A 182,028-nucleotide genomic window follows, 5' to 3' on the forward strand; every position below is an offset into this window, starting at 1 on the left:
AATCTTTGATAGGAGAGGGCTCCACCTGGAGCTTCTCGGGCCAGTGATGGTTCCGGGAGGCGGAGGGTGGGGCCCTTTCTTGCGTTGTGCCGGCACACTCGTTGTAGCAGCCCGACGTGGGATGCCAGCCCGACAAACGCCAACACGACACACACGCCAGCCAACGTAACGGCCCGGCACAGCCACATGGCCGACCGACGAGAGTGCCCCGTACTACAACAGGCCCCGTACAACGCAGCCCCGGGACAACGCAGCCCCGGGACAACGCAGGGCCCGTACAACGCAGGGCCCGGCTGGGTCGGCCTGGCTTGTGGGGTCACCCGCGTTGGGTTGACCTTCACATCATGGAGGCAACGTCATGGAGCCAACTGGGGGGCGACGCAGACGGGGGCGAGCGCGAGGAGTCGCGCTCGCCCCCAGGGCCCCGGTGTCCCGGCCTTACTTGGGCATGATCAGCAGGGCGTCGCCGACCCCGCGCTCCACCCCGTCCGACGGGTGGTTGACGACCTTGTCGCCCACGACCATGGCCGTGGAGCCGCCGCCGTCCAGGTTGATGGCCTCCTTGGCGCCGAGCCAGCGCATGAACCGGGCCGCCTCGATGAAGTTGGCCCCCACCGAGGTCCCCGGCTGGCGGCCGTCGATGACGGCCACGATGAGGCTGCCGTTGCGGGTCGTGCCGAGCAGGGTGCGCGGGTGCCGGCGGAGGATCATGTTGAGCGAGTCGTGACCGTTGAGCTTGGCCGTGATCTTGGTCTTGCCGTTGCGGACCAGGCCTACGCTGCCGGCGATGACGCTCACGTCCGGGGTCAGCTTGATGGCCGAGCGCTTGCGCAGGTCGACGACCTTGGTGTCGATCTTGAGGGTGGTGCCGTCGGTGGCGTGCGCGGCGAGCCAGTCGCTGGCTACGCCGGTGCCGTGCAGCACCCGGGTGCCGCGCGCCACGTCGGCGCCCGGCGCCCGGGTGCCGACGACCTTGCCGGTGGCGTCGATCACCACGTCCACGCCGCCGTCGGCCGGGGTCTTGGCGCCGAACTCCTCGGTGTAGAGGACCAGCTCGTCCGCGGCGGCGGCCCGGTTGAGGCCGTTGACCGGGCTCTTGGAGCCGTCCTGCGCGATGGCCGTCACCGTGGTGCTGACCTCGGTGATGCGGGCCGTGCGGCCCTTGAGGACGACGGCGGAGCGGCCGGGCACGGCCTCACTGAGCAGCTTGCCCGCCACCACCGACGCGCCGACCGGCTCGCCCTGGAGGTTCTTGGCGGTGTGGATGTTGAAGAAGCCGCCGTTGACGGCCGCGACCGCGTGCGCGGCCTTGGCCATGGCGGAGACCTTCTCACGGGCGGCGACGCTGGTACCGAGGGAGGAGGCGTACGAGCCGCGGAACGTCCGGGCGTCGATCATCATGACCTTGACGTTCCACGGGCCGGTGGTGTCGTGGCCGTCGTCGCCGACGTAGTCCACCCTGGACTTCAGGCCGGCGTCCTTGAGCTTGGCCACCATCTCGTCGGCCTTCTTCTTCTCCTCCAGCTTCCACGTGCCGACCCGCACCATGTAAACGGTCTGCGAGGGGGCGTCCGCGACGCTGGGGCGGACGACCTCCACCAGCGTGGCGGTCTCGCCGGCGGCCTCCACCTCGGCTAGCACGGATTCGGCGGTCTGCCGCATCCCGTAGTCACGGCCGCTCGGCATGAGGACGGAGACCGTGTAGCCGTCGCTGGCGCGGCCGGCCTGCACGTCGTACAGGTCGATGCCCCGCGCCACGCTGGTCTGCTTCTTCGTCGGCGCGAGCTGCGTCCCCAGCGGGAATTTGGCGGACGGGAACCTGACCGACACCTGGTCCGCGGCGGCGACGGGCGCGGTGGTGACCGTGAGGGCTGCGGCCAGGGACAGACCGGCGGCGAGGGTGCGTCGAGACATGAAAACTCCAGAGGGCGGACAACGGGCCGCACCATCCTGTCGTGATCATGGTCAGCGGGTGAGCGAAACACGCTAATCGGTGGGAGAGGTTACGAGATTGACATCGCCGTGTGGAGCGGGCTTGCCGAACGGGCGGGTTCCGTCACGGAGCGTTCCCGAGCGGAATGGAACGTCCCCGAGCGGAATGGAACGTCCCCGAGCGGAATGAGCGTCCCCGAGCGGAATGAGCGTCCCCGAGCGGAGTGGAGCGTCGCTGAAAAGATCGAGCGGCTCAGCGGGTGTCGCGGCGGAAGGACTCCAGGGCGAGGAGGGCGACGTGGAGCGACAGGCACGACTCGACGTCGTCGAGGTCGGTGTCGAGGATGCGTTCGAGGCGGCGGAGCCGGTCGTAGAAGGCGGGCCGGGACAGGTGCGCCTTCTGGGCGGCCACCGCCTTGTTGCGTCCCGCGTCGAGGTAGGTCCGCAGGATCCGGGTGAGGTCGCCGCCACGCTGGGCGTCGTGGGCGAGCAGCGGCCCGAGCTCCCGCTCGGCGAACGTCTGCAGCCGGGCGTCGTCGCGCAGCAGGTGGAGCAGTCCTCGCAGCCGCAGGTCGGGCAGCCGGTAGAAGGGCCGGCCGTCGGGCTGGCGCACGGCCACGTCGGCCACCTGCTCGGCCTCGAGGAAGCTGCGCCGTACGTCCCTGATGGACTCGACGACGGAGCCGGCCGCGAGCACGAACGAGGCGCCGGGCTTCCACAGGACGCGCAGGCGCTCGGCGACGGCGGTGAGCGCGGGCTCGGCCTGGGTGCGCGGCGGCAGCGGCAGCAGGAGGCCGACGCGGTCCTGGTCGAGCGCGCCGACGAGGGCCGGCAGGCGGGCGTCGCGGCAGGCCGCGGCGGTGGCCTCGGCGAGCTCGCCGAGCTGGGCCTGCCCGTCGAGGGCCTGCTCGACGGGGTCGGTGGGCCGGATGACGACGCTGATCAGCTTGCGGCCGGTGAGGGGCACGCCGACGGCGCGGGCGCGGGCGGCGGCCTCGTCCGGGTCGGCGTAGGCGTGGGTGAGGATGCCGGTGAGTATCGTGCCGTGGGCCTGCCGTTCGAGCGACTCCTGGTGGCGTTCGAGCAGGCGGCCGAGGGCGAGGGTGGTCGCGGCGCGCTCGGCGAGCACCAGGTCGCGGGGCGAGGGCGGCACGTCGCACAGCAGGATCAGCCGCCCCCAGTCCTGGCCGCGGGCGCCGACGGTGGTGACCAGCCAGCCGGAGGCCGGGTCGTACGCGGTGCGCTCGGGCGGGGCCACGGCGCGCGAGCGGGTCTCCCAGCCGGCGAGCAGGACGCCCGTGTCACGGCCGGCCGTCTCGCAGGCCAGGACCTGGTGGGCGAGGTTCTCCAGCAGCACGGGGCGCCCCGACAGGCGGGCCACCTGGGCGAGCACCTCGGCGGGCGAGGCGCCCTCGACGGACAGCTCGGTGAACACCTCGTGCAGCTGCTCGGAGGCCCGCAGCTCCTCCAGCTGGATGTCGATGATGCGGGCGTGCACCGACTCGGTGATCTGCACGAACGGCGTCTCGCGGGTCAGCACGACGAGCGGCAGCCCGTGCTGCTCGGCGGCCTTGACGACCGAGGCGGGCAGCTCGCCGACGAACCTGCGCCCCAGCTCCACGATGAGCCCGGCGACGCCCACAGCCGCCAGCTCGCCGATGTAGTCGGCCAGCTTCTCGGGGTCGCGCGGCAGGGCGACGCCGGTGGTGAGCACCAGCTCGCCGCCGCGCAACAGGGGGGCGATGTCGGCGATCTCGCCGACGTGGACCCACCGCACCTTGCTGCCCAGCCGGTCCCCGCCCGCGACCACGTGCGGGCCGCCCCGGCGAACGGTCTCCAAGGCGAGCACATCGGCGATGGTGGGGAGCACGGACAGAGCCTATCCGATCAGCTTGTAAGATCGACAGAGTACCCGTTTACATAGTGGATCTCCAGCGGAGGCCGGGGCGTCCGATCAGTCCCCTTCCGTGAACTCCCGGCCGGGCGGGCGCTCGCGCAGCTCCACCCGGCGAATCTTGCCGGAGATCGTCTTCGGCAGCTCGTCGAACTCCAGCCGCCGCACCCGCTGGTACGGCGCGAGCTCGCGCCGGCAGTGCTCGAAGATCGACCGCGCGGTGTCGTCGGAGGGCTCGAAGCCCTGAACGAGCGTCACGTACGCCTTGGGCACGGCCAGCCGCACCGGGTCGGGGGCGGGCACCACGGCAGCCTCGGCCACAGCCTGGTGCTCCAGCAGGACGCTCTCCAGCTCGAACGGCGAGATGCGGTAGTCGGAGGCCTTGAAGACGTCGTCGGTGCGGCCCACGTAGGTGAGGTAGCCGTCGGCGTCGCGGGTGGCCACGTCACCGGTGTGGTAGTAGCCGTCGGCCATGGCGCCGCCGGAGCCGCCCGCGTAGCCGGTCATCAGGCCCACGGGCGGATCGCCGAGCGACAGGCAGATCTCGCCGTCGTCGCCCGGCCGGCCGGTGACCGGGTCGACCAGCGTGATGTCGTACCCGGGCAGCGGCCGGCCCATCGACCCGGGCTTGACCGGCTCGTCCGGCACGTTGCCGATCTGGGCGGTGGTCTCGGTCTGGCCGTAGCCGTCGCGGATCGTCAGCCCCCACGCCTTGGCCACCTGGTCGATGATCTCCGGGTTCAGCGGCTCGCCGGCGGCGACGGCGGTGCGCAGCGGCAGCCGCCAGGCGGCCAGGTCCTCCTGGATGAGCATCCGCCACGCGGTCGGCGGGGCGCAGAACGTGGTGACGGCCTCGTCGCGCAGCACCTCCAGCAGCGCGGTCGCGGAGAAGCGCCGGTAGTCGTGGACCAGCACGGTCGCTCCCGCGTTCCACGGCGCGAACACGCTGCTCCACGCGTGCTTGGCCCAGCCGGCTGAGGACACGTTGAGGTGCACGTCGCCGGGCCGCAGGCCGATCCAGTACATCGTGGACAGGTGGCCCGCGGGATAGGACAGGTGGGAGTGCTCGACCAGCTTGGGCCGGGAGGTCGTGCCCGAGGTGAAGTAGAGCAGCAGCGGGTCGCCGGAGCGGGTGATCCCGTCGGGGACGTGGCGGGTGCTCGCCTCGGCGCTCTCGTGGTAGGGCAGCCAGCCGTACGCGTCGCCGACGGCGATCCGGGTGCAGGGCCCGGCGGCGAACTTGCCGGCGTCGGAGGCGTTGGCGATGACGTGGGCGACGCCGGCCCGCTCGACGCGCTCGGCGACGTCCTTGGCCGTCAGCAGCGTCGTGGCGGGGATGACGACGGCGCCGAGCTTCATGGCGGCGAGCAGGCTCTCCCACAGCTCGACCTGGTTGCCGAGCATCAGCAGGACGCGGTCGCCGCGCCGCACGCCCTGCTCGTGCAGCCAGTGGGCGACCCGGGAGGAGCGGGCGGACAGCTCGGCGAAGGTGAGGGAGACCGGGCCCGCCTGGCCGACGATCCGCAGCGCGACGGCGCCGGGTGTCTCGGCGGCCAGCACCCCGTCGAACCAGTCGAGCGCCCAGTTGAACTCCGCGGGCCGCGGCCAGCGGAACTCCCGGCGCGCGGTCTCGTAGTCGGCGCCCAGCAGCAGGTCGCGCGCGGCGCGGAAGCCGGCTACGCCCGGAAGGTCCAGCCCGTCATGTCCCATGCCCTCAATCTGCTACGAGCGCAGCCGCGCCTCAAGGCCATCGAGCACCGCGACGAGCCCGAAGTCGAAGCTGACCGCCCGCAGCGTGTCGGTCTCGGACACGGTGACCTCCTCGTTGACCTCGACGAGTCGCTCCAGCAGGTCGGGGAAGTCCCTGGCGACGTGCTCGAAGGTCTCGCGCATGGCGTCCTTGTCGAGCTCCTCGCCGCCCATCGTGGCGCTCCACGCGATCTCGGGGATGACCGTGCCGAGCACGTACGCGGTGAGCGTGGCGTTGGCGTAGTCGATGTCCATGCCGTCGAAGCCGGCCAGCCGGAAGGTCTTGCGCAGCCGGTCGGACATGGACAGCGCGTTGGGGCCGAGCGCGGGCAGGCGGCCGATGAGCGAGCCGACCCAGGGATGGCGGAGCATGACGTGGCGCATGCTGTAGGCGAAGGCGGAGACGGTGTCGCGCCACCCCAGGCTCTGCGGGATCGGCAGGGTGATCTCGCCCCAGATCTCGTCGTAGGCGAGCTCCAGCAGCTCGTCCTTGTTCTCCACGTACCAGTAGATGCTCGTCGCGCCGGCGCCCAGCTTGGCGCCGAGCTTGCGGATGCTGAGCCCGTCGAGCCCTTCGGCGTCGAGCAGCTCCAGCGTCGCGCGGGCGATCTCTTCGCGGGTGCGGCCCGGGGTCCGGGCCGGCCGGGCGTCACGGGTCCAGACGGAAGAGATCTGCTTGCCGGTCATTCCCCCAGGATAAATCCACTCGCACAGTGTACGAGAGTCGTCGTACAGTGTGCGAGTGAACTCGAACGATGTACGAAATGACTCGAACGATGTGCGAGACCCCCGCCGCTGGTGGACTCTCGTCGTCCTGTGCCTGTCCGTGCTGGTGCTCGGAGTGGACGGAACCGTCCTCAACCTGGCCATCCCATCGCTGATCCGGGACCTGGGCGCGACCCCGGGCGACATCCAGTGGATCCTCGACGCCTACGTGCTCGCGTTCGCCGGGCTGCTGCTGACCGCGGGCAGCCTGTCGGACCGGTACGGGCGCCGGAAGTTCCTGATCATCGGGCTCGCCTTCTTCGGCGGCGCGTCGCTGCTGGCCGTGCTGGCCTCCGAGCCGTGGCAGCTCATCGGCGCGCGGGCGCTGATGGGCGTCGGCGGCTCGATCCTCATGCCCTCGACGCTGTCCATCCTGATGACCGTCTTCGACGAGGCCGAGCGGCGCAAGGCGATGGCCGCCTGGAGCGCCGTCGCCATGGTGAGCGTGATCGCGGGCCCCACGCTGGGCGGCTTCCTGCTCGAGCACTACTGGTGGGGCTCGGTCTTCCTGCTGAACGTGCCGATCGCCGCCCTCGCCATCCTGGCCGCCTTCGTGCTCATGCCCGAGACCCGCAGCTCTGGGCGGCGGATCGACCCGGTCGGCGTGGTCCTGTCGGTCGTCGGGCTGAGCGCGGCCGTCTACGTCATCATCGAGCGCGAGTGGAACGTGGCCGGCATCGCGACCGCCGTGCTGGCCCTCGGCGCGTTCGTGGTGTGGGAGCGCCGCCAGGAGCACCCGATGCTGCCGCTGGAGCTGTTCCGCAACCGGAACTTCAGCGGGGCGTCCTTCTCCATCCTGCTCATGTCGTTCGGCGCGGGCGCGGTGATGCTCATGCTGACGCAGTACCTGCAGTTCGCGCTCGGCTACGGGCCCATGCAGGCGGGGCTGGCACTGCTGCCGTACGCGGTGGCGGCCGCGCTGTTCAACGGCCTGGGCGCGGCGCTCGGGCAGCGGGTGAGCAACCGGGTCCTGGTCGGCGCGGGCCTGGTGGTCATGGCCGGCGGGTTCGTCGTGCTCGCCACGACCTCCGGCTACGTGCCGGTGCTGACCGGGCTGCTGGTCATGGGGATCGGCGGCGGCCTGGCCGGTCCGGCGGCCTACGCCTCGCTCATGGGGGCCATCCCGCTGGAGCACGCCGGGGTGGGCTCGGCGCTGAACGACACCGTCCAGCAGGTCGGCATGGCCATGAGCATCGCGATCCTGGGCAGCGTGCTGGCCGGGGTGTTCACCTCGTCCATGCCGGCCGGCGTGCCGGACGCGGCCAAGGAGTCGATCGGCGACGCGATGCGGCTGGGCTTCGGCGAGCCGGCCCGCGCCGCCTTCACCGACGCCATGCACCTCGGCGCGTGGGTCGGCTGCGGGTTCTGCCTGGCCGCCGCGCTGCTCGCGCTGTCGGTCCTGCGGTCGCCGGCGCCCGCCGTCGCCCCCGAGCCCGAGCGGGTGTGAGGCGGCACCTCAGCGGAGCCGGGGCTCGCGCATGGCCTCCAGGCTGTCGAGCTTGTGGACGCGCTCGTCGTGGCCGATCTGCCGCAGCAGGTCGGCCACCGACCGCTGGCGGCCGTACTCGGCGGCGTAGGTGCCCGGGTCGGGCACGAGGTCCAGGGCGGGGTTCTCGGCCACGAACGTCATGTACTCGTGCTCGGCGTGGTCCTCGAACTCGGCGTTGAGCCGGTAGGACCAGTCGGGCCGGAGCAGGAACAGCACCCACGACACGTGGTAGTAGAAGAACGAGATGAACCACGGCGCGAGTCTGTGCAGCAGCCATGACTGCTTCTCGCCGTTGCGCTGGACGAGATCCTGCATGATCAGCAGGTGCCACTGCTCGTTGTCCTGGTCGGCGCGGGCCTCCACGATCCGCTCGAACACCCTCCTGGCCAGCGCCGAGCGCCCCGCGTGGCGGTGCACCGCCCAGTAGCCCATCCGCTCCCACGCCTGGTACGGCACGCGGGCGATGATCTCCAGCATGGCGAACTTGGTGAACGAGCCCTGCCGCCCGTACATGAGGTCGACCGGCTTGAACATCATCCGCGCCAGCAGGCTGTAGTCCATGCGCGGGGTGGCGAGCGTGTCGCGCTCGGCCTGCCGGAGCAGGTCGCGGCCGAGCTTCGGGGGACCGGCGGGCAGCTCGGGGCGCTCAACGGCGGGGTCCAGGGTGATGGTCATGGCGGGTGTCTCCTCGGGTCGTCGTCGTGATGATCCGATCGTGGCCGAGGAGGACCCGTCCGGTCGTCGGCCGCCGGTGGTCTTCGGTGGTGCCTCACGCGGCGTAGCGCCGGCGCGGCCCGTACGCCTGGAGGCGCACGGGACATCCCCTAGGGGGCGGACAGCATGAAGTCCTGTTGTCATGACATAAACTGGTTCGGAGCCCAGAGACCCATCCGACAGCCTGTAATACGATGCGGCGGCACGTCGACAGGTTGCCGGTGGGAGGAACCCTGCGAGGACGGGATACTCAGAACATGTCGGAGCTTCTCGCGCGCCACCGGGCCGTCATGCCCAACTGGCTGGCCCTCAACTACAACGAGCCCATCGAGATCGTCAGCGGCAAGGGCAACCGCGTCGTCGACGCCGACGGGAAGAGCTACCTCGACTTCTTCGCCGGCATCCTCACCAACATGATCGGCTACGACGTCCCCGAGGTGCGTGAGGCCGTCGAACGCCAGCTCGCCACGGGCGTCGTCCACACGAGCACGGTGTACCTCCTGCGCGGCCAGGTCGAGCTGGCCGAGAAGATCGCCCGCCTGTCCGGCATCCCGGACGCGAAGGTCTTCTTCACCAACTCCGGCACCGAGGCCAACGAGACGGCCCTGCTGCTCGCCACGTACGCCCGCAAGAGCGACCAGGTGCTGGCCATGCGGCAGAGCTACCACGGGCGCAGCTTCGGCGCGATCAGCGTCACCTCCAACCGCGCCTGGAAGAACAACTCGCTCTCCCCGCTCAACGCGCACTTCCTGCACGGCGCGGACCGGCACCTCGCCCAGTTCCGCGGCCTGTCCGACGCCGAGTACATCCAGGTGTGCGTCGACGACCTGCGCCACGTGCTCGCCACCGCGGTCGCCGGCGACGTCGCCGCGCTGATCGCCGAGCCCATCCAGGGGGTCGGCGGCTTCACCATGGCCCCCGACGGGCTGTTCGCCGCCTACAAGGAGGTCCTGGACGAGCAGGGCATCCTGCTGATCTCCGACGAGGTGCAGACCGGCTGGGGCCGCACCGGCAGCGCGTTCTTCGGCATCCAGAACCACGGCGTGACGCCCGACATGATGACGTTCGCCAAGGGGCTCGGCAACGGGTTCGCCGTCGGCGGCGTCGTCGCCCGCGGCGACCTCATGGACGCCCTGCCCGCGGTGGGCCTGGCCACGTTCGGCGGCAACCCGATCTCCATGGCCGCCGCCAACGCCACGCTCGACTACGTCCTCGACCACGACCTCCAGGCCAACGCCGCCCGCACCGGCGCGCTCATCATGGACGGCCTGCGCGAGGCCGCCCAGCGGCTGCGCATCGTCAAGGACGTGCGCGGCAAGGGCCTCATGTTCGCCGTCGAGCTGGAGACCCCGGCCCAGGCCGCCCGGTTCATGGAGGAGACCAAGCGGGCCGGCCTGCTCGCCGGCAAGGGCGGCCTGTACGGCACCGCCATCCGCATGGCACCGCCCCTCACGCTCACGATGGACGAGGCCGCCGAGGGGCTCGGCATCATCGTCCACGCCCTGGAAACCATCGACGCGGAGGCGGCGGCGCAGTGAAGTCTGTCAGGCATTGGATCGGCGGAGCCCTCACCGGCGGCGACGGCCGTACCGGGGACATCTTCAACCCGGCGACCGGTGAGGTGAGCGGGCACGTGGCGCTGGCCTCCGTCGAGGAGGTGGACGCGGCGGTGGCCGCCGCGGCCGCGGCGTTCCCCGCCTGGCGGGACGCGTCGCTGGTCAAGCGGACGCAGGTGCTGTTCCGCTTCCGCGAGCTCATGAACGCTCACCGCGACGAGCTGGCCGCGCTGATCTCCGCCGAGCACGGCAAGGTGCACTCCGACGCGCTCGGCGAGGTGGCCCGCGGGCTGGAGGTCGTCGAGTTCGCCTGCGGCATCCCGCACCTGCTCAAGGGCGGCTTCTCCGAGGGCGTCTCGACCCGGGTCGACTCCTACTCGATCCGCCAGCCGCTCGGGGTCGTAGCCGGCATCACGCCGTTCAACTTCCCGGCCATGGTGCCGATGTGGATGTACCCGATCGCGATCGCCTGCGGCAACGCGTTCGTGCTCAAGCCGTCGGAGAAGGACCCGTCGGCGTCGCTGCTCATGGCCCGGCTGTGGCAGGAGGCTGGGCTGCCCGACGGCGTGTTCAACGTCGTGCAGGGCGACAAGGAGGCGGTGGACCGGCTGCTGGAGCACCCGGACGTGCGGGCCGTCTCGTTCGTCGGCTCCACCCCGATCGCCCGCTACGTGTACGAGACCGGCACCTCCCACGGCAAGCGGGTCCAGGCGCTCGGCGGCGCCAAGAACCACATGCTCGTGCTCCCGGACGCCGACCTCGACCTGGTCGCCGACTCGGCCGTGTCGGCGGGCTTCGGCTCGGCCGGTGAGCGGTGCATGGCGATCTCCGTCGTGCTGGCCGTGGACCCCGTCGGCGACGAGCTGGTCGAGAAGATCTCCGAGCGCGTCGGCAGGCTGGTGATCGGCCCGGGCGACGACCCGAAGGCTCAGATGGGGCCGCTGGTCACGCGCGAGCACCGCGACAAGGTCGCCTCCTACCTCGACCTCGGCCTCCAGGAAGGCGCCAAGCTGGTCGTGGACGGCCGCGAGAGCGCGGTCCTCGGCGGCGGCAAGGCGTCCGAGGCGCCCGGGTTCTGGCTGGGCCCGACCGTGCTCGACCACGTGCCGGCGGGCTCGCGGGTGCACACCGAGGAGATCTTCGGGCCGGTGCTGTCGATCGTGCGCGTCTCGTCGTACGAGGAGGGCGTGCGCGTCATCAACGACGGCGAGTACGGCAACGGCACCGCCATCTTCACCAACGACGGCGGCGCCGCCCGGCGCTTCCAGAACGAGGTGGAGGTCGGCATGATCGGGGTCAACGTGCCGATCCCGGTGCCGATGGCGTTCTACAGCTTCGGCGGCTGGAAGGCGTCGCTGTTCGGCGACACGCACGTCCACGGCAGCGAGGGCGTCCACTTCTACACGCGCGGCAAGGTCGTCACCTCCCGCTGGCTGGACCCCTCCCACGGCGGGGTCAACCTCGGCTTCCCCACCAACGCGTAGGTCCCCGCGACCCCACCGGGGAGGGACACGCGTCCCTCCTCGGTCCGCGCCCCGGTAAGCTCCAGGTCACGACAAGGGTCGCGGACAAGGGGGACCACGTTGGATCGCCGCACACCCGTCCTGGCGCTCGCCGCGACGGTCCTCGCCGCGGGCCTGGGTGCGGCGAGCCCGGCATCCGGCGCCGCCGCCCCGCATCCCGGGGCGACCGCCGCCCGGGTGTCCCTTCCGGCGCCGCGCAGCGCCGCGACCGGCACGCCGTCGCCCACCGCGAGCGTCAAGCCGCGCAAGTCGACGTCCCCGCAGGGCCCGGTCCAGAGTGACGGGACGCTGCAGATCCTCACCTACCGCGGCTACGCCGACTACTCCGGCACCACCGGCGAGTTCGAGAAGACCACCGGCTGCCGCATCGCCCGCTACGACACCGTGCAGACCGCCGCCCAGATGGCCGCCCAGGTCCGGCAGCGGCCCTACGACGTGGTCTCCGCCGGGCCCGTGCTGGCCGCCGACCTCATCGCGGGCAAGCAGGTGCAGCCCGTCGACCCGGCCAAGGTGCCCGGCTACGGCGACCTCACCAAGCGCTTCCGCGACATGACGGTCCGCTCGGGCAAGGTCTACGGCGTGCCCTACCTGTGGGGCTTCCACGAGTTCCTGTACGACTCCTCCCGGGTCAAGGGCGACCCGACGCTCAAGGACGTCTTCGGCTCGGGCCACGTCGCGCTGCGCGACACCCCGCTGACCATCGCCGACGCGGCCCTGGCCGACGGGGTCGAGGGCGACCCGTTCGAGCTCGGCAAGGAGGAGCTGGACCGGGCCGCCGGCCTGCTGGAGGAGCAGCCCGGCCGGACGTACTGGACGGAGCCGCTGGACCTGGTCAAGGGCTTCGCCACCGGCTCGCTCGACTACGCCCAGGCCACCCCGTACTACCGCCTGCTGCTCCAGGAGGCGGACCGGCCGGTCAAGGCGGTCGACGCGCCGCGCACCACCGGCTGGGTCGACTCCTGGATGCTGGGCGCCGGGGTGCCCAACACCGAGTGCGCCTACCGCTGGCTCGCCTACACCGCCACGGCCGCGGTCCAGCGCAAGGCCGTCGCCTGGCTGGGGCTGGCCCCGGCCAACCCGAAGGCGTGCGCCAAGGCCACCCGGCGCGTGTGCGACGCGTACGGCGTCGACGAGCCGGAGCGCCTCGACCGGGTCGCCTTCGCCACCCGCCCGCCCGACGGGTGCAAGCCCAAGGACGGCTGCCCGGCGTACGTCGCCTGGGAGAAGCGGTGGCGCGCGCTCGTCAGGTGACCTCCACCGCAGGTGGGAGCCCTGCGTTCACGTGTCGCAAATTTAGACTGAATGACCAGTCAGTCTCGACTGAATGACCAGTCAGTGAGTAGGGTGCTCAGCATGAGAATCCTTCTGGTCGGCGCGGGCGGGGTCGGCTCCGCCGTGGTGCCCATCGCCGCTCGCCGAGATTTCTTCGAACACATCGTGGTCGCGGACTCTCAACAGAGCCGGGCGGCCCGTGCCGTCGCCGCCGTGGACGACCCGCGCTTCACCGCGATCACGCTCGACGCCTCCGACCGCGCCCAGGTCGAGGCCGCGCTCCGTGAGCACCGGTGCGACGTGCTGTTCAACGCCGTCGATCCCCGGTTCACGATGCCGCTGTTCGAGGCGGCGTTCGCCGCGGGGGCGCACTATCTCGACATGGCCATGTCGCTGTCGAGGCCGCACCCGAGCGAGCCGTACCGCAAGCCGGGGCTGAAGCTCGGCGACCGGCAGTTCGCGCTCGACGGCGAGTGGCGGGGCGCGGGCCGGCTGGCGCTGGTCGGCATGGGCGTCGAGCCGGGCCTGGCCGACGTGTTCGCCCGGTACGCCGCCGACCACCTGTTCGCCGGCATCGACGAGATCGGGGTCCGGGACGGCTCCAACCTGGTCGTGGACGGCTACGACTTCGCGCCGACGTTCTCCATCTGGACCACGATCGAGGAGTGCCTGAACCCGCCCGTGGTCTGGGAGGACGGGAACTGGCGCACCACCGAGCCGTTCAGCGAGCCCGAGGTGTTCGACTTCCCGGCCGGCATCGGCCCGGTCGAGTGCGTGAACGTCGAGCACGAGGAGGTCGTGCTCGTGCCCCGCTGGATCCCCGCGCGCAAGGTGACGTTCAAGTACGGGCTCGGCGAGGAGTTCATCGACGTGCTCAAGACGCTGCGCAAGCTCGGCCTCGACAGCGCCGACAAGGTGCGCGTGGGCGGCGCCGAGGTGGCGCCGCGCGACCTCGTGGCCGCCCGCCTGCCCGACCCGGCCACGCTCGGCGAGCGCATGCACGGCAAGACGTGCGCCGGCACCTGGGTGAAGGGCCTGGGCAAGGACGGCGTGCCGCGTGAGGTGTACCTGTACCACGTGGTGGACAACGACTGGTCGATGCGGGAGTACGGCTCCCAGGCCGTCGTGTGGCAGACCGCGGTCCACCCCGTCGTGGCGCTGGAGCTGGTCGCGCGCGGCGTCTGGAAGGGCGAGGGCGTGCTCGGGCCCGAGGCGTTCGACGCCGTCCCGTTCCTCGACCTGCTCCACGAGTACGGCTCCCCGTGGGAGATGCGCGAGACCCGGCTGGTCGCCGCCTAGCGCTCCGGCCTGCGCGAAGATCGGAATCGTGAGCGATGACCCGAGATGGCGGCCGCTGCTCCCGTCCCTGCTGATCGCCGGCCTGCTGGTGGGAGACGCGCCGGGCCTGACGGCGAGGCCCGCCGGTCCTGCCGGCTCCCGCTGGGACCTGAGGTACACGACCGAAGGCCGCCGACGACGTGATCTACGAGCTCCGGTGACACGTTGCCGATGAGCCGCTCAGCGGGCCGGGAAGGCGAGGACCGTGCCGAGCGGAGCGGGCAGCAGCGCCTCGGCGCAGTCGGCGCAGGCCAGCACGGCGGAGTCGTCGGGCAGGCGGCCCACGCGCACGCGCGGTCTCGGCCACCGCTTGTGGCAGACGGCGCAGGCATCGCCTTCGCGCTGCGCCCAGCTCAGATCGTCAGGGTCGAACGTCAACATGTCCTGCGCCGTTCCTGTCGGGCCCCAGTTCATCACGCTCCCCGAGGTGATCGCGCACCCGTGCACCGGATCCGTTATAACCCCGACCGCTCGCGTGATCGTCTAGCTGGACGTCAAGCCAGAGTGAATTCTCTACCCGCCCCGCATCTCTTAAGCCCATAAAAACGGGCATCCAGCCACAAGCCGGATGCCCGTTTTGTAACAATTCTACTATGTAAAGGCCCTACAGCTCGGCGAACGCCTTCTCCAGAATGCCGAGGCCCTCCTCCAGCAGGTGCTCGGGCATCACCAGCGGCGGCAGGAACCGGAGCACGTTGCCGTAGGTGCCGGCCGTGAGCACCAGCAGGCCCTCTGCGTGGCAGCGCCGGACCACCTCGGCGACGGCCGCCGGGTCCGGCTCCTTGGTGCCGGGACGTACCAGCTCGATCGCGACCATCGCGCCGCGGCCGCGCACGTCGCCGATCACGCCGAACCGCTCCTGCATCGAGCGGAGGCGGGACAGCATGATCTCGCCGATCCGCCGGGCCTTGGCGACCAGGTCCTCCTCGGCGATGGTCTCCAGCACGCCCAGCGCCGCCTCGCAGGCCAGCGGGTTGCCGCCGTACGTGCCGCCGAGGCCGCCCGGATGGACCTTGTCCATGATCTCGGCGCGCCCGGTCACCGCGGCCAGCGGCAGACCGCCCGCGATGCCCTTGGCCGTGCAGATGAGGTCCGGCACGACGCCTTCGTCCTCGCAGGCGAACAGGTCACCGGTGCGGGCGAAGCCCGTCTGCACCTCGTCGGCCACGAACACGATGCCGTTCTCGCGGCAGAACTCCGCGATCCGCGGCAGGAAGCCCTTGGCCGGCTCGATGAAGCCGCCCTCGCCCGCGATCGGCTCGATGACCACCGCGGCCACGTTCGTCGCGCCGATCTGCTTGGTGATCATGTCGATGGCCTGGGCGGCGGCCTCCTCGGCGCAGTTCTCCGGGCCGGTCGGCCAGCGGAACGGGTAGGCCAGCGGCACCCGGTACACCTCGGGGGCGTACGGGCCGAAGCCCTGCTTGTACGGCATGTTCTTGGCCGTGAGGGTCATCGTGAGCAGCGTGCGCCCGTGGTAGCCGTGGTCGAACACCACGACCGCCTGCCGGCCGGTGGCGTACCGGGCGATCTTGACCGCGTTCTCGACGGCCTCGGCGCCGCTGTTCACCAGGAACGTGCGCTTGTCGTGGTCGCCCGGGGTCAGCTCGTTGAGCTTCTCGCAGACCTGCACGTACGACTCGTACGGCGTGACCATGAAACAGGTGTGGGTGAAGTCGGCGACCTGCTTCTGGACCCGCTCGACCACCCGCGGGGCGGCGTTGCCCGCGTTCGTGACGGCGATGCCGGAGCCGAAGTCGATCAGCGCGTTGCCGTCGGCGTCCTCCACCACGCCGCCCCCCGCTCGGGTCACGAAGACCGGGAGGGTGGTGCCGATGCCGTCGGGCACGGCGGCCTGCTTGCGGGCCAGCAGCTCCTGCGACCTGGGTCCGGGGATGGCGGTGACGAGACGGCGCTCCTGCGGGATGCTCATAGGTCAGACGGTACGGCCCGCTCCTACCTGCGCCGATACGTCGATATGGCACACTGGAGGCACTTGTCTTCGCCGGAATGGACAACTTTCTCGTATGGCGCCTTCGCTTCGGGTCGTGGTGCGGCGGATGGGGCTGCGGCCGCTCGCCGGGTCGATCGAGGGAGTCGTGGTCCGGTGGGTGGCGGTCAGCGAGCTGGAGGATCCGACTCCGTACCTGGAGGGGGACGAGCTGCTCCTGACCACGGGGATGCGCCTGGAATCGGATTTTTCCGGATATGTCGCCCGGTTGGTGGCGCGGGGGGTCGCGGGGCTCGGCTTCGCGGTGGGCCTGACGCACGAGGAGGTGCCCCCCGGCCTGGTGCGGGCCGCCTCGGCCGCCGGGCTGCCGCTGCTGGAGGTGCCGCGCGAGACGCCGTTCATCGCGATCGGCAAGGCGGTCAGCGAGCTGCTGGCGGCCGAGCAGTACGACGAGATCAAGCGTGCCTTCGCGGCACAGGGCCGGCTGACGCGCGCCGCCCTGCGTCCGGAGGGACCGCACGCGCTGATCGACCGCCTGGCCAAGGAGATCAGCGGGTGGGCGGCGCTGCTGGACGACGCCGGACAGGTCTGCCACGCGACACCCGGCGCGCGGGTCCGCACGGTGACGTCCGAGCTCGGCCGCCTGGGCGCGCTCCCGGGCCGGCCCGACCCGCAGGCCGCGCAGGCGCAGCCCGGTAAGCCCGCGCCGGTGAGCGTCGGCGGCGGGCGGCCGGGATCGGCGGCGCAGGGTGGGCGGCCGGGGGCGTCGGTGGCCCAGGCGGGGCGGCCCGCGAGCCTGGCGCTGTCCGGGCCCGAGGGGCACATGGTGGTGCTGCCGCTCGGTGGAGGGCCGCGTCCGCGCGGGTTCTTCGCGGCCGGCGCGTCCCGGCCCTTCTCGCCGGTGGGCCACACGGTGCTCAACGCCGCCGCCTCACTGCTCACGCTGGCGATCGAACAGGGCGGAGTCCGGCTGGAGGCCGAGCGGCGGCTGTGCTCGGCCGTACTGGAGCTGCTGCTGGCCGGGGCGTACGAGCAGGGACGCGCGGTGCTGGAGCCGGTCGGCGTACGGCTGCCCGAGGAGCCGCTGACCGTGCTGGCGGCCCCGGTGGAGACCCTGGAGGCACTGGAGGAGGCCCTGGAGCCCCATGCCTTCACGGCCCTGCTTCCCGCGTCACCGGTGTCTCCCGGGCCTTCCAGTCCGGCTTCCCCAGCGTCCCCGGCATCGGGCGTCACGGCGAACGGCCCCGCGACGGCACACGGCGTGGCCACGGCCTCCGACAGCGCGGCGAGCGGGGCCGGTTCGGGTGGGCGTGGCTCCGGGGGCGAGAGGCTGGTGGTGGCCGTCGTGGGGGAGGGGGGCGCCGAGGAGGTGGCCGCCTTCGCCGGTGGGCGCGTCGGTGTGAGCGCCCCTTGCTCGTACGGCGAGCTGGCCGGCGCCCTCGACCAGGCGCGGCGCGCGCTGGCGGCGGCCGGAGACGGCGAGGTGGTGCGGTTCGCCGACCTGGCCGGGCAGGGACTGCTGAGGCTGCTCGACCCGGGCGCCGCGCGGGCGTTCGCCGACGCACTGCTCGCCCCGCTCACCCGGTACGGCTCGCGCGCCGACCTCGTCGAGTCGCTGCGCGCCTACCTGAGCTGCAACGGCCACTGGGACGCGGCGGCCCAGCGGCTCGGCGTCCATCGCCACACGCTGCGCTACCGGATGCGGCGCGTGGCCGAGCTGCTCGGACGGGACCTCGACGACCCGGGCGTACGGGCCGAGCTGTGGATCGCGCTGGCGGCCACCGCTGCCTCCGCGAGGCCGCCCGCTGACGCGTCTACTGCCTGGAGACCAGGTAACAGCAGATCGTCGCCGTAGTGACCGCCTCGTAGGTCTGGGCGTCGCGCAGGTGGCCGGCCCGTTCGAGGCTGACGGCGCCCTGCGCCGCCGCCCAGAGCGCGTCGGCGATCTTGCGAGGCTGGGTCGGGACGAGGTAGCCGGCCGAGATGCAGTCGGCGATGACCCGGTCGAGGATGTTCAGCGCGGCGCGGGCCAGGGTCCTGGCGCGCTCGCTCGGCTCGAAGCCGGGGATGGCCCGCTCGAACATGAGGCTGTAGTAGCCGGGCTCGGCCAGGCACGCCTGACGGTAGGCGGGGCCGAGGGCCGACAGGTACTCGAAGGGGTTGTCGCGCTGCGGCACCGCCTCCAGGAACCGCCTGAAGCGCTCGAAGCCCTCCAGGTACAAGGCCTCGGCGAGTCCCTCCCGGTTGCCGAACATCGTGTAGATCACGGTGGTGGTGCAGCCGGCCTCGCTGGCGATCCTGCGCATGGTCAGGCTCTCCGGCCCGTCACTCACCAGCAGGTTGACGGCGACGTCCAGCAGCCTGGAACGCAGCTCGTCGTGGCTCGCCCGTTCGCCCAGCAGGTAGGCGCCCTGAAGTCCAAGCGGCGCCGAGGAGGTCATGGGCCCACGCCTTTCTGCTCGGGGGCCCGCCGCGCTGGAGACCCGCACACGTTGACTTAGCCAGGGCGGGGTTCGTTCAAACCGCTCCGCACGGTAAACATCCCGAATTAGGTCTACTTCTGTTACATGGTGGGTAAAGGAGTGGGTCGGGCGGGGTCCGTTACGGTAATCCCGGGGCCCGGAAGCCGGGGTCAGCGGTCGGGGTCGAGGACGCGGCCGACGATGTCGCGCATGCTCGCTACGACCTCGTCCTTGTCGTACGGTGCCGTGTCGGAGATCATGTCGTGCAGGGCGCCGTGCACCCCGTGGTACGTGACGCGGGCGAAGACCTCTGGCGCGCCCTGTCGAAGGACTCCGGCGGTCATCCCGCGCTTGATCGCCTCGGCCAGCAGGTCGATCACCTGCTGGTTGGTCTCCCAGCACAGGGCGAGGGCCTTGGCGTCGGCGGAGCCGTAGACGACGCGGTGCAGGTCGGCGTGCTCCACGGCGTGGTCGATCAGGCGCTCCAGCAGCGCGGTCAGCACGTCGATCCAGTCGTCCTGGGGGGTCCGGTCGGCGAGAACGGCTTCGGCGAGCTGGAGATAGCCGGCCACGTACCGCTCCCAGAGGGCGGCCACGACCTGCTCCTTGGCGGAGAAGTGCAGGTAGAAGCTGCCCTTGGCGACCTCCGCCCGCGCGGTGATGTCGCTGACGGTGGCGTCGGCCACCCCGCGCTCGGTGAAGACGTCCATGGCCGCGTCCAGCAGCTCGGCGCGGCGTTCGCCGGCCGGCTTGATCACGCGTTTCCGCACGGTTTCCGGGCCCCTGCTCATGGCCATGCCTCCACGATCGCTTGACTGACCGCTGGTCATTCGTACAGACTGACCGACGGTCAGTGGACTGACCAACGGTCATTAGCTTACCCGTCCCTTTTCGCCAAGGAGTGACACCCATGCGCCTGAGCTCCGCACTCGCCCTGGCCGCCACGGCGATCGCCCTGCCCGCGCTGCTGAGCCGTTCCCGCGGTGAGACCGTCCCGATGGACGCCCGCGCCAGGCAGGACGCGCCCGGGTCGTTCGTCCGGCTCCGCCACGGCACGACGCACGTCGTGACGGACGGCCCCGAATCGGGAGAGCCGATCTTGTTCATCCCGGGAGCGACCCTGTCCCTGTGGGTGTGGGACGGCCTGTACGAACGGCTGGCCCGGGCCGGGTACCGCACCATTCGCTACGACCGCTACGGCATCGGCTTCAGCGACCGTCCCGAGGTGGAACACGACCAGCAGCTGTTCGAGGAGCAGATCGTCGACCTGCTGGACACGCTCGGCATCGACCGCCCGGTGACACTCGTCGCCCTGGCGTTCGGCGGGCCGATCGCGGCCGAGTTCGCCGTGCACCACTCCGAACGGGTCTCCCGCCTGTGCCTGGTCTCTCCCGACGGCTTCGCCACCCCGCTCAACCCCGGGCTGCGCCTGGCCATGCTGCCCGGCATAGGTCTGCCCTTCTTCCGGGTCTTCGGGGATCGGGCGTTGAAGTCCCGCCTGCCCGGCTACTCGCGCGACCGGCGGGTGGTGGCCCGGGTCCAGGCGCGCATGCTGCCGGAGCTTCGCTACCAGGGCTTCAAGCGCAGCCTGCTCTCCGCGCTCCGCAACGTCCCGGTCCACGGAGCCGAGTACCTGTATCGGTTCGTCGACACCGGAGACGTTCCGGTGCAGGTGGTGTGGGGACGCCAGGACCCCGTGACCCCGATGCCGCCGGAGGAGGTCCTGCGCACCGTGTTCTCCCGCGCCGACCTCCGCCTGCTCGACGGTGTGGGGCATCTGCCGCACTACGAGCGTCCCGACGAGACCGCCGCGATCGTCCTGGACTTCCTGCGGGCACACCAGGAGCGGGCATGACCGCGCCGCATCGACCGCGCGGCGACGCAGGACGACCTGGCGGCTGCCGCTCCAGTTCCCGGTGCGCGGGGTTCGGGGTTGTACGCACCGGCGGGCCGCCTCGGGGGGTTTGTGCGTCGTGGCCAAATCGGCCGAAGTTCGCGGTGGCATAACGTCAGAGGTATGGACGTGCGCACCTTCTGGCTCGCAGGACGCCCCGCCACCGGGGACACCGAGCTCACCGTCACCAATCCTCTCGACGGTCGTGAGGTCGGCAGGCACTCCGTGCCGACCGACGCCCAGGTCGAGGAGGCCGTCGCGGCCGCCGCGGAGGTGGCCCGGCAGGCAGCCGCGCTGCCCGTGCACGTGCGCGCCGAGGCCCTGGCTCACGTGTCGCGCCGCCTCGCCGAGCGGGCCGACGAGATCGCCCGGCTGATCACCGCCGAGAACGGCAAGCCCGTTCTCTGGGCGCGGGGCGAGGTCGCCCGGGCCGTCGCGACGTTCCGGTTCGCCGCCGAGGAGACCCGCCGCTGGTCGGGGGAGGTGCAGCGGCTCGACACCGAGCCGGCCGCCGCCGGCCGGCTGGCCTACGTCTCGCGCGTGCCGTACGGGCCGGTGCTGGCGATCACCCCGTTCAACTTCCCGCTGAACCTCGTCGCCCACAAGGTCGCGCCCGCGATCGCGGTCGGCGCCCCCGTGATCGTGAAGCCGGCGCCCGCCACGCCGCTCACCTCGCTCGTGCTCGGCGAGATCCTGGCGGAGACCGACCTGCCGGCCGGGATGTTCTCCATCCTGCCGGTCGAGAACGACCGCGCCGGCGCGCTGGTCCAGGACCCGCGGTTGCCCGTCGTGTCGTTCACCGGCTCGGCGCCGGTCGGGTACGCGATCGCAGACCAGGTCCCGCGCAAGCACGTGACGCTGGAGCTCGGCGGCAACGCGGCGGCCGTGGTGCTGGCCGACGCCGACCTCGACTGGGCGGCCACCCGCGTCGCGCTCTACTCCAACTACCAGGCCGGCCAGAGCTGCATCGCCGTGCAGCGGGTCATCGTCGAGGAGCCGGTGTACGACGCGTTCGTGGAGCGGCTGCTCCCGGCAGTCGGCGCGCTCGTCACGGGCGACCCCGCCGACGAGAAGACCCAGGTCGGGCCGCTCGTGTCGCAGGCGGCGGCCGAGCGGGTCGAGCGGTGGGTCAAGGAGGCGGTGGACGGCGGCGCCCGCGTGCTCGCCGGTGGCACCCGCGAGGGCGCCACCATCACGCCCACGGTCCTCGCCGACGTGCCCGCCGACGCCAAGGTGGCGCGCGAGGAGGTCTTCGGCCCCGTCATGATCCTCCAGCGGGCCGCGTCGATGGACGAGGCGTACGCCATGGTCAACGACTCGGCGTACGGACTGCAGGCCGGGGTGTTCACGCGGTCGCTGGACGCGGCCTTCCGGGCCAACCGGGAGCTGGAGGTGGGCGGCGTCATCATCGGTGACGTGCCGTCGTACCGGGCCGACCAGATGCCGTACGGCGGGGTGAAGGACTCGGGCATCGGCCGCGAGGGCCTGGCCTCGGCGATGAGCGACCTCACCTACGAGAAGGTCATGGTGATCACCGGGCTCACCCTCTGAGCCTCTGGACGGCGGTGCTCTGAGGGGCCGGCTCGGTCAGTCGCTTCTCGAAGCGGTCGCTTTCCGCGCAGGCGCGACAGCCCCCGGCCACGGGCCGCCGGCCGGAGGTACACGCGCTTGACCTCGTCCACGCCGGGCTCGAGCGGCTGGAGCCCGGCGCAGCCCACCGCCTCGGCGGCCCTGTCCCTCGCGCCGCCGTCCTCGTCCGGCCACAGCAGCACGAACGAGATGCGCGGGTCGAGGTGCTTCGGGGTGTCGTCGACCACGTCGCGCCGCCGGTGGGCGAGCTCGGCCTGCTGCTCGGCGCACAGCTCCAGGACGATGGGGTCGTGGGCCGGGGGACGGGTGACCTTCATGGCGAAGAAGGTGGATCACCCGCATCAAGGTCAGGCGCGTTCGGCGGTGGTGAAGAGGGTCTTGATCGTGTCGCCGAAGTAGGGGCCGTACATGGTGCGGCGGTCGTCGCTGTACTTGAAGCTGCTCAGGGACGTCATCGTGCCCCAGCCGGTGGCGTGGTCGAAGCCGGACAGCCAGGGGCCGCCGCTCGACCCGGCCGTCATGTCGCAGCCGAGGCCCTGGTCGCGGGTCTGACCGTGGGGGTCGTTGCGCAGCTTGCCGGCGCAGTAGACGAGGTGCTCGCCCGTGTAGGGCGGGTCGGCCGGGTAGCCGAAGCCGAACGCCTGGCCGCCGCGCCCGGTGTTGAAGGCGATCTCCTGGGCCCCCACCGCGTCGGTGACGTGCCGGTTCGCCCAGGTCGTCAGCGCCACCATGCCCACGTCGTAATCGTCGTCGGCGGAGCGCGACCACGGCCCCGCGACGAACATGCGCCGCGCCGCGTACCTGCCGAACGGCTCGCCGCCGCCCTGCCGGTAGCCGGGGACGAACGTCCAGTTCTCCGCCCACGGGCCGGTGCCGTCCTTGACGCAGTGCCCGGCGGTGACGACGACGTCGCGGTTGGCGCTGCGCACGGTGCCGGCGGAGCAGACGAAGTCCACGCCGCGCAGGGTCATGAACACCCGGCCGGTCGTCCGGGTCACGGCGCCGCCGGTGGTCCAGCGCGAGCCGGCCGTGATGAGCTGCGGCCGGGCGGACTGGTGGCGGCGCTCGGCCGCGCGGCCGCCCGGTGCTCCGGCTGCCCGGCCGCCCGGTGCGCCGAGCGCCGGTCGGGCGGGTGGCGGGAGGAGCTTGAGCGCGCCGTGGGACAGGCCCGGGGCGGTGGACAGGCCCGACCGGCCCGTCACGCCGCCGAGCAGGCCGCCGCTTGGTACGCCGTCGAGCAGGTTGATGGGCAGGGCGCGGGCCATCCGCTCGCGCGTCCAGTAGCCGAGCACGCGGCGCTGGTCGGCGGGCATGCGCGCGGCCACGTGCTCCACGACGGCCCCGCCCCGGTCCCCGGACCGGGGCTCGGCAGGGCCCCCGGACGGGAGCCCGGTGGACGGCGTGCGGGCCGGGGAGGGTGCGGGGGCGGCGGGAGGACGGCCGGGCCGGCTCGGGGGCTCCGGCGTCGCGCCGATGAGGGCGGGCCCCATCAGCCCCGCGACGAGCGGAACGGCCGCCAGCAGAGGGGAGCTCAGGGTCATGGCAACCGAGTGTGCACTACGTCATGTGGTCTTGTGACTACATCCGGTGAAAAGCTTCACAGCGCGTTGGTGCTTTGCGCCGCCTGGTAAAGGGCTTGTGCCTCGTTGCCGAAGAACGGGCCCATCATGACGTTCGGGGCGAAGTTGTACTTGAAGCTGTTGACGGAGTTGAGCCAGCCGAGGCCGGTCGACTCGTCGAAGCCCCGGAACCACGGGCCGCCGCTGGAGCCCCCGGTCATCCGGCAGGCCAGCCCTTGGTCGCGCGTCATGACGGTGTCGTCGAACGTGCGCCCACTGCAGTAGATCAGCGCCGAGCCGTCGAACGGCGCCGCCGCCGGGAAGCCGAAGGCGTACGTCTGGCGCCCTCGCGGCTGGTTGAACGCCACGCCCTGGCCGCCCACGGCGTCCACCAGCGCGCGGCCCTGGAGCGGCGCCACCACGGCGGCGCCGATGTCGAAGTTGATGTCCTCGCGGGCGTTCCACTGCTGGGTGGTCAGCAGCCTGGTGGCCACCCAGGTGCCGAAGGGCCGCCTGCCGTTGTCGAAGCCCGGGACGAACACCCAGTTGCGGTGCGCGGCGCCGTCCATCTTCACGCAGTGCCCGGCGGTCATCACGACGCTCTTGTTGGCACTGGTCACGGCCGTGCCGGAGCAGGACGCGTTGCCGCCGCCGGCGGTGGTGAAGAAGACCCGGCCGACGGTGCGCACGACGGCGCCGCCGTCGGTCCAGCGCAGCCCGGTGCTGTCGGGCGCCAGTGCCTGCCGCCGCGCGGCCACGGACGTGACGCGCAGCGGGCCGCGCCGGGGGACGGCCGCCGAGGCGCCGCGCGTGGCCCAGGGGCTGCCCTGGGTCGGCCCGCCGGAGCGGGTGGTGCGCCGGGGCGCGGGCGTGTCGAGGGGCCGCGCCGCCAGCATGCGCTGCGACGTCCAGTACCGCAGGACGGACGATCGCTCGGAGGAGGAGTTCGTGGTGGACCAGCGAACCGGGCCGGGCTCGGCGGCGGTCGAGGCGACCTGTGACCCGGCGCCGGACCCGGCCTGTGAGCCCACCTGGGACCCCGCCTGAGCCGGCGCGGCGGCCAGGCCGGCCGTCACGGTCGTCGTGGCGAGTGCGAGGGCGGCGAGCAGGGCGACTCTACGGTGCATTACGTACCTCCCGAAACCGGATCTGCCATGGGGAGGTACGTGCGAGATATCGGGTTTTTCTCAAGCTATGCGCAGACGGATATGGCTCCATAACCGTACGAACTGCTCGCGGCACGGAGGGTCACATAAGGCGCGGGTTTCCGGCGGGTCATGGCCGCGTGCCCGGGCGAGCCGGCGAGCGGGGAGAATGGACGCGTGCATGCAGAGACCCTCCGATCCGTCGTCGTTCTCGGCTCCACCGGCTCGATCGGAACCCAGGCCCTCGACGTCGTCACCGCCAACCCCGGAAGGTTCCGGGTCGCCGGTCTGGCGGCCGGGGGCGGCCGGGTCGACCTGCTCGCCCGGCAGGCCGCCGAGCTGGGCGCGGAGGTCGTCGCGGTGGCCGACGCCGCGCGGGTGCCGGAGCTGAAGGAGGCGCTGGCCGCCCTCGGAGCCGGGCCCGTGGTGCTCGGCGGCCCGGACGGGGTCGCCGAGGTGGCCGGGTGGCGGTGCGACATCGTGCTCAACGGCATCACCGGGGCGCTCGGCCTCACCTCCACGCTGGTCGCCCTGGAGGCGGGCCGCACGCTGGCACTGGCCAACAAGGAGTCGCTGATCGTCGGCGGGCCCCTGGTCAAGCGGCTGGCCAAGCCGGGCCAGATCGTCCCCGTCGACTCCGAGCACTCGGCGGTGCAGCAGTGCCTGTGGGCGGCCGGGCCCCATGGTCATGACGCCGACGCGGTCAGGAAGCTGGTCATCACGGCCAGCGGCGGCCCGTTCCGGGGCAGGACCCGCGCCGAGATGGCCGACGTGACGCCCGAGATGGCGCTGGCCCACCCCACCTGGTCGATGGGCCCGACGATCACCGTCAACTCCGCCACCCTGGTCAACAAGGGGCTGGAGGTCATCGAGGCGCACCTGCTGTTCGACCTCGGGTTCGACCGGATCGACGTCGTGGTCCACCCCCAGTCGATCATCCACTCCATGGTGGAGTACGTGGACGGCTCCACCATCGCCCAGGCGAGCCCGCCCGACATGCGGCTGCCCATCGCGCTCGCCCTGGGACACCCCGGCCGCCTGGCCGGCGCCGCCCCGCCCGTCGACTGGACCAAGGCCCACACCTGGACCTTCGAGCCCCTCGACGACGAGGCGTTCCCCGCCGTCGCGCTGGCCCGCCACGTCGGCGAGGCCGGCGGCACCGCGCCCGCCGTCTACAACGCCGCCAACGAGGCGTGCCTGAACGTGTTCCTGCGCGGGGAGCTGCCGTTCCTCGCCATCGTCGACACCGTGGCCCGGGTCGTGGAGGAGCACGAGGTGACTCCGGCCGGCTCCGTGGAGGAGGTGCTGGCCGCCGACGCCTGGGCCCGAGCCCGGGCGGCGGAGCTGGCGGCAGGGCAGTCCCGCTGACTTCCTAGACTGGACATCGTCTTCGACACCTAAGGGTTGAAATGTCTTCTGTAGCACTCGGCATACCGACGGTCCGCCCCAAGCCGCTCGCCGAACGCCGCCACTCGCGCCAGATCAGGGTCGGCGACGTGCTCGTGGGGGGCGACGCGCCGGTCTCCGTGCAGTCCATGACCACCACGGTCACCGCCGACGTCAACTCCACCCTCCAGCAGATCGCCGAGCTGACGGCCTCCGGCTGCCAGATCGTCCGCGTGGCCGTGCCGTCGCAGGACGACGCCGACGCGCTGCCGATCATCGCCAGGAAGTCGCAGATCCCGGTGATCGCCGACATCCACTTCCAGCCCAAGTACGTCTTCGCCGCCATCGAGGCGGGCTGCGCGGCGGTGCGCGTCAACCCGGGCAACATCAAGAAGTTCGACGACAAGGTGGGCGAGATCGCCAAGGCGGCGGCCGACCACGGCGTGCCCATCCGCATCGGGGTCAACGCCGGCTCCCTCGACCCGCGCCTGCTCCAGAAGTACGGCAAGGCCACCCCGGAGGCGCTGGTCGAGTCGGCGCTGTGGGAGTGCTCGCTGTTCGAGGAGCACGGCTTCCGCGACATCAAGATCTCGGTCAAGCACAACGACCCCGTCGTCATGATCAACGCCTACCGGTTGCTGGCCGCCAGGTGCGACTACCCGCTGCACCTGGGCGTCACCGAGGCCGGCCCCGCCTTCCAGGGCACGATCAAGTCGGCCGTCGCGTTCGGCGCGCTGCTGGCCGAGGGCATCGGCGACACGATCCGCGTCTCGCTGTCCGCGCCCCCGGTCGAGGAGGTCAAGGTCGGCACGCAGATCCTGGAGTCGCTCGGGCTGCGCGAGCGCGGCCTGGAGATCGTCTCCTGCCCGTCGTGCGGTCGCGCCCAGGTCGACGTCTACACGCTGGCCGAGCAGGTGCAGGCCGGGCTGGAGGGCATGAAGGTGCCGCTGCGCGTCGCCGTCATGGGCTGCGTCGTCAACGGGCCCGGCGAGGCGCGCGAGGCCGACCTGGGCGTGGCGTCCGGCAACGGCAAGGGCCAGATCTTCGTCAAGGGCGAGGTCATCAAGACCGTGCCGGAGTCGCAGATCGTCGAGACGCTCATCGAGGAGGCGCTGCGGCTGGCCGAGGAGATGGGCGTGGAGGTCGACCTCGACGACGACGCCCCCGGACCGCAGGTCACCGTCGGCTGAGTGGGCGACCCCGGCCCACCTGGCATACGTTACGTTAAGCCATCGGATCATTACAGAATGGCAAGGGTTCGGTCATGCGGCACGCCCGCCCGGTCGCGGGCAGGCAGCATCTGTAGGCATGAGACGGGTGAAGCGGTGCGTCCGGGTCGTGGCGGCGGTGGTGACGCTGGCCGGTGGGGTGGTGAGCGCCGGAGGCGGCCCGGCGGCGGCCGGCGAGACCCCAACGGCCCTGGCGTCCACCGGCTCGGCCGTCCAGCTCACCGGCTCGGTCACCCGGTCCACCGGCTCGGCTGCCCCGTCCGTCGTGTGGGGAGCGTGTCCCGCCGCTGACACGGCCGGCTCCCGGGCGCAGGCCGCCCCCGCGCACGCCGCCCGCACCGAGTGCGGGGCCGTCCGGGTCCCCCTCGACTACCGGCAGCCCCTGGGCCACACCCTCACGATCGCCGTCAACCGGATCCCGGCCACCGTCTCGCGCGACGGTGGCCGTTACCTCGGCACCCTGCTGGTGAACCCCGGCGGCCCCGGCGCCTCCGGGCGGAAGCTGGCCGAGTTCGTCGCCGGCGCCCTGCCCGAGGGTGTCGCAGGCCGTTACGACGTCGTCGGGTTCGACCCGCGCGGCGTCGGCGGCAGCGAGCCCGCCATGCACTGCGTGGACCCCGGCACCTACTACGCCGCGCCCCGCGCCGACGCCGTGCCGCGCGACGCCGCCGAGGAGGCCGTCCTGCTCGGCAGGGCCCAGCAGTACGCCGGCCGGTGCGGCGACCGGTGGGCGTGGCTGCTGCCGCACATGACCACCGTCGAGGCCGCCCGCGACATCGACCGCGTCCGCGTCGCGCTCGGCGAGGAGAAGATCTCCTACCTCGGCTACTCCTACGGCACCTACCTCGGCGCCGTCTACGCCACGCTCTTCCCGGAGCGGGTGCGCCGCCTGGTCCTCGACAGCTCCGTCGACCCGGGCGCCGTCTGGTACCAGGCCAACCTCAACCAGGACGTCGCCTTCGACCGGCGGCACCGCGACTTCCTGGCCTGGGTCGCCCGGCACAACGACGTCTACCAGCTCGGCCGTACCGAGGAGCAGACCTCGTTCGCCTGGTACGCGATGCGCGCCCGGCTGCGCGAGCGCCCGGCCGGCGGCGTGGTGGGGCCGAGCGAGCTCGACGACGTCTTCACCGCCGGCGGCTACACCGACCGGCTCTGGCCCGAGCTGGCCTCCGTCTGGTCCCGGTACGTACGGCAGGGCGACGTGCGTGGCCTGCTCGACGACTACGACCGGCTCGGCGGCCACACCACCGAGGACGAGAACGGCTATGCCGTCTACCTGAGCGTCCAGTGCGCCGACGCGTCGTGGCCGCGCGACTGGGCCGCCTGGCAGACCGACATGGCGCCCCTGCACCGCCGCGCCCCGTTCCTCACCTGGCCGAACGCCTGGTTCAACGCCCCCTGCGCGTTCTGGCCGGTGCAGGGCAAGAGCCCGGTGGACGTCCGCGGACGTGCCGGCCTGCCGCCCATCCTCATGATCCAGTCCCGGGGCGACGCGGCCACGCCGTACTCGGGCGCGCTCGGCATGTTGCGCAGGTTCCCGACGGCGCGGATGGTCGTCGAGGCAGGCGGCAACCACGGCATCTCCCTGGCGGGCAACGCCTGCGTCGACCGGCACCTGACCGCCTACCTCGCCGGCGGGAGGGTGCCGGAGCGGACGGCCACGTGCCCCGCCCTGCCGGAGCCGCAGCCCGCGGGCCGGACGGCCGCCCGGCACGCCCGCGGACAGGAAAGGCTCACCGAGGCCCTGTCAGGATGAGCTAATCGGTGGGGCTTCGCGTAGTCTGACCATGTGATGCTGCGTACCTCGGCGTCGCGCGTGCTCGATGACAACGACCGGGACGAGGCTCTGGCCTTGCTCGACAGCGACCCGGTCGCGAACGTCTTCGTCGCCTCCCGCGTGCGGACCGTCGGCCTCAACCAGGCGCGGCTCGGTGGGCAGATGTGGGGGTTCGGGCCGCGTGGCGGGCTCGTCTCGCTGTGCTATGCCGGCGCCAACCTGGTCCCGGTCAACGCCGGCCCGGAGGCCGTGCACGCCTTCGCCGACCGCGCGCGCAAGCAGGGACGGCGCTGCTCGTCCATCGTGGGTCCGGCCGACGCCGTCTCGCTGCTGTGGGAGCGGCTGGAGCCGTACTGGGGCAGGGCGCGGGCCATCCGGTGGGCGCAGCCGGTCATGGCCACCTCCCACAAGCCGCCCGTGCCCGCCGATCCGCTGGTGCGCCGGGTGCGGCCGGAGGAGTTCGACATCGTCCTGCCGGCGTGCGTGGCGATGTTCACCGAGGAGGTCGGCGTGTCGCCCAATCTCGGCGACGGCGGCGCCCTCTACCGCACCCGCGTGTCGGAGCTGATCCGCATCGGCCGCTCGTACGCGCGCATCGAGGACGGCCGGGTGGTGTTCAAGGCCGAGATCGGCGCGGTGACCCCGTTCGCCTGCCAGGTGCAGGGCGTGTGGGTGGATCCGGAGCTGCGCGGCCAGGGCTTCGCCGTCGCCGGCATGGCCGCGGTCGTCGAGGCCGCGCTGGCGTGCTTCGCGCCGGTCGTCACCCTGTACGTCAACGACTTCAACACCCCGGCCCGGGCCGTCTACCGCAGGGTCGGCTTCCAGGAGGTCGACACGTTCATGTCGGTCCTTTTCTAGTGCCGCATCAGAGAACCTTTGCCCTGTGATCATGTGACGCGCCGTTCGGACGCTGTGATGTGCAACTCGGTGTCACTCACCGCGCATCCTTCGGGCTTCAAAACCGTGTGCGAGCGACAGGGACGAGTCCTTACCCTCCGGTCATGGATCTTCGCGAAGAACTTCCGAGCGACAGAGAGTCTGTGCGGGACATCCACCTGCGGGCGTTCGGTGACCACGGCCTTGTCGTGGCCGACCTGGTCGATACCCTGCGGGGCACGATCACGCCCGCGGACGGTCTCTCACTGGTCGCTGAGCTCGACGGGCAGATCGTCGGGCACATCATGTTCACCCGCGGTCTGCTCGATGCCCCTCGGCGCCTGGTTGAGGTGCATGTGCTCAGCCCGTTGGCCGTCATGCCCGAGCATCACAAGCGCGGTATCGGCTCGGCCCTGGTCCGGCACGGGCTGAGGACCCTCGCTGAGCGGGCCGTCCCCCTGGTCTTCCTGGAGGGCGATCCGGGTTACTACTCCCGCTTCGGCTTCGCGCCCGGTGACGACCAGGGCTTCCGAAAACCATCCCTGCGCATTCCAGATGGCGCCTTTCAGGTCCTCAGACTCGCGGAGTACGAGCCATGGATGACAGGGACACTGGTCTACCCGGAGCCGTTCTGGCGGCACGACGTAGTCGGCCTCCGCGATCCCAGCGCATAGCGCCGCGAGAACCTCCACCCCTGTCGTGACGTGACGCGCCGTGCGGATGTTCGGGCAGCATGATCCGCCGCTCTAGAGTCTCACGAGCTTGTCGAAGAGCCGGGCCAGCTCCGTGCCGGGGTCCGCGGTGAGCCCCGCGTGGACCGGGCCGGTCTGCACGATCGTGCTGCGCGGCGCCGTCAGCCAGCGGAACCTGCCGCCGAGCGGCTCCGCGGCCAGCGGCCCCGACTGCTCGCCGCAGGCCAGCTCGTACGCGCCGAGGGCCCGCCGTACGGCGTCGGCGTCGGCGTCCGGATCGAGGGCGCGCAGCCGCACGGTGTCGAGGTGCACCCGCGCGCACAGGTAGCCGCGCGGCTGGCAGTAGAGCAGCACGCCCGCGTTGATCTGCTCGCCGCGCTCCACCCGGGGCACGACGCGGATCACGGCGTACTCGTAGACGTCTCTCACCATGGGCTCCGTGGCGCTCATCGGCCGTCTCCCCGCCAGAACTCGCCGACCGACCCCGGTCCCGACCGCCGTGCGGGTGGCGGCTCGTGGGTCAGCCACGCGCGCGGCCCGTGGGCGCGGCTCAGCAGGTGCTCGACGTAGGTGTCGCGGACGTCCTGGGCGGAGGCGAAGCCCGGCTCGCCGTCGAGCCACTCGTCGGGGACCAGCGCCGTGACGGTGCGCAGCAGCTCCGGCGTGATCCGCGCGGCCAGCTCGGCCCCGGCGGCCTCGACGCCGGTGGCGAAGGGGGCCAGCACGTGGTCGCCCGCGTCGAAGGGCCGCTGCGGGTCGGCGGTTCTCCAGTTGTGGTGGAACCACAGGGCCGCGCCGTGGTCGATCAGCCAGATGTCGCCGTGCCAGACGAGCAGGTTGGGGTTGCGCCAGCTCCGGTCGATGTTGTGGACGAGGCCGTCGAACCAGACGACCCGGGAGGCGAACGTCGGGTCGGGCGCCCAGGTGAGCGGCTCGAAGCCGAGCGCACCGGGCAGGAAGTCGATCGCGAGGTTGTGGCCGGCGCTGGCCTTGAGCAGCTCCTGCACCTCGTAGTCCGGCTCCCGGACGCCGATCTGCGGATCGAGGTCGATGATCTTGAGGTCGGGGGTGCGCAGGCCGAGCCGCCTGGCCAGCTCCGCGCAGATGATCTCGGCGACGAGGACCCGCCGGCCCTGGCCGGCCTCGCGGAACTTCACCACGTACGTGCCGAGGTCGTCGGCCTCGACGACGCCCGGCAGCGATCCGCCCTCCCGCAGCGGCGTCACGTAGCGCGTGGCCGCGATGGATTCCAGCACGGCACGAGGGTATCGTCCCGGCGGACCGCCACGGATCTCCCCGGCGGCGCGGTGGAGCGGTCGGCGCGGCGCGACTACCTGGGAGGACCTGGGACGGTCTGGGGCGGCGCGGTCAGATCTTGGCGATGACCTCCTCGGCGAAGCGCTCCATCGTGGCGATCTTGAGCTCCAGGGTCCCCTCGCCGTACCGGGCCTTCTCCTCCGGCGTGGCCAGCCACCACGGCGCGGCCATCGTCCCCGTGACGCCCTTGGCGGCGAAGCGGCGGTAGGTCGCGGCGTCGGGCATGACGGCCAGCGGCGCGATGACCTCGAAGTCGCCGTCGTCGCGGCCGTGCTCGCGCAGCAGCGCCCGCAGGTCGCCCAGCACGGTGTCGAACTGCTCCTCGGTGTAGACGCGGTTGCCGATCCAGCCGTCGCCGAGCCGGGCGGCGCGGCGCAGCGCGGCCTCACTGTCCCCGCCGACGATCACGGGGACGGGCCGCTCCGGCGCGGGTGCGATCGACAGCTCGGGCAGGCCGTCCACCGTCACGGCGCGCCCCGTCCACAGCTCCCGCAGCAGCGGGATCATCGCGTCGAGCCGGCGGCCCCGCGTGTGGAAGTCCTGCCCGGTGGCCAGGAACTCCTCCTTGCACCACCCGACGCCCACCCCGAAGCTCACCCGGTCGCCGGACAGGACCGCCGCCGTCGACACCTGCTTGGCCACGGTGAACAGGTCCCGGGCCGGGGCGATGTAGACGTTCGGCGAGAAGCGCAGCGTGCTCGTCACGGCGGCCATCGCCCCGATCGTCACCCACACGTCCGGCCAGTGCGTGCGCGCGTCCCAGCGCGGCCGGCCCGAGCGGGAGTAGGGGTACGGCGAGGCGAAGTCGGCGTAGAACAGGTGGTCCGACAGCGTCAGCGTGTCGAAGCCGCACCGCTCGGCCGCCCGCGCCAGCTCCAGGAACTGGCCGGTGTCCGCGAACGAGGCCCCCAGCCAGAACCTCACCGGAACTCCGGGATGACCTTGGTGGCGAACAGCTCCAGGTTGCGCTTGACCGTGTCGAGCGGCAGCACGCCCTGCTGGCCCTGCATGTACAGGCCGAACCACTCCAGGTCGGGCATCCGGTCGAGCATCCGCTGGATGCCGCGCTTGACGTCGTCGGGGGTGCCGAACAGCGCCATCTCGACGTCGTTCATCCGCTTGGCGTCGCCCTTCTCCGGCGAGATGGGCTTGTGCTTCTCGTCCTCCTTCTTGCGCAGCACCTCCAGGTAGCCGAACGGGCCGAAGAACGCGGCGAAGTCCTTGGGGATGCTCCGGCCGAAGGTGTTGATCGCCTGCTCGGTCGTGTCGGCGATACCGACGATCTTGAGGATGCCGGTGTGCTCACCGAGCTTGTAGTCGCGGCCCTGCCGGGCCGACTCCTCCTGGTAGAGCTTGGCCTTGGCGGCGTGGTCGTCGGGGTTGGGGGTGAACATCCACGGCAGGATGTCCTCCTGCGCCGCCCTGATGACCGAACGGTCGGAGATGGTGAACGGCTGCCACAGCTCCGGGTAGGGGTTCTGGTACGGCCGGGGGCAGACCGAGACGGCCTGCACCTTGCCCTCGTCGTCCAGCTCGCCCGGGGCGCCGAAGGTCCGGGTCCACTCCTGGGCGGGCCAGCCCTCGATGCCCTCGAACGGGTACGGCACCTGGTAGTCCAGGACGTCCGACTTGTAGCGGAGCGTCTCCTGGGTCCACGCCATCTTCATGATCTTCAGTACCTCGCCGAAGACGTCGAAGTTGCGCGTGTCGGAGGCCGAGCCGTCGGAGCGGGCGGCCGCCGCGTGCCAGCGCTGGCCGAGCACGTTCATCCACCGGTTCTGGTAGCCCCGGGCCACGCCCAGCCGCAGCCGTCCCTTGCAGAACTGGTCGAGCAGCGCCACGTCCTCGGCGGCCCTGATCGGGTCCCAGGCGGGCAGCACCATGCCGAGCGGCGCGAGCAGGATCCGCTCGGTCCTGGCCGCCAGGTCGGTGAGGAACATGAGGGGGTTGACCGAGAACTCCATGCCCTCCGAGTGGAAGTGGTGCTCGGTCATCATCAGCGCGTCGAAGCCGATCTGGTCGGCGTGGACGGCGATCTCCCGTACCTCCTGCAACAGCCGCTGGTACGACTCCGTGTCCCGCCCGATGGGGCGCTTAGCCTTGGCGTTCTCCTCAGCCGCGTATCCGGAGCCTGGAATCTGCGGATTCAGGAAGATGGAAAACTTCACCGGGAGACCTCTTTCCGCGGGGCGTTTCTCTGAGCGGCAAGCTACTCTAGAAATCTTAGCCGAGCAATCGCTTGGTTGACCTAGGGAGGGCGCATGCGGCTCGGGGTCACGATGTTCACCACGGACCGGGCCATGCCGGTCCACGAGCTGGCCAGGGCGGCCGAGGAGCGCGGCTTCGCCTCCCTCTACGTGCCCGAGCACACCCACATCCCCGTCTCCCGCCGCACGCCCCCGCCCAACGGGGAGGACGAGCTGCCCGAGTCGTACAAGCGCACCCTGGACCCGCTGGTCGCGCTCTCCTACGCAGCCGCCGTCACCGAGCGGCTGCGCGTGGGCACCGGCATCCTGCTCGCCGCCCAGCGTGACCCCGTCGTCACCGCCAAGGCCGTCGCCACCCTCGACCACCTGTCCGGAGGGCGCGTGGTGCTCGGCGTCGGCTTCGGCTGGAACGCCGAGGAGATGGCCGACCACGACGTGCCGTACGGGACGCGGCGCGAGGTGACGCGCGAGCACGTCCTGGCCATGCGGTCGCTGTGGCGTGACGAGGTGGCCTCCTACGAGGGCCGCTTCACCCGGTTCGAGCCGTCCTGGTCGTGGCCCAAGCCGGTCTCCGGGCCGCCCGTCTACATCGGCGGCGCGGCGGGGCCGAAGATGTTCGCGCACGTCGCCGAGTACGCCGAGGGCTGGATGCCGATCGGCGGCAAGGGCATCAAGGCCGCCCTCCCGGCGCTGCGCGAGGCGTGCGAGAAGGCCGGCCGCCCGCCGGCCCGGGTGATCCCGTTCGGCACGCTGCCGACGCGCGAGAAGCTCGACTACTACGCGGAGCTCGGGATCGAGGAGACCGTGGCGGGCCTGCCGAGCGGGCCGCCCGATGTGGTGCTGCCCGTGCTGGACGAATATGCCCGGCTCATCGGCGCCTGACAGGCGGGGTGACCGGAAGAGTGAGGGTTGTACGGCCCCGGCGGTGCCATGGATGTCACCACTTCGGGAAATGTCCGGCGGCTTTCTGACCTTGAGTGTCACGGTCCGGTGGCGAAAGGGGCTGGACCGTTGACTCTCCGCCGCCGGTTGCCTTCAGTGGAAGGTGATGTGGGGTGGCGGCGAGGGGAGGCGCCCCGTGCCAACGGCGCAGCCGCTCAGGACGGGGGACCCACGGCGGCTCGGCTCGTACGAGCTGACCGGGCGCCTGGGCGAGGGCGGCCAGGGCGTGGTGTTCCTCGGTTCGAGGGGCGAGGAGAGTCACGGCGAGCAGAGCTCCGGCGACGGGAGCCACGGCGAGAAGAGGTGCGGCGAGGAGAGGCGCGGCGAGGAGAGGTACGCGGTCAAGCTGCTGCACGGCCCCGTGGGGGACGAGCGGGCGGCGTTCCTGCGGGAGGTGGAGCTGGCCAAGCACGTGGCCAGGTTCTGCACCGCGCAGGTCATCGAGGCGGGCTTCGACGAGGGCCGGCCGTACATCGTGAGCGAGTACGTCGACGGGCCGTCACTGCAACGGCACGTCGTGCTCACCGGGCCGCGCGGCGGCGCCGCGCTGGAACGGCTCGCGGTCAGCACCGCGACGGCGCTCGCGGCGATCCACCGGGCCGGCATCGTCCATCGCGACTTCAAGCCGCAGAACGTGCTGCTCGGCGACGACGGCCCGCGCGTCATCGACTTCGGCCTGGCCAGGGCGCTCGACGCGGCGGCCACGGTCAGCGGCAGGGGCGTCGGCACCCCCGCGTACATGGCGCCCGAGCAGATCACCGCCTCGGCCGTGACCGGGGCGGCCGACGTGTTCTCGTGGGGGGCCACCATGTGCTTCGCGGCCAACGCGGTCGCGCCGTTCGGTCAGGACTCGGTGGCGCCGGTCCTGCACCGCATCCTCACCGCGCCGCCGGAGCTGGGACGGCTGGACGGGCGGCTGCGGGAGATCGTGGCGGCGTGCCTGGACAAGGACGCGCGCAACCGGCCGGGCAGCAGGGAGCTGCTGCTGGAGCTGCTGGGCGACGCGGACGGCGTGCCGGCGGAGGTGCTGCGCTCGCCACCGCCGCACATCCTGCGCGCCTCGGCCTCGTGGCCGTCCGACCCGGCCGGCCCCCACTCCGCCTCCGGAACGGATTCCGGTGCTGCGTCCGGGCCTGCGTCCGGGCCTGTGGCCGGGGCCGCGCCCGCGTACGCGCTGGCGGGGTCCGCGCCGGTCGCCCGGCCCGAGGCGACCGGCACGCCCCACGGCTACCACCTGCCGGAGGGCGCGTCCTTCCACACCGGCCGTCCACCCGGAGGGAGCGCGCAAAGCTCCGGCGGGGCGTATCCCGCGCCCGGGACGTATCACTCCGCTCTCGGCACCGGCCGGGCCGCCCGCGACAGCGAGCAGACGCGGCGCGTCGGGCAGGCGTTCAACCGGGCCGGGCTGGCGGTCTCCGCCGCCCTGCTGGTGAGCGCCGCCGTGCTCGTCACGGTCGTGGTGCCGGCGTTCCGGCACGCCGGCTTCGGGCCCGCCGCGGCCGGCCCCACGGTGATCACGACCGCCCCCGCCGGCACGATGCCCGGCACCGGGCACGCGACCCCGCGCAAGGAGCGGCACAGCACGGGCGCGCACACGCAGCCCGCCGCTGATCCCGCCACTGATCCGGTTTCCGTCCCGGCCGCCGAGCCCCCGGTCCCGGTGGCCGGTGGCGTGCACGTGCCGGCGCTCGGCGGCCTCGACCGGGGCTCGGCGGTCAAGGCGCTCGAACGCGCGGGCCTGGTGGCCGGCACGGTCACGCAGGTGGACTCCCCGCGCAAGGTCGGCCAGGTGCTCGGCTCCCAGCCGCAGGCCGGCGTGGCGGTGCCCAAGGGGACGGAGGTCGCGCTGCGCGTGTCGGCCGGCCTGGTGGTGCCCGCCGTCACCGGCATGCGACGCGGACCCGCCGAGACGGCTCTGACCAGCGCGGGCCTGGCCCTGGGCGCGGTGAGCACGTCCTGCTCGGCCCGGCCGGACGGTCAGGTCCTCTCGTCCAGCCCGTCGGCGGGCACGCGGATCGCGGGCAGCGGCAAGGTGGCGCTCGTGGTGTCCAAGCACGGGACGAAGGTTCCGGGCCTGCTCGGCCGTACGGGAGAGGCGGCGAGCGGGACGCTGCGCGGGGCCGGTCTCGCGGTGACGCAGGACACCCGGCTGGTGTCGGACGAGTCGCGCGCGGGCACGGTCCTGGCGCAGAGCGTCGCGGCCGGTACGTGCGCGAAGCCCGGCAGCGGCGTGGTCCTCACCGTCGGCGTCCTGGCCCAGAGCGACCCCGACCCCACCGAGCCCTCCGAACCCCCGGCCACGGAGCCTCCCACCCCGACCGCCACCGCCTCCGACAGACCCGCCTGAGCCGGTGGACTTCAGCCAGATCACCCTTGGGTCGACAATCCAAGGACTGATGCAGGCAGGGGTCTCCGGTCCAGCGCCGGCGATATCTTTGCGATCATGGATGAGCTGGCGCTGCTCAAGCACTCCGACGGCCCGGTGACCCGCGACCGGATCGCCCGCGACCTCACCGCTCTCGGCCTCGCGGAGGGGGACGTCGTCATGTTCCACACCCGTATGTCCGCCATCGGGTACGTGGCAGGGGGCCCGCAGACGATCATCAATGCCCTTCTCGACGTCGTGGGGAAGCGTGGAACCCTCATGGTCACCTGCGGCTGGAACGACGCCCCGCCGTACGACTTCACCGACTGGCCCCGGGCATGGCAGGACGCCCTGCGCGAGGGTCATCCCGCGTACGACCCCGACCTGAGCGAGGCCGACCACGACAACGGACGCCTGCCGGAGGCGCTGCGCCGCCGGCCCGGCGCGGTCCGCAGCCGGCACCCGGACGCGAGCTTCGCCGCCCTCGGCGCCTCGGCGGCCGCACTGATGGCCGATCACCCGTGGGACCACCCGCACGGCCCCGGCAGCCCGCTGGCCAAGCTGGTCGCCGCCAGAGGCCGCGTGCTGCTGCTGGGCGCTCCCCTGGACACCCTCACGCTGCTGCACCACGCCGAGGCGCTCGCGGACGCGCCGGGCAAGCGGTTCGTGGAGTACGAGCAGCCGATCCTCGTGGACGGCGAGCGGGTCTGGCGCCGCTTCCGCGACATCGACTCGGAGGACGGGGCCTTCGACTACTCCCGGGTGGTGTCCGAGGACCAGTGGCCGTTCGCCGTCATCGCGGAGGAGATGATCGCCGCCGGCATGGGGCGTCGAGGGCTGGTGGGCGCGGCCGGGAGTCACCTGTTCGAAGCCGAGGACGTGGTGCGCTTCGGCGTGGCCTGGATGGAGGAGAAGCTCGGGAAGGGGTGACGAGGAGGCCGACCCGGTCTCGGACTCGAGGGCAGGCCGGGGACTGCTGACGTCAGCCTGACGTCAGCGCGCCGACCCGGGCGGAAAGACGCTGCCTGGACAGCCCCGGATGGCTGCTGGTGGCCGTGGCCGGCACGGTGGACGGCAGGACGAGCGTCACCATCTCGCGCGCGGCGGCCGAGAGCAGGAGACGCGGATCCTTGTCCCCACCGAGGTAGCCGACCGCGCCCTTGGCGGAGGACGGTCAGCGCTTGTCACACCCACGTGTGCGCGCTTGAGTGTCAGGGGAACGCCAGGCCGTTGTCGGGGGTGAGGCCGCCGAGCTTGTCGGGGTTGACCTGGAAGCGCAGGTTCTGGATGTGGCCGTCGACGAGGTCGTACGACAGGGCGCCGACGGTGTGGCCGTCGAGGGTGGCCAGGATGCCGAGCTCGCCGTTGATGACGGCGGGTTCCATGGTCAGGGTGGCCAGCCCAGGCTTGGCCAGGAAGCCCAGGATCCAGCGCGCGACGTGGTCGATGCCGTGGAGGGGGCGGCGGGCCGCGGTGACCTTGCCACCGCCGTCGGACCAGGCGGTGACGTCGGGGGCGAGCATCTCCATCACGGCGTTCAGGTCGCCGCCCGCGCAGGCCTCCATGAACTGTGCGGTGATCTGCCGGCGTTGGGCCTGGTCGGTGTCGAAGCGGGGGCGGCGGGCCTGGACGTGCTCGCGGGCGCGGTGGGCGATCTGGCGGATCGTCGGCTCGGGACGTTCGAGGGTCTCGGCGATCTCGGCGTGCGAGTAGCCGAAGACCTCGCGGAGCAGGAAGACAGCGCGTTCGACGGGGCTGAGGGTTTCCAGGACCACCATCATCGCGAAGGAGACGGTTTCGGCCAATTCGGTCTCCGTGGCGATGTCGGGGGAGGTCAGGAGGGGTTCGGGGAGCCACGGGCCGACGTAGGTCTCGCGGGTGGCCTGCGCGGAGGTGAGGCGGTTCAGCGACAGGTTGGTGACCGTTCGCACCAGGTACGCCCTGGGGTGGCGGATCGCGTCGCGGTCGGCGGCGCTCCAGGTGATCCAGGCGTCCTGGAGCACGTCCTCGGCGTCGGTGACGCTGCCCAGCATGCGGTAGGCGGTGGCGAACAGCAGCCGCCGGTGTTCGATGTACGGATCCTGCTCGGCCCTGCCGTCGATCGCGACCATCGGCTCATGCTGCCAGCGCCGCGACCTGGGAGGCAAGACCGAGGTCACGGCGCCGGGCGTGGGTGCCCGTCATGCCGCGGGCCTGCGGGTGGCGCGGCCGCCCTTGGAGACGATGGTGGTGACGTTCATGCGCTTGCTGAGCCGGTACGTCGTGAGAGGGCTGCCGCTGACCATCTCCTTGTAGGCGACGGCGCCCCGGCCCTTGAGGACCCACCGGCTCGGGGTGTCGTCGGCCTTGGTGAACTGGATGACCGCGTCGCGACGGCCGAGGCTGACCGGCTGGTGGAAGTAGCCGAACCGGAACGGCTTGACGGCCTTGCCGCGCAGCAGCCGGGCGATGGTGTCGGCGGTGTGCTGGGCGGTGGGCAGGCCGCTCTGGCAGGTGCCGTGGATCTGCCCCCAGGGCATGCGGACGGCGGCGGCGTCGCCGACGGCGTGGATCTCCGGGTGGGACAGCGACCGCAGCGTGGCGTCCACCAGGATGAGGCCGCGGTCGTCGGTGGCGATCCCGGCCTCGGCGGCGAGCGGCGACACCTTGACGCCGGTGGTCCACAGGCAGGCGTCGGAGTGGACGAGCCGGCCGTCGGCCAGCTCGACGGCGTCGGGCAGCACCTTGGTGACGCGGGCGCCGGTCTCCAGGGCGACGCCGAGGCGGTCCAGCGCCCGGTAGAGGTGGGCGCGGGCCTTGGCGCCCATCATGCCGCCGGGCTCGTCCAGGCTGATCAGCGTGACGTTCAGGTCCGGGTGGCTCTCGGCGATCTCGGTGGCCGCCTCGATGCCGGTCAGGCCGCCGCCGCAGACGGTGACGGTGCCGCCGGTCTTGGCGATCTCCGTGAGCCGCTCGGCGAACCGGCCGGCGATCTCCGGGCTGTTGAGGGTGAACGCGTGGATGTCGGCGCCGGGGACCTTGCCGGTGTCGGTCGAGCTGCCCAGCGCGTAGACGAGCGTGTCGTACTCGAGGGTCCTGTCGCCGTCGACGGTGATCTGCCGAGCGCCGGGGTCGATGGCGGTGGCGGTCCCCTGGACGAAGGTGACGCCGGTCCCGGCGAGCAGGTCGGCGATCCGGTGGTCGGCCGGCTCCTGTCCGGCTGCGATCTGGTGCATCCGCAGCCGCTCGACGAACCGGCTCGAAGGATTGACCAGTGTGATCTTCACGTCGAGCCGGCGGGTGCGGTGGGCCAGCCGGATGGCGCTGAACATGCCCGTGTAGCCGGCGCCGAGGACGACGATGCGGTGGCCGTTGTTCATTTCGTTCTCCCAAGGTCGGGCACCGGTTTCGGTGCCGGTGACGCCCATGGGACAAACGACCCGCACCGCACGTGACAGGTCATGGATGTGAACCACATCACATCGGTCACCTTGCAAGTCTCGGTCACGGAGCCAGCGAGCAGTTGTTCTCGATGATGTCGGGGCGGATAGGCCGGGTCAGCGCCGGGCGCAGCAGCGGGTACGCGAACCGGTCTCCTCGGCCCCGCGGTCATCGAGCAGGACGGTGCGGACGCTGCCGCCCTTGCCGTAGACCCGGACGTGTTAGTCGGCCGGGCGCAGGTCCAGGTCTTCGACGTACAGGCCGCACACCTCCGAAGCGCGTGCGCCGCACACATAGGCGGTCTCGAACAGCACCCGATCCCGCAGCCGGTCCAGCGGTTGATCCTTACGCGGCCGCCGCGAGCAGATCACCGCCAGCACCTTGGCCACGTCGGCGGCCGCGGCCGGGCGGGGCAGGCTCTTGGGCACCTTGACCGTGTCGATGCGGTCCCATCGGGTTGGCGGTCAGGAGGTCGTGGCGGATGGCCCACTTGGCGAAGGAAGCGATGACGGCGCGGTTGCGCTTGCGGCTGGCCGGCAACAGGTCGGCGAGCTCGGCCAGGTAGGCGCGGATCGGCGCGGCGGTCAGCTCTCCGATGTCCTCGCCGTGGTGGGCGGCGAAGGCGATCAGGTCGCCGCGGTAGGCGTGTCGGGTGTGGGCGGAGGCGCCGGCGTTGGCCAGGTCGGTGAGGAAGTCGTCCAGGTGCGCCGCGAGAGGCCGGTGGGGAGAGAAGCCGGCAGCCGGGACGGCGAATGCGGCCGGCCGTTCCCGTGCAGGGGGAACGGCCGGCCTGGTCGCTAGGGCGCCTCGACCAAGGTGCGCAGGGTCAGTGGCCGGGCGAGTATCCGGTCAAGAACCTGCTGGGCGTGACGCAGGTGCGGGGTGGTGAAGTGCTCGTCGAAGGCCTGCCGGTTCTCCCAGCGTTCCACGATCACCATGGAGGCGGGGTCGTTGGGGTCGGCGTAGGCTTGGTAGGCGAGGCAACCGGGTTCGTCCAGCGTCGGTTCGATCAGGGCTTCCAGCGCGGTACGGAGCCGGTCATGCTGGCCGGGCGCGGCCAGGAACTCGGCGATCACGAAAAGGGACATGACGTGGCCTCCTTTGGGCCTCTTTCACGCGTGGCGGGCCGGGCCGCTGCCCGCGCCGGACACGGTGATCGCGGTGGCGATGTCCTCGAGGTCGGTGGGAGTCAGCTCCAGCGAGCCGGCGCCGATCCAGCCGTCCACCTGGGCGGCCGTGCGTGCGCCGACGATCGCGCCGGTGATGCCGGGCCAGGCCAGCACCCAGGCGATGGCGACCTCGGCCACGGTGCGGGCACGACGCTCGGCGATCGGCCGCAGCGCCTCGGCGAGCCGGAGGTTGGCGCTCAGGCCGGTGGTGAAGTCGTGGTGAGCGGTGCGCCAGTCTTCTGCGGGTAGGCCGGCCACGCGCTCGGCGGAGAAGGCCCCGGTGAGCAGACCGGACTGCAGCGGCGAGTAGACGATGACTCCGGTCTCGTGGGCGTGGGCCCAGGCGATCTCGGCGGCGGACGACCGGTTGATCGCGGAGAACGGCGGCTGGATGACGTCGACGTGGGCGATCCGCTCGGCGGCCTCCAGCAGGTCGGGCGTGTGGTTGGACAGCCCGATCGCCCGGACCTTGCCTTCGGCCTTCAGATCGGCCATGACCTGCCAGTACTCCTCCAGCGGCGTGGCGTTGGGCGACACCGCGCCGAACCCGCCGCCGGCGTACTCCAGTGACTCGCCGGTGTCGGGATAGTGCACCTGGTACAGGTCGATGTGATCGACGCCCAGCCGCCGCAGCGAGTCTTCGAGCTCGCGGCGGACGCTGGCGGGCTTCATGATGCGCCGGGGCGCGGCCGACGGGTTGTCCGGGTCCCAGACCAGGCCGACCTTGGTGAAGAGGTAGGGGCGGTCAGTCTCGGGCAGATCGGCGACCGCCTTGCCGACCAGTTCCTCCGAATGGCCCAGGCCGTAGACGGCGGCGGTGTCGATCCAGTTGACGCCGGCCTCCAGCGCGTGGCGGATCGCGGCGACCGACTCGGCGTCGTCCGTGGCACCCCAGCTGAAGGTCCAGCCCGAGCCCGACACGGCCCACGAACCGAAGCCCAACCTGGTGATCTCCATATCGGTACGCCCGAGCCGGTGGACGGGCAACTGCGAAGACGTCACGTGAGTGAACCTCCAAAATCTTTTGCCGCCACGGTGTGCCCCGGGGCGGCGCCGGAGCCGTTCCGGCGCCATCCACTGTGGGCGGGCGGCCCCGGCTCAGCCAGCCCCAGCGCGTGCCTGGGCACGCCATGACCAGGCACGCCCAGGCGGGGTCGGCGATACTTGAGGGCATGATGTTGGATCGACGTGCCGAGCTGGGCGAGTTCCTCCGGTCGCGGCGGGCCCGGCTGCGTCCACAAGAGCTCGGCCTGACCGCGTACGGGCAGCGGCGCCGCGTCCCCGGGCTGCGGCGCGAAGAGCTGGCGCAACTGGCCGGAGTCAGCGTCGACCACTACATCCGGCTGGAACAGGGACGCAGCCTGCACTTCTCCGCCGAAGTGCTGGACGCGGTGGCCCGGGCGCTGCGGCTGGACGCCGCCGAACGCACGTACCTGCATCGCCTGGCCCGGCCCGCTCCGCCCATCGTGCCCGCCGCTGCCGACCGGCCGTCGCTACGCGCCGGCATCCACCGGATGTTGGCATCGATCCATGACGTGCCGGCCTATCTGGTCGACCGCGACACCACCGTGCTGGCCTGGAACCGGCCCGCCGCCGCGCTGATCACCGACTTCGGGGCGCTGGCGCCCAAGCAGCGCAACATGGCCCGGCTGACCTTCCTGGACGAGGGCATCCGCCACCTGTACGCCGACTGGCCGGCACGAGCCCGCGACATCGTCGCGTTCCTCCGCCTGGACGCCGGGCGTGAGCCCGGCGATGCGTCCATCGCGGCCCTGGTCGCGGAGCTATCGGCCGCCAGCGCCGAGTTCCGCCGGTTGTGGAGCGAGCACCAGGTGAAGGACAAAGTCCACGGGCGCTACCTGTACCGGCATCCGCTGGTCGGGGAGCTTGAGCTGGCTTATGAGACCTTGCGGCTGCCGGATCACCCGGAGCTGGCGCTCGCCGTCCACACCGCCGACGAAGGCTCTGCCTCCGAGACCGCGCTCCGGCTCCTGACCAGCTGGACCGATCAGGAGACACCGGCCCGCTGACCGCCTCTGGTACGGGCTGACAGCTACGTCAGTGCATGGGGTCCCGGTAGCAATGAAGAAATTTCCAACGAAGTAGTCTCTGACCTGCATAAACGGAGACACTTGACCGCCTGTGGCGGGTGATGATCGCTGCCGCTACGTTCGTTCCGGTTTCAACCCAGCCACGGTAACGTGCACAGCTGGACGGCCAGCCCCAACCGCGCCGCGGGCCCGCGCCCGCCGCCACGGTCCAGGTTGTCGATGAAGCCCAGATCCTTCCGCGTCAGCGTGAAGAACTGGAACAGTTCCTCCCGGCCGATCCGGATACGACCGCAGTCGCTCCATCTGCTCATCAGAGAAGAACTGGGTCGCCAACCCATCAACCTCCACGGAAGTACTGCAACCAGTACGAACCGTAGCGGCAAAGATCGTTAACCGTCCTAGGAAGGCGAATAACGCAGTTCAGAGATGGGTTCGTTGGATGCGGCCGATGCGCTTTGTGGTTAGGGCGCGGAGGCAGTGACGAGCGTGTCAAGCTGCTGGTTTCCGGCGGCGATCAAGGGAAGCGACGGTCTCTCGGGCCGGTGTGGGGTGCCCCGTGGCGATCAGTGACTCGGACATCTCAAGCGTGCTTTCCGCTTACCTCGACCGTTACCCGGGGGAGGCCGTGCTGCTCCCTCAGGGAGGGGCGGCTTCGCGGCATGTGGGCGAGGATGCGGAGTCTGCCCCGCGACCCGGGAGGAGACGTGATGACCCATGGTGACCTCATCCCCGGCAACGTGCTCGTGTCCGCGGGCCGGCTCAGCGGGATCCTCGACGTCGGCGGCTTCGGCCCGGCCGACCCCGCTCTGGATCTCGTGAGCGCGTGGCACCTGCTGGAGGCGGGGCCGCGGCAGGCGCTCCGCGAGAGGCTCGGCAGCGACGACCTCGCATGGGAGCGGGGCAAGGCGTGGGCCTTCCAGCAGGCGATGGGCGCGGTCTGGTACTACGTCGACAGCAACCCGGCCATGAGCCGTATGGGCCGGCGCACTCTGGAACGCCTTTTGGCCGACACGTAGCCGGCCGGACGCCGGTGAGAGATGCGGACCGTACCGCCGGGCGGGTGCGCCGTCAGATCGCGCGGGCGGCGCGGAGGAGCTCCGCGCGGACCTGCTCCTCCGGGAGGTCCGTCGTGTGCACCACGCCCCACTGCAGCGCCCCCAGCACGGCCCAGCCGCGCAGCCGGGCCCCGGCGTCCGGCTCCGGTCCCACCAGCCGGCCGAACAGCTCATCCCGGAACGTCCGGATGGCCTCGCCCGGCGACCCCGGCGGGGCGTCGTCGGCGCCGCCGACGTCCTCCATGATCAGGCGCAGCACCGTCCGGTGCCGCACGACGAAGCCGACCAGGGCCTCCAGGAACTCCTCCCGGCCGGCGAACTCGGCGCCCAGCAACGTGAGCATGTCGTCGGCGCAGGGCGCGAGCAGCTCGGCGGCCAGCCGGTCCTTGGGGTGGAAGTGGTAGGCGACCGCGGTCTTGGTCAGCCCGACGGCCGCCGCGATGTCGGCGAGCGAGGTCCGCGCGTAGCCGCGCTCGGCGAACAGCGTGCGGGCGGCGGCGAGGATCCTGCTGCGGGTGTCGTCGGCTGTGGTCATCGTCTCATTTCCGTATTCGCCTCAGCCTTCGGGTATATCCCGATCTATCGTAGATCCTGTACGACCGTACAGGACGGCCGTCGAGGAGGGGGCCTGCGATGACGCGGTTCTTGGGACGGCTGGGCGGCTGGTGCGCCCGGCACGGGATGGTGGTACTGGCGTTATGGGTGGTCGCGGCGGCCGGCCTGCTGGGCGGCAGCCTCGTGCTCGGCAGTCCGGTCAGCAACGACGTGACGATCCCCGGAACGGACGCGCAGCGCGCGCACGACCTCATGCGCACCGGCTTCGGCCCCGGCTACGACACGGGCGGCACGGTGCAGCTCGTCGTCTACTCGGCCAAGGGGCAGCTCATCGACAAGCCCCGCAAGGAGGCCGTCGAGCGGGCGATCGCCGCCATCCGCGCGGTCCCGCACGTCAAGCAGGTCGACACGCCCTACCGCCGCGGCGGCATCGCCTCCAACCTGCAGATCGGCCTCATCACCGTCCGCCTGGAGGGGCACGACACCACCAAGCCCGCCGAGGCCGCCCAGGCCGTGTCGCGGGCCGCCGCGCCCGCCAGGGCCGCCGGGCTGGAGGTCGTCCCCGCCGACAGCTCCACCCCCGCCGACAAGGAGATCAAGACCGGGCCGAGCGAGATCATCGGTGTGGCGTGCGCGCTGCTGGTGCTCGTCTTCGCGTTCGGCACGCTGACGGCGGCGCTGGTGCCGATCTTCACCGCGCTGGTCAGCGTGGCCGCCGGGCTGGGCATCATCGGCCTGCTCGGCCACGTCGTCGACGTGCCGAAGCAGGCGGGCATCATGGCCACGATGATCGGGCTCGGCGTGGGCATCGACTACGCGCTGTTCCTGCTGTCGCGGCACCGCAGGCTGCTCGCCGACGGCGTGCCCGTCCAGGAGTCGGTGCGGCGCACGGTCGCGAGCTCGGGCGGCGCCGTGGTGTTCGCGGGCGGCACGGTCATCGTCGCGCTGAGCGCGCTCGTCCTCGGCGGGTTCCCGCTGCTGCGCACGCTCGGCTGGATCACCGGCATCTCGGTCGTCACGGCCGTGCTCACCTCGGTCACGCTCGTCCCCGCCCTGCTCGGGCTGCTCGGTCACCGCGTGAACGCGCTCAAGCTGCCCTTCCTCGGCCGCCGCCGCGGCGAGTCGTCCGGCTGGGCCGGTCTCGGGGCGTGGGTGGCCCGCCGCCCGTGGCGGGTGCTGATCGGCAGCGTCGTCGTGCTGGCCGCCCTCACCGCCCCCGCCCTGGCGATCAAGCTCGGGCCGCTCGACGAGGGGTACGGCGCCCAGGGCTCCGAGCCGCGGCGCGCGTATGAGCTCATGGCCTCGGGCTTCGGGCCGGGCGTCAACGGGCCGCTGCTCGTCGTCGCCCGGCTCGACGAGAAGGCGGCCGACGCCAAGGCCCCCGTGGTGGAGCGGCTCACCGACGCGATCGAGGACGTGGACGGCGTCGCGCACGTCGCCCCGGCCAAGGTCGGCACGTCCGGCCGGTCGGTGATGATCCAGGCGATCCCCGACTACGCGCCCAGCGACGCCCGCTCCGCGGACGTCGTGCACGACGTCCGCGCCCTTTCCGTGCCCGGCGCCCACCTGCACGTCGGCGGCAAGGTCGCCGCGCTGACCGACGCCGGTGACCGCATGGCCGAGCGGACGCCGCTGGTCATCGGCGTGGTCGTGCTCCTCAGCGCCCTGCTCCTGCTGCTCGCCTTCCGCGCCCCGGTGGTCGCGCTGAAGGCCGCGGTCATGAACCTCGTCTCGCTCGGCGCCGCGTTCGGCGCGCTCGCGATGGTCTTCTCCGTCGGGCTCGGGAGCCGGCTCGTCGGCATGGACCCGCCGCTGGAGGCGTCGTCGCTGCAGACGTTCTTCTTCACGGTGCCGATCGAGAGTTATGTGCCGCTCATGCTGTTCGCGGTGCTGTTCGGGCTGTCGATGGACTACGAGGTGTTCCTGCTGACGGCCGTGCGGCAGGCGTACCTGCGGCACCGCGACAACTCCCGCGCGGTCGCCGAGGGTCTCGGCTCGACCGGCCGGGTGATCACCTCGGCCGCGCTCATCATGGTGTCCGTGTTCGTGGCGTTCATCGCGTATCCGGACCCGATGGTGAAGACGTTCGGCGTGGGACTGGCGGCGGCCATCGCCGTGGACGCCACGATCATCCGGGGCTTCCTGGTGCCCGCCACGATGGTGCTGCTGGGCCGGGCGAACTGGTGGTGCCCACGCTGGCTGGACCGGCTGCTGCCGAACCTGTCGGTCGAGGGTCACGAGGAGGACGACCACGACGGCCGGACCGGAGGGGACACCGGCCAGGGCGAGCGCGAGGAGCTGCCCGAGCCGGTGGGGGCCCGCGGCTGAGCGCACCCCCGCGCACGGGACGGCTCCGCTCCGCTCGAGGCGGGGCGGGGCCGTCTGTCCGCCGGGGAAGGCGTCATGTGTCCGCGCGGGTCACTACTTCATCGGCTTGGGCTCTTCCTTCTTGGGCTCTTCCTTCTTGGGCGTGCAGCTGTGGAAGCCGCTCATGTAGCCGTCGCGGAAGCCCTTGTTCCAGGCGCCGCTGCCGGTGGAGTTGAGGTCGAACGGCTTGTTGTTCCTGCAGTCCGACCGGCCCTCGGTGAAGCCGCTGTCGTGGCCTCTGTTGTAGCGCTTCTTCCACTTCTTGCCGGGCTTCTCGCTCAGGGTTCCGGTAGCGGTCTGGACGACCGGCGCCGACGCCTCCGCAGTGCTCGCGGAGGCGGACGCGGGGGAGGCCGCGGCCGGCCCGAACGCGAGCGCGCCGAGGAGTGCCGGGGCAGCCAGCATCATCACTCGCCTGGTACGCATTCCTGTCTCCTTGATCCCGCCGGCCCGCGGTGACGGCCACCCCGGGTGCTCCGGCGCCTCACCGGCAAGCATGGCCAGCGCCCTGTGACCACCCCGTGATGCCGGCGTGACGGCGGCATCACCGGGGCCGCGTCAGTGCTCGCCCGCCGGGCACAAACCGGTGATGAGGTCGCGCAGCCGCGGCGTCGGTGACAGGTCCAGCTCGTCGCGCAGCGCCCGCTCGTACAGCCGGTACTGGCGCAGCGCCTCGGCCTGGTTGCCCTCGGCCAGGTGCGCCTCGACCAGGGCGGCGCAGGCGCTCTCCCGCAGCGGCTCGGCGTGCAGGGCCACGCTGGCCGCGGACACCGCGTCGGCGAACCTCCCGGCCCGGACGAACCGGGACGACAGCGCCTCCAGCGCGTGGAGCCGCTGCTGGTGCCACTGCTCGGCCTCCCGCAGGACCCAGTCGTCGTACCAGCCGGGCAGCAGGCCGTGGGACAGCACGTCGATGGCGTGGCGGTCGAGGTCCTCGCCGCCGCCGGCCGGCCCGTCCGGGCCGAGGATCCGCTCGACCAGGGCCCTGGCCTCGTGGAGGTCGACCCGCGTGTCCGGCGCCAGGCCGACCTCGGTGGAGCCGACGTGCAGCATCCGGCGGCCGGCGCCGTCCAGGCGGGCCAGCGCGGAGCGCAGGCTCGCGTACGCGCGATGCTCCGGCGCGTCGGGCCACAGGGTGGCGGCCGTCAGGCTGCGCGAGACGACCCGGCAGCCCAGGGCGAGGAAGGCGAGCAGACGTTCGGACCCGCTGGAGACGCTGATCTGGTCGTCGCCCGCGAGGAGCCGGAAGCCGCCGAGGAGTGTGAGACGGAGACTGCTGCCCATGGCCTTCGGTCCCTTCACTGTCCCGGATCGGAACCCCTGGTCAACGCTCGATGTCTAGGTCGGTGCCATTCCGTCCGGGTATGTACCCATTTGAGAGGGTTTGTCAGCTCGCGACGGTGGCGCCGCCGGACCGCCGCCAGCCCGTGATGCCTCCCTCCAGGGGCAGCGCCCGGAAGCCGTGCGCCCGCAGCAGTCGCACCGCCTCCGGTGACACGACGCAGTACGGGCCGCCGCAGTAGGCGACGATCTCCGCGTCCCGCGACAGCTCCTCAAGCCGTTCGCGCAGCTCGGCCAGCGGGACCGACACCGCGCCCGGCACGTGGGCGGCGGCGAAGGCCGCCGCCGAGCGCACGTCGACCACCACCGTGCCCGGGTCGGCCAGCCGGGCTGCCAGCTCGGCGGCCGTCACCCCCTCGGGGGTGCCCAGGTGGCGGGCCACCGCCTCGCGCAGGTCGGCGAGCCGGCCGTGCGCGAACGTCTGCAGCTCCCCGAGGAAGCGGGACACCCCCTCGTCGGCCAGTCGGTAGAAGACCTTCGTGCCCTCCCGCCGGCTGGTGACCAGGTGGGCGGCGCGGAGCTGCTGGAGCTGCGCCGAGGTGTTCTTCAGCGCGATGCCCGCCTCCTCGGCCAGCTCCTCGACCGTCCGCTCCCGCTGGTCCAGCACGTCCAGCAGTCGGAGCCGCACCGGGCTGGCCAGGGCCTTGCCCACCCGGGCGAGCTGCTCGTAGATCGGCTCTTCCGGGAAGCCGGCCATCAGACCATGAACTGGTCGTGGCGGTGGTACAGCTCGGTCCACTCCTCGTCGCTGAGCTGCCGGCCGGTCGTGGCGATCTCGGCCAGCTCCTCGAAGTACCCCTCCCTCGGGGCGCCCGGGGTGAACAGGATGAGCATGGTCGCCGGGGCCCCGGACTCGTTGCGGAAGCCGTGGATGCCGCCCTCCGGGACGAACAGGAAGTCCCCCTGACGCCCGTCGATCCACCGGTCGCCGTTGAACAGGCGCACCGTGCCGTCCAGGACGTAGAAGGACTCGGTCATGGTGCGGTGGAAGTGCGCGCCGGCGCCGCCGGGACGCGGCCCCATCTCCCACCGGTACAGCCCGAACGCGCCGCCCGTGGTGGCGCCCGTCCCCAGGTGGTGCACGTGCGTGCGCCGCTGCGCGGGGTCGTCGGTCTCGGGGCCCATCACGAGGTCGGCGGGCGCGTCGGCCGGCCGGAACCGGCTGCTGACCTCGCCCTTCTCGCCGAAGTAACGCGGTTGGGGGTACGACATGGCTATCTCCTCTGCTTTTCTAAGGATCGTTAGAATAGCAGAGGAGATCGCCGATCAGAAGACGATGACCGTACGGGCCACGGTGCCCTGGCGGACGTGCGCGACCGCCTCGTTGACCTGCTCCAGCGGCAGCCGCTCCGTGATGAGGCCGTTGAGGTCCAGGCGGCCCCGGAGGTACTGGGCCGCCAGCATGGGCAGGTCGCGGTGCGGCGCGGCGTCCCCGCCCTGCGTGCCCATGAGGCGGCGCGAGGAGAACAGCAACGACGTGTCCACCTCCACCGGCCGGCCCGCCGGCGGGCTGCCGACCATGACCGTGGCGCCGCCCGGCGCCGTGGCGGCGAAGGCCTGGGCGAGCACGCCCGGCACCCCCGTCACGTCGAAGGCGTAGTCCACGCCGCCCCGCACCACCTCGCCGACCTGCGCGGGCAGGTCCCCGGGGATGAGCGTGTGCGTGGCGCCGAAGCGCTCGGCGAGCTTGAGCTTCCCCTCCGCCACGTCGGCCGCGATGATCGTGGTCGCGCCGGCGAGGACCGCGCCCTGGATGACGTTGAGGCCGACGCCGCCGCAGCCCACCACGAGCACGCTGGAGCCCGGGGCGACCCGCGCCACGTTGAGCACGGCGCCGACGCCCGTGACGACGCCGCAGGCCAGCAGGGACATGGCGTCGAACGGCGCGCCGGGGTCGATCCGCACGCACATGGGCTCGTTGACCACCGTGTACTCGGCGAACGAGCCGATGCCGATGAAGCGGCGGGTCTCCGCGCCGTCCAGCGTGACGCGCGGCTCGCCGCCCATGATGGCCCGCGTCCTGGCCGGGCCCGAGCACAGGTGGAAGCGGCCGGCGCCGCAGTGGCGGCACCTGCCGCACGGGCCGCTCATCGAGACGATGACGTGGTCGCCCGGCTGGACGCCGGTCACCCCGGCTCCGACGCTCTCGACGACGCCCGCGCTCTCGTGCCCGAGGATGTACGGCAGCCGCGCGACGACCGGGCTCTTGCCGTCGATCGCCTTGAGGTCGGAGCCGCACACCCCTGAGGCCTTGATCTGGACCCGTACCTCGCCGGGTCCGGGATCGGCGATCTCGACCTCGCGGATCTCCATCGGCTCGTGGAAGGCGGTCAGGACGGCGGCGCGCATGAGCATGCGCTCACGCTAGCCCGGCGACTTCGCTGTGAGCAAGCGATTGCTCGGCTCTCCTGGTCCCGTGGCCGTTGACACCCTTTCCGGGCAAATTTACGCTGACCAAAACCAAGCGAGCGCTAGGCCAAGTGGGCTGCGGCGCACGCCGTACCCAAGAGGTGAGGCGATGGCGCGACGACATCACGAGGTGCGGCGGGGCGCGGCGGGCCTGGCGGGCGCGCTGGCCGTGACGCTGCTGCTGGCCGGCTGCGCCGCCGAGCGGAGGACGCCCGGAGCCGCCGGCGGCGCGGCCCCGGGCGTGACCGCCACGACCGTCAAGGTCGGCGGCGTGCTGACCAGGACCAGTGCCAGCGGCTACTCCACCAAGGACGCCGAGATCGGCGCCAGGGCCAGGTTCGAGCGGGCCAACGCCGAGGGCGGCGTCCACGGGCGGAAGATCGAGTTCGTCGGCGCCGAGGACGACGGCCAGGACGCGGCCAAGGGCGACGCGGCGGCCAGGAAGCTCGTGCAGCGTGACCAGGTGTTCGCCCTGGTGCCCGTGCACGCGCCCAACTTCGGCGGCGCGGCCTTCCTGGAGCAGCAGGGCGTGCCGTGGTTCGGCTGGGCCACCGGCCCGCAGTGGTGCGGCACCACCACCGGGTTCGGCTACAACGGCTGCCTCGCGCCCAAGAAGGGGGCCGGCTCGCAGACCTGGTGGGGCAGGCAACTGGCCGACCTGCTCGGCGGCGCCCAGGGCAGGAGCGTCTACGTCCAGACCACCGACTCCAGCGGCAGCAAGTACGGCGGGACGACGATCTCCCAGTCGTTCACCGCGGCCGGGTTCGAGCTCGCCGGCCTGAACTCCGGCCTGCCCGCCGCCGCGCCGCCGCCCGACTGGCTCCCGTACGTCAACAAGATCATGACCTCGGACGACGGCAAGGCGCCCGACGTCGTGGTGTCGGTCATCGCCGGCACCAAGTTCAACGTCGGCCTCTACGCCGCGCTCAAGCGGGCCGGCTACCGGGGCGTGATCACCGACGCGACCAGCTACGACGCCGCCGTGCTCAAGGACCCGGCCAGCGCGCAGGCCCTGGAGGGCGTCATCGCGGCGCCGATGTTCGAGCCGTTCGAGTCGCCCGCCCCCGAGATCGCCGCGTTCAGGTCCGACGTCGAGAAGGTCGCGCCCGGCGCCACGCTCACCCAGCACATGGCTATCGGCTACTGGGCGGCCGACATCTTCCTCGACATGCTCACCAGGACCGGCAAGGACCTCACCCGCCAGAAGTTCCTGGCCACCGCCAACGGCGACTACACCTACGAGAACGCCGGCTTCGGCCGGGTCCGATTCCCCAAGGACCACACCGAGCCCAACGGCTGCGGGGCCCTGGTCAGGCTGGAGGGCGGCGCCTTTAAGGTCGCCAAGAGCCTGAAGTGCTTCGACAACGTGCCGCTGAAATGATCGCCGGCTACATCCTCAGCGGGCTCGTCACCGGGGCCGTCTTCGCCGTCATGGGGGCGGGGCTCACCCTGTCGTACGCGGCGACCGGCGTGTTCAACTTCGCCCACGGCGCCGTCGGCTTCGTGACCGCCCTGCTGTTCTACCAGTGCGACCGCGCCGGGCTGCCCGCGTGGCTGTCGGCGCTGCTGGCCGTCGGCGTCTTCGCGCCCGCGCTCGGCTACGCGCTGCACCGGGCCATGTTCCGCGGGCTGGCCCGGGCCGGGGAGACCGCGCAGATCGTCGGCACCATCGGGCTGACGATCGCGCTGCCCGCCCTCGGGCTGCTCGCCGTGGACCTGCTCGGGCTGCCGCCGGCCGACGCCACCGCGCTGCCGCGCGGCGTCGGCCCGCACCCGGCCGTCACCCTCGACGTGCTCGGCGTCCGCCTCGACACCGACCAGCTCATCACCTTCGCGCTCTCGGCCGTCACCGCCGCCGGCCTGTGGGCGTTCCTGCGCCACACTCCGTACGGCCTGCGCATGCGCGCCTCCGTGGACCGGCGGCGGCTCGCCACGCTGCGCGGCGTGGACGTGGACGCCACCTCCGCCCTGGCCTGGATGCTCGGCTCCGGCCTCGCGGGGCTCGCCGGGGTGCTGGCCGTGCCGGTCATCGGCCTCGACGCCACCGCGTACACGGTCCTGCTGTTCGCCTCGGCGACGGCGGCGGTGTTCGGGCGGCTGCGGTCGGTGCCGTGGACGTTCGCCGCCGGGCTCGGGCTCGGCGTCGTGCAGAACCTGGTCGCCGGGTACACCGACTTCCTGGAGGAGATCACCGGGCTGCGGACCGCGGTGCCCGTCATCCTGCTGTTCGTCGGGCTCGTGCTGCTGAACCGCTCGCGGGAGCGGGTGGCGGGCAGCTCGGCCGAGGACGCGCCGCCGCCGGACCACCTGGCCGGGGTGCCGCCGTGGCGGCGGCGCCTGCCGTGGGCGCTGGCGCTCGTGGCGCTGCTGGCCTTCACCGTGGCCGGGCCCGAGTACTACGTGGGCGTCGCGGCCAACGGGCTGGTGCTGGCGCTGATCTTCTGCTCGTTCGTGGTGGTCACCGGGATCGGCGGCATGGTCAACTTGGCCCAGGCGTCCTTCGCCGCGATGGCCGCCCTGACCTGCGGCTGGGCGTACGCGTCGGGGCTGCCGTTCTTCGCGGCGATCGTGCTCGGGGTGCTGGCCGCATGCGCGGCCGGCCTGCTGGTGGCCCTGCCCGCGCTGCGGCTCGGCGGCCGGGTGCTGACGCTGGCCACGCTGGCCCTGGCGCTGCTCGCCGACCAGGTGCTGTTCCAGGTGGACGCGTTCAGCAACGGCACGATCGGCTGGCCGCTGCCCGCGCTCGGGCTCGGGTTCGCCGACACCTCGGACCCGCGGGTGCGGGTGGCGCTGCTGCTCGCGCTCGTCGGGCTCGCCGGGCTGCTGGTGCGCAACCTCGAACGGTCGGCCTCCGGGCGGGCCGTCCTCGCGGTGCGCTCGGCCCCGGCGGCGGCCGCGACCTCGGGCCTGTCCGCGCCCCGCGCCAAGATCACGCTGTTCGTGCTGGCGTCGGGCGTCGCGGGGCTGGGCGGCGTGCTGTTCGCCGTGTCCAAGGAGTCGATCACGGCGACCGACCTGCCGGCCTTCTCCGGGTTCGTGTGGCTGGCCGTGGTGGTGCTTCAGGGGGTGCGGCGCGTGGGCGGGGCCGTGCTCGGCGGGCTGGTCGCCGCCGCCGTGCCCGAGCTGCTCGCCGGCTGGGGCGTGTCGGCGCACGTGGGGGCCATCCTGTTCGGCGCGGGCGGCGTGATCCTGGCCAGGCACCCGGACGGGGTGCTGGCGCAGCTCGCCGAGTCCCGGTACCGCCGCAGGCGCCGCCAGGACCAGGAGTGCCAGAGCCCGGAGAGCCAGGACGCGGAGAGCCAGGACGCGGAGAACCCGGCGAGCCAGGACCCGGACCGCCGGGACCCGGTCCGGCGTGAGCCCGTCACGGGGGTGGTCCGCACGCCCGCCGATCAGGTCGCGGACGGCGCGCCGGCGTTGTTCCGGCTGGCGGGCGTGGTGGCCGGATACGCGGACTGCACGGTGCTGCGCGGCGTCGAGCTGTCCGTACGGCCCGGCGAGGTCGTCGCGCTGCTCGGCGCGAACGGCGCCGGCAAGTCCACCGCCTGCGCCGTGGCCGCCGGGGACCTGCCCGTGGCCGCCGGCCGGGTGCTGCTCGACGGCATGGACGTCACGCTCTGGCCCGCCCACCGCAGGGCCCGCGCCGGGGTGCTGCTGGCGCCCGAGGGCCGGGGCGTCTTCCCCGGCCTCACCGTGGAGGAGAACCTGCGTACCTGGCTCGACGACCCCGCCCCCGCCTACGAGCGGATGCCGCAGCTCGCCGCCCGCCGCACCGTCCTCGCGGGGGCGCTGTCCGGCGGCGAGCAGCAGCTCCTCACCCTGGCGCCGGCCCTCGTCCGGCCGCCGCGGGTGCTCATCGCCGACGAGCCGTCGCTGGGGCTCGCGCCGCTCGTGGTCCGGCAGGTGTTCGACGTGTTCGCCGAGTTGAGGGAGCGCGGGGTGGCGCTGCTGCTGGTGGAGGAGAGGGCGACCGAGGCGCTGGCCGTGGCCGACCGGGTGGCGTTCATGCGGCTCGGCCGGATCACCTGGACGGGCCCGCGCTCCGAGGTGGACGCCGACCGCCTGACCGCCGCCTACCTGGGGGTGTCCTGATGCTCCGGGTGACGGACGTGTCCGTGTCCTTCGGCGGGGTCAGGGCGCTGGACGGGGTCTCGTTCGAGGTGCCCGAGGGGCAGGTGTGCGGGGTCATCGGGCCGAACGGCGCGGGCAAGACGACGCTGTTCGATGTGGTGTCGGGGCTGCGCCGGCCGAGCGGGGGCCGGGTGAGCGTGGCGGGGGAGGACCTGACCCGGGTGTCCGCGGTCCGGCGGGCCCGGCGCGGGGTGCGGCGCACGTTCCAGCGCACCCAGGTGTTCGGGCGGTTGACCGTGGCCGGCAACGTGCTGGCGGCGCTCGACTGGCGCGGCGGGGGCGGCGGCCTGGCCGCCGACCTGGTCGGCCGGCCCGCGCGCGGGCGGCTGGAGCGCGAGCGCGGGCGGCGCGTGGACGAGGTGCTGGAGCTGTGCGGGCTCACGGCCCTGCGCGACGCGTACGCGGCGGCGCTGCCGGTGGGGCAGCGGCGGCTGGTGGAGCTGGCCCGCGCCCTGGCCGACCGCCCGAGGCTGCTGCTGCTCGACGAGCCCACCTCCGGTCTCGACGCGGAGCAGACGGCCCGGCTGCGCGCGGTCGTCGGGGCGCTGGACACGACGGTGCTGCTGGTCGAGCACGACATGGGCTTCGTCATGGACGTCTGCGACCGGCTGGTGGTGCTGGACCTCGGCCGGGTCATCTCCACGGGCGCCCCGGCGGAGGTCCGCGACGATCCGGTGGTGCGGGCGGCGTACCTGGGGTGATCCCTATGTGTCAGAACGGCGGGGCCGCGCGGATCGTCTCCAGCAGGTGGGCGTGGACGCGGGCGACCGGCTCGGTGGACAGGCCGCCGGAGCGGACCGCGAGATAGCCGGTGTTGATCGGCGGCACCTCCGGCTCGGCCAGCGTCACCAGCGCGCCCGACGCCAGGTGCGCCCGGCACAGGTACGAGGGCAGCACCGACCAGCCCATCCCGGCCAGCACCGCCGCCACGACGGCGCGCAGGTCGGGGATCACCACCTGCGCGGCCATCGACGGCCGGCGGCCGAAGACCGTGCGCCAGTAGCGCCGCACGATCGGCAGGTCCTCCGCGTACGCGATCAGCGGCAGCCCCGCCGGCCACTCACCCGCCACGGACGGGGCCGCGACCAGCACGAACTCCTCGTCGTACACCGGCTCGGCCTGGATGCCCCGGTGGCGCGGCCGGATCGTGGAGATCACCAGGTCGAGCCGCCCGGCGGCGAGCCCGGCGAGCAGGTCGTCGGCCAGGCCCAGCGTGAAGCGCACCCGGAGACCGTCGCGCACCAGCGGCGCCAGCATCGGCACCACCTGCTCCGACAGGAACTCCGCCGGCCCGCCCAGGTGCACCGCCCGCTCGGCCGGCAGTCGCGACCCCACCACGGCGTCCAGCGTGTCCAGGGACGGGGCCACCCGGCGGGCCAGCTCGTCCGCGGCGGCCGTGGGCGCCACGCCGCGTGGCAGCCGGTCGAACAGCGGCCGGTCCAGCGCCGCCTCCAGGCTCCTGACCTGCGCGGTGACCGCGGGCTGCGACAGCCCGAGCGTCTGCGCCGCCGCCGTGATCGACCCCGTGCGGTACACCGCGAGGAACGTCCTGAGCAGATCCAGTGATACCGACATATCAGTATTGTGATGGCTCGGCATGCCTTGCGCTATTTGTGGCTGATGGGCGGGAGGGACATCCTGGAGGCATGACCAAGCGCATTCTCATCGCACTGACCAGCCATGACGACCTGGGCGGCGTGCGCAGGACCGGCTACTACGTGTCCGAGGCGGCCCACCCGTGGGAGGTGTTCCGCAAGGCCGGGTTCGAGGTGGACGTGGCCAGCGTGCGCGGCGGCGAGCCGCCCCAGGACGGCCACGACCCGTCCGACGAGGTCCAGAACGCGTTCCTGGCGACGGAGGCGGCCCGCGACACGGCCAGGCTGGCCGACGTGGACGGCTCCGCGTACGACGCCGTGCTCTACGCCGGCGGACACGGCACCATGTGGGACTTCCCGAACGACCCCGACGTCGCCCGCGTCGGCCGGGAGGTCTACGAGCACGGCGGCGTGGTGGCCGCCGTCTGCCACGGCCCGTCCGCCCTGGTGAACCTCACGCTCTCCGACGGCTCGTACCTGGTGGACGGCAAGAGGGTCGCCGGGTTCACCAACAGCGAGGAGAAGGCCGCGGGCGTCGACGGCGTGGTGCCGTTCCTGCTGGCCGACGCACTGGAGGAGCGGGGCGCCCGGCACGAGGGCGCGCCGGACTGGCAGGCCCAGGTGGTCGTCGACGGCCGCCTCGCCACCGGCCAGAACCCCGCCAGCGCCGCCCCGCTGGCCGAGCGCGTCGTCGAGCTGCTCGGTCAGGTCTGATCGGCAGCCGGGACCCCGGAGGTAGGGCGGCCCGTCCCGCGGAAAGAGACGGGTCATGACGCTGCACCCCAACCTCGACCCGGAGCTCCGCGCGGCCCTGGAGCTGGCGCCGCCGGCCCTGCTCGAAGCGGCGACGCTCACCTCGGAGGCCGTCGCGCGGCAGCGGGCCGAGATCGACGCCCTGCTGGCCCTCGCGCCGCCGCCGGGCCCCGGGGTGGCGGTCGAGGACCGGCGCGTGCCCGGCCCGGAGGGGGCGCCGGACGTGCGCCTGCGGCTCTACCTGCCGGCCGGCGAGCCCGCCGGCCCGGCCGGGCGGCCCTGCCTGTACTGGATCCACGGCGGCGGCATGGTCCTCGGCCGGCCGGAGATGGACGACGGCCTGCTCGCCGGGTACGCCGAACGGCTCGGCTGCGTCGTCGTCTCCGCCGATTACCGGCTCGCGCCCGAGCACCCGCACCCCGCGCCCGTCGAGGACTGCTACGCGGGCCTCGTGTGGACGGCCGCGAACGCCGCGGCGCTGGGCGCGGACCCGGCCCGGCTGGCCGTCGCCGGCATGAGCGCGGGCGGCGGCCTGGCCGCGGCCACCGCCCTGCTCGCCCGCGACCGGGGCGGACCGGCCCTGGCGTTCCAGCTCCTGGCCTGCCCGATGCTCGACGACCGCGGCCTCACCGCGTCCAGCCGCAGCCTGGCCGACGCGCTGCTGTGGAACGGGGCGGCCAACGCCTTCGGCTGGCGGGCCCTGCTCGGCGACCGCGCGGGCGGCGACGACGTCTCCCCGTACGCGGCGCCCGCGAGGGCGACGGACCTGTCCGGGCTGCCTCCGGCGTTCGTGGACGTGACCGAGCTGGAGATCTTCCGGGACGAGGCGATCGACTACGCGCGGCGGCTCGCCGAGGCGGGGGTCTCGACGGAGTTCCACCTGTACCCGGGCGCGTTCCACGGGTTCGACGTGCTGCTGCCGGACACCGAGCTGGGACGCGCGGTCGCCGCGGCGCGGCTGGCTGCCCTCGGGCGGGCCTTCCGCCGGCCGCCCGGCCTGGCCAGTGAACCAAGCGTGCGCTAGGTTGGTGTCGTGGATCTCGACTTCTCCCGGGCCGAGCAGGACTTCCGCGCCGAGGTCCGCGACTGGCTGGCCGCGCACGTGCCCGGCCCGCTGCCGTCGATGGACACCCCCGAGGGCTTCGAGGCGCACCGCGCCTGGGAGGCGCTGCTCGCCGCGGCCCGCCTGTCCGCCGTCTCCTGGCCCGAGCGGTACGGCGGACGCGGCGCCTCGCTCATCGAATGGCTGATCTTCGAGGAGGAGTACTGGGCCGCCGGCGCGCCCGGCAGGGTCAGCCAGAACGGGATCTTCCTGCTCGCCCCCACCCTGATGACGTACGGCACCGAGGAGCAGCGGCGCGCCTGGCTGCCCGGCATGGCCCGCGCCGACCAGGTGTGGGCGCAGGCGTGGTCCGAGCCCGAGGCCGGCAGCGACCTGGCCGCGCTCACCTCCCGGGCCGAGCGGGCCGACGGCGGCTGGCGGCTGTACGGGCAGAAGACGTGGAGCTCCCGGGCCGCCCACGCCTCCCATGGGTTCGGCCTGTTCCGCACCTCCGGGGCGCGGCACAAGGGGCTGACCTACGTCATGTTCCCGCTGGACGACGTCACGGTGCGGCCCATCGCGCAGCTCGACGGGCTGCCGGGGTTCGCGGAGCTGTACTTCGACGGCGTGTACGTGCCCGACTCGATGGTGATCGGACAGCCCGGTGAGGGCTGGCGCATCGCCATGGCCACCACCTCCTCCGAACGCGGCCTCGCCCTGCGCAGCCCCGGCCGGTTCCTGGCCACCGCCGACCGGCTCGTGGAGTTGGCCCGCGACGCCGACCCGGCCTTCGCCGACCGGGCCGCCCGGTGCTGGACCGACGCCGAGGCGTACCGGCTGCACACCTTCCAGACCGCGCGCCGGATCATGGCCGGGGAGGAGATCGGCTCCGCGTCCAGCATGGGCAAGGTCTTCTGGTCCGAGCTGGACCTGCGGATGCACGGCCTGGCCATGGAGCTGCTGGGGGAGGGGGCGGGGCGGACGCCCTGGCTGGACGGGTTCCTGTTCGCGCTGGCGGGGCCCATCTACGCGGGCACCAACGAGATCCAGCGCACGATCATCGCCGAGCGCGTCCTGGGCCTGCCCCGGTGAACGACCTCACCCCCGCGCCACGCCGTGCGCCCGCCGCCCGTGGGCGGCCCCGCGCGGGCGTCGGCGGTGAGCCGTCCCGCGCGCCCGCCGAGGGTGAGCCCGTCCAGACCGCGAGCCGAGCCGGGAGGCCGCCCCGATGAACTTCGCCTTCACCCCCGACCAGCTCGCCCTGGCCGGGACCGTCCGGGACGTGCTGGCCGAGCACTGTCCCGCCGCGGCGCTGCGCACCGAACGCCTGCCCGCCTGGGACCGGCTCGCCGCCGTGGGCTTCTTCGGGATGCTGGTCCCGCCCGAGGCCGACGGGCTGGGGCTGCGTCTCGTGGACGCGCTGCCCGCGCTGGAGGAGACCGGCCGGGCCTGCCTGCCGGGGCCCGTCGTCGAGACGGCCGTCGTGGCGCCGTACCTGCTGCCCGGGGTACCCAAGCTCGCCTCCGGGGCGGTGCGCGTGAGCGTTGTGCCGCCCGGGGGCGTCGGCGCGCCGGACGCGGACCTCGCCGACCTCATCGTGGTCGCCGGGACCTTGCCTGACGCGGGGCCTGACGCGGGGCCTGACGCGGGGCCCGGCGCGGGGCCCGGCGCGGGGGCCGGTGCCGTCGTGCCGAGACTGGTGGCGCGGGAGGCGGCGCGGCTGCGGCCGGTGCCGGGCCCCGACCCGTGCCGCCGCCTGTCCGAGGTGTCGTTCACGGAGTCCACGCCGGTGGAACGGCCGCTCGCGCCGGCGCTGCGGGCGGCCACCGTGGCGACCGCCGCCCAGCTCATCGGGGTCGCCCGGCGGCTGCTGGACGTCTCCGTCGCCTACGCGCGGACACGGCGGCAGTTCGGCGCGCCCATCGGGTCGTTCCAGGCGGTCAAGCACCGGCTCGCCGACGTGGCGGTCGCGATCGCGTTCGCCGCGCCGCTCGTCCACCGGGCCGCCCTGTCGGTGGACTCGCTGTCGGCTGGTTCTCCGGAGCCGGTCGTGGAGCGGGACGTGAGCGCCGCCAAGGCCGCCGCCGGTGAGGCCGCCGACCTCGCCGCCCGCGCCGCCCTCCAGACGCACGGCGCCATCGGTTACACCGAGGAGCTGGACCTGCGGTTCTGGCTGGCCCGCGCCTGGTCGCTGTCGGCCGCGTACGGCGGCGCGGCCGAGCACCGGGCCAGGATCCGCGAGACCCTGGCCGGCGGCGTCACCCGGCGGTACCCGTGAAGTACGGCGTGCCCCTGGGCCTCATCCACCCGGCCGCGTGGAAGGACGTCGCGGTGGCGGCCGACCGGCTCGGGTTCGAGTCGGTGTGGCTGCCCGAGCACCTGGTGTTCACCACCGACCTGTCGTCGGCCGCGTACCCGGGCACCTCGGAGCCCGGCATCAGGCCGTCCACGCCGCTGTTCGACGCCCCGGCGTACCTGTGCTGGCTGGCCGCGCTCACCACCCGCGTCCGGCTCGGCACGGCCGTGCATCTGCTCGCGCTGCGGCACCCGTTCGTGTCGGCGCGCGCCTTCGCCACCCTCGACGTGGTGTCCTCCGGCCGGGCGATCTGCGGGGTCGGGGCAGGGTGGTACCAGGGCGAATGGGACGCGGCCGGGGTGCCGTTCGCGGACCGGGGCGCCCGGCTGGACGAGGCCATCGAGGTGACGCGGCGGCTCTGGAGCGAGCCCGTGGTGGCGCACTCCGGGAGGTTCTACAGCTTTCCCGAGGTGGCGTTCGAGCCGAAGCCCGTACAGCACCGGCTGCCGATCCTGTGCGGCGGCGAGTCGCCCGCCGCGCTGCGCCGGGCCGCGCGGCTGTGCGACGGGTGGATCAGCATGCCGCACACGCTGGAGTCGATCCGGCCGCGGCTCGACCGCCTCGCCGCGCTCGGCGGGGCGAGATCGGTCACGGTCCACGCGTACGAGCTGGGATCGCCGGACGAGGTGCCGTCCTGGGCCGCGCTGGGGGTGGACCGGCTCATCGTCCGCCCATGGAGCCGGAGCAGGGACGCGGTGTCGAGCCTGGAGTCGTTCGCGTCCCGCTACGGGGTGACGCCAGGCGCCCGGGAGACGAGGGTGGGGGGCTAGGGACGGGGCCTGGTCCAACGGACGGTGTGCGTCTCGTCGTCACCGCCTCGCACCTCTTTCCGACGCGTTCAGCCGGATACGAGCCGCTATGGTCTTCGCAAATGATCATAGCTGTCTGGAGGTGTCGCATGGCTTCCTCTGCCGAGGTGCCATCCCCGCAGGTGGCCATCGATGCCGGTGGCAGGTCCTCCTCAGGACGCCGCTTCCTCATACTCACGGAGGAGTACGGGCAGTTCATCGCGGAGTCCCGGGAGCGGTGGGGTAATGAGCTTCCGTTGCCGTACGAGGAATTCGCAGAACCGTACAACGAGCTGAGAAACGAACTCCTGGACGACTGCCGGGGACTCGGCACGACGCTGCTCGGCATCGGCGACGGTCAGATCGTCATGTCAGGCCGGAACATGGATGTCGAGCAGGTCAACACGATGAATGCCCTGCGACTGGGCCGCGGGCCGGCAGAGGCATGAGCCTGATGAGCGAGCCGGTGGTGGTCGCGGGTCTCGGCATCCTGGGAGTCCCCCCGCTGCCTGATGTCGGCGTGCTCGACCGGCATATCGCCGTACTCGACACGGTTGCCGCCCACCACCGGCGGCTGGTGTCCGAGGGCGTCAGTGCCTACCAGCTCGCCGCCCGCAACCAGGGACCCGCCGCAGATTCGCTGCACGCCTTCATGACCAGCCGCGACGGCGCACTACCCCAGGCCGAGGACCTCGCCGGTCGCTTCACCGCTGCGGCGGGCGGCCTGCGCGTCACGAGAAGCGTGATCGTATGGGTGGGGGGCGTGCTCGCCGGCGCCGCGGTCGCCGCCGGAGTCGCCGTGGTCGTGGCCCCGCAGTTCCTGCCCCGCCTGACCGCCATGGCGAGGCGGCTGGTCCTGCATCTCCGCGGCGTCATGAGCCGCATGGGCCGCATGCTCAAGCTCCTGCTGAGATCCCCGCGTACCAGGAGGATCGACAAGGTCGCGGGCCGCCTGCACGACGAGTGGCGCGCTTCGCGCCTGCTGAGTGACGGAACCTACGAGCCCCGCTTGAAGACGACCACCGACAAGGCCTGGGCCAGGAGGCACGGTACGGACCAGGTGGACATCGCCAACACGCGATACGACGATCTGCCCCCGGACTGGCAGAAGGAGAACCGGGACTCCGCGACCGTGGCGGTGAACGCGGTGGATCGCGCCCGCAGGAACGGAGTGGATCTGCGGAGTCCGGACTTCATGGAAGACGCCAGTGAGCACGTGCATGACATGTGGCTCCAACGGAACAATGACTGGGCCCCTCCTGAGCAGCGCCTGAAGTATGGCGACCTGTCGGAGGTGGAGAAGGAGAAGGACCGGGTGGTCGTCCGCGAAGCGCTGGACGTGCTCGCCCCGAAGCCCGGCTCCAACCGTGGTGGCCTGGGGTGATGCCGCCGGCGGGCAGCGGCGGCACCGGCCGTTCTCACCCGGCGTCCGTCAGACCCCACTTGCGAAGGGTGACACCGGGAGCACGCAGTCGGTCGGGGCAGGCGTGGTGGCCGGGTCAGGCGCGGTGGCGGCCCCTGCGGGAGCCGGTGCGGCGGCCGTCGCGGGCGGGAGTGCCCGTGGAGGACCGTTCCGGGGCGGGGGAGACCGACGTGGCGGGGGACACGCTGTGTTGCGCGTGGCCCGTGCTCGCGGGGGTGGGGGCGGCCAGGGGCGGGGTGCGGCGCGGTTCGGGGGAGCCGTCCGCGGTGGTGTGGACGGGGGAGCGGTGGCGACGGCCCCGGAGCGGCGTGTCCTGGGGGAACTGGTCGGACCAGCGGGGCTCCAACTGGCGGACGTCCCAGCGCCCTCCGGCTCTATGGGCGTCGCCTCCGTGCCCGTCGCCCCGGTGGGACGCGGGCTGGGCCCAGTAGGGGTCGATCCTGCGGGCGTCCATGTGGTGCGGCTGCTCGGGACGGTGCTGGGCCGTACCGCGGTGCCGGCGACCGCGCGGGGCGGCGTCGGGCGAGAACGCGACGGGCTCCTCGACCGGGTGCCCGCTCCGGCGCCGGCGACCCCGGTAGCCGCCGGAGGAGCCGTCCTGCCGCGCGGACCGTCCCTGTGCGCCCTCCGGGTGGCCGGGGCGTCCCTGGAGGCCGTCCAGGCGGCCCGGGGGGAACGGGGAGGCGTCGGTGAAACGTGCCTGCGGGGTGTGGGCGGCATATCCCGTCTGCCCGGCGGTGCCAGCGGAGGCGGCCTGCGGGGCGTCCCCGGTGTGCGCGGTGGCGTGGGACGGGCGGCCGAAGGCGTCCCAGGGCTCCTGCTCGCGGGGCGGCAGGCCCTGGGCGTCCCGCAGCAGGCTCCGGGCGTCCCGCACCAGGTGCGCGACCTCCTGCGGCAGCGCCTCGGCGGCAGGCCACGGCTCCGTGGGCGCGTACCGCGTCGCCGGGCCCTCGGCCCGTCGCGACCCCTCCGCCTGCTGCGGCGGGTACGCCACCGGCCGGGAAGCGTGGCGCCGGACCGGATCGGACGTGTGGGTGGACGAGCGCGCGCCGGCGGCCGACATCGGCCGCGGGCCGAACGCGTCGAACGCGCTCGTCGCCTCCGGGATCGTGAAAGTGCCGAACGGCAGCGCCAGCCGGGCCGCGACCGTCTCCAGCGAGACTCCCCGCCGTACGGCGGCCGGGTCCAGCGGCGCGAACCGGTCCAGGGGCGCCGGGTCCATGGGGGTCAGGCGGCCGTCCGCGTCCGACGTGAGAGGGGTGGGGCGGCGGTGGCGGTGGCGTTCCGTCGTGCCGTCGACCGGCACGATACGGCGCGCGCCGAGCGCCTCCAGCGGGGCGCTCTGGTGGATGGCCGTGGGCTCCAGCGGGGCGGCTGCCCCCTGCTCCGGGCGCCGGTCCGGGAACAGCTCGGCGAGGATGTCCGGGTGGAGCGGGAGGGGACCCGTCGCGGCGGGGTCCGCCGGGAAGAAGTCCGCGGCCGAGGGGGAGCCGGTGCCCGGCGTGGCCGGCGCCGCGGGGGTGAGCGCGGCCGAGCGCGCCGCGGCGACCGGCTCCACCGTCTCCAGGAGGGCGTCGGCGGCCGTCGCCGTGGACCTGCGGCCGGAGCGGTGCCCGCCCGTGGCGCCGGAGCGAGCCCCGCCCGTGGCACCGGTCGCCAGGGCCGCACGGGCATGGGCCGGGGATCCGGCGACCAGGGTGGCGCCGGCCGTCGCCGTCGCGCCGGCGGCGAGGGCCGCTCCGGCCGTGGCGCGGGCCGTGGCGGTGGCGAGGGTAGAGGCGGCAGTCACCGTGGAGCGCGTCACCAGGGTCGCGCCGGCAGCGACGGGAGCCGTGGCCGGGCGGCGGGTACGGCGGTGGCGGCGGCGGGCCGGGGAGGCCGGGACGGGGGCCGGGGCGGCGAGGGCGGGCCGGGCGCGCAGATGCCGCGTCTTGGCCACCGCCAGCAGCGCGAGGGCGGCGACCAGCGCGGAGCCCACCAGCGCAGGCGCCTCCAGTGCCGGGGACGAGTGCGGCGCGGCGGCGTCCACGGGCGGCGGCGACAGGGGCTCACTGGTGACCGCCTTGGTGCCGGCCGTGACGGGCTTGGCGTGCTTGCCCTTCTTGGCGGCCTTGTCGGCGTTCACGGTGGACCCGGTGGTGGGGGCGGTGGCCTGGGGCTTGGCCTGTGCCTGGGCGGTGGGCGCCGGGGTGGGGGCCGCGGCCTGCTGGGCCCCGTTGGTGGGCTTCGCGGCGGGCTTGGCGCGGGCGGCCAGCGGCGGCTGGACGATGGTGACCTCGGAGTACGGGATCAGCGCCCCGAGCGTGCTGTCGGTCTGCTGGAGGAGCCCGGTGTCGGTGTTCGCCGGAGGCAGGACGGGATCGACCTGGTTCTGGCGGGCCTCGCGGTCGAGCCGCTCCTTGATCCGCCACGGGTAGCCGTAGCCGACCACCTTGCTCGTGTCACGTTCCTTGCGCTTGGCGACGCCGCCGTCGATGTTGCCCTCGATCGTGTAGATCGTGTCGCCCTCGACGCGGGTGACGATGCCCACATGGTCGATCTTGTCGATGCTCCGCGAGCCGCTCCAGTCGTAGAAGACGAAGGCTCCCGGCTGGGGCTTGTGCCCCCAGGCGTCGTGCTTGCGGAACCACTTGGCGTGACTGACGGTCCAGGCGAACTGGCCCATCCACTCCTCGTAGCCGAGCTTGTGCGCGGCCCACGAGAGCATCATGTCGCACCACGGCGCGGAGGTGTAGTCGGCGTCGAACTCGACGTTCTTGCCGTACCAGTCGCCGAACTTGGTGTAGGCACCGCCCCTCTCCGAGTAGCCCAGCTGGCCCTCGAGGAGGTCGATGAACTTCCGCATCTCTGGCGTCATCTAGTGCAGAGAAACCTTTCGGGCAAGACCGGGTTTACCACCGCAGCCTGGGGTACTTGGGGTAACCCGGGACACATGTGACTGTCCGGAGGCCTGTCGTCATCCGTGATGTCGGAGGCTACCGTGACGAAAAGGCAGGTCAAGCACGCGTCAAACGCGCGTCGCGCGCTCGGGGGCGGGAAGGTGCTGGTCAAGAGCTTGCCAGGTTTGTCCAAAGAACGTGTCGTTTATAGGTAAAAGATCTAGCTCTAGCGCCAAAGATCCCGATTTGATAGAACGTGTTCTAAGATGCGGTCCATGACGATCGACGTCGCCGCCCAGGACGCCCGGCTCGAAGCCCTCTGTGCCCTCGCCCGCCGGACCAGGGACTTCATGGACGCCGTGACCCTCACCGAGGTGGGCGAGGACGAGATCGCCGCCGTCGCCGCCGAGCTGACCGCCCTGACCGCACGCCTGCGCGCCGCCTCGCGGGAGACCCCGCAGCCGCTGGAGATCGGCGCGGACGGCACCGTACGGCACCTCGGCAACGCCGTCACCGGCGCCGCCAACCCGCACGCGCTGCCCCTCGTGGTGGAGCGCGATCCCGGGGGAGGCGTACGGGCCGACATCGCCTTCCGGGCGCTGCACGAGGGGCCGCCCTCGGCCGTCCACGGCGGCATCAGCGCGATGATCCTCGATCATCTGCTCGGTCAGGCGGTCGCCGCCGCCGGGGTGGGCGGCCTCACCGGCACGCTGACCGTCCGCTACCGGGCGACCGTCCCGTACGGCCGGCCGCTGGTGGCCACGGCCGAGCACAGCCGCAGCGAGGGGCGCAAGTCGTGGGCCGACGGGCGGATCGCGCTGCCCGACGGCACCGTCCTGGTGGAGGCGACCGGCCTGTTCATCACCCCGAGCGCCTGGATCGGCCGCAAGATCCCCTGAGCCCGGCCAGGCGCCCGGCCGGGTCAGTACCCGGCGCCGGTCGTCAGCCCGCCGTCCACGGTGAACTCGCCGCCCGTGCAGTAGCTGGCCCGGTCCGAGGCCAGGAACGCCACCACGTGGGACACCTCCACCGGCTTGGCGAACCGCTTGATCACCATGGACTTGACGAACGCGTCGGCGTCGATCTCGCCCATCATGTCCGGGTTCATGGCCATGGAGGTGTTGATGGCCCCGGGGTGGACGGAGTTGACGCGGATCTTGAACCGGGCCAGCTCCCGCGCCGCCGACTTGGTCACGCCGCGCACCGCGAACTTCGAGGCCGCGTACGCCGACAGCCCCTCGGCGCCGACGAAGCCCTCGATCGAGGAGATGTTCACGATCGAGCCGCGCCCGGTGGCCTTCATCGGCTCGATGACCGACTTGACGCCGAGCCAGGTGCCCTTGAGGTTCACGCTGATCACCCGGTCGAACTCGTCCGGCTCCATGTCCGCGATACGCCGAAATTTCAGTATCCCGGCGTTGTTGACCAGGACGTTCAGCCGGCCGTGCAGCGAGACTGCTGTCTCCACGGCCCGGGCCCACTCCTCCGGGCTCGTCACGTCGTGATGCACGAACGTCGACCCCGTCTCCTCCGCCAGCGCCTTGCCCTCCTCGTCCAGCACGTCGCCGAAGACCACCTCGGCGCCCTCCTCGCGGAACAGCCGCACGTGCGCCTCGCCCATGCCGCGCGCCCCGCCGGTGATCAGCGCCACCTTGCCGTCAAGCAGTCCCACCACGACCTCCCGCCGCGACCGCCACCGCGGCCGCCTCCATGGACCGGTACACCGGGACGCCGGCCCGCGCGGCGATCCCCCTCACCTCGTCCTCCACGCCCGCGGGCGCGCACTCGCCGTTCCGCGTGACCAGGGTGAACCTGGTCCCGGACAGCTCGTCCTGCGCCCGGCCGAGCGCGCGGGCGTACTCCAGCAGCGGCTCGGCCGCTGTGCCGTACGTGAAGAAGCTCTGCACGTTGACGTGCGCGACGACGTCCCGGTACGGCCGGCGGCGCAGGATCGCGGCGACGGCCGACGGGACCAGGTCCGGCCGGGCGCGCGGCCCCACGGGCACCTCCAGCGGGTTGGCCAGCGTGCTGCCCGCTCCCAGGCCGAGGCCGCGCAGGTCGTCGAGGGCCTCGCCGGGCAGCGGGTCCAGCCGCGTCCCGGCCCGGTCGAACGCGTCGGCCGCGAGGACGCTCGCCCCGCCGCTCGGCCCGATCACCAGCACCCCCTCGCCGGACACGGACCGCGTGCCGTGCGCCTGGAAGAACGACAGCACGCCGATCAGGTCGTCCTGGCTGCCCACCAGCGTGGCGCCGGTCTGCTCGGCCAGCGCCCGCCAGATCCGCCCGTCGCCGACGAGCCCGCCGGTGTGGGAGGCCGCGGCCCGCCGCCCCTGGGCGCTGCGCCCGCCGACCAGCAGCACGACGGGCAGCGTGGTCGCGGCCAGCGCCTCGTACAGGGCCCGTCCCTCGCGCGGATCCTCCAGGTACAGGCCCACGGCCCGCGTCTCGGGGTCGTGCGACAGCCAGCGCAGCAGCTCGGCGGGCGTGACGTCGGCCGCGTTGCCGACCGTGGCGACGCGGCTGAAGGCCAGCCCGCGCCGCTCCCCGACCTTGATCACCTCTCCGGCGAGGCCGCCGCTCTGCGAGATCAGCGCGACGTTCCCGGGCGGTCCGAGCCCGCCGCCGGTGAACGTCTGCCGCCCCCGCGGGCAGTACACGCCCATGCAGTTGGGCCCGAGCAGCCGGGTGCCGGCCGCGCGCGCCGCCGCCACCAGCTCGGCCTCCAGCTCGGGCCGTCCCGCCTCGCCGAAGCCGCCGCTCATGACCTGCGTGAACGGCACACCGGACGCCTGCCGTACGACGTCGGCGCAGCCGTCGGCGGGCACCGCGACGAGCGCGTAGTCCACGCGGGCCTCCGCCAGCGACGGCACGGCGGGCACCCCGGCCACCTCGGCGGCCTCGGGATGGACGGCGACCACGGTCATCCCGGCGGCCCGGTAGAAGTCGAGGAACATGTTGCCGAAGTTCGGGCGGGTGGTGGAGGCGCCGACCACGGCCACGGCGCGCGGCTCGAACAGCGGCCGGAAGTCCGTCTCCCCGGCCTGCCGCGCGCGTTCGGCCGAGCGGGCGGCCGGCAGGTAGCGGGCGTCCACGGCCACCACGCCCGACGGCGACGCGATCACCGGGTTGGCCTCGAACTCGCCCAGCTCCAGCCGCTCCCACAGCCCTCCCAGCCCGCCCAGCGTCATGAGCAGCTTGACCACCGCGCCGACGTCCACCCCCGGCCGGCCCCGGTACCCGTGCAGCAGCGCCGAGCCCCGCAGCGACGAAAGCATGCGGCGGGCGTCGTCCTCGGAGACCGGGCACAGGCCCAGGGACGTGTCCCGCAGCGCCTCCGCCCATATCCCGCCCAGCCCGGCCAGCAGCACCGGCCCGAACCCGGGATCGCGCACCAGCCCGGCGATCAGCTCCAGCCCGGCCCCGGCCTGCTCCTCCACGAGGAACCCGGCCGGGGTGATCCCGCGCGCCGACAGCGCCTCGCGCATCCGCCGGGCCGCGTCCTCCACCTCGGAGAGCCGCAGGCCGAGCCGCACCGCGCCGGCGTCCGACTTGTGGACGAGCCCCGGCCCGAACGCCTTGAGCACCACCGGCTCGGCGAGCCCCGCCGCTGCGCCGAAGACCGCTCCGAAGACCCCGCCGAAGTCCGCGCCCACGTCGGGGCCGGTGGTGATCACGACGCCGCGCGGCACCGGCACCCCGGCCTCCCGCAGCAGCGCCTTGGCCTCGTGCTCGGCCACAGGCTCGCGTACGTCTTCGGAGGTGGCCACCGTCAGCGCTCCAGCAGGCGGTGGAGCTCGCGCCGCAGCAGCTTGCCCGGCCCGCCTGAGGCGTCCTGGAAGTGCGGCAGCTCGTCCACCACCAGGATGTGGTCGGGCCGCTGGTGCGCCGGCAGCGTGTCGGCCAGGGCCAGCGCCAGCTTGGAGGAGTCCAGCGTGTGACCGGCGCGGGGCACCACGGCCAGCAGGATCTCCTGCTCCACGGCCTCCCGGCCCTCGACGTGCGCGGGGACGCCCGCCGCGCCCGCCTCGGCGACGCCGTCCAGCGCCGCGGCCGCCTCCTCGACGGCCACCGGCTGGCTCCAGAGGCCGCCCTTGAGTATCGCGTCCTCGCGCCGCCCGAGCACCCGCAGCACCCCGTCGTCGGAGACGGCGCCGAGGTCGCCACCCACGTACCAGCCGTCGCGCAGCACCTCCGCCGTCCTGCCGGGCAGGCCGTCGTAGCCGGCCATCACGTGCGGGCCCGCGAGGTTGATCTCGCCGGTCTCGCCGACCACGCGCTCGCCGGTGGGCCCGGTCACGCGGACCGCGTTGCCGGTGCGGGCCCGTCCGGACGACCCGAGGGGGGTGGACCCGTCGTCGACGCGGCCCATGCAGGTGTACGGCGCCTCGGTCTGGCCGTAGTAGGAGTAGACGGCGGCGCCGGGCAGGCGGCTCTTGATGCGGTCGAGCATGGTGGCGGTCAGGGGCTCGCCGCCCAGCATGATGACCTCGACGGACGACAGGTCCACGCCCTCGTGCTCGGCCGAGCCGAGCAGCGCCGCGTAGAACGACGGGATCTGGGACACGTGGGTGACCCGCTCGCGCGGCACGACCCGCAGGAAGTTCGCCGGCCCCCAGTCCTGCTCCAGCACCAGCCGCATGCCCGCGTACAGGGCCGGGCCGGCGATGGCCGGGAACCCGATGCCCCAGATGATCGCGCCGGTGCCGAACACCGAGTCGGGACCGCGCGGCACGTCCAGCCAGATCTGGGCCGTGGCCAACGACGAGGCGTGCGTGTGGACGACCGCCTTCGGCAGGCCGGTCGTGCCTGAGGTGTAGTAGAGGGCGAGCGGGTCGTCGTACCCGCCCTCGATCGGCGGCTCCTCCTCGGACGCCTCCGCGGCCAGCGCGTCGAGGTCCACCGCGTCCTCGCCGGGCCCGCCGACCTTCATCCAGGTGGTCACGCCCGGGAGCGCGGGCCTGATCTCGGCCACGGCCCGCTCCACCGTCGAGTCGTACACGAAGGCCGTGCAGCCCGACTGCTCGACGACCGCGCGGAGCGTGTCGGTGGGCCAGTACGGGTTCAGGGCGGCGGTGACCACTCCCGTCTTGGCCTGCGCGAGGTAGGTCTCGGCCACGTGCAGGGTCTCGTTCAGCAGCGCCCCCACCCGTTGCCCGGGGGTGATCCCGGCGGCGAGGAGGGCGTGGGCGCGGCGGTTGACGAGCCGGTTGAGCTGGTCGTAGGTGAATCGGCGCTCGCCGCAGTAGGTGAGCGCCTCCCGGTCCGGGGTTCGCAGTGCCCCGGCGGTCAGGATCGCGTGGCCGTAGTTGCCGTAGGGGGATCGCGCCATGGGAGCCTCCGGATCAGCTTTTCGAGCTTGAGGGGAGTGCGGGGCCGCCGGTCGGTCGAAGGGGTGGCCGCGCGGGTCAGAGAGGGGCGTAGAGCACGAAGACGTTGCCCGACGGGTCGCGCAGCACGGCACGCGTCTCGTGCGGCCCCTCCTCGGGCGCGCGCACCACCTCACCGCCACGGGCGGACAGCTCCCGTACGGCCAGCGCCACGTCGTCCACCCGGTACGAGGGCGCGGCCGTGTCGGCGACCTGCTCGGCGGGTCCGGCCAGCGCCACGGTCACCCCGCCGCCGTCCAGCGCCGCGAACCGGTCGCCGTCGCGGAACTTCACCGGCAACCCGTAGAAGGCGATCGCCTGGTCGAGGTCGGCGACGGGGATGAGCACGTTGCCGAGCTTCCCGAGCACGCTCACAGGGGTCTCCAATGCGGTAGGTCGTCCAGGAACGTCACCCGCACCGGCATCCCGATGCGGACCTCATCCGGCGCGCAGCCGACGACCTGCCCGAACACGCGGGCCCCTTCCGGCAGGTCCACCCAGGCCAGCACGTACGGCTCCCGTCCCCGGTAGCCGGGCGCGAACGACCGGTGCACGACCGTGTACGTGTGCACCACGCCGTCGCCGGAGACCGGCTCGAAGACGAGCCCGCCACCGCCGCACCACGGGCAGTCCGCCTCGGGGAGGTGGACGCGCCGTCCGCAGTCCGTACAGCGCTGGACGACCAGCTCGCCGCGCCTGCAGGCGGCCCAGTAGGCGGAGGTGTCACCGGTCATCGCTTGCCAAGCTAGCGCACGCTTGGTTACCCGACAAGGGTGCGACGGCGGCCCTGGGACGATCGCCGGTGCCCGGCCGCCGACGCGAACGGGCGCGCCCGGATCGGCGACCGCGAGATCAGTGACGTCCGGCGGTCCCGAGGGCCCCGGACGGCGGCACCCCGTCGCCGGGGGACGCCTGCGAGTCCGGAGGGACCGCTGGGTCTCCGCCGGAGAGGGGGGCGGGGTCGCCGGGCCGGGGGCCGGGCGGAGCGACGGCCCGGCCGGGCGTCGGCGCGGGGCTCGCCGTGGCCGTGGCGGAGGAGGTGGGCGTGGGCGGCGGGCAGGGACCGCCGTCCACCTCGACCTCGCTGATCTGCGGCCCGTTGTCCGCCGCGGGCTCCGTCAGCACCATGAGGCCGAAGTGCGCCCGCGTGCCGCAGGGCACGTCGCCGAGGTCGCGCAGCACCCCGCTCGTGTACACGGTCTCGCCGGTCAGGGTGCGCGTCTCCCGGGCGACCGTACGGGCGGGTCCGTCGCCGTCGCGCCGCGTGTACGCGATGCGCAGCCGTACCGGGCCGGTCCCCTCGGCGGATACCCGTACCGAGCCCGCCGAGCCGCTCCACCCCACGATGCCGGCGGAGCGGACGACCGGCGCGGTGGCCCGGGAGATCGGTGAGGTCGGCGAGGGCACGCCCGGCGTGGACCTCGCCGACGTGACGGGCCCCGGAGAGGCGGGGACGGGAGAGACGGGAGCCGATGTGACCGGACGTGACGAGGCCGGACGTGAGGAGGCGGGGCGTGAGGAGGCGGGCGCGGACGGGCGGCTTGTGCCGGTGGCGCTCCGGCGGGCCGGGTCCGTGGCGTCGCCGGACGTGGACCGTTCGGGCGCCTCGGGCTGCGGTATCAGCACCGTGCCGGGGTCGCGCGCCAACCGGCCGCCCGACGCCGCGACCGCGATGGCCATGACCGTCACGGCCGCGCCCGCGATCCACAGGTGGGGCGGCAGCTTCGGCACCCTCAGCAGCCGGTCGCGCAGCGGCCGGTCCCGTGGCGAGGCGCGGCCGGTCGTCGCCGAGCCGGACGGGGCCAGCGGGAAGCGCAGCGCGAGCAGCGTGGCCAGTTCCGCCAGGTGGCGACGGCCCCGTTTCTCCCAGTCGGGTCCGTAGCCCGCGACCGCGTCCTCCTCCAGCTCCGCCGCGAACCGCCGGGCCGAGGCGTACCGCTCCGCCGGGTCCTTGGCCAGGCCGCGCCGCAGCAGGTCGCGCAGGGTGTCGGGCACCACCTCCAGCGGCACGGGCTCGGCCAGGTGCAGGTCGCGCAGCTCCGTCACGCCGCCGGCCCGGAACGGAGGCCGCCCCTTCACGGTCTCGAACAGCAGGCACGCCGCCGCGTACAGGTCGGCGGGCGGCCCGGCGGCGCCGCGCGTCCACAGCTCCGGCGCCATGTACGGCGGGCTGCCGGCGGGCACCCCCGGCTCCTCGGCGTGGACCACGACGCCGAAGTCGCCCAGCTTGGCCGTGCCGTCGGCCTGGACGAGGACGTTCTCGGGCTTGACGTCCCGGTGCGCCACCCCGCGCTCGTGGGCCGCGGCGAGCGCCAGCAGGGTGCCCTTCAGCACGGCGAGCGCCGCCTCCGGGCTCGCGTGGCCGTGCTCCGACAGCAGGGCACGCAGCGAGACGCCGTCGACCAGCTCCATCACCACGGCCGCCCGGGCGGGCGTCTCGACGTACTCGTGCAGCCTGACCACGTGCGGGTCGTCGATCTCGACGAGGGCCGGGGCGTCCACCCGGAAGCGCTCCATGAACTCGGCGTCCCGGCGCAGGGTGGCGTTCAGGTACTTGATCGCCACGTAGGCGCCGGTGGTCTCGTAGGTGGCGAGGAACACGCGGCCGGTGTGCCCGCCGCCGAGCTGGCGCACTTCCCGGTACCCAGGGACCAAGTCCAACCCCCATCACGCGAGCCTTCTCCGGTTCGACGGTCTCACCCGAGGCGCGGGTTGTCACGACTGGCGATATTTCGCCCTTGGTTGTTCTGGCGTCACTCGGGGCGGCGGGTGAGGCTCGTGTACGCTGGACCCGCTCCCAAGCAAGCGCTCGGCTAAATGGAGGCCAGGGTGGACCGCGAGGCTGTGCTCGTGATGGAGATGCAGAGGGGCGTCATCGGCGATCTCACGAAATTTCCGGATCTGGTGACGGCGTGCCGGCTCCGTGACGTCGTCCCCAACGCGGCGGCGGTCCTGGACGCGGCCAGGGCGGCCGGGCTCCCCGTCATCCACTGCACCGCCGCCTTCCGGACCGACCGGGCGGGCTCCCACACCGGCAACTGCCCGTTCATCGTCTCCCTGCTCGACGACCCGGCCCACATGCTGGAGGGCACACCGGCCGTCGAGGTGCTGCCGGAGCTGCGCGAGCCCGGCGACCTGGAGAGCCGCCGGTACCACGGCTTCTCGCCGTTCACCGGCACGTCCCTGGACATGACGCTGCGGTCGCTCGGGGTCTCGTCGGTGGTCGCCGTCGGTGTGTCACTGAACCTGGGCATCCCGGGGCTGGCCCTGGAGGCGGTGAACCTCGGCTACCGGGTCACGGTGGTCACGGACGCGGTCGCCGGGATTCCCGAGGAGTACGCGAGGGCGGTGCTGAAGCACACGGTCAGCCTGCTCGCGACTCGCGTGACGGCCGGCCGGCTGGTGGATCGCTGGAAGGCGGACGACGGGACGGCCGGGGAGGGGCGGCGATGACGGAGGAGGCGGAGAGGGCTGTGGCGGGGAGCGGGCTGATGGAGGGGCTGCGGCTCGACGGGCGGACGGCGGTGGTGACCGGGGGAGCGGGGGCGATCGGCGCGGCCATCGCCGGCGACCTGACCGCCCTGGGTGCCCGCGTGGTCGTGGCGGACGTGGATCTGGAGGGCGCGGGGAAGGTCGCCTCCGGGCTGGCCCGGGCCGTCCCCCTGGGCGTGGACCTCGCCGTACCCGAGTCGGTGGAGCGGTTCTGCCTCGCCGTCGGCGACCTGGGCGCGGACGTGGACATCCTGGTCAACAACGCCGGCGTGTCCATCGTCGAGCCGTTCGTCGAGAGCGACCCGGCCGCCTGGGAGCTCATGTGGCGGGTGAACCTGCGCGGCCCGATGCTGATGACCAAGCTCCTCCTGCCGGGGATGCTGACGCGGGGCTGGGGGCGGCTGGTGTTCGTCTCCTCGGACGGGGCGCGGGCCGGCTCGGGCGGCGAGGGCGCGTACGCGGCGACGAAGGCGGGGCTGTTCGGGCTGGCCAAGACCCTCGCCAGGGAGGCGGCGCGGGCGAACGTCACCTCCAACGTGGTCTGCCCGGGTCCGACCGACACCCCGATGCTGCGCCGTGTGTCGGCCGCCGAGCCGGGCCTGGTCGAGAAGATCACCAGGGCCGTCCCGCTGCGCCGCCTCGGGACGCCCGCCGACGTGGCGGGCCTCGTCGCGTACCTGTGCACGGATCGCGCCGCCTACATCACCGGGCAGACCCTGTCGGTGAGCGGCGGCGTGACCATGCACTGAGGACGGCCCAGTGCGAGCGGCCCGGTGAGGGCGGAGCACAGTGAGGACAGCACAGTGAGGACGGCGGCGTGGTCACAGGGACCGGTAGACGGCCTCCGTGAGCCGGTACGCGCGCAGACTGCCGGAGACGGCGTCGGCCATCCGGTTCATGACGTAGGCGGCGGCCACACCGTGCTCGGGGTCGCCGAACCCGACGAAACCGCCCAGGCCGGTGTGGCCGAACGCGGTCGCCGACGGGACGAAGAACGTCGACGCCGGACGCATGTAGCCGAGGCCGAAGGAGCTGTCCAGGTGCAGGACCCGGTCCGGGCCGCCGACCCGGGGGCGGAGGGCGTCCCGCAGCGTCTCGGGGCGCAGGAGGTCGCCGGCGAGCAGCGAGCGGTAGAAGCCGGCCAGGGCGCGGGCCGTGGTGACGAGCCCGGCGGCGGGCCAGCCGGCGCGCATGATGACGGGGTGGTTGGCGCCGCCCTTGAGCCGCTGCATGGAGGGGTTGCCGAGCGCCCGGTTCATGAGGCTCTGGGGGTCGCGCACGTCCCTGGCCATCCTGCCGAAGGCCCCGCCGTCGTCGGACGCGCCGGCCAGATCGCTGAGGGCGCTCGCGGAGGGCGCGTCCCCAGCCGCCGGGCTGTCGGTCGCCGGGCTGACGGGCGCGGGGCTGTCGGGCGCGGGGCTGACGGTTGCCGGGCTGTCGGGCGCGGGGCTGTCGGGCGTCGAGGTGTCGGGGGTCGGGGTGAGGGTGGCGTGGGGGCGGTCGCCGCCGGCCGTCAGACGGGCGGCGCGGGCGAGCACCGGGTCGGGGGCGCCCATCCACAGGTCCAGCCCGAGCGGCCCGGCGATCTCCGCCGCGACCAGCTCGCCCACCGACTTGCCGGTCACCCGCCGCACCACCTCGCCCACCAGGAACCCGTACGACAGCGCGTGGTAGCCGTGCGCCGACCCCGGCTCCCACAGCGGCCGCTGCCCGGCCAGGCGGGCGGCGATGGCCGGATGGTCGCCGAACTCCTCCACGGGCACCGGGTCCTCCACCACCGGCAGCCCCGCCGCGTGCGTGAGGAGGTGCTCGACGGTGACGCGCTCCTTGCCCTCGGCCGCGAACTCCGGCCACACCTCCGCCACCGGCGCGCCCACGTCCACCAGCCCCCGCTCGGCGAGCTGGAGCAGGACGGTGGCGGTGACCGCCTTGGTGCAGGAGTACGCGTACACCGGGGTGTCCTCCTGCCAGGCGCGCCCGGTGTGACGGTCGGCGACGCCGCTCCACAGGTCCACCACCGGCTCGCCGTCCAGGTACACCGCGAACGCGGCGCCCTCCTCCTCGCCGTCGGCGAAGTGCCGCTCGAACACCTCACGCACGCGCGAGAACCGGGGATCGCAGCGCATCTGACCTCCTCGTCACGTCATCCCGAACGGGCACGCCTCTCCGGACGCGTCCACGCCCCTCCTGAAAGGAAGCGCTTACTTGGTTGCCGAGCCTAACAACTGGGGCCGCTTCGGCCCAGCCGACCAGCGCGGGACCCTCAACCTCCTCACCCCCGACGCCGTCCTGGACGCCCTCCGCTCGGCCGCCACCGGCGAGGTGCTCAGCCTGGCCCTGCCGATCAGGGGCTCCACCTCCTCGCCCGCCCCCGGCACCGTCCCGCATCTGAGGGGGCGGCCGTTGCCGCAGCACTTCATGTCCGTGGACGGCGGCGACTACGCGGCGGGGGCGCGGCCGGTCGGCGCGGGGCTACGGGTGGCCGACGACGCGCTGATCGTCTCCCACCACGGCACGACCACCCACATGGACGCGCTGTGTCACATGTGGTCCGGCGACGAGCTGTACAACGGCCACCCGGCCGCCCGGGTCCGCTCCTACGGGGCCACGCGCTGCGGCATCGAGCACGTGGGCGGGGTGGTGGGGCGGGGCGTTCTGTTCGACGTGGCCCGGCACCTGGGCCTGGACCACCTGCCGGCCGGGCACCGGATCACGCCGGAGGAGCTGGAGGCGGCCGGGCCGGAGCTCCGGCCGGGGGACGTCGCGGTGATCCGTACCGGCTGGCCCGCGGTGTGGGAGCGGTCGCGGGAGGAGTACTGGTCGGGCCAGCCTGGCCTGTCGGCCGCCGCCGGGCGGTGGCTGGCGGCGCGGGACGTCGCGGTGGTGGCCTCGGACAACGCGGCGATCGGCGGCCTGGACGCGCGCCAGCTCGCGGGGGAGGAGCTGGCGGACGACCTGCACCTCATCCTGCTGCACCGGCACGGGATCCACCTGGTGGAGATGCTGTGGCTGGAGGAGCTGAGCGCCAGGGGCCGCGCGGACTTCGTCTTCGTCGCGGCCCCTCTCAGGATCGAGGGCGGCACCGGCAGCCCCCTCAACCCCCTCGCCGTCCTGTGAGTGCCCGTGAAGCGCCTTGCGCGAGTTGAACCGGGCGACTCACAGCGCCATGGCTTCGTGGTGCCCGGACGAAGCTCGCCCGAGGTGGTTGTTGGCGTGTGCTCGTCCCGAAAACGGACAAGGTGCGCCGTCGCTGAGAGCGGCGCCGCAGAACCCCGGTTCTCGCAACATCGCTGTCAGATGCCGGGGTAGTTGCCGCCGCCGTGGGTCTGGTCGAGGGCGTCGTAGTCCGGGGTGAAGCCGCGCTTGGGGATCGCGTCGGCGAACACCACGTCACGGGGCTTCTTGTACGAGGCCAGCAGGCCCTTGACGTGCGCCACCAGCTCCTCGGCCGTCGCCGTGGCGTCCGGGGCGAGCACCACGACGGCCCGGACCGCCTGGTGCCAGCGCTCGTCCGGGACGCCGATGACCGCCGCGTCCGCCACCGCCGGGTGCGTCTTGATGGCCCGCTCGACCTCGGCCGGGTAGACGTTCTCGGCGCCGGACTTGATCATGCGGAGCCGGGGGCCGATGAAGGTGATCGAGCCGTCGGGCTCGCGGCGGCCGAGGTCACCGGTGTGATGCCACCCATGAGCGAACTTCGCCGCATTTAACTCCGGACGGGCGAAATATCCGGAAAAGAGGGACTTGCCGCGCGCACAGATCTCACCCACCTCCCCGTCCGGCACCTCGCCGCCGTCCGGCGCCAGGATCCGCACCTGTACGAGCGGCGACGGCCGCCCCGCGAACCCCGCCGCCCCGGGAGCCAGCCCCAGGAACGTGAGCATGCCGCCCACCTCCGTCTGGCCGTACCCGCCCATCTTGGACCGGCACCACGGCGAGTCGTCCACGGTGATCAGCTCGTCCCACTCCGCCGAGTGAGCGACGAACCGCAGCGACGACAGGTCGTACTTGCCCTGCGGCCGGACCGCCAGCACGGCGTCGATCATCTGCCCGAACAGGAACGCCTGCGTGACCCGCTCGGCGTCGATCAGCCGGCACACCTCCTCGGGATCGAACGCGGGCGTGAACACGTTCGTCCCGCCGATCTGCAGCGTGGCCAGGCAGAACATCATCGTGCCCACGTGGAACAGCGGCCCGCTGCTGAGGAACGTGAAGCCCGGCTCCATCTGGCGGACCACGAGCAGCGAGGCGCTGTGGGCGACCAGGGCGGCGCTGCTGAGCAGGGCGGCGTTCGGGCGGCCGTCGAAGGCGGCGGTGTAGAGGGCGAGCGCCGGCTCGGTGTCGGCGACCTGCGGGAAGTCGCGGACCAGGCCCTCCGCCACGAGCTCCTCGTACGCCTGGCCGGCCCGCACCCACACGGCCCCGGACGTGGCCGGCGCCTCCTGGACGGCCGTCGTCGCCTCCGACGGCTCCCAGACCACCACGCGCGGCGTCAGGTCCTCGACCAGGAAGCGCAGCTCGTCGGCCGACTGCCGCCAGTTGGCCGGGCAGAAAATCGCCCCGATGCGCGAGCAGGCCAGCAGGAGCTCCAGCACGGCGTGGGAGTTCTGCCCGAGCCAGAGGACGCGCTCGCCGGGCGTGACGCCGCGCGCCGCCAGGGCGTCCGCCAGGCGCGTGACCCGCTCGTCCAGGTCGGGGTAGGTGAGCCGGACCTCGCCGTCCACGACCGCCGTCGTCCCGGGACGGCTGCGGGCGTGCTCGGCGAGGACGTCCGAGAGGGTCAGGCTGTGGATCATCGCGCCTCCTGGAGGGTGGTCGCCCGCCGCCGGGCCGGCGCGCGGGCCGTACGGACTGGTGTGCCGGCCGCAGACGGGCGGGCCGGTCAGGCGAAGGCGGGCATGACCTCGGCGGCGAAGAAGCGCAGGACCTTCTTCATCTCCTCCAGCGGCATGGGCCGGGTGCTGCCGAAGTCGCACAGCAGGTTGGCGAAGCCGGCGTCGCGCAGCAGCGTGATCTGCTCGATCACCCGCGCCGGGTCGCCGATCACCTCCAGCTGCTCCCACCGGAAGTCGGCCGATACGCTGCCGCCCTTGAGGTAGCGGTCCTGGTAGTACTCGAAGCCCTGCGCGGCCCTGCCCGTCCTCGGGTCGATGGGGGCGCTGCCCTCGTTGAAGATGCGCGAGCGGTCGAAGGCCGCCTCGAACCTGGCCTGGTCCTCGCGCGCCTGCTCGGCGGTCGGGGCCACGTAGACGCTGCGCGCCACGACCAGCTCGGCGCCCGCCCCGCGCCCGGCGCGGGCGGCGGTGTCCCGCCACGTCTGCGCCGCCTTGACGACCTTGCGGAACGGCGCGGCCGGGTCGGCCAGGATGGGCAGCCCGCGCTCGGCGTACATGGTGACGGTCTCCGGCGACACGGCGGCCACGTGCAGCGGCGGGTGCGGGGCCTGGAGGGGGCGCGGCGTGAGCGACACCTCGGAGCCGGTCCGGTAGAACTTGCCCTCGTGCTGGAACGACTCCCGCGTCCAGAGGCCCAGGATGACCTCCAGCGCCTCGTTGAAGCGGTCGCGCGCCTCGGCCAGGTCCACCCCGAAGCCCTCGAACTCGAAGCTCTGGTACCCACGGCCGATGCCCAGGTCCAGGCGCCCGCCGGAGAGCACGTCCACCTGGGCGGCCTCCTCGGCCACGTGGACGGGGTTGTGCAGCGGCAGCACCACGATGCCGGTGCCCAGGCGCAGGCGGGAGGTGCGGGCGGCGGCGTGGGCGAGCACGGTGAAGAGGTTGGGCGCCACCCCGTAGTCGCGGAAGTGGTGCTCGGCCAGCCTCACCCCGTCGAAGCCCAGCTCCTCGGCCAGCTCGATGAGCTCCAGGTGGTAGTCGTAGACGTCCTTGAAGCTCTGCCCGTCGAACCGGTGGAAGAGGTGGAAGGTTGAGAACTTCATGCGGCGGCCTCTCGGAGGGATAAACCAAGCGCTCGCTTGGGAGCGTATCAGGTCCGTCCCCGCTTGAGACCCCGCCGCGTGAAGGTTTCCTCAGCCGAGGGCGGTGACCAGGCCCATCGTCAGCGCCGTCCGCTCCGGGATGTGCGCGACGAGCACGTGCTCGTCGCGCGCGTGCGCGCCGCCGCCGACCGCGCCCATGCCGTCCAGCACCGGCCGGCCCAGCGCCGAGACGAAGTTCCCGTCGCTGGCGCCGCCCACCGAGATCTCCTCCAGCGCGAACCCGAGGCCCGCCGCCACCGACTGCGCCTCCTTGAACAGCCGCTGCGAGGCCGGGTTCTGGGTCATCGGCGGCCGGTTCCAGACGCCCGAGACCGAGACCGTGATCCGCGGGTCGGCCGCCCGCACCGCGGCGAACGCCTCCTCGACGCGGCGCATCTCCGCCGGCTCGCTGACCCGCACGTCGACGCCCGCCGTGGCGCGACCGGCCGCGACGTTGCGGCCGGTGCCGCCGCTGACCAGGCCGACGTTGACCGTGGTGCCGCGCTCGGGCGCGGCCGCCGCCGTGACCTGCGCGATGACCTCGGCCAGCGCGTGGACGGCGCTCGCGCCCGCGTCGGGGTCGAGGCCCGCGTGCGCCTCGATCCCGGTGATGCTCACGTCGAACAGCCCGACGCCCTTGCGCGCCGTCTTCAGCGCGCCGCCTCCCGACGCCTCGAACACCAGCGTGGCGACGGCGTCCTCGGCGGCCGCCTCGATGGAGGAGCGGGAGAACGGGCTGCCGATCTCCTCGTCGCCGTTGAACAGCAGCCGCACCGACGGATGCGGCAGGCCCAGCTCGCGCAGCCCGCGCACCGCCCAGACCGACTGCACCAGCCCCGTCTTCATGTCGAACACGCCCGGCCCCGTCGCCCTGCCGTCCGCCACGGTGAACGGCCAGTCGGCGAGCGTGCCCGCCGGCCACACGGTGTCGTAGTGGCTGAGCATGAGCACGGTGCCCGGCGCGGTGCCCTCGTAGGTCAGCTCCAGCACGTCGCCGTGCTCGCCGCCGTCGTGCAGGGCGACCCGGTCCGGCGTGCCCAGCCGCTCGGCCGCCAGCGCCCGCACACCTCCGAGGCCGATGGCCAGCAGGGCCTTGTCGTAGCTGTGGGTCTCCAGCTCGACGAGCATGCGCAGGTCGTCGAGCATGCCGGGCAGAGCCTCCCGGGTCCACTCCGAGATCGACACGACAGTCCTCTCTGGGGGTCCGGCCTCTCTGGGGGTCCGGCGGGCGGAGCCGCCCTCCGGAGGTCAGGACGCGGCGGCCGCCGGCTCCCGCAGCGGCAGGCGCACCTCGAACCACGTCTCGCCGGGCACCGACCGCACCTTGATCTCGCCGCCGTGGCGCCCGGCGACGATCCGGTACGAGATGTCCAGCCCGAGCCCGGTGCCCTGGCCGACGCTCTTCGTGGTGAAGAACGGCTCGAAGATCCGGTCCTTGATCGCGTCCGGGACGCCGGGGCCGGTGTCGCCGATCTCGATGATCGCCTCGTCCTCGTCGTGCGCGGTACGGATCGTCAGCGTGCCCTCCTCGCCCATGGCGTCGAGGGCGTTGTGGATGAGGTTGGTCCACACCTGGTTCAGCTCGCCGCCGTAGGCCGGGATCGGCGGCAGCGTCCGGTCGTAGTCGGTGACCACGCTGATGCCCGGCGCGATCTTCCCGCGGAAGATCGCGACCGTGCTGTCCAGCAGGTCGTGCACGTCACAGATCTGGAACGGCGCCCGGTCCATCTGGGAGTACTGCTTGGCCGAGCGGATCAGCGACGAGATGCGCTCGGTGGCCTCGGTCACCTCGCCCAGCATCTGCGAGATCTCCACCGCCTCCGACAGCCAGCGCAGCGCGGCCGGCGCGTGCTCGTCGCCCACCTTCCTGCGGATCTTGTCCAGGTGCTGCGGGCCGAACCCGGCCTGGACCAGCGCGGGGGCCAGATCCCACGCGCCCTCCAAGCCCAGCTCCTCCAGCGCGTCGCCGAGCGTGTCCTCGGCGTCGGAGATCTCCAGGGGGCTGCGCGGCGGCAGCTTGCCCAGGGCCTCGGTGCAGCTCTCCTGCATCTCGATGAGCGCGCGCAGCCGCTCCGGCGGTATGCCGTTCTCGGCGAGCTGCGCCAGCTCCACCCGGGACGACCTGATCAGCGAGCGCAGCTCGCCGACCGCGCGGACGGCCGCGGCGGCCGGGTTGTTCAGCTCGTGCGTGAGCCCGGCGGTGATCGTGCCGAGGGCCGTCAGCCGCTGCCGCCGGTCGATGATCTCCCGCTGCATCCGGCCGCCCGACACCATGCCGTCGAGCAGGTGCATCGCCATCGGGAACCACTCGGTCACGATGTGCGCGAACTTCTTGGCCGGCAGCAGGAACATCCGCGTCGGCGCCGTGGCCCGCAGCGAGCTCTGGTAGTGCTGCGGCGCCCGGTCGCCCAGGTAGGCCGACGTCGCCCCGCCGTACACGCCCGGCTGGGAGGTGCGCGGCATCGCGACCGTGCCGGCGCTGACGGTCTCCTGGAGCATCTGGATCTCGCCCTCGATGAGCACCGCGAAGCACTCGGCGGGGTCGCCCTGCCGGATGATCATCTCGTCGGCCGCGTACGAGCGGACCTGACCGCTCATGGCCAGCTTGGTGAGCTGCTCGTCGCTGAGCCGCTCGAACAGGAACAGCTTGCGCAGCTCGTCTATGTCGATCGTGGTGGTGGTTGTGGTGGTCACTGCTTCTCCAGGTAGCGGTGCACGAGCGCGACGGCCATCGCGCCCTCCCCGACGGCCGAGGCGACCCGCTTGATCGACTCGGCGCGCACGTCGCCGGCGGCCAGCACGCCGGGCACGTTGGTCTCCAGGAAGTACGGCTCGCGCCGCAGCGTCCAGTTGCGCGGGCGCCGGCCGCCCTGCACCAGGTCGGGGCCGGTCAGCACGAAGCCCTTGGCGTCGCGCTCGACGGTGTCGCCCAGCCAGGAGGTGTACGGCTCCGCGCCGATGAACACGAACAGCCACTGCGTGTCGACGGTGCGCTCCTCGCCCTTCGTGCTGAGCGTGAGCTGCTCCAGGTGCCCGTCCCCCCGGCCGCCGACGACATGGGTCTGGGTGTGGACCTCGATGTTGGGGATCGCGTCGATCTGCTCGATGAGGTAGTGGGACATGGACCTCTCCAATCCATCACCTCTCACCAACAAATGGACCTTGCTCGCGAATCCCGACAGATAGACGGCGGCCTGACCGGCCGAGTTGGCCGCGCCGACGATGCAGACCTCCAGGTCCTTGCACGAGGGAGCCTCGGTGAGCGCGGCGCCGTAGAAGACGCCCCTGCCGACGAACTCGTCCAGGCCCGGGGCCTCCAGGCGGCGGTAGGTCACGCCGGTGGCCAGGATCACCGCGTGCGCCGCGATCTCGCCGCCGTCCTTGAAACCGACCACGCGGGCCTGGCCGCGCGGCTCCAGGTGGGTGACCTTGCGGGCGGTCAGCAGCTCAGCGCCGAACTTCAGCGCCTGCCGGCGGGCCCGGTCGGCGAGCTGCTGGCCGGAGACGCCGTCGGGGAAGCCGAGGTAGTTCTCGATCCGGGAGCTCTGGCCCGCCTGCCCGCCGGAGGCCTGTGCCTCGACCAGCACCGTGTTGAGCCCTTCGGAGGCGCCGTAGACCGCCGCGCCCAGCCCGGCCGGCCCGCCGCCGACCACGATGAGGTCGTAGAAGTCGGTGGCCGGGGTGGTCGACAGCCCCACGGCCGTGGCCAGCGTGGACTGGTCGGGCGCCTGGAGCGACACGCCGTCCGCCGTGACCACCAGCGGCAGGTGGCACTGCTCGCCGACCGCCGCGACGAGCTGCGCGCCCTCCGGGTCCTCGGCCAGCATCCACTGGTACGGGACGTGGTTGCGGGCCAGGAAGTCGCGAATCCGGTACGACGGGGCGGACCAGCGGTCGCCCACCACCCGCAGCTCCGCCACCTCCACCCGGTCGGTGCGCTGCCAGGCGTCGAGCTGGCCGTCGATCACCGGGTAGAACTTCTCCTCCGGCGGGTCCCACGGCTTGAGCAGGTAGTGGTCGAGGTCCACCACGTTGATCGCCTGGATGGCCGCCTCGGTGTCGGCGTAGGCGGTCAGCAGCACCCGGCGCGCGTACGGGTACATGTCCATGGCCGCTTCGAGGAACTGCACCCCGTTCATCTGCGGCATGCGGTAGTCGGCGAGGATCGCCGCCACCTCGTCGCCGCGCAGGCGCATCTCCTTGACGGCCTCGATGCCCTGGTCCGCCGCCTCGGCACGGACGATCCGGTAGCTCTGGCCGTAGCGGCGGCGCAGGTCACGGGCGACCGCCCGCGACACGCCCGGATCGTCGTCCACCGTCACGATGACCGGCTTGTCCATGGCCCTGCCTTCCCCACGAAGTTCTCAAACGAAGCATGTCATGCGAAACCGGCCCATCGGCAAGTCGGCGCCGGTGGACCCCCAAGGGCGGCTGTCAGGCGATGACCCGGCTCTCGCCGCCGTCCACCAGCAGCGAGACCCCGTTGACGAACGAGGCCCGCTCGCTGGCGAGGAACGCCACCACGTCGCCCACCTCCTCCGGCCGGCCGATCCGGCCCACCGGCACCTGCGCGGCCCGTCCCGCCAGGGCCTCGTCGCCGCCCGCCAGCTCGCGCAGCCGGTCGGTGGCGATCGGGCCCGGCATCACGTTGGTGACCAGCACGCCGTCACCGCCGACCTCGCGGGCCAGCGTGCGGACGATGCCGGCGACGGCCGAGCGGGTGGCGTTGGACAGGGCCAGGCCGTCGAGCGCCTCACGCGCCGACCGGCTGGTGACCGTGACGATCCGCCCCCAGCCGCGCGAGCGCATGTCGGGCAGCACCGCGTGGATCAGGCGGACCGTGCCCAGCAGGTTGCGCTGGATCGCCACCTCCCACTCGTCCAGGCCCTTCTCGGTGAACCGGCCGGCGGGCGGCCCGCCCGCGTTGGCCACCAGGATGTCCACCGGCCCCAGCACGTCACGTGTCTCGGCGGCCACGCGGGCGGCGGCGGCCGGGTCCTCCACGTCGGCGAGCACGGCGTGCACCACGCCGCCGAACTCCTGGAGCGCCACCACGGCGTCGGCCAGCCGCTCGGGGTCGCGGGCCGCCACGCAGACGTCGCATCCCTCCCGCGCCAGGCTCCTGGCGGCGGCCAGGCCGATGCCCGCGCTACCGCCTGTGACGAGTGCTACCTTGCCCGCGATACCGAGATCCATGAGTGCGACTATAGGAGCCCGGCCGGCCGGGATCACGGGAGGTCAGGCCGGTCGTACGCGCTCCAGCTCGTCCTGGTCGAGCACGGCGGGCCCGGCGCCACCCCCCGATGTGCCAGTTTCGGGCGAGCACGACGGGTGGAAAAGGTGGGGCAGAAGTGATGGGCTTGGGCGATGGCGAGAAATCTGATCCTGTCAGGAGGCCCGTTCCACGACTTCGACGCCACCTCGGCCGCCATCGCCGAGGCGCTCGCGGAGGTCGGGATCGAGTCGGAGATCACCGAGGACATCGCCGGCGCGCTCAGTGAGCCCTCCGAGACACAGCTCATCACCGTCAACGCGCTGCGCTGGCGGATGGACCATGACCGCTTCGCCGACCTGCGCGACCAGTGGCGCTTCGAGCTGCCCGCGCAGGCCCGCACGACGCTGCTGGACCACCTGGAGCGCGGCGGCGGCCTGCTCGGCATGCACGCCGCGTCCATCTGCTTCGACGACTGGCAGGGCTGGCCGCGCGTGCTGGGCGGCTGCTGGACCTGGCCCAAGTCGCACCACCCGCCGCTCGGCTGGACCGGGGTGCGGGTGAGCGGCGAGCACCCGATCGTGGAGGGGCTGCGCGACTTCGACGTGGTGGACGAGGTCTACAGCGACCTGGAGGTGCTGCCCGACGTACGGCCGCTGGCCTCCGCCGACGGGCAGCCCCTGGTGTGGGCCCGGCCGGTACGGCGCGGCCGCGTGGTCTACGACGCGCTCGGCCACGACACCCGCTCCTACGACAACGAGATCCACCGCACGCTGCTGCGGCGGGCCGCGCTGTGGCTGCTGAAACGGCCGGTCACGGTCAGCGAGTAGCGCGCAGGAAGTCCCCGATCTCGCGGGCCAGCTCGCCGGGGATCTCCTCCGCCATGTGGTGGCCGCTGTCCACGGCGTGCCCGCGCACGTCGTCGGCCCACGACCGCCAGAGCGCGAGCGGGTCGCCGTACAGGTCCTCCATGTCGTCCTTGGAGCCCCACAGGAACAGCATCGGGCAGCGCACCCGCCGCCCGGCCGCCTGCGCCGCGTCGTCGGCGTCACGGTCGACGCCCAGGCCGGCCCGGTAGTCCTCGCACATCGCGTGGACGACCTCCGGGTCGTGCAGCGCCCGGCGCAGGTCCTCGTACGCCTCGGGGCCCATGTGCTCGGCCGTGTACCGGTACCAGGCGTCCGGGTCGGCGTTGATGACCCGCTCGGCGGGCTTGTCGGTCTGGCCGAGGAAGAACCAGTGCCACCAGCTCGCGGCGAATCCGGCGTCGCAGCGGGCCAGCGCCTCGCCGATCGGCACCGCGTCCAGGACGATGAGCCGGCTGACGGCGTCGGGGTGGTCCACGGCCAGCCGGTGGGCGACGTACGCGCCCCGGTCGTGGCCCGCGACGGCGAACCGCTCGTGGCCCAGCTCCCGCATGAGGGCGATCATGTCGCGGGCCATCGCCCGCTTGGAGTACGGCTCGTGGTCGGGGGTGGTGGTCGGCTTGGAGGAGCGGCCGTAGCCCCGCAGGTCGGGGCAGACCACGGTGTGGTGGGGGGCGAGCTCGGCCGCCACCCGGTGCCAGGTGGCGTGGGTGCGGGGGTGGCCGTGGAGCAGCAGCACCGGGCTGCCGGCGCCGCCGTGCCGGACGAACAGCTCGGCCTCGCCCACGTCGATCCTGCTTGTCGTGAAGTCCTCGAACATGGGGGCGCTCCTACCCCGGGGCTGGGCCTTGATCCGTTTCGCGGGCCCCCTCGGTCTCCTCGGCGGCCTCGCGGCCGGTGCCGAGGCGGCGGGCGGACTCCGACTCGTGGGCCATGCGGCGCAGCGTGTCGAGCGCCCTGCCGTACAGGACCGTGCCCAGCACCAGCGCCTCCACGGCGCTCTCCCGGGGGCCGTCGAGCGGGATCGTGTCCATGTCGCCCTCGGCGATGTGTCCCGCGGCGTCGGCGTAGCGCTTCAGGTCGGTGGACATGCCGAGCCGGCGCAGCGTGACGAGCGTCTGGGCCAGCTCGGTGCGGGTGGGGGCGTGCGGCGTGAGCGTCCAGCCCTGTCCGGCGACGAGCCGGTCGCTCTCGGCCAGAGCCGTCTCCCACAACTCGCCGGGCTCGGGCTCGACGGCCGGGCCGAGCGCGTAGTGGGCGGTGCCGAGCACCTCGTGCACGGGCATCGTCTCGTCCTCCACCGCTTCGACCACCTGCTTGATGGCGGCCACGGGCAGCCTGCCGATCTCCAGCAGAGCCCGGATGAGCCGCAGCCGGCGCAGGTGGGAGTCGTCGTACTCGGCGCGGGTGGCGGCGAGCTGCTCGCCCTGGTGCAGCAGGCCCTCACGCAGGTAGTACTTGATCGTCGCGATGGCCACGCCGGAACGGGCGCTCAGCTCCGAGATGCGCATCCTTGGACAATAGCGCTATCCAGTCCGGGCGAGGTTCCGGGCCCGTGAGGCCGTCCGGCGCCACGACCGATTACCGAGCAAGCGCTTGTCTCAAGAACGGCGGCGCGTTAGCGTGTCGGCGAGCACCGCAGACGTCGCCCGCCGGGCCGGATCGCGCCCCGTCCCGGCGGGCGACCGCACCACCCGCGACCCGCACCACGCGCCACCCGCACCACCCGCGACCCGCATCCGCCGCGTCTGGGAGGACGTCCATGCAGCCGTTCGCCGGGCGTGCGGCCGTGGCGGGGGTGGGGATGACCGCGCTGACGCGCGAGTCCGGCCGGACCGTGCTGGAGCAGGCGGTCGAGGCGTGCCGCGCCGCCTGCGCCGACGCGGGCGTGGCGCCCGCCGAGGTGGACGCCGTCCTCAGCTATCACCTGAACGACTCGGCGCCGGTCGTCCAGGTCGCCCGGGCGCTCCGGATCGAGCGCCTCGGCTGGCACAACGACATCGCCGGCGGCGGCACGCAGGCCGCCTCGATCCTCGGGGACGCCGCGATGCTCGTCCACGCCGGGCTCGCCCGCAACGTCCTCGTCTACCGGGCGCTCAACGGCCGCTCCGGCACGCGCATGAACACCGTCTCCACCGGCCCGCAGGAGCGCTTCACGTACGGCATGGCCGGGCCGATCGCGCTGTTCGCCCTGGCCGCCACCCGCTACCTGCACGACACCCGCCTCACCGAGGAGCACCTGCACGCGGTCGTCGCCCAGTCGCGCGACAACGCCGCGGCCAACCCCCGGGCGCTGCGCCGGGAGCCGCTGGACCTCGGGGGTTACCTGGCCAAGCCGTACGTCTGCACGCCGCTGCGCACCGCCGACTGCTGCCAGGAGACCGACGGCGCGTGCGCGCTGCTGGTCAGCGGGGTGCTCGGCGGGCCGCGCGTGCGGGCCGTGGTGCGCGGGGGAGGGCCGGGCTGCTCGGCGATGGACCGCGCGCCCGACGTCACGGCGATCTTCTCGGCGTACGTGGCGCCCATGCTGTGGGAGGTGTCGGGCATGCGGCCCTCGGACGTGGACGCGGCGCTGCCCTACGACGCCTACTCGTGGCTGGTGCCCCGGCAACTGGAGGACTTCGGCCTGGTGGAGCGGGCCGACCTCGGCGCGTACCTGCTGGAGCGCCGGCACGCGTGGGTGAACCCGCACGGCGGGCTGCTGTCGGAGGGGTACGTGCACGGCCTCAACAACGTGGCGCAGGCCGTGCGCGAGCTGCGCGCCGGCCGCGAGGCGGCGCTGGTGACGGGCTTCGGCGGCGGCTACGGCAGCGCTGCGATCCTCACCTCATGAAAACTCCTGCTTCATGAAAAATCCTGAAATGCTCGTGGATCTTCCGACATGAAGGGGATGTTCCATCATCCCCTGACACAGGAGGCCGACCATGGGGACCGCCCGTGGATGACGACCGGAAAACCCGGTTCGAGGCCGTTTATGAGCAGACGTATGAGCAGATCCTCGGATACGCGGTGCGCCGCTGCGACTCGCCGGAGGACGCCGCCGACGTGGTGTCCGAGACGTTCGCCATCGCCTGGCGCCGCGCCGACGCGCTGCCGCCCGGCGAGGAGGCCCGGCTGTGGCTGTACGGCGTGGCGCGCAACGTCCTGGCCAACCACCGCCGCGGCGCGGCCCGCTGGCGCCTCGTCGCGCTCGACACCGACGTGGCCGACCTCTACGGCCACTCGCCGGAGGCGGGGGCCGAGCTGAGCGTGATCACCCGGGCCTTCGCGGAGCTGTCCGAGGACGACCGGGAGCTGCTGTCCCTGGTCGCCTGGGAGGGGCTCGGCAGCAAGGAGATCGCCCAGGTGCTCGACTGCTCCCGCAACGCCGTCCGCATCCGCCTGCACCGCGCGCGCAAGCGCTTCTCCAAGGCGCTCGCCGTCGCCGGTGTCACCACTCACCGTTTCGCCGTGGAGGCCGTATGAACGAGCTCAGCGACCTGGCCCGGGTGCGCGACGAGGAGCTGGCCGGCCGGGCGTCCGGCGCGGGGGCGCGGGCGCTGCTGGCCTCGGTCACGGCCGCCGATCCGGCCGACCTCCCTGACCCGGCGACCGTGCCCGGCTCCGGGAGGAGGCGGCCGAGCACCAGGCGCATGGTCATGGGCACGCTGGCGACCGCCGCGCTCGCCGCCGCGATCGTCATCGGCCCCAGCTTCGTGGACACCGGCTCCGGCCCCGCCACCTCCTACGCCAACTCGGCCATCGAGATCGAGCAGCGTGGCGACTGGTGGGTGGCCAGGATCCGCGACCCCTTCGCCGAGCACGAGCTCTACTCGGAGGCGTTCCACGCGGTGGGACTCGACATCACGCTGGAGCTGGTGCCGGTCGCCCCCGGCCGCGTGGGCGAGGTGGTCAAGATGGGGAGCAGCGGTGCCACCGGTCCGTCCCTGGGCATCGGCGGCAACCTGGAGCCCGAGGGCTGCACGATCGGCCGGCCGGGCTGCGCGCTCACCGTCCAGGTGGGCCGCGACTGGACCGGCAAGGGCGTCCTGTACCTCGGCCGCGAGGCCAGGCCGGGGGAGCGGTACCAGTCGTTCAGCGTGGCCACCCGCAAGGGGGAGATGCTGGCCGGGGTCCGCGTGGACGAGCGGTCGGTGCGCGAGGTCCTGGCGGAGGTCCGCCGGCGGAACCTCAAGGCGGTCTTCGAGATCATCGAGCCCGACCCGGACGGCAACGGCTACAGCACGGACCCCAAGAGGCAGTCCGACCCAGTGGGCGACGACTGGACCGTCTGGGAGGCGGTGTCGGACCGGCCGGGCGTCGTACGGCTGCTGGTGTCGGAGAAGCGGATCGCCAAGAACCCGATCTACGGCGGCCCCAAGCCCAAGGAGAGGACGAGCGAGTAGATCAGGAGACGGCGGTGAAGAGCGGGTGCAGCTCGCGCGCCCGCTCCGGCGCGAGCAGGTCGCGGGCCGCGAGCCAGGCCGCCGCCCCGGCCCCGTCGCCCGCCGTCGTCACCTCACGGCCCGTCAGCAGCGCCCCCACCGCCTGCCGGACGGGCCCGTCACTGGTGAGCACGCTCCCGGCCAGCACGGTCGGCCCGGACACATGGACGCGCCCGACCGTGGCCGCCAGGTGACCGGCCGCCTCCCGGACGATCTCCATGGCCATCGGGTCGCCCGCCGTGGCGGCCCGGCTCACCAGCGCCGACAGCGACGCCAGCCGCATGTGGTCGGCCTGGGCGAGCCGCACGATCCGGTCGGCGTCGGCGCGGGTCGTGGCGCCCCGCCACCCGCCCAGGAAGTCATGGAGGACCAGCTCGACGAGCGTCCCCTCGCGCGTGCCCCGGTCGAGGGCCGCGACCACCGCCTTGGCCGCGGCGCGGCCGATCCAGAAGCCGGAGCCCGCGTCGCCCAGCAGCCAGCCGAGCCCGTCGGCGATGGCCGCCAGCTCGTGGCCGGTGATGCGGGCGGCGACCGCGCCGGTGCCCGACAGCAGCAGCGAGCCCGACGGCTCGGGCGTGCCCGCCACGTACGCGATCACCACGTCGCCCGTCACCCGGGGCCCGGTGGCGATGCCGTGGTCGGCCCACACCTTGGCCAGCTCGGGGCCCAGCTCCGCGACCTGGCCGGCCACGCCCGCCAGCGAGGCCACCACCCGTGACGGGTCCAGGCCGTGGAGCGCCCGCCCGAGGGCGTCGCCGATCGCCGCGACCGCCTTGCCGAGGCCGTGGGCGCTGGGATTGCCGGCGCCGGACCGGGCGTAGCCGGCGCGGGACCCGTCCAGGGCGTGCACCGCCACCCGGGTGGAGGTGGCTCCGGCGTCCACCCCGATCACGAACGAGTTCGTCACGGTCCGATTCTGGGTCTTGACGCGACCGGTAAGCAAGAATAATTTTCACCAGAAGACCGAGTATTCGGAAGGAATATTCGTGACTTCAGGAGCTCTCGGGCGCGTCGAAACAGAACTGCCCGGTCTGCCGGAGGCGTTGCGCCGGGTCGGCGAGGTGATCCTCGGCGACCCCGCCGAGGCCGCCCGGTCGACGATCATCGCGCTCGCGGAGCGGGCGGGCAGCTCGCCCGCCACCGTCACGCGGTTCTGCCGCGCGTTCGGGTTCTCCGGCTACGCCGAGCTGAGGGTGGCGCTCGCCACCGAGACCGGCCGGGCCGCGCAGGCGGGCTGGGGCGCGGGCGTGGGCCACGAGATCGGCCCCGACGATCCCCTCGACTCGGCCATCGAGGTCATGGCCGCCGCCGACGCCCGCCTCATCCAGGACACCGCCGCCCAGCTCGACTCCGAGACCGTCGCCCGGGTGGCCGACGCCGTCGTCGCCGCCGCACGCGTGCTGCTCGTCGGCGTCTCCACCAGCGGCAACGTCGCCACCATGCTCGAAGGCCGGCTGCGCCGCATCGGCATCCCCTGCTGGAGCGCGGGCGACGCGCACGTCGCGCTGTCGGATGCCGCGCTGCTGGGCGAGGGCGACCTCGCGCTCGGCATCAGCCACCGGGGCCGCACCCGGGAGGTGATGGAGGCGCTGGCCGAGGCCGGCAGCCACGGCGCGACGACGGTCGCCGTCACCTCCTTCGCCCGCTCGCCGCTGGCCGACCTGGCCGACCTGGTGCTCACGACGGCCAGCCGGGAGACCACGTTCCGGCTCGGCGGGCTCGCCGCCGTCCACTCGCAGCTGTTCGTGCTGGACGCCGTCTACGTGGCGGTCGCCCAGCGCACCTACGAGCGCACCAACGAGGCGTTCGAGCGGACCATCAGAGCCGTGGAGAGCCACCGGGTGGAGAGAGGCTGAATGACGTACGCGACCAAGGCCCTGGAGCTGGCGCAGCGGGTGGCCGAGACGCAGGCGGAGCCGGTGGGCCGGGCGGCGGGGCTGCTCGTCGCCGCGCTGCGGGCCGGCGGCGTGGTGAACGCCTTCGGCTCGGGGCACTCGGAGGCGATCGCCATGGAGATCGCCGGCCGGGCCGGCGGGCTGGTGCCCAGCAACCGGCTCTCGCCGCGCGACCTCGTCCTGTACGGCGGGGAGCCGCCCGGCGTGCTGACCCCCGAGCTGGAGCGCGACCCCGCGATCGCCCGGCGGATCTACGACCTGGCCCCGGTGGCGCCGCAGGACGTGTTCGTGCTGATCTCCAGCTCGGGCGTCAACGGCACGGTGGTGGAGCTGGCCACGATCGTCAAGGACGGCGGCCACCCCCTGATCGCCATCACCTCGGTCGAGCACAGCACCCGGATGACCTCGCGGCACCCGTCCGGCCGCAGGCTGCTCGACCTGGCCGACGTCGTGCTCGACAACGGCTCCCCGTACGGGGACGCCGTCATGGAGCTGCCGGGCGGCGGCACGTACGGCGCGGTCTCCACGATCACCTCGGCGCTGCTCGCGGAGATGGTCGTCACCGAGGCGGTGGAGCGGATGGCGGCGCTCGGAGAGACGCCGCCCATCTACCTGTCGGTCAACGTGACCGGCGGCGACGAGCACAACAAGGCCCTGGAGAGCCGCTACGCGGGGCGCATCAGACGCGGAGCCTGAAAGTCAGGAGTACAGCAATATGTCCAACACCCCCCACAACATCACCCGGCGCCAGCTCCTCCGGAGCGCCGCGCTCGTCCCCGTGGCCGGCGCGCTCGCCGCCTGCGCCACCCCGGCCTCCAAGACGCCGGCCTCCTCGTCGGCGGCGCCGGTCGCGACCAGCGCCGCCAACCCGTTCGGCGTGGCGGCGGACAAGCCGCTGGAGGTCTGGATCTTCGACGGCGGCTTCGGCACCGCCTACGCCAAGGACATCCACCAGCCGCTCTACAAGAGCAAGTACCCGCAGGCGCAGATCAAGGTCGAGTCCACCAAGGAGATCACCAAGGTCCTGCAGCCCCGCTTCGCCGGCGGCAATCCGCCCGACGTCATCGACAACTCCGGCGCCAACGCCATGGACTTCGGCGCCCTCGCCCAGGACGGCCAGCTCCACGACCTCGGCCCGCTGCTCGACGCGCCGAGCTGGGACGACCCCAACGTCAAGGTGCGCGACCTGCTGGACCCGGCCGTCGTCGAGATCGGCACCTACGACGGCAAGTTCAGCGTGCTCGGCTACGTCAACTACATCTTCGGCATCTGGTACTCCCAGAAGGTCTTCCGGGACAAGGGCTGGCAGGTGCCGAAGACCTGGGACGAGTTCACCAAGCTCTGCGACACGATCAAAAAGTCCGGCGAGATGGCCCCGTTCACCTACGCCGGCAAGTTCCCGCAGTACCTCTACGAGCCGCTGCTGACCCTGGCCGCCAAGATCGGCGGGCCGGAGGTCCTCATCAACATCGACAACCTGGAGGACGGCGCCTGGACCAGCGAGCCGATGAAGCAGTCGGCCGCCGCCTGGGCGGAGATCGGCGCCAAGTACCTCATGGAGGGCACCGCCGGCCTCGACCACGTGCAGACCCAGACCGCGCAGAACAAGTACAAGGTGGCCATGCTGCCCTCCGGGTCGTGGCTGGAGAACGAGCAGAAGTCGACCACGCCCGCCGACTTCGAGTACGGCATGTTCCCGCTGCCCGACTTCACCGGCTCCGACAAGATGCCGTACGGCACCCTGCACACCTCGCCCGGCGAGAACTTCATCGTCCCGGCCAAGGGCGCCAACCCCCAGGGCGGCATGGAGTACCTGCGCGCCATGCTGTCGAAGAAGGCGGCCGGCGACTTCAGCGAGCTGGTCCGCACCGTCTCGGTCGTCAAGGGCGCGGGCGAGGGCCGGCAGCTCTCCCCGGGCGCGGCGAGCGCGTCCAAGGCCGTCACCGCCGCGGGCGCCAACACCGTCACCTACCGCTGGCAGACCTGGTACGCCCAGATGAAGGACGAGGCCATCGCCGCCACCGGCGAGCTCATGACCGGCGGTCTCACCCCCGACAAGTACCTGGAGCGCCTGCAGAAGAAGGCCGACGAGATCAAGGGCGACTCCTCGATCAAGAAGTTCAAGCGCTGATGTTGTTCCAGCGCTACCGCCGCGGGCTGTTCATCACCGCGTTCCTCGCGGCCCCGGTGACGCTCTACCTGGTGTACGTCATCTCGCCGTACGTCCAGGCGTTCTACATCGCGATGACCGACTGGCGGGGTGTGAACGCCACGCCGCGCTTCGTGGGGTTCGAGAATTTCGTCCGGCTGTTCTCCGACGGGATCTTCTGGCAGGCGGTGCGGCACAACGCGGCGCTGCTCGTGCTGCTGCCGCTGCTGACGATCGTCATCGCGCTGTTCTTCGCCTTCCTGCTCAACGTGGGCGGCGGCAGCGGCGGCCTGAGCGGGATCAGGGGGTCGAAGCTCTACCGGGTGATCTTCTTCTTCCCGCAGGTGCTGGCCGTGGCCGTGGTGGCGGTGCTGTTCCAGCAGGTGTTCCGGCCGGACGGCAGCGGCATGCTCAACGGGCCGTTGATGGCGCTCGGGGCCAAGCCGGTCGGCTTCCTGTCGAACCCGGACGTCGCCTTCTGGTCGGTGCTCGGCGTCATGGTCTGGCAGGCCGTCGGGTTCTACGTGGTGCTCTTCTCCGCCGGGCTGGCCTCGATCCCGCGTGACATGTTCGAGGCGGCCCAGATCGACGGGGCCGGGCGGGGGAGCCTGTTCTTCCGCATCACGCTGCCGCTGCTGTGGGACACCGTCCAGGTGGCCTGGGTGTACCTGGGCATCCTGGCGCTGGACGTGTTCGCGGTCGTGTGGGTGATGACGGACCAGCACGGCGGGCCGGACTTCTCCACCACGGTCATGGCGGCCGAGATCTACCGCAACGCGTTCTCGTACTTCCGCTTCGGCTACGCCTCCGCGCTCGGCGTCGTGATGTTCTTCTTCACCGTCGGCTTCGCGATCATCTCGCTGCGCCTGTCGAGGCGCGAACGAATCGAGTACTGATGACAACGATGACCTCGGGGACGGTCGCCACGTCGCGCCGGGAGGCGCGGCGGGAGCGCCGGAAGCGGCTCGGGCCCCTGAGCGTGCTGTCGCACGTGGCGCTGCTGGTGTGGACCGTGCTGGTCGTGGTGCCGATCCTGTGGACGTTCCTCGCCTCGGTCAAGAGCGAGGACGAGATCTTCGGCGACGCCTGGTCGCTGCCCGAAACGCTGCGCTGGGACAACTTCGCCCGCGCCTGGGACCAGGCGCACATCGGGCAGTACACGCTCAACAGCGTCATCGTGGTGTCGTTCAGTACGTTCGGCACCATGCTGGTCGGGTCCATGGCGGCCTACGTGCTGGCCCGCTACTCCTTCCGCGGCAACCGGGCCTTCTACCTGCTGTTCGTCTCCGGGCTGGCCTTCCCCGTGTACCTGGCGCTGACCCCGCTGTTCTTCGTGGTGCAGAACATGGGCAACGTGCCGGTGCTCGGGCCGTTCATCGGGCTCAACACCCACGCCGGGCTGGTGCTCGTCTACATCGCGTACTCGATGCCGTTCACCGTGTTCTTCCTGGCGGCCTTCTTCCGGACGCTGCCGACGGCGGTCGGGGAGGCGGCCATGGTGGACGGCGCCTCGCACACCCGCGTGTTCTTCCAGATCATGCTGCCCATGGCCAGGCCCGGCATCGTCAGCGTCACCATCTTCAACGTCCTCGGCCAGTGGAACCAGTACCAGCTCCCGCTGGTGCTGCTCCAGGAGCGCGACAAGTGGGTGCTCACCCAGGGCATCGCCGACATCTCCACCGCCGCGGGCTACGACCAGGACTGGTCGGCGCTGTTCGCCGCCCTGACCTTGGCCATCCTGCCCATGCTGGTCGTCTACACGATCTTCCAGCGGCAGATCCAGGCCGGGCTGACCGCCGGGGCGCTGAAGTGACCGTGTGACGGGAGTCGCGGGGACCTCGCCCGCCGGGCGCGGCGGGCCTAGGCTGCGGATGTGATCGCCGACATCCGCGCGCTGCTGGCCCGCCGTCTGCCCGGCCACGAGGTGCGTTCCATCGTCCGGCTCGGCCAGGGCCTGGACAACGTCGTGTACGAGGTCGACGGCGAGCTGATCGTCCGGGGCGCCAAGGTCGCCGACGGCGACGCCACCCGGCGTGAGGCCGCGCTGCTCGCCGCCGTGCGGGACATCTCCCCGCTGCCGGTGCCCGAGGTCGTCTTCAGCGATCCGGACGCCGCCGTCATCGCGTACCGCAAGCTGCCCGGCCGGCCGCTCAACCTGAGCCCGGTGCCCGACCCGGGCCTGCTGGCCGAGCCCCTGGGAGCGTTCCTCAGCGCCTTGCACGCCGCCCCGGCCGACGGGCTGCGCGAGCTCGCCCCGCCCGACCACTACCCCGCGCCGACGCTGCTCCAGGACGCCGGCCAGGACTACCGCGACGTGGAGTCGCACGTCCCGGAGGAGCACCGCCCGCTGGTCGAGGCGTTCCTGCGCGCCCCGGTGCCCGCCGAGACGGACACCGTGCGCTTCTGCCACAACGACCTCGGCGCCGAGCACCTGCTCGCCGACCCGGAGACGGGCCTGCTGACGGGCGTCATCGACTGGACCGACGCGGCGCTGACCGACCCGGCCCACGACTTCGCCCGGATCTACCGCGACCTCGGCCCCGAGGTGTTCGAGGCGACCGCGGCCCACTACGACGGCGGCCTCGGCGAGGACGACCGGGACAGGGTCCGCTTCTACGCCCGGTGCGCCCTCATCGAGGACCTGGCCTACGGCCTGAGCACGGGCCCCCGGCGATACGCGGACGCCGCCCTCGCCCATCTGGCCCGTACCTTCAGCTGAGGGTGAGCTCCGCGCGCAGGCGGCGCGTGGCGTCCACCACGTTCGCCAGCGCCGCCTCGACCTGCTCGTACGTGCGTGTCTTCAGCCCGCAGTCCGGGTTCACCCAGAGCCGCCCGGCCGGCAGCGCCTTCAGCGCCTCGCGCAGCAGCCGCTCGACCTCCTCGTCGCCCGGCACCCGCGGCGAGTGGATGTCGTACACCCCGGGCCCGAGCCCGCGCCCGAACCCGCCGACCGCGCCGAGGATGCGCCCGCCCGACCGCGCCGACTCCACCGTGGTGACGTCCGCGTCCAGGCCGTCGATCGCGGCGAGGATCTGGTTGGCGTCCGAGTAGCACAGGTGCGTGTGGATCTGCGTGGCCTCGCCCGCGCCCGACGTGGCCCGGCGGTACGCGGCGACGGCCCACTCCAGGTAGTCCGCCTGGGAGGCGCGCCGCAGCGGCAGCAGCTCCCGCAGCGCCGGCTCGTCCACCTGGATGACCGGCACCCCGGCCGCCTCCAGGTCCCGCACCTCCTCCCGGATGGCCTCCGCCACCTGGAACACCACGTCGCGCAGCGGCAGGTCGTCCCGGACGAACGACCAGGCCACGATCGTGACGGGGCCCGTGAGCATGCCCTTGACCGGCCGGTCCGTCAGCGACCGCGCGTAGCGGGCCCAGCGGACCGTGATGGGCGACGGCCGGCCGACGTCGCCGTGCAGGATCGGCGGCCGCGTGCAGCGCGAGCCGTACGACTGGACCCAGCCCTCGCGGGTGACCGCGAAGCCGTCCAGGTGCTCGGCGAAGTACTGCACCATGTCGTTGCGCTCCGGCTCTCCGTGGACGAGGACGTCGAGGCCGAGCCGCTCCTGGGTCCGGACGGCCCGCTCGATCTCCGCCTCGACCCGCCGCTCGTACTCCTCCTCGGACAGCGTCCCCGCCGCGACGGCGGCGCGGGCGGCGCGCAGCTCGCCGGTCTGCGGGAACGACCCGATCGTGGTGATCGGCAGCACCGGCAGCCCCAGCCGCTCGGCCTGCGCGGCGGCCCGCACGGCGTACGGCGCCCGCTCGCCGGCCGGGACGGGCGCGGCCAGCGGCACCGACGGCGCGGCGGGGGCCGGGCCGTCCCAGGCCGAGCGGGCCAGCTCGACCACCTCGGCGACCTTCTGCTCGGCGAACGCCAGCCGCGCCCGCAGCGCCGGGTCGAGGCCGGTCTCGACCTCCACGTCGTACGGCACGTGCAGCAGCGAGCAGGACGTGCCGACCACCACGTGCGCGGCGTGCTCGCGGACCGTCCGCAGCGCGTGCGCCGCCCGCTCCGGCGAGGTGCGCCACACGTCGCGCCCGGACACCACGCCCGCCACCACGGTCTTGCCGGCCAGCGCCGCGGCGCCGTCCAGGCCGCCGCGCACCAGGTCCAGGCCGATCGCCTCCACCGGGGTGGCCGCCAGAACCGGCAGCGCCTCGCCCAGGTCGCCGAAGGAGGCGGCGACGAGCAGTCCGGGCCGCCCGGCGACGGCCCCGAGCCGCTCGTACGCCTCCCGCACCGCGGCCAGCTCGGCGGCCCCGAGGTCCGTCACCAGCGCGGGCTCGTCGAGCTGGACCCACGCCACCCCTTCGGCGGCCAGCCGCGTCAGCAGCTCCTCGTAGCAGGCCAGCACGTCGCCGAGCCGGTCCAGCGCCGCCGCGCCCCGCTCCGACAGCAGCAGGAACGTCACCGGGCCCACCACCACGGGCCGCGTCTCCAGACCCAGCGCCCGAGCCTCCCGCACCTCGCCGAGCGGCTTGGCGGCGTCCAGCGCGAACGCGGTGTCCGGGCCCACCTCCGGCACGATGTAGTGGTAGTTGGTGTCGAACCACTTCGTCATCCGCAGCGGCGCCAGCCCGTCCGTGCCGCGGGCCATGGCGAAGTAGGGGTCCTCCGCGTCCAGGTACCTCGCCGGCACCGCCCCCAGCAGCACCGCCGTGTCGAGCACGTGGTCGTAGAGGGAGAACGTGTTGGACGGCAGCGCCTCCAGCCCCAGCTCGGCGAGGCGGCGCCAGGTCCGCTCACGCAGCTCGGCGCCGGCCCGGTCCAGCTCCTCACGGGTCGAGCGGCCGTCCCAGTACGCCTCCAGGGCGCGCTTCAGCTCCCGGCGCGGGCCGATGCGGGGATAACCCAGCACGGTGGATCGGGGAAAGGCGGGCGGCACGGACATGTCTGCTCCCTGCGTCGTCGTGGCGTGATCAATGCTGGGAATCGTGCCCGCTGCCCCCGGGTGGGTGCACCATGGATTCGTGACGCTTATGCTCCGGGAGATCCAGTGCTTCGCCCGGGTGGCGGACCGGCTCAGCTTCTCGGGGGCCGCCGCCGACCTCGGCATGTCGCAGCCCGCCATGAGCCAGGCGATCACCCGGCTGGAGCGCGCGGCCGGCGTCCGTCTCTTCGAGCGCAGCGCCCGTGCCGTGCGGCTCACGGCGGAGGGCAGGGCGCTGCTGCCGTACGCGGAGCGGGTGCTGGAGTCGGCGTCGGCGTTCTCGGCGGAGGCGGCGCGGCTGGCCCGGCCGTCCATTCACCTCGCTTATCCACCGCTCATCGGCCCGCTGGCTGCCCGCGTCGCCAGGAGGCTGGCCGCGCGCACCCCGCCCGTCGGCGTGGAGCTGCGCGTCGCCGGCCGCGCCGAGGCGTCCGCGGCCCTAGCCGGGGGAGAGGTGTCGGCCGCGGTGCTCGCCATCCCGGCGCCCGCGCAGTTCGTCACCGGGGCCCGCTTCCACGTCTCCGTGGACCATCTGGCCGTGCCCGCCGGGCATCCCCTGGCCGCGCGTCCCCGGGTCATGCCCCAGGACCTGGCCGGCCGCACGGTGCTGGCGCCGGGCGGGCGGCCGTGGCCGGGCCTGCCGGGCCGGCCGCGGGCGGTGCCCGGCGACGACTTCGCCGCGGCGCTCGACCTGGTCGCGGCCGGCGCGGGGCTGCTGCCCGCGCCGCAGCTCCTGGTGCGGGCGGTGCGCCGCGACGACGTGACGTTCGTCCCGCTGGCGGTGGGGGACCTGCGGATCACCTACGGGCTGGCCTGGTCGCGGGAGCGGGTCACGCCCGAGCTGATGGCGCTCGTGCAGGCCGTCCAGGACGCCTTGTGGACGCGCTGACGTCCTCTGGTCCGGAGGGCGTCAGGCGACCGGCAGGTTCTTCAGCGCCTCGCGGCGGCTGAGGCCGCTGATGCCCTTGGCCCGCACGTAGCGGACGACCTCGTCGGGATTGGTCTTGGCGTACTCGCGCAGCGCCCACCCGATCGCCTTGCGGGCGAAGAAGTCGTTGTCGGACAGGCTCGGCTCGATGCAGGCGTAGAGCAGGGCGGTGTCGGTGCGGCGCTTGAACCGGTTCTGGCACAGGATGGCCGTGCGCCGCTTCCACAGGTCGTCGGCGTGCGCCCACTCCAGCACCAGGGGCCGCATCGCGCCCGGGAACGCGGCCAGCAGCCCGCCCATCCGGTGCGTGGCCAGCTCGTCGACCAGGTCCCACCAGGCGCCGCTGACGATCATCTCCTCGTACATCGGCACCGTGTAGAGCGTCTGGAACTCGCGGTAGTGGGCGTGGCCGGTCAGCTCGATCGCCGCGTAGCGCTCCTCGCGGTACTCGGCCTCGCGCCACAGCGCGAGCACGGCGTGCCGCCACTCCGGCGCGGTGGCCATGCGGTGCCCGGCGAAGACGCGCTTGAGCGCGGCCCGCCGCGGCGCCGCCTGGACGCCGAGGAAGGGCATCGCGGACTTCATGTACGCCTGCATGAGCGGGGCCTTGGCGGGCTCGGCCGCCTCCAGCAGGGCCGCGCGCACCGCGACGCGGACCGTCTCGGGAGCGCTCATCCCTGCTGGCTGCTGCGCTCGCCGGTGGCCAGGCCGTCGAAGAGCACCATGATGTAGTGCTCGGCCAGCCCCGTCGTGTTGAGCCGCCCGCCGGGGCGGAACCAGCGCACCGCCACCCAGATCGTGTCGCGGATCATCCGGTAGGTCAGCTTGGGATCCACGTCGGCGCGGAACTGCCCGGCCGCCTGGCCGGCCTTGATCTGCGCCACCCACATCTGCTCGACCTCGTCCTCGGCCTTGACGAGGTAGTTGAATCGCTCGAACTGGCGCAGGTAGTTCCAGTCGTTCTGCATGACGGTGATCGCGGCGCGGTGCGGCTCCAGCGTGCCGAAGCCGATGCGGACCATCTCCGACAGCACCGTGCGCGGGTCGGAGCCCGACTCCAGGGCGGCGCGGTAGCGGGCGATGAGGTCGTCGAGGAAGGTGGACAGCACCTCGTCGACGATCGTCTCCTTGGAGTCGAAGTGGTGGTAGAGACTTCCGGAGAGAATGCCCGCCTCTGTGGCGATCTCTCGTACGGTCGTGGCCTGGAAACCCTTGCGTGCGAAGATCTCCGCCGCGAGCTTGACCAGGTGATCGCGGCGCTCGGAGGCCGACCCCGAGGACGTCGCGCGCTGGCGCTTGGCGGGAGCGGCCGTGGTGGAGCTGGAGCTCTTACGCGTTGTCACGCCCTCCATTATGGGCCCTGGGACAATCGCTTGTTCACGGAAGTGTGCCTGCTCATCCGGCGTTCCCGGTGTGACCAAGCGCTTGCTACCATACAGGGGTGAACGAGGCCTACATCGTCGGCGCGGTCAGGACCCCGGTCGGGCGCAGGAACGGCGGCCTGGCCCGCGCCCACCCCGCCGACCTTGGCGCCCACGTGCTGAAGGAGCTGATGGCGCGCACCGGCGCCGACCCGGCCGCCGTGGAGGACGTGGTCCTCGGCTGCGTGGACACCATCGGGCCGCAGGCCGGCGACGTCGCCCGCACCTGCTGGCTGGCCGCCGGGCTGCCCGAGGAGGTGCCGGGCGTCACGGTCGACCGCCAGTGCGGCTCCTCGCAGCAGGCCCTGCACTTCGCCGCGCAGGCCGTGCTGTCCGGCACCGCCGACCTCGTGGTGGCGGGCGGCGTGCAGAACATGAGCATGGTCCCGATCTCCTCCGCGATGCTCGCGGGCGTGCCGCTCGGCCACGACACGCCCTACTCCGGCTCCAAGGGCTGGAGCCGGCGGTACGGCGCGCGGGAGGTGTCGCAGTTCGCCGGGGCCGAGCAGATCGCCGCCGCGTGGGACGTCTCGCGGGAGGAGATGGAGGCGTACGCCTACGCCTCGCACCGGCGGGCGATCGCCGCCGCCGACGAGGGCCGCTTCGCGCGGGAGATCACCCCGTACGAGGGCGTCGCCGCCGACGAGGGGCCGCGCCGCGACACGAGCCCGGAGCGGATGGCCGCGCTGAAGACCCTGGTGGACGGCGGCCGGCTCACCGCCGCGCTCGCCTCACAGATCTCCGACGGCGCCGCCGCCCTCCTCGTCGCCTCGGAGCGGGCCGTGCGGGAGCACGGGCTGACGCCGCGCGCCCGCGTCCACCACCTCTCGGTGCGCGCCGCCGACCCCGTCATGATGCTGTCCGCGCCGATCCCCGCCACCGCGTACGCGCTGCGCAGGGCCGGGATGGCGATCGAGGACATGGACGTCGTGGAGATCAACGAGGCGTTCGCCTCCGTCGTGCTGGCCTGGGTCAAGGAGACCGGCGCCGACCCGGCCCGCGTCAACCCCAACGGCGGCGCCATCGCGCTCGGCCATCCGCTCGGCGCGACCGGCGCCGTGCTGGCCGTCAAGCTGCTGCACGAGCTGGAGCGCACCGGCGGCAGGTACGGCCTGCAGACCATGTGCGAGGGAGGGGGCCAGGCCAACGTCACCATCCTGGAACGGCTCTGACACCGGCTGACGTCAGAAAATGCCACTAGCAAATAGGAAACTTTCCTATTAGATTGCGGGTCATGCCCATCAGCGCTGACCTGCTACGCCTGGCTGACGCCGTCATCATGCCGGGATTCGAGGGGAAGACCCCTCCCGACTGGCTCCGGCGCCGGCTCGGCCAGGGGCTGGGCGGCGTGGTGCTGTTCTCCCGCAACCTCGCCGGCCCCGAGCAGGTGGCCGCGCTGACCGCCGCCCTGCGCGCCGAGAACCCCTCCGTGCTCGTCGGCACCGACGAGGAGTCGGGCGAGGTGACGCGGCTGGAGGTGGGCACCGGCAGCAGCCGCCCCGGCGGCTACGCGCTCGGCGTCGTGGACGACGTGGCGCTGACCGAGGCCCTCGCCTGCGACCTGGGCGCGCAGCTCGCCGCGGCCGGCATCACCATCGACTTCGCCCCGTCCGCCGACGTCAACTCCAACCCCGACAACCCGGTCATCGGGCTGCGGTCGTTCGGCGCCGAGCCGGCGCTCGTCGCCCGCCACGCCCGCGCGTTCGTCCGCGGGCTCCAGTCCACCGGGGTGGCCGCGTGCGCCAAGCATTTCCCCGGCCACGGCGACACCTCCGTCGACTCCCACCACGGCGTGCCGGTCGTGGCGGCCGACGGGATCGAGGACGCGCTGCGCCCGTTCCGCGAGGTCATCGCCGAAGGGGTCAAGGCGATCATGACCGGGCACCTGCTCGTCCCGTCGTTCGACGGCGGGCTGCCCGCCACGCTCAGCCCCAAGATCCTCACCGGGCTGCTCCGTGAGGAGCTGGGCTTCGACGGGATGATCGTCACCGACGGCATCGAGATGACCGCCGTCTCCGGGGCGTACGGCATCGGCGGCGCGGCGGCCCGCGCCGTCGCGGCCGGCGCCGACGCGATCTGCGTCGGCGGCGAGCACGCCGACGAGGCCACCGCCGCCGGGGTGCGCGACGCCATCGCCACCGCCGTCACCGAAGGCGTGCTGCCCGAGGAGCGCTTGGCCGACGCCGCTCGCAGGGTCCGCGAGCTGGGCGCCTGGGCCGCCTCCTCGGGCAGCGCCGGCACCACGCGCCCTTCGCCGCCGGACGGCCGCACCGGGCCGGCCTCGCCGCCGGACGGGCGGATCGGGCTGGCCGCGGCTCGCCGGGCCGTCCGGGTCACCCGCCGCTCGGCCGCGCCCGTGCTCCCGCTCACCGTCGCGCCCCTGGTGGTCGAGCTCGCCCCCGAGATGAACCTGGCCATCGACAAGGCCACCCCCTGGGGCGTGGGGGAGCCGCTGGCCCGCCTGCTGCCCGGCACCGACGTCACCCGGCTCACCGCGGCGCAGGCCACCGGCCCGGCCCTGGAGGACCTGCTGCGCGGGGCCGCCGGGCGGCCGCTGGTCGTGGTCGTCCGCGACGCGCACCGCCACGCCTGGCAGGCCCAGGCGCTGCGCCACCTGCTCAGCGGCCGTCCCGACGCCGTGGTGGTCGAGATGGGCCTGCCCCGGCGCTCCGATCTCGGCGCCGTCCACATCGCCACGTACGGCTCGGCGCTCGTCTGCGGCCGGGCCGCGGCCGAGGTGATCACCGGTAGGCTCTGACGCCATGGACGTCGAAGGCGAGGACCTGTCCCACTCCGCGCTGACCGAGCGGCTCGCCCCCGGAGAGGTCCACGTCTTCCGCGGCTGCGACCTGACCGGCGCCGACCTGCGCGGCGCGGATCTCGGCGCCGCGCGCTTCGAGTCGTGCGTGCTGGAGACGGCCGACTTCCGCAAGGCCGACCTCGACGGGGCCGTCTTCAGCGGGGGCGGCGGGATGGGCGTGCGCTTCGACGACGCCGACCTCGTCGACGCCTCCTTCACCGACGTCGACCTGGCCTCCGCCCGGTTCGGCGGGGCGCTGCTGAGCGACGTCACGTTCACCGGGTGCCGCATGATCGGCGCGTCGCTGACCGCCACGCGCGGCACCGGGTTCAAGGTCAGCAGGTCCAACCTCACCATGGCCAACCTGGGCGGCTGCTCCCTGCGCGGCGAGCTCATCGAGGGCGTGCGCTTCGACGACGCCGACCTGTCGGGCTGCGACTTCACCGGGGCGACCTTCAGCGACAGCCGGCTGCGCGGCGCCAAGCTGCTGAAGACCGTCTTCGCCAAGGCCGACCTGCGCGGCGCCGACCTGGGCGAGCCCGACGACGCCAAGCTCAGGGCGCTCGCGGGCGCGATCGTCAACCCGGCGCAGGCGGCCGCCATCCTGGCCGCCCGCGGCATCACCGTGCTCTGACCTCCTTGCCGGTCATCGGGCGGCGGCGTGGGTCAGGTCGACGAGGACCTGCGTCCCGTGTCCCGTCCGATACCACGCCATGCCGTCCTGCAGGCGGAGGGGCGGCGAGGGCTTGTCCCCCTCGCGGGTCGGGGTGGAGAGCAGACCGGTGCGTCCCGTGGCGATGTCGTGCACGGCCGCGGCGCGCCTGCCCGTCGGGTCGCTCTGGTGGAGCAGGACGAAGCGGCCCGAGAGAAGCACGTCCGCGGCCCGCCCGGGGAACGCGCGCAGGCCCGTGCCGTCGCGCCGCCACGCCTCGGCACCGTTGAAGCACCACGTCAGCCCGCAGTCCGTCCACGACGTCCGCCCGGAGGGAGCTTTCACGTCGCGGCTCTCGCCCGTGACCACGTTCTTCAGGTGCTCCATGGGACGGGTGACAGGCTGATCCATCCATGACCCCTTCCGCGGCCAGCCGGCCCACGGCCACTCGGCCAGATGGAACCCCTTCGTCCCGCTGACCAGGTCCGCTCGGCCGCCTTTCAGCGGGACCCGGTAGACGCCGCCGTCCTGCGCCGACCACACGGCCATGCCGTCCGCGACGGTCAGATTCTGGGCGGCGAAGATCTGGTTCTCGCTGGTGCGCGTGGCGGGGAACGAGGCGAGGCGGCGCGGGACGCCTCCGGCGACGGGGACGGCCCAGATCTCCGCGTCGCGGTCGCGGAGCGCCGACCACGCCAGGTACCCGTCGCCGAAGACCAAGTCGCCGAAGACCAACGGGCCGTTCGCCCCGTACCTGTCCCTCGGGAGCGGGGCGATCCGGGCGAAGCGCCGCTTGTTCACGTCGTACGCGTAGATGGCGTCTCGCAGGTTCTTACCGAGCCCCCGTCCCACTACGACCCGGTCGCTGACGAACACATCCGGCCTGAACTCCCGGCCGCCCGGAGCCGTGGCCGGGATCTCGTGCACCGCGCCCGGCCACACCTGCCGGACCGGCGGCGCGAAGCCGACGGGGGAGGGCGTGGGCGGCGTGGGCCGCACGGCGGGGACGGGCGGGGTGACCGCGCGCGTGGCCACGACGGTGGCCGCCACCACGACGACGATCGCGGCCGCCACCGCCACCGGCGCCCACAACCTGGCGCCGGACCATCGCGCGGCCGGTCCGGGCAGGACACGCGGCGTCCCGTCGTCCCGCACGGTCTCGGCCTTGGCGGCCAGCGCGTCCCTGAGCCGATCCTCGAAGCCGGTCATGCCTGCACCTCCGGTTCTCCCAGTTCGCGCTTCAGCCGGTCCAGGGCCCTGGAGGCGGTGGACCGCACGGTGCTCTCCCGGACGCGCGTCGCCCGCGCGATGTCGGCGTCGGACAGATCGAGGTAGTAACGCAGGACGAGGACCTCGCGCTGCCGCCTGGGCAGCCGGCCCAGCGCGGCCAGCATCTCCGCGCGCGCCTCCCCGAGCAGCGCGGCGGTCTCGGCGGAGCCCACCGGCTCGTCCCGCCGTCCCGGCACCGCCCTGGCGGCGACGCCGCGCCTGCGCAGGACCGAGCGGGAGGCGTTCAGCACGCAGACGCGCACGTACGCGAGGCTCAGCGTCTCGGGACGCTTGCCGTGCAGCCTGGAGAAGACGTCCTGGACGACGTCCTCGGCGCTCTCCCGGTCGCCGACGAGCAGCAGGGCCAGGCGCACCAGAGCGAGCCAGTGCTCGCGATACAGGCCCGCCAGCACCGGCCCGGCGCCCGGCGGGGCGGGCGCGCGAGCGGCTGTCTCACTGTTCATGACCTATGAACGCGCGTCACCGCCGATCCGCTGCTTCTGCAGGACAAGCCTCAAGGAGCGGGCAGGCGCTTCAGCGTCGCCTCCGCCTCCGCCATGACCCGCCCGATCAGCTCCTCGCACGAGGGCAGGTCGCCGATCACCCCGACCACCTGGCCGGAGGCCATCACCCCGAGGTCGCCGCGCCCCTCCACCATGGCGGCCCGCAGCAGCACCGGAGTGTTCGCCGCCTGGAGCACCTGCGCCCAGGTCAGGTCGCGGCCGTGCCGCATGCGCCGCCCCTCCCGGATCATCGCGGCCCACGACAGCCCGGACAGCCGCCTGAACCGCGCCCCGTTGACCACCGCGCGCAGCAGCCGCGAGCGCTCCAGCGACTCCACGAACGGCGTGCGCAGCACCCGGTGCGGCACGCCGTCCACCTTGGTGGTGACCAGCGTGTCGGCCGTCTCCAGGTAGAGCCGCTTGACCGCGTCGGGCACCGGCGAGTCCCGGGTCAGCAGGAACCGCGTCCCCATGGCGATCCCGCACGCCCCGTACGCCAGCGCCGCCACCAGCCCGCGCCCGTCGAAGAAGCCCCCGGCGGCCACCACCGGGATGTCCACGGCGTCCACCACCTGCGGCAGCAGCAGCGTGGTGGCCAGCGGCCCGGTGTGCCCGCCGCCCTCGCCCCCCTGCACGATCACCGCGTCGACGCCCCAGGCGGCCACCTTCTCCGCGTGCCGCCGCGCCCCCACCGAGGGCATCGTCACCACGCCCGCGTCCGTCAACCGGGCGATCAGCTCCCTGCGCGGCGCCAGCGCGAACGAGGCCACCCGCACCCCTTCGCGGATCATCACCTCGACCCGCTCGGCGGCGTCGTCGGCGTCGGAGCGGATGTTCACCCCGAAGGGGGCGTCCGTGCGCTCCTTGACCGTTCTGATCGCGTTCGTCATCTCGGCCACCGACATCGTGGCCGCCGCGATGATTCCCAGGCCGCCCGCGCGGGAGGTGGCCGCGGCCAGCCGGGCGCCCGCCACGTACCCCATGCCGGTCTGCACGATCGGATGGCGGCAGCCGACGAGGTCGGTCAGCGCGGTCCTCACCTCGCGGCCCCCGCGCGCGGCCCGGGAACCTCGCGGTGGCGCAGCCCGCGCGGGTCCAGCACCTCGTCCAGCAGCCTCAGCTCCTCGCCGGTCGGCTCCCGCGTCTCGGGCACGCCGGCGGGCACGTCCAGCTCGAACCCCGTGGCCGCCACCACCTCCTCCACACTCACCCCGGGATGCGCGGAGACCAGCCGCATCGTGCCGCCCGGCCCGCCGAAGTCCAGCACGGCCAGGTCCGTCACCACCCGGCGCAGCTCGTACGCGCCCCTGTCGGTGCCGACGCCGCTGACCATGTCCACCTCCGGCACGAACACCCGGGGGGAGTGGCGCGGGATCCAGTAGCTCGTCGGGTCGCAGCGCGTGTTGCCCGGAGCGCCGCGCGCGCCGAGCAACTGCGCCTTCGGCATGCTCCAGTCGCCGATGCAGGAGATGTTCGAGTTGCCGTGCCGGTCGATCTGGCTCGCGCCCAGCATCACGTGCCGCCGGCCGTTCAGCACCAGCCACAGATGGTCGCGGAACGGCAGCCACCCCTCGACCACCTCCGGCGCCTCGCCCAGCGCGGGCACGTCGCCGGTGAGCAGGCAGACGCCGTCGTGCGTCAGCAGGTCCGGCTCGAACGTCAGCCGCGCCAGGCGCGCACCCAGCACCGTGACGGCACCGCCGATGCCGGCCGCGAGGATCTCGCCGTCGCCCCTGAACGCCTCGGCGCACGCCACCACGCACACATCAGCCCTGCTCGCCACGGGCGTACTCCTCCCAGGGTGTCTCCACGTACCGCCGCTGCGCCTCCTCGTCGCGCCCGTAGTCGGGCTCGCACGCGGTGAAGCCCGCCCCGCCCGGCGCCTCCACCACCCCGGTCACCATCGACCTGCTGACCAGCAGCGACTGCACCGGTCCCTCCTTCAGCAGGTCCGCGGTGTCCACCAGCCGCTCGCACGACACGTAGGCGCTCGTCGCCGCCTTGACGTACAGGTCGTCGAAGTACGGGTCCGGGCCGAGGTACTGGGCGTTGCCGCGCGGGTCGGCCCGGTTCAGGTGGACCAGCGCGGCGTCCAGGGTGAGCGCGGGCACGGCCACCAGCTCCTCCCCGTCCCCGTGCTCGTCGCCGTAGGGGGATCGGATGGTCCGCAGGTCCGGGTTGACCCGCAGCACGTCCGAGCCGAGTCCCGCCCGGGTCGGCAGGAACGGCAGCCGGTGCGCCGCCGCCAGCAGCCCGAACATGAACATGCCCTCGTCGTACTCGGTGAACTCGACGGCCCCGCTCTGACGGGCCCTGCGGAAGTGGGGTTCGAGCGGGACGGAGTCGAGCGTCACGAACGGGGCGACGACCCTGCGCGCCTTGCCCGCGGCGCACAGCATCCCCACGTCCGGCCCGCCGTACGAGACGATCGTGAGATCGCGCAGCGGGGATCGGAGCAGGCCGCGGACGAGGGCCATGGGCTTGCGCCGCGACCCCCACCCGCCGATCCCGATCGTCATCCCGCTCTCCAACCGGCCGACGACCTCCTCGACGGTCATGACCTTGCTTCTGACGGCGCCGGTGCTCATGAGCCCTCCACGAAGCGGTGGCGGTGCTCGTCGCCCTTGCCGACGAGGTTCAGCTCGAACGTGAAGCCCTGCTCGAACCGGTAGCTCCGCTTGACGTCCACGGGGTCGATGCCGTTCAGCGACTCCTTCGCCAGCCGGATCACGTACGGGTCCTTGTCGGCGATCCGCCCGGCCACCTCCAGCGCGGCCTCCCGCAGCGCCTCGCGCGGCACCACGTCCAGCACCGAGCCGAACGACAGCAGCTCGGCGGCCGTCACGTTGCGGCACGTGTAGACCATGGCCCGCATGAGGTGCGGCGGCACGAGCCGCGACAGGTGCGTCGCCGCCCCGAGCGCCCCGCGGTCCACCTCGGGCAGCCCGAAGTAGGCGTCGTCGGAGGCCACGACGACGTCCGCGTTGCCGGCCAGCCCGATGCCGCCGCCCAGGCAGAACCCGTGGACCGCGGCCACCACCGGCACGGCGCAGTCGTAGACGGCGGCGAAGGCGGCGTGGCAGCCCCGGTTCGCCCCGACGAGCGCCCGATGGCCGTCGGTGGACTGCATCTCCTTGATGTCCACGCCCGCATTGAACCCGCGCCCCTCGGCGCGCAGCACCACCACCCGGGTCGCGAGGTCCTGCCCCGCCTGCCGGACGGCGTCCGCCAGGTCGTGCCAGTGCCGGACGGCGAGGGCGTTGACCGGCGGGACCTCCATGACGACCTCGGCGATCGGGCCGGCGCGCAGCGTGATTCCCATCCCGCTCCCAGGGTGTGTACGCTTGCTTTGTCCTAGCGCTTGCTTGGTACGGTAGCACTCGTGACGGTGACTTACGACTACGCGGGCAAGGTCGTCCTCGTGACGGGAGGGACCAAGGGGATCGGCGCCGGCATCGCCCGCGCGTTCTTGGAGGCGGGCGCCACGGTCGTGACCTGCGCCCGCACCCCACCCGCGGCGGACGGGCCGACCCGTGGGCCGGTCGGCGGCCCGGCCGGTCAGGGAGAGGCGGGCGGCGCGTCTGTCGGGGCGGCCGAGGGGGTGCGGTTCGTGCGGGCCGACGTCCGCGACCCGGACGACGTCGCCCGCCTCCTCTCCGGGCTCGACCGGCTCGACGTCGTCGTCAACAACGCGGGCGGCTCCCCGTACGCGCCACTGGACGGCACCTCGCCCCGCCTGCACGCCCGGGTCATCGAGCTCAACCTGACGGCGCCGCTGCTGGTCTCGCAGCAGGCGTACCCGCTGCTCAAGGCGTCGGACGGGGCCGTCATCATGATCGGCAGCGCGAGCGGCACCCGCCCCTCACCCGGCACCTCCGCGTACGGGGCCGCCAAGGCCGGCCTGCACCACCTGGCGCGCTGCCTGGCGGCGGAGTGGGCGCCGGAGGTGCGGGTCAACTCGGTGGTGGTGGGACTCGCCGCCACGGAGAACGCGGAGGAGCACTACGCGGGCGGGCACGAGGCCGTGGCCGCCACGGTCCCGGCGGGCCGCATGGCCACACCGGAGGACGTGGCCCGGGTGTGCCTGTGGCTCGGCAGCCCGGGGTACGTCACGGGCGCGGCGATCCAGGTCCACGGAGGCGGCGAAACCCCGGCCTGGCGCCACGCCACCTCCGGCGGCACTGGGTCAAGAACCTGACCGCCGGTCAGCGGAGGACGGAGCGGGCGGCGGGGGAGAGACGGAAGCGCTGCGGCGTCCCCGCGACCTGTCCTTCCAGGAGGACAGCCTCCACCTCCAGCGCCTCATGAGGCTTGCCCGCGTCCTCGTCCCGCTCGAACCGGGCGAACCACACGAAGACGTTCTCACCGGTCCGGACGGGCAGTGCCGGATAGGTGTTGACCGCGTGCTCTGTCTCGAAGCACGCGATCGGCGGCATCCCGGCCCCGGCAAGCGCGGGCGCGACCCGCTCGGCGAAGAAGGCGGCGAATCCCGCGACGCCCTCCGGCACGTGGTGCACGGTAGCGACGTAGACGGCCCCGGGAAGCCCGGACTCGGGAAGCCTGGACTCGGAGAGTGCGCCCGACTCGGAAAGTGCACCGGACTCGGGAAGGCCGGCTGACCCGACGAGCGGGAAAGCCGTGCCCGGGAACGGGTCGTCCGCCGGGAAGGGGGAGTCGTCCTGGGCAGACAGCCCCGTCGGCACGGGATGCAGGAGCAACACGTCGTCGGAGTCGATCATCGTGGCGTTGGCCGCCGTGCGATGGGCCTTCCAGACGGGGCCGCCGTAGAACGCGGCCAAGGCCACCCGGCGAGCCTCCATGTCCGGAAACTTCCGCAGCCAGCAGAAGACGTCCGGTGAGTCCAGATCCCGGAAGTGCCCCGCCAGGCCGATGCCCGCCGCCTCCTGTGACTCGACGAACTCCCGCTCGAACAGCTCGATCAGCGTGTCGCGCCGCCCGGGATGCAGGGTGTAGCGCCGCAGTTCGTAAATCATGCGGGCACGCTAACCCGGAGTCACTGACACCTTCCGTCAGTGAACTCCAGCAATACCCGAGCAAAGTTCTGATCACTCTATGCTATGGATCAGTAACGCAACGTTATAGGATCGGTCTCAGTCTGACCGCCCGCCCACTCACCGGCGAAGGAGCCGAACCATAGTGATCAAGAGCCTGAGCGCTGTCTGCGTCACGGGGGTGACCGCCGCACTCACCTTGCTGGCCACCCCCGCGAGCGCCGACACCTGGACGGACAACTGGAGCCGCAACACCGGCTCCTCGCAGTCCGGCAACACCTTCGGTGACGTCGGCGCGTCCAACCAGGGCTGGGGCCGCTCCACCAACGTCAACAACGTCAACGGCATCGCGACGACGGCGTCCAACGGCAGCACCGTCGTCACCTACGTTTTCTACTGAACCAGCGTCTTCTCCTGAACCAGTTTCGCCCGTCCCGAATCCGACCCCATCCCGTCCGACCGCGTCCACATCCGCCACGCTGCCTGCCGCTCCCTTCCCGGCAGGCCGCTCGGCGCCTGCCGCTCCCTCCCTGGCAGGCGCAGTCCACCGCGACTCCCACCAGGGGTCGCAAGCTCTGACGGGTGGCGAGCCGTGTCGCAGGCTGCCCGTGCCGCGGGTGGCCGCGCCCTTCCGCCGTTGCTTCGTACCGTCGGGTGGCTGTGCCGTTCGGTGCGTTGCCTCGCCCGGCCAGGGGGCGGCCGCTCCGTCGGATGGAGTTCATTCGGTCGGCTGCCCAACCCCCCGAACCCCCGTACCCCCGAACCTTGAAGGAGATCCCCATGAAGAAGCTCTGCGCCACCGGTCTGGTCGTCGCCGCTGTCGGCACCGCCTTCGCCGCGGTCGCCGGTCCGGCCGCCGCCCCCGCGTTCGCGGACACCGCCATCTCCGACTCCAGCTCCAACCGCGAGTCCTCCCAGTCCGGCAACATGTTCGGGAACATCGTGGCCCAGAACCGCGGCACCGGCTCCTCCACCAACGTCACCTCGGTGAACGCCAACACCGCCACCGCCGCCCGCCGCAGCGGCGCGGCCCTGAGCAACCGCGTCGACTAGGAGCTGTCTCATCATCGGTGCGCACCCGTGACACCCCACGGCACCCGCGGCACCTGACACTCCATGAGGCGACCTGCGGTGGGCACTGCGGGAAACCAGAAACAGGCGGCGGCGGTGGGGCGGCTCCCGGGCCACGTCAGGCGGTGGCCGTGGCGAGGCGGACCCCCGTCCGTGACGGCCCCGGGAGGTGGGACCCCTCACCGCCCCGGGCCTGCCGGGTGGCCGGTCGTACGTAGCATCGTCGCCGTGACTACCTGTGCCTATGTGACATTTGACGACAAAGACGGCCACGACGACGAGCGTGACATCGTGCTGGCCGCCTGGCGGGAGGAGGGCATCGACGGGTGTGCCGAGCGCTGGGACGACCCCGCGGCCGACTGGGCCGCGTACGACGCCGTCGTGGTGCGGTCCGTGTGGGACTACGTCGGCCGCCGGGGCGAGTTCCTGGACTGGGCCCGGCGGGTCGAGGGCCACTCAAGGCTGCTCAATCCCGCCTCCGTGCTGGCCGGCAACACCGACAAGACCTACCTCCGCGACCTCGGGCTCCCCGTCGTGCCCACGCACTGGTCGTCGGAGGGCCTGCCCGAGTGGGACGAGTACGTCGTCAGGCCCGCGATCTCGGCGGGCGCACGCGACACGATCCGGACCACCGGCCGCGCCGAGGCCGTCGCGCACGCCGCGTGGCTGGAGGCGTCCGGCCGCACGCCCATGGTGCAGCCCTACCTCGACATGGTCGAGACCGAGGGCGAGACCTCGCTGCTGTACTTCAACCGCCGCTTCAGCCACGCCGTCCGCCGCACTCCCATGCTCACCCTGGGGAAGTCGGGCGCCGACCACGTGCGGGCACAGCTCCGCGCACCAGCCCCGGACCAGGTCGAACTCGCCGAGAAGGTGCTTGCGATCATCCCCCAAGCCCTTCTGTACGCGCGGATCGACCTGGTCCGGCTGCCCGACGGGACGCCGGTGGTGATCGAGCTGGAGCTCACCGAGCCGTACCTGTTCCTGCGGTACGAGCCGCAGGCGCCCCGCAACCTGGCCAGGGCCCTGCGCGAGCTGCTCTAGCTGTCTCTGTGCACGAAGCCTTTCCAGGCGATAGAAGCCAACAGAGCCGCCCAGGTGGCCAACACGAGTAGCCCAGCGACTGGGTGGAGTGCGGACAACCGCTCGGTGAGCGCCTCCAAGTAGTTCGGGAACGGCGCTCTCACGCAGGATCCGGCCGAGCCACCGATGACGTGTTCGCGCCGCCGGCCGATCTCCACCGTGTTCGAGCGGATCACTCATCACTTCATCGTGGCCGACTGCCGGGCATCACCGCACCTGGTTTGCCAACCGCCTTTCCCCCCGCGGTCTTCGATGGTCGGGGCGATCATCCCAGCCTGGCGGGAGGGCGCCCCATGACCGCGCGCGAAATACCGACAAATCACTACCCGACGAATTTAGCCGGTCACTATTTGGAATCACCGCTTGGCACGGTGGGACGGACCGCTCGAGAATGAGGCATGCGAGAAGCGGATACCGCGGACACGACCCCTTTATCGGAGCCATCAGAAAAACCGGATCAGGATGCCCGAATAGCCTACGAGCAAGCGAGCGCATTGCGTCGCCAGGGACGGCCGCAGGAAGCGCTGACGCTCCTGGAAGGCATCCTCCGCCGCGACCCGGAGCACACCGCCGCGCGCTATGCGCTCGTCGTGTGCCTGACCGATCTGGGACGCACCGCCGACGCCGTCCCCCACCTGCACCGCGTGCTGGCCGCCGTACCCGAGCACTACGAGGCGGCCTACCGGCTGGGCCGGATCCTGCAGGCGGCAGGAGATCGAGCCGGAGCCGCGGACGCCTACCGGCGCGTCCTGGACTTCGCCGAGTTCTCGGACGCACGGGCGAGACTGGGTCAGTGCGAGCAGCCCTCGGGCACCGCTTCCGGCGACTCCGCTGACCTGAGCCACACCTTCCCCTCGAGCGAGGAGGTTCCGCCACCGCTGCGCGCCCGAGTCGACGGCCGCCACGCCGTTGACCGCGGCGAGCTGAAGAACGCCCTCCGGCTCCAGGCAAGGCACCTCGCCCCCGCCATGCTCAGCAAGGCTCTCCTGGCCACGGTCGCCGCGGTCCTGCTGGTGGCGGCGCTGGCCGGCGAGCTGCCCAGTGTGGCGATCTTCATTGTCGCCGGCGTCCTGTTCGGGGTGCCCCGAGTCGCGGGGGCTGCGGCGCTGCTCGTCGCCGTGGCCGGGTTCGCCACCGGATACTTCCGCCCGCCGGCGCAGATCGTCTGGGACAACCTCGAGGACGCGCTGGCGTCGCCGTCCCTGGACGCGCCGCTGTCCGTCTGCGGCACCACCTTCATCCTGATCATCCTCGTCATCGGGATTCCGGGCGCCCTCCTGAATTCCCGGATCAATGGATCAGACGTCTACGAATACGGCGTCGAGATAAGGAGAGGACTTATCCGGCGTACCGTCCAATTCATCTGGTATTACCAGATCGTTGAGGCGCCCAGCTATCTGCGCACCCTCGGCAGCTACTTCACGCACACGGCGTCGCTGGGAATTCGCTACAACGACAACGGGGCGTCGTCCGTCACCCAGATCGAAATGTCCGGTGTCGGAACTCCTGCACTGGTCAAGAAGGTCGGCCGCTACCTCGAATCCCGCATCCCCGCCGAACGCCTGCCCATCCGGGGGCCGTGGACCTGACATCTGGCCTCCCCCTCAGACCCGAACGGAGTGGCGACGATGGCTTCGACCTCTGACAAGCACGCGCCGGCCGAACACGAGCCGGCCGACCATCCCGACAAGATGCCGATGGGGCAGGAGCACGCGCCGCACACCGCATCGCAAACCCTTGCCGACCACCAAGCAGTCGGACACTACTCCCCGCCCTTCACCGCGACCGAGCACTCGGCCGCCCACGCCCCACACCACGCCGCCCTGGCACCGCACCACGAAGCGAGCCTTCCGCAGGAATCCGCACCCGACTCCACGCCCGCACCCGCGACGTCCACGTCACCCACGCCGGCCACCGGCGGCACCCCCGAGCCGCCGATCCCCTTCGACGCGAGCGCTCCCGGGATCTGGCAGGCCAAGGCGCACCCCACGCACACCGGGCTGGACGGCGGCGTACCCGCGGACGCGATGAGCCAGTCAGGAAACGGACAGAGCGCATTGGACCAACTCCAGGGACAGATCGGCGTCGACAACTCGCCGTCGTTCACATCCCCACCCCCAAAGTCACCCGAGGGTCCAGGTTCCAGTGACTCCCACACCACCCCCGCGCACAAGCCGACGCTCTCCACCGAGCACGGCCAAGACCTCCAGCCGGGGGCGGGCGACGCCTTCCCCTTGCAGGGGCCTTCGACGGGAACGCTGCCAGGCACGGATTTCGGCGACCCCCACCTCGGCGGCACCGGCCATCACACCGGCGACGGCACGCCCCACGGCCACCTGCCGGGCACGGACTTCGGTGGGCAGAGCGCCGGCGACCTGCCGGACACCGACCTCGCCCTCGGCCCCCACCACCCGGGCAGCGGTCCCGGCATGGATCACGCCTTCGACCACCACGCGGACATGGGTCCGCCCCCGGCCATCGCCTAGGCGGTCACACCCCGGGGAGGCGGCCGTTGCGGAAGAGGTCGACGAAGGTCTGGTGGTCGGCCCGCGCCTGGATCCCGTACCGGTGGGCGAAGTCCACCAGCATGCCGATGAAGCCGGGCCGGTCGTCGCCCACCACCGCCACGATCGACTCCTCGGTGGAGAAGTCCACCAGGTCGTGGCTGGACTCGTCGTCGGCCACGGCGTGCATGCGCGCCACCGCCCGCCCGAGATCCCGCATGATCGAGTCCAGCTCGGCCGGCTCGTTGACGTCGTCCCAGTCGAGGTCGGCCGAGTACGGCGAGACCTCGGCCACGAGCTGCCCCACGCCGCCGAGCGTGGTGTAGCCGAGCCACGGGTCCGCGTACGCCTGCAGCGCCCGCTGCGACTCGGCGGTCCGGTGCCCCTGGTGCAGGAAGTAGCCGGTCACCTTCTCGTCGGTGATGTACCTGGCCACGGCCGGCACCTGCGCCTGCTTCATGTAGAGGATGACGTCGTTCTCCAGCGCCTGCGAGCGGCCCTCCAGCAGCATGTTGTACGAGGGCAGCCCGGCCGAGCCGATGCCCACGCCCTTGCGCAGCGCCACGTCCTTGATGACGTGCTCGACGGAGGTCGTCTGCTCGGGCAGCGTGGTCAGGTAGTCCTCGAACGCGGCCAGCACGGCCGCCCGGGTCTCGGGCCCGACGGCCTCCCGCCCCTCCATGATCGCGAAGCGCCGGTCGTAGTCGTCGATGACGGTCTCGACGTCGAGCATCGCCACCCGCGTCCGCAGCCGCGCCGTCTGGAGCACCCGGTGCAGCACGCCGGTGGTGGTGCCGAGCGTCAGCGACCCGATCGCGTCGTCGCCGCCGTGCGCGATGGCGGTCAGCTCGTCCAGGTAGGCGGTGCCGAAGCCGCTCACGAGCGAGCTGATCACCTCGTCGGACAGCGCCTTGGCGTACCCGATGAGGGCCACGCTGGCGGCGAAGCGCTTGAGGTCCCAGGTGTAGGGCCCGACGTACGCCTCGTCGAAGTCGTTGACGTTGAAGACGAGCACGCCGGAGGCGTTCATGTAGGTGCCGAAGTTCTCGGCGTGCAGGTCACCGTGGATCCACACCCGGCTGGTGGGCTCGTCGAGGAAGGCGTCGTCGGCGAACTCGCCGGTGAGGTCGGCGTAGAACAGGCTCGCGCTGCCCCGGTAGAAGGCGAACGGCGAGGCGGCCATCTTGCGGAACTTGCGCCGGAACGCGGCCGGTTCGCGTTTGATCGACTCGCCGAACTCGGCCACGAGAACGTCGAGCAGGAAGGAGGAGCGGGTAGCCATACACGGGACAGTAGGACGTGGCCGCCCCTTCAGCCTAGATTGGCGGGGCCGATGTGGCCGGTCAGGCAGCCGGTCCGCGCTTCGCCCGCCGCGCCGGGGGCAGCAACCGCGTCCCCGTGACGACCAGTGGCACGATCACCACCGCCAGCACGCCGCACAGCACCGCGGCGGGCCCCCACACCATCTCGGCGCCCGGCACCGGCCAGGCCATGGGCAGGCGCCACGCCAGCAGCAGCGTCCCCGCCGCGGCCAGGGCGAGGCGTACCGAGGGGGCCGCCCCCCGGCGCAGGGCGGCGACACCCGCTGCGGCACACGCCACGGTCGCGAACGTTTCGGGATAGAACAGGGACCACAGGGCCAGGAGCGCTTCGGACGCCGAGGTCCACGGCAGCGGCGCCCACGGCAGCAGCGCTGAGGGCAGCGCGACGGCCACCGGCAGCAGGAGGAGACGCCACGGGCGGACGGTCGCCGGTGCCTCGGTGTGGAAGCCCGCCAGCAGGGCGAGCACCGGCACCGACGCCACGAGCGCGGCGGGCGGCGCGGCCCAGGAGAGCTGGACGGCCGGCCCGGCGCCGATCAGCAGGAGCGAGACCGCTCCCGCCACGACTGCCGCGACCTTGGCGGGACCGGCGAAGCCGCGCATGACGGCCGCGAACGCGACGACCCAGAGCGCATCCGCCACCGCCGGGAACGGCGAGGTGGCGCCGGCGGGGGCGGGAAGGTGCGCGGCAGCCGAGGCTGCCGGCCACACGAGGCCGTGAACGCCCAGCATCGCCTGGAAGCCCAGGCCGAGCAGCGCGACGAGTCTGACGGCCTCGCCCCAGGCGACGGACCGCGGACCGGCGCCCGCCCCGCCGAGCCGGACCCGCACCGCCAGCGCGACCACGCTGGCGACCTCGTCCCAGCGCGGTCGCGGGTTGCGCTCGTCCGGCACCTCGCCGGACATCTCCATGAACGCCGCCACCATCTCGTCCTCCCGCTCCACCCGGTAGGGGCCGGGCAGGATGCGCAGGACGAATCGGTAGCGCCGCTCCAGCAGCACCGGGTCGGGCTCGGTCACGCGACACCTCCAGCGGCCGCCGCGCGCGCGGCGAGAGCGGTCAGGGACGAACGGGCGAGCACCGCCAGGGCGGTGGCCGGCCGCGGGGTGGGGGAGGGGGCGGCGGAGGGCCGGCTGGACGTCCCGCGGGCGCGCAGCCGGGCCGTCGCGGCCTCGGCGTTGGCCGCCAGCCGGGCGGCCTCGTCGGCGAGGGTCCGGGCGCCGTCGTCCGTCAGCCGGTAGTAGCGGCGCAGCCGCCCCCGCTGGACCTCCTCGCGGTCGAGCTCCACCAGCCCGTCGGCGGCGAGCCGGTCGAGCACCCCGTACAGCGAGCCGATCTTGAGCTGGACCCTTCCCTCCGACAGCCGGTCGACCTCCTGGACGATCCCGTAGCCATGCCGGGGCTCGTCCACCAGCGCGGTGAGCGCGAGGAACATGGGCTCCGTTATGTTCACGTCCCCACTATATCTTGTCAGGCAAGATATAAGGAGTCTCAGGGGTGCTGGGAAGACACGGAGACGACCTCGCCCGTCATGTACGACGCGTAGTCGCTGGCCAGGAAGACGATGACGTTGGCCACCTCCCACGGCTCGGCCGAGCGTCCGAACGCCTCCCGCGCCGCCAGCTCCGCCAGCACCTCCTCGCTCGTCACCTTCGCCAGGAACGGGTGGACGGCCAGCGACGGCGCCACCGCGTTCACCCGGACGCCGTGCTCGGCGACCTCCATCGCGACGCACCGGGTCAGCGCCATGACCCCGGCCTTGGCCGCCGCGTAGTGCGCCTGGCCGCGCTGGGCCCGCCAGCCGACGACCGAGGCGTTGTTCACGATCGTCCCGGACCCCTGCGGGACCATCCGGCGCAGGGCGGCCCTGGTGCAGCGCATGGTGCCGTGCAGGGTCACGTCGATGACCGCGTGCCACTGCTCGTCCGTCATCGCGGCCAGCTCGGCCGTGCCGCCCAGCCCGGCGTTGTTGACGAGCACGTCCAGCCGCCCGTGCCGCTGCGCCACCGCCTCGAACAGCGCCGCCACCTGGTCCTCCGACGTCACGTCGCACGGCACGGCCAGCGGCTTGACGCCGGTCAGCTCCGCCAGCGCCTCGGCGGCCTCGCCCAGGCGCCGCTCGTGCCGGTCGGACAGGACGACGGTGGCGCCCTCCTCGGCGCAGCGCCGCGCGGTCGCGTAGCCGATGCCCGCCCCCGCCGCGGCGGTGACGAGCGTGACCTTGCCGTCGAGCAGACCGTGTCCGCGCGGGTATGCCGGTGCCATCGTGGTGCCCCTCACTGCCGGGGCAGCCCCAGCGTCCGTTCGGCGATGATGTTGCGCTGGATCTCGCTGGACCCGGCGTAGATGGTGTCCGCCCGGCTGAACAGGTAGAGCCGTTGCAGGTCGTCCAGCTCGCCGTCGCGGGCGACGAGCCCCGCCCGGCCCTGGACGGCCTGGGCCAGCTCGCCGAGCCTGCGGTGCCACTCCGACCAGTAGAGCTTGCCGATGGACGCCTCCGGCCCCGGGTCGGGCCGCATCGTGCGCAGCGCGTTCAGCCGCATGATCCGCAGCTCCAGCCAGGCCCTGACCAGCCGGTCGCGCAGCACCGGGTCCTCGGCCGCCCCGGTGCGCCGGGCCGTCTCGATCACCTTGGCCAGCTCCCGCCGGAACCCGATCTGCTGCCCCAGCGTGGACGCGCCCCGTTCGTGGGCCAGCGTGGCCATCGCCACCCGCCAGCCGTCGCCGGGGGCGCCGACGACGTTGGCGGCGTCGGTGGTCGCGCCGTCGAAGAACACCTCGTTGAACTCCGACGTGCCGGTCATCTGGACGATCGGCCGCACCTCGACGCCGGGCTGCCGCATCGGCACCAGCAGGTACGACAGCCCCCGGTGGCGCTCCGAGCCCGGCTCGGTACGGCAGAGCACGAAGCACCAGTCGGCCACGTGCGCCAGCGACGTCCACACCTTCTGCCCGGTCACCACCCACCGGCCGCTGTCCAGGCGCGCCCGGGTCCGCACCCCGGCCAAGTCGGAGCCCGCGTCCGGCTCGGAGTAGCCCTGGCACCACAGCTCCTCGCCGCGCTGGATGGGAGGGAGGAACCGGGCCTTCTGCTCGTCCGTGCCGAGCTGGAGGATGGTCGGGCCGAGCAGTCCCTCGCCGATGTGGCCCACGCGGGCGGGGGCGTCGGCGCGGGCGTACTCCTCGTGGAAGGCGACCTGGTCGGCCAGGGAGGCGTCGCGGCCGCCGTACCGTGCGGGCCATGCCAGGCAGGTCCAGCCCGCCTTGCCGAGGTGGCGCTCCCAGGCCAGCCGGATCTCGTGCCCCTCGTGCTCGCGGCCGGGTCCGCCCAGCCCGCGCGCGCCGGCGAACTCGCCGGTGAGGTTGTCCTCCAGCCAGGCCCGCGCCTCCTCACGCAGGCTCAACGAAGCCCCCGTAGCCGCCGCGGAAGAACACCAGCGGCCCGCCCTCCGCGTGGACGTCGAGCTGGAGCACCCGCGCGACCACGATCATGTGGTCGCCGGCGGGGTGCTCGGCCTCCACCGCGCAGTCGATCCAGGCCAGCGCCCCGTCCAGCACGGGGTTGCCGCCGGGCGAGCCGGTCCACTTCAGCCCCGCGAACTTGTCGCCGCCCTTGGCCGCCATCTGGGCGCACACCGGCTGCTGGTGCTCGGCCAGCACGTTCACGGTGAGCGCCTCGGCCTCGCGCACGCGCGGCCAGCTCGTGCTGGTGTGCGCGACGCAGAACGCCACGAGCGGGGGGTCGAGCGACACCGACGTGAACGAGTTGGCCGCCAGGCCGCACGGCGTGCCGGTCGCCGGGTCGAGCGCGGTGATCGCCACCACGCCGGTGGCGAATCGCCCGAGCACCTGCCGGAACCGTAAGGCGTCGAGGTGACCGTTCGCGCTCTGGGGGATAGGGCCGTTCGGCATGGCGGCTCCGTGGAGGGTCCTGCGCTGGTAGGGCGTGGGACGGCCGGCACAACCGTCCGGCGTGACCAGCCGGGCAGCGTGTGTGCTCATGTGGGCCTCCTTTGTCCGCCCGGTCGAGTGTATCTCACCAAGCGCTTGCTTGGACGGTAGGCGCGAGGCGGAAAGCCTGTCAAGCGGTGCGGTGGCGACCGTCCACCCTGTCACGTTGACACGTCCGGAGCGTGCGGCCTAGCGTGGGTTGATGCCCAAGCGCTTGCTCGATTTCCGGGATCGTACGGCCGTCGCGGGCGTGGGCTACACGCCGTTCAGCAAGGACTCGGGTGTCAGCACCCTGACCCTGGCCTGCCGCGCGGTCCTGGCCGCGCTGGACGACGCCGGGCTCACCGCGGACGACGTCGACGGCCTGGCCACCCACCGCGTCGGCGACTCCGCGGCCCCCACCCTCGTCGGGCCCGCGCTCGGCATCCGCGACCTGAGCTGGCACCTCGACCAGTTCGGCGGCGGCAGCGTCTCCCACGCCGTCGTCGCCCAGGCCGCGCTCGCCGTGGCCGCGGGCATGGCCGAGACCGTCGTCTGCTACCGCGCCATCAACGCCCGCTCGGAGTTCCGCATGGGCGGCACCGGCCGCGGGCTGCCGCCGGGCCCCGAGGTGCAGTACCAGGCGCCGTACGGTTACTTCGCGCCGCCGCAGCAGTACGCGATGTACGCCCGCGCGCACATGCTCAGGTACGGCACCACGGCCGAGCACTTCGGCCGGTTGGCGGTCACCCAGCGCGCCAACGCCGTGAAGAACCCCCGCGCCCTCATGCGCACCCCGATCACGCTCGACGACTACCTGGCCAGCCGGTGGATCGCCGAGCCGTTCCGGCTGCTCGACTGCTGTCTGGAGACCGACGGCGCCTGCGCGCTGGTCGTCACCACCGCCGAGCGGGCGCGCGACCTGCGCCGGCCGCCGGTGCTCGTCTCGGCCGCCGCCTGGGGCGGCGGGGAGAGCCATCTGTCGGGCGGGCGCGCCGACCCCACCACCACGGCCGCCGCCGCCCTCGCCCCCCGCCTGTACGGCCAGGCCGGCCTCGGTCCGCGGGACGTCGACGTGGCCGAGATCTACGACTGCTTCACCTACTCCGTGCTCGTCCAGCTGGAGGACTACGGGTTCTGCCCCAAGGGGGAGGGCGGCCCGTACGTCGCCTCGGGCGCCACGGCCCTGGACGGGACGCTGCCGGTCAACACCCACGGCGGCTTCCTGTCGGAGGGCTACGTCCACGGCGTCAACCACATCGCCGAGGCCGTCTCCCAGCTCCGCGGCGACGCGGGGGACCGCCAGGTGCCGGGCGCGGAGGTGGCTCTGTCCACGGCCCAGCCCGGGTACATCCTGTCGGCGACCTCCGCCTTGATCCTCAGGAAGGGCTGATCGCATGGCCGGTGGCGAGCGTCCGGTGTTCCAGGTGGCGACGGACCGCGACTCGGCCCCGTGGTGGGAGCGGGCGGGGCGGGGGGAGTTCGCGGTGCAGCGGTGCGAGGCGTGCGGCACCGCGCGCTTCCCGGCCAGGGCGTTCTGTCCGGCCTGCCGCGCCGAGCGGTGGCGCTGGGAGGCGGTCGACCCGGAGGGGACCGTGGAGAGCTGGATCGTCAGCCATCAGGCGTTCGGCGGGCGGGCCGGGGACCCGTACGTGGTGGTCATGGTGCGCCCGGCGGCGGTGCCCGACTGCCTGCTGTACGGCGGATGGCGGGCGTCGCGGGAGCCCGTGGGCGGCGAGCGGGTCAGGGGCGTGTTCACGGCGGGGGAACTCACGCTCGTGGACTGGGAGCCCATCGGGGAGCGAGCGTCACAGAAAGACGGGTGACACGCGGAACGCGCGTCCTGGCGGGCGTGGGGGACCCGCCAGGACGCGCTTCCAGCCCCATGCGCGGCGACGCCAGGACTCCGGCGAGGGTTGGAGTCCTAGATCGATGGTTCGCGCACGGAGACGGTGGGGGAGTGCGAGGACTCCGGGTGCCGGCAACGCTCGGTCGACCTGGTCGGTACGGGACTGCCATTCCGGGTGTTCGTGCAGGTAAGACCGAACGTATGGCGACGCACCGCGTAACGCAGTAAACGTGGTGCATCGTCTGGGTCTTGCCAGGGCAGGTATGGCGTACCCGCGTGGACCGGCAACACTGGCCCTCACCCCCTCCCCGGCCTTTCGATGGATTTGTACCAACGAATGGATGATGCGGCTGCGGGGGCCCTTTGGTCAAGGGGTTGTGGCCTGCTAGAACCAGATCGTCTAAATTGTTGGCACAATAAGGGGTGAAAGTGGCAAGGTCGGTGCTGTACCAGCAGGTGGCTTCCGAACTACGGAAGGCCATCTACTCCGGTGTACTCGGTCCCGGAGCGCAGCTGCCGACTGAGGCCCAGCTCATGGAGGACCATGGGGTGAGCCGCAACACCGTCCGGCTGGCCCTGGGGGAGCTGGTCAACGAGGGGCTGGTCACACGGACGCCCCGCCGCGGCACGATCGTCCGGGACCGCAGGCCGCTGCTCATCTATCCGCAGCGAGAGCTGGAGCCACAACCCAGCGGGGAGCTGCGTGAGGCGTTCGCCTTCGCCGTCACCCAGGAGGGCCGGGCGCCCAGCCAGCTCATCGAGGTGCTGACCGTCACGCCCGTCGAGGAGATCGCCAGCCGGTTGGAGCTGGCCGACGGGGAGCTCGCCGTGGTGCGCCGGCGGCTCCGTTTCGTCGACGGGCAGCCGTACAACACCAACGACTCGTACTTCCCCCGGGATTTGGTGGCCAACTCGGAAATCGCCAGGCCGGGAGACATCGCGCGAGGGGCGAACCGGGTTCTGGAGGAGCTCGGGCATGAACAAGTTCGCGTGATTGACGACATTTGGGCGCGAATGCCCAACCAAGAAGAAGCTGAGAGGCTTCAATTGGAACTGGGCACGCCAGTTGTCGTGTATGTCCGAGTTGGTTACGACAGGGCTGATACGCCGGTGCGCGTCGCGGTCTCGGTGCTACCCGCGGACAAGCACTTGATCAGATACGAGCTCGACAGCCGCTAGCCGAGCTCGGTTGGGGGTGATCCCGCCGGCGGCCCGCCGCGAGTAATCCGGCCTCGCAGGGCTAGGGGAGTTGTGCATACTCCCTAAAACCCAATTTATGCGTGTATATGCGTACATATCGCCTTTAAGTCACCCTAGCCGAGTCTGTGCGCCGCTGCGCCATCACTCACAGTAGTGACTCGGACACCCAACGCATCGAAAGGGCGAACCATGCACTCCATCACTGCCTTCGGCACCTTCTCCGGCACTTCGGGCACCGGGACCGCGACCCTCCTGCACCCGCTGGCACTGCGCCGCGCGGACCGTTCCGACCTCCAGGGCATCCTCACCCTGCTCGCCGACACCGCCGAATGGCTGCACTCCAAGGGCGTGAGCCAGTGGCCGCGGGGCGGCTTCGGCCCCGAGCGGATCGAGCCGCTGATCGAGGAGCGGGTGCTGTACCTGCTGGACGACGAGCTGCGCTACCTCGACCCCGACGAGGACGTCCCCCCGGTCGCCACCATCGCCCTGGACGGCCACGCGGACCCGGAGTTCTGGGCGCCCGCCGACGACCCCGGCGCGGCGCTGTACGTCCACAAGCTGGCCGTGGCCAGGCCCTGGGCCGGCACGGGTCTGGGCGACGCGCTGCTGGACTGGGCCGGGGACACGGCCCGCGCCACGGGGCGCCGCTGGCTCCGGCTCGACTGCGCCAAGCGCAACCAGGGGCTCCAGGACTACTACCGGCGGCGCGGCTTCCAGCATGTCCGTACGGTGGACCTCCCGCATCGCGCCTCGGGCGCCCTCTTCCAGCGCCCGGCCGAGAGCGCCATGGTCGCCGCCTTCCGCGACCTCACCCTCCCTGAGCTCATCGGCGCCTGACGGCCGCCGGCCCGCGGACCAGCCAGGACGTAACGGGCGTTTGGGGCTTCGCCTGCGGAAAGGGGTAGAGCACCCGATAACCTCTCCTCATGACCGGATCCCTCCTTGAGGTGATCGCGCTCGACGTGCGCGACGCCGTGGCCGCGGAGCAGGGCGGCGCCGACCGCGTGGAGGTCGTGGCCGACATGGCGGCCGACGGGCTCACACCCGCGCCGGAGACGGTCGCCGCCATCGCCGCCGAGTGCCCGCTGCCCCAGATGGTCATGCTGCGCTGCGACGCCACGTTCACGGCCGGGCAGGACGTGCTCGACCGGCTGCGGCGCGACGCCAAGGAGCTGGCCCAGGCCGGTGCGGCGGGGTTCGTCTTCGGGTTCCTCGATGGGGCGGGCGCCGTGGACCTGGCCGCCACCGAGGCGCTCATCCACGCCGTCTCGCCGCTGCCCTGGACGTTCCACCGGGCGGTCGACCACGCGGCCGACGTCCTGGCCGCCTGGCGCGCCGTGCGGCTCCTGCCGAACCTGGCGACCGTCCTGACCGCCGGCGGGCCCACCGGTGTGGCGGACGGGCTGCCGGTGCTCAAGACCCGCGCCGAGGCCGGCGACGGGTCGATCATCCTGGCCGGCGGCGGGCTGCGGCCACCGCACGTGCCGGCCCTGCTCGACTACGGGGTGCGCGCCTTCCACGTCGGCTCCGCCGTACGGGAGAGCTGGTCGAACCCCGTGGACCGGCGGCTGGTCCAGCAGTGGCGCGCCCTCGTCGACCGCGACTGAGCGGCCGGGCACCGGCCTCAGTCACGGACTCGGTCCCGGCCTCAGCCGGGGTCGGACAGGGCGGCGTCCGCGCGTGACAGGGCCGCCACGAGCGGCCTGATCGTGGCGGGCTCGTCCATGACCCCGCCGTCCGCCGCCCGCCCGTCCTCCCAGGCCCGTACCCGTTCGCGGTACGCGTCGTACGTCGCCAGATGGAAGGCGTACACCGCGGCGAACCGGCTCACGAGGTGCGAGGGGTGCATGTCCCAGCCCTGGTGGTACCCGTGGCGCAGCGAGTGCCGCACGAGCTCCGCGTGCCGCCGCCACAGCCCGCGCACGTCAGCGGCCGACTCCGAGGCGGGCGAGGCCGCCAGCGACCCGTCCGACAGCTCCACCCCCGTACCCGCGAACGCGGTCTGCACGACGTGCCGCGCGTGGTCGCAGGCCGGGTGGTCGAGCCGCTGCTCCCGCGGCGGCAGGCCGATCGCCGCCGTGTAGTCGAACACCCCGAAGTGCGCGGCGGCGAGCCTGCCCCCCAGCGTCTCGGCGAGGTCGCCCCGCAGGAACGCCAGCGTCTGCGGCGCCTCCACCTGCATCTCGAAGCGCAGCCGCACCTCCACGCCGTCACCGAGCCCGCGCTCCAGTCCGCGTTCGAGCCGCCCCAGCAGGTCGGCGAACTCCACGAGGTACTCCTCCATGAGCACCTTGGGGAAGGTCACCACGAAGCCGGGCGGCAGCTCGCCGCAGCGCGCCGCCACCTCGGTGAGGAAGCCGTCGAGCGTCCGCGCCGAGCGCGCCGGGTCGCCGTCGGCGAACGACTTGACCCGCAGCCCCCACCGCCGCGGCAGCGTCCCCGCGGCCCGCAGCTCCGCGACCGCCTCGGCGGCCCGCACGGCGTGCGCGTCCTCCTCCTCGCCGGGCCGCACCCCGTAGCCGTCCTCGAAGTCGATCCGCAGGTCCTCGACGGGCTCGCGGCCGAGCTTGCGCAGCACCCGCTCGTGTACGGCCGGCGCCAGCCCCTCCGGCACGCCGAACACGTCCGCGACCTCGGCGGGACCGGCCAGCCGCGCCCGCGCCAGCGCCAGGGCCCGCCCGCCCCAGTCCGCGACGGTGCCGGCGGCGAACCGGTCGGCGGGCACGTACACCGTGTGCACCGGCTGCCATCCGGGACGCCACTCAGGGGAGGCACCCGGATAGCGGGCCCGCTGGGCGCGGAAGGCGTCCTCGAACGAGGACAGCGGCACGTCCCCCATGGTCACACGCATGCCCTGCACCCTAGCCCGCCGCAGGACGGCGGGTTCAGGGCCGGGGTTCAGGGTCGGGGCTCAGGGCGGAAGGCGCGCAGCATGGCCTCCAGGCCGGCCAGCTTGACGCGCTCGCCGCGGCCCAGCGTGCGGGCCAGCTCGGCCTCGGCCGCCTCGACGGCCAGCCATTCCTCGTAGGTGACGGGCCGCACCCCGCGCTCGGCCAGCAGCGTGTCGAGATCCGTCTTCAACTCGGGCCCGCGGCCCGCGAGGTCGGCCAGCAGCGTGCGGACCGTCTCGGCCGCGTCGGACTTGTTCGTGCCGATCACGCCCGTCGGGCCGCGCTTGAGCCAGCCGGCGACGTACTCGCGCTCGCGCACCCGCCCGGCCTCGTTCGGCACGGTCATCGTCTCGTAGGAGAACGGCACGTCCGGCAGGGGCACGCTCTGGTAGCCGACGGACCGCAGCACCATCCCCACCGGCAGCGTCTCGAACTCGCCGGTGCCCTCCACGCGCCCCTCGGGGCTCAGCCGGGTGCGTTCGAGCCGCAGCCCCTCGACCCGCTCGCTGCCGATGATCTCCACCGGGCGCAGCCAGAACCGCACGTCGAGCCGGCGCGGCCGGCCGGCCGGCTTCCGCTCCGACCACGAGCGCAGCACCTCGATGTTGCCCCGCACCTGGCGCGGGAAGTCGCCGCCGAGCACGACGGCCTCCTCCGGCCGCACGCACACGTCGGCGTTGGCCAGCTCCCCGAGCTCCCGCAGCTCCTTGAGGGTGAACTTGGCGTGCTCCGGCCCCCGCCGGCCGATCATGTGGATGGCCTTGACCTGGCTGGCGCCCAGGCGTTCGAGCACCCCGTGCGGCACGTCGGTCGCGCTCAGCTCGTCGGCCGTCTTGGCCAGGATCCGCACCACGTCCACGGCCACGTTGCCGACGCCGATGACCGCCACCTCGGAGCTGTCGAGGACGAACCGGCCGGCGTCCACGTCGGGGTGGCCGCAGTACCAGTTGACGAAGTCGGTGGCCGCCACGCTGCCCGGCAGGTCCTCGCCCGGGATGCCGAGCCGCCGGTCCACCATGGCGCCCGTGGCGTACACGACGGCGTCGTAGGCGCTCAGCAGGTCGCTCACGGACACGTCCGCGCCGAGCGTCACGCCGCCGAGGAAGCGCACCTGCGGCAGCTCCAGCACCCGCCGCAGGTAGCCGGCGATGGACTTGATCGAGGTGTGGTCGGGCGCGACGCCGTACCTGACCAGCCCGTACGGCGTGGGCAGGCGTTCGAGCACGTCGATCTCGACCGGCTCCGACGACTGCTTGACCAGGGCCTCGGCCGTGTAGATCCCGGCGGGACCCGATCCGATGACCGCCACGCGCAACGCCACGTCGCCTCCCTGCGACGGCGACTCCTCGGCACGGGCCAGGCGTCCGGCCGGGATCACCGTCTCGTGGCGATTGTTCCCCGTGCGAGCGCCTATGACAGCCTCTTTTCGCCGTCCGGAGCGTCCCGTGTCGCGCGGGCGCGCAGGGCGACCTTGTCGATCTTGCCGTTGGCGTTGGCCGGCAGGGCCTCCACGACGACGACGCGCCTCGGGACCTTGTAGTTGGACATGTTGTCCCGGGCCCAGGCCAGCAGCGCCGCCACGTCGACCTGGGCGCCGGGACGGGGCACCACGTACGCGTAGCCGGACTCGCCGGAGACGGGGTCGGGCACCCCGACGACGGCCGCCTGCGCCAGCGAGCCCTCGCGCAGCAGCAGCGACTCGACCTCGGCGGGGGAGACGTTGAAGCCGTTGACGATGTACAGCTCCTTCTTGCGGTCCACGATCGCCAGGTTCCCGGCCTCGTCCAGCACGCCGACGTCGCCCGTGTGCAGCCATCCGTCCCGGTCGACCACCTCGGCTGTCCTGTCCGGCTCGTCCCAGTAGCCGCGCATCACGCCGTAGCCGCGCTGCAGGATCTCGCCGCGCTCGCCGGGCGGGACGTCCTTGCCGTCGTCGTCCACGACCCTGACCTCGATGCCGGGCACCGCCCGCCCGGTCGTGGCCGCGACCACCTCGACCGGGTCGCCGGCCCTGGTCATGGAGACGACCGTGCCCTCCATCAGGCCGTACGCGTTGATCACCCGTTCCATGCCCACCTGCTCGACCAGCCGGGTGATGAGCGACGGCGGGACGGCGGCGGCCCCGCAGATGGCCACGCGCAGCGACGAGACGTCCCACGCCCTGCGGTCCAGCTCGTCCAGCAGCCGGTGGAACAGCGTGGGCGGCCCCGCCAGGACGCTGATCCGGCCGGAGGAGATCAGCTCCATCAGCCCGTCGGGGGTGAACACCCGGATCGGCATCATCGTGGCCCGCCGCAGCACGCACGCGAGCATCCCCGCGTTCAGCCCGAAGCCGTGGCTGAACGGCGCGATGACCGGGTAGCGGTCGTCCTCGCCGAGGGTGACGATCTCGGCCCAGTCCCAGTAGCCGCGCAGCACCTGGGCGTGGTCGAGCATGACGCCCTTGGGCGTCCCGGTGGTGCCGGAGGTGGACATGATCTCGCACAGGTCGTCCGGCCGTACGGCCAGCGCCCGCTCCTCGGCGGCGCCCGGCGCGACCCGCTCGCCCCGCTCCAGCAGCTCCGAGGCGGTGAGACGGCCCGGCCCCGGGGGAGAGGGGTCGGGGACGACCACATGGAGCAGGCCGGTGCCCGGCGGCAGGAGATCAGCCGGCGCCGTCCGCCCCGCCCCCTCGCCGGTGATCAGCACCCGGGCGGCGGTCCTGCGGATCATCGCCGCCGCCTCCAGTCCCTTGGCCCGGGACGAGAGCGGCACGAGGACCGCGCCGGCGCACCAGACACCGAAGGCGTGGACCACCCAGGACGGGTCGTTCACGCCCCACAGCGCGACCCGGTCGCCGGGCCCGACGCCGAGCGCCATGAGTCCCCGCGCCACCCGCGTGGCCGCGTCCAGCAGCTCCGCCAGGCTCGTCCGGTCCGCGCCGTCGGCCAGGACGGTCGCGTCGGGGTGCCGGGCGGCCTGGTCGCGCAGCATGCGGGGGATCGTCCCCCAGTCCGGCACCGGTTCCACGTCTCCCGCGCCTCCAAGCTGAGTCAGTGCGTCACGTCGCGAGCGCCCTGTCGCGGCCGAGGTGGTGACCGCGCAGGTCGCTCACCATGCCGGGGGAGGAGGTCTCGGCGACCTCCGGGTCGATCTCCACCGCGAGCGAGATCGGCGTCAGCGCCCGTACGGCCTCCTGGAGGCGCGAGCGCCACATCGGGTTGCCCACCAGGCCGGCCCGGTTGAACGTCACGGTCAGGACCGCCGCGTCGAGCGTGCCCTGCCGGCTGACGCCGAGCTCCCACCGGGCCACCCCGTCGATCTTGGCGAGGGTCCGGCCGATCCGGGGCAGCGACAGCCACACGCCGCGTACCAGCACGTGGTCTCCCACGGTGTGCGCGGGCGCGGGGATGCCGTCGGCCGGGCCGCGCGCCACCTGACCGGTCCGCAGCACGGCGTCGCCGAGCGCGGAGTGACCGGCCGGCGTGATCACCAGCTCGGCCGCGCCGGAGGCGTGCGGCAGCAGCTCGTCCTTGCCGAGCGCGGCCAGCCGCAGCAGGCCGTCGGCGAGCGGTGTGAGCGGCTCGTCCTCCGCCGCCCGCCAGGCCAGGGCGCCCCCGCTGAACGGGCTGGAGTACACCTCGTGGACCTCGGCGTCGAACTCGCCCGCCAGGTGGCCGAGGGTCCGCTTCGAGGCGATCTCGCCGGTGAGCACGATGTGCCGGAGCCCGAGGTCCAGCGGGTCGAGCAGGAACTCCAGGTGCAGGCGGGCCAGGAAGTCCATGGCGCCGGTGGGGGTCGCGACGAGTGTGGTCGCCCCGAGCGCCGACAGCGCGTGATGCAGGCGCATCCGGCCGCGCGGCCCCACGGACGCGGCGGCGGCGGCCACCCGGGAGGCGGCCGAGGCCCACAGGGCGCCCGCCGGCTCGGCGAGCGCCACCACGACCCGGTCGCGCCCGCCCACGCCGGCGGACCGCAGCGCGGCGGCGGTCAGCTCCTCCTCGGCCTCGCGGTCGGCGGGGGCGAGCGGGAAGACGCCGGAGGCGTCGGGCGGCACGTGGAGCAGCCCGGTGGCGGCGGCCCCGGCCGCGCCGAGGTCGTCACGGGTGAGCCAGCGGTACGCGCCCGCCCCGGTGGTCATGACGCCACCTCGTCCATGAACCGCCGCATGGACGAGGTCACGTGCTCGTGGGCGAGGCCGCCGACCTGGCACTGGAGGATCAGGTCCGTGGCGCCCGCCTCCGCGATGCGGGCCAGCGCCTTGCGCGACCCCTCCACGTCGTCCACCACCACCATCAGGTGCTCGCGCAACGTGGCCATCGCCTCCTCGGGCGGCATCCCGGCCGCGAGCTGGCCCAGCACCCGGTGGGTGGCGTGGCGCGCGTCGTAGTAGTCGGGCGGGGTGACGAGGTTGACCTGGCGGCGGATGTACCACAGGACGGCGTCGGCGGCCGTCGCGGCGGCCTCGTCCCTGGTGGGGCCGACGTACCAGGGGATCATCAGCGCGACCCGCCGCGTGGCCGGGTCGAACCCCGCCTCGGCCAGCGCCTCCCGGTAGCGGGCTATGTCGGTGGCCACGTCGTCGATGCCCTTGAGCATGGTCATGCCGAGCAGGTTGTAGCCGTGCCTGGCCGCCGCGAGGTAGCCGTCCAGGGACGTGGAGGCCACCCAGACCGGTGGGTGCGGCCGCTGCGCGGGACGCGGGTAGACGGCCACGTCGGGAATCTCGAAGAACTCGTTGGAGCGGCTGACCGGCTCGCCGTCGGCCCGCCAGATGGCCAGCGTGGCCTCCAGGCAGTCCTCCCAGATCTGGCGCGACTTCTCGAACGGGCGCTGGAAGGCCTGGTACTCCAGCGGGGAGGCGCCACGCCCGGTGCCGAACTCCACCCGCCCGCCGCTGACCACGTCGAGCGTGGCGACCCGCTCGGCCGTCCGGATGGGCGACTGGAACGGCAGCAGCACGACGCCCAGCCCGAGATGGATGCGCTCGGTCCGCTGCGAGATGGCGGCCAGCACGAGGTCGGGGGCGGAGGAGTGGGAGAAGCCCCTGGTGAAGTGGTGCTCCACGAACCACGCGGTGTCGAAGCCCAGCTCGTCGCCGAGCACGACCTGCTCGATCACGTTCTGGAACGCCTGCTGCTCGACCTCGCGGGAGCGCCCGCGGACCTCCAGCTCATACCCCAGGCTGATCCGTAGGGACGTCATCGCGCCTCCGGCGAAAGTAGTAAACCAAGCGCTCGCTTGGTAGAGACTATCAGTGGGAAACACTTGCGGGAAGGGCGCGGTCGCGATCAAAGTGGATGCTCGTGAGGCGAAAGCACGCGCTGCGGCGGGCGAAGGAAGAGGGTGACCTCACTCCCGACGGCGCGCGCCGCCACGAGGCGCTGGGGCGGGTCATGGCGGCCCTGGCCACCGAGGCGGAGTTCATCGAGTCCTGCCGCGACCTCACCTGGTGGCGCGGCTCCGACGACAGCTGGCACCTCGAATGGCGGGACGGGCCGTTCGCCTCCGAGGTGGCCGTCCTGCTCGCCGAGCGGCTGGCCGTACCGGGCGACGTCACGCCCGCCGGTCCCGGCAGCGAGGTGTCGGCGGTGCTCGACGTCATGGGCGTCCGCTTCGAGCTGCACGCCATCGACCCCATGGGCACGGCCCGCGTACGGGTCAGGCCCGGCCTCTGGCGGCTGGCCGAGGCGCTCGACACCACGCGCCGCACCAACGCCCGCCACCCCTGGGAGGAGCTCCTCGGCGGCTGAGCGGTCTCAACCGAGCACGCGGGCGGCCAGTCGCGCGCGGTGCGCCTGCGGAGGGCCGAACAGCTGCGCGTCGGACGTGGCCCGCTTGAAGAAGCGGTGCGCGGGATGCTCCCACGTGACGCCGATGCCGCCATGGATCTGGATGTTCTCGCCGGCGGCCGTCAGGTACGCCTCCGAGCAGTACGAGCCCGCGATCGCGGCCGCCTCCTCCAGCTCCGCCCCCTCCGCGCCGGCCGCGCCCATGGCCGCCGAGCGGGCCGACTCCACCAGCAGCAGCAGATCCGCCAGCTTGTGCTTGACCGCCTGGAACGAGCCGATCGGCCGGCCGAACTGGTGTCTCTCCTTGGCGTAGGCCGTGGCCGTCTCCAGGCAGCGCGCCGCCCCGCCTGTCTGCTCGGCCGCGAGGGCCGCGACGCCGAGGTCGCGCACGCGCGCCCAGCCCGAGCCGTCGCCCGCCGGCCGCGCCGGGACGCGGTCGAAGGTCAGCTCCTCCAGCGGCCGGCTCTCGTCCATCGTCCGGTGCGGCACGCGCCGCGTCGGCTCGGCCTCCACCAGCATCCCGCCCGCGTACACGAGCACCAGGTCGCCCGCCAGGGCGTACGGCACCGTGCCCGACAGGAGGCCGTCCGCCAGGCCGAGGTCGCCGTCGCCGGGCAGCGCCACGGTCGCGGAGCGCCCGCCGCCGGCCAGCACGGGCAGCAGCCGCGCCATGGCCTCCTCGTCGCCGCCCGCCTTGACCGCCTCCACGGCGAGCACCGCCGTCTGCAGGAACGGGTACGGCGACAGGGCCCGGCCCAGCTCCTCGGCCACGGCCGCGACCTCGGCGGGACCGCCTCCCGCGCCGCCGTACTCCTCCGGGACGGCCAGCCCCGCGACCCCCAGTTCCCCCGCGAACGCCTGCCAGGGGGCGCCGGGACGGCCGGACACGTAGGAGCGGACCACGTGGCGAAGCTCATCGGTGACCGTCACGGCCGTAAGCCTACCAAGCGATTGCTTGCCAGGCCGTGACCAGCCAGTTTTTACGGTTTCAGGGCAGCCGCATCACCACATTATGGTCGTTCGTCCCGAGGATCCCGGGGAGGAATGACCCGGGATGGAGATGAAGAGACCGGCGATCGACTACGCGGACTTCGCCGAGTACGACCGGCGGCAACGCGGCATCGAACGGCATGTGCTGGCGGCGTTCCTCGGGGGGCTGGCCGTCGGCCTCGTCGGCATGTTCGTGTCCCAGAGCGGCCCCGCCTGGCTCCTCCACCTCTACGACCCGTACGCCTACCTGGCCCTGGCCATCGCGCTCGGCGTGACGGCGCAGGGGTTCGGCTGGGCGGCGCTGAGCACGTTCCTCGCCGCCGTGTCCACGCTGGTGGCGGCCATGGGGGCGAGCGCGCTGCGCGGCGGCGACTTCACCTTCGACATCATCGGCGGCAGCGCGTCCGGACTCAACTGGATCCTGATCATGCTGGTCGGCCTCGGCCTGCTCGCCTACGTGACCCGCAGGCAGGACCACTGGGGCGACCTCGCGGCGGGCGCCGTGGGCGGCGCGCTGCTCGCGGACGTGGTGGACCGCTCCACCCCCGGCTTCATCGCCGTGGAGAGCGGGTTCTGGCCGGCTGTCGCGGCCGTGGTGGGCGGCCTGTCCATCGCGGTCGTGATCGCCCTGCGCCACACCCTCGCCGGCCGGCTGCGCGCGCTCGTGGTCTCGGGCGTCCTCGCGGGGGTGGCCGCCATCGTGCTCACGGACGAGCTGTGGGGCCCGTTCTGGGCCGCCTTCTGACGGGGGGCTCCGGGCGCTGCCGGTTTATGCCGAGCGGTTCCTGGTCCGGAGTCGATAGCCTGTAGTCCTCCGTATCCGGGCCGAGCAAGGAGTAGCCGTGTCGCTGCGCATGTCGTCGTTGTTTCTTCGCACCCTGCGGGACGACCCGGCAGACGCGGAAGTGCCGAGCCACAAGCTCCTCGTCCGCGCCGGCTACGTCCGCCGCGTGGCGCCCGGCATCTACTCGTGGCTGCCCCTCGGCAAGATGGTGCTGGAGAACGTCACCCGCGTCGTCCGCGAGGAGATGAACCGCATGGGCGGCCAGGAGGTGCTGTTCCCCGCACTGCTGCCCCGCGAGTACTACGAGTCCACCGGCCGCTGGACCGAGTACGGCGACCTGCTGTTCCGGCTCCATGACCGCAAGGGCGTCGACTACCTCCTCGGACCCACCCACGAGGAGCTGTTCACCGACATGGTGAAGGGCGAGTACAGCTCCTACAAGGACTTTCCGGTCACGCTCTACCAGATCCAGACGAAGTACCGCGACGAGGCGCGGCCCCGCGCCGGCATCCTGCGCGGCCGTGAGTTCCTCATGAAGGACTCCTACTCCTTCGACCTGGACGACGACGGTCTCAAGCACTCCTACGAGCAGCACCGCGAGACCTACATCCGGACCTTCGACCGGCTCGGCATCAACTACAAGATCGTGTTCGCCACGTCCGGCGCGATGGGCGGCTCGGCCTCCGAGGAGTTCCTGGCGCCGACCCCCACGGGCGAGGACACGTTCGTCGCCTGCCACTCGTGCGGCTACGCGGCCAACGCCGAGGCCGTCACCACCACGCCGCCCCCCGCCCGCGCCGTCGAGGACCAGGAGCCGCTGCGGGTCCTCGACACCCCCGGCACGCCGACCATCGACACGCTGGTCTCCTACGTCAACGAGCACCACGGCCTGTCCGTCACCGCCGCCGACACCCTCAAGAACGTCGTCGTCAAGGTGACCACCCCCGGCTCCGACAAGGTCGAGACCCTCGTCGTGGGCGTCCCCGGCGACCGCGAGGTCGACTTCAAGCGCCTGGAGGCGTCGCTGGCCCCCGGCGAGCCGGCGATCTTCGAGGCCGAGGACTTCGCCCGGCACCCCGGCCTCGTCCGCGGCTACATCGGTCCCCAGGTCCTGCGCGAGCTCGGCATCCGCTACCTCGTCGACCCGCGCGTCGTCACCGGCAGCTCCTGGGTGACCGGCGCCAACGAGCCCGGCAAGCACGCCGCCCACGTGGTGGCCGGCCGCGACTTCGTCCCCGACGGCACCATCGAGGCCGCCGAGGTGCGCGCCGGCGACCCCTGCCCCCGGTGCGGCTCCGAGCTGTCCATCGACCGCGGCATCGAGATCGGCCACATCTTCCAGCTCGGCCGCAAGTACGCCGACGCCGCCGGACTCGACGCGCTCGGCCCCGACGGCAAGCCCATCCGCGTCACCATGGGCTCCTACGGCATCGGCGTCTCCCGCGCCGTCGCCGTCATCGCCGAGCAGCTCCACGACCAGCTCGGCCTGGTGTGGCCGCGCGAGGTCGCCCCGGCCGACGTCCACATCGTCGGCACCGGCAAGGAGAACCAGATCGAGGCAGCCCTGGAGCTGGCCGCCGAGCTGGAGTCCCGCGGCCTGCGCGTCCTCGTGGACGACCGGGCCGGGGTGTCGCCCGGGGTGAAGTTCAAGGACGCGGAGCTGCTGGGCATGCCGACCATCGTCGTGGTGGGCCGCGGGCTCACCCAGGGCGTGGTGGAGCTGCGCGACCGGGTCTCGGGTGAGAAGTCGGAGATCCCGCTCGCCGAGGCCGCCGACCGCATCACGGCCGCCTGCACAGCCTGACCCGTCCGTTCCCGGCCCCCGGCACACGGGGGCCGCACGCCCGTTCCTGAGGCCGGGGACCTGCACGGCCCCCGGCCCCAGCCTCCCGAACGCCTCCAGGCGGCTCCACGCGCCTCGAACCGGGGCCGGCTGCCTTGGGCCCTGGCCGCTGTCGGCTCAGCCCTGCCCAGCCACTTGTGGCCCCTGCCGCCTGTGGGCCCGGCCCCCTCCGGTCTGGCCGCTTGCCGGTCTAGCCGCCTGCGGGCGCGGACGGCGATGCCGGCGGGGAGGCGGGCGAAGGGCCGGGGGAGGCGGGTGGCGCGGCGGCGGGCATGCCAGGGAACGCCGTCCCGATCGACGGCCGGAACGCGTACGAGCGCGCCACCGCCTCCTGCATGGCCAGTGCCGCGTACTTGCGCAGCGCCGGGTCGTCGGCGGCGACCAGCTCCAGGTAGGCGGCCGTAACACCGGTCTCGACCTGCACGGCCAGGCGGACGGCGTCGGTGGGTGCGGACGGGACGAGGGGCAGCGAGTAGGACGGCTCGGCCTCGGCGGGCCGGCCGCCCCGGGCCGTGATGAAGGTGCGCAACTGGTCACGGCGGCCACGGTGCGCGTCGAAGGCCCGCGTGGCCTTGGACCGCAGCGTCCCACTGGTGCGCGCACCGATCAGCCCGTACGCGAAGACGGCGGCGTGCTCGGCGGCCAGCGCCTTGCCGAGCCTCTCGGCGTCACCGCTCACGAGGACCTCCCCCTGCTCTCACGACCGCACGCTCTCACGAGCCTTCCCACACCCGCACCCCTCACGACCACCCGCACACTACGACGCCCGCCGCCCGCACCCGGCCACGCGCCCGCACCCGGCCACGCGCCCGCAGCCCTGTACGCCGTTCGTCCGCCCCAAGCTCACCGTGCGCTCACCGCCTGTACGCCAGTGCCTCCAAGTCTGCGCCGCCCGCTCCTGCTGCCCGCCGTGCGGTCACAGGGACCGCGGCAGGGCCAGGGCGTGGGCGGCCTCGCAGGCGCCGATGCTGGCGACCAACTGGGCCATCGAGGGCGCGATCCCGGAGAGTGCGCGGGCACGCCGGGCGGACGCCTTGCGTTCCAGCTCCCGCAGGGACGACAGCGACACCTTGGCCGCCGCACCCGCCGTGGGAGCCCCGGCCGTCGGAGTCCCGGCCGTGGGAGCTCCCCCCGACGGACCTCCCGAGGACGGTGCGCCCGGAGAGGACGGGGCGCCGGGCGCTGGAGAGGCCGCCGCGGGGAAGCGGCGGCGCAGCTCGGCCAGATGTGCCTGGTGCCGGTCGCGGAACGGCGCCAGCGCGTCGGCCCCCTTGGCCATGAGCGCCGCGTAGAGGCCGATCACATACTCCTTGTCGGCGATGAGCTGCCGCGCGAGGACCAGCTCCGGCGGCTCCTGGGCCACCTCCGACGTACCGGTGCCGCCGGACTCGCCGCTGCACCCCGTGAGCGCCACCGCGGCCGCTCCGCCCGCCAGCACGGCTCGCCGGGACAGGGAAGGGCGCACGGAAGAGACCTCCAGAACGCGGACGTGCGCAGCCCTCGGGCCACGGCTGGACGTGAGGAGCCCTCCGGGCGGGACAAGGCCTGAACGGCCCTCCGCGCCGCGACGGGACGTGAGTAGCCCTCCGGACTACGGACGCAAGAAGCATCGTACGGGCTCGGGCCCCTGCCCGCCGTCAGGCGAGGCCACACGTGCCACCCTTTCATACCCCGTCCGGCCTCAGGACGTCGCCGCCGAGTCTCCCCGACGTCTCCGCGACGTCCCGAAAGACGTCTCGACCGTCTCCCGGACGTCCGCAACGTCCCCAGGGACGTCTTGACCAGTCTCCCGGACGTGCGCCGCACCCCTCGCATGTCCCCAGAGGTCCGCCCCGGCCCGATGAGGTCTCCCGGGACGTTCTCGCCGGTGGCCCTTCGGGGGACCCCGTGGCGTCGGCGTGGTGTCCGGCTCGTACGCTCAGTCCTACGTCTGGTGCGTCCACACCGACTGGCGCTCTTTGGACGCCCTCCTACAGATAGGGTGTCAACTGTCGTCGCTGGCTGAGCGGCCGGGCGGCGGAGAGCCAGGAGAGCCGGAGGCGAGGTCCGCCCGGCTGCAACATGACAATAGGGGAGGTCGATATGGGCAGCGATTCACCCCGCGACCACCTGATGAAGCTCCTTGAGCCCGTCGTCAGCGCGGAGGGCCTCGACCTGGAGGACGTCACGGTCACGCAGGCGGGCAAGCGCCGCCTGCTGCGGGTGATCGTCGACCGCGACGGAGGGGTGAGCCTCGACGACATCGCCGACGTGAGCCAGGCCGTCTCAGCGGCTCTCGACGACACCGACGCGATGGGCCCCGCGGCCTACACACTTGAGGTCTCCTCGCCGGGCGTCGACCGCCCGCTGACGGAGCCGCGCCACTGGCGGCGCGCCGCCAGGCGGCTGGTGAAGGCGGAGCTGCGCGACGGCACCACGCTGGAGGGCCGGGTGCGCTCGGCCGACGAGAGCGGCGTCGACCTCGACGTCGACGGCGACGTGCGCCGGCTCGACTATCAGGACCTGGCCCGCGGACGGGTGCAGGTGGAGTTCCGCCGGTTCGACGACGACGCGGACGACGCGGACGTCGACGGCGACGAGGGCTAAGGGGGGAGCCTCGTGGACATCGACATGAGCGTCCTGCGCAGCCTGGAGAGGGAGAAGGACATCTCCTTCGACCTGGTCGTCAAGGCCATCGAGGACGCGCTGCTGATCGCGTATTTCCGCACGGAGGGCGCGGCGCCCAAGGCGCGCGCCGAGCTCGACCGCACGAGCGGGCACGTCACGATCTGGGCGGCCGAGCTGGACGAGGACGGCGAGATCGTCCGGGAGTACGACGACACACCGGGCAACTTCAGCCGGATCGCGGCGACGACCGCCAAGCAGGTCATCCTGCAGCAGCTGCGCGACGCCGAGGACGAGATCAACTTCGGCGAGTTCGCCAGCCGTGAGGGCGAGCTGGTCTCGGGCGTGATCCAGCAGGGCAAGGATCCGCGCGTGGTGCTGGTCGACCTCGGCAAGATCGAGGCCGTGCTGCCGCACAACGAGCAGGTGCCCGGCGAGGACTACGTGCACGGTGAGCGCCTTCGCGTCTACGTGGTGCAGGTGAAGAAGGGTCACAAGGGCCCCTCGGTCACGCTGTCGCGCACGCACCCGGGCCTGGTCAAGAAGCTGTTCGCGCTGGAGGTGCCGGAGATCGCCGACGGCACCGTGGAGATCGCCGCGGTCGCCCGCGAGGCCGGCCACCGTACGAAGATCGCCGTCAGGTCGCGCAAGCCCGGCGTCAATCCCAAGGGCGCGTGCATCGGCCCGATGGGGTCGCGGGTGCGCAACGTGATGACCGAGCTGCACGGCGAGAAGATCGACATCATCGACTGGTCGGAGGACCCCGGCGAGTTCGTCGGGAATGCCCTGTCACCCGCGCGTGTTTCCCACGTCGAGGTTCTCGATCTCGAAGGGCGAGTGGCGAGGGTGACCGTGCCTGACTACCAGCTTTCGCTGGCGATCGGCAAGGAAGGGCAGAATGCCCGGCTTGCCGCCAGGCTCACCGGATGGCGGATTGACATCCGTCCTGACACCCAGGCCGAGGATGCCGCCGGTTCCGTAGATGCGTCAACACGGTAAGCTGGAATATGGTGGCCAGGCGGGCCCGCAGCGCACCTGTGTGGGTTGCAGGGTTCGCACGGCTAAGTCCGAGCTGCTCCGCTTGGTGCGGGTCGAGGACCATGTGGTCCCTGACCTGCGAGGACGGCTTCCGGGCCGAGGGGCTTCACTGCACCCGGCCATGAGTTGTCTGGAGCTTGCCGAGCGTCGCCGAGCGTTTCCGCGCGCGTTCCGCGTGCCGGGGCCGCTTGACGTCTCGCGTGTGCGAGTGCACCTGGACAGGGAGGACCCACGAAATGTCATGTAGGACGCCGAGTTGATGGGCGGAGTCAGATTGCTATGAGCGCCTGATGAGCACGCGGCGATGAAGACCACAAGGTAACGACGGTCCGGACGGCACAGCCAGCCTCCCGGGCCGAGTAAGGGAGTGCAGTGGCGAAGGTCCGGGTATACGAGCTCGCTAAGGAGTTCGGAGTCGAGAGCAAGGTCGTCATGGCCAAGCTCCAGGAGATGGGGGAGTTCGTCCGTTCGGCGTCCTCCACCATAGAGGCGCCGGTCGTCCGGCGGCTCACCGAAGCTTTGGGCGTATCCAAGCCCTCCAGGGGCGGCGGATCGTCGTCCAGGCCGCAGCCGCCCAGGGCTGCCCCCCGGCCGGCCGAGAGCCAGGCCGGCAACGGCGCCGCCGAGGCGCCGGCCCCCACGGCCCCGCGTCCGGGTCCGGGCCCCAAGCCTGGTCCGCGTCCGGGCCCTGCGGGTCCCTCGGCCCCGCCGGCCCCCGCGAGTCCGGCGGCCCCCGCGGGCGGCACGCCTCGCCCGCCGGTAGCCATGCCCCACGAGCAGCAGCAGCGCCAGCCCGAGGCTGCGCGCGGCGAGACGTCGGGCGCACCGCAGGCGCGCTTCGAGTCCGGATCGGGCACGCGCCCGACGCCGGGTCCCCGTCCGGGCCCCGCGGCTCGTCCCGGCCCCAAGCCGGGCCCCGCGCCCCGTCCGGGTGCCTCCGGTGGCGGCGCCCCCGGCGGCGCTCCGCGTCCCGGCGCCCCGGCCGGCTCCCCCGGTGGCGGTCCGCGCCCCGGCCCCGGTCCCAAGCCGGGCCCGCGCGGTCCCCGTCCGGGCAACAACCCGTTCTCGTCGAACGCCAGCGGCATGGGTCAGTCCCGTCCGCCGCGTCCGGGCGGCCAGCGTGACGGCGGCGGTCCCGGTCAGCGTGAGCGTCGTGACGGTCCGCCGCGCGACGGAGCGATGCCGCGTCCGCCGCAGAGCCGCGAGGGTGGCAGGCCGGCGCCCGGCGGCCCGCGTCCGGGTCCGCCCGGAGCGGCGGGTCCGCGTCCCGGCCCCGGTGCGGGCGGTCCGCGTCCTGGTGGCCCGCGTCCCAACCCGATGATGATGCCGCAGGGCCGGCCCGCCGGTCCCGGTGGTGGCGGCGGCGGTGGCCGTCCGGGTGGCGGCCCCGGTGGCCGTCCCGGTGGCGGCGGTGGCCGTCCCGGCGGCGGTGGCGGCGGTCGTCCGGGTGGCGGCGGCGGTTTCGCCGGCCGTCCGGGTGGCGGCGGTGGCCGTCCCGGCACCAGCACGGGTGCTCCCGGCGGCGGTGGCGGCTTCGCCGGCCGTCCCGGTGGCGGTGGCCGCGGTCGCGGTGGCGGCACGGCCGGCGCCTTCGGGCGTCCCGGTGGCCGTCCGGCGCGCGGTCGCAAGTCCAAGCGTCAGAGGCGCCAGGAGTTCGACAACATGTCGGCGCCGGCGATCGGCGGCGTGCAGGTCGCTCGCGGCAACGGCGCGACGATCCGCCTTCCGCGCGGCGCGTCGCTGTCCGACTTCGCCGACCGCATCGGCGCGAACCCCGCCTCGCTCGTGCAGATCATGCTGCACCTCGGCGAGATGGTGACCGCGACGCAGTCGGTCAACGAGGACACCCTGCAGGCGCTCGGCGTCGAGCTGGACTACAACATCCAGATCGTCAGCCCGGAGGAGGAGGACCGCGAGCTTCTCGAGGCCTTCGACATCGAGTTCGGCGAGGACGACGGTGACGAGGCCGACCTGGCCGCGCGTCCGCCGGTCGTGACCGTCATGGGTCACGTCGACCACGGTAAGACCAAGCTGCTCGACGCCATCCGCAAGACCAACGTGGTGGCGCGCGAGGCCGGTGGCATCACCCAGCACATCGGTGCCTACCAGGTCGCCACCGAGCACGAGGGCGAAGAGCGCAAGATCACCTTCATCGACACCCCGGGTCACGAGGCGTTCACCGCCATGCGTGCCCGAGGCGCGAAGTCCACGGACATCGCGGTGCTGGTGGTCGCGGCCGACGACGGCGTGAAGCCGCAGACGATCGAGGCGCTCAACCACGCCCAGGCGGCCGACGTGCCGATCGTGGTCGCGGTCAACAAGGTGGACAAGGAGGGCGCCGACCCCAACAAGGTCAGGGCCCAGCTCACCGAGTACGGCCTGGTCGCGGAGGAGTACGGAGGCTCGACCCTCTTCGTCGACATCTCGGCGAAGAACGGCACCGGCATCGACGAGCTCCTCGAGGCGATCATCCTGACCGCCGACGCCGAGCTCGACCTGCGGGCCAACCCGACCATGGACGCCCAGGGCATCGCGATCGAGGCGCACCTCGACAAGGGCCGCGGCCCTGTCGCGACCGTCCTCGTCCAGCGCGGCACGCTCCGCGTCGGCGACTCCATCGTCTGTGGCGAGGCCTTCGGCCGCGTCCGGGCGATGCTCGACGACAACGGCGAGCCGGTCGAGGAGGCCCTGCCGTCCCGTCCCGTCCTGGTGATGGGCCTGACGGCCGTGCCGAGCGCCGGTGACAACTTCATCGTCGTCACCGACGACCGCATGGCCCGCCAGATCGCCCAGCAGCGCGCGGCGCGCAAGCGCAGCGCCGACATGGCGAAGTCGAGCCGTCGCCGCACCCTCGAGGAGCTGTTCAGCGACCTCGAGAAGGGCCGCGTCGACGAGCTCAAGCTCATCATCAAGGGTGACGTGTCCGGCTCGGTGGAGGCCCTGGAAGACGCCCTGCTCAAGATCGACGTCGGCGACGAGGTCAGGCTCCGTGTCCTGCACCGCGCCGTCGGCGCCATCACCGAGTACGACGTCAACCTGGCCGTCGCCGACGACAACGCGGTCATCATCGGCTTCAACGTCCGGCCTGAGCCCCGGGCGCGCGACCTGGCCGAGCGCGAGGGCGTCGACATCCGCTACTACTCGGTCATCTACCAGGCGATCGAGGAGATCGAGGCGGCGCTCAAGGGCATGCTCAAGCCCGAGTTCGAAGAGGTCCAGATGGGCACGGCGGAGGTCCGCGAGGTCTTCAAGGTGCCGAGGATCGGCAACGTCGCCGGTTCGCTGGTCCGCTCCGGCCTGATCGTCCGCAACAGCAAGGCCAGGATCATCCGCGACGGCGTCGTCATCGCGGACAACCTGACCGTCTCGTCGCTGCGTCGCTTCAAGGATGACGCGACCGAGGTCCGCGAGGGCTTCGAGTGCGGTATCGGTGTCGGCTACAACGACATCCGGATCGACGACGTGATCGAGACGTTCGAGATGCGGGAGAAGCCGCGCGCGTAAGCACGCGGCCGGGCGCTCGGCGGACCATCCGCCGAGCGCCTCTCGCACGCCCGGGCCTGGTCCCCACCGCAGCGGGCCCGGCGTGCGTCTCACTCACCAGGACAAGCGGTGGCAACCAACGATGTATGTGGGTGCTCTTACCCTGGACATCCTGCTCGGCGACGTCCACTCGCTGAAGCAGAAGCGCTCCGTCGTGCGTCCCCTGGTCGCGGAGGTGCAGCGGCGCTTTCCCGCCGTGGCCGTGGCGGAGACCGGCCATCTCGACCTGCATCGCCGGGCGGAGGTCGCCATCGCGGTGGTGTCCGCCTCGGCGGCCAACTGCAAGGAAGTGATGGACGCCTGTGAGCGACTGGTGGCGTTCCGGCCGGAGATCGAGCTGCTGTCGGCCAGGCAGCGGCTCTACAACGACGAAGACTGAACGACTGCACGACAGGCGTCGTGCGTGAGGGGGAGCGAACATGGTGGACGCAGCGCGAGCGCGCAAGCTCGCCGACCGCATCCAGCAGATCGTCGCCGAGATGCTGGAGCGGCGGATCAAGGACCCGCGCCTCGGCTTCGTCACCGTGACCGACACGCGCATCACCGCTGACCTGCGCGAGGCCACGGTCTTCTACACGGTGTTCGGCTCCGACGCCGAGCGCGCCGACAGCGCCGCCGCCCTGGAGAGCGCCAAGGGTGTCATCCGGTCGGAGGTGGGCCGGCAGACGGGTGTGCGGTTCACCCCGACGTTGACGTTCAAGCACGACCCGCTGCCCGACAGCGCGCGGCAGCTCGACACCCTCATCAACGCGGCACGGGCGAAGGACGCCGAGGTGGCGCGCAAGGCCGAGGGGGCCGCCTACGCGGGCGAGGCCGACCCCTACAAGAAGGCCGACGAGGAGGAGGACGACCAGGCGGGACACCCGGCGCCGTGACGCCCGACGTCCACGCCCGCACGGCGCCTCCCGACCGCACGGCGCCTCCCGACCGCACGGCGCCTCCCGACCACACGGCTCCTCCGGGCCGCGCGGTCACCCCGCCGGAGGCCGGCGCCACGGGAGACCGCGGCGTGACGGGCCAGGACCCGTCGGGCGCCGGCGTCCCCGAGGCGGCGTGGGAGCGGGCGGTCGAGCTCATCTCCCGCGCCGACGAGATCGCCCTGGCCTGTCACGTGTCGCCCGACGGCGACGCGCTCGGCTCGATGCTGGCCACCGGCTTCGTACTGCGCTCGCTGGGCAAGCGGGTCGTCGCGTCGTTCGGCGACCGGCGGTTCGCGGTGCCGCGCCTGCTCGGGTTCCTGCCGGGCCAGGACATGCTGAGCCCGCCCGAGGACTACCCGGCCGCGCCCGAGCTGATGATCACCTTCGACTCGGCGTCGTCCGACCGGCTGGGCCTGCTCGGCGCGAACGCCGCCGCCGCCCGCGAGCTCATCGTGGTGGACCACCACCCGTCGGGCTCCGGGTTCGGCACGCTCGGCCTCATCTCCCCGAAGGCGGCCGCCACGGCCATGCTCGCCGAGCAGCTCATCTACCGCCTCGGCGGCACCCTGGACCGCGACATCGCGACGTGCCTGTACGCGGGGCTGGTGACCGATACCGGGTCCTTCCGGCACTCCTCGACCTCTCCCGCGGCCCACGAGATGGCCGCGCGCCTGGTCGCCACCGGGCTGCGCACCGACGAGATCGCCCGGGAGCTGTGGGACCGCTCGCCGTTCGGCTACCTCAAGGTGCTCGCCGCCGCGCTCGACCGGGTGACGTTGGAGGACGGGCTGGTGTGGACGTACGTGACGCGGGTCGACCGGGCCGCGTACGGCCTGCCGTACAGCGAGCTCGAAGGCGTCATCGACATCGTGCGCCGGGCCGACGAGGCCGAGGTGGCGGTGGTGTGCAAGGAGGACGACGACGGCGCCTGGCAGGTGTCCACCCGCTCCAAGGGCGCGGTGGACGTCGCGGCGGTGTGCACGGCGATGGGCGGCGGCGGCCACCACAGCGCCGCCGGGTTCACCTCGCACGACGGCGTCGAGGAGACCATGGCGAGGTTCCGCGAGCTTCTGAGGAAGGTCTGAATGGCCGAGAGTGGCCTGATCATCGTCGACAAGCCCGCCGACTGGACGTCGCACGACGTGGTGGCCAGGATGCGCCGCCTCGCGGGCACGCGCCGGGTCGGCCACGCGGGCACGCTCGACCCGATGGCGACGGGCGTGCTGGTGGTGGGCGTGGAGAAGGCGACCCGGCTGCTCGGCCACCTGGCGCTGACCGAGAAGGTCTACACGGCGACCATGCGGCTCGGCGTGACCACCAACACCGACGACGCCGAGGGCGAGGTCACGGCCACGGCCTCGGCCGCCGCCGTCACCGCGGCGGAGGTCCACAAGGGCGTGGCCGCGCTCACCGGCGCGATCATGCAGATCCCGCCGCAGGTCAGCGCGATCAAGGTGGACGGGCAGCGCGCCTATAAGCGGGCCCGCGCCGGCGAGGAGGTGGAGCTGGCCGCCCGGCCGGTCACCGTGTACGGCTTCGAGGTGCTCGACGTGCGCGCCCACGACGACGTGGTGGACGTGGACGCGGTCGTCACCTGCTCCAGCGGCACCTACATCCGGGCCCTGGCCCGTGACCTGGGCTCGGGCCTCGGCGTCGGCGGCCACCTGACGCGGCTGCGCCGCACCCGGGTCGGCCCGTACGACCTGTCGATGGCCCGCACGCTGGACGAGCTGGCGCAGGAGTGCGTCGTCCTGCCCATCGGCGAGGCGGTCGCGGCGGCCTTCCCCCGGCGCGACGTGACGGCCGAGCAGGCGACGCTGGTCCGGCACGGCGGGCGGCTGCCCGCAGCGGGGCTGGGCGCGGGGCCGATCGGGGTGTTCGGCCCGGACGGCGACCTGCTGGCGCTGGTGGAGGAGCAGGGCCGCACGGCCCGCCCACTGGCGGTCTTCGCCTCCTAGAGGCTCCCGGAGGCTCCTAGGGGTCTCCTCCCGTCGTCCGGTGGACCAGGTTGGACGACGGGCCGTACCTGAACGCGCGCACCCGGTAGGCCGCGCGGCGCTCGTCCGGCAGCGTGATGAGGCCGAAGGCGTTGACGCCCGGGTCGAGGTAGGCCACCACCCGGAAGTCCCGCTGCCCGCGCGGCCGGTCCTCCAGCAGGAAGCCCTCCTCGTCGGTGCTCCTGTCCGTCCAGGTGAAGGCGATGCCGTCGCCGTCGCGCACGGTCGCGGACAGGTTCGACGGGGCGCCGCCCGGCCCGGTGACGGGCCTGGTCGCGGGCGGGCCGCCGGGCCGGGTGGTGGGGGCCGTCCAGGCGATGTTCCGCTGGTCCCGGTCGCCGGCGGGGCGGCCGGGCACGGTGACGTCCACGGCTTCGGAGGCCGGCCCGTAGAGGGGCCGCACCCGGTAGGTGAACGTGGTGCGCGGGATCAGGTCCGGGTGCGTGTACGTGGTGCGCGACGGCGGCAGGAAGCCCAGGATCGTGTACGGGCCTCCGAGGTCGGTGGCGAACTCGACGGCGTACCCGGCGGTGGCCGGGCCCCCTCCGCGCCAGCGCAGCGTGACGTCGGTCGGCGAGTCCAGCGTCGCGGTGAGCCGGACGGCGCCCTCCGCCGACGCCCTCGGGACGACCGGCTGGGCGGGTGCCGAGCATCCGCCCGTCACCAGCGCGAGCGCCACCGCCAGAACCGTGAGGACCGCCGGCGGCACCTGCCGCGGGGACGCTGGGCTCATCGGCTCGTCCGTCCTACTTGCGCCAGAACCTGATGTTGCTCCACACCACCGTCGCCGGCCCTTCGCCGCTCGACGTCCGGTAGGCGCCGAACTTGTCGTAGAAGCTGCCGCTCTCGCTGGAGACGGTGTGCTTGAGCGAGCCGTTGATGTACGTCCGGTGCGTGCTGCCCACCACGTGGACCGTGTTGACCCGGACGGTGGTGCCGACCGTGGCGCCGGTGGCGATCGTGGCGCCGCCGTGCACGGCGTACAGCCGTCCGCCCCGCTCGACCGCGAGCATGAAGTACGGGCCGGTGGTCTTGAACGTCTGTTTCAGGCTGATGCGGCTGCCTTCGAGGCTGGTGATGCGGAAATAGCCCTCGAACTGCCGGGTGCCGCTGGAGTAGGTGGCGTAGCGTCGCTCGGCGCGCTGGTCGCCGCTGTCGTCGTCGCAGGTCAGCCGGAACGTCAGGTCGCTGACGTCGCCGCAGCCGCGCTCCTGGACGTTGAACGACGGGGAGTACTCCGTCCACGGGCCGGACTCGACGGGGTCGGCCATGGCCGGGATGGCGGGCACGACCAGCGCGCTCAGGAGGACGGCGGCCGCGAGGGGGGCGGGAGATCGCATGACTGCTCCTGGTTAGGAAACTTTCCTACCTTCTGTAGTCATGGGAGCATTGGGGCATGCTTGAGTCAAGAGCGCCGCGGGGAAACCGGGAAACGGCAGCGAGAGATCCGATCTCTACGGCTTGCGGGCCACCATGAGGTCGCGCACGATGGCCTGGTCCACCCAGTGCTCGAAGTCGGGCAGCGCCGCCACCTCCAGCCCCGCCGAGGCGAGGATGGCGGCCAGCTCCTCCCGGCCGCCGCCGTAGGTGTTCCACGAGACGCCCAGCGCCCCGCCGGGCCGCAGCAGCTCCGCCCACACCGGCACGGCCTTGGAGATCAGCTCCAGGGGGCTGCGCGACAGCCCCTTGCCGCCGGCCCGCCCGCCGTGGCTGCCGTGCTGCACGCCGTACGGGGCGTCGGTCACGATCACGTCGAACGAGCGGGGCTTGAAGAACTCGCGGCTGCGCAGGGTGTCGGCGTTGACCACGGAGACGTGCTGCACGTCGCCCGCCTTGAACTCGTCCTTCGACAGCGCGAAGGCGACGTTGAGCCGCCGCCCCACCAGTGCCCGCTCGCGGCGCACCGGCACGGTCTCGGCCGTGTGCTTGAGCCGCTTGTTGCGCAGCCACGTCTTGATGAACCCGGTGTAGGCCTCGACGTCCTTGCCGTCCACGTCAAGCCCGTAGGCATCGTAGCCGTACATGAGGGCCTGGTTGAGGGTGGTGCCGCGCCCGCACATCGGATCGAAGACGGACAGCCTGCCGCCGAGCGGGAAGTCGGAGGCCAGCACGGTGACGTTGAGCAGCAGCTTGGTGAAGTGCTCGTTGGTCTTGCCCGCGTACTTCTGGATCGTGAGCAGGTCGCTGCTCAGCCGGTCGAGCGGTCGCATGGCCAGCGGTCGCAGCAGGTCGCCCGCCGTCCCGGACCCCTCCGTCCCGGACCCCTCCATCCTGAACAGGGCGTAGACCGACGAGAGGTTGGACAGCAGCGCGACGTCGTCCTCGTCCAGCGGCTCCGGCGTCTCGAACGTCACGTACGGCAGGCCGCCGATGCTCGTCTCGCCGATGTCCGACACCGCGCCGCGCAGCCCCCGCTCGCTGAAGACGGCCAGCTCGGCCCGGGTCAGCCGGGGAGAGCTCTCGCCGTAGACGCGGTTGTAGGCGGGCAGGATCAGCAGCGCGTATCGAGGCATGGTGCGACCGATGCTACTCCTCTCCATCGCCCCCCTCGATTGGAGCGAACGCCCGGCCGCATGGCAGGCTTGGGGGGACTGATCCGCCACGAGCGAATGGGGCCGGCGTGCAGGGTGGCGTGCAGGGTTCGGAGAGATCCGTGGTCGCCGTCGGCGTCTTCGACGGCGTTCATCGCGGGCACCGGCGGGTGATCGAGCGGGCCGTCGCCGCCGCCCGCGAGCTGGGGGCCCGCTGCGTGGCCGTCACGTTCGAGCCGCACCCCGACGACGTCGTCGTGCCCGGCTCGCGGACGCCCCGGCTGACCACGCCGCGGCGGCGCGCGGAGCTGCTGACCGCGCTGGGCGTGGACGAGGTGTGCGTGCTGGAGTTCACGCTGGAGCTGTCGCGCACGAGCGCCGACGACTTCGCCGAGACCGTGCTGTCCGACCGGCTGCGCGCCGCGACGGTCGTGGTCGGCGAGGACTTCACGTTCGGTCACCGGGCGGCGGGCGACGTCGAGACGCTGCGCGCGCTGGGGGACAAGCACGACTTCACGGTGGAGACCGTCCCGCTGCTCGACGGGGTCTCCAGCGCCGGTGTCCGGGAGCGGCTGGTGGCGGGCGACGTCGAGGGCGCTGCCGCGGAGCTCGGCCGCCCGCACCGGGTCGAGGGCGTGGTGGTGCGCGGCTACCAGCGTGGCCGTCAGCTCGGCTTCCCCACGGCCAACGTCGAGACGCCGCCGCACACGGCCATCCCCGCCGACGGGGTCTACGCCGGATGGATGGAGTGCGTGCCCGTCGCCAACCTGCCGGTCGTCTACCCGGGCGAGCGCTGGCCCGCCGCCATCTCGATCGGCACCAACCCGACGTTCGAGGGCGTGCCGCGCACCGTCGAGGCGTACGCGCTGGACCGCGACGACCTGGAGCTGTACGGCGTGCACGTCGCGGTGGAGTTCGCGGCCCGGCTGCGCGGCAACACCCGCTTCGACTCGATCGAGGCGCTGGTCGAGCAGATCAACGCCGACGTCGCCGCGGTCCGCCGCCTGACCGCCTGACCGCCGTCGCAGCCTGCCTCCTGGGCCGTCTCCGCGCCGCCTTTCGGGGCGCGGCGTCACGCGGAGTACGCGGACACGCCGCACGTGGTGGTACTCTTGCATGTCGGCTCTGTGACGGCGCCGCAGCGCGCTGCCCTGACGGCCTTCGCTGCGGTGACTGTAGGCACGCACGGTCGCTCGCTTTCCTGTTCGCCAGGCGTGCCCGTAGATTGAAGGAGAGCCGTGTCCCTCGACACCGCTGCCAAGAAGACCATCATTTCCGAGTACGCGACGGCCGACGGCGACACCGGGTCGCCCGAGGTGCAGATCGCGCTGCTCAGCAAGCGCATCAGCGAGCTGACCGAGCACCTGAAGACGCACAAGCACGACCACCACAGCCGTCGTGGTCTGCTGCTGCTCGTCGGGCGCCGGCGCCGCCTGCTGAAGTACCTGCAGAAGGTCGACATCGCGCGTTACCGTTCGCTCATCGAGCGGCTCGGCCTGCGGCGATAACATGGTGAGGGAGCGGCGTCCGCGTCGCTCCCTTCTCATATGGCGCAGAAGGCCGGTGTGTCGCCGCTGACGCGGTGGGCATCTGGCATACAACTGAAGATCCGAGACACTACAGCCCCCGCGTCCGCTCAGCACCATGCGACCCGCGACGCCTGCGGGCCGGTCCTCGGTAGTGGCTTCCGGTAATCAAGACCGGGCGCTTCGATCGAAGACCGGCGCTGCACCTAACGAGGGTGCCGGTGAGAAAAGAGGGCGCGGGTGACCGACCAAAAGGAGGTCCCCCGTGGAGGGTGTCCACACTGCCGAAGCCGTTATCGACAACGGCGCGTTCGGCTCGCGCACGATCCGTTTCGAGACCGGTCGTCTGGCGCGTCAGGCGGCGGGTTCGGCCGTCGCGTATCTCGACAGCGACACGATGGTGCTGTCCGCGACCACCGCGTCCCGGCAGCCGAAGGAAAACCTCGACTTCTTCCCGCTCACGGTGGACGTCGAGGAGCGCATGTACGCCGCGGGCCGCATCCCCGGCTCGTTCTTCCGGCGTGAGGGCCGTCCCTCCGAGGACGCCATCCTCACCTGCCGCCTGATCGACCGGCCGCTGCGCCCGTCGTTCGTCAAGGGCCTGCGCAACGAGGTCCAGGTCGTCGCCACCGTCATGGCGCTCAACCCCGACCACCTGTACGACGTGGTCGCGATCAACGCCGCGTCGCTGTCGACGCAGCTCGCCGGCCTGCCGTTCTCCGGCCCGATCGGCGGCGTCCGCGTCGCGCTGATCGATGGCCAGTGGGTGGGCTTCCCGACCCACTCCGAGCTGGAGCGGGCCACCTTCGACATGGTCGTGGCCGGCCGGGTGCTGGCCGACGGCGACGTCGCCATCATGATGGTCGAGGCCGAGTCCACCAAGGACACGCTGAAGCTGGTGGCCGACGGCGCCGTGGCCCCGACCGAGGAGACGGTCGCGCAGGGCCTGGAGGCCGCCAAGCCGTTCATCAAGGTGCTGTGCGAGGCGCAGTCGCGCATCGCGCAGGTCGCCGCGAAGGAGACCGCTGAGTACGCCGTCTTCCTCGACTACCAGGAGGACGTCTACGCAGCGGTCGAGAACGCGGTGAAGACCGAGCTGGCCGCCGCGCTGACCATCGCTCCCAAGCAGGAGCGCGAGGCGGAGCTGGAGAAGGTCAAGGCGCTGGCCGCCGAGAAGCTGCTGCCCGAGTTCGAGGGACGCGAGAAGGAGATCAGCGCCGCGTTCCGCTCGGTGATGAAGAAGCTCATGCGTGAGCGGGTCGTCAACGAGGGCATTCGCATCGACGGCCGTGGCACCAAGGACATCCGCGCCCTGTCGGCCGAGGTCCACGTGGTGCCCCGGGTGCACGGCTCGGCCCTGTTCGAGCGCGGCGAGACCCAGATCATGGGCATCACGACGCTCAACATGCTGCGCATGGAGCAGGTCATCGACACGCTCAACCCTGAGCGGACCAAGCGCTACATGCACAACTACAACTTCCCGCCCTACTCCACCGGTGAGACCGGCCGGGTGGGCTCGCCCAAGCGCCGCGAGATCGGCCATGGCGCGCTGGCCGAGCGGGCGCTGATCCCGGTCCTGCCCACGCGCGAGGAGTTCCCGTACGCGATCCGGCAGGTGTCCGAGGCGCTCGGCTCCAACGGCTCCACCTCGATGGGCTCGGTCTGCGCCTCCACGATGGCGCTGCTCGACGCCGGCGTGCCGCTCAAGGCCATGGTCGCGGGCATCGCGATGGGCCTGATCGGTGAGGGCGACAACTACGTGACGCTGACCGACATCCTCGGCGCCGAGGACGCCATGGGCGACATGGACTTCAAGGTCGCCGGCACCAAGGACGTCATCACCGCCCTGCAGCTCGACACCAAGCTCGACGGCATCCCCGCCAGTGTGCTGGCCGGTGCCCTCAAGCAGGCCAAGGGCGCCCGCCTGGCGATCCTCGACGTGATGCAGGAGGCGATCGACTCCCCGGCGGAGATGAACCCGACCGCGCCGCGCATCATCACGATCAAGGTCCCGGTCGACAAGATCGGCGAGGTCATCGGCCCGAAGGGCAAGATGATCAACCAGATCCAGGACGACTCGGGCGCCGAGATCACCATCGAGGACGACGGCACGATCTACATCGGCGCCACCGACGGCCCGTCCGCCGAGGCGGCCCGTTCGGCGATCAACGCCATCGCCAACCCGCACATGCCGGAGGTGGGCGAGCGCTACCTCGGCACGGTCGTCAAGATCGCCGCGTTCGGCGCGTTCGTCTCGCTCATGCCGGGCAAGGACGGCCTGCTGCACGTCTCGCAGATCCGCAAGCTGCACGGCGGCAAGCGCATCGAGAACGTCGAGGACGTCATGAGCGTCGGCGAGAAGATCCAGGTGGAGATCGCCGAGATCGACCAGCGCGGCAAGCTCTCCCTCGTTCCCGTCGAGGTCATCGAGAAGGAGGCCGCCGAGCAGGAGGGCAAGGCCGAGACCGGGGGCGAGCAGGCCTCGGCGGACGGGGCCCCGGCCGCCGACGACAAGCCCCGTGAGGAGCGGCCCCGCCGCACCCGCACGCGGGTCCGCGCTCCCCGCGACGACGCCGACGACCGTAACTCGTGACCCTCACCACCACGCTGCACCCCGGCCATGAAGGGGCCGGGGTCGTCAGGCGCACCGTTCTCCCAGGTGGACTGCGCGTGGTGACCGAGACCATGCCGACCGTGCGCAGTGTCGCGGTCGGCATGTGGGTCGGCATCGGTTCCCGGGATGAGGCCCCCGAGCACATGGGGGCCACCCATTTCCTTGAGCACCTGCTGTTCAAGGGCACCCCCACGCGTGACGCGATGGAGATCTCGGCCTCCATCGAGGGCATCGGCGGCGAGATCAACGCGTTCACCGCCAAGGAGTACACCTGCTACTACGCGCGGGTCCTCGACGAGGACCTGGCGGTGGCGGTCGACGTGCTCGCCGACGTGGTGACCAGCTCGCTGATCACCGACGACGACGTGGAGTCCGAGCGGGGCGTGATCCTGGAGGAGATCGCCATGCACGACGACGACCCGTCTGACGTCGTGTACGAGCAGTTCGCGGCGGCGCTGTACGGCGACTCGCCGATCGGGCGGCCCATCCTGGGCACGGTCGAGTCGATCAACGCGCTGCCCCGTGAGCGGATCGCCGAGTACTACCACCGCTACTACGAGCCGCGCCGCACGGTCGTCTCGGTCGCCGGCAACGTCCGGCACGAGGACGTCGTCGAGCTGGTCGCGCGGGCGTACGAGCGGGCGGGCGCCCTCGGCGGGCCCCTCGACTGCGACCCGCCGCGCACCACCGGCCCGGGCATCGAGACGCACTCCGGCGTGACGGTGCTCGACCGCCCCACCGAGCAGGCCAACCTGGTGCTCGGCACCACCGGCATGGCCCGCACCGACGACCGCCGCTTCGCGCTCGGCGTGCTCAACGCCGCGCTCGGCGGCGGCATGTCGTCCCGGCTCTTCCAGGAGATCCGGGAGAAGCGCGGCCTGGCCTACTCGGCCTACAGCTACACCTCGGCCTACGCCGACACCGGGCAGTTCGGCATCTACGTCGGCTGCCTCCCGTCCAAGATCGACGATGTGCTGAAGATCTGCCGGGACGAGGTGGCCCGGGTGGTCTCCGAGGGGCTGGACCCCGACGAGATCGTCCGCGGCAAGGGCCAGATGCGCGGCGGGCTCGTCCTCGGCCTGGAGGACACCGGCTCGCGCATGTCGCGGATCGGCAAGAACGAGCTGGTCTACGACGAGCTGCTGTCCGTGGACGAGGTGCTGGCGCGCATCGACGGGGTCACGCCCGACGAGGTCGCCGAGGTGGCCGCCGACGTCCTCACCCGGCCGCTCACGCTCGCCGTGATCGGCCCGTACGGTGACAAGGACTTCTCCGGCGCCATCTCCTGACGCCGGCCGCCCCGCGCGGGTCCTCCTGTGGCCCGCGCGGACCGGCCGTATAGGGTTGACCGTGTGATCAAGGTAGGTGTGCTCGGCGCCCGCGGTCGTGTCGGCGTCGAGGTGTGCAAGGCGGTCGAGGCGGCCTCCGACATGGAGCTGGTGGCCGCGCTCGACAAGGACGACGCCGTCGAGGGCCTGGAAGGCGCCGAGGTGGTGGTCGACTTCACCCATCCCGACGTCGTCATGGGCAACCTGGAGTGGGCGATCGGGCACGGCATCCACCCGGTGGTCGGCACCACCGGCTTCGACGCCGCGCGGCTCGACACCGTACGCGGCTGGCTGGCGGCCTCACCGGGCACCAACGCCCTGATCGCGCCCAACTTCGGGATCGCGGCCGTGCTGATGATGCACTTCGCGCAGCAGGCGGCCCGCCACTTCGAGTCGGTCGAGATCGTCGAGCTGCACCACCCGAACAAGGCCGACGCCCCCTCCGGCACCGCCCGCCGTACCGCGGAGCTGGTGGCCGAGTCGCGGGCCAAGGCCGGGCTCGGCGCCATGCCCGACGCCACCAGCACCGAGCTCGACGGCGCGCGCGGCGCCGACGTGGGCGGCGTCCACGTGCACGCCGTCCGGCTGGCGGGGCTGATCGCGCATCAGGAGGTGCTGCTCGGCGGCGGCGGCGAGATCCTCACCATCCGGCACGACACGATGAGCCGGGCGGCGTTCACCCCGGGCGTGCTGCTCGGCGTGCGCAGGGTTCGGGAGCTGCCCGGCCTGACCGTGGGCCTGGAGCCCCTGCTGGACCTCTGAGGCTCTCGGAGACCCCGGAGAGACACGGCGTGCCCACCGCCTGCGAGCAGGCGAGTGGGCACGGGTGCCGAAGGAGTCCCGGCGCCGCACCGCCGAGCCACACGCTCTGCACACTAATACAGAGGCGCCGTCCCGCCCGAACATGAGACCGTGTCGCCATGGTGCGATGGGCCGAAGCCGGGGAACTGCCCGGCCTGGTGGAGATAGAGCTGGCCGCCGACGCGTTGTTCGAGCAGGTCGGGATCACGTTCCCGCCGGGGACGACGCAGGTCGAGGAGGTCGTGGACCCCTCGTCGGTCCTGGTCGAGGGCGCTCCGCCGGCGGGCTTCGCCCTGGTGGGGCGGGTGGACGGCAACCTGCACCTGGAACAGCTCGCCGTGCGTCCCGAGCGGATGCGGCAGGGGATCGGCGGGCGGCTGGTCGCGGCGGTGCGCGACCACGCGCTGGCGTGCGGCGCTCCCGCGGTGACGCTGACGACGTTCCGGGACGTGCCGTGGAACGCCCCCTGGTACGAACGGCACGGCTTCGGTGTGCTGCCGGAGGCGGCGTGGGGGCCGGAGCTGCGGGCGCTGGTGGAGCACGAGCGCGAGCTGGGCATCGAGGTGGCGCCCCGTGTCGTCATGAGCGCGTCGGTCCGCCGGTGACGGCCAGGGGTCAGAGGCTGACGGCCAGGCCGATCGCGAACAGCAGGCCGTACGCCATCTGGAGCTTGCCCGTCTGCTGGAGCACGCCGATCAGCGCCGGCCCGACCGCGCCGTGCAGCACCGTCTTGACCGGCATGACCGCCAGCGGCGCCGCCAGGACGGCGAGCGGGGCCAGCGGCGCCCACGGGAGCATCGCGACCGCCACCACGAACGGCGCGATCAGGCACACGGCGTACAGCGTGCGCGTGCGCTCGGCGCCCAGCACCACCGCGAGCGTCCGCTTGCCGGCCGGCCCGTCGGTGTTCACGTCCCGCAGGTTGTTGACCACCAGCATCGAGCACGACAGCAGCCCCACCGGGATCGAGGCCAGCAGCGCCGCCCACGAGAGCTGCTCGGTCTGCACGTACGCCGTGCCCATCACCGGCACCAGGCCGAAGAAGACGAACACGGCCGCCTCGCCCAGCGCCCGGTAGCCGTACGGGCTCTTGCCGCCCGTGTAGAACCAGGCGGCGGCGATCGACGCGGCGCCCACGAGCAGGATCCACCACGCCCGGGTGGCGATCACGAGGGTGAGCCCGAGCACCGCCGCCGCGGCGAAGCAGCCGAGCGCGGCGGCCAGCACCTGCGGCGGCGTCGCTGCCCGCGAGCCGACGAGCCGCATGGGGCCCACCCGCTCGTCGTCCGTGCCGCGCACGCCGTCGCTGTAGTCGTTGGCGTAGTTGACGCCGATCTGCAGCAGCAGCGCCACGAGCAGTGCGACGACCGCGCGCCACCAGATCGGCTGTCCCTCGCCGATCGCCACGCCGGTGCCGACCACGACGGGCACGACGGCGTTGGGCAGGGTGCGGGGACGCGCGCCGGCGATCCACTGGCCGGGGGTTGCCATCTCGAAGATCCCTTAGCTGATATCGGTGGTGAGCCTGACCATGCGGATCGGGCGGCCCATGTCGAGCACGCGCTCGGCCATGTCCTCGCCCCAGCCGGCCGACTCCAGGAAGCCCAGCACCGCGTAGTTGTCGGCGAACACCCAGGTGGCGATCTGCCGGTAGCCGTCCTGGCGCAGGTGGTCGACCGTCGCGTTGAGCAGGCGGCTGCCGTGGCCGCGCCGGACGAAGTCCGGGTCCACCAGCAGCGTCAGCATCTCGGCCACCTCGGTGGGGTCGAGGTCGGGGTCCTCGGCCGGCGCGTGCGAGGCCAGGCCCACCACGCGCTCACCGCCTCGCGGGGTGGCGGGGACGCCGCTGCCGCCCACGCCCAGCGCGGGGAACCCCTCGGTGTCGAGGATGGTCTCCACCGCGACCAGCACCCGGTGCCTCGACGTGGGCGGGGCGACGATCGCCTCGTCCCACTGGCGCAGCCACATCTTCTCGGCCGCCGGGCCGGTCATCTGCTCCAAAGGGCCCTCGGGCAGGAAATCCCGATAGCCGTAGCGCCAGGCGCGGATCTGAACATTCGCCACCTGGAGCACATCCTCGCGCCGGGCCGCCCGGACGCCTACGTCTGCCATCTCGGCCCGCTCCTTCGCCTGCCGTTCGTGCCACAAGGCACGAGTTACACCGTATCGGTGTTTGAGGCTTGGAGACGACGCGAACCCTGCTTCCTCGCCCGGTAGGCGCGCGTTTTGGTGCGGTTGCCGCAGACCCGCATGGAGCACCACGACCGAGATCGATTTTTCGAGAAGTCGATGAACGCCCACTCGCAGGTGATCTCCGCGCACACCTTGAGCCGGTCCCAGGAGGCGTCGGTGACCGCGGCGGCGATCATGGCCAGCGCGCCCGGGATGCCGGTCTCGACCGCCACCAGCCGGGGCCTCGGGTCGATCGCCAGCCGGAGCGGCAGGAGGGGTAACCCGCCGCTGCCGTCGTTCCCCCGGCGGAGTGCGGCGCGCAGCCCCTCGCGCAGGGCCAGCGCGGTGGTCAGGTCGTCGTCGGTGGCCCGGTCGAGCGGGCCGGCCAGGCCGCGCTCGCGCAGCCACAGCGCCAGCTCCGCCGGGGAGGCCAGCTCGTCCGCGCCGGACTCCACGTCCAACGTGTTCACGAAGTCGCGCACGAGCTCCGCGGGTGCCGACATGCCACCACTGTACGGTGGTCCCTATGATCGTTCGCACCTGGCGGGGATGGACCAGAGCCCATGACGCCTCGGCCTACGAGGACTACCTGATGGGCACCGGGTTCCCCGGCTACACCACGACACCGGGCAACCGGGGGGCGTACTTCACCCGGCGCGACGACGGCGACCGCACCGAGTTCTTCCTGATCTCGCTGTGGGAGTCGTGGGAGGCGGTCAGGGCGTTCGCCGGCGACGCGCCGGAGACGGCGGTCTTCTACCCGGAGGACGACAGGTACCTGGTGGACCGGGAGCTGACGGTCGAGCACTACGAGGTCTTCGCCGGCACGCCCTCATGACACGCGGTGGAGGGAGTCGGCCAGCCGCCGTACCCCCTCCGCCAGCTCGGCCAGGTGCGTCGCCGCGATGTGCGTGACCCGCACGCGCGGCCCCGGCGGCTCCGACGGGTAGTACATCCGCCCCGGGCTCACCAGCACGCCGTTGCGCTTGGCCGCCTCGACCAGGGCCGTCTCGTCCACCTCGGGCGGCAGCCGCAGCCACAGGTGCATGCCGCCCCTCGGCAGCAGGTACGGCTCCGCCTCCGGCATGCGCCGGGCCAGCTCGGCCGCCAGCGCGTCACGGCGCGTCGCGATCTCGGCGTGCAGCGCCGACAGGTGCCGTCCCCACGCCCCCGAGCCGAGGAACTCGACCGCCGTCTCCTGCAACGGCCGCGCCACGAAGAACGACTCCACGAGCTGGCTCGCCCGCAGCCGGTGCGCCGCCGGCCCGCGCGCGATCACGGCCGCCACCCGCATGCTCGGCGACAGCGCCTTGGTGAGCGAGGCGATGTAGACGACGACGCCGTGCTCGTCCATGGAGACCATCGGCGGTGGCGCCTCGTCGGTCAGGTAGCGGGCGAAGTCGTCCTCGACCACGAACGCGCCCGCCGCCCGCGCCACCTGCAGCACCTGCTCGCGGCGCTCGCGCGGTGACGTGGCGCCCGTGGGGTTGTGCAGCGTCGGCTGGGTGAAGAACACCCGCGCTCCGGTCACGGCGAACGCCTCGGCCAGCAGGTCGGGCCGTACGCCGTCGCGGTCCATCGGCACGGCGGTCGGCCGCAGCCCCGCGGCCCTGGCCGCCGCCAGGGCGCCCGGGTAGGTCGGCGTCTCCACCAGCACCGGCGTGCCGGGGGCGGCCAGCGCCCGGAACGCGTGCGTCAGGGCCGCCTGGCCACCGCTCACGATCAGCGCGTCGGCGGCCGTCACGTCGCCGCCCGCCTCGGCCGCGAACCAGCGGCGCAGCTCGGCCAGCCCGTTCAGCGGCGGCATCGCCCACGCGTCCGGCCGGCGCACCGCCCGCGCCGCCGCGGCCGCGAGCTGCCGGTCCGGCCGCAGCCCCGGGTTCGGGTAGCCGCCGGTGAGCGGCACCACGCCCTCGGGCGGGCCGCTCAGCAGGGCCACCACGGCCGACTCGTCCACCACCCGGTCGCCCAGCGCGACCGTCTGCCACGACAGGTCCGGCGCGGCGGCGGGCCGCTCGGTGCGGTGCGCCACGAACGCGCCGCTGCCCGGCCGCGTGACCACCACGCCCTCGGCGGCGAGCCGGCCCAGGGCCCTGGACACGGTCACCGGGCTCACGTTGTGCCGCCGCATGACCTCGCGGCTGGAGGGCAGCCGGTCGCCGGGCCGGAGCCGACCGGCCTCCTCGCGCAGTATCGCGGCGATCTGGGCGATACTGCTATCGTTGTCCATGAAAGAGCAGAATAGCGCTATCGTCGCGGACGGGATAGCGGTCCGCCCGCCCCAGGTCACGCGGCAGGGCGGGACCGGGCTCGCCTTCCTCGGCGTGCTGGCCTTCTCGGGCTCGATGCCGGCCACCGTGTTCGCGATGCGGGGCTTCGACCCCTGGCTCGTCGCCGTCGGCCGGGCCGTCGTGGCCGCCGTCATCGCGCTCCTCTGCCTCCGGGTCGCCCGGCTCCCGCTCCTGCCGCCCCGGCGCCAGTGGGGCTCGTACGCGCTGGTCTCGCTCGGCGTCGTGTTCGGCTTCCCGGTCTTCAGCGGCCTGGCGCTGCACCTCGGGGCGACGACCGCCCACTCTGCCGTCGTGATCGGCCTCCTCCCCGCCGCCACCGCCGCCTGCGCCGTGCTGCGCGCCGGAGAGCGCCCCCGGCCGCTGTTCTGGGTCGCCTGCGCGGCCGGCGCGCTCGCGATCACCGCGTTCACGCTCACCCGCTCCGGCGTGACGGGCACGTGGGCCGACCTGCTGCTCGTCGGCGCGCTCCTGTCGGCGGCCGTCGGCTACACCGAGGGCGGCCGGCTCGCCCGCGACACGCCCGGCTGGCAGGTCATCTCATACGCGCTCGTCCTGTCCCTCCCGTTCACCGCGCCGGTGACCGCTGTGCTGGCCGTGACGACGCCGGTCCATCCGTCGGCCGAGGCGCTCGCCGGCTTCGCGTACGTGGCGGTGGTGTCGATGTTCGTCGGCTTCATCCCCTGGTACGCCGGCCTGGCCAGGGGCGGGATCGCCCGCGCGGGCCAGACGCAGCTCACGCAGCCGGTGCTCACGCTGGTGTGGGCGTGGTTCCTGCTGGGGGAGCGGTTCGGGGCGGCGACGGTGGCGGGGGCGCTGGCCGTACTGGCGTGTGTGGCGATCACCCAGCGCACCCGTGCGTGAACCCGCCGCGTCGTGCGGCTCAGACGCTTGCCAGGCATGACGGCTCCGCGCAGGATGGGGGGTGGAGGTGTCACATGGCGGACCTCACGATCCCGGAGGGCGGCTTCTGGCCTGCCCCGGAGATCCCGCAGCCGAACATTTACCCCATGGAGTGGCGGGTCGAGACGGCCAAGCTCGCGGCCATCTACGAGAAGTCCAAGCGCTCGGTCTGGAACCCCGCCGACCTGCCCTGGGACGGCCTCGACCCGGCCGACTTCACCCGCGAGCAGCGGCTCGGCATCATGTACTGGTTCGCCGTGCTGGCGAACTTCGACGCCTCGGGGCCGGCGGTCTTCGCCCGGGCCACCATCCAGGCGTTCGAGAAGCACGAGGAGGACCCGGTCCGCAAGTGCTTCTTCTCCATCACCCGCGACGAGATGAACCACGAGGAGTGCTGCCAGCGCGCGATCGCCAAGCTCTGGCCCGGCGGCCCCCTCGACTGGACCCCGTCCGACGACCTGGAGCGGGCGGCGCACAACAACATCGGCTGGCTGTACCACAACGGCGGCCGCTACTGGAACGGCTACAACACCGCCGTCGGCAAGTACAGCCTGCCCGTGCTGTTCACCAGCTTCATGATGGGGGAGATGGCCGCGTCCACCCTGTTCAGGGGGATGGCGTCGGGCACCACGCACCCGGTGTTCGGGGAGATGTTCCACCGCATCGGCCGCGACGAGTCCCGGCACCTCCAGATCTGCATGACCATCCTGGAGAACGAGTGGCCGGGCCTCACCGACGACACCCGCGTCCTCATCACCCGCCAGCTCCGGGCCGGGTTCGTGTTCCTGTCCATGATCCTCTGGGAGCCGCCCGGGGGCTTCTGGGAGCTGCCGCCGTACTTCCTGGCCAACCACCGCGTCCTCATGGACCACGCCCGCGACGCGGGGCTCGGGGTGCTGTCGTACGAGGACCAGGCGGAGAACTGGCGGGTGGCCATGGCCCGCGTCCGCGCCATCGTCGAGCGCTGGGGCATCGACTTCCCCGCCATCCCGGAGCTCGACCTCGAAGGCGTGCCGGTGGACTTCATCGACCCGGAGGACATCATCCCGGTGTTCTGAGGTGTGGTTGAGCGATACGATCCGCCGTATGTGGGGACGGATGGACGGCCTGCGGGTCATCGAGCTCGGCAGCCCCGGCGAGATGCGCAGGCGCCTGACGGAGCTCACCCTGGCCGGTGTGAAGACGGCCACGGCCGGCCTGCTGAAGCTCGACTACCACGCGGAGGGCGAGCCGCTGGAGCAGGTCGGCGAGCGCCTGGCGCTGGTGGACGACTCGGGCGCGAAGGCGGCGGAGCTGGAGGTCGTGGATGTCCGGCTGGTGCCGTTCGGCGAGGTCACCTGGGACTTCGCCGAGGCGGAGGGTGAGGGCTTCCGTTCGGTCGACCACTGGCGCGAGGCTCATCGGCGGTACTGGGCCGGCGAGGGCCACGAGGTGGACGACTCGTCCACGGTGGTCTGCGTGCACTACCGCGTGGCGGGGCCCTCACATCCCTTCATATCGGATTAGTCCGAAACGTTCGTAGCGCCCTATATCCTGGGCCTATGACGGAGGCTGCGGTACCACCGGATCCCGACGTGGTCCGCGCGTTGCGGGCACTGTCGAACCCGATGCGCCTGCAGCTACTGTCGTGGCTGCGTGAGCCGGAGCGCCACTTCCCGCCCGAACAGGCGATCGCCGACCCGGCCGAGGTCGGGGTGTGCGTGAGCCACATCCAGGCCAAGGCGGGACTGGCCCAGTCGACGGTGTCGGCGTACATGGCGGAACTGGAGCGGGCCGGCCTGGTCCGGTCCACCCGCGTGGGCAAGTGGACCCACTACAAGCGCGACGAGCAGCGCATCGCCCAGCTCGTCACCGTCCTCGGAGAGACCCTCTAGGGGTTCACGACCCTTCTTCCGTCGCCCGAGTTGCCAGTCATATCGAGATTCTGCGATAGTCCGATATGTTGGTAAATGTGACACGTGGACAAGGAGGCGTTCGATGGGCAGCCTGGATGGCCTGGAGCTGGGGACGTACGGCGTCTGGACCTTCGACTTCGAGGGTCAGCCCGCCGCGCGGATGCGCGACGAGATCCAGGAGCTGGAGGATCGGGGATGGCGGGCGTTCTGGATCCCCGAGCTGATGGGGCGCGAAGCGCTCACGCACGCCGGCTACCTGCTCTCCTGCACCCGGCGGATACACGTGATCAACGGCATCGCGCAGATCTGGTCGCGCGACGCCCGGTGGACGCAGGGCGCGGCCCTGCTCCTGGCCGACGCCTACCCTGACCGGCACGTGCTCGGCCTGGGATTCGGCGGCCTCGCCCGGCCGGGGGTCAAGCCGCTGGCGGCCATGGCCGAGTATCTGGACGAGATGGACGCGGTCGACACGCCCAACCCCAAGCCGGCGGCGCCGATGCGCCGCATCCTGGCCGCGTACGGGCCGAAGATGCTCGAACTCGCCCGCGACCGCACCGCCGGTGCCCACGCCTACCACGTCAACGTGGCCCACACCGCGCAGTCGCGGGAGATCCTCGGGCCGGACGCGTTCCTGGGCGTCGAACACCCGGTGCTGCTGGAATCCGACCCGGCCAAGGCCCGCGCCGTCGCGCGGGAGCACCTGCACCCTTACCTCACCAGCCCGTACAACATCGCGAAGTTCCGCCGGCTGGGCTACACGGAGGAGGAGATCGCCAACGGCGGCAGCGACCGCCTCGTCGACGACCTGGTGTTCTGGGGCGACCTGGACGCCGTCGTCGAGAAGCTCCACGGCCACGTCGAGGCCGGCGCGGACCACGTCGGCGTCCAGGTGATCGGCGTCGAGCCGGGCCGGACCGCGATGCCGCACTGGCGCCTGCTCGCCGACGCCCTCCTGCCGTAGGGCACCAAGGCGCGTCCCGGCCGAACGCCCTTGGAACCGAGCCCTCACGTCGGGGAGCGCGTGGCAGGATCGGGATACGTGCGCCCTCTGGAGGAGATCGGCTGTGTCGATGGACGCCTTCGCCCAACGCACCGGCGTGCGATCGTTCTGTGAGAAGGAGGAAGCGTGACAGCGGCACGAGTACTGGTGCTCGGCCTCGATCCCGCCAAGCTCCCGGGCTGGGACCCCGAGCCTGTCCGGGCGGCGATAGCGCGCGGTCGGGCCCGTTTCGAAGATCATGGCGTCGAGGCCGACTGGTGCCTGGTGGCACTCGAGGAGAACCCCGAAGGAGCGATCCAGGAGGCGCTGACCCGCGAGGACTACGCCTGCGTGGTGATCGGCGGCGGCATCCGCACGCACGAGCCGCTGCTCGAACTCTTCGAGAAGGTGGTCAACCTGGTCCGCCGGCACGCGCCCGACGCGGCCATCGCGTTCAACACCAGCCCCGAGAACTGCGCCGACGCGGCTCTGCGGTGGCTGCCCCAGCGCATGCCGCGTGAAGACACGCCCTAGGAGATCCGTCCCACGGGATAGTCGTACCGGATAACACGACTCGGCCGACCAGAAGGTCACGTGGAACAGGTAGTGCGCGATGCCGACCAACTGCCCGTCCAGCCATGCGCCGACCCCGTACACCTCCCCGCCGTCCATCAGCCGCCGCCAGGTCTCCTCGTACCCCTCGTCGGGGACATCGGTGCGGTAGAACGCCTTGTATCCACGCGCCAGCACTTCCCACGCGGCACGATCCTGAGAACGGGGCCTACCTGTTGCCTGGTCGGTACGCTGCCGGCTGCTCGTACACGTCAGAAGGAGCCGTGGGTGGCTACCGTGTGGCCTCTCCCGCGTGCGCCCCGCGTCCTCAGGGCGCTGCCGGGTTCGGGCGCGGCTCCTTCGGCTCGACACCGCCTACGGCCACCGTGGCAGGCCACGACTCCTTGGGCCACGACTCCTTGGGCCACGACTCCTTGGGACAGACGTAGCTTCCCCGCTGCGCGATCGTGTAGATCCACCCTTGCTCACGAAGCAGCGCCATCGCCCGTCGCACGGTCTCTCGCGCGACGCTGTACTGCTCCACCAGCACGCTCTCCCCTGGGATGGAGCGCTTGGGGGACAGGTCGCCGGCCATGATGCGATCGCGGAGATCCTGCGCTATCTGCTGATAGAGCGGCATCTTGCAGGCATCGCGCGGCGTGTCTTTTCCTGGGCCCACGAACGTGCCCTCGCCCTGAACCGTGTGAACGAGTCCTTCGGTGCGGAGAACCGCGATCGCGCGCCGCGCGGTTGTGCGGGCCACGCCGAACTCCCGCTGGATCTCCGCCTCGCTCGGCACCGGCGAGCCAGGTCGGAGCTCGGTGGCGATCCGGGCGCGAAGGATGGAGCTGATCTGGAGGTAGAGATGAGTGTCGCCCTCGGGATCGACCATGGTGCTCAGCGTACGAGGGTTGCCGTGACCTTGGAGGACTACTGCTGGTGTTCGTCCGGCCACTTGTCGGGGGTGCTCACGAACGTGCCGCGGTAGGCGACGGTGAACACCCAGCCCAGGTCCCTCAGGTGAGCCACTGCCTGCCGGGCGGTGACCTTGGCGATGCCGTACTCGCTCATCATGGACTTCTCGCCGGGGATCGCCCGGTTCGGCGGGAACTCGCCTTGCCTGATCCGCTCGGCGATCTCTTCCGCGATCTTCTGGTACAGCGGCACCTTCCGCGCTGACCGCGGCCCACCCGGCGGACCGACGAACGTGCCCTCGCCCTGGATGGTGTACGCCATCCCCTGCTCACGCAGCTCCCGCGCCACCCGCCGAGCGGTGGTCCTGGCGATCTCGTAGTCCCGCTCCAGCTTCGCCTCGCTGGGAACGGGGTCGCCGGCCTTCAGCTCTCCGCGTTCGATCTGCTCGCGGATCAGATCGGCGACCTGCTTGTAGATAGGTACGGGACCCTCACGATCAAGCACGCAGGGAGTATAGACCAAACCGTACATCAAAGTACAAAGCAGACGCCCGTGCGAACCACTGGATACGAGCTAGACCAATGAATACGTGTCGTGTACGATACTGAACATGTCCTCGGAGCTTGAGTTCTGCCGCAGGTGTCAGGTGGGATTGCTCGTCGGGGCCGCAATGGAGATCGACTGGGAGCCGGAAGTGGAGTGGAGTGAACGGGTGCGGGTGTGCGAGTACGCCCCGGTCTGTCGGCACGTGCTGTACGAGCTCTGCCAGGCCGGCGGCCTCAGATTCATCCGAAAGATCAACAAGCGAGGTAGGCGAAGAATGATGCTGGCATCACCCCGGATGATCGCAGCCAGGGCCAATGCAGTGTGGGGACGGGTAGGGATATTTTGTCGATCTTGCTGAGGTGTGCGAGGGCGCTTTAGGGGGAGCTTCGCTCGTGGATTGGTAGGCGCGGATGTCACCACCTGTATGGGATCGCGGAGCCGCAGGGGATGCCGCCCGCTTGCTGGGCGAGTCGGTGTTGTCGGGAGGTACCTGTCGGTTTCCTGCCGTTCGGAGACTGTCTGCCGAGTTTCGGTTTCCATGGCCCGTTGATCGAAGCGGGATGTGATGACGCGCTGGCTCGAGTGTTGTGGCCTCGGCCTCATACGGCCTTCTGGTCTGTGACTGATGCAGCTCATTCCTTTGCTCGCCGTCTCCCATGGGTGTGAGCGGCTGTCCGCGTCGGCACTTGACTCTCGCCATGACAAATTCCTGGTAAGGAGCTGCAGGTCCGTCCGCTGATCACTCGCGGGGGGTCCGAGTCTGAGGCCGGCCGCGCTGAGCGAAGATGGCCATTTGGCTGGCCTTTCGCCTCTCCTGTGCACTTTTCGCGGCCGACCTGCCAAGCGTTCCTCCGCCGGCCTCGGCTCATCTGCTGGCGTCGACCTGCCCCATCGCGTTCGGAGTTCTCAGTCGTGCCTTGTTCAGTCGTCTGCTGGATGTCGCCGCTCGCAAGAGAACGCGTAGCCGCACACGGAGACCGCCACTGGGGATGCCGCCAGCCACCTGTTGCTTCCGATTTCTCGCAGGCCCCGCGCCGAGGCCTGCGACACCCAAGCCCTCCATCGGACGCTTGTCGCTCGCATCTGATGGAAGTGGGCCTTGCGGAGTGCGTGAACGCTCACTCACCGCGCCCGCAAGGCCCCGGGTATCCCGGCTGCCCAGCCTGCCGCAAGAGGTGGCCGGGGCGGTCCCCCTCGCAGGCCCCCGATTCGCTCCCCGGGGGTCTGCGAGGGGGACGGGTTCCTCGTAGGAGGGACGCGGTCCCGCGCTTTCCGGGTGTCGCGGGACCGCGTCGCGGCGGGTACCGGCCTGGAATCTCCGCCACGGCCGTCCCGCGCGAAAAGGATGGCATGCGGTCTCGTGCCGTCACTGGCGTTCCGCGCTATCGGCGGGATCATGGCTTTTTGGGGGAGGTGGGACTTACCTGTTGCGGTGTGGTGCCCTTTGCGGGCCGCGTTCTGGGTGCCCGCCGGGGTGCCGGGATCGGTGGGGGCGGCTCGGGAGTGGGGACGCGTCGCCAGGCCGCATCCGTGATGATCAGGTGGTCGAGGAAGCGCAGGCCCACCGTGCTCGCTGCCGCCGCCAACCTGCCCGTGGCCGAGAGATCGTCGTCGCTCGGGTCGAGGGAACCGCTGGGATGGTTGTGGGCCACGCCGAACGCCGCGCCACCGGACGTCAGAACCGTCGTGACGATCTCGCGTACCGGCACCGCCGTGTGGTCGGCGCCGCCTTCCGTGAGGACCATGCGCCGCAGCACCGCCCCTCGTGGGTCGCACACCACCACGACCAGCCGCTCGCGCGACAGGCCGCGAAGCAGCGGAGCGGCGACCACGGCCAGGTCTGACGTGTTGGTGATCCTCGGGCGCTCGGGGTCGGCCTGCGCCCGGCGTACGAGATGGAAGGCCGCCGCCACCCGCGCCGCCTTTGCGGGCCCCACACCTGGCACGGCCAGCAACCGGTGCGGCTCGGAGCGAGCCAGGCCGTCGAGATCGCCGCAGTGCTCGATCACCTGTGAGGCCAGGTCCATCGCGCTCACCCCGCGGAACCCGGAGCCCAGCAGCACGGCCAGCAGCTCACGATCGGCGAGCGCAGTCGGCCCGCTCGTCATGAGTCGCTCTCGGGGGCGCTCCCGCGCGGGCAGATCTTTGACTCGCACAGGACGGTTCTATCAACGAGGACCGACAGACTTGGCTGCGGACATCGGCTCGGTAGCAGCCTCGCCCTGTATGTGCACTGGGCGGCTTTCGGAGGCGTGGACGGCCGGCTCAGGAGAGAATGCTGGGCCGTCACTCCGGTGTCGCGCCGAGGAGGTGGCCGTCGGTTCGGCATGGCGCGGAGGAGGTGAGCCGTCGGTTCGGCATGACACCGAGGGGCCCGCCGTCGGCTCGACGCTGCGCGGAGCAGACGGGGCGGTGCAACGTTGCGCCGCTCTGCGTGCGTTGCCTTCCGCATGCGCCTGAGCCGTTGATCCGTCGTGAGTGGACAACGACGGGGATGCGCCCGCGGCTCTCCAGCGTGCCTGTGCCGCCTTCCAGGCGACAGCGCGCTCCGAACGGGTGTCCGAGCCATCCGAGCAGGCAACGGCGGAGCCGCTTTCTGCCTGGCTGGGCGGGATGTCTCTGTAGCTCCGAGAGTCGACACTCGATCCGGTCGGGATGGGCGTGACCGCGTGGGCGGGCGCTCGTGGACCTGGCACTCGCGGGGCGGTTCGCCTGCACAGGAGAGGAGGGCGTTCTGGTGAACGGCCTGTGCAGGGGCGCCCGTGAACGGTCCGGCTAGACGGGCATGCTGTACATGACCCGGAAGCGGTCGCCGGGGAGCACGATGTCGCTGGTCTCGACCGGGCGCTCGCCGGCCCAGTGGGTACGTTCCACGTGCAGGACATGCGTACCCGCCGGAAGTTGCAGGGCGTCCGCCTCGCCCGGCCGCGGCACCCGCGTGTGCACGGTCTCCCGGATCTCCGTGATCTTGACGCCGTGCGCGTACATCCTGGCCACGACGCTGCGCCGCTCCTCGTCCAGATGCGCCGCGAACTCCACGGACTCGTACGAGGTCGCGAGCTGGAGCGGTTTCCCGTCCCCGCGGTACAGGTAACGGGTTCTCGTCAACTTGGTCGACAGCGGCACCCGCAGCCGTCTCGAGATCTCGGGAGTGGCCTCGGCGGAGTCGCTCTGCCATTCCCACGTCACACGCCGGCCCTGCGTCTGCAGATCGGCGGCGAACGGGGTGGGGTGGTCGGGGAAGCGCCATCTGTGCAGGGGCCACAAAATGGGACGCTCCCTGACATAATGGCCCGATCCCACGCGGCCGATGATGAGGCCCTCGGCGACCAGCACACGGAGCGCATGACGAGCCGCGGTCTCACCGACCTGGTATTTCCGGGTCAACTGCGCCCGTGAGGGGATGGGCGCGCCCGGGGAAAGGGTGCCGTCGTTGATCTGCCGCCGAATGTCCTCTACGACGCGCAGGTAGACCGGATCTGAGGTGGCCACTAGTTCATCCCTGGGGGGTTCGGGTGAGGCGTTGCCCTATGTTGCCGTATTCGGCAGGTAACCGACCGTCATCGACGACCCTTGGAGCCCCAACTTTGCGGCCGCGCAAAATTATCGGAGAAACCTTGTAACGCCGATGTAAGACGGGGCGATTCTCCGGTAGAGGTCGTCGATGTGTGTACCCCCGAGCACATATCGGCGACCTCTTCCAATGAGGGGTGGTAGAGGACCCTCTGGCCTGGGCCCTTCCGTTCCCCGCCTCGCGAGTCCTGCCAGTCTGGTCGGTCCCCGGAGTCTGGCCCGTCTCGCGAGTCTGGCCCGTCTCGTGTCTCGCGTCTCGCCGGTCTGGCGCGTTGGGCTCGACCTTGCGTTCCGGGTCCAAGACCGCGCCCGTGAGCCCCGCGACGCAGCCCCCTACACGCCGGTCTGCTGCTGTTGAGCCGATCAGTGCGTGCTGTCAGAGACAACTCCGGCCTATGTCGCCGTTCCCGCGCTTCGGCGGCTCCTCCCCACGCCGATCTTCCCTCGCCGTTCTCCTCCTAGGCAGCGCCCATGCAAGAGCCTCCCGGCGCCGGTCTCCCAGCGTCGGCCGCCCAAAGCCGGTCTCCCAATGCCGGCCGTCGGCTGGTGACCGTTGCTTGCCGCATGGCGAATGACGGCGCCCGGGTTTCGAACGGCGGGGCCAGGGGTCGCGATCCGGGTCCACCGCGTCCGGACCTGGGCGGGGGCGGTGACGGCGGGTGCGAGCCGTGGATGTCCGGGATGTCATGAAAAGTGGTGCCCTGGATGGCCTGTGAGGTGGGCGAAGCGGGGTGGCGGCGTCCAAGGGTTTTGGGAATCCAGGTAGCGTTCGCACTATGGCATCGCCAACTGGAACCACGGAAGCACCCTTCGGCCGCATGCTGACCGCCATGGTCACGCCGTTCACCGCCGACGGCGCGGTCGACTATCCGGCCGTGCGGCGGCTCGCCGTCTATCTGGTGGACGAGCAGCGCAACGACGGCCTGATCGTGAGCGGTACGACAGGCGAGTCGCCCACCACCTCCGACGAGGAGAAGCAGCGTATCCTCAGTACGGTCCTCGAAGCGGTCGGGGATCGGGCTACCGTGGTGGCAGGTGCGGGTACGAACGATACGCGTCACAGCGTCGAGTTGGCGAAGGCAGCGGCGCGTGCCGGTGCGCACGGCCTGCTCGTGGTCACGCCGTACTACAGCAAGCCTCCGCAGGAGGGGCTCTATCGGCATTTCGCCACGGTGGCCGATTCGACGGACCTGCCGGTGATGCTCTATGACATTCCTGGACGCAGTGGCGTGCCGATCCAGACCACGACCCTGATCCGGTTGGCGCAGCACGAACGCATCGTCGCCGTGAAGGACGCGAAGGGCGACCTGTTCGCCGGCAGCCAGGTGATGACGATGACCGATCTCGCCTACTACTCCGGTGACGACGTGCTCAACCTGCCGTGGCTGTCGGTCGGCGCGGCCGGTTTCGTGAGCGTCGTGGGTCACGTGGTCGGGGCGCAACTGGCCCGCATGATCGAGCTGTACCGCGACGGAGATGTCGCCGAGGCCCTCGCCGTGCACCGCCAGCTGGCCCCCGTGGTCGAAGGGATCATGATGAGCGCGGGTGGCGCGATCATGGCCAAGGCCGCGCTGGCCATGGTGGGCATGCCTGTGGGTCCCGTACGGTCGCCGCTGGTCGCCGAGACGGAAAGACAGAACGCTGAGCTGCGTGCTTGCCTGGTGGCAGGCGGAGTGAAGTTGACAGATACCTAAGAACGGGGAGGAACCGGGAGTTTTGAGAACACGATTCAACAAGGGGACACGAGCATGAGTCATCCACATCCGGAGCTCGGGCCCCCACCGGCGCTGCCTGAGGGCGGCCTGCGCATCGTCGCGCTGGGCGGGCTCGGTGAGATCGGCAGGAACATGGCGGTCTTCGAGTACGAAGGCCGTCTGCTGATCGTCGACTGCGGGGTGCTCTTCCCCGAGCCGGACCAGCCGGGCGTCGACTTGATCCTGCCCGACTTCGAGTACATCAGGGACCGGCTCGACGACGTCGAGGCCGTGGTGCTGACGCACGCCCACGAGGATCACATCGGGGCGGTTCCCTACCTTCTGCGCGAGCGGCGCGACATCCCGCTCATCGGATCGAGGCTGACCCTGGCCCTCATCGAGGCCAAGCTCACCGAACACCGCATCCAGCCGACCAAGCTGGAGGTGATCGAGGGCGAGCGGCACAGGTTCGGGCCGTTCGAATGTGAGTTCCTCGCGGTCAACCACTCGATTCCCGACGCCCTGGCCGTCGCCATCCGGACGCCTGCGGGCATCGTCCTGCACACCGGCGACTTCCGGATGGACCAGTTGCCGAGCGATGGCCGGCTCACCGACCTGGGCGGGTTCGCCCGCCTCGGATCCGAGGGCGTCGACCTGCTGATGTCCGACTCGACCAACGCCGAGGTGCCGGGGTTCGTCACCAGCGAGCGGGAGATCGGGCCGGTCATCGACGAGGTCATCCGCACCTCCGAGCAGCGGGTCATCGTCGCCAGCTTCGCCTCCCACGTGCACCGCATCCAGCAGGTCATGGACGCGGCCGCCCGGCACGGTCGCAAGGTGGCGCTCGTCGGCCGCTCGATGGTGCGCAACATGGGGGTGGCCCGTGATCTCGGCTACCTCAAGGTGCCGCCGGAGCTGATCGTCGACTCCCGCGACATCGAGGCGTGGCCGCCGGAGGACGTGGTGCTCGTCTGCACCGGCTCCCAGGGCGAGCCCATGGCCGCGCTGTCGCGGATGGCCAACCGCGACCACCCGATCCGGGTCGCCGAGGGCGACACCGTGCTGCTCGCCTCGTCGCTGGTCCCCGGCAACGAGACCGCGGTCAACAAGGTGATCAACGGGCTGACCCGGTGGGGGGCTCGCGTCGTGCACAAGGGCAACGCCAAGGTGCACGTCTCGGGGCACGCGGCCGCCGGCGAGCTGCTGTACGTCCTCAACCTGACGCGTCCGTCCAACTTCATGCCCGTCCATGGAGAGTGGCGGCACCTGCGCGCGCACGCGAGACTCGCGGAGCTCACCGGGGTGCCGGAGGACCACATCGTGATCGCCGAGGACGGCGTCGTGGTGGACCTGGTCGACGGCCGAGCCAAGATCGTCGGTGCGGTCCACGCGGGTTACGTGTACGTCGACGGCTCCTCGGTCGGTGAGATCACCGACACCTCGCTGAAGGATCGCAGGATCCTCGGTGACGAGGGGTTCATCTCGGTGGTGATCGTGGTCGACTCGAACACCGGGAAGCTCACCGCGGGGCCGGAGATCCACGCCCGAGGCTCGGGCATCGATCCCGCGCAGTTCGACCAGTTCATCCCCCAGATCGAGAAGGCTCTGGAGGCCAAGGCCGCCGACGGGGTGGTCGACATGCAGGAGATTCGGCGCGTGGTCAGGCGTACCGTCGGCCGCTGGGTGAGCGACACCTACCGCCGCCGCCCGATGATCATCCCTGTGGTGGTCGAGGTCTGACGCCTGACTCAGCGGGGAGCGCTGTCCGGTGACCGCTGTCTGCCCTTCGAGGGCCGGCTGCCGGTCACCGGGGTGCTCTCCGGCGAGCGTGCGTGTCCCATGCGTGGTGCGCTCGGACTCCCTGAGGCGGGTATGCGTGGCGTGCTCCCTGGACGGTCGTCCGCCTGCCGACGGGACGCTGTCCGGCGACGGCGGTCTGCGTCCACGAAACTCGCTTGCTCGGACAAACAGGGCGTGAGTAGCGTCGTCGGCTGTGACGCCGACTCTGTACACGAAACGGCTGGTTCTGGAGCCGTACGTCCCTGAGGACGAGGAAAGCTTCATTGCGCTGTTCCAGGACGAGAGGGTGTCGCAGTGGATGGGGGACGGTCCTTCTTCTGAGGAGGAAGACCGGGCGCTGTTCGGACGCATCTTCACGAAGGTCTACGCGCAGGACCTGTTCGACGTCTGGGCGGTCCGGCAGGGCGGGATGCTCATCGGGCATGCCGAGATCAAGCCGACCGACACCGTCGAAGGGCACGAGATCATCTACGCGCTGGCGCCGGCGGCGTGGGGGTCCGGCCTGGGAACCGAGTTGGCGGAGGCGGTCGTCGCGTACGGCTTCGACACCCTCAAGCTGACGGAGGTGTTCGCCACCGTCGCCGAGCCGAACCGGGCATCCCTGGCCGTGCTGGCCAAGATCGGGTTCAAGCACGTTCGCGACATCGAGGAAGACGACGGCAGCACAACCCGCGTGTTGGTCCGGCGCTTGCCATGACGGCGGTTGCTTGGTGGCCGTTAGCAGGCCCGTGGTTCTGACCTTCTTGCCGGATGTCCGGCTTGGCGACAGTGGCGGACGTGGTGGTTGCTGTTGTCGCCTCTGAGGCTTGCCCGGTGTGGAGTGATCAGGCGTCTCTGCGGCGCAGGAGCCAGGTGCCAGCGAGTACGGGTAACAGGGCGTACGCCGCGAGAACGGCGGCCGCCACCGCAGGATGGAGAAGCGCGCCGTACACGGAGGACTTGAAGGGGACGCCGCTGATCTCGCGAGGGAGAGCGCCGATCATCACGGAGCCGAGACGACTGCTCCAGGGGGCGGGAAGGTTGCCCACGATGATGGGAAAGACGTACACAAGGCCGACGAGGATGGCGATGGCTCCTGCCGTTGATCGCAGCATGGCCCCCAGCCCCAGCCCCAGGAGTGCGAACACACAGACGGTGAGGCCCGAGGCGACCAGTGTGGGCACTCTCTCGGGGAACGGCGTCAGGTAGGCGCCGGAGAAGCGGTCACCGATCACCAGACGCGTCACGAGGTAGGTGGCGAAGACTGTCACGACGCCGGTCATCAGGCCCAGAACACCTACCACGACGGCCTTCGCCGTGAGCACGGGCCAGCGCTTGGGCACGATGGCGAAGGTCGTCCTGATCATGCCGGTGGCGTACTCCGAGGTGATGGCCAGCACGCCCAGAACGCCCATGCAGAGCTGTGGCACGATCAGCACGACCTCCTCGACCTCCGCGATGGAGGCCACCGCTCGTCTGTCCGGAGCGGCGCTGTCGTACATGTCAGCGGCCGTCCAAGCGATGGCCAGGCCGAGAAGTATGGTGCCGAGGCTGAGGATCAGCAGGAGCCAACTGGAGCGGACCGAGCGGACCTTCAGCCATTCGGAGCTGAGTACGTTCATCGAGTATGTCTTCCGGGAGCGTTCGCGCGTGGTCTGGTGAGCGACTCGGCAGCCTGCGGGACGCGGTCCGGCAGGGCGTGGGGCAGGCGGCTCGTCATACGTCACGCCTTCTGAGCGTGTGCAGGCCCGCTGCGAGTGCGACCGCTGCGTAGGCGAGCAGCACCAGCAGGGCGGCCCACGGCGGCAGGAGCCCCTCGCCCAGGTGTCTTGAGAGCCGATGGCCGGCGAGCTGTGGCACCAGGTTGGGCAGCATGAAGGTGGCGATCCTGGTGTTCCAGGGAGCGGGCAGGTAGTTGGCGACGCCGGGCAGCACGAACAGCAGCGAGAACACCGACACGAGCGCCCCTGCGGTGGATCGGATGGCGGCGCCGAGGCCGAGTCCCACGACTGCCAGCACGGTCACCGACAGCACCGAGGCCAGCAACATAGGCAGATCCGCGGTGAACGGGGTCTCGTTGAAGCCCAGACGCCGCTCGCCGGCGATCAGGCGGCTCACCGCGTAGGTGGTCAGGACGATGCCGCCCGCCGCCGCGAACGTCACCGTGGTGACGACCACCGCCTTGGCCAGCAGAAGGACGACCCGCCTGGGGACGACCGTCAGGCTCGTGCGGATCATGCCGCTGGTGTGCTCCGACGTGATGGCCAGCACCCCGATGACGGCCAGGCTGACCTGTACGAGAGGGAGGAATCCCTCTTCAGGCGCCGCCGCCTTGAGGGTCCCGCGCTCGTCCGCCAGCCCGCTCACGTAGAAGCTCCACACCACCCCGAGCAGCACCATGAGGGCGGCGACCCCGAGCGCGTGGTAGGTGGAGGCCACCGAGCGGAGCTTGAGCCATTCGGAGGAGACGACGGATCTCATCGTGCGGCCCCGAACTGCACACTGCCGGCGGTGAGCGCGAGATAGGCGTCTTCAAGAGTGGGATAGCGGGCGGTGAGCTCGTGGACCGTCGTCTCGGCGATCAGCCTGCCGCGGCCGAGAATGATGATGCGGTCGGCCGTCAACGCCATCTCGCTCATCAGATGGCTGGACAGGAGAACCGTCCGGCCCTCGGCGGCCAGGGAGCGCATGAGATCGCGAATCCAGCGCACGCCGTCGGGATCGAGGCCGTTGACCGGCTCGTCGAACATCAGCACGCGGGGGTCGCCCAGGAGCGCCGCTGCGATCCCGAGCCGTTGCTTCATGCCCAGGGAGAAACCGCCCACCCGTTTGCGCGCCACACCGGTCAGGCCCACGAGATCGAGAACCTCGGCCACTCGCCGCTCTGATATGTCGTTGGTGCGGGCCAGGCAGAGCAGGTGGTGATAGGCGGTGCGGCCACCGTGCACCGCGCCGGCGTCCAGCAGCGCGCCCATCTCGGCCATGGGTCTGGGCAAGGATGTGTAGGGGCGGCCGTTGACCAGGGCCTCTCCCGAGGACGGGGTGTCGAGGCCCAGGATCAGACGCATGGTCGTGGACTTTCCCGCTCCGTTGGGGCCGAGGAAACCGGTCACGTGGCCCGGCTCGACGGAGAAGGACAGATCGTCCACGGCGAGAGTGTCGCCGTAGCGCTTGGTCAGGTGGGTGAGTTGGATCACGCCGTAGAGCATGCGGTACGGAGGGTGGCCGGCACATCGGACCACGGTCCGAACCTTGATGTCAGACCCTGGGTTGACGTGCGGGCGAGGGGATGTTGGTTACGGTCTACGCGTGCACGAGCCATCTCCCCTCTTCGCCAGGCGCCTGAGCCGTCGCCAGCTGGTCCTGCTCGACGTGCTGGCCGGGCTGTTCTTCTCGCTGCTGTTCCTGACGGCGGTCGCGCCGACGTTCGACATGCCGTGGGCCAGGCTCGTCATCCCGCTCGCCCTGGGGCTGCCGCTCGCGCTGCGGCGCGTGTGGCCGGTGCCGGTCTTCTGCCTCGTGCTGGTGCTGTCCGTGGCCGCCGTGGTGCTGGGGCTGGTGAACATCTCGTACGTCGCTCCCGCCTATGCGTTGTACATCGTGGCGCTCACCGACGATCGGGGCGCCCTGGCGCCCACCGCGGCGATCGCCGTGCTGACCCTGATCATGCTGGTCGGGCTGGTGGCGATGGGCGGCACTCCACAGTTCGGCCCCTTCTGGCTGACGCGTATCGACGTGCCGCTGCTCGGGATCGCCGCTCTGGGCGGATCCTGGACCGTGGGACGTGCCGTACGAGAACGCAGGATCTACGCGGCACGCGACGCGGAGCGGCTCGCCGAGAAGAAGGTGACGGAGGAGCGGCTGCGAATCGCCCGCGAGCTGCACGACGTGGTCACACACAGCGTGGGTCTGATCGCGGTCAAGGCGGGGGTGGCCAACCATGTCATGCGGACCAGGCCGGAAGAAGCACACGACGCCCTACAGGTGATCGAGACGGTGAGTCGCGGCGCGCTGGTCGAGATGCGGCATCTGCTGGGGGTGCTTCGTTCCGATGACGATCCCGATCGGAGGCCTCTCCCCGGGCTGTCCGGGGTCCAGCAGCTTGCCGAACGCGCCCGATTGGCGGGGGTGGACGTCGAACTGGACGTCCGTGTCGCACCCCCTGAGGCCGAGCACGATCCGGTACGCGGGGAAGAGGTCGAGCTCGGCCGCGACGAACAGGATCCTGCGGAGATGTCGGGTGGGCGGTTCAAGAGTGGTGTGCGGGACGACCGTCAGTGGGCGCGGGAGGAGGCCGGCCGCCTTGGCCGGGCGGCACCGGAGCGGCGGCTTCCTGAGGGGGTGGAGTTGTCGGCTTACCGGATCGTGCAGGAGGCGCTCACCAACGTCGTCAAGCATGCGGCGCCGGCTCGTTGCCGGGTGTCCGTGGTGGCCGACGCGAGTGAGGTGCGGATCGAGGTGACGGACGACGGGACTGGGGGAGGCGGGCTGCCGGGAAGTGGTGCCGGCGGCCGTGGTCTGGTCGGGGAGGACGCCGGGTGGCGTGAGCCTGTTGCGGGGGTGACGGAGTGGCGGGGGTTGCCGACAGCGGGTGCGGGGAGGCGCGGCCGATCCCGCGAAGGCTTGGGGAATCGCGAAGGCTTGGGGAATCGCGACGGCTTGGGGACTTGCGACGGCTTGGGGAATCGCGAGGGCATGGGGATTCGCGACGGCATAGGGGTTGGCGACGTCATGGGAGACCGCGAAGGCGTGAGGGCGCGCGAGGGTATGGGAGACCGCGAGCGCATGGGGGATCGCGAAGGTGTGGGGGGTCAGGTGGCGACGGAGGGAGCCGGGCATGGGCTGATCGGTATGCGGGAGCGGGTGGCGATGTTCGGCGGGACCTTCGAGGCGGGCGTCGTTCCTGGAGGAGGGTTCCGGGTGCTGGCTACGTTGCCTTACGGGAGTGCTGCGTGATCCGGGTGGTCGTGGCCGATGACCAGGCACTGCTCAGGGGGAGCTTCCGGGTGCTGGTCGATTCGGAGCCGGATCTGACCGTCGTCGGCGAGGCCGCCACAGGAGCCGAGGCGGTGGCCGTCACGCTGGAGCAGCGTCCCGACGTGGTGCTGATGGATGTTCGCATGCCGGAGATGGACGGCATCGAGGCCACAAGGCGCATCGGTGATGCCTCGCGGATTCTGATCGTGACCATGTTCGATCTGGACGCTTACGTGTACGACGCGCTTCGCGCAGGGGCCAGCGGGTTCCTCCTGAAGGACACACCGCCTGCGGACCTGGTGGCGGCCATCCGGGTGGTGGCCAGGGGGGAGGCGTTGCTGGCGCCGTCCGTGACGCGCCGGCTGATCGAGGAGTTCACCCGGACTCCGGTTGCGGTGCGGCCCATGAGGCTGGACGGGGTGACCGAGCGAGAGCGGGACGTCCTCGTGCTCATCGCCCGGGGGCTTTCCAACGCTGAGATCGCCGGTCACCTGCACGTGACTCTGGCGACGGTCAAGACCCACATCACGCGCCTGCTGGCCAAACTCGGAGCTCGGGATCGTGCCCAGCTGGTCATCGCGGCGTATGAGAGCGGGTTGGTGGGGTCAGTGCGATGACAGGACGAGGGTGATGGGCGAGCACTGGCAGCATCTCGCTGTGCTCGGCCATAGCCCAACTGTATGGTGATCGGGTGCGGTTGCGGTACAGCTACCGGATCGACCCGACGCCCACTCAGCGGATCGCGCTGGGCCGGGCGTTCGGGTGCGACCGGACGGTGTTCAACGACGCACTGCGCATGCGCAACGACGCGCATGAGAACGGGTTGCCGTTCGTGAGCGACGCTGAGCTGTCGCGCCGGGTCATCACCGAGGCGAAGAAACGCTCCGATCGGGCGTGGCTGGGCGAGGTGTCAGCCGTGGTGTTGCAGCAGGCGCTCGCCGACTGCACGACGGCGTTCGGCAACTTCTTCGCATCGGTGTCGGGCAAGCGCAGGGGCCCGAAACTCGCCCCGCCCCGGTTCCGGTCCCGCAAGGACAACCGGCAGGCGATCCGGTTCACCAAGAATGCCCGGTTCAAGGTGAGCCAGAACGGGAAACTCGTCCTACCGAAGATCGGCGAGGTCGCGGTGCGCTGGTCACGGGACCTGCCTGCCGACCCGTCCTCGGTCACGGTCATCAAGGACGCGGCGGGCCGGTACTTCGCCAGCTTCGTGGTCGACGTCACCGCGCAACCGCTGCCCGCCCTCGAAGCCGAGGCCGGGATCGACCTCGGGCTCGGGCACTTCGCCGTCCTGTCGGACGGAACGAAGATCGACTCTCCGCGCTTCCTGCGCCGGGCGGAGAAACGGCTGAAGAAAGCGCAACGCGCCCTGTCCCGCAAAGACAAGGGCAGCAACAACCGCGACAAGGCCCGGCACAAGGTCGCCCGCCAGCATGTCGAGGTCGCCGACGCCCGCCGCGAGTTCCACCACCAGCTCTCCACGCAGATCATCGGCGAGAACCAATGCGGTGTTCGTGGAGGACCTGGCGGTGGGCGCACTGGCGCGCACGAGGCTGGCCAAGAGCGTGCACGATGCCGGCTGGTCGGCGTTGGTGAACATGCTGGAGTACAAAGCGAAACTGTACGGCAGGACCTTCGCCAAGGTCAGCCGATGGTTTCCCTCCTCCAAGCTGTGTTCAGCATGTGGAGCCGTCACCGAGGCGATGCCTCTGCAGGTCCGCCGATGGGCCTGCGCGTGTGGCGCGGTTCACGACCG

General features: G+C 72.3%; 172 protein-coding genes and 2 pseudogenes. 89 read left to right on the plus strand and 85 right to left on the minus strand.

What is annotated here, in order from left to right; translation table 11 throughout:
• Positions 1–438: 438 nt before the first annotated feature.
• From AB0H64_RS21640 to AB0H64_RS21655, 4 genes are all read right to left on the minus strand, one after another.
• Positions 439–1,914: a phosphodiester glycosidase family protein gene (locus AB0H64_RS21640; RefSeq protein ID WP_357627100.1), complete on the minus strand. Its 1,476-nt coding sequence runs from the start codon at positions 1,912–1,914 to the stop codon at positions 439–441.
• A 271-nt stretch (positions 1,915–2,185) separates the two neighbouring features.
• Positions 2,186–3,802: a PucR family transcriptional regulator ligand-binding domain-containing protein gene (locus AB0H64_RS21645; protein WP_357627103.1), complete on the minus strand. Its 1,617-nt coding sequence runs from the start codon at positions 3,800–3,802 to the stop codon at positions 2,186–2,188.
• An 84-nt stretch (positions 3,803–3,886) separates the two neighbouring features.
• Positions 3,887–5,536 carry an AMP-binding protein gene (locus tag AB0H64_RS21650; protein ID WP_357627106.1) on the minus strand — a complete coding sequence of 550 codons (1,650 nt, stop codon included), beginning with the start codon at positions 5,534–5,536 and terminating at the stop codon, positions 3,887–3,889.
• A 12-nt stretch (positions 5,537–5,548) separates the two neighbouring features.
• Entirely contained in the window at positions 5,549–6,262 is a 714-nt protein-coding gene (locus AB0H64_RS21655) for a TetR/AcrR family transcriptional regulator C-terminal domain-containing protein (protein WP_357627109.1), read from the minus strand.
• 91 nt (positions 6,263–6,353) lie between these two features.
• Between AB0H64_RS21655 and AB0H64_RS21660 the strand changes: the two genes are divergently transcribed.
• Positions 6,354–7,787: an MFS transporter gene (locus AB0H64_RS21660; RefSeq protein ID WP_357627111.1), complete on the plus strand. Its 1,434-nt coding sequence runs from the start codon at positions 6,354–6,356 to the stop codon at positions 7,785–7,787.
• A 9-nt stretch (positions 7,788–7,796) separates the two neighbouring features.
• Here the strand turns inward: AB0H64_RS21660 and AB0H64_RS21665 are convergent, their stop codons facing one another.
• The gene (locus AB0H64_RS21665) at positions 7,797–8,504 is read right to left on the minus strand and encodes an alternative oxidase (protein WP_357627114.1); all 708 of its coding nucleotides are present in this window, start codon (positions 8,502–8,504) and stop codon (positions 7,797–7,799) included.
• Positions 8,505–8,800: 296 nt separating this feature from the next.
• On the opposite strand from AB0H64_RS21665, the gene AB0H64_RS21670 reads away from it, so the two are divergent.
• The 4 genes from AB0H64_RS21670 to AB0H64_RS21685 all read left to right on the plus strand — a co-directional run bounded on the left by AB0H64_RS21670 (position 8,801) and on the right by AB0H64_RS21685 (position 14,193).
• Positions 8,801–10,081: an aspartate aminotransferase family protein gene (locus tag AB0H64_RS21670; protein ID WP_357627117.1), complete on the plus strand. Its 1,281-nt coding sequence runs from the start codon at positions 8,801–8,803 to the stop codon at positions 10,079–10,081.
• Positions 10,078–11,583 carry a CoA-acylating methylmalonate-semialdehyde dehydrogenase gene (locus AB0H64_RS21675; RefSeq protein WP_357627119.1) on the plus strand — a complete coding sequence of 502 codons (1,506 nt, stop codon included), beginning with the start codon at positions 10,078–10,080 and terminating at the stop codon, positions 11,581–11,583. Before AB0H64_RS21670 ends, AB0H64_RS21675 begins: the two co-directional genes overlap by 4 nt.
• A gap of 99 nt (positions 11,584–11,682) precedes the next feature.
• Positions 11,683–12,873, plus strand: coding sequence for an extracellular solute-binding protein (locus AB0H64_RS21680; RefSeq protein ID WP_357627122.1), 1,191 nt, complete (start codon positions 11,683–11,685; stop codon positions 12,871–12,873).
• A 102-nt stretch (positions 12,874–12,975) separates the two neighbouring features.
• Positions 12,976–14,193, plus strand: coding sequence for a saccharopine dehydrogenase C-terminal domain-containing protein (locus AB0H64_RS21685; protein WP_357627124.1), 1,218 nt, complete (start codon positions 12,976–12,978; stop codon positions 14,191–14,193).
• A 219-nt stretch (positions 14,194–14,412) separates the two neighbouring features.
• Here the strand turns inward: AB0H64_RS21685 and AB0H64_RS21690 are convergent, their stop codons facing one another.
• Together AB0H64_RS21690 and gabT are read right to left on the minus strand one after the other, a co-directional pair.
• Complete coding sequence (locus AB0H64_RS21690) at positions 14,413–14,613, minus strand: hypothetical protein (protein ID WP_175595739.1); 201 nt, start codon at positions 14,611–14,613, stop codon at positions 14,413–14,415.
• 223 nt (positions 14,614–14,836) lie between these two features.
• Positions 14,837–16,165 carry a 4-aminobutyrate--2-oxoglutarate transaminase gene (gene gabT / locus AB0H64_RS21695; RefSeq protein ID WP_357627127.1) on the minus strand — a complete coding sequence of 443 codons (1,329 nt, stop codon included), beginning with the start codon at positions 16,163–16,165 and terminating at the stop codon, positions 14,837–14,839.
• 94 nt (positions 16,166–16,259) lie between these two features.
• Here gabT and AB0H64_RS21700 point away from each other — a divergent pair, with 94 nt between their 5' ends.
• A complete protein-coding gene (locus AB0H64_RS21700; RefSeq protein WP_357627130.1) occupies positions 16,260–18,038 on the plus strand; it encodes a PucR family transcriptional regulator in 1,779 nt (592 codons plus the stop codon).
• Here AB0H64_RS21700 and AB0H64_RS21705 read toward each other — a convergent pair.
• Together AB0H64_RS21705 and AB0H64_RS21710 are read right to left on the minus strand one after the other, a co-directional pair.
• The gene (locus tag AB0H64_RS21705) at positions 17,998–18,624 is read right to left on the minus strand and encodes a TetR/AcrR family transcriptional regulator (RefSeq protein ID WP_357627133.1); all 627 of its coding nucleotides are present in this window, start codon (positions 18,622–18,624) and stop codon (positions 17,998–18,000) included. The two genes, AB0H64_RS21700 and AB0H64_RS21705, sit on opposite strands and share 41 nt — an antisense overlap.
• Positions 18,625–18,815: 191 nt before the next feature.
• Positions 18,816–19,442, minus strand: a complete 627-nt coding sequence (locus AB0H64_RS21710; protein ID WP_357627136.1) for a TetR/AcrR family transcriptional regulator — start codon at positions 19,440–19,442, stop codon at positions 18,816–18,818.
• A 113-nt stretch (positions 19,443–19,555) separates the two neighbouring features.
• Here AB0H64_RS21710 and AB0H64_RS21715 point away from each other — a divergent pair, with 113 nt between their 5' ends.
• Both AB0H64_RS21715 and AB0H64_RS21720 read left to right on the plus strand, forming a co-directional pair.
• Entirely contained in the window at positions 19,556–20,500 is a 945-nt protein-coding gene (locus AB0H64_RS21715; RefSeq protein ID WP_357627139.1) for an alpha/beta hydrolase, read from the plus strand.
• Between the two features lie 162 nt (positions 20,501–20,662).
• Positions 20,663–22,090 carry an aldehyde dehydrogenase family protein gene (locus AB0H64_RS21720; RefSeq protein WP_357627141.1) on the plus strand — a complete coding sequence of 476 codons (1,428 nt, stop codon included), beginning with the start codon at positions 20,663–20,665 and terminating at the stop codon, positions 22,088–22,090.
• On the opposite strand, the gene AB0H64_RS21725 is transcribed toward AB0H64_RS21720, so the two are convergent.
• Genes AB0H64_RS21725 through AB0H64_RS21735 form a run of 3 tightly spaced genes read right to left on the minus strand, consistent with a single transcriptional unit; the run spans position 22,051 to position 24,815 of the window.
• Positions 22,051–22,446, minus strand: coding sequence for a hypothetical protein (locus tag AB0H64_RS21725; protein WP_357627144.1), 396 nt, complete (start codon positions 22,444–22,446; stop codon positions 22,051–22,053). The two genes, AB0H64_RS21720 and AB0H64_RS21725, sit on opposite strands and share 40 nt — an antisense overlap.
• 30 nt (positions 22,447–22,476) lie before the next feature.
• On the minus strand, positions 22,477–23,670 hold the full coding sequence (locus AB0H64_RS21730; protein WP_357627146.1) for a hypothetical protein: 1,194 nt from the start codon (positions 23,668–23,670) through the stop codon (positions 22,477–22,479).
• 56 nt (positions 23,671–23,726) lie between these two features.
• Complete coding sequence (locus tag AB0H64_RS21735) at positions 23,727–24,815, minus strand: peptidase (protein ID WP_357627149.1); 1,089 nt, start codon at positions 24,813–24,815, stop codon at positions 23,727–23,729.
• Between the two features lie 195 nt (positions 24,816–25,010).
• Between AB0H64_RS21735 and dxr the strand changes: the two genes are divergently transcribed.
• The 5 genes from dxr to AB0H64_RS21760 all read left to right on the plus strand — a co-directional run bounded on the left by dxr (position 25,011) and on the right by AB0H64_RS21760 (position 30,778).
• Positions 25,011–26,201, plus strand: a complete 1,191-nt coding sequence (gene dxr / locus AB0H64_RS21740) for a 1-deoxy-D-xylulose-5-phosphate reductoisomerase (RefSeq protein ID WP_357627152.1) — start codon at positions 25,011–25,013, stop codon at positions 26,199–26,201.
• 41 nt (positions 26,202–26,242) lie between these two features.
• Entirely contained in the window at positions 26,243–27,409 is a 1,167-nt protein-coding gene (ispG, locus tag AB0H64_RS21745; protein ID WP_357627155.1) for a flavodoxin-dependent (E)-4-hydroxy-3-methylbut-2-enyl-diphosphate synthase, read from the plus strand.
• Positions 27,410–27,527: 118 nt separating this feature from the next.
• Positions 27,528–29,207, plus strand: coding sequence for an alpha/beta hydrolase (locus AB0H64_RS21750; protein WP_357627158.1), 1,680 nt, complete (start codon positions 27,528–27,530; stop codon positions 29,205–29,207).
• Between the two features lie 36 nt (positions 29,208–29,243).
• Complete coding sequence (locus tag AB0H64_RS21755) at positions 29,244–30,086, plus strand: GNAT family N-acetyltransferase (RefSeq protein ID WP_357627518.1); 843 nt, start codon at positions 29,244–29,246, stop codon at positions 30,084–30,086.
• A gap of 143 nt (positions 30,087–30,229) precedes the next feature.
• On the plus strand, positions 30,230–30,778 hold the full coding sequence (locus tag AB0H64_RS21760; RefSeq protein WP_357627161.1) for an N-acetyltransferase: 549 nt from the start codon (positions 30,230–30,232) through the stop codon (positions 30,776–30,778).
• Between the two features lie 72 nt (positions 30,779–30,850).
• On the opposite strand, the gene AB0H64_RS21765 is transcribed toward AB0H64_RS21760, so the two are convergent.
• The 4 genes from AB0H64_RS21765 to AB0H64_RS21780 form a co-directional block, all read right to left on the minus strand.
• Entirely contained in the window at positions 30,851–31,246 is a 396-nt protein-coding gene (locus tag AB0H64_RS21765) for a DUF3037 domain-containing protein (protein ID WP_310716604.1), read from the minus strand.
• Positions 31,243–32,052, minus strand: a complete 810-nt coding sequence (locus AB0H64_RS21770; protein WP_357627164.1) for a HipA family kinase — start codon at positions 32,050–32,052, stop codon at positions 31,243–31,245. The genes AB0H64_RS21765 and AB0H64_RS21770 overlap by 4 nt, the downstream gene beginning before the upstream one ends.
• 112 nt (positions 32,053–32,164) lie before the next feature.
• A complete protein-coding gene (locus AB0H64_RS21775; RefSeq protein ID WP_357627166.1) occupies positions 32,165–33,037 on the minus strand; it encodes a TIGR03619 family F420-dependent LLM class oxidoreductase in 873 nt (290 codons plus the stop codon).
• Positions 33,034–34,281 carry an LLM class flavin-dependent oxidoreductase gene (locus AB0H64_RS21780; protein ID WP_310716601.1) on the minus strand — a complete coding sequence of 416 codons (1,248 nt, stop codon included), beginning with the start codon at positions 34,279–34,281 and terminating at the stop codon, positions 33,034–33,036. The genes AB0H64_RS21775 and AB0H64_RS21780 overlap by 4 nt, the downstream gene beginning before the upstream one ends.
• A gap of 93 nt (positions 34,282–34,374) precedes the next feature.
• Here AB0H64_RS21780 and AB0H64_RS21785 point away from each other — a divergent pair, with 93 nt between their 5' ends.
• From AB0H64_RS21785 to aac(3), 3 genes are all read left to right on the plus strand, one after another.
• Positions 34,375–35,202, plus strand: a complete 828-nt coding sequence (locus AB0H64_RS21785) for an LLM class F420-dependent oxidoreductase (protein WP_357627168.1) — start codon at positions 34,375–34,377, stop codon at positions 35,200–35,202.
• Between the two features lie 196 nt (positions 35,203–35,398).
• Entirely contained in the window at positions 35,399–37,609 is a 2,211-nt protein-coding gene (locus tag AB0H64_RS21790) for a PASTA domain-containing protein (protein ID WP_357627171.1), read from the plus strand.
• A gap of 96 nt (positions 37,610–37,705) precedes the next feature.
• Positions 37,706–38,557: an aminoglycoside 3-N-acetyltransferase gene (aac(3), locus tag AB0H64_RS21795; RefSeq protein ID WP_357627173.1), complete on the plus strand. Its 852-nt coding sequence runs from the start codon at positions 37,706–37,708 to the stop codon at positions 38,555–38,557.
• A 281-nt stretch (positions 38,558–38,838) separates the two neighbouring features.
• Here aac(3) and AB0H64_RS21800 read toward each other — a convergent pair whose 3' ends face one another.
• From AB0H64_RS21800 to AB0H64_RS21825, 6 genes are all read right to left on the minus strand, one after another.
• Entirely contained in the window at positions 38,839–39,738 is a 900-nt protein-coding gene (locus tag AB0H64_RS21800; RefSeq protein WP_357627175.1) for an RNA polymerase sigma-70 factor, read from the minus strand.
• A gap of 69 nt (positions 39,739–39,807) precedes the next feature.
• Positions 39,808–40,986, minus strand: a complete 1,179-nt coding sequence (locus tag AB0H64_RS21805; protein WP_357627176.1) for an FAD-dependent oxidoreductase — start codon at positions 40,984–40,986, stop codon at positions 39,808–39,810.
• Between the two features lie 282 nt (positions 40,987–41,268).
• Complete coding sequence (locus AB0H64_RS21810) at positions 41,269–41,475, minus strand: hypothetical protein (protein ID WP_357627179.1); 207 nt, start codon at positions 41,473–41,475, stop codon at positions 41,269–41,271.
• Positions 41,393–41,749 carry a site-specific integrase gene (locus tag AB0H64_RS21815; protein WP_357627522.1) on the minus strand — a complete coding sequence of 119 codons (357 nt, stop codon included), beginning with the start codon at positions 41,747–41,749 and terminating at the stop codon, positions 41,393–41,395. Before AB0H64_RS21815 ends, AB0H64_RS21810 begins: the two co-directional genes overlap by 83 nt.
• Positions 41,750–41,844: 95 nt before the next feature.
• Positions 41,845–42,135 carry a putative quinol monooxygenase gene (locus tag AB0H64_RS21820; protein WP_357627181.1) on the minus strand — a complete coding sequence of 97 codons (291 nt, stop codon included), beginning with the start codon at positions 42,133–42,135 and terminating at the stop codon, positions 41,845–41,847.
• Between the two features lie 24 nt (positions 42,136–42,159).
• A complete protein-coding gene (locus AB0H64_RS21825; protein WP_357627184.1) occupies positions 42,160–43,218 on the minus strand; it encodes an aldo/keto reductase in 1,059 nt (352 codons plus the stop codon).
• Between the two features lie 170 nt (positions 43,219–43,388).
• Between AB0H64_RS21825 and AB0H64_RS21830 the strand changes: the two genes are divergently transcribed.
• Entirely contained in the window at positions 43,389–44,246 is an 858-nt protein-coding gene (locus AB0H64_RS21830; protein WP_357627186.1) for a helix-turn-helix transcriptional regulator, read from the plus strand.
• Positions 44,247–44,398: 152 nt separating this feature from the next.
• On the opposite strand, the gene AB0H64_RS21835 is transcribed toward AB0H64_RS21830, so the two are convergent.
• Complete coding sequence (locus AB0H64_RS21835; RefSeq protein WP_357627189.1) at positions 44,399–44,578, minus strand: DUF4158 domain-containing protein; 180 nt, start codon at positions 44,576–44,578, stop codon at positions 44,399–44,401.
• A gap of 348 nt (positions 44,579–44,926) precedes the next feature.
• On the opposite strand from AB0H64_RS21835, the gene AB0H64_RS21840 reads away from it, so the two are divergent.
• Positions 44,927–45,283, plus strand: a complete 357-nt coding sequence (locus tag AB0H64_RS21840; protein ID WP_357627192.1) for a phosphotransferase — start codon at positions 44,927–44,929, stop codon at positions 45,281–45,283.
• A gap of 52 nt (positions 45,284–45,335) precedes the next feature.
• On the opposite strand, the gene AB0H64_RS21845 is transcribed toward AB0H64_RS21840, so the two are convergent.
• Positions 45,336–45,857 (minus strand): TetR family transcriptional regulator, encoded by a 522-nt coding sequence (locus AB0H64_RS21845; protein WP_357627195.1) that lies wholly within the window; start codon positions 45,855–45,857, stop codon positions 45,336–45,338.
• 98 nt (positions 45,858–45,955) lie between these two features.
• On the opposite strand from AB0H64_RS21845, the gene AB0H64_RS21850 reads away from it, so the two are divergent.
• Positions 45,956–48,205 carry an MMPL family transporter gene (locus AB0H64_RS21850; RefSeq protein WP_357627198.1) on the plus strand — a complete coding sequence of 750 codons (2,250 nt, stop codon included), beginning with the start codon at positions 45,956–45,958 and terminating at the stop codon, positions 48,203–48,205.
• 93 nt (positions 48,206–48,298) lie between these two features.
• Here AB0H64_RS21850 and AB0H64_RS21855 read toward each other — a convergent pair whose 3' ends face one another.
• The 5 genes from AB0H64_RS21855 to AB0H64_RS21875 form a co-directional block, all read right to left on the minus strand.
• Positions 48,299–48,670 carry a hypothetical protein gene (locus AB0H64_RS21855; RefSeq protein ID WP_357627201.1) on the minus strand — a complete coding sequence of 124 codons (372 nt, stop codon included), beginning with the start codon at positions 48,668–48,670 and terminating at the stop codon, positions 48,299–48,301.
• 132 nt (positions 48,671–48,802) lie between these two features.
• A complete protein-coding gene (locus AB0H64_RS21860; protein WP_357627204.1) occupies positions 48,803–49,528 on the minus strand; it encodes a BTAD domain-containing putative transcriptional regulator in 726 nt (241 codons plus the stop codon).
• A gap of 103 nt (positions 49,529–49,631) precedes the next feature.
• Positions 49,632–50,282, minus strand: coding sequence for a metalloregulator ArsR/SmtB family transcription factor (locus AB0H64_RS21865; protein ID WP_357627207.1), 651 nt, complete (start codon positions 50,280–50,282; stop codon positions 49,632–49,634).
• Entirely contained in the window at positions 50,282–50,797 is a 516-nt protein-coding gene (locus tag AB0H64_RS21870) for a cupin domain-containing protein (protein ID WP_357627210.1), read from the minus strand. Before AB0H64_RS21870 ends, AB0H64_RS21865 begins: the two co-directional genes overlap by 1 nt.
• Before the next feature lie 54 nt (positions 50,798–50,851).
• Positions 50,852–51,940 carry an alcohol dehydrogenase catalytic domain-containing protein gene (locus tag AB0H64_RS21875; protein WP_357627213.1) on the minus strand — a complete coding sequence of 363 codons (1,089 nt, stop codon included), beginning with the start codon at positions 51,938–51,940 and terminating at the stop codon, positions 50,852–50,854.
• A gap of 163 nt (positions 51,941–52,103) precedes the next feature.
• On the opposite strand from AB0H64_RS21875, the gene AB0H64_RS21880 reads away from it, so the two are divergent.
• The 3 genes from AB0H64_RS21880 to AB0H64_RS21890 are packed head-to-tail and all read left to right on the plus strand — an operon-like array spanning position 52,104 to position 56,826.
• Positions 52,104–53,375, plus strand: a complete 1,272-nt coding sequence (locus AB0H64_RS21880; protein ID WP_357627216.1) for an ABC transporter substrate-binding protein — start codon at positions 52,104–52,106, stop codon at positions 53,373–53,375.
• Positions 53,372–56,086 carry an ATP-binding cassette domain-containing protein gene (locus AB0H64_RS21885; RefSeq protein WP_357627219.1) on the plus strand — a complete coding sequence of 905 codons (2,715 nt, stop codon included), beginning with the start codon at positions 53,372–53,374 and terminating at the stop codon, positions 56,084–56,086. The genes AB0H64_RS21880 and AB0H64_RS21885 overlap by 4 nt, the downstream gene beginning before the upstream one ends.
• On the plus strand, positions 56,086–56,826 hold the full coding sequence (locus AB0H64_RS21890) for an ATP-binding cassette domain-containing protein (protein WP_357627222.1): 741 nt from the start codon (positions 56,086–56,088) through the stop codon (positions 56,824–56,826). Before AB0H64_RS21885 ends, AB0H64_RS21890 begins: the two co-directional genes overlap by 1 nt.
• Positions 56,827–56,836: 10 nt before the next feature.
• On the opposite strand, the gene AB0H64_RS21895 is transcribed toward AB0H64_RS21890, so the two are convergent.
• Positions 56,837–57,700, minus strand: a complete 864-nt coding sequence (locus AB0H64_RS21895) for a LysR family transcriptional regulator (protein WP_357627225.1) — start codon at positions 57,698–57,700, stop codon at positions 56,837–56,839.
• 71 nt (positions 57,701–57,771) lie between these two features.
• Here AB0H64_RS21895 and AB0H64_RS21900 point away from each other — a divergent pair, with 71 nt between their 5' ends.
• The 7 genes from AB0H64_RS21900 (at position 57,772) to AB0H64_RS21930 (ending at position 64,043) form a co-directional block, all read left to right on the plus strand.
• Positions 57,772–58,434, plus strand: coding sequence for a type 1 glutamine amidotransferase domain-containing protein (locus tag AB0H64_RS21900; protein WP_357627226.1), 663 nt, complete (start codon positions 57,772–57,774; stop codon positions 58,432–58,434).
• A gap of 55 nt (positions 58,435–58,489) precedes the next feature.
• Entirely contained in the window at positions 58,490–59,497 is a 1,008-nt protein-coding gene (locus tag AB0H64_RS21905; RefSeq protein ID WP_357627229.1) for an alpha/beta hydrolase, read from the plus strand.
• 9 nt (positions 59,498–59,506) lie between these two features.
• Complete coding sequence (locus AB0H64_RS21910) at positions 59,507–60,607, plus strand: acyl-CoA dehydrogenase family protein (RefSeq protein ID WP_357627232.1); 1,101 nt, start codon at positions 59,507–59,509, stop codon at positions 60,605–60,607.
• A gap of 136 nt (positions 60,608–60,743) precedes the next feature.
• Positions 60,744–61,793 carry an acyl-CoA dehydrogenase family protein gene (locus AB0H64_RS21915; RefSeq protein WP_357627234.1) on the plus strand — a complete coding sequence of 350 codons (1,050 nt, stop codon included), beginning with the start codon at positions 60,744–60,746 and terminating at the stop codon, positions 61,791–61,793.
• An 8-nt stretch (positions 61,794–61,801) separates the two neighbouring features.
• Positions 61,802–62,641: a TIGR03619 family F420-dependent LLM class oxidoreductase gene (locus AB0H64_RS21920; protein ID WP_357627237.1), complete on the plus strand. Its 840-nt coding sequence runs from the start codon at positions 61,802–61,804 to the stop codon at positions 62,639–62,641.
• A gap of 101 nt (positions 62,642–62,742) precedes the next feature.
• A complete protein-coding gene (locus AB0H64_RS21925) occupies positions 62,743–63,108 on the plus strand; it encodes a hypothetical protein (RefSeq protein ID WP_357627239.1) in 366 nt (121 codons plus the stop codon).
• 5 nt (positions 63,109–63,113) lie between these two features.
• On the plus strand, positions 63,114–64,043 hold the full coding sequence (locus tag AB0H64_RS21930; protein ID WP_357627242.1) for a hypothetical protein: 930 nt from the start codon (positions 63,114–63,116) through the stop codon (positions 64,041–64,043).
• A 115-nt stretch (positions 64,044–64,158) separates the two neighbouring features.
• On the opposite strand, the gene AB0H64_RS21935 is transcribed toward AB0H64_RS21930, so the two are convergent.
• Positions 64,159–66,927, minus strand: coding sequence for a CHAP domain-containing protein (locus AB0H64_RS21935; RefSeq protein WP_357627245.1), 2,769 nt, complete (start codon positions 66,925–66,927; stop codon positions 64,159–64,161).
• 309 nt (positions 66,928–67,236) lie between these two features.
• Between AB0H64_RS21935 and AB0H64_RS21940 the strand changes: the two genes are divergently transcribed.
• Positions 67,237–67,860: a PaaI family thioesterase gene (locus AB0H64_RS21940; protein WP_357627248.1), complete on the plus strand. Its 624-nt coding sequence runs from the start codon at positions 67,237–67,239 to the stop codon at positions 67,858–67,860.
• Positions 67,861–67,883: 23 nt separating this feature from the next.
• On the opposite strand, the gene AB0H64_RS21945 is transcribed toward AB0H64_RS21940, so the two are convergent.
• The 6 genes from AB0H64_RS21945 to AB0H64_RS21970 all read right to left on the minus strand — a co-directional run bounded on the left by AB0H64_RS21945 (position 67,884) and on the right by AB0H64_RS21970 (position 74,982).
• Positions 67,884–68,633: a glucose 1-dehydrogenase gene (locus tag AB0H64_RS21945; protein WP_357627251.1), complete on the minus strand. Its 750-nt coding sequence runs from the start codon at positions 68,631–68,633 to the stop codon at positions 67,884–67,886.
• A complete protein-coding gene (locus tag AB0H64_RS21950; protein WP_357627253.1) occupies positions 68,620–70,728 on the minus strand; it encodes an acetate--CoA ligase family protein in 2,109 nt (702 codons plus the stop codon). Before AB0H64_RS21950 ends, AB0H64_RS21945 begins: the two co-directional genes overlap by 14 nt.
• A gap of 2 nt (positions 70,729–70,730) precedes the next feature.
• Entirely contained in the window at positions 70,731–72,290 is a 1,560-nt protein-coding gene (locus AB0H64_RS21955; protein WP_357627256.1) for a class I adenylate-forming enzyme family protein, read from the minus strand.
• A gap of 76 nt (positions 72,291–72,366) precedes the next feature.
• Positions 72,367–72,702, minus strand: coding sequence for a VOC family protein (locus AB0H64_RS21960; RefSeq protein WP_355448341.1), 336 nt, complete (start codon positions 72,700–72,702; stop codon positions 72,367–72,369).
• Positions 72,699–73,061 (minus strand): Zn-ribbon domain-containing OB-fold protein, encoded by a 363-nt coding sequence (locus tag AB0H64_RS21965; RefSeq protein ID WP_357627259.1) that lies wholly within the window; start codon positions 73,059–73,061, stop codon positions 72,699–72,701. Before AB0H64_RS21965 ends, AB0H64_RS21960 begins: the two co-directional genes overlap by 4 nt.
• Before the next feature lie 118 nt (positions 73,062–73,179).
• The gene (locus tag AB0H64_RS21970) at positions 73,180–74,982 is read right to left on the minus strand and encodes a protein kinase (protein ID WP_357627262.1); all 1,803 of its coding nucleotides are present in this window, start codon (positions 74,980–74,982) and stop codon (positions 73,180–73,182) included.
• Between the two features lie 174 nt (positions 74,983–75,156).
• Here AB0H64_RS21970 and AB0H64_RS21975 point away from each other — a divergent pair, with 174 nt between their 5' ends.
• Both AB0H64_RS21975 and AB0H64_RS21980 read left to right on the plus strand, forming a co-directional pair.
• Complete coding sequence (locus tag AB0H64_RS21975) at positions 75,157–75,780, plus strand: isochorismatase family protein (protein WP_357627265.1); 624 nt, start codon at positions 75,157–75,159, stop codon at positions 75,778–75,780.
• A gap of 38 nt (positions 75,781–75,818) precedes the next feature.
• Positions 75,819–76,568, plus strand: a complete 750-nt coding sequence (locus tag AB0H64_RS21980; RefSeq protein ID WP_357627525.1) for an SDR family NAD(P)-dependent oxidoreductase — start codon at positions 75,819–75,821, stop codon at positions 76,566–76,568.
• Positions 76,569–76,640: 72 nt separating this feature from the next.
• Here the strand turns inward: AB0H64_RS21980 and AB0H64_RS21985 are convergent, their stop codons facing one another.
• Entirely contained in the window at positions 76,641–77,945 is a 1,305-nt protein-coding gene (locus AB0H64_RS21985; protein WP_357627268.1) for a serine hydrolase, read from the minus strand.
• Between the two features lie 79 nt (positions 77,946–78,024).
• Between AB0H64_RS21985 and AB0H64_RS21990 the strand changes: the two genes are divergently transcribed.
• On the plus strand, positions 78,025–78,936 hold the full coding sequence (locus AB0H64_RS21990; RefSeq protein ID WP_357627270.1) for a cyclase family protein: 912 nt from the start codon (positions 78,025–78,027) through the stop codon (positions 78,934–78,936).
• A gap of 176 nt (positions 78,937–79,112) precedes the next feature.
• Here AB0H64_RS21990 and AB0H64_RS21995 read toward each other — a convergent pair whose 3' ends face one another.
• The 6 genes from AB0H64_RS21995 to AB0H64_RS22020 all read right to left on the minus strand — a co-directional run bounded on the left by AB0H64_RS21995 (position 79,113) and on the right by AB0H64_RS22020 (position 86,992).
• Positions 79,113–80,615 carry an AMP-binding protein gene (locus AB0H64_RS21995; RefSeq protein ID WP_357627273.1) on the minus strand — a complete coding sequence of 501 codons (1,503 nt, stop codon included), beginning with the start codon at positions 80,613–80,615 and terminating at the stop codon, positions 79,113–79,115.
• Between the two features lie 86 nt (positions 80,616–80,701).
• A complete protein-coding gene (locus AB0H64_RS22000) occupies positions 80,702–81,757 on the minus strand; it encodes an LLM class flavin-dependent oxidoreductase (RefSeq protein ID WP_357627276.1) in 1,056 nt (351 codons plus the stop codon).
• A 90-nt stretch (positions 81,758–81,847) separates the two neighbouring features.
• Positions 81,848–82,981, minus strand: a complete 1,134-nt coding sequence (locus tag AB0H64_RS22005) for a M20 family metallopeptidase (RefSeq protein ID WP_357627279.1) — start codon at positions 82,979–82,981, stop codon at positions 81,848–81,850.
• Between the two features lie 63 nt (positions 82,982–83,044).
• A complete protein-coding gene (locus tag AB0H64_RS22010) occupies positions 83,045–84,490 on the minus strand; it encodes an ATP-binding protein (RefSeq protein ID WP_357627280.1) in 1,446 nt (481 codons plus the stop codon).
• On the minus strand, positions 84,487–86,136 hold the full coding sequence (locus AB0H64_RS22015; RefSeq protein ID WP_357627283.1) for an FAD-dependent oxidoreductase: 1,650 nt from the start codon (positions 86,134–86,136) through the stop codon (positions 84,487–84,489). Before AB0H64_RS22015 ends, AB0H64_RS22010 begins: the two co-directional genes overlap by 4 nt.
• Positions 86,137–86,230: 94 nt before the next feature.
• Positions 86,231–86,992, minus strand: coding sequence for an SDR family oxidoreductase (locus tag AB0H64_RS22020; protein WP_357627286.1), 762 nt, complete (start codon positions 86,990–86,992; stop codon positions 86,231–86,233).
• Between the two features lie 171 nt (positions 86,993–87,163).
• Here AB0H64_RS22020 and AB0H64_RS22025 point away from each other — a divergent pair, with 171 nt between their 5' ends.
• Positions 87,164–87,838: a ThuA domain-containing protein gene (locus AB0H64_RS22025; RefSeq protein WP_357627289.1), complete on the plus strand. Its 675-nt coding sequence runs from the start codon at positions 87,164–87,166 to the stop codon at positions 87,836–87,838.
• Here the strand turns inward: AB0H64_RS22025 and AB0H64_RS22030 are convergent.
• Both AB0H64_RS22030 and AB0H64_RS22035 read right to left on the minus strand, forming a co-directional pair.
• Positions 87,828–88,694, minus strand: coding sequence for an alpha/beta hydrolase (locus tag AB0H64_RS22030; RefSeq protein ID WP_357627292.1), 867 nt, complete (start codon positions 88,692–88,694; stop codon positions 87,828–87,830). The two genes, AB0H64_RS22025 and AB0H64_RS22030, sit on opposite strands and share 11 nt — an antisense overlap.
• Positions 88,695–88,704: 10 nt before the next feature.
• Complete coding sequence (locus tag AB0H64_RS22035) at positions 88,705–89,385, minus strand: MerR family transcriptional regulator (RefSeq protein WP_357627295.1); 681 nt, start codon at positions 89,383–89,385, stop codon at positions 88,705–88,707.
• Positions 89,386–89,636: 251 nt separating this feature from the next.
• Between AB0H64_RS22035 and AB0H64_RS22040 the strand changes: the two genes are divergently transcribed.
• From AB0H64_RS22040 to AB0H64_RS22050, 3 genes are all read left to right on the plus strand, one after another.
• Positions 89,637–90,707: an acetyl-CoA acetyltransferase gene (locus AB0H64_RS22040; RefSeq protein WP_357627298.1), complete on the plus strand. Its 1,071-nt coding sequence runs from the start codon at positions 89,637–89,639 to the stop codon at positions 90,705–90,707.
• Positions 90,708–90,811: 104 nt separating this feature from the next.
• Positions 90,812–91,339 (plus strand): RNA polymerase sigma factor, encoded by a 528-nt coding sequence (locus tag AB0H64_RS22045; protein WP_357627301.1) that lies wholly within the window; start codon positions 90,812–90,814, stop codon positions 91,337–91,339.
• The gene (locus AB0H64_RS22050) at positions 91,336–92,259 is read left to right on the plus strand and encodes a hypothetical protein (RefSeq protein ID WP_357627305.1); all 924 of its coding nucleotides are present in this window, start codon (positions 91,336–91,338) and stop codon (positions 92,257–92,259) included. The genes AB0H64_RS22045 and AB0H64_RS22050 overlap by 4 nt, the downstream gene beginning before the upstream one ends.
• Position 92,260: 1 nt before the next feature.
• Here AB0H64_RS22050 and AB0H64_RS22055 read toward each other — a convergent pair whose 3' ends face one another.
• The gene (locus AB0H64_RS22055; protein WP_357627307.1) at positions 92,261–93,205 is read right to left on the minus strand and encodes a BadF/BadG/BcrA/BcrD ATPase family protein; all 945 of its coding nucleotides are present in this window, start codon (positions 93,203–93,205) and stop codon (positions 92,261–92,263) included.
• Between the two features lie 79 nt (positions 93,206–93,284).
• Between AB0H64_RS22055 and AB0H64_RS22060 the strand changes: the two genes are divergently transcribed.
• The 6 genes from AB0H64_RS22060 to AB0H64_RS22085 are packed head-to-tail and all read left to right on the plus strand — an operon-like array spanning position 93,285 to position 99,061.
• Positions 93,285–94,154, plus strand: a complete 870-nt coding sequence (locus AB0H64_RS22060) for a MurR/RpiR family transcriptional regulator (RefSeq protein ID WP_357627309.1) — start codon at positions 93,285–93,287, stop codon at positions 94,152–94,154.
• Positions 94,155–94,889, plus strand: coding sequence for an SIS domain-containing protein (locus AB0H64_RS22065; RefSeq protein WP_357627311.1), 735 nt, complete (start codon positions 94,155–94,157; stop codon positions 94,887–94,889). It abuts the gene before it with no gap.
• Between the two features lie 19 nt (positions 94,890–94,908).
• Positions 94,909–96,324 (plus strand): N-acetylglucosamine/diacetylchitobiose ABC transporter substrate-binding protein, encoded by a 1,416-nt coding sequence (ngcE, locus tag AB0H64_RS22070; protein WP_357627314.1) that lies wholly within the window; start codon positions 94,909–94,911, stop codon positions 96,322–96,324.
• Entirely contained in the window at positions 96,324–97,238 is a 915-nt protein-coding gene (locus AB0H64_RS22075) for a sugar ABC transporter permease (protein ID WP_357627316.1), read from the plus strand. Before ngcE ends, AB0H64_RS22075 begins: the two co-directional genes overlap by 1 nt.
• Positions 97,238–98,155, plus strand: a complete 918-nt coding sequence (locus tag AB0H64_RS22080) for a carbohydrate ABC transporter permease (RefSeq protein ID WP_357627319.1) — start codon at positions 97,238–97,240, stop codon at positions 98,153–98,155. The genes AB0H64_RS22075 and AB0H64_RS22080 overlap by 1 nt, the downstream gene beginning before the upstream one ends.
• A 60-nt stretch (positions 98,156–98,215) precedes the next feature.
• Positions 98,216–99,061: an aminoglycoside phosphotransferase family protein gene (locus AB0H64_RS22085; RefSeq protein WP_357627322.1), complete on the plus strand. Its 846-nt coding sequence runs from the start codon at positions 98,216–98,218 to the stop codon at positions 99,059–99,061.
• Here AB0H64_RS22085 and metE read toward each other — a convergent pair.
• Entirely contained in the window at positions 99,054–101,234 is a 2,181-nt protein-coding gene (gene metE, locus AB0H64_RS22090; protein WP_357627325.1) for a 5-methyltetrahydropteroyltriglutamate--homocysteine S-methyltransferase, read from the minus strand. The genes AB0H64_RS22085 and metE overlap by 8 nt on opposite strands.
• Positions 101,235–101,322: 88 nt before the next feature.
• Between metE and AB0H64_RS22095 the strand changes: the two genes are divergently transcribed.
• Positions 101,323–102,162: a LysR family transcriptional regulator gene (locus AB0H64_RS22095; protein WP_357627527.1), complete on the plus strand. Its 840-nt coding sequence runs from the start codon at positions 101,323–101,325 to the stop codon at positions 102,160–102,162.
• A 21-nt stretch (positions 102,163–102,183) separates the two neighbouring features.
• Here AB0H64_RS22095 and AB0H64_RS22100 read toward each other — a convergent pair whose 3' ends face one another.
• The gene (locus tag AB0H64_RS22100; RefSeq protein WP_357627326.1) at positions 102,184–102,876 is read right to left on the minus strand and encodes a DNA alkylation repair protein; all 693 of its coding nucleotides are present in this window, start codon (positions 102,874–102,876) and stop codon (positions 102,184–102,186) included.
• Positions 102,873–103,544 (minus strand): TetR/AcrR family transcriptional regulator, encoded by a 672-nt coding sequence (locus AB0H64_RS22105; RefSeq protein ID WP_310716515.1) that lies wholly within the window; start codon positions 103,542–103,544, stop codon positions 102,873–102,875. Before AB0H64_RS22105 ends, AB0H64_RS22100 begins: the two co-directional genes overlap by 4 nt.
• A 98-nt stretch (positions 103,545–103,642) precedes the next feature.
• Here AB0H64_RS22105 and AB0H64_RS22110 point away from each other — a divergent pair, with 98 nt between their 5' ends.
• The 3 genes from AB0H64_RS22110 to AB0H64_RS22120 all read left to right on the plus strand — a co-directional run bounded on the left by AB0H64_RS22110 (position 103,643) and on the right by AB0H64_RS22120 (position 107,056).
• Positions 103,643–104,794 (plus strand): acetyl-CoA C-acetyltransferase, encoded by a 1,152-nt coding sequence (locus AB0H64_RS22110; protein ID WP_357627329.1) that lies wholly within the window; start codon positions 103,643–103,645, stop codon positions 104,792–104,794.
• A gap of 62 nt (positions 104,795–104,856) precedes the next feature.
• Positions 104,857–106,380, plus strand: a complete 1,524-nt coding sequence (locus tag AB0H64_RS22115; RefSeq protein ID WP_357627331.1) for a glycoside hydrolase family 3 N-terminal domain-containing protein — start codon at positions 104,857–104,859, stop codon at positions 106,378–106,380.
• 4 nt (positions 106,381–106,384) lie between these two features.
• A complete protein-coding gene (locus tag AB0H64_RS22120; protein WP_357627334.1) occupies positions 106,385–107,056 on the plus strand; it encodes a pentapeptide repeat-containing protein in 672 nt (223 codons plus the stop codon).
• Positions 107,057–107,068: 12 nt separating this feature from the next.
• Here AB0H64_RS22120 and AB0H64_RS22125 read toward each other — a convergent pair whose 3' ends face one another.
• From AB0H64_RS22125 to AB0H64_RS22150, 6 genes are read right to left on the minus strand one after another with little or no spacing between them, the layout of a single operon-like run.
• Positions 107,069–108,283: a hypothetical protein gene (locus tag AB0H64_RS22125; RefSeq protein WP_357627336.1), complete on the minus strand. Its 1,215-nt coding sequence runs from the start codon at positions 108,281–108,283 to the stop codon at positions 107,069–107,071.
• Positions 108,280–108,807 (minus strand): sigma-70 family RNA polymerase sigma factor, encoded by a 528-nt coding sequence (locus AB0H64_RS22130; RefSeq protein ID WP_357627339.1) that lies wholly within the window; start codon positions 108,805–108,807, stop codon positions 108,280–108,282. The genes AB0H64_RS22125 and AB0H64_RS22130 overlap by 4 nt, the downstream gene beginning before the upstream one ends.
• A gap of 50 nt (positions 108,808–108,857) precedes the next feature.
• The gene (locus AB0H64_RS22135) at positions 108,858–109,886 is read right to left on the minus strand and encodes a nitronate monooxygenase (RefSeq protein ID WP_357627342.1); all 1,029 of its coding nucleotides are present in this window, start codon (positions 109,884–109,886) and stop codon (positions 108,858–108,860) included.
• Positions 109,883–110,629: a CoA-transferase gene (locus AB0H64_RS22140; RefSeq protein ID WP_357627344.1), complete on the minus strand. Its 747-nt coding sequence runs from the start codon at positions 110,627–110,629 to the stop codon at positions 109,883–109,885. Before AB0H64_RS22140 ends, AB0H64_RS22135 begins: the two co-directional genes overlap by 4 nt.
• The gene (locus AB0H64_RS22145; protein WP_357627530.1) at positions 110,613–111,404 is read right to left on the minus strand and encodes a CoA-transferase; all 792 of its coding nucleotides are present in this window, start codon (positions 111,402–111,404) and stop codon (positions 110,613–110,615) included. The genes AB0H64_RS22140 and AB0H64_RS22145 overlap by 17 nt, the downstream gene beginning before the upstream one ends.
• A gap of 26 nt (positions 111,405–111,430) precedes the next feature.
• Positions 111,431–112,168 carry an enoyl-CoA hydratase family protein gene (locus AB0H64_RS22150; RefSeq protein WP_357627346.1) on the minus strand — a complete coding sequence of 246 codons (738 nt, stop codon included), beginning with the start codon at positions 112,166–112,168 and terminating at the stop codon, positions 111,431–111,433.
• A 60-nt stretch (positions 112,169–112,228) separates the two neighbouring features.
• On the opposite strand from AB0H64_RS22150, the gene AB0H64_RS22155 reads away from it, so the two are divergent.
• Positions 112,229–113,044 carry an SDR family oxidoreductase gene (locus AB0H64_RS22155; protein ID WP_357627349.1) on the plus strand — a complete coding sequence of 272 codons (816 nt, stop codon included), beginning with the start codon at positions 112,229–112,231 and terminating at the stop codon, positions 113,042–113,044.
• A 7-nt stretch (positions 113,045–113,051) separates the two neighbouring features.
• On the opposite strand, the gene AB0H64_RS22160 is transcribed toward AB0H64_RS22155, so the two are convergent.
• Entirely contained in the window at positions 113,052–113,840 is a 789-nt protein-coding gene (locus AB0H64_RS22160) for an NIPSNAP family protein (protein ID WP_357627351.1), read from the minus strand.
• Positions 113,841–114,003: 163 nt separating this feature from the next.
• On the opposite strand from AB0H64_RS22160, the gene AB0H64_RS22165 reads away from it, so the two are divergent.
• The 5 genes from AB0H64_RS22165 to AB0H64_RS22185 all read left to right on the plus strand — a co-directional run bounded on the left by AB0H64_RS22165 (position 114,004) and on the right by AB0H64_RS22185 (position 118,498).
• Entirely contained in the window at positions 114,004–114,258 is a 255-nt protein-coding gene (locus tag AB0H64_RS22165; protein WP_357627353.1) for a hypothetical protein, read from the plus strand.
• Between the two features lie 380 nt (positions 114,259–114,638).
• Positions 114,639–114,911 (plus strand): hypothetical protein, encoded by a 273-nt coding sequence (locus tag AB0H64_RS22170; RefSeq protein ID WP_357627355.1) that lies wholly within the window; start codon positions 114,639–114,641, stop codon positions 114,909–114,911.
• Positions 114,912–115,157: 246 nt separating this feature from the next.
• Entirely contained in the window at positions 115,158–115,973 is an 816-nt protein-coding gene (locus tag AB0H64_RS22175; protein ID WP_357627357.1) for a hypothetical protein, read from the plus strand.
• A 437-nt stretch (positions 115,974–116,410) separates the two neighbouring features.
• On the plus strand, positions 116,411–117,601 hold the full coding sequence (locus tag AB0H64_RS22180) for a tetratricopeptide repeat protein (RefSeq protein ID WP_357627360.1): 1,191 nt from the start codon (positions 116,411–116,413) through the stop codon (positions 117,599–117,601).
• A gap of 39 nt (positions 117,602–117,640) precedes the next feature.
• Positions 117,641–118,498, plus strand: a complete 858-nt coding sequence (locus AB0H64_RS22185) for a hypothetical protein (RefSeq protein ID WP_357627363.1) — start codon at positions 117,641–117,643, stop codon at positions 118,496–118,498.
• A 4-nt stretch (positions 118,499–118,502) separates the two neighbouring features.
• On the opposite strand, the gene AB0H64_RS22190 is transcribed toward AB0H64_RS22185, so the two are convergent.
• The 6 genes from AB0H64_RS22190 to AB0H64_RS22215 form a co-directional block, all read right to left on the minus strand.
• Positions 118,503–119,798, minus strand: a complete 1,296-nt coding sequence (locus AB0H64_RS22190; protein ID WP_357627365.1) for a DUF2252 domain-containing protein — start codon at positions 119,796–119,798, stop codon at positions 118,503–118,505.
• Positions 119,799–119,859: 61 nt separating this feature from the next.
• The gene (locus tag AB0H64_RS22195; protein WP_357627366.1) at positions 119,860–120,858 is read right to left on the minus strand and encodes a hypothetical protein; all 999 of its coding nucleotides are present in this window, start codon (positions 120,856–120,858) and stop codon (positions 119,860–119,862) included.
• Positions 120,855–121,292: a PadR family transcriptional regulator gene (locus AB0H64_RS22200; protein WP_357627369.1), complete on the minus strand. Its 438-nt coding sequence runs from the start codon at positions 121,290–121,292 to the stop codon at positions 120,855–120,857. The genes AB0H64_RS22195 and AB0H64_RS22200 overlap by 4 nt, the downstream gene beginning before the upstream one ends.
• A gap of 38 nt (positions 121,293–121,330) precedes the next feature.
• Positions 121,331–122,104 (minus strand): SDR family oxidoreductase, encoded by a 774-nt coding sequence (locus AB0H64_RS22205; protein WP_357627372.1) that lies wholly within the window; start codon positions 122,102–122,104, stop codon positions 121,331–121,333.
• A gap of 11 nt (positions 122,105–122,115) precedes the next feature.
• Positions 122,116–123,243 (minus strand): acyl-CoA dehydrogenase family protein, encoded by a 1,128-nt coding sequence (locus tag AB0H64_RS22210; RefSeq protein WP_357627375.1) that lies wholly within the window; start codon positions 123,241–123,243, stop codon positions 122,116–122,118.
• Positions 123,230–123,751: a flavin reductase family protein gene (locus AB0H64_RS22215; protein WP_357627532.1), complete on the minus strand. Its 522-nt coding sequence runs from the start codon at positions 123,749–123,751 to the stop codon at positions 123,230–123,232. The genes AB0H64_RS22210 and AB0H64_RS22215 overlap by 14 nt, the downstream gene beginning before the upstream one ends.
• A 241-nt stretch (positions 123,752–123,992) precedes the next feature.
• Between AB0H64_RS22215 and AB0H64_RS22220 the strand changes: the two genes are divergently transcribed.
• From AB0H64_RS22220 to AB0H64_RS22240, 5 genes are all read left to right on the plus strand, one after another.
• Positions 123,993–125,162, plus strand: coding sequence for an acetyl-CoA acetyltransferase (locus tag AB0H64_RS22220; RefSeq protein WP_357627377.1), 1,170 nt, complete (start codon positions 123,993–123,995; stop codon positions 125,160–125,162).
• Between the two features lie 4 nt (positions 125,163–125,166).
• Positions 125,167–125,595, plus strand: a complete 429-nt coding sequence (locus AB0H64_RS22225) for a zinc ribbon domain-containing protein (protein ID WP_357627380.1) — start codon at positions 125,167–125,169, stop codon at positions 125,593–125,595.
• 479 nt (positions 125,596–126,074) lie between these two features.
• Complete coding sequence (locus AB0H64_RS22230) at positions 126,075–126,797, plus strand: GntR family transcriptional regulator (RefSeq protein ID WP_357627535.1); 723 nt, start codon at positions 126,075–126,077, stop codon at positions 126,795–126,797.
• A 210-nt stretch (positions 126,798–127,007) separates the two neighbouring features.
• Positions 127,008–127,655, plus strand: a complete 648-nt coding sequence (locus tag AB0H64_RS22235; protein WP_357627383.1) for a GNAT family N-acetyltransferase — start codon at positions 127,008–127,010, stop codon at positions 127,653–127,655.
• 89 nt (positions 127,656–127,744) lie between these two features.
• The gene (locus AB0H64_RS22240; protein ID WP_357627385.1) at positions 127,745–128,425 is read left to right on the plus strand and encodes a copper homeostasis protein CutC; all 681 of its coding nucleotides are present in this window, start codon (positions 127,745–127,747) and stop codon (positions 128,423–128,425) included.
• Positions 128,426–128,466: 41 nt separating this feature from the next.
• Here the strand turns inward: AB0H64_RS22240 and AB0H64_RS22245 are convergent, their stop codons facing one another.
• The 5 genes from AB0H64_RS22245 to AB0H64_RS22265 form a co-directional block, all read right to left on the minus strand.
• Positions 128,467–129,669, minus strand: a complete 1,203-nt coding sequence (locus AB0H64_RS22245) for an aldolase (protein WP_357627388.1) — start codon at positions 129,667–129,669, stop codon at positions 128,467–128,469.
• Between the two features lie 47 nt (positions 129,670–129,716).
• The gene (locus AB0H64_RS22250; protein WP_357627391.1) at positions 129,717–131,030 is read right to left on the minus strand and encodes an FAD-dependent oxidoreductase; all 1,314 of its coding nucleotides are present in this window, start codon (positions 131,028–131,030) and stop codon (positions 129,717–129,719) included.
• 89 nt (positions 131,031–131,119) lie between these two features.
• Positions 131,120–132,718: an AMP-binding protein gene (locus AB0H64_RS22255; RefSeq protein WP_357627394.1), complete on the minus strand. Its 1,599-nt coding sequence runs from the start codon at positions 132,716–132,718 to the stop codon at positions 131,120–131,122.
• 31 nt (positions 132,719–132,749) lie between these two features.
• Positions 132,750–133,829 carry a hypothetical protein gene (locus tag AB0H64_RS22260; protein WP_357627397.1) on the minus strand — a complete coding sequence of 360 codons (1,080 nt, stop codon included), beginning with the start codon at positions 133,827–133,829 and terminating at the stop codon, positions 132,750–132,752.
• Positions 133,826–134,893, minus strand: coding sequence for an LLM class flavin-dependent oxidoreductase (locus AB0H64_RS22265; protein ID WP_357627400.1), 1,068 nt, complete (start codon positions 134,891–134,893; stop codon positions 133,826–133,828). The genes AB0H64_RS22260 and AB0H64_RS22265 overlap by 4 nt, the downstream gene beginning before the upstream one ends.
• A gap of 95 nt (positions 134,894–134,988) precedes the next feature.
• On the opposite strand from AB0H64_RS22265, the gene AB0H64_RS22270 reads away from it, so the two are divergent.
• Complete coding sequence (locus AB0H64_RS22270; RefSeq protein WP_357627403.1) at positions 134,989–135,441, plus strand: hypothetical protein; 453 nt, start codon at positions 134,989–134,991, stop codon at positions 135,439–135,441.
• A gap of 6 nt (positions 135,442–135,447) precedes the next feature.
• Here the strand turns inward: AB0H64_RS22270 and AB0H64_RS22275 are convergent, their stop codons facing one another.
• The gene (locus AB0H64_RS22275; protein ID WP_357627406.1) at positions 135,448–136,410 is read right to left on the minus strand and encodes an acyl-CoA dehydrogenase family protein; all 963 of its coding nucleotides are present in this window, start codon (positions 136,408–136,410) and stop codon (positions 135,448–135,450) included.
• Positions 136,411–136,534: 124 nt separating this feature from the next.
• Between AB0H64_RS22275 and AB0H64_RS22280 the strand changes: the two genes are divergently transcribed.
• Both AB0H64_RS22280 and AB0H64_RS22285 read left to right on the plus strand, forming a co-directional pair.
• A complete protein-coding gene (locus AB0H64_RS22280; protein WP_357627409.1) occupies positions 136,535–137,215 on the plus strand; it encodes a hypothetical protein in 681 nt (226 codons plus the stop codon).
• A gap of 97 nt (positions 137,216–137,312) precedes the next feature.
• On the plus strand, positions 137,313–139,058 hold the full coding sequence (locus tag AB0H64_RS22285) for a proline--tRNA ligase (RefSeq protein ID WP_357627411.1): 1,746 nt from the start codon (positions 137,313–137,315) through the stop codon (positions 139,056–139,058).
• 229 nt (positions 139,059–139,287) lie between these two features.
• Here the strand turns inward: AB0H64_RS22285 and AB0H64_RS22290 are convergent, their stop codons facing one another.
• Positions 139,288–139,776: a ferritin-like domain-containing protein gene (locus tag AB0H64_RS22290; protein WP_357627414.1), complete on the minus strand. Its 489-nt coding sequence runs from the start codon at positions 139,774–139,776 to the stop codon at positions 139,288–139,290.
• Between the two features lie 237 nt (positions 139,777–140,013).
• On the minus strand, positions 140,014–140,562 hold the full coding sequence (locus AB0H64_RS22295; RefSeq protein WP_357627417.1) for a hypothetical protein: 549 nt from the start codon (positions 140,560–140,562) through the stop codon (positions 140,014–140,016).
• Positions 140,563–141,179: 617 nt separating this feature from the next.
• Between AB0H64_RS22295 and rimP the strand changes: the two genes are divergently transcribed.
• The 8 genes from rimP (at position 141,180) to truB (ending at position 149,160) form a co-directional block, all read left to right on the plus strand.
• A complete protein-coding gene (rimP, locus tag AB0H64_RS22300) occupies positions 141,180–141,683 on the plus strand; it encodes a ribosome maturation factor RimP (RefSeq protein WP_357627420.1) in 504 nt (167 codons plus the stop codon).
• A 12-nt stretch (positions 141,684–141,695) separates the two neighbouring features.
• Positions 141,696–142,700 (plus strand): transcription termination factor NusA, encoded by a 1,005-nt coding sequence (gene nusA, locus AB0H64_RS22305; protein WP_357627422.1) that lies wholly within the window; start codon positions 141,696–141,698, stop codon positions 142,698–142,700.
• The gene (locus AB0H64_RS22310) at positions 142,684–142,986 is read left to right on the plus strand and encodes a YlxR family protein (protein ID WP_357627425.1); all 303 of its coding nucleotides are present in this window, start codon (positions 142,684–142,686) and stop codon (positions 142,984–142,986) included. Before nusA ends, AB0H64_RS22310 begins: the two co-directional genes overlap by 17 nt.
• A 125-nt stretch (positions 142,987–143,111) precedes the next feature.
• Positions 143,112–146,243, plus strand: a complete 3,132-nt coding sequence (gene infB / locus AB0H64_RS22315) for a translation initiation factor IF-2 (protein ID WP_357627428.1) — start codon at positions 143,112–143,114, stop codon at positions 146,241–146,243.
• Between the two features lie 121 nt (positions 146,244–146,364).
• Complete coding sequence (locus AB0H64_RS22320; RefSeq protein WP_357627538.1) at positions 146,365–146,661, plus strand: DUF503 domain-containing protein; 297 nt, start codon at positions 146,365–146,367, stop codon at positions 146,659–146,661.
• A 40-nt stretch (positions 146,662–146,701) separates the two neighbouring features.
• Positions 146,702–147,157: a 30S ribosome-binding factor RbfA gene (rbfA, locus tag AB0H64_RS22325; protein WP_357627431.1), complete on the plus strand. Its 456-nt coding sequence runs from the start codon at positions 146,702–146,704 to the stop codon at positions 147,155–147,157.
• Entirely contained in the window at positions 147,154–148,287 is a 1,134-nt protein-coding gene (locus AB0H64_RS22330) for a bifunctional oligoribonuclease/PAP phosphatase NrnA (RefSeq protein WP_357627433.1), read from the plus strand. The genes rbfA and AB0H64_RS22330 overlap by 4 nt, the downstream gene beginning before the upstream one ends.
• Positions 148,288–149,160, plus strand: a complete 873-nt coding sequence (gene truB / locus AB0H64_RS22335; RefSeq protein ID WP_357627435.1) for a tRNA pseudouridine(55) synthase TruB — start codon at positions 148,288–148,290, stop codon at positions 149,158–149,160.
• Positions 149,161–149,176: 16 nt separating this feature from the next.
• Here the strand turns inward: truB and AB0H64_RS22340 are convergent, their stop codons facing one another.
• From AB0H64_RS22340 to AB0H64_RS22350, 3 genes are all read right to left on the minus strand, one after another.
• A complete protein-coding gene (locus tag AB0H64_RS22340; RefSeq protein WP_357627438.1) occupies positions 149,177–149,932 on the minus strand; it encodes a fibronectin type III domain-containing protein in 756 nt (251 codons plus the stop codon).
• Between the two features lie 13 nt (positions 149,933–149,945).
• Positions 149,946–150,539, minus strand: a complete 594-nt coding sequence (locus AB0H64_RS22345; RefSeq protein ID WP_357627441.1) for a hypothetical protein — start codon at positions 150,537–150,539, stop codon at positions 149,946–149,948.
• Positions 150,540–150,653: 114 nt separating this feature from the next.
• Complete coding sequence (locus tag AB0H64_RS22350; RefSeq protein ID WP_357627444.1) at positions 150,654–151,712, minus strand: SAM-dependent methyltransferase; 1,059 nt, start codon at positions 151,710–151,712, stop codon at positions 150,654–150,656.
• Between the two features lie 119 nt (positions 151,713–151,831).
• Here AB0H64_RS22350 and AB0H64_RS22355 point away from each other — a divergent pair, with 119 nt between their 5' ends.
• The 6 genes from AB0H64_RS22355 (at position 151,832) to AB0H64_RS22380 (ending at position 158,604) form a co-directional block, all read left to right on the plus strand.
• Positions 151,832–152,746 carry a bifunctional riboflavin kinase/FAD synthetase gene (locus AB0H64_RS22355; RefSeq protein ID WP_357627447.1) on the plus strand — a complete coding sequence of 305 codons (915 nt, stop codon included), beginning with the start codon at positions 151,832–151,834 and terminating at the stop codon, positions 152,744–152,746.
• 222 nt (positions 152,747–152,968) lie between these two features.
• Positions 152,969–153,238: a 30S ribosomal protein S15 gene (gene rpsO / locus AB0H64_RS22360; RefSeq protein WP_357627450.1), complete on the plus strand. Its 270-nt coding sequence runs from the start codon at positions 152,969–152,971 to the stop codon at positions 153,236–153,238.
• A 283-nt stretch (positions 153,239–153,521) separates the two neighbouring features.
• Complete coding sequence (locus tag AB0H64_RS22365; RefSeq protein WP_357627453.1) at positions 153,522–155,849, plus strand: polyribonucleotide nucleotidyltransferase; 2,328 nt, start codon at positions 153,522–153,524, stop codon at positions 155,847–155,849.
• On the plus strand, positions 155,846–157,159 hold the full coding sequence (locus AB0H64_RS22370) for a pitrilysin family protein (RefSeq protein WP_357627455.1): 1,314 nt from the start codon (positions 155,846–155,848) through the stop codon (positions 157,157–157,159). The genes AB0H64_RS22365 and AB0H64_RS22370 overlap by 4 nt, the downstream gene beginning before the upstream one ends.
• Before the next feature lie 63 nt (positions 157,160–157,222).
• Positions 157,223–157,960 carry a 4-hydroxy-tetrahydrodipicolinate reductase gene (gene dapB, locus AB0H64_RS22375; RefSeq protein WP_357627458.1) on the plus strand — a complete coding sequence of 246 codons (738 nt, stop codon included), beginning with the start codon at positions 157,223–157,225 and terminating at the stop codon, positions 157,958–157,960.
• Between the two features lie 158 nt (positions 157,961–158,118).
• Entirely contained in the window at positions 158,119–158,604 is a 486-nt protein-coding gene (locus tag AB0H64_RS22380; protein WP_357627461.1) for a GNAT family N-acetyltransferase, read from the plus strand.
• Between the two features lie 10 nt (positions 158,605–158,614).
• On the opposite strand, the gene AB0H64_RS22385 is transcribed toward AB0H64_RS22380, so the two are convergent.
• From AB0H64_RS22385 to AB0H64_RS22395, 3 genes are read right to left on the minus strand one after another with little or no spacing between them, the layout of a single operon-like run.
• Complete coding sequence (locus tag AB0H64_RS22385) at positions 158,615–159,490, minus strand: 1,4-dihydroxy-2-naphthoate polyprenyltransferase (RefSeq protein ID WP_357627463.1); 876 nt, start codon at positions 159,488–159,490, stop codon at positions 158,615–158,617.
• Positions 159,491–159,502: 12 nt separating this feature from the next.
• Positions 159,503–160,111: a GNAT family N-acetyltransferase gene (locus AB0H64_RS22390; RefSeq protein WP_175594322.1), complete on the minus strand. Its 609-nt coding sequence runs from the start codon at positions 160,109–160,111 to the stop codon at positions 159,503–159,505.
• A 44-nt stretch (positions 160,112–160,155) separates the two neighbouring features.
• Positions 160,156–160,674: a CGNR zinc finger domain-containing protein gene (locus AB0H64_RS22395; RefSeq protein WP_357627465.1), complete on the minus strand. Its 519-nt coding sequence runs from the start codon at positions 160,672–160,674 to the stop codon at positions 160,156–160,158.
• Positions 160,675–160,697: 23 nt separating this feature from the next.
• On the opposite strand from AB0H64_RS22395, the gene AB0H64_RS22400 reads away from it, so the two are divergent.
• The gene (locus AB0H64_RS22400; protein ID WP_357627467.1) at positions 160,698–161,009 is read left to right on the plus strand and encodes an antibiotic biosynthesis monooxygenase; all 312 of its coding nucleotides are present in this window, start codon (positions 160,698–160,700) and stop codon (positions 161,007–161,009) included.
• Here the strand turns inward: AB0H64_RS22400 and AB0H64_RS22405 are convergent.
• On the minus strand, positions 161,004–162,401 hold the full coding sequence (locus tag AB0H64_RS22405) for a PLP-dependent aminotransferase family protein (RefSeq protein ID WP_357627470.1): 1,398 nt from the start codon (positions 162,399–162,401) through the stop codon (positions 161,004–161,006). The genes AB0H64_RS22400 and AB0H64_RS22405 overlap by 6 nt on opposite strands.
• Here AB0H64_RS22405 and AB0H64_RS22410 point away from each other — a divergent pair.
• The 6 genes from AB0H64_RS22410 to AB0H64_RS22435 all read left to right on the plus strand — a co-directional run bounded on the left by AB0H64_RS22410 (position 162,400) and on the right by AB0H64_RS22435 (position 166,770).
• Complete coding sequence (locus tag AB0H64_RS22410; protein WP_357627473.1) at positions 162,400–163,323, plus strand: DMT family transporter; 924 nt, start codon at positions 162,400–162,402, stop codon at positions 163,321–163,323. The genes AB0H64_RS22405 and AB0H64_RS22410 overlap by 2 nt on opposite strands.
• Before the next feature lie 74 nt (positions 163,324–163,397).
• Positions 163,398–164,420 carry a hypothetical protein gene (locus AB0H64_RS22415; RefSeq protein WP_357627476.1) on the plus strand — a complete coding sequence of 341 codons (1,023 nt, stop codon included), beginning with the start codon at positions 163,398–163,400 and terminating at the stop codon, positions 164,418–164,420.
• A gap of 28 nt (positions 164,421–164,448) precedes the next feature.
• Positions 164,449–164,868 carry an ASCH domain-containing protein gene (locus tag AB0H64_RS22420; protein ID WP_357627479.1) on the plus strand — a complete coding sequence of 140 codons (420 nt, stop codon included), beginning with the start codon at positions 164,449–164,451 and terminating at the stop codon, positions 164,866–164,868.
• Between the two features lie 35 nt (positions 164,869–164,903).
• On the plus strand, positions 164,904–165,236 hold the full coding sequence (locus tag AB0H64_RS22425) for a metalloregulator ArsR/SmtB family transcription factor (RefSeq protein WP_357627482.1): 333 nt from the start codon (positions 164,904–164,906) through the stop codon (positions 165,234–165,236).
• A gap of 103 nt (positions 165,237–165,339) precedes the next feature.
• The gene (locus AB0H64_RS22430) at positions 165,340–166,218 is read left to right on the plus strand and encodes a TIGR03620 family F420-dependent LLM class oxidoreductase (protein ID WP_357627485.1); all 879 of its coding nucleotides are present in this window, start codon (positions 165,340–165,342) and stop codon (positions 166,216–166,218) included.
• 165 nt (positions 166,219–166,383) lie between these two features.
• Positions 166,384–166,770, plus strand: coding sequence for a hypothetical protein (locus AB0H64_RS22435; protein ID WP_357627487.1), 387 nt, complete (start codon positions 166,384–166,386; stop codon positions 166,768–166,770).
• A gap of 346 nt (positions 166,771–167,116) precedes the next feature.
• Here AB0H64_RS22435 and AB0H64_RS22440 read toward each other — a convergent pair whose 3' ends face one another.
• From AB0H64_RS22440 to AB0H64_RS22455, 4 genes are all read right to left on the minus strand, one after another.
• Entirely contained in the window at positions 167,117–167,680 is a 564-nt protein-coding gene (locus tag AB0H64_RS22440; RefSeq protein WP_357627489.1) for a GntR family transcriptional regulator, read from the minus strand.
• Between the two features lie 38 nt (positions 167,681–167,718).
• On the minus strand, positions 167,719–168,207 hold the full coding sequence (locus AB0H64_RS22445) for a GntR family transcriptional regulator (protein ID WP_357627492.1): 489 nt from the start codon (positions 168,205–168,207) through the stop codon (positions 167,719–167,721).
• A 1,436-nt stretch (positions 168,208–169,643) separates the two neighbouring features.
• A complete protein-coding gene (gene radC, locus AB0H64_RS22450; protein ID WP_357627495.1) occupies positions 169,644–170,405 on the minus strand; it encodes a DNA repair protein RadC in 762 nt (253 codons plus the stop codon).
• A gap of 619 nt (positions 170,406–171,024) precedes the next feature.
• Positions 171,025–171,741 carry a GntR family transcriptional regulator gene (locus AB0H64_RS22455; RefSeq protein ID WP_357627497.1) on the minus strand — a complete coding sequence of 239 codons (717 nt, stop codon included), beginning with the start codon at positions 171,739–171,741 and terminating at the stop codon, positions 171,025–171,027.
• 857 nt (positions 171,742–172,598) lie between these two features.
• On the opposite strand from AB0H64_RS22455, the gene dapA reads away from it, so the two are divergent.
• The 3 genes from dapA (at position 172,599) to AB0H64_RS22470 (ending at position 176,013) form a co-directional block, all read left to right on the plus strand.
• Entirely contained in the window at positions 172,599–173,516 is a 918-nt protein-coding gene (gene dapA, locus AB0H64_RS22460; RefSeq protein ID WP_357627500.1) for a 4-hydroxy-tetrahydrodipicolinate synthase, read from the plus strand.
• Between the two features lie 54 nt (positions 173,517–173,570).
• On the plus strand, positions 173,571–175,256 hold the full coding sequence (locus tag AB0H64_RS22465; protein WP_357627503.1) for a ribonuclease J: 1,686 nt from the start codon (positions 173,571–173,573) through the stop codon (positions 175,254–175,256).
• Positions 175,257–175,509: 253 nt separating this feature from the next.
• The gene (locus tag AB0H64_RS22470) at positions 175,510–176,013 is read left to right on the plus strand and encodes a GNAT family N-acetyltransferase (RefSeq protein WP_357627506.1); all 504 of its coding nucleotides are present in this window, start codon (positions 175,510–175,512) and stop codon (positions 176,011–176,013) included.
• A gap of 127 nt (positions 176,014–176,140) precedes the next feature.
• Here the strand turns inward: AB0H64_RS22470 and AB0H64_RS22475 are convergent, their stop codons facing one another.
• The 3 genes and pseudogenes from AB0H64_RS22475 to AB0H64_RS22485 form a co-directional block, all read right to left on the minus strand.
• Positions 176,141–176,917, minus strand: coding sequence for an ABC transporter permease subunit (locus AB0H64_RS22475; protein WP_357627509.1), 777 nt, complete (start codon positions 176,915–176,917; stop codon positions 176,141–176,143).
• 94 nt (positions 176,918–177,011) lie between these two features.
• Positions 177,012–177,776, minus strand: a complete 765-nt coding sequence (locus AB0H64_RS22480) for an ABC transporter permease subunit (protein ID WP_357627511.1) — start codon at positions 177,774–177,776, stop codon at positions 177,012–177,014.
• Between the two features lie 92 nt (positions 177,777–177,868).
• Positions 177,869–178,492, minus strand: a pseudogene (locus tag AB0H64_RS22485) (ATP-binding cassette domain-containing protein); the annotation flags it as partial.
• 112 nt (positions 178,493–178,604) lie between these two features.
• Here AB0H64_RS22485 and AB0H64_RS22490 point away from each other — a divergent pair.
• From AB0H64_RS22490 to AB0H64_RS22505, 4 genes and pseudogenes are all read left to right on the plus strand, one after another.
• Positions 178,605–180,251: a histidine kinase gene (locus AB0H64_RS22490; protein WP_357627513.1), complete on the plus strand. Its 1,647-nt coding sequence runs from the start codon at positions 178,605–178,607 to the stop codon at positions 180,249–180,251.
• Positions 180,248–180,889, plus strand: a complete 642-nt coding sequence (locus tag AB0H64_RS22495; RefSeq protein WP_357627515.1) for a response regulator transcription factor — start codon at positions 180,248–180,250, stop codon at positions 180,887–180,889. The genes AB0H64_RS22490 and AB0H64_RS22495 overlap by 4 nt, the downstream gene beginning before the upstream one ends.
• Positions 180,890–180,963: 74 nt before the next feature.
• Positions 180,964–181,719 (plus strand): annotated as a pseudogene (locus AB0H64_RS22500) (transposase); the annotation flags it as partial.
• Positions 181,720–181,870: 151 nt separating this feature from the next.
• Positions 181,871–182,028, plus strand: a 158-nt coding sequence (locus tag AB0H64_RS22505) for a transposase (protein WP_357627539.1), incomplete at its 3' end; no start/stop codon positions are given.

The sequence above is a fragment of the Nonomuraea sp. NPDC050733 genome, from assembly GCF_040654215.1.
Taxonomy (GTDB): Bacteria; Actinomycetota; Actinomycetes; order Streptosporangiales; family Streptosporangiaceae; genus Nonomuraea.

Coding starts and splice junctions, on each gene's coding strand:
- AB0H64_RS21640 (WP_357627100.1), bottom strand. CDS start 1,914: ATGTCTCGACGCACCCTCGCCGCCGGTCTGTCCCTGGCCGCAGCCCTC.
- AB0H64_RS21650 (WP_357627106.1), bottom strand. CDS start 5,536: ATGGGACATGACGGGCTGGACCTTCCGGGCGTAGCCGGCTTCCGCGCC.
- AB0H64_RS21655 (WP_357627109.1), bottom strand. CDS start 6,262: ATGACCGGCAAGCAGATCTCTTCCGTCTGGACCCGTGACGCCCGGCCG.
- AB0H64_RS21665 (WP_357627114.1), bottom strand. CDS start 8,504: ATGACCATCACCCTGGACCCCGCCGTTGAGCGCCCCGAGCTGCCCGCC.
- AB0H64_RS21670 (WP_357627117.1), top strand. CDS start 8,801: ATGTCGGAGCTTCTCGCGCGCCACCGGGCCGTCATGCCCAACTGGCTG.
- AB0H64_RS21685 (WP_357627124.1), top strand. CDS start 12,976: ATGAGAATCCTTCTGGTCGGCGCGGGCGGGGTCGGCTCCGCCGTGGTG.
- AB0H64_RS21690 (WP_175595739.1), bottom strand. CDS start 14,613: ATGTTGACGTTCGACCCTGACGATCTGAGCTGGGCGCAGCGCGAAGGC.
- gabT (WP_357627127.1), bottom strand. CDS start 16,165: ATGAGCATCCCGCAGGAGCGCCGTCTCGTCACCGCCATCCCCGGACCC.
- AB0H64_RS21700 (WP_357627130.1), top strand. CDS start 16,260: ATGGCGCCTTCGCTTCGGGTCGTGGTGCGGCGGATGGGGCTGCGGCCG.
- AB0H64_RS21705 (WP_357627133.1), bottom strand. CDS start 18,624: ATGACCTCCTCGGCGCCGCTTGGACTTCAGGGCGCCTACCTGCTGGGC.
- AB0H64_RS21710 (WP_357627136.1), bottom strand. CDS start 19,442: ATGGCCATGAGCAGGGGCCCGGAAACCGTGCGGAAACGCGTGATCAAG.
- AB0H64_RS21715 (WP_357627139.1), top strand. CDS start 19,556: ATGCGCCTGAGCTCCGCACTCGCCCTGGCCGCCACGGCGATCGCCCTG.
- AB0H64_RS21720 (WP_357627141.1), top strand. CDS start 20,663: ATGGACGTGCGCACCTTCTGGCTCGCAGGACGCCCCGCCACCGGGGAC.
- AB0H64_RS21725 (WP_357627144.1), bottom strand. CDS start 22,446: ATGAAGGTCACCCGTCCCCCGGCCCACGACCCCATCGTCCTGGAGCTG.
- AB0H64_RS21730 (WP_357627146.1), bottom strand. CDS start 23,670: ATGACCCTGAGCTCCCCTCTGCTGGCGGCCGTTCCGCTCGTCGCGGGG.
- AB0H64_RS21735 (WP_357627149.1), bottom strand. CDS start 24,815: ATGCACCGTAGAGTCGCCCTGCTCGCCGCCCTCGCACTCGCCACGACG.
- ispG (WP_357627155.1), top strand. CDS start 26,243: ATGTCTTCTGTAGCACTCGGCATACCGACGGTCCGCCCCAAGCCGCTC.
- AB0H64_RS21750 (WP_357627158.1), top strand. CDS start 27,528: ATGAGACGGGTGAAGCGGTGCGTCCGGGTCGTGGCGGCGGTGGTGACG.
- AB0H64_RS21755 (WP_357627518.1), top strand. CDS start 29,244: ATGCTGCGTACCTCGGCGTCGCGCGTGCTCGATGACAACGACCGGGAC.
- AB0H64_RS21760 (WP_357627161.1), top strand. CDS start 30,230: ATGGATCTTCGCGAAGAACTTCCGAGCGACAGAGAGTCTGTGCGGGAC.
- AB0H64_RS21765 (WP_310716604.1), bottom strand. CDS start 31,246: ATGAGCGCCACGGAGCCCATGGTGAGAGACGTCTACGAGTACGCCGTG.
- AB0H64_RS21785 (WP_357627168.1), top strand. CDS start 34,375: ATGCGGCTCGGGGTCACGATGTTCACCACGGACCGGGCCATGCCGGTC.
- AB0H64_RS21800 (WP_357627175.1), bottom strand. CDS start 39,738: ATGGTCGCGATCGACGGCAGGGCCGAGCAGGATCCGTACATCGAACAC.
- AB0H64_RS21805 (WP_357627176.1), bottom strand. CDS start 40,986: ATGAACAACGGCCACCGCATCGTCGTCCTCGGCGCCGGCTACACGGGC.
- AB0H64_RS21820 (WP_357627181.1), bottom strand. CDS start 42,135: ATGTCCCTTTTCGTGATCGCCGAGTTCCTGGCCGCGCCCGGCCAGCAT.
- AB0H64_RS21830 (WP_357627186.1), top strand. CDS start 43,389: ATGATGTTGGATCGACGTGCCGAGCTGGGCGAGTTCCTCCGGTCGCGG.
- AB0H64_RS21835 (WP_357627189.1), bottom strand. CDS start 44,578: ATGAGCAGATGGAGCGACTGCGGTCGTATCCGGATCGGCCGGGAGGAA.
- AB0H64_RS21840 (WP_357627192.1), top strand. CDS start 44,927: ATGTGGGCGAGGATGCGGAGTCTGCCCCGCGACCCGGGAGGAGACGTG.
- AB0H64_RS21845 (WP_357627195.1), bottom strand. CDS start 45,857: ATGACCACAGCCGACGACACCCGCAGCAGGATCCTCGCCGCCGCCCGC.
- AB0H64_RS21850 (WP_357627198.1), top strand. CDS start 45,956: ATGACGCGGTTCTTGGGACGGCTGGGCGGCTGGTGCGCCCGGCACGGG.
- AB0H64_RS21855 (WP_357627201.1), bottom strand. CDS start 48,670: ATGCGTACCAGGCGAGTGATGATGCTGGCTGCCCCGGCACTCCTCGGC.
- AB0H64_RS21860 (WP_357627204.1), bottom strand. CDS start 49,528: ATGGGCAGCAGTCTCCGTCTCACACTCCTCGGCGGCTTCCGGCTCCTC.
- AB0H64_RS21865 (WP_357627207.1), bottom strand. CDS start 50,282: ATGGCCGGCTTCCCGGAAGAGCCGATCTACGAGCAGCTCGCCCGGGTG.
- AB0H64_RS21870 (WP_357627210.1), bottom strand. CDS start 50,797: ATGTCGTACCCCCAACCGCGTTACTTCGGCGAGAAGGGCGAGGTCAGC.
- AB0H64_RS21875 (WP_357627213.1), bottom strand. CDS start 51,940: ATGCTCATGCGCGCCGCCGTCCTGACCGCCTTCCACGAGCCGATGGAG.
- AB0H64_RS21880 (WP_357627216.1), top strand. CDS start 52,104: ATGGCGCGACGACATCACGAGGTGCGGCGGGGCGCGGCGGGCCTGGCG.
- AB0H64_RS21885 (WP_357627219.1), top strand. CDS start 53,372: ATGATCGCCGGCTACATCCTCAGCGGGCTCGTCACCGGGGCCGTCTTC.
- AB0H64_RS21890 (WP_357627222.1), top strand. CDS start 56,086: ATGCTCCGGGTGACGGACGTGTCCGTGTCCTTCGGCGGGGTCAGGGCG.
- AB0H64_RS21895 (WP_357627225.1), bottom strand. CDS start 57,700: ATGTCGGTATCACTGGATCTGCTCAGGACGTTCCTCGCGGTGTACCGC.
- AB0H64_RS21900 (WP_357627226.1), top strand. CDS start 57,772: ATGACCAAGCGCATTCTCATCGCACTGACCAGCCATGACGACCTGGGC.
- AB0H64_RS21905 (WP_357627229.1), top strand. CDS start 58,490: ATGACGCTGCACCCCAACCTCGACCCGGAGCTCCGCGCGGCCCTGGAG.
- AB0H64_RS21915 (WP_357627234.1), top strand. CDS start 60,744: ATGAACTTCGCCTTCACCCCCGACCAGCTCGCCCTGGCCGGGACCGTC.
- AB0H64_RS21925 (WP_357627239.1), top strand. CDS start 62,743: ATGATCATAGCTGTCTGGAGGTGTCGCATGGCTTCCTCTGCCGAGGTG.
- AB0H64_RS21930 (WP_357627242.1), top strand. CDS start 63,114: ATGAGCGAGCCGGTGGTGGTCGCGGGTCTCGGCATCCTGGGAGTCCCC.
- AB0H64_RS21935 (WP_357627245.1), bottom strand. CDS start 66,927: ATGCGGAAGTTCATCGACCTCCTCGAGGGCCAGCTGGGCTACTCGGAG.
- AB0H64_RS21940 (WP_357627248.1), top strand. CDS start 67,237: ATGACGATCGACGTCGCCGCCCAGGACGCCCGGCTCGAAGCCCTCTGT.
- AB0H64_RS21955 (WP_357627256.1), bottom strand. CDS start 72,290: ATGGCGCGATCCCCCTACGGCAACTACGGCCACGCGATCCTGACCGCC.
- AB0H64_RS21965 (WP_357627259.1), bottom strand. CDS start 73,061: ATGACCGGTGACACCTCCGCCTACTGGGCCGCCTGCAGGCGCGGCGAG.
- AB0H64_RS21980 (WP_357627525.1), top strand. CDS start 75,819: ATGGAGGGGCTGCGGCTCGACGGGCGGACGGCGGTGGTGACCGGGGGA.
- AB0H64_RS21985 (WP_357627268.1), bottom strand. CDS start 77,945: ATGCGCTGCGATCCCCGGTTCTCGCGCGTGCGTGAGGTGTTCGAGCGG.
- AB0H64_RS21995 (WP_357627273.1), bottom strand. CDS start 80,615: ATGATCCACAGCCTGACCCTCTCGGACGTCCTCGCCGAGCACGCCCGC.
- AB0H64_RS22000 (WP_357627276.1), bottom strand. CDS start 81,757: ATGAAGTTCTCAACCTTCCACCTCTTCCACCGGTTCGACGGGCAGAGC.
- AB0H64_RS22015 (WP_357627283.1), bottom strand. CDS start 86,136: ATGGACAAGCCGGTCATCGTGACGGTGGACGACGATCCGGGCGTGTCG.
- AB0H64_RS22020 (WP_357627286.1), bottom strand. CDS start 86,992: ATGGATCTCGGTATCGCGGGCAAGGTAGCACTCGTCACAGGCGGTAGC.
- AB0H64_RS22025 (WP_357627289.1), top strand. CDS start 87,164: ATGGCGAGAAATCTGATCCTGTCAGGAGGCCCGTTCCACGACTTCGAC.
- AB0H64_RS22030 (WP_357627292.1), bottom strand. CDS start 88,694: ATGTTCGAGGACTTCACGACAAGCAGGATCGACGTGGGCGAGGCCGAG.
- AB0H64_RS22035 (WP_357627295.1), bottom strand. CDS start 89,385: ATGCGCATCTCGGAGCTGAGCGCCCGTTCCGGCGTGGCCATCGCGACG.
- AB0H64_RS22040 (WP_357627298.1), top strand. CDS start 89,637: ATGCAGCCGTTCGCCGGGCGTGCGGCCGTGGCGGGGGTGGGGATGACC.
- AB0H64_RS22050 (WP_357627305.1), top strand. CDS start 91,336: ATGAACGAGCTCAGCGACCTGGCCCGGGTGCGCGACGAGGAGCTGGCC.
- AB0H64_RS22065 (WP_357627311.1), top strand. CDS start 94,155: ATGACGTACGCGACCAAGGCCCTGGAGCTGGCGCAGCGGGTGGCCGAG.
- ngcE (WP_357627314.1), top strand. CDS start 94,909: ATGTCCAACACCCCCCACAACATCACCCGGCGCCAGCTCCTCCGGAGC.
- AB0H64_RS22075 (WP_357627316.1), top strand. CDS start 96,324: ATGTTGTTCCAGCGCTACCGCCGCGGGCTGTTCATCACCGCGTTCCTC.
- AB0H64_RS22080 (WP_357627319.1), top strand. CDS start 97,238: ATGACAACGATGACCTCGGGGACGGTCGCCACGTCGCGCCGGGAGGCG.
- metE (WP_357627325.1), bottom strand. CDS start 101,234: ATGTCCGTGCCGCCCGCCTTTCCCCGATCCACCGTGCTGGGTTATCCC.
- AB0H64_RS22095 (WP_357627527.1), top strand. CDS start 101,323: ATGCTCCGGGAGATCCAGTGCTTCGCCCGGGTGGCGGACCGGCTCAGC.
- AB0H64_RS22100 (WP_357627326.1), bottom strand. CDS start 102,876: ATGAGCGCTCCCGAGACGGTCCGCGTCGCGGTGCGCGCGGCCCTGCTG.
- AB0H64_RS22115 (WP_357627331.1), top strand. CDS start 104,857: ATGCCCATCAGCGCTGACCTGCTACGCCTGGCTGACGCCGTCATCATG.
- AB0H64_RS22120 (WP_357627334.1), top strand. CDS start 106,385: ATGGACGTCGAAGGCGAGGACCTGTCCCACTCCGCGCTGACCGAGCGG.
- AB0H64_RS22125 (WP_357627336.1), bottom strand. CDS start 108,283: ATGACCGGCTTCGAGGATCGGCTCAGGGACGCGCTGGCCGCCAAGGCC.
- AB0H64_RS22130 (WP_357627339.1), bottom strand. CDS start 108,807: ATGAACAGTGAGACAGCCGCTCGCGCGCCCGCCCCGCCGGGCGCCGGG.
- AB0H64_RS22145 (WP_357627530.1), bottom strand. CDS start 111,404: ATGACCGTCGAGGAGGTCGTCGGCCGGTTGGAGAGCGGGATGACGATC.
- AB0H64_RS22150 (WP_357627346.1), bottom strand. CDS start 112,168: ATGGGAATCACGCTGCGCGCCGGCCCGATCGCCGAGGTCGTCATGGAG.
- AB0H64_RS22160 (WP_357627351.1), bottom strand. CDS start 113,840: ATGATTTACGAACTGCGGCGCTACACCCTGCATCCCGGGCGGCGCGAC.
- AB0H64_RS22170 (WP_357627355.1), top strand. CDS start 114,639: ATGAAGAAGCTCTGCGCCACCGGTCTGGTCGTCGCCGCTGTCGGCACC.
- AB0H64_RS22180 (WP_357627360.1), top strand. CDS start 116,411: ATGCGAGAAGCGGATACCGCGGACACGACCCCTTTATCGGAGCCATCA.
- AB0H64_RS22185 (WP_357627363.1), top strand. CDS start 117,641: ATGGCTTCGACCTCTGACAAGCACGCGCCGGCCGAACACGAGCCGGCC.
- AB0H64_RS22190 (WP_357627365.1), bottom strand. CDS start 119,798: ATGGCTACCCGCTCCTCCTTCCTGCTCGACGTTCTCGTGGCCGAGTTC.
- AB0H64_RS22205 (WP_357627372.1), bottom strand. CDS start 122,104: ATGGCACCGGCATACCCGCGCGGACACGGTCTGCTCGACGGCAAGGTC.
- AB0H64_RS22215 (WP_357627532.1), bottom strand. CDS start 123,751: ATGCCGAACGGCCCTATCCCCCAGAGCGCGAACGGTCACCTCGACGCC.
- AB0H64_RS22220 (WP_357627377.1), top strand. CDS start 123,993: ATGCCCAAGCGCTTGCTCGATTTCCGGGATCGTACGGCCGTCGCGGGC.
- AB0H64_RS22225 (WP_357627380.1), top strand. CDS start 125,167: ATGGCCGGTGGCGAGCGTCCGGTGTTCCAGGTGGCGACGGACCGCGAC.
- AB0H64_RS22235 (WP_357627383.1), top strand. CDS start 127,008: ATGCACTCCATCACTGCCTTCGGCACCTTCTCCGGCACTTCGGGCACC.
- AB0H64_RS22240 (WP_357627385.1), top strand. CDS start 127,745: ATGACCGGATCCCTCCTTGAGGTGATCGCGCTCGACGTGCGCGACGCC.
- AB0H64_RS22245 (WP_357627388.1), bottom strand. CDS start 129,669: ATGCGTGTGACCATGGGGGACGTGCCGCTGTCCTCGTTCGAGGACGCC.
- AB0H64_RS22260 (WP_357627397.1), bottom strand. CDS start 133,829: ATGACCACCGGGGCGGGCGCGTACCGCTGGCTCACCCGTGACGACCTC.
- AB0H64_RS22265 (WP_357627400.1), bottom strand. CDS start 134,893: ATGACGTCCCTACGGATCAGCCTGGGGTATGAGCTGGAGGTCCGCGGG.
- AB0H64_RS22270 (WP_357627403.1), top strand. CDS start 134,989: ATGCTCGTGAGGCGAAAGCACGCGCTGCGGCGGGCGAAGGAAGAGGGT.
- AB0H64_RS22280 (WP_357627409.1), top strand. CDS start 136,535: ATGGAGATGAAGAGACCGGCGATCGACTACGCGGACTTCGCCGAGTAC.
- rimP (WP_357627420.1), top strand. CDS start 141,180: ATGGGCAGCGATTCACCCCGCGACCACCTGATGAAGCTCCTTGAGCCC.
- AB0H64_RS22310 (WP_357627425.1), top strand. CDS start 142,684: ATGCGTCAACACGGTAAGCTGGAATATGGTGGCCAGGCGGGCCCGCAG.
- AB0H64_RS22320 (WP_357627538.1), top strand. CDS start 146,365: ATGTATGTGGGTGCTCTTACCCTGGACATCCTGCTCGGCGACGTCCAC.
- rbfA (WP_357627431.1), top strand. CDS start 146,702: ATGGTGGACGCAGCGCGAGCGCGCAAGCTCGCCGACCGCATCCAGCAG.
- truB (WP_357627435.1), top strand. CDS start 148,288: ATGGCCGAGAGTGGCCTGATCATCGTCGACAAGCCCGCCGACTGGACG.
- AB0H64_RS22340 (WP_357627438.1), bottom strand. CDS start 149,932: ATGAGCCCAGCGTCCCCGCGGCAGGTGCCGCCGGCGGTCCTCACGGTT.
- AB0H64_RS22345 (WP_357627441.1), bottom strand. CDS start 150,539: ATGCGATCTCCCGCCCCCCTCGCGGCCGCCGTCCTCCTGAGCGCGCTG.
- AB0H64_RS22350 (WP_357627444.1), bottom strand. CDS start 151,712: ATGCCTCGATACGCGCTGCTGATCCTGCCCGCCTACAACCGCGTCTAC.
- AB0H64_RS22380 (WP_357627461.1), top strand. CDS start 158,119: ATGGTGCGATGGGCCGAAGCCGGGGAACTGCCCGGCCTGGTGGAGATA.
- AB0H64_RS22385 (WP_357627463.1), bottom strand. CDS start 159,490: ATGGCAACCCCCGGCCAGTGGATCGCCGGCGCGCGTCCCCGCACCCTG.
- AB0H64_RS22390 (WP_175594322.1), bottom strand. CDS start 160,111: ATGGCAGACGTAGGCGTCCGGGCGGCCCGGCGCGAGGATGTGCTCCAG.
- AB0H64_RS22395 (WP_357627465.1), bottom strand. CDS start 160,674: ATGTCGGCACCCGCGGAGCTCGTGCGCGACTTCGTGAACACGTTGGAC.
- AB0H64_RS22400 (WP_357627467.1), top strand. CDS start 160,698: ATGATCGTTCGCACCTGGCGGGGATGGACCAGAGCCCATGACGCCTCG.
- AB0H64_RS22410 (WP_357627473.1), top strand. CDS start 162,400: ATGAAAGAGCAGAATAGCGCTATCGTCGCGGACGGGATAGCGGTCCGC.
- AB0H64_RS22405 (WP_357627470.1), bottom strand. CDS start 162,401: ATGGACAACGATAGCAGTATCGCCCAGATCGCCGCGATACTGCGCGAG.
- AB0H64_RS22415 (WP_357627476.1), top strand. CDS start 163,398: ATGGCGGACCTCACGATCCCGGAGGGCGGCTTCTGGCCTGCCCCGGAG.
- AB0H64_RS22420 (WP_357627479.1), top strand. CDS start 164,449: ATGTGGGGACGGATGGACGGCCTGCGGGTCATCGAGCTCGGCAGCCCC.
- AB0H64_RS22425 (WP_357627482.1), top strand. CDS start 164,904: ATGACGGAGGCTGCGGTACCACCGGATCCCGACGTGGTCCGCGCGTTG.
- AB0H64_RS22430 (WP_357627485.1), top strand. CDS start 165,340: ATGGGCAGCCTGGATGGCCTGGAGCTGGGGACGTACGGCGTCTGGACC.
- AB0H64_RS22440 (WP_357627489.1), bottom strand. CDS start 167,680: ATGGTCGATCCCGAGGGCGACACTCATCTCTACCTCCAGATCAGCTCC.
- dapA (WP_357627500.1), top strand. CDS start 172,599: ATGGCATCGCCAACTGGAACCACGGAAGCACCCTTCGGCCGCATGCTG.
- AB0H64_RS22465 (WP_357627503.1), top strand. CDS start 173,571: ATGAGTCATCCACATCCGGAGCTCGGGCCCCCACCGGCGCTGCCTGAG.
- AB0H64_RS22475 (WP_357627509.1), bottom strand. CDS start 176,917: ATGAACGTACTCAGCTCCGAATGGCTGAAGGTCCGCTCGGTCCGCTCC.
- AB0H64_RS22480 (WP_357627511.1), bottom strand. CDS start 177,776: ATGAGATCCGTCGTCTCCTCCGAATGGCTCAAGCTCCGCTCGGTGGCC.